This window comes from Streptomyces sp. NBC_00210 (genome assembly GCF_045160975.1).
Classification (GTDB): Bacteria; Actinomycetota; Actinomycetes; order Streptomycetales; family Streptomycetaceae; genus Streptomyces.
Genome location: NZ_CP108120.1, coordinates 6842501 through 7071200, shown reverse-complemented (window position 1 = coordinate 7071200; position 228700 = coordinate 6842501). Strand labels below are relative to the sequence as shown.

Below are 228700 nucleotides of genomic sequence, written 5' to 3'. Positions count from 1 at the left end.
GCTTGGCGGTGGCCCGCACCAGCGCGTCCCGGTCGCTCTCGCGCAGCCCCGGCAGCGTGGCCACGGCGCGCGCGGCGACCAGCAGCGCGGTCGCCTCGTCGGCGGCGAGCCGCAGTGGCTCGGCGACATCGTCCGCGTTGTGCCACCAGATGCGGTCGCCGTCGGTGTCGATGTCGAGCAGATCGCCGCCGCGGAAGCTCGTGCCGCACATGGGCAGCACATCGAGGTCGGAGATCAGCTCGTCCTCGGTGATCCCGAAGGCGCGGGCGACGTCGCTGACCCGTGCACCGGGGCGCTCGCGGAGATAGGTCACCAGCGAGAGCATCCGCCGGGTCTGGTCAATGGCGTTGGCGGCCATGGTGTGTACGAGTCCCCCTCAGCCCTTGGCCACGGCGCGCAGCCGGTCCAGGACATCCGCCCGCAGATCCGCGGGCTCCAGCACGACGACGTCCGGACCGAACTCCACCAGCCAGGCGTCGAGCCCATGCCCGTACGGAATCTCCAACTCGTCCCAGCCGTCCCCGAGTTCCCGTATCGACTGGGCCCTGGAGCGCAGCGGATAGCCGCAGTCGGTGCGCAGCCGGATCCGCGCAGAACGGGTTGCGGTCTCCCCCGCCCAGGATTCGACGGTCTCCCGGACGGTCACCACGTCGGGCACGGGCGCGGTGAAGGAGCCGGCGCGGGAGCGGACCCTGCCGGTGATGCGGGAGAGCCGGAAGACGCGTTCGGCGCCGCGGTCACGGTCCCAGCCCGCCAGATACCAGTGGCCGCGCCAGCACTCCAGCGTCCAGGGCTCGACATGGCGGGGCTCGGGGCGGGCCGCATTCGCCTTGCGGTAGTCGAAGACGACGGGCCGCCGGTCGCGGCAGGCGAGCATCAGCGGTTCGAAGGCGGCCTCGTGGACGGGGATCCGGGGTTCGAGGGCGCTGTGCTGCGCCTCGTAGGAGTCCTCGGCCTCCGGCATGCCGGCCGCGCGCAGCTTCTGAAGGGCGCCACTCGCCGCGCCGGCGAGCCTTGCCTGCTGCCAGACCTTGGCGGCGAGGCCGAGTGCGGCGGCCTCCTCGGCGTCGAGCGTGATGGCGGGCAGCCGGTTGGAGTCGCGGCGGGCGAGATAGCCGGTCTCGCCTTCGAGGTTGTCCACCGTCTCGATGACCAGGCCGAGTTCGCGCAGATCGTCCTTGTCACGCTCGAACATCCGATTGAAGGAGTCGTCCGAACCGGCCTCCAGATAGGCCTCGATGGACCCGCGCAGTTCGCGCTTGCTGAGCGGGCGGCGGGTCCCCAGTAGACACAGCGCCAGATTCATCAGCCGCTCGGCCTTGGCAATGGCCATCGACGCCCTTCCTCACAGTGCTTCTGAGCGTTGACCGTACCGCTCCGCGTTGTCCGGGCAAAAGCCGAGGGCCCATGCCGGGCCCCGGACGGAGCCGGGGGTGGCATGGACCCTCTCAGTGTCCGAACGTGATCAGCGTCCGAACCTGATCAGACGGCGACCAGGTCGCACACGAAGATCAGCGTCTCGCCGGGGGCGATGGTGCCGCCACCGGCGCCGCGGTCGCCGTACGCGAGATGCGCGGGGATCGTGAGCCGACGGCGCCCGCCGACCTTCATGCCCTGCACGCCCTGGTCCCAGCCGGCGATGACCTGGCCGACGCCGAGCTGGAACTGCAGCGGAGTGCCGCGGTTCCAGGAGGCGTCGAACTCCTCGCCGGTGCTGTAGGCGACGCCGACGTAGTGGACGGAGACGGTGTCCCCGGCCTTCGCGACCGGCCCGTCGCCCTCCCACAGATCGACGATCTCGAGCTCGGTGGGAGCCGGGCCCTCGGGGAAGTCGATCTCGGGCTTGTCGATGCTCACTGAACTGCTCCTCTAAATGATGAACGGGGCAACCGGGACAGTCTTACACCTTCGTCAGAAGGTCCATGGAGAACACCAGCGTGGAGTTCTTCGGGAGTCCCTGCCGCTCCTGGTCACCGAAGGCCTGGTCCGGCGGGATGACCAGCAGCACGCGGCTGCCGACCTTCTTGCCGATGAGGCCGTCCTTGAGGCCCTTCAGCGTCACCTGCGCCAGCGGGAAGGTCTGGGTCCTGCCGGTGTCGTAGGTGCTGTCGAACTTCTTGCCGCCCGCCCACAGGTAGCCCACGTACTTCACGACGACGGTGTCCTTCGCCGTGAGCTCGGGGCCCGTGCCCTCGATCACATAGGTGGAGACGAGCTTCTTCGGCGGGTCGGCCTTCTTGGGGAAGGTCAGCGAGGGGGCCTGGCCGTCGGTGTTGGTGCCCACCTTCGGCAGGTCGATGTTGTCCTGGGCGACCTCGGTGCCCTTGGCGGACACCGGTACGGGGGTCGACTTCAGGATGTCGACGACGAAGACGAGCGTCGCGTTCGGCTTGATCTCGCCCTGGCCCTTTTCGCCGTAACCCAGCTCCGGCGGGATCGACAGCTCGATGCGGCTGCCGACCTTCTGGCCCTCCAGGCCCTTCTCCCAGCCCGGGATGACGCCGCCGGCACCGAGTGTGAGATCGAAGGGCTGCTTGCGGTCGAAGCTGTTGTCGAAGGGCTTGGCGGAGTCCCACATCTGGCCGTAGTAGTTGACCTTGACCGGGTCACCCTTCTTCAGCTTCGCGCCCTTGCCCTCGCTGATCACCTCGACCTTCAGCGCCTTGGGTGGATCACCTTCGCCCTTCGCCAGGGTCGGCTTCTCGCCGAACTTGGCGCCTGCGGTGATCGCAGGCAGTGAGGTCTTGGAGGCGGAGTCGGAGCCCTTGTCGTCACTGCCGCACGCCACTGCCGACAGCAGCAGCATGGGGACGACGAGAAGGCCGGCTAGTCGGCGCACGTGTTCCTCAGATCTCAGACGGCACAGTAGGTCCCGGACACTCTAGGGCGTGCCACGGGCCCCGTACGAGAACGTACGGGGCCCGAGTGGCGTTCCACTCAGCCTGACGAGCTACATGCCTGCGATCAGTTTCTCCACCCGGTCGTCGACCGACCGGAACGGGTCCTTGCACAACACGGTGCGCTGCGCCTGGTCATTGAGCTTGAGGTGCACCCAGTCGACGGTGAAGTCCCGCCGCTGCTCCTGCGCCCGGCGGATGAAGTCGCCGCGCAGCCGCGCCCTGGTGGTCTGCGGGGGCACCGACTTGCCCTCGAAGATCTTCAGGTCGTTGCAGATCCGGGCGGCCTGTCCCTTGCGCTCCAGCAGGTAGTAGAGCCCGCGCCTGCGGTGGATGTCGTGGTACGCGAGGTCTATCTGGGCGACGCGCGGATGCGACATGGTCATGTTGTGCTTGGCCCGGTACCGCTCGATGAGCTTGTACTTCATGACCCAGTCGATCTCGGTGCCGATCCGGTCGAGGTCCTCCGCCTCGATCGCGTCGAGGGTGCGGCCCCAGAGCTCCAGGACCTGCTCGACGGTGCCGGTGCGGATCCCGCGCCGCTCGACGAAGTCCACCGCCTTCTCGTAGTACTCGCGCTGGACCTCCAGGGCGGAGGCTTCGCGTCCGCTGGCCAGGCGCACCTTGCGCTGGCCGGTGATGTCGTGGCTGACCTCGCGGATCGCCCGGATCGGGTTCTCCAGGGTCAGATCGCGCATCACGGTGCCCGCCTCGATCATGCGCAGTACGAGATCGGTCGCGCCGACCTTCAGCAGCATCGTCGTCTCGGACATGTTCGAGTCGCCGACGATGACATGCAGACGGCGGTAGCGCTCTGCGTCCGCGTGCGGTTCATCGCGGGTGTTGATGATCGGGCGCGAGCGGGTGGTGGCGGAGCTGACGCCCTCCCAGATGTGCTCGGCGCGCTGGCTGACGCAGTAGACGGCGCCGCGCGGAGTCTGCAGCACCTTGCCCGCGCCGCACAGCAGCTGACGGGTGACCAGGAACGGGATGAGGATGTCCGCGAGCCGGGAGAACTCTCCATGGCGGGCGACGAGATAGTTCTCGTGGCAGCCGTAGGAGTTTCCAGCCGAGTCGGTGTTGTTCTTGAAGAGATAGACGTCGCCCGCGATTCCCTCCTCGTGCAGGCGGCGTTCGGCGTCGACGAGCAGGCCTTCGAGAATGCGCTCGCCGGCCTTGTCGTGGGTGACCAGTTCGGTCACGTTGTCGCATTCGGGAGTTGCGTATTCCGGATGCGAACCCACGTCGAGGTACAGGCGGGCGCCGTTCCGCAGGAAGACGTTACTGCTGCGGCCCCATGAGACAACACGGCGGAAGAGGTAGCGCGCCACTTCGTCAGGTGACAGTCGGCGCTGTCCCCTGAAAGTGCACGTGACGCCGTACTCGTTCTCCAGCCCGAAAATGCGGCGGTCCATGTCTGAACATTACGCCTCACGGCCTGAGCTGAAACCGGGTTCGGCAGCACCGTTTCGATCATTTTCCGATGAGTCCGAGATTGAACCCACGATGGCCATGCTGTGGCCGGGAACTGCGAGGACCCGCTGAGTGGTCATCAGAACCAGCAGTGCGGCGATGCCTCCGGCGCCCGCGACGGCGAAGCTCCAGGCGGTCCCGCCGAGCTCGACCGCCGGGCCCGCGACAGCCGTTCCGACGGCGGCGCCGACGCCGAAGGTGGTCACCAGCCAGGAGAAAGCCTCTGTGACCGTGCCGCTCGGGGCGTGCCGGTCCACGACGATGAAGGCGCATGCGATCGCGGGCGCGAGGAAGACGCCGGAGACGGCGGCGAGCACGGTCATGGCGGCCACGCCCGGCGTCAGAGCGAGCGGCAGATAGCCGAGGGCCAGGAGGGCGACGATGGCCCGCAGCCGGCGCTCGGGCGCTCCGGCCCACTGCCGCATGCCGTAGACCACGCCGCCGATGAGCGCACCGAGGCCGAGCGCGGCCATCAGCCAGCCGTACACCGACGCACGGCCGTGGTCGTCGGCGTACGCGACTCCGGCGACCGTGATCGAGCCGAGCGCGAGGCCCACGAAGAAGAAGGACCCGAGGAGCGCGAGCAGTCCGGGCGAGCGCAGGGCGCCCAGCCAGTGGGCCTCGCGGGGTGCGGAGCGCCAGCGGCGGGAGGGCTCGGAGAGTACGACGGACAGCGAGCCGAGCACGCCGATGGCGTTGATGACGAGGAGTGCGGCGCCGGCCGACCAGAGCGAGACGAGCACGGTGACCAGCAACGGGCCGACGGTGAACATGATTTCCTGGGCGACGGCGTCCATGGCGTACGCCCGGTGCACCCGGTCCTCGCCGCCCAGCACGCTGGGCCACAAGGCGCGCAGCCCGCCTTCGAGGGGCGGGGTGAAGATGCCCGCGACGGCGACGGCCGCGTACGCGAGTGGCAGCACGCCGATCCCGGCGGCGGCGAGCAGCACCATGCCGAGTGCCGAGACGACGGCCGCGGGAAGCTGGACGCGGGGCTGTCCGCGCAGGTCGACGGCTCGGCCGAGGAGGGGCTGACCTATCGCGGTGGCTATGCCGTACACGGCGGCGAGCCCTCCGGCGAGGCTGTAGCTGCCGCCCTCGGCGCGGGTGAACAGGACGATGGCCACGGGGCCGGTGGCATTGGGCAGCCGCCCTATGAGCGTGCCGGTGAGCAACCGGGTGGCGTGCGGCGCCTTGAGTATGTCTGCGTAGCCGGTGGCTCCCGCGCCCATGTTCTGCCCCTCACCCCCGCAATCGAGGTTTTACGTATAACGTCGTCCGTCATACGTACCATGTCGGCAGTCCCCGGGTCCACCGCGGACGCATGGACGGCAAAGGGCTGAGGACGGCATCGATGGCACACGGGTCCCTCCCGCCCGGCGGCGTGCGGCCCACCAGCCGGGATGTGGCCCGCCTCGCCGGTGTCTCGCAGGCCACCGTCTCGCTCGTACTCGGTGAGAAGTGGCGCGGGCGGGTCTCCGAGCGGACCGCCGATCTGGTGCGGGACGCCGCCCGGGAGCTCGGGTACCGGCCCAATCTCGCCGCGCGCAATCTGCGGCTCGGGCGGACCAGGACCGCGCTGCTCGTCGTCCCCGCCCTCACCAACGAGTTCTTCGCCCGCGTCTACACGGGCGCGGCCGCCGTAGCCGCCGAGCACGGCTTCGGTGTGGTGCTCTATCCCTCACCCGAGGGCGTCGGCCCGGCCAGAGACCCCTTCGCCTCGGCGCGGGCCGCGCTCGACGGTGTGATCGCCTCCTCGATGGCCGCCGAGGCGCTGACCGACATCCGCGGCAGCGATCTCCCGCTGGTGATGCTCGACAGCGACCCGGCCGATCCCGGGGCGGCGGCCCATGTGAACCTCGACATCGCCGACGGCATGCGGCAGATGACAAACCATCTGCTGGCCCTCGGTCACCGCCGCTTCGTCCATCTCGCCTCGGCCGTGACTTCCTGGACCTTCGACGTACGGGCCCGGGCGCTCGCGACGGCTCTGGGCAGCGTCCCCGATGCCGTCGTACGGACCGTCCCGGCGCCCCTGGACGTCGGCAGCGCCCGCGAGGCCACCGAGCGGACGCTGGCCGGTCCCGGAGCCCGGCCCACCGCGATCGTCTGCGACGACGACATCCTGGCCGCCGGTGCCTGCAAGGCCGTACGACGGCTGGGCCTGCGCGTCCCCGAGGACATCTCCGTCACCGGCTTCGACGACCTCGCGCTCGCCACCGCCGTGGAGCCCGAGCTCACCACGATCAGGTTGCCCGCGGAACGCGTGGGCGAGCGCGGCATGTCCGCTTTGCTCGCGGTCCTCGAAGGCCGCCCGCCCGAGGAGGGCGACCTCCCGGTCGAGCTGGTGGCGCGCGGCTCGTCAGCACCGGCACCGGTCGGCTGACCTCTTACGTGTGGACCCGGGCCAGCGCCCTTGAGACCGCGATACCCGCCGTGGAACGATCACGATCATGACGAGTACGGCGGAGACCCCGATCGACGCGACTCTGATCGGGACGGTCCCTGCGACAGGCTCCGTGACACCGCTGGCCGAGGGGCGGCTCGCCGTCAGAACCGACGAGCGGCTGGAGATCCACGACGCGGAGAGCTTTCTCTCCGGGACTCTCGCCCCCACCCGGTCCGTGCGACTGCCGCCCTACACTGCGGCGGTCCCGCTGCCCGGCGGTGCCATCGTCGTCGCCGAGGCCACCAGGGTCCGTGCACTGGGCCCCGACGGCGGCACCCGCTGGGAGCTGCTGCACGCCCGCTGGCACGGCGGCCACCGGGACCCCCGGCCACCAGGACCACCAGCGGTGAGCCCGGACGGCAGGCTCATCAGCGTCGTCGTGCCGACGCTCGCCACCGCCGAGCGCAGCACCGTGCTGATCAGTGACAAACCGCCGCGGCACCGCTATGCGCGGGACACCCTGCTGCTGCTCGACGCCGCGTCCGGCGACGTCCGGGCCCGCCGGCCCATCGCGGCGATTTCCTCGGACGTGACGCAGCGGTGGCATCCGGACGGCTCGCTGCTCGCGCTCTCCTGCTGGACGGCCTGGTACAGCTGGTCGACCTGGTGGATTGAGCCGCGGCACGACGGGCTGCACATCCGCGGCGGCACGTCGATGCGCGAGGTGATCGGCTTCCTGCCGGACGCGTCCCGGGCGCTCACGCTGCGCCGCGCCGAAGGGATCGCCTTCAACGACGACCGTGACGAACTCGCCTCGCACGATGTGACGGCCGACGACCCGTCGGGTCTTTTCGATCTCGGTGAGCTGGCGGTCGACCGTGACAACGACGAGTTCGCGGGCGCGTACCTGATCGATACCGCGCGGGTCCTGGTCACCGGCCGGATCTATCTGCCGGGGCGGCCGGTTGCGGTCCGTCACTGGCTGTGCGACGCGCTGACGCTCCGCCCGCTGGGCCGGGTGCGGTATCCGGTGGCGGTCGGCGGGGACGTGACTCCGCTCGGCGACGGGACCTGGCTCACCAGGGACCGCCAACGCCTCCACCACTGGGCGCTCCCCTGACCCGCGGAATGGCCACGAAGCCGGGAGACACGGCTGCTCAGCCGGCTGCAGACGGCTGTGCCCCGGTCCGCACGGGCGGTCCGGGGCACAGCCGCGTCAGTGGTGGGAGCTCCCCGCAGGGCTACTTCCCGCCCTCCTCCGTCTCCTCGGTGTCCTCGATGTCCGACGGTGCGTCCGTCGGGGTCGACGCGGCGCCGTCGGCCTCAAGGAGACGGGCCAGCTGCCGTCCGACGATCCGCTTGAACTTCCGCTGCTGCGGTCGCGTACGGTCCAAAACCGCCACCTCGAGGCGATCCGCGGGGATCTCCCGCTCGCTGCCGTTGCTCTGGTTGGACAGAGCCTGTACGGCCAGCTTCAGCGCCTCGGCCAGCGACATCCCGTCGCGGTGCCGCTGGTCGAGGAAGGTGCTGATCTGCTCGGCACTGCCACCGACCGCGACCGAGCCGTGCTCGTCCACGATCGATCCGTCGTGCGGCAGCCGGTAGATCTGGTCGCCGTCCGGTGTGTCGCCGACCTCGGCGACGACCAGCTCGACCTCGTACGGCTTCTCGGCCGCACTGGAGAAGATGGTGCCCAGCGTCTGGGCGTAGACATTGGCAAGACCGCGGGCCGTCACATCGTCACGGTCGTAGGTGTATCCGCGCAGGTCGGCGTAGCGCACGCCGCCGATGCGCAGGTTCTCGTACTCGTTGTACTTACCGGCTGCGGCGAAGCCGATGCGGTCGTAGATCTCACTGAATTTGTGCAGCGCACGGGACGGGTTCTCACCGACGAAGACAATGCCGTCGGAGTACTGCAGCACAACGAGGCTGCGACCACGGGCGATGCCCTTGCGGGCGTATTCCGCCCGGTCGGCCATGGCCTGCTGGGGTGACACATAGAACGGCGTCGACACCGGCTATCCGTCCCTTTCTGTCAGTGGCATATCGGTTCAGAAGAGGGTGCCGTCAGAGCAGCGCGGCGCGCGGGCCGTCGGGCTGTTCGAGGCGGCGCTCCAGGATCGTGCGTGCGATCTCGGAGGATTCGGCCTCGGTCAGCTTGCGGAAGCCCTCGTCGGTGATGACGGTGACGATCGGATAGATCCGCCGCGCCACATCGGGGCCGCCGGTGGCCGAGTCGTCGTCGGCCGCGTCGTAGAGCGCCTGGATCACCAAAGTGGTGGCCTGCTGCTCCGTCATGTCGTCGCGGTAGAGCTTCTTCATCGCCCCGCGGGCGAAGATCGAGCCCGACCCGGTGGCCGCGTACCCGTGCTCCTCGGAACGGCCGCCGGTGACGTCGTACGAGAAGATGCGCCCCTTCTCGCGGTCGACGTCGTACCCCGCGAAGAGCGGCACCACGGCCAGGCCCTGCATGGCCATGCCGAGGTTGCTGCGGATCATTGTGGAGAGCCGGTTCGCCTTGCCCTCCAGGGAGAGCTGGGCGCCTTCGACCTTCTCGAAGTGCTCCAGCTCCAGCTGGAAGAGTTTGACCATTTCCACCGCGAGGCCCGCGGTGCCCGCGATGCCCACGGCCGAGTACTCGTCGGCCGGGAAGACCTTCTCGATGTCGCGCTGCGCGATCATGTTGCCCATGGTCGCCCGCCGGTCGCCGGCGAGCACCACACCGCCCGGAAACGTCGTCGCGACGATCGTCGTGCCGTGCGGCGCCTCGATGGCGCCCTGTACGGGCGGCAGGATGCGCTTCCCGGGCAGCATCTCCGGGGAGTGCTCGCCGAGGAAGTCCATGAACGAGGACGAGCCGGGCGTCAGGAAGGCTGCCGGCAGACGCCCGGTGCTACGAGGGTTGGCTTCCACGCGTTTCCTTCCGGATTGGCGGCGGCCCGCCATGTCGGGCGCGGGCCGATCTTTCGAACTGTGTACGGACATTACCCGCGCCGTCGCCGGTCATCCGCCCCGGTGCCGACGGCTTTCGCCGACGGCGCCAGGACGGACAACGGGGTCCCCCGACGAAGTGCTGGGGGACTTACTCTCCGCCCTTTTGGACGAAGGAACGCACGAAGTCCTCGGCGTTCTCCTCGAGGACGTCGTCGATCTCGTCCAGTACGGAGTCGACGTCGTCCGAAAGCTTCTCCTGGCGCTCCTTGAGGTCCTCCGAGGCCTGCGCGTCCTGCGCCTGCTCCTCGACCTCCTCAGTGGAACGCGTGGCCTTCTGCTGCCCGCCGCCGGTGTCCTTGGTCGCCATATCCCTCACCCCGCTCGGTTTGCCCTGACGTGAGTTCGATCGTCAAGATCAGACCCTACAAGCAGGGCCTGACATCGGCCCCGCACTTCCCTCAACGTCCGGGTACCACCTCCATGATTCCCGGACCTGAGCCGTTTCAGCCGCCCGTCAGCCGCCGGACAGCACCCGGACCAGGTCTTCCGCGGTGCGGCACCGGTCAAGGAGCTCCTTGACGTGATTACGCGTTCCGCGTAGCGGTTCCAGGGTTGGCACGCGCTGCAGCGAGTCCCGGCCAGGCAGATCGAAGATCACCGAGTCCCAGGAGGCGGCGGCGACGTCGTCCGCGTACTGCTCCAGGCAGCGGCCGCGGAAATAGGCCCGGGTGTCTTCAGGAGGCTTTGTCCCGGCCCGTACGACGTCGGCCTCGTCCAGCAGCCGTTTCATCTTGCCGCGGGCCGCCAGGCGGTTGTACAGGCCCTTCTCGGGGCGCACGTCCGCGTACTGGAGGTCCACCAGGTGCAGCCGTGCCGCGTCCCAGTCCAGGCTGTCCCGCCTGCGGTAGCCCTCCATGAGCTCCTTCTTGGCGACCCAGTCCAGCTCCCCGGAGAGGCTCATCGGGTCGTTCTCGAGCCGGTTGAGCGTGTCCTCCCAGCGGAGCAGGACGTCCTTGGTCTGCTCGTCGGCGTCCGCGCCGTACCGTTCCTCGACGTATTTGCGGGCCAGCTCGAAGTACTCCATCTGCAGCTGGACCGCGGTGAGTGTCCGGCCGCTACGCAGCGTGACCAGGCGCTTGAGGCCGGGGTCGTGCGAGACCTGGTGCAACGTGCGCACGGGCTGCTCGACCGCCAGGTCCACCGCGATGAAGCCGTCCTCGATCATCGACAGGACCAGGGCGGTGGTGCCCAGCTTGAGGTACGTCGAGATCTCGGAGAGGTTGGCGTCGCCGATGATCACATGGAGCCGGCGGTACTTCTCGGCGTCGGAGTGGGGCTCGTCGCGGGTGTTGATGATGGGCCGCTTCAGCGTGGTCTCGAGCCCGACCTCGACCTCGAAGTAGTCGGCGCGCTGGCTGATCTGAAAGCCGTGTTCATGGCCGTCCTGGCCGATTCCGACCCGTCCGGCGCCGGTGACCACCTGCCGGGAGACGAAGAACGGCGTCAGGTGGCGCACGATGTCCGAGAAGGCGGTCTCCCGCTTCATCAGGTAGTTCTCGTGCGTGCCGTAGGACGCGCCCTTGTTGTCGGTGTTGTTCTTGTACAGGTGGATCGGCTGGGCGCCGGGGAGCTGGGCCGCGCGCTCGGCGGCCTCCGCCATGATCCTTTCACCGGCCTTGTCCCACAGGACGGCGTCGCGCGGGTTGGTGACTTCGGGAGAGCTGTACTCGGGGTGCGCATGGTCGACGTACAGCCGCGCACCATTGGTGAGGATCACATTGGCCAGGCCGATGTCCTCGTCGGTGAGCTGGCTGGAGTCTGCAGCTTCCCGGGCGAGGTCGAAGCCGCGGGCGTCCCGCAGCGGATTCTCCTCCTCGAAGTCCCAGCGGGCGCGGCGCGCCCTGTGCATCGCCGCCGCGTAGGCATTGACGATCTGGGACGAGGTGAGCATGGCATTGGCGTTCGGGTGGCCCGGGACGGAGATGCCGTACTCCGTCTCGATGCCCATTACTCGCCGTACGGTCATGCGGCCCTCCTTGCCCGGCGGCGCTCCCCTCCGGGAACGGCGCTCAAGTACCGCTGTTGCTCCGGTGCGTGTGCGGTGCCCGTCCCCGCACTGCGCGACTGGGCGGTACCGAAGAGCCTAGAACGCCTCTGCGCGGGTGGGGAGATCAATTTCGTCATTGCTCCGGCTATGGCTGGACCTGTCGGGAAAACAGTCGGCTGCGGATGCCCGGCCCCCTGCCTTCGGCGGGGGGACCTCCAGCATCCGCAGCCGATCTGCGTCCTACAGGTACTGACCGGTGTTCGCCACCGTGTCGATGGAACGTCCGGTGTCCGCGCCCTGCTTTCCGGTGACAAGGGTGCGGATGAAGACGATCCGCTCGCCCTTCTTTCCGGAGATCCGGGCCCAGTCGTCCGGGTTGGTGGTGTTCGGCAGGTCCTCGTTCTCCTTGAACTCATCCACGCATGCCTGGAGGAGATGGGAGACCCGAAGGCCCTTCTGGTTGTGGTCGAGGAAGGCCTTGATGGCCATTTTCTTGGCCCGGTCGACAATGTTCTGGATCATCGCGCCGGAGTTGAAGTCCTTGAAGTACAGGACTTCCTTGTCGCCATTGGCGTACGTGACCTCGAGGAACCGGTTCTCCTCGGACTCCGCGTACATCTGCTCGACGACGGACTGGATCATCGCGTGCGCCGCGGCCTCCTTGGAGCCGTTGTGTTCGGAGAGGTCGTCCGAGTGCAGCGGCAGCGAGGATGTCAGGTACTTGGCGAAGATGTCCTTTGCGGCCTCCGCGTCCGGACGCTCGATCTTGATCTTCACATCGAGCCGGCCGGGGCGCAGGATCGCGGGGTCGATCATGTCCTCGCGGTTGGAGGCGCCGATGACGATGACGTTCTCCAGGCCCTCCACACCGTCGATCTCGGCCAGCAGCTGCGGGACGATGGTGTTCTCCACGTCCGAGCTGACGCCCGAGCCACGGGTGCGGAAGAGGGATTCCATCTCGTCGAAGAAGACGATGACGGGAGTACCCTCGCTCGCCTTCTCCCGGGCACGCTGGAAGACGAGGCGGATGTGCCGCTCCGTCTCACCGACGTACTTGTTGAGGAGCTCGGGGCCCTTGATGTTGAGGAAGTAACTCTTCCCCGCGGGCTGACCGGTCACCTCGGCGACCTTCTTGGCAAGGGAGTTGGCGACGGCCTTCGCGATCAGCGTCTTGCCGCATCCGGGCGGGCCGTAGAGCAGGATGCCCTTCGGCGGCCGCAGTTCGTGCTCCTTGAAGAGATCCGGGTAGAGGTACGGAAGCTCGACCGCGTCGCGGATCATCTCGATCTGGCCGCCCAGACCGCCGATCTTGTCGTAGTCGACGTCCGGGACCTCTTCGAGGACGAGCTCTTCGACCTCGCTCTTGGGGATCACTTCGTAGACATAGCCGGAGCGGGGCTCGAGCAGCAGGGCGTCGCCGGGGCGGATGGTGATGTCCAGCAGCGTCTCCGCGAGCCGCACCACCCTTTCCTCGTCGGTGTGCCCGACCACCAGGGCGCGCTCGCCGTCCTCGAGGATCTCCTTGAGGGTGACGATGTCCCCGGCGCGCTCGAACTCCATGGCCTCGACCACGTTGAGCGCCTCGTTGAGCATGACTTCCTGGCCGCGCCGGAGCTCTTCGAGCTCGACGCTGGGGCTGACGTTCACCCGGAGCTTGCGGCCCCCGGTGAAGATGTCGCATGTGCCGTCCTCGTTCGCCTGCAGGAAGACACCGAAGCCGGCCGGCGGCTGTGCGAGCCGGTCGACCTCCTCCTTGAGAGCCACGATCTGGTCGCGGGCCTCGCGGAGCGTATTGGCGAGCCGCTCGTTCTGTGCGGACACGCCGGCCAGATTTGTCTGCAACTCGACGATCCGCTCTTCGAGAATCCTCGTATGGCGCGGAGAGTCGGCGAGCTTGCGGCGCAGGACGGCGATTTCCTGCTCGAGATAGGCAACCTGGCCGGCTGGGTCTTCAGACCCCCGCCCCGGCCGGATGCCGCGGTTGATGTCGTCGTCGTGGGCTGCCACGGTCCTCACCTCCTCCAAGGGGAGCTGGACGCTTCCTGACCCTACCTGGGTGGGTGGTGATTGAAACCCCTAGATCACAAAGACGGTAGGGGTGTGTCCGATCTTCACCCTTGCGCTCTCCCTCACGCCAGTGGAATACCCACCCATCAACATCGGAAAGCGGACGGAGGTATCGTCAAAGCGTTCAACACCCGTCAGGGCTGGCACGACTTGCTTCACATCGCGCCACCCGACGAACGAAACGGCAGGAGATATGACCGTGCAGCACGAGGCCGCCGCAGAGGGCGCCGGGGAGGCCCTTGAGGTCTGGATCGACCAGGACCTCTGCACCGGGGACGGAATCTGCGCGCAGTACGCCCCGGAGGTCTTCGAGCTCGACATCGACGGGCTCGCCTACGTGAAGAGCGGCGACGACGCACTCCTCCAGAACCCGGGCGCCACAACGCCCGTGCCCCTGCCGCTGCTGCGGGATGTCGTGGACTCCGCGAAGGAGTGCCCGGGCGACTGCATCCATGTGCGTCGCGTTTCGGACAGGGTCGAGGTCTACGGCCCCGACGCAGAGTGACGCGTCAGCTACTGGCTGCTTCCGGTTCGGCGGTGCGGACGAACTTCCCGCCCCGCCACTGCCACTTGACGTTCTCCAGCTCATCGGGACAGCAGCTCGGCACATCCGGCGACGAGTAGCCGAGCAGGGTCGCCGTAACCGCTCCGTCGCGTACAGCGAACTCCTTGACGCTCAGCTTCTGTGCGGGCTCCACCAGCGTCGCAACGACACGTGGGGCCGTGCCCCTGCCCCCGGTCAGTACGTAAATACCGCTCGGCGGGGTGCCGGAGCCGGCGTCGCAGCGGGCCACCGCCACCGTCTCGAGGCCGCCGTCGCCGTCGAGATCGCCCGATGCCTGCTTCGTCACCACGCTCTTCACGCCGCCGCACTGCAGCGGGAGCACAACGGCTGCCGGGTCGGGCGCGGGGGCCGCGGCGGTCTCCGTCTGCGACGGGCCCGCCTGGGATGCGGTCGCGGACTTGGGCTGCAGCAGTCCGGCAGCCGCGATGACTCCGGCCATCGCCGTGGCCGTGGCGAGCCAGTGCACCGGTCGGGCGTGGGTGTGCGCAAGGTCCGGGACGGCCGAGGTCTGCACGCGGGAAGTCTCCTGTGAAGGCGGTGCCGGTGGGGGTGCCTCGCATCGTGCCATACGTCACAGCAGGAGCGGAACAGCAGGGTCCGACTGTGTGCTTCAAGAAGCGGTCAACAAAAGGACGCCGCCGCCGAGTTCCCTTTTGTGTCGCGGGAACTCGGCGGCGGCTTCGATGCGTTGGGTAAGTGTCAGCTCTTGTCCGGAACGTCAGCCTTTGTTGGGGCCTTCGTAGTCCTCGCCGTACGCGCCCTTGGCGGGGCGGCGGCGGCGCATCGGGGGCTCGACTCCGTCGGCGAGGCGACGGGCGGTGACGAGGAATCCGGTGTGGCCGATCATCCGGTGATCCGGGCGGACGGCCAGTCCCTCGACGTGCCAGTTGCGGACCATCGACTCCCACGGCTGCGGCTCGGCGAAGCAGCCGATCTCGCGGATGGACTCGACGGTGCGCGCGAGCTGGGTGGTGGTGGCCACATAGCAGCAGAGGATGCCGCCGGGGACGAGAGCCTTGGAGACGGCCTCCAGGCACTCCCAGGGGGCGAGCATGTCCAGGATCACGCGGTCGACGTCGGCGTCGGTCAGATTGTCCTGGAGGTCGCCGACGGTGAGCTGCCAGGCGGGGTGCGGGCCGCCGAAGTAGCGCTCCACGTTCTGCTGGGCGATCTCGGCGAAGTCCTCGCGGCGCTCGTAGGAGTGCAGCATGCCGTGGTCGCCGATGGCGCGCAGCAGGAAGGCGCTGAGCGAGCCGGAGCCCACCCCCGCCTCGACGACGCGCGCGCCGGCGAAGATGTCGGCGAAGGCCAGGATCTGCCCCGCGTCCTTGGGGTAGACCACGGCGGCGCCGCGGGGCATGGACAGGACATAGTCGGGGAGCAGGGGGCGCAGCGCGAGGTAGGCGACGTTTCCCGTGGTACGGACAACACTGCCCTCGGGAGCGCCGATCAGCTCGTCGTGCGGGAAGGAACCCTTGTGGGTGTGGAAATTCTTCCCGGCCTCGAGCGTGAACGTGTAGTGGCGTCCCTTGGGGTCGGTGAGCTGGACCTGGTCCCCGACCTTGAAGGGCCCGCGTCGGCGGGCGGCACCGGTCGGTTCGGACATGTGACCAGCCTACCGGCCCCGACCGGGCCCCGGTGACCACGGGACGCCTGCGGGACAGCCTCACCCTGGCGGCTGGTGAGCCCGGGCGCGGCCCCCGAACCTCGGCCGTCCGGCCCGTGGGTCCGGCGGCCCCACCTCGGCCGCCTGGCGAGTGAGCCGAAGGGGCGCGGCGGTGTCGAAAGGGATGGGGGCACCTCCCAGCGGTAGCTGGGGGAGCGCGGAGGCCGCGAGGAACGAGTGGTCGAGCACGATCGACCGTCGACACCGTCTTAGGCGCCCCGGAGACGAACCGAGCCTCCAAGGAGGGGAGAACCGAGCCCTTAAGAAGGGGTGGGCCTGGCCATCGCCGCGACGAACGCGCGCTCCACGTCCGCCGTGGACAGCACGCCGTAGATCTCGCCCGTCTCCTCCACCACCAGGTACTCCGTCGCCGGCGACGCCCTCAGCTTGTCCAGGAGCGCCTCGCCCGCCAGCTCCGCGGAGACCTTCATGCCCTCGGTGAGCTCCTGGGCCAGGCCGCTCACCGCGACCCAGGGCCGGCGGTGTTCGGGGACGCCGACGATGGCCGTCTCGCGGACGAGAGCCTTCGGGTCGCCGTGCCCGTCGACGACGACCAGCGCGCGGGCCCCGGCCTCGTTCGCCCGGCGCAGCGCCTCGGAGAGCGGGGTGTCGGACTCGACGGGGACAGCGCGCCTGGTGAGCGTACGGGCCTCCAGCTCGGGGAGGTGTTCGCGCAGCCGGGCCATGCGCAGACTGTTGCCGGCGCCGGTCCAGATGATCGCGGCGAGGATCGCGGCGAGCAGCGCGTCCGTGACCGTCTCCATGCCGCCGATGTCCTCGGTGGCGTTGCCGAGGGCGCCGGTGTGGGTGAGGAGCGGAAGGCCGATCAGGACCGCGACGGCCAGCGCCCGGCCCACCCAGGCCGCGGCGACCGTGCCGCTCATCGGCTTGCCGGTGATCTTCCAGACGACGGCGCGCAGCATCCGGCCGCCGTCCAGCGGCAGACCGGGCAGCAGGTTGAACGCGGCGACGATCAGGTTGGAGATCATCAGGCCGGCGAGCAGCACGCCCGGGACCGTACCGGGGTCGACGGCCTGCATCCCCAGGTAGAAGAGACCGGCCAGGACGAGCGAGAGCAGCGGCCCGACGAAGGCCAGGATGAACTCGCGGCCCGGCGTCTCGGATTCCTTCTCGATCTCCGAGACGCCGCCGAAGAACTGGAGCTGGATGCGTCGCACGGGCAGTTTGAAGCGCAGCGCGGCCACGGTGTGGGCCAGTTCGTGGACGAGTACGGAGGCGTAGAAGGCGACCGCGAAGAAGAGTGAGACGAGATAGCGCATGCCGCCGAGCTCGGGCAGCACCCGGTCGAGCTGACCGCCGAAGACCCAGGTGATGAGGGCCGCGACGATGAACCAGCTGGGGGCGACATAGACGGGCACGCCGAAGGGACGACCCATCAGAATGCCGCCGCCGGGGCCGTCGGAGCGTCGCGGTTTGCCGCCGTCGGGGTTCGTTCCTCCCGCAGTGGACTGCGGTCGCTCGCGCTCACCGCTCGTGTCGTCCTCGTTCACGGGATCCTTTCGTTGCGATTGCGCCGCTCGCTCGATCCTGCAGTGCGCACGGTCTGACGTCGATGGTATTCCGCTCGCTGTCAGTGGCGGGCCGTAGGGTCTGTGTCATGAGTACGAGTCAGCAGCCCAGTTCGCTCTCGCCGTCGCGGGCGAGCGACTTCATGCAGTGCCCCCTGCTGTACCGGTTCCGGGTGATCGACAAGCTGCCCGAGAAGCCCAGCGAGGCGGCTACCCGCGGCACGCTGGTGCATGCGGTGCTGGAGCGGCTCTTCGACGCCCCGGCGGCGGAGCGCACGGCTCCGCGCGCCAAGGCGCTGATTCCGGGCCAGTGGGACCGGCTGCTGGAGACGAAACCCGAGCTGGGCGAGCTGTTCGCCGAGGACGCCGAGGGCGAGCGGCTGACGCGCTGGCTGGGCGAGGCGGAGCAGTTGGTGGAGCGGTGGTTCTCGCTGGAGGACCCGACCCGGCTCGAGCCCGCCGAGCGGGAGATGTTCGTCGAGACGGAGCTGGAGTCGGGGCTGCGGCTGCGCGGCGTCATCGACCGGGTCGATGTGGCGCCCACCGGCGAGGTCCGGATCGTCGACTACAAGACGGGCAAGGCCCCCCGCCCGGAGTACAGCGAGGGCGCGCTGTTCCAGATGAAGTTCTACGCCCTGGTGATCTGGCGTCTGAAGAAGGTGGTGCCGCGCCGGCTCCAGCTGGTCTATCTGGGCAGCGGCGATGTGCTGACGTACGACCCGGCCCCGTCGGACCTGGAGCGCATGGAGCGCAAGCTGCTGGCCCTCTGGGACGCGATCAGGCTGGCCACCGAGACGGGTGACTGGCGGCCGCGGCCGACGAAGCTGTGCGGCTGGTGCGACCACCAGGCGGTCTGTCCCGAATTCGGCGGCACTCCCCCGGTATATCCGCTGAGCATCTCCCCGACCGCGTCGGAAGAGGATGGTCAGGGCAGAATGGGCCCGGTCTAAAAAAGGAGTACCTGTGGCTATCCGCGTCCTACTGGTCGACGACCAACCGCTGTTGCGCACCGGCTTCCGGATGATCCTGGAGGCGGAGCAGGACATCGCGGTCGTCGGCGAGGCCGGGGACGGCCTCCAGGCACTCGACCAGGTGCGGGCGCTGCAGCCCGATGTGGTGCTGATGGACATCCGGATGCCCCGGATGGACGGCGTCGAGGCGACCCGGCAGATCACCGGCCCGGGGCGCGACGGCCCGGCGAAGGTGCTGGTGCTGACCACCTTCGACCTCGATGAGTACGTGGTGGAGGCGCTGCGGGCCGGTGCGAGCGGCTTCCTGCTGAAGGACGCGCCCGCCGATGAGCTGGTCCAGGCGATCCGGGTGGTCGCGGCGGGCGAGGCGATGCTGGCGCCGAGCATCACCCGCAGGCTCCTCGACAAGTACGCGGGCCATCTGCCCTCCGGCGAGGAGCCGGTGCCGGACACGCTGCACACGCTGACCGAGCGCGAGGTGGAGGTGCTCAAGCTGGTCGCGCGGGGGCTTTCCAACGCCGAGATCGCCGCGGATCTGTTTGTCAGCGAGACGACCGTCAAGACGCATGTCGGCCATGTGCTGACGAAGCTGGGCCTGCGCGACCGGGTGCAGGCCGCGGTCTATGCGTACGAGAGCGGCCTGGTGCGCCCCGGCGCGCAGTAGCTCCCAGCAGTAGCTCCCAGACGCGCGGTGGCTCACAGAACCACCAAAAGCGAGCGGCGGCGGGCTGATGCCCGCCGCCGTCGGCATTGCTCTGGTTCGCCCCGGGTTACGCGCTGCCGCGTCCCAGCTCCCACAGCTGCAGGTCCGAGCTTGAGTTGAGCAACCGCTCGACGCCGGTGACACCGGTGCGGGCGGCGACGTACTGCTTGCCCTGCCACAGCGGCAGTATCGGCACGTCGGTGGCGACGATCTGCTGAATCTGCGTGAAGGCATCGGACGCGGCGGTGCGGTCCGCGACGCGCCGCGACTGCGGGATGAGGTTGCGGGCCACCGTGCTCACGTACGGGGTGTTGAGGAAGTTGCCCTTGTCCAGGAACGGGGCGATGTAGTTGTCCGGGTCCGGGAAGTCGGGGAACCAGCCGAGACCGTAGACGGCGTAGTCACCGCGCTTCTGGGCGGGACGGAACTTGGACCACTCGGTGCCCTCGATGCTGACGTCGAAGAGCTTGGAGGAGTTCAGCTGCTCCTTGAGTGCCTCGAACTCCTTTGCCGTACCGGCACCGTAGTGATCGGTCGTGTAGTGGAGCTTCAGCTTCACCGGCGTGGTGATGTCGGCGTCGCGCAGGATCTCCGCGGCCTTCGTGCGGCTCGGCTCGCCGTACTTGTTGTAGAAGGAGTTGGTGTGCGCGGCGATGCTCGTCGGGATGAGCGAGTAGAGCGGCTCGGCGGTGGAGCCGTACACCTGGCCCGCGATGTGACCGCGGTCGACGACCGCCGCCATGGCCTGCCGTACGGCCTTGTTCTTCACCGACGGGTCATTGGTGTTGAAGCCGAGGTAGCGGATCTCGAGGCCCGGCATCTCGGTGAGCTCGATGCCCTCCTTGGGGCTCTCGGACATGCTCTTGATCTGCTCGGGCGACATCGCACGGGTCATGATGTCGATGTCGCCGGACTCGAGCGCCTTGCCCATGGAGTCGGCGTCGGCGAAGGACCGCAGCTCGACCTTGTCGTTGCGGAGCTTGAGGTCACCCTTGTAGTTGGGGTTCTTGCTGAAGACCACCCGGGTGATCTGGTCGCCCTTGAGCTCGGTCTTCATGGTGTACGGGCCCGAACCGTCGACCTCGAAGCCCTCGCGCAGCTTGTTGCCGTCGTAGTTCTTCTTGCTGACGATGCCGGCGGCCGGCGTCGAGAGTTTGTACGGGAAGGTCGCGTCCGGTGTGGCGAGGTGGAAGACCACCTCGTCGCCGTTGGTGTCGATGGTGTCGACGTTCGAGAGCAGCGCCGCCGTGCCGTTGTCGGCGTTGATGTCCAGCACACGCTGGACGGAGAACTTGACGTCCTCGGCGGTGACGGCAGTGCCGTCGGCGAACTTCAGCCCGCTGCGCAGCTTGCAGCGGTAGCTCTCGCTCACCTTGTCGGTGAAGCTGCAGGACTCGGCCGCGTCGGGCACCGGCTCACCGCCGCCGAGCGGGGCATGCATCAGCGTCTGGAGGGTCTGCCGCAGCACGTTCCAGGCACCGGTGTCGTACGCGTAGGCCGGGTCGAGGGGCGCGGGCGTGTCTTCGTTGGCGACGAACTGGTCCGTGGTGCCCACGACAATGGCAGCTCCGTCGCCGGACCCGCCGTCCGCCGCGCCGCACGCGACGAGCACGGGCGCGAGCAGGCCGATCACGGCCGGCAGCACCAAAGTCTTACGGTTCATCCTGGACGTTCTCCTCATCGGGCACTGGGTTACAGCGATGCCTACGGGACCTCCGTCGCGGCCGCCCGTTCGGAGCGGTGCGGTCGGACCGGGGAAAACAGAGCGATCGGCACTGTGATCCCAATGGCTGGGTGGCCGCCGAGACAGATCGTTGAGCAACGAAGTTCTCGCGATGAGATTAGTCGGCAACGCCAGGAACGCCGGACACAGCGAGAGTTGGGGCGTATTCGCTGAGTGATCACTTGCGTCGGTGGGTAGATGGTTACGCCACGGAATTATTCGTACAGTGACCCATCAAAGAGGACACAAGGGAACACCCGATACCTCCCAAAAGGGATATCGAGCGGTCCGGACCAAGCGAACCAAGGGCACCCTCAGTGATGAACATCACTCCATGAACGTCCTTGACCGGATCCGGAAAAGCGTTGGCTCAGGTAACAGAAAAAACACGCTCCGCTGCCCAGAGTTTCCGGCGCATTCGAGAATGCACGGACAGTAAACGATTCAGTTCATCACGGTGATGAGGGTGCGCAGAAAACCAAGGTCCACTTCTTCGAGCGACCGTACGATCACCCGGCCGTCAGCAGGCGCGATCGGCGCCACGGACGGTACGGCGACCACCCGGCAGCCCGCCGCCTCGGCGGCGGCGACACCGGTCGCGGTGTCCTCGATGACGGCGCATCTCGCCGGCTCGGCCCCAAGGCCCCGGGCCGCCAGCAGATAGGGGTCGGGGTGCGGCTTCGTACGCGGCACCTCGTCGCCCGCCACCGAGAGCGCGAAGTACTGCGGGCCGAGCGAGGCGAGGACGCGGTCGATGATGCGGCGGTGGGAGGCGGAGACCAGTGCGGTGGGCACATTGTGCGTGGCCAGCTCGGCGAGCAGCCTGGCGGCGCCCGGCATCAGCGGCACATCGCGCCCGATACGGTCCTCGAAGCGTTCATTGAGCAGCACGGTCAGCTCGGCGAGCGTGATGTCGGCGCCGGTGGCCTCGATGAGATAGCCGGCACTGCGGGTCATGGGGCCGCCGACCACCACGTCCCGCCAGGCCTCGTCGAGCCGATGGCCGAGATCGGCGAAGACCTCCACCTCGGCGTCCCACCAGAAGCCTTCGGTGTCCACGAGGGTGCCGTCCATGTCGAGAAAAACAGCCTGAAGGGCGGAGCCCTCGGCTGAACGGGTCATGGACGCGGGGACCGTACTGGTCATCCGGCACACCTCCACTAGGGACGAGAAGGCCGGCCGCCTTCCCAGGTGGGGAGGCGACCGGCCTGCACTGGACCGACCAGTGTACGTCGCGGCCGACTAACGTGCGTTGAAGTACTTCGCTTCGGGGTGGTGGATGACGATCGCGTCGGTGGACTGCTCGGGGTGGAGCTGGAACTCCTCCGACAGCTGGACCCCGATCCGCTCGGGTTCGAGGAGCGACGCGATCTTGGCGCGATCCTCCAGGTTCGGGCACGCACCGTAACCGAGGGAGAACCGGGCGCCGCGGTACTTCAGCGCGAACATGTCCTCCATGTCGGCCGGGTCCTCGCCGGCGAAGCCGAGTTCGGCGCGCACCCGGGCGTGCCAGTACTCGGCCAGCGCCTCCGCCAACTGCACCGAGAGCCCGTGCAGTTCGAGATAGTCGCGGTACGAGTCCGACTCGAAGAGCTCGGCGGTGGCTTCACCGATCTTCGAACCGACCGTGACGACCTGCAGACCCACCACATCCCTCTCGCCGGACTCCTCGGGGCGGAAGAAGTCGGCGAGGCAGAGGCGGCGGCCACGGCGCTGGCGGGGGAAGGAGAAGCGGGTGCGCTCGGAGCCGTCCTCGTTGAGCAGGATCAGGTCGTCGCCCTTGGACACACAGGGGAAGTAGCCGTAGACCACGGCGGCTTCCAGCAGGCCCTGGGTGTGCAGCTGGTCCAGCCAGCCGCGCAGCCGCGGCCGTCCCTCCCTGTCCACCAGCTCCTCGTAGGTCGGGCCGTCACCGGCCCGTGTCTGCTTCAGTCCCCACTGGCCCTTGAACAGCGCACCCTCGTCCAGCCAGGACGCGTACTCCTTGAGCTGGATGCCCTTGATCACCCGGGTGCCCCAGAACGGCGGCCCGGGAATCGGATTGTCGATCGCCACATCGGAACGGGCCGCGCCCTCGGGCTCGGCGACCTCAAGGACGGGGGTCTCACGCCTGGCCACCCGGCGCTGCTTGAGCTCGGGAAGGACAGCCCCCGGAACGCCGCGCTTCACGGCGATCAGTGCGTCCATCAGACGCAGGCCCTCGAAGGCGTCGCGGGCGTAGCGGACCTCGCCCTCGTAGATCTCGTGCAGGTCCTGCTCGACATACGCCCGGGTCAGCGCCGCACCGCCCAGGATGACCGGGTAGTCCGCGGCCATCTTGCGCTGGTTGAGCTCCTCCAGGTTCTCCTTCATGATCACCGTGGACTTCACCAGCAGACCCGACATCCCGATCACATCGGCCCGGTGCTCCTCGGCCGCCTCCAGGATCGCCGATACCGGCTGCTTGATGCCCAGATTCACCACGTTGTAGCCATTGTTGGACAGGATGATGTCGACCAGGTTCTTGCCGATGTCATGAACGTCACCACGCACCGTGGCCAGCACGATCGTGCCCTTGCCCTCCGCGTCGGACTTCTCCATGTGCGGCTCCAGATAGGCCACCGCGTTCTTCATGACCTCGGCCGACTGCAGCACGAACGGAAGCTGCATCTGCCCCGAACCGAACAGCTCACCGACCACCTTCATGCCGTCCAGCAGCGTCTCGTTGACGATCTCGAGGGCGGGGCGAGTCTGGAGTGCCTCCTCCAGGTCGGCCTCCAGGCCGTTCTTCTCGCCGTCGATGATGCGGCGCTTGAGGCGCTCGTCGAGTGGCAGCGCGAGGAGTTCCTCGGCCTTGCCCGCCTTCATCGACTTCATGTTGACGCCCTCGAAGAGCTCCATCAGCCTCTGCAGGGGGTCGTAGCCCTCACTGCGCCGGTCGTAGATCAGATCCAGCGCGACCTTGACCTGCTCCTCCTCCAGCCGGGCGATGGGGAGGATCTTGGACGCGTGCACGATCGCCGAGTCCAGACCGGCCTTCACACACTCGTCCAGGAACACGGAGTTCAGCACGACACGGGCGGCCGGGTTCAGGCCGAAGGAGATGTTCGACAGTCCCAGCGTGGTCTGCACATCGGGGCGGCGCCGCTTCAGCTCACGGATCGCCTCGATGGTGGCGATGCCGTCCTTGCGGGACTCCTCCTGACCCGTGCAGATCGTGAACGTCAACGTGTCGATGAGGATGTCGGACTCCAACACGCCCCAGTTGCCGGTCAGATCGTCGATGATCCGCTCGGCGATGGCGACCTTGTTCTCGACCGTACGGGCCTGGCCCTCCTCGTCGATCGTCAGCGCGATGAGCGCCGCTCCGTGCTCGACGGCGAGCTTGGTGACCTTGGCGAACCGCGACTCGGGACCGTCTCCGTCCTCGTAGTTCACGGAGTTGATGACCGCGCGGCCGCCGAGCTTCTCCAACCCGGCGCGGATGACGTCGACTTCGGTGGAGTCCAGCACGATCGGCAGAGTCGACGCGGTGGCGAAACGCCCGGCGAGTTCCTTCATGTCGGCGACGCCGTCACGCCCCACGTAGTCGACGCACAGGTCGAGCATGTGCGCGCCCTCGCGGATCTGGTCCCGGGCCATCTCCACACAGTCGTCCCAGCGGCCGTCCAGCATGGCCTCACGGAACTTCTTCGATCCATTGGCGTTCGTCCGCTCACCGATGGCCATGTAGGCGGTGTCCTGGCGGAACGACACGGTCTGGTAGAGCGATGCGGCGCCCGGCTCGGGGCGCGGTTCGCGCTCGGTCGGCGTCAGATCGCGTACGCGCTCCACGACCTGGCGCAGATGCTCCGGCGTCGTACCGCAGCAGCCGCCGACCAGCGACAGACCGTATTCGCGTACGAACGTCTCCTGCGCGTCGGCGAGTTCGACCTCGGACAGGGGGTAGTGCGCACCGTTCTTCCCGAGCACCGGCAGGCCCGCGTTCGGCATGCAGGACAGCGGGATACGGGAGTGCCGGGCGAGGTAGCGCAGGTGCTCGCTCATCTCGGCCGGGCCGGTCGCGCAGTTCAGCCCGATCATGTCGATGCCCAGCGGCTCCAGCGCGGTCAGCGCCGCGCCGATCTCCGAGCCCAGCAGCATCGTCCCGGTCGTCTCGACCGTCACCGAGCAGATGAGGGGGAGGTTGGTGCCCGTGGCTTCGAGCGCCCGGCGGGCGCCCAGGATCGAGGCCTTGGTCTGCAGAAGGTCCTGAGTGGTCTCCACCAGGAGTGCGTCGGCGCCGCCCGCGATCATGCCCTCCGCGTTCTGCTGATAGGCGTCGCGCAGCGTGACGTACGGGGCGTGGCCCAGGGTCGGCAGCTTGGTACCGGGGCCCATGGAGCCCAGTACCCAGCGCTGCTGTCCGGTCGACGCGGTGAACTCGTCGGCGACCTCGCGCGCGATCCGCGCCCCGGACTCGGAGAGCTCGAAGACACGCTCGGCAATGTCGTACTCACCCAGTGCGGCGAAGTTTGCGCCGAACGTGTTCGTCTCGACGCAGTCGACACCGACCTCGAAATAGGCCGAATGGACGGATCGGACGATGTCGGGGCGGGTCACATTCAGGATTTCGTTGCAGCCTTCGAGGTTCTCGAAGTCCTCGAGCGTCGGGTCCTGCGCCTGAAGCATGGTGCCCATCGCGCCGTCGGCCACGACGACTCGCGTGGCGAGCGCCTCGCGGAGGGCTTCGATTCGGGTCCGGCTGTCAGCGGAGGGGGTCGGCAACGAGGCCATGAATGTGCTCCCTGGGATGCGACGGCTGTCGGCTTTGCGTCTTCCGGTGGAAGGCGCACGGAGCCAGCCTAGCCGGGCGGTCGTCCGGGGGCGTGGTCGTCCCACGGGGCGGGACGGCATCATGTCTTCGCCGTAACCGATGGCTTTCGGCCACGAAGGATTCACGCCGCGGTGACCAAGGTCGGCATCGACCGATAGTGTTCAGCATTGTCGAACCGCAGTGGAGAAGGGCCAAGGCGATGGCGAAGAACATCCAGTCACTCGAGCGGGCAGCCGCGATGCTGCGACTGCTCGCAGGCGGGGAACGCCGGCTGGGCCTGTCGGACATCGCCTCCTCGCTGGATCTTGCCAAGGGCACCGCCCACGGCATTCTGCGCACGCTCCAGGCCGAAGGCTTCGTCGAACAGGACCCGGCATCGGGCCGCTACCAGCTGGGGGCCGAGCTGCTCAGGCTCGGCAACAGCTATCTGGACGTCCACGAGCTGCGCGCCCGCGCGCTGGTCTGGACGGACGACCTCGCGCGCTCCAGCGGCGAGAGCGTCCATCTCGGCGTGCTGCACCAGCAGGGCGTGCTCATCGTCCACCACGTCTTCAGGCCCGACGACAGCCGCCAGGTGCTGGAGGTGGGGGCCATGCAGCCACTGCACTCCACCGCCCTCGGCAAGGTGCTCTCGGCGTACGACCCGGTGGCGCACACCGAGGTCATGGAGGTGGAGCGCAAAGCCTTCACCTCGCGGACCGTGACCGGTGTGGAGGAGTTCGAGTCGGTGCTCGACCACACCCGCGCGCGGGGCTGGGCAGCCGATCTGGAGGAGACCTGGGAGGGCGTGGCCTCGGTTGCCGCCCCCATCCACGACCGGCGCCGGATGCCGGTCGGAGCAGTCGCCATAACGGGTGCGGTGGAGCGGGTCTGCAACGCCGGAGAACTGCGATCCGAGCTGGTCGCGGCGGTACGGGACTGCGCTCGCTCGGTCTCGCGCGACCTCGGCGCCGGGCGATTCTGACCGTCCTGGCACATCTTCGGATAACGATCCGGTTTTCGGCCACCCAACCCTTGACGTGCTGTTAACCCGGGGGCAAAACTTCCGTGCATCGGTCGGCATTGCCGAACACCTACCGGCAATACGCGCTAGGGTGTCGCAATGCCAAGGGCCGGCAACGCCCTCACCTGAGGGCACGAACCACCGGAGTGACCCGGGGTTCGCCTTCCCCTGGACGAAGGACAAAGGAGTCGCGGGTGTCCAGCTCCGACATCTTCATCGGCGAGATCATTGGTACCGCCGTTCTCATCCTCCTCGGCGGCGGCGTCGTCGCCGCAGTCGTACTCAAGCGCTCGAAGGCGCAGAACGCCGGCTTCCTGGCGATCACCTTCGGGTGGGGCTTCGCGGTGATGACCGCGGTCTACATGACGGGCACACTGTCCGGAGCCCACCTCAACCCGGCGGTCACCGTCGGCCTCGCCATCAAGGACGGTGACTGGAGCAAGGTTCCTGTCTACCTCGGCGGACAGCTGCTCGGCGCCATGATAGGTGCCACTCTGGTATGGATCGCGTACTACGGACAGTTCCAGGCCCACCTCACGGACCCGGAGATCACCGCCGCGCCGGCGGACGATGCTGAGGTCGTGAACCCCAAGGCCGGCCCCGTGCTCGGCGTCTTCTCCACCGGCCCCGAGGTCCGCGTGGTGTGGCAGAACCTGGCCACCGAGATCATCGGCACCACCGTGCTCGTGCTCGCGATTCTGACGTACGGCCTCAACGACAGCGGCAAGGGCCTCGGCACCATCGGCGCGCTGATCGTGGCCTTCGCCGTCGTCGGCATCGGCCTCTCGCTCGGCGGCCCGACCGGCTACGCCATCAACCCCGCCCGCGACCTGGGCCCGCGCATCGTGCACGCCCTGCTGCCGCTGCCCAACAAGGGCGGTTCGGACTGGGGCTACGCCTGGATCCCCGTCGTCGGCCCGCTGATCGGTGGAGCCCTCGCAGCGGGCATCTACAACATCGCGTTCGCCTAAGCCCCCTCCCAGACCAGAGCAGGAGCAAACTGTGACCGACGCACACACCGCCGGCCCGTTCATCGCGGCCATCGACCAGGGCACCACCTCCAGCCGCTGCATCGTCTTCGACACGGACGGCCGGATCGTCTCCGTCGACCAGAAGGAGCACGAGCAGATCTTCCCGAAGCCGGGCTGGGTGGAGCACAACGCCGCCGAGATCTGGACGAACGTCCAGGAAGTGGTGGAGGGCGCCATCAACAAGGCGGGCATCACCTCCGCCGATGTCAAGGCGATCGGCATCACCAACCAGCGCGAGACCACCGTGCTGTGGGACAAGAACACCGGTGAGCCCGTACACAACGCGCTCGTCTGGCAGGACACCCGCACCGACGCGCTGTGCAAGGAACTCGGCCGCAACGTCGGCCAGGACCGCTTCCGCCGCGAGACGGGCCTTCCCCTCGCGTCGTACTTCTCCGGACCGAAGGTCCGCTGGCTGCTCGACAACGTCGAGGGCCTGCGTGAGCGCGCCGAGCGCGGCGAGATCCTCTTCGGCACCATGGACTCCTGGGTCATCTGGAACCTGACCGGCGGAGTCGACGGCGGTGTGCACGTCACCGACGTCACCAACGCCTCCCGCACCATGCTGATGAACCTGCACACCATGGAGTGGGACGACAAGATCCTCCAGTCGATGGAGGTACCGGCCGAGGTGCTGCCGGAGATCCGTTCCTCCGCCGAGGTGTACGGCAACGCCAAGGGCGGCGCCCTGGACGGCATCCCGGTCGCCTCCGCGCTCGGTGACCAGCAGGCGGCCCTGTTCGGCCAGACCTGTTTCGCCGAGGGCGAGGCCAAGTCGACGTACGGCACCGGCACTTTCCTGCTGATGAACACCGGCGACCAGCCGATCAACAGCTACAACGGTCTGATCACCACCGTCGGCTACCAAATCGGTGACCAGAAGCCGGTGTACGCCCTCGAGGGTTCGATCGCCGTCACCGGCTCGCTGGTGCAGTGGATGCGCGACCAGATGGGCCTGATCAGCACCGCCGCCGAGATCGAGACTCTCGCGCTGAGCGTCGAGGACAACGGCGGCGCCTACTTCGTACCGGCCTTCTCCGGCCTGTTCGCCCCGTACTGGCGCTCCGACGCCCGCGGTGTGATCGCCGGTCTGACCCGCTATGTCACCAAGGCGCACATTGCGCGCGCCGTTCTCGAGGCCACCGCCTGGCAGACCCGCGAGATCACCGACGCCATGACGAAGGACTCCGGCGTCGAGCTGACCGCGCTCAAGGTCGACGGCGGCATGACCTCCAACAATCTGCTGATGCAGACCCTCTCGGACTTCCTGGACGCACCGGTGGTGCGCCCGATGGTGGCCGAGACGACCTGCCTCGGCGCGGCCTACGCCGCCGGCCTCGCCGTCGGCTACTGGCCGGACACCGACACGCTCCGCGCCAACTGGCGCCGGGCCGCCGAATGGACACCTCGCCTGGACGCCGACAAGCGCGACAGCGAGTACAAGAGCTGGCTCAAGGCCGTCGAGCGGACCATGGGCTGGATCGAGGACGAGGAGTAAATCGAGATGACCACCCTGCAGAGCGTCCCCGCCCTGGGGACGCACCCGGCCTCCGGCTCTCACCCGAGCCGCGCCGAAACTCGGGAGCAGCTTTCCAAGGCGACATACGATCTCCTGGTGATCGGCGGCGGCATCCTGGGCATCTCCACCGCCTGGCATGCGGCGCAGTCCGGGCTGCGGGTGGCTCTGGTGGACGCCGGCGACTTCGCCGGCGCCACCTCCTCCGCCTCCTCCAAGCTGCTCCACGGCGGTCTGCGCTATCTGCAGACCGGCGCGGTGAAGCTGGTCGCGGAGAACCACTTCGAGCGGCGTGCGGTCTCCCGTCAGGTGGCACCGCACCTCGCCAACCCCCTGACCTTCTATCTGCCCGTGTACAAGGGCGGCCCGCACGGCGCGGCCAAGCTCGGCGCGGGCGTCTTCGCCTACTCCGCACTGTCCGCGTTCGGCGACGGCGTCGGCCATGTGATCAGCGCGGCCAAGGCGCAGCGTGACGTTCCGGAGCTGCGTACGGAGAACCTGAAGGCCGTTGCCGTGTACGGCGACGACCAGATGAACGACTCCCGGATGGCGCTGATGACGGTGCGCGCGGCCGTCGAGTCGGGTGCCACCGTGCTCAACCATGCCGAGGTCACCGGGCTGCGCTTCGCCAAGGGCCGGGTGACGGGCGCAGAGCTCAAGGACCGCACGGACGGCACCGAGTTCGGTGTCAGCGCGCGTCTCGTACTCAACGCCACCGGCCCGTGGGTCGACCACCTGCGCAGGATGGAGGACCCGAACGCGGCTCCCTCCATCCGGCTCTCCAAGGGCGCGCACCTGGTGCTCAAGCGCACCGCGCCGTGGAAGGCCGCACTGGCGACCCCGATAGACAAGTACCGCATCACCTTCGCCCTCCCCTGGGAGGACATGCTGCTGCTCGGCACGACCGACGAGGAGTACGAGGGCGACCCGGCGGATGTCGCGGTCAACGACAAGGACGTCACGCAGATCCTCGACGAGGCCGCGTTCTCCATCCGCGACCAGCAGCTGTCCCGCGATCTGATCACGTACTCCTTCGCGGGTCTGCGCGTGCTGCCCGGTGGCCCCGGCGACACCTCCAAGGCGAAGCGCGAGACGGTCGTCACGGAGGGCAGCGGCGGCATGCTGTCGGTCGCCGGCGGCAAGTGGACGACCTTCCGCCACATCGGCCGTACGGTGATGAACAAGCTGGCCTCCCTGCCAGGACAGCCGCTGGCCGAGGACATGGAGCCGATCTCGCGGCTGCCGAAGAAGCTCCCGCTGCCCGGTATCTCCAACCCGAACGCGGTCGCGCACCGGCTGCTGGTCGACGGCGGGACCCCGGCCCCGCGGATGGCCGCGGACACCGCACGACACCTGGCCACGCACTACGGCTCGCTCTCCTTCGACATCGCCCGGCTCGCCAACGACGACCCGGCGCTGGGCGAGCGGATCCACCCGGACGCTCCCGAGATCTGGGCGCAGGTCGTGTACGCACGCGACCACGAGTGGGCCGAGACGGCGGACGACGTGCTGCGCCGCCGTACGACGCTGACGATCCGGGGTCTCGCGACGGACGAGATCCGCGGCAAGGTCGAGGATCTGCTCGGCAAGAAGGCGTAGCAGCGGGGCACTTGTAAGGGGACTCTGCAAGGGGATCTTGTAAGGGGCGGTCGCTATGGCGGCCGCCCCTTACTCATGATCTGCAGTCGATCACGGTGGACGGATTCGGGCTCGAGGGGCGGAACAGATCGAAACGCTGCGGCGATTTTCCGAGGAGATCGCCCCAATCGTGCGGAAGGAGGCTCCGGCCACGCTCTGGGACGCATAATGGGGGCCGATACATCGGATGTCTGGAGGTCGCACATGGCTGTCACCGACGAGGCCATCGAGAAGATCAAGGGGATGATCGTCTCGGGTGCGCTGCGCCCCGGCGACCGCCTCCCGAAGGAGAGCGAACTCGCCGCGGAGCTGGGCCTGTCCCGCAATTCTCTGCGCGAGGCGGTGCGCGCGCTGTCGCTGATCCGCATCCTCGACGTACGGCAGGGCGACGGCACGTATGTCACCAGCCTGGACCCGCAGTTGCTGCTCGAGGCCCTGAGCTTCGTGGTGGACTTCCACCGGGACGACACGGTGCTCGAGTTCCTCGCCGTACGCCGCATTCTGGAGCCGGCCGCCACCGCGATGGCCGCGAGCCGGATCAGCGAGAGCGAACTGGACGTGCTGAGCGCCCAGTTGGACGCGCTGGGCCCGCAGCCCTCGGTCGAGGAGCTGGTCGCCACCGACCTCGAGTTCCATCGCCGCATCGTGCAGTCCTCGGGCAACTCGGTGCTCTGCTCACTGCTGGACGGCCTCTCCGGCCCGACCACCCGGGCCCGGGTCTGGCGCGGCCTGACCCAGGAGGACGCGGTCAGCCGCACGCTGCATGAGCACCGGGCGATTCTGTCGGCACTGCGGGACGGGGACGCGGAGGCGGCGAGGTCGTGGGCGACGGTGCATATCGCAAGCGTGGAGCAGTGGCTGAGGTCCACGCTGTAGCGGGGGCCGGAAACGCCCCGCGCCCCCCGCCCCCGCCCCGCTAGTCCTGCTTCTCCCCGCTCGCGAACCGCGAGATCACCAGCGCCACAATAATGATCGCTCCGTTCAGGAACTGGTTCCACAGCGCCGGCACCCCACCCAACGTCATGACGTTGACGACCAGTTGGAGCGTCAGCACACCTGTCAGCGCACCGAACAGCGTGCCCCGTCCGCCCTTCAGGCTGATCCCCCCGATCACCGCCGCCGCGAACACCTGGAAGATCCAGCCGTTCCCCTGCGTCGCCGCGACCGAGCCGTAGTGGCCCGTGTAGAGGACGCCCGCGAACGCCGCCAGCAGACCACCGATCGCCAGCACGATCCAGGTGATCCGGTCGACCCGGATACCAGCCGCCCGTGCCGCCTCCGGATTGCCGCCGATCGCGTACAGCGCCCGTCCGTGCCGCAGATACGCCAGCGCCGCGCCGCCGAGAGCGAACAGCGCCAGACAGATCCACACCGCGGCCGGCGCGCCGAGCCAGTCGGTCTTGCCGAGGTAGCGGAAGGACTCCGGGACGTCGGTGATCGACTTGCCCTCGGTGATGCCGATGTGGAGACCGCGGAGCATGGTCAGCATGCCGAGCGTGGCGATGAAGCCGTTGACGCGCAGCTTCAGCATCAGCAAGCCGTTGATCGCGCCGATCGCCATGCCGACGAGCAGGCAGACCGGGATCGCCATCCAGACCGGCAGCAGTTCAAGCCCGGCGAACCGGCCCCCGGAGCTCGGCAGCACCAGCCACATCGCGATGACCGGCGCGATGCCGATCGTCGACTCCAGCGACAGGTCCATCCGCCCGCAGATCAGGATAAGCGCCTGCCCGAGCACCAGCAGGCTCAGCTCGGAGGACTGCTGGACCACACTGATCAGATTGTTGGAGGTGAGGAAGACCGGCGAGACGATGAAGCCGATCACCATCAGCACCAGGATCACCGGCACCAGCGAGAAGTCGCTCCACCGGATCAGCCGCAGCCTGCCGCGCGGGCTGTCGTTCGCGGTCTCGCCGGCCGTCAGGGGCCGTATCGTCCCGGTCATTCCCGCTCCCCCACACCTTCCATGGCGGCGACCAGTTCCCGGTCGGTCCACCCGCTCCCGAACGTCGCGACGACCCGCCCGTGAAAGAGGGCGAGCACCCGGTCGCAGACCCGCAGATCGTCCAGCTCGTCCGAGATGATCACGGCCGCGCTGCCCTCGTCGGCCACCCGTCGGACGACCGAGAGCAGCGAGTCCTTGGACTTCACGTCCACGCCCGCGGTGGGCCGCACGGCCACCAGCGCGCTCGGCCTGCGAGCCAGCGCGCGGGCGACCACGACTTTCTGCTGATTGCCGCCGGAAAGACCGGATACGGGCTGCTCGGGCCCCTGCGTCTTGATGTCGAGCGACGAGATCATGGACTGAGCGAATTCCCTTGTACGAGACGGCAGTACGGTCCCCCAGGGGCCGAGCTGGTCGGTGACCGTGAGGGTCGCGTTCTCGGCGACGCTGCGGTCCGCGACCAGGCCCTGGATGTGGCGGTCCTCGGGGATGTAGCCGATGCCGGCGTCGAGCGCGTGCGGGACGCTGCCGGGCTTCACGTCCCGGCCGCGTACGGTGATCCGCCCCGCGCTCGCCCTGCGCATGCCGACCAAGGTCTCGCCGAGTGCGGTGTTGCCGCTGGCCGTGGCCCCGGCCAGACCCAGCACCTCGCCGGGACGCACCTCCAGGTCGAGCGGCTCGAACTCGCCTTCCAGCGCGAGCCCTTCGGTACGCAGTACGGGGTCCGCGTCCCGGGCCGGCCCGATGGGCGCGTGCCAGGTCGAGGGGCCGCCGGTCGACTCGCCGGTCATCGCGGCGACCAGGTCGTCCTTGGAGAGTTCGGCGACGGACGCGGTGACGACATGGCGGGCGTCGCGGTAGACAGTGACGGCGGTGCACAGTTCGTACACCTCCTGCAGATGGTGGGAGATGAAAAGGAACGCCACTGACTGGCTCTGCAGTTCGCGCAGCTTGGTGAAGAGCCGCTGGATGCCGCGGGCATCCAGCTGGGCGGTGGGCTCGTCGAGGATGATCAGCCGCGCGCCGAAGGACAGGGCGCGCGCGATTTCGACGAACTGCCGCTGTTCGACGGCGAGATCCTTCGCCCGGGCGCCGGGGTCGACACTCACTCCGTACCCGGCGAGCAGCTCCTCGGCGCGCTGCCGCAGCCGCCGCCAGCTGATGAGCCGGCGGCCCGTCTCGAAACGGTTCAGGAAGAGGTTCTCGGCGACGGTCAGATCGGGGACCACCATGGACTTCTGGTAGACGCAGGCGACCTTGGACTGCCAGGCCGCGGTGTCCCCGAAGGCGGGTGCGGGCTCGCCGCTGAAGGTCACCGTGCCCGCGTCCGGCTTGTGCAGTCCGGTGAGGACGCTGACGAGGGTCGACTTGCCTGCGCCGTTGCGCCCGACGAGTGCGTGCGACTCGCCGGGCGCGACGGTCAGCCGGACACCGTCGAGCGCCACGGTCGGACCGAAGCGCTTGACGATGTCTTCCGCCTGGACGGCGGCGGGTGTTGCCTGGTGCGCCATGGCTAGCTCTTCTTCTCCAGCTGGTTCGCCCACAGCTTCGGGTCGTCCACGTTCTCCTTGGTCACCAACGGCGCGGGCAGCTGGTCCTCGAACCCGCCCTGGATCTTGATGATGCTGGAGTCGTGGTCGGTGGCGCCCTCCTTGAAGGTCTTTCCGTCGAGGGCGGCCTTGGCGTAGAACAGCGCGTACTTGGCGTACAGGTCGGCGGGCTGGGAGACCGTGGCGTCGATCTTCCCGGCCTTGATGGCGTCCAGCTCCTCCGGGATGCCGTCGTTGGAGATGATCGTGATGTGCCCGGGGGCGCCGGGGGCCACGAGCCGCTTCTTCTGCTCCAGGAGAGCGAGGGTGGGCTGCAGGAAGACACCGCCGGCCTGCATATAGATGCCGTTGATGTCCGGGTGGGCGGCGAGCGTGGACTGGAGCTTGGCGGAGGCGACGTCGCCCTTCCAGTCGGTGGCCAGCTCGAAGACCTTGATACCGGGGAAGTTCTTGTCCATGCAGGACTTGAAGGCCTCGGAGCGGTCGCGGCCGTTGATGGAGGACAGGTCGCCCTGGAACTCCACGACCTTGCCCTTGCCCTTCAGCTGTTCGCCGAGATAGGTGCACGCCTTCTCGCCGTACGCCCGGTTGTCGGCGCGGACCACCATGTAGACCTCGCCCTTGTCGGGCCGGGTGTCGACGCTGACGACCGGGATCTTCTTCTCCGACAGGTTCTGCAGCGACTCGGCTATCGCGCCGGTGTCCTGCGGGGCCATGACGACGGCCTTGGCTCCCTGGTCGGTGAAGGTCTGGACGTTGGCGACCAGCTTGCCGATGTCGTTCTGCGAATTGGTCAGTGACAGCGCGTCGACCTCGCCGTCCTTGACGCCCTTTTCTATGTACTGCTGGTACGAGTTCCAGAAGTCGCTGTCGCTGCGCGGCAGATCGATGCCCACCTTGCCACCGCCCGACCCGCTGTCCGATGCCCGGTTGCAGCCCGCGAGGGCTGTTACGGCCAGCAGCACTGCGCAGGCCGCGGCACTTGTCGTACGCACTCTCATTGTCCCGTCCTTCGGTGGGTGTCGGCTCTCAAGTGGCGGGCCGCAGGCGCAGGCCCTGCATTCCGCCGTCGACCGCGAGTGCCGTTCCCGTGACGGCGGCTGCGGCAGGGCTGGCGAGATACACGATGGCCGCGGCGACCTCGTCCGCAGCGACCAGCCGTCCGGTGGGCTGGCGGGCCTCCAGGGCGGCGCGTTCGGCCGCCGGGTCGTCCGCCTGGTCGAGCAGGCGTCCTATCCACGGGGTGTCGGCGGTGCCGGGGTTGACGCAGTTGACGCGGATGCCCTCGCGTACGTGGTCGGCGGCCATGGCGAGGGTGAGGGAGAGGACCGCACCTTTGCTGGCGCTGTAGAGGGCGCGCCGGGGCAGTCCTGCGGTGGCGGCGATGGAGCAGGTCTGGGTGAGGGAGACGTGGCCCGGGCGTTCGGCGGCCGCGCGGCGCAGGTGCGGCAGGGCGTGCCGGGCTATGCGCACCATGCCGAGGACGTTGATGTCGAGCACGCGCCGCCACTCCTCGTCGGCGTTGTCGGCGACGGTGCCGACCGCCCCGACACCGGCGTTGGAGACGACGGTGTGCAGGGCGCCGAACTCCGCCGCGGTCCGCTCCACGGCGGAGTGCACGGCCGCGTCGTCGGTGACATCCGCCTTGATCGCGAGGGTGCCGTCGGGTGCTCCCACGGTCTCGCGGTCGAGTACGGCGACCCGGGCGCCACGGCTGAGCAGCAGCGCCGCCGCAGCCGCCCCGATGCCCGAGGCGCCGCCCGTCACCAGCGCGGACAGCCCCTCGAAGTCCCTTGGCTGCGTCATGAGTTGACCTCCTCGGTGGTACGGCGGGCCTGCCAGACCGGGCCCTGCGGATAGCGGTGGGCGGCGAGCGAATCCGGCAGCATGCGGGCCGAGAAGCCGGGGGCGCGCGGGGCGACATAGCGCCCGGACTCAATGACCGCCGGGTCGGCGAAGTGCTCGTGGAGGTGGTCGACGTACTCGATGACCCGGTCCTCCCAGCTGCCGGAGACGGCGACATAGTCGAACATGGCGAGATGCTGGACGAGCTCGCACAGTCCTACCCCGCCGGCGTGCGGGCAGACCGGGACGCCGTACTTGGCGGCCAGCAGCAGGATGGCGATGTTCTCGTTGACGCCTGCGACACGGGCGGCGTCGATCTGGACGAAGTCGACCGCCCCCGCCTGGAGCAGCTGCTTGAACACCACGCGGTTGGCGACGTGTTCGCCGGTGGCGACCTTGACCGGCTGGCCCGCGCGTACAGCCGCGTGGCCGAGGATGTCGTCGGGGCTGGTCGGCTCCTCGATCCAGTACGGCTCGTAGGGGGCGAGCGCCGTCATCCAGCGCACCGCGTCGGGAACGTCCCAGCGCTGGTTGGCGTCCACGGCGATGCGTACGGAGGGTCCGACGGCGGCGCGGGCGAGCTTCATGCGACGGATGTCGTCGTCGATGTCCCCGCCGACCTTCAGCTTGATCTGGTGGAAGCCGTCGGCGACGGCCTCCTTGGCCAGCCTGACGAGTTTCTCGTCGGAGTAGCCGAGCCAGCCGGGCGATGTGGTGTAGGCGGGGTAGCCCTGCGCCCGCAGTCTCCGCGCCCGTTCGGCCCGGCCGGGTTCGGCCTTGCGCAGGATGGCCAGGGCCTCCTCACGGGTGAGGACGTCGGTGAGATAGCGGAAGTCGACGAGCGCGACGAGGTCCTCGGAACTCATCGCGGCGAGGAATTCCCACACGGGTTGTCCGGCGCGCTTCGCCGCCAGGTCCCAGGCGGCATTGACGACCGCGCCGGCCGCCATGTGCATCACGCCCTTCTCCGGGCCGAGCCAGCGCAGCTGCGAGTCATGGGTGAGGTCGTGGTGGAGGGCGGCGAGATCGGCCGCCGCGTGAGGGGCCGGGCGTCCGACGACGTAGGGACGCAGCGCCGCGATGGCGGCGGCGGTGACATCGTTGCCGCGCCCGATGGTGAAGCAGAAGCCATGTCCCTCGGCTCCGTCGCTCGCGCGTATCACCACATAGGCGGCGGAGTAGTCGGGGTCCGGGTTCATGGCGTCGGAGCCGTCGAACTGTTCCGAGGTGGGGAAGCGGATGTCATGAACCTCGAACTCGGTGACGGTGTAACTCATGCACGCACCCCCGGCAAGAACATCGGACCTCTCGCGGTCATCCGATGTATAGCGCCGTCTGAGCGGCAGCGTCCAGGGTCGGGACGAAACTTCTCCCACACAGCTCGGATGAATCGAAGGCCGAGTGCAAGGTTCTCCGACGTATGCCCTATAGCGCGGAAGTTCACCCGGCAGTGCAAGGGGGCTGCGGCCGAGCGCCTGGTAAGCCGTAAGGTTGGGGCGTAGACAAGGGAACTTCGGAAGGAGGCACTGGGTGATCGAGCTCGAGGGGGTTCCCGAGCTGATCGACCCGGTCATGGTGGCCGCGTTCGAGGGCTGGAACGACGCCGGCGACGCCGCCTCCACCGCGGTCGCACACCTGGACCGGGAATGGAAGGGGGAGGTGTTCGCGGCGCTCGACGCCGAGGACTACTACGACTTCCAGGTCAACCGGCCCACGGTGTGGCTGGACGGCGGGGTACGGAAGATCACCTGGCCCACCACCCGGCTCTCCGTGGTCCGCATCGGCGGCGACAAGCCGCGCGACCTGGTGCTCGTGCGCGGCATCGAGCCGTCCATGCGCTGGCGTTCGTTCTGCAACGAGATTCTGGGCTTCGCCCATGAACTGGGCGTGGAAATGGTGGTGATCCTGGGCGCCCTGCTCGGCGACACGCCGCACACCCGGCCGGTTCCGGTCAGCGGGATCACCTCCGACCCGGATCTGGCACGGACCATGGATCTGGAGGAGACCAGATACGAGGGGCCCACCGGAATCGTCGGCATCCTCCAGGAGGCGTGCACGCACGCGGGCGTCCCTGCCGTGAGCCTATGGGCCGCGGTGCCGCACTATGTGTCCCAGCCGCCCAATCCGAAGGCGACGCTGGCGCTGCTCAACCGCCTCGAGGACCTGATCGGCCTGCGCATTCCGCTGGGCGAACTGCCCGAGGACGCCCGGGCGTGGCAGCTCGGCGTGGATCAACTGGCCGCCGAGGACAGCGAAGTGGCGGAGTACGTCCAGACGCTGGAGGAGGCGCGGGACACCGCTGAGCTTCCCGAGGCCTCGGGCGAAGCCATCGCCCGCGAGTTCGAACGGTATCTGCGGCGGCGGGACGGCGGTCCCGGCCATGCGACGGAGAGCGGCGACGGGGGCTCGTATCTGCGCGACACCTCCAGCGGGCGCTCCAGGCCACCGATGCCGCCACGCCCGGATCCGGAGACGGACACCGGGGCCGAGACCGAGACCGACGACGAAGATTCGTCGGACGACTGAGGTCCGAGTGTGTGGAGCGGGGCGGCGCCTGATGGGCGCCGCCCCGCTCCGGCTCAGCGCTTGACCTGATCCACCGCGACCGCGTCGTACGTCGTGTCGGGTGTCGGCTCCACATCGAAACGCGCATTGGGCAGATAGATCCGGTCGCCCCAGGCGGCAGCCGTCGTGGGGATCTTGAAGCGCTCCGGATCGGTGATGCGCGCGATCGCCGTGCCACGGGTACCCGACTCATTGAGGCGCAGCACATCGATGGCGTTCTGCGCTTGCTGTACGACGTAGAGGGTGCGCCCCAAAAGCAACAGGCCGTCGCCGTTGGGAAGTTTGGTGTCGCCGATGTCGACGCGGCGTGCCACTCCGGTGCGCGGGTCGACGCGCATCAGTCCGCCGCCGCCAACCACCGTATTGACCAGGAGCAGAGCGCTGCCGTCCGGTGTGCGCTCGATGCCGTTGGCCGTGAAGCTCGCGCCCTGCTGCCAGTCGCCCGTCAGCGGGACGGTCGTCACCTCGCCGGCCGGCTCGTCGTGCCGGCCGAGCGGGAGCCGGTAGGCCTGCGGTTTGAAGGAATCGGTGAACCAGGCGGCACCCGGCGTAAGGATCACGTCGTTGACCATCGTGCCGTCCGAACCGACGGTGAAGGTCTTCAGCAGCTTCCCCGAACGGGCATCGGCGACCCGGATCTCCCGGCTCACCCCTCCGCTCAGGAACAGCAGCCGCTCTCGCCGGTCGATTTTGAGTCCGACGACGGGGTGCCCGGTGCCGGGGCCCTGGCTGATGACGCGTCCAGTGCCGGTGGCCAGGCTCGCCCGGTACACATCGCCGTTGGCGAGCGAGCCGAAGTAGGCGTACGGACTCGTCCCGATGGCGATGCCCTCGGGCTGGAAGCCGTTGGGCAGGGGGAATTGCCCGGGCCATCTCTGCCCGGTGGATTCGGCCGCCTGGGCGACCCCGCTTAAAGGGGCGAGGAAAGCCGCGCCACCGAGGGCCGCGACCGCGCCAAGTACTTCTCGACGTGCGAAGGAGCGTTGCATTGTGCGTCCTTCCAACGAGTGTTCTACAGACCCTTTCACCTCAGCACATGCCTGGTGACTCCGCAGTGTTTGGCCGAATTATGTGGTGACATCTCCTTCAAGACGAATTGCACGGGGTTCCCAATTACCTTGCGTTTCAAACGTATTTCACGTAAGCGGGGTGGACGTGCGGCCCGGACGGGAGCAGGGTGGCCACCACGGCACGACACGGAGCACGCACCCGAAGGGAGCGGTCGTAGCGATGACCGATCAGGCACTCCCGGGACGGGGCCCAGGAACTGCGGGCCCCGGACCCGACGGAGCTGGATTCACCTATCGAGGAGCCGAGCCGGAGCTGATCGTCGTCGCACGGGCCGAGGCCCGGCTGCGCGCCGGCACGGAAGGCGTACGATCCGCCTCCGGCACGGACATCTCCGCCCTGAACATGTTCCTCAGCGACGAACAGCTCACTCTGGAGCCGGTGTTCGGCAATGAGGAGCGAACCCGGTCGGCCCTGCCCGCGCAGCCCCCGGGACCGGTCCGCGGCCGGGGCGTGATGCCGGACCTCTCGCTGTTCTACCGGGTACGGGGCGGTGGCGACCGGGCCCAGGAGCTGACCGCCCGTCTGGCGGCCCTTCCCGAGATCGAGACGGCGTACGTCAAGCCCGGCGCCGTGCCCGCCCGCGCACCGCAGGGCGCACTGCCGGACGAGGTCAAGCGGCTGAAGGAGGGCGCGCCCGCGACCCCCGACTACACCGGCCGCCAGGGCTATCTGCTGCCCGCGCCCGAAGGCGTGGACGCGTACTGGTCCTGGCAGCGGCCGGGCGGCTCGGGGCAGGGGATCACCGTCGTCGACGTCGAGGGCGCCTGGCAGTTGGGCCACGAGGACCTGGCGGACAAGCTCGCCGGCATCGTGGTGGGCAACCCGGTGCAGGACATCGCCTGGCGCAACCACGGCACGGCGGTCCTCGGCGTCATCGGCGGCGACCGGGACGAGAAGGGGATCACCGGGATCGCGCCCGAGGCGGTGACCGCGGCGGCGTCCTTCCAGGGCATCGGGTCGGCCGCGGCCATCCACGCCGCGGCCGAACGGCTCTCGCCCGGCGACATCCTGCTGGTCGAACTCCACCGGCCGGGACCGCGGTTCGACTACGAGAGCCGCGACGACCAGCGCGGCTACATCGCGCTCGAGTGGTGGCCGGACGACTGTGCCGCGATCCGCTGGGCGACCGGGAAGGGCGTGCTGGTCGTGGAGGCCGCGGGCAACGGCGGCGAGAGCCTGGACGACGCGGTGTACGAGCGCAGGCCCGACGAGTTCCCCGAGTGGTGGCGCAACCCCTTCAACCCGTCGAACCAGTCCTCCGGAGCGATCCTCGTCGGAGCGGGCGCTCCCCCGCCCGGGACGCACGGCCGCGACCACGGTCCCGACCGCTCGCGGCTGGCGTTCTCCAACTACGGGGCGCGTATCGACGCGCAGGGCTGGGGCCGCGAGGTCACCACCACCGGCGGGTTCTGGGACCGGGCCGGTGATCTGCAGGGCGGCGCCGAGGAGATCGCCTGGTACACGGACACCTTCTCGGGCACCTCATCGGCGTCGCCGGTGGTCGTCGGCGCGCTGGCCTGCCTGCAGGGCATCCTCAAGGCCGTCCAACTCGCACCGATGAACCCCGAGCAGGCACGCGACGTACTGCGCAGGACCGGTTCGCCGCAGCAGGACGCGCCGGGCCGGCCCGCCTCGCAGCGAATCGGCAACCGCCCGGACATCAAGGCGGCCGTCACCCGGCTGGTGCCGTCCTCGGTCGGCTCCGGCCAGGCGGAGCGCTACTGGGACGAACTGATGCCCTACCCCCGTGAACTTCCGCCGCGCCTGAGGCTGTTCGTGGCCGGTGCGTGGCGCAACCTCAACCACCCCGCCCCCGAAATCCGCCAGGCGGTCCACACCGCCTTCGCGGGGGGACGGCCGGACGTTCGCGTCTGGTACTCGGACGACGAGGTCGTGGGCCTGGTCGTCGCCGGATGAATCGACAGGGAAGGTGAACATCGCATGAGCACCACCCCGCAGATGCACCCCAGCTCCATGGGCCAGCAGTACGGACAGCTTCAGTACGGGCAGCAGCACGGGCAGCAGGGCGCGGGCACCACCGCCCCGCCCTCCCAGGGGCAGCAGACCCAGTACCCGATGGCGCAGCAGCTGCAGCAGCTCGGCCAGCAGCAGCCCTACCAGCAGCTGCTCCAGCAGCTGGGCGGCCAGCAGCAACAGCAGGCCGGCCTCCCGCTGGTGCTGCCGAGCACCGTCGACGCCCAAGCGATCGTCAGCGGCATCGCCACCAAGTACTGGGACGTCGTGACGCCGTTCCCCGGCCAGCCGTCGATCCTCTACCTGTTCATCAACAACAACTGGCGTCAGCTGGTCAACCCGAACCAGGTCACGCATGACGAGGTCCAGGAGGCGTTCGCCTACGGGCACCAGGTCATCGGCTGGTACGACGACACCAACAACGCGATCCAGGCCGTCGTGGTGAACAAGCAGTAGCGGCAACTCCCGCACAGGGGGCGCCGGGTGGGCATACGCCCGCCCGGCGCCCCTCTTGGGCTCTTCGGATCGGGCTACAGGGCTACGCCCAGCAGGGCGTCGACGGCACGCGAGGCAAGGCCGGGCGCGCCCTCGTCCGTACCGCCGTCGGAGTGCTGGAGCGCGGCCCAGCGATCGACGGCGGCGAGGGCGGCGGGGGCGTCGAGGTCGTTCGCGAGGGCGTCGCGGATCTCCTCGACCAGGGCGTCGGCGGACGGCCCGTCGGGCCGGGAGACGGCCGCACGCCAGCGCCCGACGCGCTCGACGGCGTCCTGGAGCACCTGGTCGGTCCACTCCCAGTCGGCCCGGTAGTGGTGCGAGAGCAGGGCCAGCCGTATCGCGGCGGGGTCGACCCCGTCGCGGCGCAGCTTCGACACAAAGACGAGGTTGCCCTTGGACTTGGACATCTTCTCGCCGTTCAGCGCGACCATGCCGGCGTGGACGTACGCCTTCGCGAACGGGTACTCGCCGGTGAGCGCCTGGGCGTGCGATGCGCCCATCTCGTGGTGCGGGAACACGAGATCGGACCCGCCGCCCTGCACGTCGAAGCCCATCCCCAGATGATCCAGGGCGATGGCCACGCACTCGATGTGCCAGCCTGGCCGCCCGCGCCCGAGGCTGCCGCCGTCCCAACTCGGCTCGCCCTCGCGGGCGGCCATCCAGAGCATCGGGTCGAGCGGGTTCTTCTTGCCCGGACGGTCGGGGTCACCGCCGCGCTCGGCGGAGAGCGCCCTCATGACCTCGGCGTCGTAGTTGGACACCTCACCGAAGTGCGGATCGGCCTCCACGGAGAAGTACACATCGCCTTCGAGGTCGTACGCGGCGCCCGCGTCCCGCAGCCGCTCGACGAGCGGCACGATGCCGGGTATCGCCTCGACGGCACCGATGTAGTGCTGCGGCGGGAGCATCCGCAGGGCGGTCATGTCCTCGCGGAAGAGCGCGGTCTCGCGCTCGGCGAGCTCGGTCCAGTCGTGTCCGTCACGGATCGCGCGCTCCAGGAGCGGGTCGTCGACGTCCGTGACGTTCTGGACGTAGTGAACCTGCCGCTTGGTGTCGAGCCACACGCGCTGAACGAGGTCGAACGCGTTGTAGGTCGCCGCGTGACCCATGTGGGTCGCGTCGTACGGCGTGATGCCGCAGACATAGATACGGGCGACAGGACCGGGGTCGAGGGTCACAGGACCACCGGTCGCGGTGTCGTGGATCTGGAGGTCGCGGCCCTTGCCAGGCAGGGCGGGGACCTCAGAAGCGGGCCAGGCATGCATGCCATGAGCCTAACCGGACGCACGTTCCGCATACGAACCGGATTCCGCCGCGTGGCTTGTTCGGCACCCTTGCGAATTGGCGCTGCGCGTGCGTGTGCCGCTGCGGGCCAGTTGCCGCCCTGGCTGACGCGACGAAGCCGGGGCGCCTGGTCCGACGGGCATCGCGCCACGAAGTCGGCGCAGCGGGGGGTGGGGGCGTCAGCCCCAACGTCGTCCCTCAGGGGGGCTGGGGGCTCGCCCACAGTCCCGGGAAGGCGCGCGGTGGGGGAAAGCCACCCCGCAAACTCACACCGGCGGCCAGGGAATCGCCGGCCACTCCCCCGACGGCACCGGATGCCGCCCCGTCCCCCTCAGCACCTCCACCCGCTCGCGCACCGCCTCCACCTCCGCCGGTGTCAGCAGCTCCGCCAGTCGGGTGGCCAGCGGCTCGCCATCCTCCAGCGCGGCCGACAGTTCGGCCAGCGTCGCCAGCTCCGACGGCGGCAGCGGCTCCCCGGCCCACCCCCACAGCAGCGTCCGCAGTTTGTCGTCCACGTTGAACGTCACCCCGTGGTCGATCGCGTACAGATGCCCCTCCTCCGTCGGCAGCAGATGCCCGCCCTTCCGGTCACCGTTGTTGATCACCGCGTCGAGCACCGCCAGCCGCCGCAGCCGCGGATCGTCCGCGTGCACCAGCAACGCCGTACGCCCCTCGCCCACCTCCGCGAAGCCGACCGCCTTCCAGCCCTGGCCCGGCTCCTCGTCCTCGACGAGTGCGAGCAGCGACTCCGAAGGGTCCGCCTCGATCCAGAGCTGGACCATGCCCTCGCCGTAGGGCCCGTCCCGCAGGACCGTCGGCGGCACCAGGCCCCACCCCGTCGCCTCGGAGAGCTCGTACGCCGCGACCTCCCGCTGCGCGAGTGTCCCTTCCGGGAAGTCCCACAGCGGCCGCTCCCCGGCGACCGGCTTGTACACGCACGTGGCCTCTTCGCCCTCGTACGAGACCGAGCAGTACAGCACCGCGTTGGACGCCTCGCGGACCCGTCCGCGCACGGTGAGCTCGCCCTCGGCGAGGACGTCCAGCGCCGTCAGGCTCCGCGGCGGTATCCGTTCTGGCGCGGGCATACATGTCCTTCCGGGTCGAGCGGCAGGCTGCACAGCGGGCACGGCGGCCGGCCGGCGTTCACCACGTCCAGCGCGCGCTTGGCAAAGGCCCTGGCCTGCGCCCCGCTCAGCCGGACGCGCAGCATCGGCGGGCCGTTCTCCTCGTCCTGGAGCAGCCGCTCCTCGGCCTCCGCGAGGTCCTCCTCGGAGTCCGCGTCCAGCTCCACCAGCGCCTGAGCCTCGACGATCATGCGCTGTTCCTCGCCGTCCCACGCCAGCGCCATCGTGCCGACCCGGAACTCCTCCTCCACCGGAGCGTCCAGCGGCGCGGTGTCCGCGACATCGGCGGGCGCCATGGCCGGCACCGGCGCGTTGCCCCCGGTACGGCGTACGACCTCGTCCAGCAGCTCGTCGATCCGTTCGGCGAGCGCGGCGACCTGGGTCTTCTCCAGGGCCACACTGGTGACGCGCCCTGCGGCCGAAGCCTGCAGGAAGAACGTACGGCGGCCAGGCAGCCCGACCGTACCGGCCACGAAACGGTCCGGTGGGTCGTACAGGAACACCTGACGGGACACGTTCTGTCTCCCTCGGGATCTCGGGGTCGGTCGGTCTCGACTTCTCAGGACTGATCAGGACTACTGAAGGACTACTGAGGACTGCTGAACGACGGCTGCGTACGGTTATCGAGCGGGCATACGGGTTTTCGGCCCGTCCACCCTACTGCGCGGAGCGATCACGGGGCGCCCGCGCCGCCCCCGACGACCCCGGCCCCGCCACCGTCGTTTCCACGCGGCGCCAGCGAGCCGAAATCCCCGGTGTCGCCGAGGCGCAGAAGAAACGGACGCGTACGGGTGTAACGGATCGCGGTCACGGAACACGGCTCCACATGAATCCGCTGGAAGAGGTCGAGATGCATGCCGAGCGCGTCCGCCACCAACGACTTGATGATGTCGCCGTGCGAGCACATCACATATGCCGCGTCCTCGCCGTGCGCGGCATCGACGCGCGCGTTCCAGTCCCGTACGGCATCGACCGCACGCGCCTGCATCGCCCGCATCGATTCGCCGCCGGGGAACGCCGCCGACGACGGGTGCTGCTGCACCACCTCCATCAGCGGCTCGTCGGCGAGCTCCTTGAGCTTGCGCCCGGCCCAGTCGCCGTAGTGGCACTCGCCGATCCGCTCGTCGGTCTTGAGCTCCAGCTCCGGCCGCGCGTCCAGCAGCGGCTGCAGGGTCTGCACACAGCGCTCCAGCGGGCTGCTGACCGCCGCGGCGAGCGGCACATCGGCGAGGCGCTGGGGCAGCGCGGCCGCCTGCGCGGCGCCGCGCTCGTCGAGAAAGACGCCCGCCGTCCAGCCGGCGAGCACCCCCGCGGTATTGGCGGTGGAGCGTCCGTGACGTACGAGGATCAGCGTGGCCATGCGGATCAGCCTAGGCGGACACGCGCCCAGGGGTGCGCCGGGGCAGGGCAGAGGGGAGAATACGCGCCGTGATCGTGGATTGCGCCATCTACCGGGACGGGCGCCGCACCGAAGGCCCCGCCGACTTCTCCGACGCCCTCGACGAGGCTCGGGCGAGCGGCGACGCCTTCCTCTGGATAGGCGTGTACGAGCCGACGGAGAAGGAGTTCGACCTCGTCAGGAGCGAGTTCGGCCTGCATCCGCTGGCCGTCGAGGACGCCCTCACCGCCCATCAGCGTCCGAAGCTGGAGGTGTACGACGACTCGCTCTTCATGGTCCTCAAGCCGGTGGTGTACGAGCCGAAGTCGGACACCGTCACCACCGGCGAGCTGATGGTCTTCATAGGCGATTCGTTCGTGGTGACGGTCCGGCACGGGGAGGGCTCGCCGCTCGCCGCGGTACGCCGTCGGCTGGAAGCCGAGCCCGAAGTGCTCAAGCACGGGCCGACAGCGGTTCTCTACGCCATCAGCGACGCGGTCGTCGACCACTACATCGACGTCGCCGCGGAGCTCCAGGTGGACCTGGAGGAGATGGAGACCGAGGTCTTCGCGCCCAGCAGCAGCGTCTCCAAGAACACCGCGGCGCGTATCTACACCTTCAAGCGTCAGGTGCTGGAGTTCCGCCGCGCCGCAAGTCCACTGGCCGGGCCGGTGTCCCGGCTGGCCAGCATGGGCGTGCCGTTCGTCCATGAGCACTCGCAGCCGTTCTTCCGGGACGTGAACGACCATCTGACCCGGGCGAACGAGCAGGTGGAGGGCTTGGACCGGCTGCTTTCGGACGTCCTGTCCGCCCATCTCGCGCAGATGGGCGTGCGGCAGAACGACGACATGCGCAAGATCTCGGCGTGGGCGGCCATGGCCGCGGTCCCCACGATGGTCGCGGGCATCTACGGCATGAACTTCGACCACATGCCGGAGCTGCGGTGGGTGTGGGCGTATCCGGCCGTGCTGCTGCTGATGACCGGCGCGGTCTACGGCCTGTTCCGGCTCTTCAAGCGCCGCGGCTGGTTGTAGGTGCTGTCCTGTTCGGAAGGCGGACCTGTCCTCGTCAGTAGGCGGGCGCGGCGGTGGCGGGTCCGTCGAGGGCGCCTCGGCGCATCGGCATCTCCAGACTGACCATCCGATGCCAGCCGCCGAAGCGTTCGTACGCGTACATGCCATGGATGCCCACGGTGAGCACGGCGGACTTGGCCTTGGGCCAGTGCAGCAGGCGGGCCATGTGGCTCATCACCGCGAGGCTCACATCGCGGTAGACCCTGATCTCGGCGAGGGCGCTCTCGCGCAGCACGCGCTGGATCGTACGGCCGTGTCCGGCGGCGGCGAGGCGCAGCAACTCCTCGTGGCAGTAGGCCAGATGGTTGCCCTCGTCGCTGCAGATCATCCTGATGGCCTTGCCCAGTTCGGGGTGGTCCCCGAAGTACCTCACCAGCATGTCCATCTGGTCGGCGGCCCGCTGCTCGGTGACCCTGCTGTGCGAGAGATAGACGACGATGTCCTGCTCGGTCAGCGGCTCGTCGCGGCGCAGCTTCTCGTGGGTGAGTCCGATGTTCTCCTTCTCCAGCAGCATCGTGTAGTCGGTCTCGGGCGGTACGGGGACGGGCTGGAGCTCGCGCTTCTTGAGCAGCGCGTTGAAGATTCGGCCGTGCTTGTCCTCGTCGGCGCCGTGCCGGGCGATCTTGGGCGCGAGCTCACGCATGCTCTCGGGCACGAGGGCGGCGATACGGCCGTTCTCCCAACCGCCCTGGGTCTCACCGCTGGCGGCGATGGAGCAGAAGAGCCGGAAGGCTTCGTCGCTGTCGACGATTTCCTGGAAGAGACTCCGGGCCGAGAGCATCACTGCCACCTCCATGAAGATGTCCGCAAAAAGAGTCAAATGCGGTATGGGAGGCGAGGCAACAGGTAGGTGGCGCAACTCCGCCGAACGGAGGACAGCGGCACACGCCAAGAAGCAGTAACCCGGGCGGGCTGTCAGGCGTTGTTCTCTACGACGGCCGTGGCGGGGAAGACCCCCGAGCCCCCACCACGGCCGCAGACTTGTTTTCGGCTCTCCCGGGGCCCGGGCCGTCCGGACCGGCACCCCGGCACCACGGCCGCAGACTTGTTTTCGGCTCTCCCGGGGCCCGGGCCGTCCGGACCGGCACCCCGGCACCACGGCCGCAGACTTCTTTTCGACTCTCCCGGGGCCAGGGCCGTCCGGACCGGCACCCCGGCACCACGGCCGCAGACTTGTTTTCGGCTCTCCCGGGGCCCGGGCACCAGGGCCGCAGATCAGCTGTCCGTACTATGCGAGGCCCGCGTGCTCCAGAGCTTCCGTGCCCGCCCGGAGCGCCGCGATCCGCTCGTCCAGTGTGAAGCCCGCCGGGGCGAGGGTCAGGGTGGTGACGCCGGCCTCGGCGTACGCCTGCATACGGTCGGCGATCCGGTCCACCGAGCCCAGCAGCGTCGTCTGGTCGATCAGCTCGTGCGGGACCGCGGCCGCCGCGCCCTCCTTGTCGCCGGACAGGTACTTGTCCTGGATCTCGGCCGCTTCCTTCTCGTAACCCATGCGCTGCGCAAGCTGGTTGTAGAAGTTCTGCTTGCGGCTGCCCATCCCGCCGACATACAGCGCGGTGTACGGACGGAACATGTCGGCAAGGCCCTTGACGTCGTCGCCGATCGCCAGCGGCAGTGTCGGGCAGACGTCGAAGCCCTCCAGCGTCTTGCCGGCCTTCTCGCGGCCCGCCCGCAGGTACTTGATCGCCGTTTCCTCGAGATGCTCCGCGGACGGGAAGATCAGCAGCGCGCCGTCCGCGATCTCACCGGTCTGCTCCAGGTTCTTGGGTCCGATCGCGGCGATGTACAGCGGGATGTGCTCGCGCTGCGGGTGCACGGTGAGCTTGATCGGCTTGCCCGGGCCGTCCGGCAGCGGGAGCGTCCAGTGCTCGCCCTCGTACGACAGGCGCTCGCGGGACATCGCCCTGCGGACAATCTCGACGTACTCGCGGGTACGGGAGAGCGGCTTGTCGAACTTGATGCCGTACCAGCCCTCGGAGACCTGCGGGCCCGAGACGCCGAGGCCCAGGCGGAAGCGGCCGCCCGAGAGGGAGTCGAGAGTCGCGGCCGTCATCGCGGTCATGGCGGGCTGACGAGCCGGGATCTGCATGATCGCGGAGCCGACGTCGATGCGCTCGGTCTGCGCGGCGACCCAGGTGAGGACGGTGGGGGCGTCGGATCCGTACGCCTCCGCGGCCCAGCAGACGTCGTAGCCGAGCCGGTCGGCCTCCTTGGCGACGGCGAGGTTGTCTCCGTCCATCCCCGCGCCCCAGTAGCCGAGGTTGATGCCGAGCCGCATAACCGCTCCCTCTTACTGATCAGTAACGTCCCTTTCCGCGGACTCTAGCGCGGCTTCGGGAGATCCGGCAGGGGGAGGTTGTCCACAGGCTCTCTCAGGGTGGGCCCCTGGCCAGTAATCTCAGCGCCCATGGAGCAGAGGCATCTCGGCCGCACCGGCCTGCGCGTGTCCCGGATCGGACTCGGCACCCTGACATGGGGCCGGGACACCGATGAGCACGACGCCGCCGACCAGTTGAAGGTGTTCTGGGAGGCGGGCGGGACGCTGGTCGACACCGCCGATGTGTACGGCGGCGGGGACGCCGAGTATCTGCTGGGGCAGTTGGTGGAGCGGCTTGTGCCGAGGCGCGATCTGGTCATCGCGACGAAGGCGGGCAGCGTGCCCGATCCGGACCGGCGCTTCGACGGCTCACGCGGGCATCTGCTCGCCGCGCTGGACGCGTCCTTGGAGCGGCTCGGGACGGACTACGTCGACCTCTGGCAGGTCCATGCCTTCGATCCCGAGACCCCGCTGGAGGAGACGCTCCAGGCGCTGGACATCGCGGTCAGCAGCGGACGGGCGCGGTATGCGGGCGTGTCGAACTTCTGCGGCTGGCAGCTGGCGAAGGCGGCGACCTGGCAGCTGGCCGCTCCGGGGGTGCGGACCCGGCTGGCCAGCACGCAGATGGAGTACTCACTGCTGCAGCGCGGGATCGAGCGGGAGGTGCTGCCCGCCGCGCTGGACCTGGGGGTCGGGCTGCTGCCGTCGTCGCCTCTCGGCCGCGGGGTGCTGACCGGGAAGTACCGGCACGCGACTCCGGCGGATTCGCGGGGGGCGTCGGAGCAGTTGGCGCCGTTCGTGGAGCCGTATCTGGACGAGACGGCGAGCAGCATCGTGGACGCGGTGGCGACCGCGGCGGACGGTCTTGCGGCGACGACGCTCCAGGTGGCGCTCGCATGGGTGCGGGACCGGCCCGGGGTGGTGGCGCCGATCATCGGCGCGCGCAATGCGCAGCAGCTCACGGCAGCATTGTCAGTGGAGGCCCTTAGTCTTCCTGACGAGATCTGCCAGGCGCTCGACGATGTGTCGGCGCCCGTGCACCGATATCCCGACCAGGACTGGAGCGAGCTGTGACTGCGCCTTCCGAGGGGACGCCGCCCCCGACAGCCGCTGCGCGGCGGGCCGAACCCCCGGCCGAGGAACGCGATTCCGCGGACGGGGCGGCCACCCCGACACCGGACACCGCCGAGGTCGCGAACTCCGCCGAGGTCGCGAACTCCGCCGAGGTCGCGGACGGCACCGCCGAGCCGGACGCGACGCCGGACACGGACGCGGACACGTCCGGGACCTCGGACGCGGCCGCCACCGATGGCGCCGAGAAGGCGACCGAGCGCTCCGAGACCGAGGCCGAGCTCGCCGCGCAGCGGGAGTTGCGGGCCCGGATCGAGCAGCGGAAGGCCGAGAAGGCGGCGCCCATCGAGAGCGGCGCCAAGCTCAGCGGGACGGCCGCCGATCTGCTCGCGGCGGTACGTGCCGTGGAGAGCGGCGAGAAGTCCGGTACCGCCTTCTTCGACTCGCCCGCTCGCTCCGCCGGCAAGACCCCCACCGCCCCCGCGCCCAGGCGCGCAGCACCCACTCCGGCCGAGCCGGTGCGGCCGCGGATTCCGGAGCCCGCCACGGCGCCGCGGGCGGCCGCGGCGGAAACCGTCACCGCCGTACGGGCCGTGCTCACCGAGGGCGGTGCGCCGGAGGCGCTCGCGGCCCAGGTCGCCGAGGTGCTCGGAGAGCAGGCAGCGGACGCCCTGCGCGAGGATCCGTGGCGGCTGCTGGCCGTGCCCGGTGTCCGGCCGGAGCAGGCGGACGGTTTCGCCCGCGCGCTGCTCGGCGCCGAGTGCGGCCCGGGTGACGAGCGCCGGACGGGGGCCCTGGTCGGCTGGCAGCTGGAGCGCGCGGCGCTCCAGGGCCACACCGCGCTGGAGTCTTCCGTCGTCCGCGGTGCGCTGGCCGAGCGGTCGGTGCCCGATCCGGACGAGGCGTTGCAACAGGCCATCGCCGAGGGCGCCGTGCTGGTCTTCCAGGACGGCATCGAGGAGGCCGAGGACGGGGACGAGTCCGCCCGGCCGCCCGTGCCCGTGCTGCTGGGCCTCGACCGGTACGCACTCGCGGAGGAGAGCCTCGCGGACGGCCTGGCGCGACTGGCCAAGTCGGGCGCCGATGCCCGTTGGGAGGCGACCGAACCCACCGAGCTGGTCCGCGCGGTGGCAGCGAGCGGCCTGGTGGTGCACACCGGCGGCGAGGCGGCTCGCACCGAGCCGGTCGCGCTGGCCGAGGCGGCACGTGCCCTCGGGCTGCGCGCGGTCGTCGCGGCCCACAGTGAGAACGGCAGCCGACGGCTCGGCCCGGCCGCGGTCACCGTCGCCGGGCTGCTGTCCGGGGCACAGGGGCCCGGCCGGGACGAGGACGGGGCCTTCGCGCTCGATCTCCTGGTCGTCCTTGACGCGCCGCAGCTGGACGTGGAGACCGCCGCGATGCTGGTCGAGTCGATGCCCGACGGCAGTCGGCTGGTGCTGAGCGGCGACCCCGGAGTGCTGGACTCGGCGGGCGCGGGCCGGGTGTTCGCGGATGTGCTGGCGGCCAGGGTGTGCCCGCAGACCGCCTCGCGGACGCCCGACCCCGGTCCGATCGGCGAGCTGGTCTCGGGCATCGGGATCGGCGAGCTGAACCAGGTGGCGGGGCCCGGCAAGGAGGTCGTCATCGTCCCGGTGCGGGACGCGGGAGAGGCGGTCCACCGTACGGTGCAGCTCGTCGCGGACTCGGTGCCGCGGGCCATCGGAGTGCCGGCCGAGCAGACTCAGGTGATCACGGTCGGGCATGGCGGCTCCGCGGGGACGCGCGCGCTGAACGCGGCTCTCAAGCAGCGGCTGAACCCGGGTCCCGGCCGGTTCGGCGGTTTCGACCCGGGCGACCGGGTGGCATACGCCCCGGCGCTCGGCCGGACACTGCCCGGCACCGTCGTCTCGGCGGAGGCGGACGGCCTGCACCTCGACTGCGAGGGCACGCCCGTCGTCGTACCCAAGGAGCGGGTCGACTCGGCGGTGCGGCACGGCTGGGCGTTGACGGCGCACCAGGCCGCGGGGATGCGCTGGCCCGCGGCGGTCGTGGTGCTGCCGGGTGATGCGGCGCAGGGGTTGAGCCGGCCGTGGGTCTACACCGCGTTCAGCCGTGGGGAGCGCCATCTGTCGGTGGTGCACGGCGTGGACCAGGCGCTGCCGCGCGCGGTGGCGGAGGTCCCGGCCCAGGAGCGCACGACGCGGCTGCGGACGCTGCTCGAAGGGCTGCTCGCCCCGGCGCAGTGATCACTCTGCCCAAGGGCCGCACCGAGGCCCCCGCCGCCAGGACGCGACGGGGGCCTCGGCTGCGTACGACTCACGAGCCCGGCAAGATCCGGAAGACAGGCCCTGGCGTGGTCAGGACTCCACTTCGTCGACGTCGACGTCGTCGTCCAGATCCGCGGCCAGCTCGTCCTCGTCGAAAACCGAGCTGACATCGAAGCGGCACACGACCCGCTGCGGGTCCGCCTGGTCGAACGGCGTGCTCAGCCACTCCCCCGGCTCCGGGAGGTCGTCCGCGGCCGACACCCACAGCGTGGAGTCGCCCTCCTCCAGGCCGAACTCCTTGTGCCGGGAAGCGATTTCGTCCGGTTCGAACTCTCCGAAGAGCACTCCGAGCGCCGCGTGCACGCTCGTGCCGACCACCGGGGCGCTCTCCGTGCGTTCCTCGTCGGGGTCCAGGTCGGCAATGCGCTGTGCCTGTGCGAGCAGTCGCTGCGGCTCGACCACCGCGTAGTCCCGGCGGATCAGCACACTGAGCGCGTTCGGCTCCTCGGGTCCCGCGTACGGGGGCAGCGAGTCGTCCGCACCCGGGATCTCGAACGGCGTGACCTCGTCGTAGCGGTCGTACAGGCGCTCGTCGTACGCCTCCGCCGCCGCGGCGAGGTGGTTGAACGCGTCGTAGACAGCCGGGTCGTCCTCGCCCGAGCGGTTCTCGACCGCCGCGAGGTGACGGTCCAGTGCGGTTTTGACCGCCTCGGCGGCGGCACGTACCTCGGCAGCGGTGGGCTGCGCAGCATCAGACATAGTGCAGACGCTATCCGTACCAGGGCTCTGCCCGCACAATAGATGCGATGCCGGAATACGAATTTGTCGACGTCTACGTGCCGCGCGGGGTCTCCCGCAAGGAGGCGACACGTCTGCTGACCGACCATGCCGAGTACGGACACTGGGAGTTGGACCGACTGAGTCTGCTCCGGGACGGCAGCCGCAGGGTGCGGCTGCGCCGGCGCATCATCCGTCAGGTGCGCGCCACCTGGTGAGCGAGTGAGCAGTACGGAGCGGGCCCCGCGACCGCGGGACCCGCTCCGCTTCATGCCCCTTCGCACCGTTACGTACGAATGTGTTGCACCGTGACTGCTTGGTTACGCAGAGGCGCGGGCGCGGCGGTAGAGCACCGCTCCCGCGAGCAGCAGACCGGCCCCGGCCGGGGCCAGCATGTCCAGCGCTCCGGCACCGGTGTGCGCCAGCTGACCGGCCCTCGGCGGGGTCACCGTCTGCGTGCCGGGGGTGTTCGGAGTGACCGGCACCTCGGCCCCGGGCTGAGTCGGGGTGCCCGGCAGGCTCGGGGTGCCGGGCTGAGTCGGGGTACCAGGCTGGCTCGGGGTGCCGGGCTGGGTCGGCGTGCCCGGCTGAGTCGGGGTGCCGGGCTGGGTCGGCGTGCCCGGCTGAGTCGGGGTACCGGGCTGTGCGGGTGGCGTGTTGGCGCCGGCATTGCTGCCGCACTCGTTGGCGCCGGCGGGGTTGAGCAGACCAACGACGTTGGCCGTGTTCCCGCACGCGTTCACGGGGACGTGGACCGGCGCCTGGACGTTGTTGCCGGAGGCAACACCGGGAGAGTCGCTGGTGGCCCCACCCGCCTGGGATCCACCGCCGTTCGCACTGCCGCCGGAGCCGTTGCCGCACCCGTTGCCACTGGCGGGGTTGAGCAGACCAACGACACTGGCCGTGTTCCCGCACGCGTTCACGGGGACGTGGACCGGCGCCTGGACGTTGTTGCCGGAGGCAACACCGGGAGAGTCGCTGGTGGCCCCACCCGCCTGGGATCCACCGCCGTTCGCGCTGCCGCCGGAGCCGTTGCCGCACCCGTTGCCACTGGTGGGGTTGAGCAGACCAATGACATTGGCCGTGTTCCCGCACACGTTCACGGGAATGTGCACCGGCGCCTGGACCGAATTCCCGGACGCCACACCCGGCGAATTCGACGCGCTTCCCTGCGCCGTGGCATCCGCCTGCGCATATCCGCCGCCGAGGGCGAGTACGCCGCCCGCAGCCGCGATGGTGATCAAGCCTTTGCGAGTGAAGTGTCGCATTGATGATTCCTTGCCTTCCTGCTTCAGGAAATCCCGGACGTCGTGCCCGGGGCCGGAATGCCCGACGGCCCCGGAGCGCATGGCGCGCGCTCCGGGACCGACCGGGGTCAAACCCAAGCCCTCATGGGCCGAGTCACAACGTCACGAGTTGACGCAGGTGTTGCCGAAGGTGGGGTTCAGCAGGCCGATGACGCTCACTGTGTTGCCGCACACGTTCACCGGCACGTGGATGGGCGCCTGGATGACGTTGCCGGAGAGCACTCCCGGGGACTGCACCGCAGCACCCTGGGCGCCCGCGTCGGCCATGGCCACGCCCGCACCGGCAAGCAGCAGGCCACCAGTGGCAGCCGCAGCAGCGACGACCTTCTTGATCATTGTTCCTCCTCGTTGGCAATGCGATCCCAGCCGCGGATCGCATCACCTGTAACGAGGAGGTGGGGTGCGGGCTACGAGCCCGATGCGCCATTCACTCTTTTCAGTCAAGTGCGTACGTACTCACGATTATTGGAGTTTCGTTTCAGCGGATCTCACCCGAGGCGACTCAGCACCGGTCGAGAAAACGGTCAAGCACTCGTACCCCGAACTTCAGACCGTCGACCGGAACCCGCTCGTCCACACCGTGGAACATGCCCGCGAAGTCCAGCTCCGGCGGCAGCTTGAGCGGCGCGAAGCCGAAGCACCGGATGCCGAGATCGTCGAAGGACTTGGCGTCGGTGCCGCCGGACAGCATGTACGGGACGGCGCGGGCGATCGGGTCCTCCGCCTTGAGCGCGATCTGCATCGCGTCCACGAGGTCTCCGTCGAAGCTGGTCTCCAGCGCCTTGTCGCCGTGCACGTCCTCCCGCTTGACCCGCGGCCCGAGCAGCCGGTCGAGGTCGGCCAGGAACTCCTCCTCGTACCCCGGCAGGAAGCGTCCGTCGACATGGGCGGTGGCCTGCCCGGGGATGACGTTCACCTTGTAGCCGGCGCCGAGCATGGTGGGGGCCGCGGAGTTGCGCAGGGTCGCGCCGATCATTTTCGCGATGCCGCCGAGCTTGGCGAGCGTGGCGTCCATGTCCTCGGGATCGAGCGGTGTGCCGAGCGCGTCGGAGAGCTCGTCCAGGAAGGACCGTACGGTCTTGGTCATCCTGACCGGCCATTTGTGCCGCCCGAGCCGGCCGACGGCCTCGCAGAGCTCGGTGATGGCGTTGTCGTTGTTGGTCATCGACCCGTGCCCGGCGGTGCCCTCGACGGTGAGGCGCATCCAGTGCATGCCCTTCTGGGCCGTCTCGACGAGATAGAGCCGCAGGTTCTCGTTGACGGTGAAGGAGAAGCCGCCGACCTCGCCGATGGCCTCGGTGACGCCCTCGAAGAGGTCCGGGTGCTTGTCCACCAGATACCGCGCGCCGTAGGTGCCGCCCGCCTCCTCGTCGGCCAGGAAGGCCAGCACGATGTCGCGCGGGGGCTTGCGGCCGCTGCGCAGCCGGTCCCGGACGACGGCGAGGGTCATCGCGTCCATGTCCTTCATGTCGACCGCGCCACGGCCCCAGACACAGTCGTCCGCGATCTCGCCGGAGAAGGGGTGGTGCGTCCAGTCGTCGGCGTTCGCCGGTACGACGTCGAGGTGGCCGTGGATGAGCAGCGCGGGCCTGGACGGGTCCTCGCCCGCGATCCGGGCGACCGTGGAGGCGCGGCCCTTGTGCGACTCGAGGATCTGCGGTTCGAGCCCGACCTCGGCGAGCTTGGCTGCGACGTACTCCGCCGCGGCCCGCTCCCCCGGACCGGAGTGGTCTCCGTAATTGCTCGTGTCGATGCGGATCAGCTCACGACAGAGGTCGACGACCTCGTCCTCACCCGAGACGGTTCGGTCCGTGTTCGACTCGCTCACGCTGATTCCTCCCACTGTCGCTGCTGGTGGTTCCTCCTCATCCTCCCGCGAGCGGGCCCCGCAGCCCAAGGGCGGCTGTCCGCTGTCATACGGCCGTCACACGGCTGGGGGCGTGATCGGGCACGTCCGAATGTTTGCTATGGTTTTCCACGTCGGAACGGCCCAGCGCCGCGCGACAGACACCTTGTCCGGGTGGCGGAATGGCAGACGCGCTAGCTTGAGGTGCTAGTGCCCTTTATCGGGCGTGGGGGTTCAAGTCCCCCCTCGGACACCACCAAGATCCCCACGGATTCCCGTGGGGATCTTCTCGTTCCGTCGGCCCCGGTCGATGCGCATACAGTCACGTCGGTGAGACGCAGACACAAGGCCCCGCCCTCGCCGCTGCCCCAGCGTGACGGCATCGACCCGGTGCGGCTGCGGCTGCCCGCCGATCCGGACGGCGCCTGGAACACGGTGTACGACCACCTCGCCGCGCGGTACGCCGACGCCATCGGGGCCGACAGGGTCGACGCGCTGTTCCGGGACGGGCGCATCGTCTCCACCGACGGTCCTGTGGCGGCCGACGAGCCGTACACCCCGGGGCGGTATCTCTGGTTCCACCGGGAGTTCGCACCCGAAGAGCGCGTCCCCTTCGAGGTCGGGATCGTCCACCGGGACGAACGCCTGGTGATCGCCGACAAGCCCCACTTCCTGGCCACGACCCCGCGCGGACGGCATATCACGGAGACTGCGCTGGCCCGGTTGCGCCGTGACCTCGAGCTGCCGCAGCTGCAGCCCGCGCACCGGCTCGACCGGCTGACCGCGGGGCTTGCGCTGTTCGTCGTGCGGCCCGGGGACCGTGGTGCGTACCAGACGATGTTCCGGGACCGGCAGGTGCGCAAGGAGTACGAGGCGGTCGCGCCGTACGACCCGGCGCTCGCGCTGCCCATGACCCTGCGGAGCAGGATCGTGAAGGAGCGCGGGGTGATGACCGCCCGGGAGGAGCCGGGCGAGCCGAACAGCGAGAGCCGGATCGAGCTGATCGAGCACCGGGCCGGGCTCGGCCGGTACCGGCTGCTGCCGGCCACCGGCCGCACCCATCAGCTGCGGGTCCATATGAACAGCCTCGGGCTGCCGCTCCTGAACGACCCGGTCTATCCGGTCGTCCGGGCGGCCGGGCCCGACGACTACTCCCGTCCGCTTCAACTCCTCGCGAAGGTACTGGAGTTCACCGATCCGGTGACGGGAGAGCCGTTCCGCTTCGAGAGCCGGCTGCGGCTGGCTCAATGGCCCGGCCGCCCGGCGGAGCGACCGTAACCATCAGTTGAGCAACCTCGCGCCGAGCAGCCACCTCCGCGCGAGCGGCGGCGGTTCAGGCGCAAAGCGGGGTCAGGCGTTCTGGCGCTCCGCCGCGATCGCGCTGACCCGGCCGCGTACGACGAACCAGCCGCCGACCAGGGCCGCCGCGATCAGCGGCAGGAACATCACGGTCGTACGGCCCACGCCGCCGCCCCACCACATCAGGAAGGCCACGCTGGCGAGGAAGAACATCGTGACGATCTGGGTGTACGGAGCCCAGGGCAGCCGGTACGAGGGGCGGGTCACCCGGCCGTCCTGCGCGCGATGCCAGAACAGCAGCGAACAGAGCATGATCATGCCCCAGGTGCCGAGGATGCCGATCGACGCCAGGTTCAGGACGATCTCGAAGGCCTGGCCGGGCACGACGTAGTTGAGCGCGACGCCGAGCACACCGAAGCCCGCGGTCAGCAGGATGCCGCCGTAGGGCACCTGGCCCTTGTTCATCCGGCCGGTGAACCTGGGCGCGGAGCCCGACAGCGCCATCGAGCGCAGGATGCGGCCGGTGGAGTACAGACCGGAGTTCAGGCTGGAGAGCGCCGCGGTCAGCACCACGAGGTTCATCACGCCGGCCGCGCCCGGTACGCCGAGCTTGTCCATGACCGTGACGAACGGGCTCTGGTCGCCGGAGTACGCCGTGTACGGGAGGAGCAGCGCGAGGAGCACCACCGAGCCGACGTAGAACAGGCCGACCCGCCACATGATCGAGTTGATGGCCTTGGGCATGATCTTCTCGGGGCTCTCGGTCTCACCGGCGGCTACACCGCACAGCTCGACGGAGGCGTACGCGAAGACGACGCCCTGGATCACCAGCAGCATCGGCAGCATGCCCATCGGGAAGATGCCGCCGTTGTCGGTGACGGTGGAGAAACCGGGGGTGTGGCCGTCCACCGGGTGCTGGGTGACCACCAGGAAGATGCCGACGAGCATGAAGGCGACCAGCGCGGCGACCTTGATGATCGCGAACCAGAACTCCATCTCGCCGAAGTACTTCACCGAGATGAGGTTGGCGGTGAGGACGACGGCGAGGGCGATCAGCGCGAGGACCCACTGCGGGATGTCGCTGAACATCGCCCAGAAGTGCGCATAGGTGGCGGCCGCGGTGATGTCGGCGATCGCGGTGGTCGACCAGTTGAGGAAGTAGAGCCAGCCGGCCGCGAAGGCGCCCTTCTCGCCCATGAACTCACGGGCGTAGGAGACGAAGGCGCCGGAGGACGGGCGGTAGAGGACCAGCTCACCGAGAGCGCGCACGACGAAGAAGGCGAACACGCCGCAGACCGCGTAGGCAATGGCCAGGGAGGGGCCTGCGCCCGCCATACGGCCGCCCGCGCCGAGGAAGAGGCCGGTGCCTATCGCTCCGCCGATCGCGATCATGTTGATGTGGCGGGACTTGAGGTCCTTGCTGTAGCCGGCGTCTCCGGCGTCCACGTGGGGGGAGCTCGTCGTCGCCGGAGCCCCGGCGGCGAGCGTTTCGGCCGCGGTGATGCGGTCACTCATGAGAAAGGTTCGCCTTCGTGAGGGGGATGTGCGGTTCCCGGCCGGAGCCGGTGGGGGTGGTCACCTTGGCGTGGTCTGACGCCACACAGTCAGGGCAACCCTGGGATTTTGACAGTGGCGAAGGTCACGCAGCGATAGATCTGAGGGGATTTTGAGGTTACGGCCCAGTAAACCAAGGTCATCGACCAGCGGGGTAACTCTGACGCGGACAGCTCAGGAACCGCTCAGGGCGACTCAGGGGCGCGCAGGACCGCTCATCGGGACGGTTCGGGGCAGCGCGCAGGGCTGCTCAGGGAGCCAGTACATCCAGCTCGGCGAGCGCGCCGACCGCGATCTGCCGGGTGATCTCCTCGGGCCGTACGGCGTCCGACTCGCGGACCGCCCCGGCCACCTGGACATGCAGGGTCGGGGCCGCCGGATTTCGTACTGCTGCCGTCACTCGTCCCTCAGTCGTCCTTCTCGTCGTCCTTCAGCCACAGCGGGTGCTCCAGCTCGTCGTCCTTCAGCCACAGCGGGTGCTCCACCTTCGCCCACGGGCGCTCGACCGACCCGGTACGCATACCCCTTCGTGCCTCCGGGTCGGCGAGCGCCATTCCGATGTGCCCGGCGAGGACGATGCCGATGGACAGCGCGAGCCAGTCGTGGACGAAGGTGGCGCCGTTGCGCCATACCAGCGGGGTCAGATGGGTGAACCACATCAGCAGGCCGGTCGCCAGCATCACCAGCACCGCGCCCGCGATCCAGGCCGAGTAGATCTTCTGGCCGGCATTGAACTTGCCCGCCGGACGGGACTCGGGTCGGCGGTCACGCCGCCGCGCCGCCCGCAGCCACTTCCTGTCGTGCGGCCCGAAGCGGTTCAGCCTGCGCAGATCGGCCCGGAAGGAACGCGAGGCAAGACCGAGCAGGAAGGGCACGGGCAGCAGGATTCCGGCCCATTCGTGGACGGTGACCACGAGATAGCGGCGGCCGACGAGCTCGGCGATCTGCGGTACGTACAAAGCCGCGGCGGTCGCCACACACAGCAGCATCAGCGCGGCGGTGGTGCGGTGCACCCAGCGCTCGGCGCGGCTGAACCGCTTGACACGCCTGGGCAGTTCAGACGGTGGGGGTGTCGCTGCGGCCGTTGGACCGGCCGACCCAGGCGTCGACGTCATAGCCCCGCTCCTCCCAGTAGCCGGGCCGGACATCAGAGGTGACGGTGATCCCGGAGAGCCACTTCGCCGACTTGTAGAAGTACATCGGCGCGACATAGAGCCGGACCGGTCCGCCGTGGGAGTGGTTGACCGGCTTGTCCTGCATCTGAAGGCACACCAGCACATCGTCGCGGCGGGCCTGCGGCAGGGTGAGGCTCTCGCTGTACGTGCCGTCGAAGCAGCTGAAGCGGATCGCCTTGGCCTCGGGGCGCACGCCGGCGGCGTCCAGCAGCAGCGACAGCTTGACGCCCGCGAAGGCGGTCTCGGGGACGCGCCAGCCGGTGACGCACTGCACGTCGCGCACGACCCGGGTCTGCGGCAGCTTGCGCAGCGCGTCGAAGGTGTACGTCGCCGGGCGGTCGACCAGGCCGTCGACGGTCAGCCGGTAGTTCCGCTCGTTCTTGTGCGGTACGGAGGCGGCGACGGAGTAGTAGCGAAAGCCACCGCCGTTGGGCAGCAGCCCGGTCAGGCCGGTGGGGTCCTTGTCCGAGGCCGCGCCGAGGAAGGCCTCGAGCCCGCGCTGCAGATACGGCGCCGCGGCGATGCCGCCGGCGCCGAGCCCGAGCATGCCGAGCACCAAGCGGCGGCCGACGGGGGCGCCCTCGGTGTCGGGGTGGTGTGTGGTCACCCTTCGATTCGAACACCACGGAAGCCGGTACGCCAGGAAAATCGGCGGCACGTCAGACTTCCGTCACACTCGGCTCCGCCCGCGCCTCCCACTGGGGCTCCGCACCAGACCCTCCCCCTACGCCTCAAACGCCGGCGAGGCTTGGTTTGCCCGGCCAGCATGAAGTTCAGGCAGGACGGGCGGAAGGCGTCAGCCCTAGCGCACCGACTTCGCCGCCGCCCGCCCCGCCGCCCGGCCCGAGAACAGGCAGCCCCCCAAGAACGTGCCCTCCAGCGACCGGTATCCGTGCACACCCCCGCCCCCGAACCCCGCCGCCTCGCCCGCCGCATACAGGCCCGGCAGCGGCTCGCCGCCCTCCGTGAGCACCCGCGAGGACAGGTCCGTCTCCAGCCCGCCGAGCGATTTGCGGGTGAGGATGTTCAGCCGTACGGCGATGAGCGGACCCGCCTTCGGGTCGAGAATGCGGTGCGGCGCAGCCGTACGTATCAGCTTGTCGCCCAGATAGTTGCGCGCCCCGCGAATCGCCGTGACCTGGAGGTCCTTGGTGAACGGGTTCTTGATCTCCCGGTCCCGCGCGGTGATCTCGCGACGCAGCTCCGCCTCGTCGATCAGCGGTTCCTTGGTGAGCGCGTTCATGCCCCGTACGAGAGCGGAGAGATCCTTCTCGACGACGAAGTCCACCCCGCGGTCCATGAACGCCTTCACCGGACCCGGCACATCCGCCCTCGCGCGCCCGATGACACCGCGGATCGACTTCCCCGTCAGGTCGGGGTTCTGCTCGGAGCCCGAGAGTGCGAACTCCTTCCCGATGATCTTCTGGTCGAGGACGAACCAGGTGTAGTCGTAGCCGGACTTCATGATGTGCTCGAGCGTGCCGAGCGTGTCGAAGCCGGGGAAGAGCGGCACCGGCAGCCGCTTGCCGCGCGCGTCCAGCCAGAGCGACGAGGGACCGGGCAGGATGCGGATGCCGTGCCTGGCCCAGATCGGGTTCCAGTTCTCGATGCCCTCGGTGTAGTGCCACATCCGGTCGCGGTTGATGTGGCTCGCGCCCGCGCGCTCCGCGATGCCGAGCATCAGTCCGTCGACGTGTGCGGGGACGCCGGAGAGCATCTTCTCGGGCGGGGTACCGAGCCGCTCCGGCCACTGGGCGCGTACGAGGTCGTGGTTGCCGCCGATGCCGCCGGAGGTGACGATCACCGCCTGGGCCCGGAACTCGAAGGCTCCGGCGACCTCGCGGCTGCTCGCGGCGCCCCGCACGGCGTCGGAGGCTTCGAGGACCTCGCCGCTGACGGTGTCCAGCGCGCCCGCGCTGCTGCTCAGCCCGGTCACCCGGTGGCGGAACCTCAGCTCGACGAGGCCGCGTGCGACGCCTTCTCTGACCCGGCGTTCGAAGGGGGCGACGATTCCCGGTCCTGTCCCCCAGGTGATGTGGAAGCGGGGTACGGAGTTGCCGTGCCCCGTGGCGTCGTAGCCGCCGCGCTCGGCCCAGCCCACGACCGGGAAGAAACGCACACCCTGGGCATGCAGCCAGGCCCGCTTCTCCCCGGAGGCGAAGTCGACGTACGCCTCGGCCCACTCGCGCGGCCGGCGGTCCTCGTCGCGGTCGAAGCCCGCGGTGCCGAGCCAGTCCTGGAGCGCGAGTTCCTGGCTGTCCTTGATCCGCATCCGGCGCTGCTCGGGCGAGTCGACGAAGAACAGCCCGCCGAAGGACCAGTGCGCCTGCCCGCCGATCGACTGCTCCGGCTCCTGGTCGAGCAGGATGACCTTGCGCCCGGCGTCGACGAGTTCCGCGGTGGCCACGAGGCCCGCGATCCCTGCCCCGATCACGATCACATCAGCGTCGTACGCCATGAGGTTCCATCCTTGTCGGGCCTCGTGCCCCCTGCCTCGGGCTCTGGCTGGGGTCTCGGCGGCGAGTGCGGTGGTCCGATCTTCGGTACGCGCGAGTAACTAGTCAACAGTCAGATCTGTCCTTGTCGGTGATTGGATTGGCAGATGACTCCCGCCGAGGAAATCCTGGACATCGTCGACGAGAACGACGAGGTGATCGGCCGGGCCCCGCGGGGCGAGGCGTACGCGCGCGGCATGCGCCACCGCTGTGTGTTCATCCAGGCCAGGGACGCGCAGGGCCGGATCTTCGTGCACCGCAGGACGGCGACGAAGCTGGTCTTCCCTTCGCAGTACGACATGTTCGTGGGCGGTGTCGTCGGCGCGGGCGAGAGCTATGACGCCGCGGCCCTGCGCGAGGCCGAGGAGGAGCTGGGGGTTTCCGGACTCCCCCGGCCGGTGCCGCTGTTCAAGTTCCTCTACGAGAGCGGCGAGCAGACCTGGTGGTCGGCCGTGTACGAGGTGCGCTGCGAGCTGCCGGTGAACCCTCAGGCGGAGGAGGTCGCGTGGCACGCCTTCCTTCCGGAGGAGGAACTGGAGCAGCGGCTCGGTGAGTGGGAGTGGGTGCCGGACGGGCTTGAGGCGTACGAGCGGCTGCGGGCGTTCCGCGCGGCCTGAGTTCCCACCGCCCAGCTCCCACCGCCCGAGTTCCCACCGCCCGAGTTCCCGCCGCCCGAGCCCCCGCGGCCCGAGCTCCCGCGGCCCGAGTCCGACAATTCCGCAGGTAGGGTGCGACGCGTGAGCGACTTCCGACAGAGCCTGCAGCTGTGGTTCGCGCCCCAGCGGGTGCGGGAGGAGGGCGAGACACCCGACTACCGGTTCTCGCTCGCCAACGAGCGGACCTTTCTCGCCTGGCTGCGTACGGCGCTCGCGCTCATCGGCGGCGGGTTCGCGGTCGATCAGTTTCTGCCGGAACTGGCGTGGGGCCTGCGGGCCGGGATGGCGCTCGGGCTGCTTGCAGCGGGAGTGCTCTGTGCACTGCGGGCCGTCAATCACTGGGCGCGGTGCGAGCGGGCGATGCGACGTGGCGAGGATCTGCCCGTGTCTCGCTTCCCCACGCTGCTCAGCCTGGTGATCGCCGTCGTCGCCGTGGCCATGGTGGTGGTCGTGCTCTTCGGCTGGGAGGGCGGCCGTTGAGCGGCGTGCGCGAGCGGGATCCGGGGCTGCAGCCCGAGCGGACCCGGCTGGCGTGGCGCCGGACCACACTGGCGTTCACCGTGGCGGCGGTGCTCGCTGCCCGGCAGGTGGCCGGCGGCGATCTGAGCACGGCCGGGTTCGTGGCAGTGGCCTGCAGTGCGCTGGTGTGGCTCGGTTTTCTGCGAGTGGCCCACCGCCGGGTCCATGCCCTGGAGGCGCGCCCCACCCCGCAGATGCTGCCGGGGCGGGCGGCACTGGCGGCGGTGGCGTGCACGATCGCCCTGGCCGGTTTCGCCGTCGCGATGATCGTCTGAGCTCAGCCGTCCCACTCGACCGTGACCACGATCTTGCCGCGGGTGCGGCCCTCCGCGTTCAGTGCGTGGGCATCGGCCGTCTTCTCCAGGGGGAAGGTTCTGTCCACATGGACGGTGACCACGCCCTGCTCGGCGAGCTCCCCCAGCGCCGCCAGGTCCGCCGCGTCCGGCCGCACCCAGTAGTAGTGGCCGCCAAGGCTCAGGACCTCACGGTCGGCGATCGAGGCGAGGCGGCCCTCGGGCGCGAGCACCTCGGCCGAGGCGCTGAGGGCGTCCCCTCCGATCGTGTCGAAGACCGCGTCGACGCCTTCGGGTGCCAGCGCGCGCACCCGGTCGGCGAGACCTTCCCCGTACGTCACCGGCTCCGCGCCCAGCTCGCGCAGATGGTCGTGGTTGCGTTCGCTCGCCGTGCCGATGACCCGCGCGCCCGCGTGCTTGGCAAGCTGTACCGCGAGCGAGCCGACCCCGCCCGCGGCGGCGTGGACGAGGACCGTGTCCCCTCCTTGCACCTTCAGCTCGTGATTCAGCACCTGGTACGCGGTGAGACCGACCTGCGGCAGCCCGGCCGCCTGCTCGAAGCTCAGGTTCAGCGGCTTACGGGCCAGCGTGCGCAGCGGAGCGGCGACGTACTCGGCGAAGGTGCCGCGGCCGAGGAAGTCCTCGCGTACGTATCCCATCACCTCGTCGCCGACGGCGAACTCGGTGACGGCGATGCCTGGTTGGACGACCACACCGGAGACGTCCCAGCCCGGTACGACCGGGAAGACCGGCTCGAAGAGGCTGTCGATATACCCCTCGCGGGCCTTCCAGTCGACCGGGTTGACGGCGGCCGCGCGCACCTTGACCAGGACGGAGTCGGGACCGACCTTGGGCTCGGGGCGCTCCCCGTACTCCAGGACCTCCGGGCCGCCGTAGCGGCTGTAGCTGATCGCCTTCATGATCCGACCCTCGTGCGTGGCACGCGCTCGCGCAAGCCGGGACGGGTCTAATCTGGAAAGCCTCAGAACGCCGCAAATCACATCAAAGGTGAAGCGTCATGACCGTTCTCCACCACGAGCACCCCGCGCACGAGCACACCCACGGTCCGGCCTGCGGACATCCCGAGGTCCCGCACGGCGACCACGTCGACTACGCGCACGACGGCCACCTCCACAAGGAGCACTCGGGGCACTGGGACGAGTGCGAGCCGGGCGAGCACATCTCGCACAGCGGTCATGCGCACGATCACGGCCCCGGCTGCGGTCACCCGGCCGTGCGGCACGGCGACCACCTCGACTATGTCCACGACAGACACCGTCACGCCCAGCACGACGGGCACTGGGACGACCACTGACCACAGACCCCGGCTTCCCCTGCGCCACGGCCAACTGGCAGTCTCTACTGACCAGTTCGGCCTTGACTCAGGGGATTTCAGTTGTCTGCCACGGATCCGTACACCGTCCGGCTCGCGCCAGAAGTGCATGCCTACGTCCAGCCGGACGGCGGCTGGTGTCTGAACAACGCGGGGTTCATCAGCGACGGGGAGTCGGCCCTGCTCGTCGACACCGCCGCTACCGAGCGGCGGACGCTGGCACTGCGTGAGGCATTGCTGGCGACCGGCGCCCCGCTGCCGCGCACGCTGGTCAATACGCACCACCACGGCGACCACACCTACGGCAACGGCGTCTTCACTCCGGATGCCGTGGTGATCGGCCACGACTCCTGCCGCAGCGAGCAGCTCACGGCGGGCCATCAGCTCCATCTCGTATGGCCGGGGACCGACTTCGGCGCCATCGAGATCACCGCCCCGACCGTGACGTACAACGACCGGCTGACCGTGCATGTCGGGGACATCGAGGTACGGCTCATCCACCCCGGCGGAGCCGCGCACACCCTCGGTGACACGATCGTGCATCTGCCGCAGCAGCGGGTCGTCTTCACCGGGGACCTGATCTTCCAGGGCGGCACGCCGTTCATCCCGGTCGGCTCGCTCAGCGGGTCGCTGCGGGCGCTGGACGTGCTGCGCTCGCTCGACGCCACGACCGTGGTGCCGGGTCATGGCCCGATCACCGACCCCTCCGCGTACGACGCGACGGAGCGCTATCTGCGGTATGTGGCCGAGCTGGCCCAGGAAGGGCACACGAAGGGGCGCACCCCGCTGGAGACCGCGCGCGAGGCCGATCTCGGGGACTTCGCCGAGCTGCGGGAGAGCGAACGTCTGGTGGCCAATCTGCACCGGGCGTACGCGGAGCTGGACGGGCGGCCCGAGGGCTCACCGCTCGACGTGGCCGTGGTATTCGGCGACATGGCGGCGATGAACGGCGGCGTTCCGGTCGCCTGCCACGCCTGAGCTGCGCCCGAGGCAGGGCTGAACCACGCCTGAGCCACGGCGGGGCCGAGCCCGAGGCAGGCCCGACGCAGTCGACCGGCGTACTCCTATGTGACCAACACCCACGAACGTGACACCAGGCCAGTGATCCTGGCCTGGGTTCAGTGAGCGCACTGGACTACATACCGACTGGTCGGTCATCATGAGCGAGACCCGTTCAGCCGCCCTCGGAGGTCCCACCATGAGCTCAGTCCCCCCGCCAGGCCTCGATGCCGAGCAGCTGCGCGGTTATCTCGACCGCGAGCGCCCAGGCCTGGTGAGCGGACCGCTCAGCGCCCGGCTGATCCAGGGCGGCCGCTCCAACCTCACGTACTCCGTCACCGACGGCACCGGCCGCTGGGTCGTCCGCCGGCCCCCGCTCGGGCACGTACTGGCCACCGCGCACGACATGAAGCGCGAGCACCGGGTGATCAGCGCGCTGCATCCGACCGCCGTGCCGGTGCCCACGCCGGTGCTGCTGTGCGAGGACGAATCGGTGATCGGATCGCCGTTCTACGTCATGGAGTTCGTGGACGGCACTCCGTACCGCACTGCCGAGGAGCTGGCCGCGCTCGGCCCCGAGCGCACCAGGGACGCGGTCCTCGGCCTGGTCGACACCCTGGTCGAACTGCACGCCGTGGACCCCGAGTCGGTGGGTCTCGGCGACTTCGGGCGGCCCGAGGGCTTCCTCGACCGGCAGCTGCGCCGCTGGGGCAAGCAGCTGGACGCCTCCCGCAACCGCGAGCTGGCCGGCATCGACGAGCTGCATGCCGCGCTCGGCCGCGCACTGCCCGATTCACCCGCGCCCGCCGTCATCCACGGCGACTACCGGCTGGACAACGTCCTGGTCGGCCCGGACGACCGGATCAAGGCGATCCTCGACTGGGAGATGTCGACGCTCGGCGATCCGCTGACCGACCTCGGGCTGCTGGTGATGTACAGCGTCAAGCTGGAGCTGCCCGACTCCCCCGTCAGCACCACCGCGGGGGCCGCGGGCCACCCGGAAGCGACCGAACTGATCGAGCGGTACGCCGCCCGCTCTGGCCGGGACACCTCCGCCATCTCCTGGTACACGGCCTTCGCCTGGTTCAAGCTCGCCGTGATCCTCGAGGGCATCCACTACCGCTACACCCTCGGCCAGACCGTCGGCGCCGGCTTCGACCGGATCGGCGATCTCGTGCCCCTCTTCATCGAGCACGGCCTCACCACCCTCCAGGAAGGCTGAGTACCCCTATGGACTTCGCATTCGACGCGCGCACCGAGGAACTGCGGTCCAAGCTGCTCGCTTTCATGGACGAGCACGTCTACCCCGCCGAGGCGATCGAGCACGAGCAGCGCGCCCAGCTGGCCTCGCCGTGGGACACCCCGGCGATCTTCGACGAGCTCAAGGCCGAGGCGCGCAAGCAGGGCCTGTGGAATCTCTTCCTGCCCGACGCGGAGCACGGGGCCGGACTGACCAATCTGCAGTACGCGCCGCTCGCCGAAATCACCGGTCGCAGCCCGCACCTGGCTCCGACCGCCCTGAACTGCGCCGCGCCCGACACCGGGAACATGGAGGTGCTCTCGCAGTTCGGCAACGAGCAGCAGAAGAAGCAGTGGCTGGAGCCGTTGCTGGCCGGGGAGATCCGGTCCGCGTTCGCCATGACCGAGCCCGAGGTCGCCTCGTCCGACGCGACGAACATCCAGACGCGGATCGACCGCGACGGCGACGACTACGTCATCAACGGCCGCAAGTGGTACATCTCCGGGGCGATGAACCCCGACTGCAAGATCTTCATCGTGATGGGCAAGACGGACCCGGACGGGACCGACATCCGCCGCCAGCAGTCGATGATCCTCGTGCCGCGCGACGCCCCGGGCCTTGAGGTCCGGCGCGCCATGCAGGTGTACGGCTACGAGGACCACGCGCACGGCGGCCATGCCGAGGTCGTCTTCGACAACGTGCGGGTGCCGGCGTCGAATCTGATCGGCGAGGAGGGCGGCGGCTTCGCCATCGCCCAGGCGCGCCTCGGCCCGGGCCGTATCCACCACTGCATGCGGCTGATCGGCATGGCCGAGCGGGCCATCGAGCTGATGTGCAAGCGGGCGGTGTCCCGTACGGCCTTCGGCAAGGCGATCGCCCAGCAGGGTGTCGTACAGAACTGGATCGCGGACGCGCGGGTCACGGTCGAGCAGCTGCGGCTGCTGGTGCTGAAGACGGCCTGGCTGATGGACACGGTGGGCAACCGCGGGGCGCACACCGAGATCCAGGCGATCAAGATCGCGACCCCGAGGGCGGTGGTGGAGATCCTCGACAAGGCGGTGCAGGTGCACGGCGCGGGCGGGGTCAGCCAGGACTTCCCGCTGGCGGAACTGTGGGCGGCGGCGCGGACGTTGAAGCTGGCGGACGGACCGGACGAGGTGCATCAGCGGTCGCTGGCGCGGCGCGAACTGAAGCAGTACATGTAGCTGCGGCGGGGCGGGGGGCTGGAGGGGCTTGTTCCCCTCCAGCCCCCTTCCCGCAACCGGGGCCCCGCCCCGGCCAAGGTCGGGCTACGGGCGCAGGGCGCGCAGGAGCATGTCCGCGAGGTGGTCCGCCACCTGCTGCGGAGTGAGCGGGCCGTCCGGGCGGTACCACGTCGACAGGTGGTGGACCGAGCCGAAGTGGTAGTCCACCACCAGGTCCGCCGGGGTGGCCGAGGAGAACACGCCGCTCTGCTGACCCTCCTCGACCAGCGCGCGGAAGCGCTCGTGGTAGCGCCGGCGCTCGGCGCGCACCTGCTTGTGCTTCTCCGGGCTCAGATGGTGCATGGAGCGGAAGAAGATCGCGGCGTCGTCGAGGTTGTCGATCGTCGTCACCACGACATCCGCCGCCGCGCCCCGCAGCCGGTTCTCCACCGGCTCGTCGGCGCCCGCGAAGGCGTCGAGCCGCTCCTGCTGGAGCCGCAGCACGCGCGCATAGACCTCTTGGAGCAGGTCTTCCTTGGAGCCGAAGTAGTGGTACAGCGCTCCCTTGGTGACGCCGGCCGCCTCCACGATCTCCTGCACCGAGGTGCGGTCGTAGCCGCGCTCGGCGAAGAGCCGGGTGGCGGCGGCCAGCAGCCTCTGCGGGACGGGGGTGCCGTCCCCGTCCGTCGTCCTGGCCATTGCCGCCACCCGCCTCTCGTCAAATTCCTTGGGTCTACCCGGGAAAACGCAGTTCCCGCCTGAGGATCTTCCCACTTGTCGTCTTCGGCAGCTCCGGCAGGATCTCGACTTCGCGGGGGTATTTGTACGCCGCGAGTCGATCCGCACAGTACGCCGAGATCTCGGCCGGGTCGGCGGCAACCCCCGGGCGCAGACTCACATACGCCTTCACGCTCTCGCCGCGGTAGTCGTCGGGGACGCCGACCACGGCCGCCTCGCGCACCGCCGGGTGCGTGTACAGGACGTCCTCGACCTCGCGCGGCCAGACCTTGAAGCCGGACGCATTGATCATGTCCTTCTTGCGGTCGACGACATAGAGCCAGCCGTCCGCGTCCATGAAGCCGATGTCGCCGGTGCGCAGCTCGCCGTCCGGAAAGGCCTCGGCGCTCGCTTCGGGCAGCCGCCAGTAGCCGGGCACCACCTGGGGGCCGCTGACGGCTATCTCGCCGTGCTCGCCGAAGGGCACGTCCTGGCCCTTCTCGTCGACGATCCGCACGAGCGTGTCCGGCCCGGGCACGCCGACGGAGAGTGTGCCGGACCCGGGATCGACCGGGGCCTGCTTCTCCGGCGGCACGGAGGCGCAGGGCGCGGTGCACTCGGTGAGTCCGTAGCCGTTGTGGAGGTAGGGGCCGAAGCCCGTACGGAACTTCTCGACCAGCGCGGGCGGCACCGGGGCCCCGCCCGAGGAGATCACCTGGAACGAGGCGAAGTGCTCGCGGGTCGCCGCGGGGTGCGCGGCGAGCGCCATGAAGGCGGTGGAGGGCCCGACGGTGTACGCGGGCAGGTGCTCGGCGAAGGCGTCGAGGACGACTCCCGCCTCGAAGCGGTAGGCGAGGGCGAGGGTGCCCGCGTTGGCGATGCAAGCGGCGAGCTCGCAGACCATGCCGGTGATGTGGAACAGCGGCGCGAGCGCGAAGTAACAGGCGCCCTCGGGCACGGGGTGGCCGGTGCGCTGGCGCTCGGCGTTGTGGACGATGCCGCGGTGCAGGTTCATGGCGCCCTTGGGGGTGCCCGACGTGCCGGAGGTGTAGCTGATCAACGCCACGTCGTCGGGGGTCAGTTCACGCCCCTCGGGCGCGCGCAGCCCCAGTCTTGCCACGCTCACCAGGTCATGGGTGTCCTCCGGCCGCGGCTGCCGCTCGAAGCCGAGGACGCGGGCGTCGTTGCGGCTCTGCAGGTCCAGTTCGCAGGCGGTGAGGGCGAGGCGTACGGGCGATTGGGCGGCGCTGTCACGCAGATACGACTCCCATGCCCGGTCCGAGCAGATGAGCACGGTGACATCGGCGTCCTTGAGTACGTGCTCGACCTCGGCCGACTTGTACATCGGGTTGAGCGGGACGACGGTGGCCCCGGCCTTCCAGGCGGCCAGCAGCGCGATCACGAAGTGCGGGGTGTTCTGCAGCATGATCGCGACGCGGTCTCCGCGCACGACCCCGCGGGCGGCGAGATGGCCCGCGACGGAGTCGGAGAGCTCGTCGGTCTCGCGGTAGCTCAGCCGCCCGTCGAAGTAGGCGAGGGCGGTGTGCTCGGGGGCGCGGGCGACGGCTGCGCGGAAGGAGTGCACGACGCTCGCGGGCGGCGCGATCGAGGCCCGCTGGGCGTCGGTGAGCTGCGCGAGCCAGGGCTTGGCGGCGTAGATCGACGTCACTGGCCGGCCCCTTCCCACTTCTGCTGGATCTGGTTCATGCCGGCCAGCCAGCGCTCGGGGTCTGCGGCGCGGGCCTGGTAGTAACCGGCGACCTCGGGGTGCGGAAGGATCTGGAAGCGGTCGGCCTCGATGCCCTCGAACAGCGCGTCGGCGACGTCCTCGGGGTCGATGGCGGTGGGGGCGAGTACGAGTTCGCCCGCCGATCCGGCCGCGGTGAGCATGTCCGTACGCACCCCCTGCGGGCAGATGGCGTGCACCTTGAGGCCGCGGTGGCGGTAGGTGAGCGAGAGCCACTCGGCGAAGGCGTACGCGCCGTGCTTGCTGACGCTGTACGGGGCCGCGCCCACCATGGTGAGCAGGCCGGCCGCGGAGACGGTGGAGACGAAGCGGCCGCTGCCGCGCTCCAGCCAGTCGGGCAGCAGTGTGCGCACTGCGCGGACGTGCGCCATGACGTTGACGTCCCAGGCAGCCGCCCAGACCTTCTCGTCGGCGAAGGCGTTGCCGGGCGAGGCGAGGCCGGCGTTCGCGCAGTAGACGTCGACGGTTCCGTCCAGTGCGTCGCGGGCGGCTTCCACGATCTCGGAGGCGTCGCCGGGCACGGCGGTGGCCCCAATCTCGTCGGCGATCGACTTGGCCTTGACCGGGTCGATGTCGTTGACCACGACGCGGGCGCCCTCCGCCGCGAACCGGCGGGACAGCGCGGCGCCGATGCCGCCTCCCGCGCCCGTGACCACAACCCCAGCGCCATGCACCGTACTCATCAAGCTCCGCCTCTCCGCGCGCCGTCCCGTCCGAGCAGACTAACCAGTCGGTATGTAACTGGGAAGAGGGCGGGCGGCCACGACGGCCGGGTGTGCGAACCGCGCCGTCGCAATCGTTCCGCCCACCCGCCGTGCACGCTAGCGTGCGTGGCCATGACAGACAGCGATCACGGAGGTACCCGATGAGCCTGTCCAGACGGGGATTACTGGCCGCCGGTGGCGCGGTGGGGGCGCTGGCCGCGACCGGACCCACCGCGTCCGCCGCACCGATCGCCGGGCCGATTGCCGCACCGATCGCCGCGCATTCGGGCCGCCGCCGGGTCCGCACCGGCTTCGACCGGCTGGCCGCCGACGGCTACGCCTCCCTGTCGGGGCAGCGGGTCGGTGTGGTCACCAACCCGACCGGGATCACCCAGGACGTGCGCCACATCGTCGACGTCATGCACGCCGACGACCGGGTGGACCTGATCGCCGTCTTCGGCCCCGAGCACGGCTTCCGCGGCACGGCCCAGGCGGGCGGTTCCGAGGGCCGCTACGACGACCCGGCGACCGGGCTGCCCGTCTACGACACATTCGGCAAGAGCGGGCAGCCGCTCGCCGACATCTTCACCGCCTCGGGCGTGGAGACGGTCGTCTTCGACATCCAGGACGCCGGCGCCCGTTTCTACACGTACATCTGGACGCTCTACGACTGCATGCAGGCGGCCGCGCTGGTGGGCAAGCGCTTTGTGGTACTCGACCGGCCGAACCCGGTGACGGGCCGGGCGGCGCTGGGTCCCGTGCTCGACAAGGCCTTCGCGACCTTCGTGGGCCGCGAGCCGATCTCGCAGGCGCACGGCATGACCGTGGCCGAGCTGGCGGGGCTGTTCAACGGTGAGTTCCTGACAGAGCCGGTGGAGCTGGAGACGGTACGGATGTCGGGCTGGCGCCGCTCGGACTTCTTCGACGAGACCGGGCTGCCGTGGGTGCCGCCGAGCCCCAATATGCCGACACCGGACACCGCGCTGGTGTACTCGGGCAGCTGTCTGTTCGAGGGCACCAATCTCTCGGAGGGGCGTGGCACGACCCGCCCCTTCGAACTCCTCGGCGCGGAGGGCATCGACCGGCGCTGGGCCGAGGCCGCGAACGCGCTGGAACTGCCGGGCGTCCGCTTCCGCGAGGCGTACTTCGCGCCCACGTTCTCCAAGTTCCAGGGCAAGACGGTCGGCGGGGTCCAACTGCACGTCCACGACCGGGAGTCGTACGACCCGGTGCGCACCGGGATCGGTCTGCTGGTGACCGCGAAGCGGGCGTGGAGCGGCTTCGCCTGGCGCCCGGACAACTGGATCGACAAGCTGACGGGGTCGGCGAAGGTGCGGACGATGATCGACTCGGGGGCGGGTACGGAGGAGGTGGTGGGGGCCTGGCAGGGCGAGCTGGCCGCGTTCAGGTCCGTGCGGAAGAGATATCTGCGGTACTGAGGGAAGCCCCACCCAGGGCATGGGGAAGCCCCACCGGGGACAGGGGGGCCGACCGGTTGGTCCCGCCCGGTGCCGGACCGACACGCTTGATCCATGTACTCCCTGACACGTCAACGGTTACAGCAGGCGCTGCTGCTCGTGCTGGCTCTCGGCTCGCTGGTCGTCGCCGGGCCCGCGCGGGCGCAGCCCATCTCCCCCGCCTCGCGCGTCTCCCCCGACGATCCGGTCCGCGCGATGGCGCGCGCCGCAAGGCCACTGTCCGATCTGCGGCCGCTGGAGCGGATGATCGGTTCGGCGAAGATCGTGGGCATGGGTGAGGCGACCCACAACTCGGTCGAGTTCTTCACCACCAAGCACCGGGTGTTCCGCGATCTGGTGGAGCGCAAGGGCTTCACCACCTATGCGCTCGAGGCCAACTGGAGTGCGGGCCTGCGGCTCAACGACTATGTGCTGCACGGGAAGGGGGATCCTCAGCGCATCATGCGCGAGGAGTTCCAGAACTCGTATCTGATCTGGCACACCCGCGAATACCTGGATCTGCTCCGCTGGATGCGGCAGCACAATCTCCGCCACCCGCACCACCCCGTGCAGTTCATGGGCAACGACCTCGGCTACGCGGGGCCGCAGCTCTTCGACACCGTGACGGCGTATGTCGCCAGGCACTACCCGCGGCTGCTGCCGGAGTTCAGCCGTCTCTACCGCGCTTCGCGGCCGTCCGCGGGCGTGGACGCCACTATGAAGGCGTATCTCGTCAGGCCGCTGCCCGAGCGCCGGGCCATGGCGAAGGACGTCCGCCGGGCGCTGGGGATGCTGGAGAAGCAGCGGCCGGGTGCCGACCGGCAGGAGCACGCCTGGGTCCTCCAGCACGCCAGGGCCATCGCGCAGACAGGTACTGAGTATTCGTACGACCTCTTCGACCCGGCAGGGCTCGGCGGGGCGATGCACTACCGCGACCGGGTGATGGCCGAGAACACGGTGTGGTGGCAGCGGCAGACCGGGCAGCGGATCCTGCTCTCCGCGCACAACGGGCATGTGGGGTACGAGACGAGCAATCCCGCGCAGTATCCGAAGCTGCAGGGCGCATTTATCCGGGACATGATCGGCAACGCGTATGTGAGCGCCGGATTCACCTTCGGGCAGGGGTCGTTCAACGCACTGGATGTGACCGAGCCGGCCGAGCCGATCCGCACCTTCCGGGTCGGGCCGCCGCAGCCGGGCAGCAATGAGCAGATCCTGGAGCGGGTGTCACGCCCTGACTACTACCTCGACATGCGCTCTGCGCCGGCCGCCGCCCGGGCGTGGCTGGGTGTGGTCCGCAAGACCCGGAACATCGGCAACGCCTGGCCGGTCGAACCGGAACCGGTGCGGCTGGCACCTTCGTACGACGTGCTGATCCATCTCCACCGGATCAACGCGGCCGACCGTCTGTGACCGACTGCCGCAGTCGTCCCAGTCCGTGACCAACGGTTTCGCCGCCCATCCGGAATCGGCCACGACCGAACACCGTCACGGGTATGGCCGTTCCTCCCTTCCCGCAGGATGCTGTCTCATCAGGGGACAAAAACGGGGAGGGCCGGTCATGCCGGAAATGAGCGTGGAGCCGTACCGGGAGATCACTTTCGACAAGGACGGCGACGTCAACGTCGCGCAGCGGGACCGGCTGGCGGAGCTGAACGTCACCGATCTCGTGATGTTCGCTCACGGGTGGAACAACTCGCCCACCATCGCCAACCGGCTGTATTCGGCCTTCTTCGCACCCTTCCCGGGCCTGCTGGCCAACGCTCCTGGCGTCCGGCTGGGGTATGTCGGCGTCGTCTGGCCGTCCATGAAGTTCGCGGACGAGCCAATTCCGGACTTCACGCCGTCCGCTGTCGCTCCCGTGACGGCTTCCGGTCTTGACAAGGCAACGCAGGACGCGCTGGTCGAGCTGTTCCCCGGGCATGACGAGACGGTACGGCGGCTGGCCCAGCTGCTCGACGCACAGCCGGAGTCGGAGGCGGCGTTCGCGGAGTTCGGCGCGCTGGCACGGCGGTTGACGGAGGTACCGGCCGGCGGTCTTGAGGCCTGCTTCTCCGACGATCTGCCGCACGACGAGCAGAGCCCGCCGGCCGTGCTGTTCGAGGATGCGCTCACGATGTGCCGCCGCTTCACGCTGGCGCTGGAGGAGACCTGCGAGATGACGGACAAGGAGATGGCCAACGCGTCCTTCTCCCTCCCCGGCGGTCTCAAGAAGGCGTGGAAGGGTGCGAAGGAGCTGCTGCGGCAGACGACGTACTACGCGATGAAGCGGCGGGCCGGGACGGTCGGCGAACTAGGGCTCGGCCCGCTGCTCGGGCAGCTGGCCCGGTCTTCCCCCGATGTGCGAGTGCATCTGGTCGGGCACAGCCAGGGCGCGCGGCTGGTCTCCTTCGCACTGCGCGGGCTGCCCGACGGCGCACGGAACGTGAAGTCGGTGACGCTCCTTCAAGGGGCGTTCTCCCACTATGCGTTCACCACCAGCCTTCCCCATGCGACGCACAGCGGCGGTGTCCTGCGCACCATGGAGCACCGGGTCGACGGCCCGGTGGTGGCCTGCTATTCGCGGCACGACAGCGCGCTCGGGGTGATCTATCCGCTGGCGTCCAGCCTGGCCGGGGACGACAGGAGCGCGCTCGGGCTCGACAAGCGGTGGTGGGCGATGGGGCACGACGGCATACAGGCCGTCAGGCCGCTGGCGCAGCTGACCCTGGAGGAGGCGCTGGGGCGGGGGATTCCGGCCTCGGGCTGTGTCAGCGTGGACGCGGCGTCGGTGGTGAAGCGCGGCGGGCCGCCGACCGGTGCGCACAGCGACATCTGCCACGAGGAACTGGCCCGGGTGGTGCTCGCGGCGGGCCGCATCGGACGCTGATGGATTCAACGCCCGTGCGGCCCAAGTTGGTTGACGGCTACCGGTGCGAGGGGAACTCCACCACCTGCTGGTAGGTGGGGCGGTTCTGCCAGCTGATCGCCGGATGGGTGATGCCGCCGAGCGCGCGCTGGATGATCGAGTCCGCGCACCACTGCTCGCCCGCCCTGCAGCTGCCATCGGCGGGATAGACCTCGGTCGCCGGCTTGGCCGTGGCCCGCTTCAGCGCGGTCAGGAGCGCGTCGCGGCAGGCGGCCAGGTCACCGTTGCCGCAGTACGTCTTCGCCAGGGGGCCCTGGACCGGCTGTCCGAGTACCTGGCGCAGATCCTTGTCGGCGAACGCCCACCAGCCGTTCTGGAAGGCGGAGCCGCTGTGCCCGCCGGTCGGGCCGTGGCTTGCGGCCGGGGACTCGTCGACCGGAAGGTTCCCGGCGAGCGCGCGGTAGAGGTCGTCGCCGAGCCCCGGTCTGAACTCGGCCTCGATCAGCAGCGGCCACCAGGCGTCCATGAGGCGCACGGCGTCCGGGTGGGTGTAGTTGTGCGAGCCGGGCGAGGTCTCCCTGCGCGGCGAGCCCGCGGCCCGCCAGGACTCCAACTGCTGGATGGCGGTGTTCAGCTGGGGGTCGGTGACAGGCCCCGAGCGCAGCACCGCCAGCAGCTCGGGCAGCAGTTGCTCCCCGCGCAGATCGGTGACGGCGGCCTCCTCCATGGCCCGGGTGAGCGAGGCACGGGTGACCCCGCCGCCCGCGACGAGCTTTGCCACGCGACTGTTGAGCAGATCGCCGCGGTGCACGGCTCCGAAGCCGAAGCCCGCGGTGGCGTACCCCTTGGCCTGCCGGTTGTTCCAGGAAATGTAGTAGTCCTGGCCGATGGACTGCGGATGCTGGGCGAAGGACGTGTAGCCGGCGGTGTTGTTCGCCGGGTCGAAGCCCTGCCATTCGTACTGCCGGTCCGCCGTGATGGGCAGCGCGGGGTCGGTGTCGGGCGACCGCGCCGGGTTCATCCCGCTGTTGAAGTAGGCGGCGGTGCGGGAGTCGGCGTAGAACCAGTTGAAGGCGTAGTCGATGTTGTGGGCGGCCTGCTGGAAAGACGCGGCGTCGGTCACGAACGACGGGTCGTTGAGCATCTGGAAGCCGATGATCGAGTCGGCCTCGTGGCGGTAGGTGGTGCGCAGCGAGGTGTACGCGACGGGCTTGCCGCCGATCTTGGCGCGGTGGGTGACGATGCCGTAGTTGGTTCGCCAGACCTGCATCCGGTAGGAGCCGGCCGCGGTGGAGTCGGCGACCGTCGGCTTCCAGGCATTGCGCTTCTCCAGCTTCTCCATCGGGGTGCACACGCCCCGGTAGAGGTAGTGGACGTCGTCCTGGCAGAGCTCGACCGCGTAGGTGTCGGTGATGTCCTGGGCGGATGAGGTGGCGGACCAGGCGTAGTCCTGGCCGCGGCCCATCTGGACGTACATGCCGACTCCGGCGAAGGAGACTCCGCGGGCGGAGATGCCGGGGCCCTGGAGTTCCTGGAGCATCATCAACTGTGGCGCGAAGTAGCCGGTTTGAGGGCCGAATACGGCGATGGGGTGGCCGCTCGCGGTGCTCTTGCCGGAGACGAGGAGCGCGTTGGACATTCCGCGCCTGCCGCCGATCGAGCCGGGCTCGATGACCCCGTCGTCGAACATGCCCTGGGCGGGCTCGAGCATTGCCGGGGCCCGCAGCGGGGACTTGGTATTGCTGCCCGCTGAGCCGGTTCTGTCGTACACGAGCTGTTCGGGGACGACCGTTGCGGCGTCGGGCAGTGCGGTGCCGCGCGGGTTCGCGGGCTTGTTGGCGAACGGGAAGCTGGAGCCGTCGTGCAGGGTGAGCACGGCCTCGGGGTCCTCGCGCTGCCGGAAGGACTCCCAGACCTTGGTGCCTTCCACCAAACCGTACTTCTGCTGGGCGGCGAGCAGGGAGAGCGCGGCCTGCACCTCACCGCCGCCACCACCGCCGAACTGGCCGCCGACGACGGACGCGATGGCGATCAGGTCGGAGAGCGTGAAGGGCTGTATCTCCCCGACGTTGGTGATCGAGTCGATATGCCCGGTGAGGACGTACTCACCGGGGAAGTAGCGCCCGTTCTTGGACTGCACGCGGTAGGTGTTGATGCCGTCGACGTACGCCTGTACATCGGCCATGGCCTGCTCGCCGCGCGCACCCTCGGTGGTCCGGATGCGTTCGATCTGCGCCTGGTAGTCGGCTTCGGTGTACGGGGCCGAGGGCCAGAACTGCTGCTCCAGGCCCTGGTTGGCGAGCGCGCCGCCGGCGAAGGGCGTGAGCTCGCCGCGGCCGATGTGCCGGAAGAGGTCCATCATCCACAGGCGGTCCTGGCCCGCGGCGAATCCGGCTCCGAACTCCGTTCCGTACCGGGTGGAGCCCTTGATGTGGGGGACGCCGGTCTTCTTGTCACGGGTGATCGTGACGTCGGGGCGGGGTGTGGTGACGGACTCGACCTGGCCGTCGGGAACGCCGAACGAGGAGTCGTTGAAGAAGTCGTTGAGCTTGGCGTCGGTGAGTGAGCCATAGCCCCCGACCAGGGAGTCGTAGCGGGAGAGCTGGTCGGAGCTGTGGCCGGGACGGGTGCCGAAGACCTTGTGGGCGAGGATGTCGGCGAGGGTCGCGTTGCCGTTCTGCCCGGGCGGCAGGATGTCGGCGCACTGGCCCTTGCAGAGGTCGCCGTCGGCTGCGGTTGCGGTGGGGGCCGCGGTATCGGCGGAGGCCGCGGCCTGTGGCAGGGGAGCCAGCAGACCGGCGGAGAGCGCGAACACCGCGGCGGCGGTGGCAGTTCTGAGTCTTCCGGTGCGTCGTCGCATGGATGCTCCTCGGGGAGACCGATGCGCCGGAGGTTACCGGCGGTATGACTCGCGAGTAAGGTGAACATGCGTCACCTTTTCCGTATCGCCACAGCACGTGCCAGGCACTGCCTCCCCGGGGCCGTGGTGCGCGACGAGCCCGCCAACCGGCCCGCGTTCAGGGCGGGATGGGCACGGACTGCAATCGCGGGGGATGTTCTGCTGATGGCCGCCATCGGATATCCGATGGATTCGATGGAGCCGGATGGGGGACTCGTACGTCCATTCTTCGACGCCCAAGTACCAGCGACGGAGGTGGCAGTGCGATGGCCGGTTTCCGGAGTCTTGCGAGACAGGTGCGCGATGTGCGGTGTGACCTGGCGCTTCGGCGCTACTCACTGCGCAAGTGCCTGGAGCGTTTTGCCCCTTATGGGCACCGGGCAACCTGGGATCATCTGTGCGCCAGGCACAGCATCGAGCCCGAGGACCGGGCGCCCGATCCGGCGCGGCTGGTGGCCGCGCTCGAGGAGTTGGAGAAGGCGCGGGCCGTCTGGCTCGCGTACGAGGAGAGTTTCGCGGACCGCCGCAAACGGGAGAAGCACGATGGGCTGCGGCGGCCGGCAACGATCGACGACTGGCACCGGCGGACCTGGGGCGGGAACGGGGTCGCGCGCTGCGAAAGGCCGGCGGCCCACCCCTCGGCCCCGCTCGACGAGGTGCTGCGGCGACTGATATCCGCGCTGGAGACGGAACCCGGCGCGGGGTGCCCGGTGTGCGGAGGGAAGCACATTGTGTGGCGACAGGATCTGGCGAACGAGCCGTGGTTCGGGCCGGTCTGCACGGGCTGCGGCATTGTGGTGCCGCAGCCCGTGCTGACGTCCGAGGCCGTGGCGGCGGCCAAGCGGGCGGGGCGCAAGGAACTGGCGTCGGTGGCCTGAGGTCCTTCCTCCGCCCTGAGCCCTGGTCCTCAATCGCCGGACGGGCCGGCTGTCGGACCGCCCGGCGATCGAGGCCGCTTGTCAGTGGTGGCTGGCACCATCGAAGGCATGATCCAGGTCTGTCTGAACGGGCCCCGTTCGGCGGGCGACGGCGCCGCCGTGCCGCTGTCCCCCGGGGCGATGGCCGAGTCCGCGGCCGGGGCTGTCGCGGCCGGCGCCGCCGAGGTGCATGTGCACCCCAAGACGCCGTGCGGCGACGACACCCTGTCGCCGCGCGCCGTGGCCGAGGTGGTCACGGCCATACGGGCGGTGGTGGACGTCCCCGTCGGTGTGACCACGGGCGCCTGGGCCGAGCCCGATCCCCGGCGCCGGGTGGAGCGCGTCCGCGCCTGGACGGTGCTGCCCGACCACGCCTCGGTCAACTGGCACGAGCCGGGCGCGGAGTTGGTCGCGGCAGCTCTGCTGGAGCGCGGGGTCGGCGTGGAGGCCGGCCTGTGGTCAGGCACGGAGGGGCCGCGCCGCTTTCTGGCGTCCCCGCTCGCCCCACGTGTCCTGCGGGTGCTCGCCGAGGTGATGGACACCGACCCCGGCACGGCCGAGGATTCGGCGCGCTCGCTCCTCGCCGAACTGGGCCCGGCCCATGGCATATCCGTACTTCTGCACGGCGAGGACGGCGGCGCATGGCCTGTACTGGGACTCGCGCGGCGGCTGGGGCTGGATACGCGGGTGGGTCTGGAGGACGTGCTGCTCCTGCCGGACGGGCAGCCGGCCATGTCAAACGCCCAACTGGTGCGCGCCGCCCGGGACGGCGCCGATATTCGGTGGCCCGCACCCGGCCGCGGCCCGCAGAGTGGTACCGGAAATCCGTAATCGAGGAGACGCCGATGTCCACGCTGCGTGTCACCGCAGAACTGCTGACCGTGCATGAGCACCCGAACGCCGACGCGCTCGAACTGGCCCAGGTGGGCCTGTATCGCGCGGTCGTCGCCAAGGGCGCCTACCGCAGTGGTGACGCCGCCGTGTACATCCCGGAACAGGCCGTGCTCCCGGCCGAGTTGATCGAGGAGCTGGGTCTGACCGGGCGGTTGGCCGGAAGGGCCTCCGACCGGGTCAAGGCGGTGCGGCTGCGCGGCGAGCTGTCGCAGGGCATCGTCTGCCGGCCGCGGGCGCTCGCGGACACGGATCTGGCGCAAGCGGCCGCGGACGGCACGGACTTCGCGGAGCTGCTCTCGATCACCAAGTGGTCGCCGCCGATCCCGCCGACGATGGACGGGGAGGTGGAGCGGGCGCCCGATCTGCTGCCGTGGGTCGACATCGAGAACATCCAGCGCTACCCGGAGATCTTCGAGCCGGGTGAGCCGGTGGTGCTGACCGAGAAGCTGCACGGCTCGGCCTGCCTGATGACGTACAGCGTCGCGGACGGCGGGAGAGTGCAGGTGTCGTCGAAGGGCTTCGGCGCGAAGGGCCTTGCGCTCAAGGAGGACCCGCGCAATCTGTACTGGCGCGCGGTGCTCGGCCATGACGTCCCGGCGGTGGCGGCGCGGCTCGCCGAGAAGCTGGGGGCCGGCCGGGTCGGCATCTTCGCCGAGGTGTACGGCGCGGGGGTGCAGGACCTGGGCTATGGGGCCAACGCCCGCTCCGAGGCACTGGGTTACGCCGTGTTCGACGTCTCCGCGGAGATCGACGGCCAGGTCCGCTGGCTGGACCCGGTGGGGCTGCTGGAAGGTGAACTGCCGCTGGTGCCACGGCTGTTCGAGGGCCCCTACGACATCGAGAAGGTGCTGGAGCTGGCGAGCGGCCGGGAGACGGTGTCGGGGCGCGAGCTGCATCTGCGCGAAGGCGTCGTGATCCGCCCGTCCCCCGAGCGCTACAGCCCGGTGGTGGGCGGCCGGGCGATAGCGAAGGCGGTCAGCCCGGCGTACCTGACCCGCAAGGGCGGCACGGAGTACGAGTAGACCGGCACCGGTCAGGATCGGTAGCGGAGGTGGGCCCGTCACGGGGGTGCGGGCCCACCTCCGCTTTCCGCGCCCGGCGGCCGGGTACGCCTGATATGCCCTTCGGGCGTGCCCTCAATCGCCGAACGGGCCGAAATTCAGCTCCTTTGGCGATTGAGGAGCGGAACCCCGCGCACCCGCGCGCGTCAGGCGTCGCCCTTCGGCGCGCGACGGCGTTCCGGGAGAAGGCGGGAGCCCGTCATCCGTTCGCCGAAGACGTCGTCCGGGTTGGACAGGACACAGGTCTCCAGCGAGAGACAGCCGCAGCCGATGCAGTCCGTGAGGTGGTCACGGAGCCGGCCGAGTTGGTTGATCCGCTCGTCCAGTTCCTTGCGCCACGCCCGCGACAGCCGCGCCCAGTCGTCCCGGTCGGGCGTGCGCTCCTCGGGCAGTTCCGCGAGGGCCTCCCTGATCGTGGCGAGCGGGATGCCGACGCGCTGGGCCGCACGCACAAAGGCGACGCGGCGCAGCGCGTCCCTTCCGTAGCGGCGCTGGTTACCGCTGGTCCGGCGGCTGCTGATCAGGCCCTTGGACTCGTAGAAGTGCAGGGCGGACACCGCGGCGCCGCTGCGCGCGGACAGCTGGCCGACCGTGAGCTCGTGAATCTTCTCGGGAATCTGTGGCACTCATCGGAGAGTACTGGTCGTCCGTTGACAGGACCGTGTCCGCCCACCCATGCTGAGCAAGCGCTTAGACAACAGAGAGGCAGGGACCAGGGACATGGCTGAGCCGAGGATCTTCACCTCCGCCGATGAGCTGCGCGCCGGTGTCGGCGAGCAACTGGGACACAGCGACTGGTTGGAGATCGAGCAGAAGCGGATCGACCTGTTCGCCGACGCCACCGGTGATCACCAGTGGATCCACATCGACCCGGAACGCGCGGCGAGCGGCCCCTTCGGCACCACGATCGCGCACGGCTATCTCACGCTGTCGCTGCTGCCGGCGCTCGTCCCGCAGGTGCTGCGCGTCGAGGGCATGAAGATGGGCATCAACTACGGCGCCAACAAGGTCCGCTTCCCCTCCCCCGTACCGGTGGGCTCGCGGCTGCGCGCGACCGCCGTACTGCAGAGCGTGGAGGAGGCGGGCGGCGGTGTGCAGGTGACCGCCCTCGTCACGGTCGAGCGCGAGGGCGGCGACAAGCCCGTCTGCGTGGCGGAGTCGGTGTCCCGCTACTTCTTCTGAGCGCCGACCATGCGCAGGACGAGGTCGGCATAGAGCGCGCCGACCTCGTCGGGCGTCCGGCGTCCCCTGGTGTTGAACCAGCGCGCCACGTCGATGCAGAGCGACAGCACGGCGACCGTGGTGCCGGGAATGTCCGGGACGTCGAACTCCCCCGACTCCACGCCGTCGCGCAGAATCCCGCGTACGACGGCGTCGCTCCGCCGGCGCAGCTCGATGATCTCCGTACGGTGGTCGTCGGAGAGCGCGTCGATCTCGTACTGCACCACGTGTGCGGTGTCGTGCCGCCCCGCGTGCCAGCGTACGAACGAGCTCACCGCGTCGGCGAGCCGCTCGGAGGGCGTGCCGTCTGCGTCGGCCGCCGCCGAAAGGATCTCCAGGGCCTTGTCGTGCCCGATCCGGCTGATCCGGTGGAGCAGCTCTTCCTTTGTCTTGTAGTGGATGTAGAGCGCGGCGGGGCTCATCCCCGCGCGGCCCGCGATGTCCCGGGTCGTCGTCGCGTGGTAGCCGCGCTCGGCGAAGGCCTCGACGGCGGCGACGAGCAGCTTCCGTGCGGCCTCGGGCGTGACCTCGCCCCACGGCATGTCCTCGCCGGCCGTGTCCTCCGCCGTACTCATCGCTCGCCCCTTCCGTTCATCGGAAGGCACACCATACCCCGACGGTGAGCAAGCGCTTAGAGACTTAGAGCTTCTGGAAGGGGTCGTGCTCGGCGAGCATCTTCTCCAGTCTGGCCTGGTCGACGCGGCTGACGATCTGCCCGGCCTCCTGACGGTCCCTGATCACCTTGGCCAGGGTGAACGCCGAGGTCGTGAGATAGAGGACGGCGATGGCGAGGAAGCTGCGCACCCAGGCGTTGGCGTCGAGGTAGAGAATGCCGAGGCCGACGGCGGCGAGCGCGACCGCGAAGGAGGCGACGGCCTGTCCGTAGAAGGCCGCGGTGCTTTGCTGCTTGACCGGTGTCTCACTCATAGGGGCAAGGATCGACGGCTGTGGCCCGCACCACATCCGCTCCCGTACTCACCTGCGTACTCAGTCGGCCGTGACCGGAGAACCGGCATTCAAAAGGCGGAGACTCCGGTCAGGGCGCGGCCGATGATCAGCTTCTGGATCTGGCTGGTGCCTTCGTAGAGGGTCATCACCCGGGCGTCGCGCAGCAGTTTGCCGACCGGGTACTCGTCGATGTAGCCGTAGCCGCCGAAGACCTGCAGGGCGTTGTTGGCCGCGCGCACCGCGGCCTCGGAGGCGAAGAGCTTGGCCTGGGACGCGGCGGTGGCGAACTCCTCGCCGCGGTCGACGAGGTCGGCGACCCGCCAGGTCAGCAGCCTGGCGGCCGCAACGTCCACCGAGATGTCGCTGATCAGTTCCTGGACCAGCTGGTACGAAGCGATCGACTTGCCGAACTGCTCGCGCTCGCCCGCGTATCCGACGGCCGCGTCGAGCGCGGCCTGCGCGATCCCGACACAGCCCGCCGCGACCGACATCCGCCCCTTGGCGAGCGCGGACATGGCGATGGAGAAGCCCTTTCCCTCCGGGCCGAGCAGGGCGGCGGCCGGCACCCGCACATCCGAGAGCACCAGCTCGGCGGTGGCCTGGCCGCGCAGGCCGAGCTTTCCGTGGATGGTGCGACGGGTCAGACCGGGGGCGTCGGTGGGCACCAGAAAGGCGGAGACGCCGCGGTGTCCGGGCGTGTCGTTGGTGCGGGCGAAGAGGAGCACCACATCGGCCCAGGTGCCGTTGGTGATGAACATCTTGGAGCCGTTGATGACGTAGTCGTCGCCGTCCCGTACGGCCCTGGTGGTCAGATTTCCGGCGTCGGACCCGGTGCCCGGCTCGGTGAGCCCGAAGCAGCCGAGCGCCTCCCCGGCGGTCAGCCGGGGCAGCCACTGGCGCTTCTGCTCTTCGTCGCCCCAGGCGGCAATCGTCTTGGTGACCAGGCCGAGCGATACGGACACGATGCCGCGCACCGACGAGTCGCCGCGTCCGAGCTCCTCGGTGACCAGGCAGTACGCCAGATGGCTGCCGCCGCTGCCGCCGTACTCCTCGTCGATCGTGAGCCCGAGGAAGCCCAGCGCGCCCAGCTTCTTCACGATCGACCGGTCGACGCTCTCGGCGCGGTCCCACTCGACGACGTGCGGGGTGATCTCACGGTGGACGAAGTCCTTGGCCAGCTGCCGGACGGCTGTCTGCTCCTCGTCGAGTTCCAGATTCATCTGTCCACCCCACTTTTAACTACCACTGCTAGTTTCTTGTCCGCAGGCCTACTATGTGCCGCATGGCCCGACCGCGCAAGCCCCTGCTCAGCAGAGAACGCATCGTCAAGACGGCGAGCGCGCTCGTGGACGCGGAGGGCCTCGACGCCGTCTCCACCCGACGGCTGGCCGCCGAACTCGGCGTCAGCGGGCCGTCCCTCTACAACCATTTCCGCAACAAGGACGAGATCCTCGACGCCGTCGCCGACACGGTCAGCGCCCAGGTCGACCTCTCGATGTTCGACGAGGACGACGGCCGCGACTGGCGTACCGCACTGCACGACTGGGCCGTCTCCTACCGGGCCGCCCTGACCGCCCACCCGAACACCGTCCCGGTCCTCGCCCGCGGGCCCGGCCGCCGCCCGGCCGGGCTCAAGGTGGCCGACGCCGTCTTCGGCGCGATGGTCCGCGCGGGCTGGCCACCGGCCCAGGCGACCCATATCGGCGCCCTGATGCGGTACTTCATCACCGGCTCGGCGCTCGGCTCCTTCGCCCGGGGCTTCGTCGACGACGAGACGGCGTACGACCCGGCCGACTATCCGCACCTCGGCCAGGCGCATCTGCTCGCCGAGCGGCAGCAGAAGGTGGACGAGGGAGCGTTCGAGACGGGGCTGCGGGCGCTCATCGACGGTCTGACCGTCCAGTACGAGACGATCGGCCGCTGACGCGGGCGGGCGGCGGCTTGTGTCTGGCCGGGGTCGCCGTTTCGCGCTCCCGGGCCAGGCGGCCGGCCGCGCCCGCCGACGCCGTCCCACGGCCGAGCAGGGCCGGACGTCGTCAGGGCTGACGGGCGCTGTCGCGCAGCCGGGCCAGCGTGTGCAGGCCACCCTCTTCGTGCAGCCGGGTCGTCGTGGTCCGCTCCGGATAGCAGCGCATGAACATATTGGTGAAGTGGGTGCCGTAGTGCAGCCGGTTCTCCTCGTCCGGCGCGCCCGCGGCATCGTCGCCCCGCGCGCACTTCAGCGGTTCCACCCAGGCATTGAAGTGGGGCTCGTGGAAATACGCCATGGCGTACCGCTCACGGTCGGCCAGCCGCACCTTGTGCGGGGTCGAGAGCAGCCGGCCGCCGGTGAGGAGCTGAAGGATGTCGCCCGGGAAGACGGTCAGGGTGCCGGGGACTGGATCGACAAAGGTCCACGGCTCCTCGTTCTCGTACATACCGGCGCTGCTTTCGTGCTCCAGCCAGTTCCGGTTGCGGTGCTCGCCCGACACCGGCGGGCGGATCCAGAGCCCGCCGACCTCGTCCTGCGCGGCGATGACCAGCAGTCCGTAGTCGGTGTGGGCGCCGATCCCGCGGCTGCTCTCGCTGGACTCGGCGGGGAAGCGCAGTACGCGCATATGGTGCCAGCCGTCGTCGGTGAGGTCGGTCAGCGCGGCGGGGTCGTCGAGTCCCAGGCCGAGCGCGGTGAGCCCGAGCAACGTCTCCCCCAGTGAGCCCAGTCCGGCCATGAAGGCCTGCATGGACCACTGGTACGCGTCGTCCGGCCAGGGCACCGGGCCGTGGCAGGGCCAGCCGGAAACGGCCCGGGCGTCGGCCGGCGGGACGTCCTTGCAGACAGTGAAGATCTCCGAGTAGTCGGCCTCGCCCGCGGTGACCTCCTCGCCGGAGGCTATGTAACCGCTGTAGCTGGAAGCGCTGATGTGGCGGGCCTTGTCGCGAAGGGGTCTCGCGAAGAACCTCCTGCTCGCCTCGAAGGCCCAGTCGGTGATCTGCTGCTGGGCCGGGTCGATGGCGATGTAGAAGATGCCGTGGGTGCGCCACGCCTCCACCATCGCGACGCCGAGCGCACGGTCGGCGGGGGATGCGGTGACGGAGTCGGGTAATGCGAAGACGGGCAGGTCGGCCATCGCGGTCGTCGGTCCTCTCGCTCGTGAGTGGATGCGGCCGTCCCGCGGGGGAAGGCGGGACGGCCGCACACAGGGGTCTCACGGGCGAGAGACGGAACCGGCTCAATCCAGTGCGTCGGCCTTTGCTACAGCCGTCGCTTCGGCATCGGCATCGGCATCGGCGGTGGCCTCGGCGTTGGCCTGCGCGCCCTCGGCCTGCGCGGAATCCCGGGCGGCCGCTCGCGCCGACAGGATCCTGATCGACACGAGAGCGATGACGGCGAGGCCGATGATGTAGCCGGAGACGGCCATCGAAGTGCCGGTCGCCTCAAGCAGCAGGACCATCACGAAGGGCGCGAGGCCGCCGCCGAAGACCGCCGCGATCTGGTAGCCCAGCGAGGCGCCGGTGTAACGCATCTCGGCGGTGAAGAGCTCGGCGAAGAGCGCGGCCTGCGGCCCGTACATGATGCTCAGGAAACAGCTGGTGACAAAGGTGCCGACGGCCAGCCAGAGCAGCGACTTGGTGTCGATCAGCAGGAACATGGGGATCGCCCAGACCAGCAGGCCGACCGCGCCCGCGGCGTAGATGCGCAGCCGTCCGATGCGGTCGGAGAGGGCCGCGGACGCCGGTATCAGCACCAGCTGGGTGATGCTGATGCAGAGCGAGACGGTGAGCACGGCGCCGCGCTTCATGTCGAGCTCACGCGTCGCGTAGTCGAGCACGCCGGTGATGATGATGTAGAAGGTCGCCGTGTTCACCGCGAAGGAGCCGCCGGCCAGGAAGACCGTGCCGAGGTGCTCGCGCAGGATCGTACGAAGCGGCGAGGGGGCTTCGCTCTTCTCGTGTGCGGCCAGGGCCTGTTCGGCCTTGCGGAATTCCGGGGTCTCCTCCACGCGGTTGTGGATGTACCAGGCCAGGGCGAGAACGAGGAAGCCGACGAAGAACGGGACGCGCCAGCCCCAGGCGGCGAAGGTGGTGTCGTCGGTGACGGCCCCGGCGACCAGGAAGACGGTGTTGGCGGTCACCACGCCGATGGGGACGCCGAGTTGTACGAGGCTGCCGTAGAGCCCGCGCTTGCCCTCGGGGGCGTACTCGGTGGCCATCAGCATCGCGCCGCCCCACTGGGCACCGACCGCGATGCCCTGGACGACGCGGAAGAGCACCAGCAGCACCGGGGCGGCGATGCCGATGGTCTCGTACGTGGGGAGGAGACCGATTCCGGTGGTGGCGAGGCCCATCAGGGTCAGCGCGAGGACCAGCATCGGCTTGCGGCCGTGCTTGTCGCCGAGCTGGCCGGCGATGACGCCGCCGATGGGGCGGGCGAGGAAGCCGACCGCGAAGGTGGCGAAGGCGGCGAGTACACCGGCGGACGAGCTGCCGGAGGGGAAGTAGAGCTTGCCGAGGACGAGGGCGGCGGCGATGCCGAAGACGAAGTAGTCGTACCACTCGACGGCGGAGGCGAGGGCGGCGGCGGTGGCGACGCGTCGGCGGTGGGTGTCGGGGGACTGAGCGGGGGTGTCCATGCGTGCACACTCCGGTGGGTGCGGGGACGAGGAGTGCGGGGACCGTACCGACCGGGCGGTATGGCGTCAATGGTTTGCGCAGACGGTGGGTTTTTCCCTACCCGCCCTCCTCCCACGGCCTGGCGGCCGTGGGAGGTACCCCCATCCCGAACTGGGGCCGGCCCCCAGACCTCCGCGCCTCAAACGCCGGCGGGGCTGGTTTTCGGGGCTCCGCCCCGGACCCGCACGCCCTTCGGGCGTTGTCCTCAATCGCCGGACGGGCTTGATATGGCCGCGTCTCAAGCCCCGCCGGCGATTGAGGCGCGGGGTACGGGGCGGAGCCCCGGTTCAGGGAAGGGGCGGGGTGGGGAAGCGTCCCTCGGCGGCCTAGAAGACCACCAGCGCGCGCCCGCCCTTGCCCGCCAGCATGTTGTCGAACGCCGCCGGGATCCCGTCCAGCCCGATCCGCTCCGTCACCAGACCGCTCAGGTCCAGGCGTCCCGCTCGCACATGCTCGGCGAGAATCGGCAGGTCACGCGACGGGTCGCTGTTGCCGTAGACACAGCCCGAGAGGGTACGGCCCCAGTGGAAGATCTCCAGCGCGTTAAAGCTGACCTGCTGGTCCTTGCCGCCGATGCCGACGACCGTGGTGCGGCCGCCGCGGCGGGTCGACTCCCAGGCCGTGCGGATCGTGGTGGCCCGGCCGACGCACTCGATCGCCACGTCCGCGCCCTGGCCGCCGGTGAGCCCCCGGATCTCCTTCGCCGTGGTGTCGGAGGCGATGACGTATTCGGTCGCGCCCGCCCCCCGCGCCAAGGCTTCCTTCTCCGCGGACACATCGACGGCGATGACCGTCGACGCGCCCGCGATCCGGGCGGACTGGAGGGTGGCGAGGCCGACCCCGCCGACGCCGAAGACGACGACCGACTCGCCCTCGCGGACACGGGCGGAGTGGTGGATCGCGCCGTACCCGGTGAGCACAGCGCAGCCCAGCAGGGCCGCGTCGGTGAGCGGGATGCCGTCCGGGACCGGGAGGACGCAGTTCGCGGCGACGTCGGTCTCCTGCGCGAAGGCCGCGACGTTCAGGCCGGGGTGCAGCTCGGCGCCGTCCGCGGTGCGGGCGTAGACGCTCGCCGCGCCCGCGAGGGCCCCCGCGCACAGCCACACCTCGCCGATCCGGCAGTGGTGGCAACTCCCGCAGGAGGGCGCCCAGTTGAGTACGACACCGTCGCCGGGGGCGACATGGGTGACGCCGTCGCCGACCGCGACGACGGTGCCCGCGCCCTCGTGGCCGAGGACGCAGGGTGTGGGCACCCGCATGGTGCCGTTGGACAGGGACAGATCGGAGTGGCAGACCCCCGCGGCGGCGAGGCGGACCCTGACCCGGCCGGGGCCGGTCTCGGGCAGTTCGATGTCGGTGATCTCCAGCGGAGAGCCGACGGCGGGCAGTACGGCGGCGCGGACCATGATGCGTCAGGCTCCCGGCTCAGAACTGGAGGGACTTGGTCTGGAGGTACTCGGAGAGGCCGTGCGGGCCGAGCTCGCGGCCGACGCCCGACTGCTTGTAACCGCCGAACGGGGCAAGGGGGTTGAAGCGGCCGCCGTTGATGTCGACCTGTCCGGTGTCCATCCGGCGGGCGAAGGCGACGGCCTCCGCGTCGTCGGCTGCCCAGACCGCGCCGGCAAGGCCGTAGACGGTGCCGTTGGCGATACGGACCGCGTCGTCCTCGTCCTCGTACTTCAGCACGCAGACGACCGGCCCGAAGATCTCCTCCTGCGCGATGGTCATCTCCGGGGTGACGTCGGCGAAGACGGTGGGGCTGACGTAGTAGCCCGTCTCCCGCGGGGCGTCCGGCCCGCCGGCGACCAGGCGGGCGCCCTCGGCGACGCCCTTCTCGATATAGCCGCGTACGCGCTGCTGCTGCTTGGCGTTGACCAGCGGGCCGACCCGCTCGCCCGGCACATATTTGGCGACCGCGGCCGCGGCGAACGCCACCGCTTCCTCGTACTGGTCCTTGTGGACCAGCATCCGGGTCCATGCGCTGCATGTCTGGCCGGAGTTGGACATGACGTTGGCGATACCGACACCGACGGCCTTGGCCAGGTCGGCGCTCGGCAGGATGACATTGGCGGACTTGCCGCCGAGCTCCAGGGCGACCCGCTTGACGGCGGCGCCCGCGGTCGCGCCGATCTGCCTGCCGACCGCTGTCGAGCCGGTGAAGGAGACCAGGTCGACACCTTCGTGGGCGGCGAGAGCCTGTCCGGCGACCGGGCCGAGGCCCGTCACCAGGTTGAAGACCCCGGCGGGCAGTCCGGCCTCGTCGACGGCCTCGGCGAAGCGCTGGGCGGTCAGCGGGGTGTCCTCGGCGGGCTTGAGGACGACGGTGCAGCCCGCAGCGAGCGCCGGGGCCACCTTGGCGACGATCTGGTGCAGCGGATAGTTCCAGGGCGTGATCGCACCGACCACGCCGACCGGCTCCAGCAGCACGGTGGAGTTGCCGATCTCCTCCTCGAAGGAGTACGAGGCGGCCAGTTCCGCGTAGGAGCCCGCGACCAGGACCGGCAGACCGGCGTGGACCGTCTGCGCCAGCGCGGGCGGCGCGCCGAGCTCCGCGGTGACGGTCTCGGCGATCTCGTCCTGACGGGCCGCGAGCACATCGCGCAGCGCCCCGATCCTTGCCGCCCGCTCGGCGGGCGGGGTGGCGGCCCAGGCGGGGAACGCCGCACGGGCCGCGCGCACGGCGGCGTCGACGTCCTCCTGTGTACCGGCCGGGACATGGGCGATGACCTGCTCGTCGGCCGGGTTCACCACCGCGATCGCGTCGGGGCCCGCGGCGGGTCGCCACTGGCCGCCGATGTACATCCCGTCGTGAGCCTTCATCGCACTCCTCCAGAGCCTGCGGTAGTCGTCCACCTCCCAAACTAGCGGTGTTAGTTTTTGGACGCCAGGTGCCCTTGGAGCGTAACGACAGTCCTCAGGCGTCCAGCCCGGGGAGGTCGGTGGGAGCAGGGCAGATTCTGCGGCCGTGGTGGTCGAAGACGTACAGATGCGCGAGGTCCACGAGAAGCGGCACCTGGGCACCCGTACGCAGCCGTAGATCGGGTCCCGTCCGCACCACCAGATCGCTCGCGGCCACCGACGGACGCTCCGCCGTGATCGTCCCCGGCCGTGGCTCCGGGTCGTCCAGTGCCACCACGGGCCCCGAGACATGAGCGACGGCGCGCTCCCGCAGCCGGGCCAGCATGCTCGGGCCGCTCCGGGTGCGGCGCCGGCGCACCGAGGTCCCCGGCCGGGGCGACTCGAGATCGGCGACCACGGCGGGCTGCGAGCCGGTGTTGAAGTGCACCAGCGCCTCGTGTCCCTGGTACTCCATGTGCTCGACGATCCCGGTCAGCGCGACCTCGCCGGGGCGGGCCTGGCTGGGCGGGGCGATCCGGGTGGACTCGGAGCGCAGGCCGACAATGATCTGCCGGCCCTGCTGGATGCGGAGCAACTGGTGGTCGGGGCTGAGCGGTTCGGGCAGCGGAAGCCGCTGCTTGCCGAGGTCGATCGACATCCGGCCGTCCAGCGGCGCATAGACGACCGCCTGCAGCAGATTGATGCGCGGCGTGCCGATGAAGGCGGCGACAAAGACGTTCTGGGGCAGTGCGTAGGTCTCGCGCGGAGTGCTCACCTGCTGGAGCACTCCGCCGCGCATCACCGCGACCCGGTCGCCGAGTGACATCGCCTCTGCCTGGTCGTGCGTGACATAGACGGTCGTCACCCCCAACTCGGCGGTGAGCTGGGAGATTTCGGCCCGCAGGTGGTTGCGCAGCTTGGCGTCGAGATTGGAGAGCGGCTCGTCCATCAGAAAGACGGAGGGCCGCCGGGAGATGGCCCGGCCCATCGCCACCCGCTGGCGCTCGCCGCCGGAGAGCTGGCTGGGATAGCGGTCCAGGACGTCCTCGATACCGAGCATCCGCGCGGTGGCCTCGACCTGCGGCCGGCAGTCCAGGTGCGGGTTCTCGAGACGCAGCGGAAAGCCGATGTTCTCGCGGTTGGTCATGCTCGGGTAGAGCGCGAAGTTCTGGAACACCATGGCCATCTCCCGCTCGCGGGGCGGGATGTGGTTGGCGTACTCGCCGTCGAGCAGCAGCTCCCCCTCGGTGATCTCCTCGAGGCCGGCGATCATGCGCAGCACGGTCGACTTGCCGCAGCCGGAGGGGCCGAGCAGCACCACGAACTCCCCCGGTTCGATGTCGAGGGAGAACCGGTCGACGGCGCGATTGGTTTTTTCGTACCTTTTGCTGACGCTGCGCAGAGAGATGGCGCGACTCATGGGTTTCCCCCGGTGGAGGAGGGGCAGGCTGGGACGCCTGAAACTAGCCGACTACTCCCGGTCAGGGAATGATTTGCGCGAAGGTTGGTGGTGGGCTTTTTGTACGGAGCCGTCTGCCGCCGACGGGCGTCGCCGCTCCCCCGGCCCGGCGTCGCGGACTGCTTTCTTCTGGGTCCGCGTTGGCTTCCGGGCCGGCGCCGCGCCATCGACACCGCCGACTGCGCGAAGCCGAAGGCGATGACGAGGCGCAGCAGCCGGCCGCGTGCCGGGGGCCGGTGACCTCAGATGATGCCGAAGAGGATTCCCGCCCCGAGCACCACCAGCGAGGTGAGCGCCGCCCATTTGACGGTGAACCTGGTGTGGTCGCCGAATTCGACCTTGGCCATGCCGACGAGAACGTACACGGCGGGGACCAGCGGGCTCGACATGTGCAGGGCCTGGCCGACGAGGGAGGCGCGGGCGATCTCCAGCGAGGAGACACCGTGGGCGGCACCGGCCTCGGCGAGGACCGGCAGGACGCCGAAGTAGAAGCCGTCGTTCGACATGAAGTACGTGAGCGGCAGGCTCAGCACGCCGGTGACGAGGGCCATGTGCGGACCCATGCCTTCGGGGACGGCTCCGACGAGCCAGTCCGCCATGTGCTTGACCATGCCGGTGCCGGTGAGGACGCCGGTGAAGACGGCGGCGGCGAAGACCATGCCGGTGACGTTGAGTACGTTGTCGGCGTGGGCGGCGATCCGGGCCTTCTGGTCGGCGACCCTGGGGAAGTTGACCGTGAGGGCGAGGGCCGCGCCGAGCAGGAAGAGCACCGGGATGGGCAGCCACTCCATGATCATCGCGGTGAGCAGAGCAACCGTGAGGCCCGCGTTGAACCAGTACAGCTTGGGTCGCAGCGTGGCACGGTTCGGGTCGAGGCCCTTGAAGCCCTCCTCCTCCGGGGCGCCGGGGGCGTCGCCGGTCGAGCCGGTGGCCGCCTTGTGCTCCTCGGAGCCACCGCCGCCCGCCGTGACCAGCACGGTCTCGGAGACGGTCTCGGACTCGGGCTCCAGCACCTCGTCGAGCGTGAGCACGCCGAGGCGCTTGCGCTCGCGGCGGCCCAGTACGTAGGCGAGGACGAAGACGAAGAGCAGTCCGACGGCGAGCGCGGGGATCATCGGTACGAAGATGTCGGCCGCGTCGAGCTTGAGGGCGGCGGCGGCGCGGGCGGTGGGGCCGCCCCAGGGCAGGGTGTTCATCACGCCGTTCGCCGTGGCGGCGACTCCGGTCATCACGACCAGGCTCATCTTGAGGCGCTTGTAGAGCGGATACATCGCAGCGACGGTGATCATGAAGGTGGTGGAGCCGTCACCGTCCAGCGAGACGATCGCGGCGAGCACCGCCGTACCGACCACGACACGCAGCGGATCCGCCTTGCAGAAGCGCAGAATGCCGCGGACGATCGGGTCGAACAGCCCCACGTCGATCATCACGCCGAAGTAGACGATCGCGAACATCAGCATCGCCGCGGTGGGGGCGAGCTTGCCGACCCCCTCGACGACGTAGTCGCCGAGGTGCGCACCCTCTCCGACGAATACGCAGAAGAGGGCGGGGATGAGGACCAGCGCCGCGATGGGCGACATCTTCTTCATCATGATCAGGACCAAGAAGGTCGCAATCATGGCAAAGCCGAGGATTGTCAGCATTGGGGATACCTAACGTTCATCCTTGAACTCCCACCGGGGCGGCGGTTTCGATGACGTTAGGTGCCGTCAATTGCCGTTAACAAGACGTTGACCTGTGAGCAATACGAGCAAAACCCCAGGTCATCGCACCGGTGATAGTTCAACGGGGAAGCCGTTGAGCACGGCGGTGCCGGACAGCGGGTCGAGCCGTGAGCCGTCGAGCAGCTGATTGACATTGACCCCGGGCCGAGCTGCCGCCACCGACATCCGGATTCCCGGGCGGCTGTGTCCCCAGCCGTGCGGCAGGCTCACCACTCCGGCCCGTACCGAGTCGGTGATCTCCACCGGCGCTTCGACCTGGCCACCGTCCGACGCGATACGGGCCTGCGCACCGTCCTTGAGACCCAGCCGCTCCGCGTCGGCGGGGTGGACCTGGAGCGTGCAGCGGTTGGAGCCGCCGTTGAGCGTGGGGACGTTGTGCAGCCAGCTGTTGTTGGAGCGCAGATGACGCCTGCCGACGAGGACGAGGGCGGCCGGGCGCTCGTCGAGGGCGCGCCGCAGCCTGGGCAGATCGGCGGCGATGGGCTCGGGCAGCAACTCGATGCGTCCGCTGCGGGTCTTGAGGACCTGCGGGACACGGGGCTGGAGCGGTCCCAGGTCGATGCCGTGCGGGTTCTCCAAAAGCTTGTCGAGGGTGAGGTCGTACGGGCCGAGGCGCAGCATCATGTCCAGTCGCCGTTCCGGCCCGGTGCGGCCGGTGAGCTGGGCGGTCAGCTCCTTGACGTCCTGACCGTGGACCGGCGAGTGCGGGTCGGCAACGGCCTTGCTGAGCGTGCGCTCGATGACCATGTCGTCGACGGCGCCCGGGTCGGCGCCGTGCATACCGCCGACGGCGAGCACAAGGCGGGCCTGGATCTCGCACTCGCCGAGGCTGCCCTCCTCCAGCGGGATGACCGCGGGGCTGTAGCGGGCCTGGTTGCGTACGGCAAAGGCGTTGAAGGCGAAGTCGAAGTGCGAGCTCTGCGAGGGCGGCGGCGGGGGCAGCACCACATCCGCGTGCCGGGAGGTCTCATTGAGATACGGGTCGATGCTGACCATGAAGTCGAGGCCGGCCAACGCCTGGTCGAGACGGTCGCCGTCGGGCGCGGAGAGCACCGGGTTGGCGGCGATCGAGATCACGGCCCGGATCTGCCCGTCGCCGGGGGTGTCGATCTCCTCGGCGAGCGCGGCCATCGGCAGCTCGCTCTTGGCCTCGGGGTGGCCGCTGACCCTGCTCGCCCAACGGCCCAGCGCAAAGCCCTTGCCGGGGGCGGCTGGGCGGGGCGCGCGGTCGGTGGCGGAGAGCGGGAAGAGCGCACCGCCGGGGCGGTCGAGGTTGCCGGTGAGCACATTGAGAACGTCCACCAGCCAGTTGGCGAGGGTGCCGTACTCGACGGTGGAGCTGCCGATGCGGCCGTATACGGCGGCGGTGGGGGCGGCGGCGAGCTCGCGGGCGATCGTACGGATCTCCTCCGCGTCCATGTCGCAGGCCGCCGCGACCGCGTCGGGCGTGAACTCCCGTACCGCCTCGGCGACTTCGGCGAGTTGCTCGACATGCGCTTCCAGCACCCCGAGGTCGGTGAGCTTCTCCTCGAAGAGGACCTGCGCGACGGCGGCGAGCAGCAGGGCGTCGGTGCCGGGCCGGATGGCGACATGGCGGTCGGCGAGCTGCGCGGTACGGGTGCGGCGCGGGTCGACGACGGTCAGCGTGCCGCCGCGCCTGCGCAGCGCCTTGAGCTTGCCGGGGAAGTCGGCGGCGGTGCACAGGCTGCCGTTGGATTCGAGGGGGTTGGCGCCGAGCAGCAGCAGATGGTCGGTGTGGTCCAGGTCTGGGACGGGAATCGCGACGGGATCGCCGAACAGCAGGCCGCTGGAGACGTGCTTGGGCATCTGGTCCAGGGTGCTGGCGGTGAAGAGATTGCGGGTGCGCAGCAGCGTGAGCAGTACGGGCGGGTAGAGCGCGCCGGCCATGGTGTGCACGTTCGGATTGCCGAGCACGACGCCGACGGCGTTAGGCCCGTGCTCCTCGATCAGCGGCCTGATCCGGGCCGCGATCACGTCGAAGGCCTCGTCCCAGCCGGCCTCCCGGAGCTGCCCGTCCTTGCGGACGAGGGGGGTGCGCAGCCGGTCGGGGTCTGCATCGAGCTCCCCGAAGGACGCGCCCTTGGGGCAGATGAAGCCTTGACTGAACACGTCCTCACGGTCGCCGCGGGCGCCGGTGACACGAGAGCCCTCGATGGTCAGGGTCAGCCCGCAGGTGGCCTCGCAGAGGGGGCAGATCCGGAGGGCGGTGCGGGCGGGGGCTGTGCGGGGCATGGGCCCTCCCTGGGGCGACGGCGATGTGGCCGAGCATACCGACCGGTATGCAGGGACGGGAGGGGTCGGCGGGTTCGGGTTGCCTGCGGCTGGGCGGGCTGCGGTGGTGCGGGCTGCCTGCGGCGCGTTCCGCACGTCCAGTCCCGTCCGGCGTTTGAGGACATGCGGCCGAAGGTCGCATACGGGGTCCAGGGGCGAAGCCCTTTGGTTACGGGAAGGGGCGGGGTCGGGGACTAATCCAGCACCCGCGCCAGATACGCCCGCAACAACTCCCTCGCCTCCCCCACAATCTCCTCGTCCCCCGTCGGCTCCACCCGGAACGCCAGCTGCAGCAGCGCGTCCGCCGCCTCGACGGAGATCAGGATCGCCCGGCGCAGCTCCGCGTCCGCCGGGCGGTCGAGATGCGCCGCGAGCAGTTCGGCCAGCCGGTCGGCGACCAGGTGGTTCGCACCCGTCGCGGGTGCGCCCACCGGGATCCGGTGGCCGAAGTCGATCAGCGCGAATCCGGGGACCGTCCGCTTCATCGCCAGGTACTCGTCCAGTACCGCATCGAGCACACCCCGCCAGTCCCCGGCCGAAAGCCCGCCGAGACGGCCTCCGATGCGCTCGGCGTACGTGTCCAGATTCCGCTGGGCCAGCGCGCCGGCCAGCGCACGCTTGTTGCCGAAGAAGCGGTAGACCGAGCCGATGGGGACGCCCGCTCTCGCGGCCACCGCGCGGGTGGACAGCGCCTCGTATCCGGTCTCGTCGAGCAGTTCGGCGCAGGCGTCCAGTATCCGGGCGAGCCGCTCGGCGCTGCGCCGCTGCACGGGCGTACGGCGGAGATGGGCTTGGGACACGCGCTCCATCATGGCGGCTCGATGCCGTTGACGGGGCGGTCCCGCAATCCTACGGTTGTCCATAGGATTCCTTCAGCACCGGGAGCGGACGATGAGCGGCATCGAGCAGGCGCGGAAGACGGCCGAGGGCCTTGGGCACTTGTCGGGCTTCGGCAATGAACACAGCTCGGAGGCCGTGCCCGGGGCGCTGCCGCACGGGCGGAACTCACCGCAGCGCGCCCCCCTCGGCCTGTACGCGGAGCAGCTGAGTGGCTCCGCGTTCACCGAGCCCCGCACCCACAACCGCCGCTCCTGGCTGTACCGGATCCGCCCCTCCGCCGCGCACCCGCCCTTCGTACGCATCGACAACGGCGGTGTACGCAGCGCGCCCTTCACCGAGACCGTCCCCGACCCCAACCGGCTGCGCTGGAACCCGCTGCCCGCGCCCGCGCCCGGTACCGACTGGCTGGCCGGCCTCTGGACGCTCGGCGGCAACGGCGACGCGACCCAGCGCACCGGCATGGCCGTGCACCTCTACCACGCCAACGCCTCGATGACCGACAGGGTGTTCAGCGACTCGGACGGCGAGCTGCTGATCGTGCCCGAGCACGGTGGACTGCTGCTGCGCACCGAGCTGGGGCTGCTCGCCGCCCGGCCCGGCGAGGTGGCGCTGATCCCCCGCGGCGTCCGCTTCCGCGTCGAGCTGCTCGACGAGAGTGCCCGCGGCTATGTCTGCGAGAACTACGGGCAGCCCTTCCAGCTCCCCGACCTGGGGCCGATCGGCGCGAACGGCCTCGCCAATGCCCGCGACTTCCTCGCGCCCGAGGCCGCGTACGAGGACGTGGAGCGTCCGGTCGAGGTCGTGAACAAGTTCTGCGGGAACCTGTGGGCCGCGACGTACGACCACTCGCCGCTCGATGTCGTCGCCTGGCACGGCAACCATGTCCCGTACGTCTACGACCTGCGGCGTTTCAATGTGATCGGGACGATCTCGTACGACCACCCGGACCCGTCCATCTTCACCGTGCTGACGTCACCCTCCGACACCCCGGGGCTTGCGGGCGTGGACTTCGTGGTCTTCGCGCCGCGCTGGCTGGTCGGCGAGGACACGTTCCGGCCGCCGTACTTCCACCGCAATGTGATGAGCGAGTACATGGGCCTGATCGAGGGCGCGTACGACGCCAAGGCGGAGGGCTTCGTCCCGGGCGGCGGTTCGCTGCACAACATGATGTCCGCGCACGGCCCCGACCGGGAGACCTTCGACCGCGCGAGCGCCGCAGAGCTGAAGCCGCAGAAGATCGACGACGGGCTTGCGTTCATGTTCGAGACGCGGTGGCCGGTCACCGCGACCGCACAGGCGGCGGACGCGGACCATCTGCAACAGGGCTACGACAACGTGTGGCAGGGTCTTGAGCGCCACTTCCGGTCGTAGTACGGAGTACGCCGTGACCGCCTTTGCCCCCGACTCGCTGGTCCTGAACCGCAAGCTCCCGCTGTGGTACCAGGTCTCGCAGTCGCTGCGCGCGTCGATACTGGGCCGGGCGCCCGAGGCGTCGCTGCGACTGCCGACCGAGGAGCAGCTCGCCGCGCACTACGGCGTCAGCGTGCTGACCATGCGCCAGGCCCTCAAGGAGCTGGAGGAGGAGGGTCTGATCAGCAGGCACCGGCGGCGTGGCACCTTCATCGAACCCGGGGCGCGGCGGGGAGCGCCGAGGCGGCTGCTGGGCTCGATCGACGCGATCGTGGCTCAGCAGTCGGGCGAGCGGACGACGATCCTGGGGCACGGCGCCGAGCCGGTGCCCGGCGAACTCGCGGAGTACTTTCCCGAGGACGCCGAGGTCGTGACGTACCGGCGGCTGCGCTGCGACGGCGAGAGCGGCGAGCCGACCAACTGGGCGGAAAACGCCGTCCGTCCGGACATAGCGGAGCAGATCGACCTCGCCGACCTGGAGCGCTGGCCGATGACGAAGGTGCTGCGGGACGGGGTGGGGGTGCGGATCAGCCGGATCACGGACACGGTGGAGGCGCGGCTCGCCGACCCGCCGACTGCGGAGCTGCTCAAGGTGCCGCTGCTGAGCCCGATCCTGCACTACACGGGCGTGACATACGACGAGTCGGGCCGCGTGGTGGACGTGGCGAGGATCCGGTACCGGGGGGACCGGTTCTCGTTCTCGGTGACCGTCGACGCGGAGTGAACCTCCTGGGCGCCCTGCGCGCGGTTCGCCCGAAAAGCCCACCAGCGAACAGCAACCACCAACGCCCCCTGGCCCACGGCAGCCACGAACCCGGGTGACTTAGCATTTCCGCATGCCGATGCTGGACGAGCTCATGCCCTGGGGCACCGCAGCCCTGCGGCTCGGGCGACCCTGGGTGATGGCTCCTGATACCGCCTCCCTCAAGGCGCGTTGGAACGCTCTGACAGGGGCCGAGGGCGTCGAGCAGGACGCGCTGTTCGGGTGCACTCGCGCGCGTACACCGCGCAGCGCCGTCAGTCAGCTGCCCGGGCAGAGAACCGGGACCGTCCGGTTCGTACGGGAGGACGGGCCCTGCCCGGCGCCGGTGCGGGTGACGCACGGGGCCTTCGACCAGCAGTGGCTGATCCCCGACCACCGGCTGATCGACACCGCCCGGCCCGAATTGTGGCGGGTCGCCGACGATCACCAGGTGTTCGTCGTGGAACACGGATGGGTGGCGGAGGCCTCCGGCCCGGCGGTCAGCGTCTGTGCCGTACTGCCCGACGGGCGCTCCCCCGCCGGACGGCCCGGGCGTATCCGGCCGCTCTACCGGCGGCCCGGTGGCATCGAGCCGAATCTCGCACCAGGGCTGCTGTCCGCCCTGACCGGCCGGTACGGGCACCAGGTCGACGCCGACGAGGTGGTCGCCTGGATTGCCGCGGCCGCTCGGTCCACGGCCGCCGGATGCGTGGTACCGCTGCCCGCCGACTCCGACGTCTGGCGTTCCGGTGTGGAGCTGGGGCGGCGGATGACCGGGATCCAGCTGCGCGGCGCCCGCGGCGGCGAGCGGCCCAGGCTGCCCGGGGGCCGCCGGCCGTATGTGCGTGCCGCGGTGCCCGCGCGGCCGGATGCGATCACGTATGACGCCGATGACGAGGTGCTCAGCCTGGGCGAGGGCCGTATCTCTCCCGTGCCCGCCGAGGCCTGGGACTTCCACGTCGGTGGCGTACGCGTCCTTGACCTCTGGTTCGAGTGCCGCACCGCGGCCGCCGAACCGGGCACGCTGGAGGCGATCGGGCCTGCCCTCTGGCCGCAGGAGTGGACCTCCGAGCTCCTTGAGCTGATCACCGTGCTGGCTCTGCTGGGTGAACTCCGGTCCCAACAGGAGGAGTTCAAGGTGGGGGCCGAGCTGGAGCTGCCGGGCGTGCTGCCGCCACCCGGGTGGGCCCGGCGGCCCGCCTCCGTGCTTGATCACCACGAAGAGGGCCCGGAGGGTCAGTTCGCGCTGCTGTGAGCGTCAAGGAGTGGGGCTTGCCCCGAAACGGCTGCTGACCGGCCCTGGGGGTGACAAACGTGGCACCTACACGATAGGCACGGCGTTATGAACCACCCTCCTGCCGGCCGGCCACTCCCCCTCGACGGGATCACGGTCGTCGCCGTCGAACAGGCCGTATCGGCGCCCTTCGCCACGCGCCAGCTCGCCGATCTCGGCGCCCGCGTCATCAAGATCGAGCGACCTGACGGCGGTGACTTCGCGCGTGGCTACGACACGGCGGCCCACGGGCTCGCCTCGCACTTCGTCTGGTGCAACCGCGGCAAGGAGTCCATCGCCATCGATCTGAAGGACCCTCGCGGCCTCGACATCGTGCGTCAACTCGTCGCGGACGCCGATGTGTTCGTACAGAACCTCGCCCAGGGAGCGGCCGCCCGGCTCGGTCTGGACGCGGCCACCCTGTGCGCCGCGCACCCGCGGCTGATCGCCGTGGACATCTCCGGGTACGGCGCGGAGGGACCGTACGCACACAAGCGTGCCTACGACATGCTCGTGCAGTGCGAGGCGGGTCTGGTGTCGGTGACCGGGACCGCGGAGCAGCCGGTGAAGGCGGGTATTCCGGCCGCCGACATCGCGGCGGCGATGTACGCCTTCTCCGGAGTGCTTGCTGCCCTGCTGCGGCGCGGCACCACGGGGCTCGGCGGGCCGGTGGAGATCTCGATGCTGGAGTCGCTGGCCGAGTGGATGGGACATCCGCTGCACTACGGGATGCACGGAGGCGAAGCCCCGGCGCGCACCGGGGTCGCGCACGCCGTCATCTCCCCGTACGACGCCTATTCCACGGCGGACGGCGGGCAGGTCCTGCTGTCCGTGCAGAACGACCGGGAGTGGCGGCGGCTGGCCGAGCAGGTGCTGGGGCGTCCCGAACTGGCCCTGGATCCCGTCTTCGCGACCAACACGGCCCGCACGGCGAACCGCGAGAGGACCGATGCGGCGGTGGCCGCGGCGCTGGCCCGGCTGAGCACTGCGGATGCGATCGAGGCGCTGGAGGCGGCGGGCATCGCGTGCGCCCGGCTCAACAGCGTGACGGATGTGGCCGCGCATCCGCAGCTCGCGGCGCGGGACCGCTGGCGAGAGGTGGACTCACCGGTCGGACCGCTGCGGGCGCTGCTGCCGCCGATCACCCTGCCGGGCGGGCCGGAGGCAAGGATGGGTGCGGTTCCCGCACTGGGCGAGCACACCGACGCGCTGCTGAAGGCCCTGGGAATGACGGATGAGGCGACGGCGAAGCTGCGCCGGGACGGTGTGATCGCCTGAGCGATGTTGGGGACGGGTGAAGTGCAGGGAGGGTACGGAGAGTCCGCCGACGCGCCCGGGTCAGGGAGCGCGACGGCGACGCGGCCGACGAGCGGTGCCGGGCGCCGTTCGAGCCGTGGCGGAGCCGCGGGCCCAACAGGGACCCGCGGGCCTACCGGCGGCTGCCGAACAGCGAGCGACGCAGCCGCCGAAGCGGCGCGAAGAGCGAGACACGCGCGCTCCTGCTCCTGCGGGTGTGCGCTACATCACGCGAGGTGAGCTCGCGCATCAGCGACGTCGCCTCGGCCGACTCGCGCTGCGGGACCACAGGGCCACCGAGCACCGAGAGATGGCGGTCGAGACGCGAGCTGGTCGCGCTGCTCCCACACGTGATCGCAGGCACTCGCGCCCTGCTGCGCACCGTTATCTGTTCCATGTCACTCCCCACCCGTACGAGGGCACCCGGCCCCGGGCAGATTAACCCTATCGCCCCGCCATGACACTCGTGTATCCCGGGCGCAGGATTCACCACACCTGTACGCGAGTTGACGGCCAGTCTACGGATCCATCTGTTTCCAGGGCGAGTTGGCCGGCGCCTCAGCGAACGCTCTCGGCCTTCGAAGAAGTTCTCGGACTTCCGACCAATCCGCTCGGCCCTCCGCACCGAATGACTGGCAATGAAGCTCGACCAGCACTCGCGTGAAGGACAGATTCGATGACCGCACTCAGCAGCAACGGGCGGGGGGCCCGGAGGCTCGCCGCACTCGCCTGCGTGGCGCTGGCCACCGGGGCGCTCGTGGCTTCCGGCGTGACCGGTCTGGAGCCGGGGACGGCCCGGGCATCCAGCCACCGTGAGGCCCCGCTGATCTCCGGGCAGCCGCAGTACGACAACACAGACGTATACGCGTTCGTCAGCCCCGACAAGCCCGACACGACCACGATCGTGGGCAACTTCCTGCCGTTCCAGGAGCCGGCCGGCGGCCCGAACTTCTACAAGTTCGCCGACGACGCCCAGTACGACATCCACATCGACAGCGACGGTGACGCCCAGGGCGACCTGATCTACCGGTGGACCTTCAAGGACCACGTGAAGAACGGCAACACCTTCCTCTTCAACACCGGCCCCGTCACCGCGATCGACGACCCGGACCTCAACATCACGCAGACGTACGACATCGATCTGCTGAGGCTGAAGAACCAGCATGTGATGCACTCCACAAAGATCGCCGACGATCTGCCGGTGGCACCGTCGAACGTGGGCAAGGCGTCCATGCCGGACTACCAGAGCCTGCGCGACCAGGCGGTGAAGGAACTCCCCGGCGGATCGACGGCGTTCGCGGGTCAGGCGGACGATCCGTTCTTCGCCGACCTGCGCGTCTTCGACCTGCTCTACGGCGCGAACCTCACCGAGGTCGGCAACGACACGCTCAAGGGCTACAACGTCAACTCCATCGCCCTGCAGGTGCCGACCGCGTACATCCGGCAGTCGGAGAAGCAGCCCATCGTCGGCATCTGGTCGACCACCCAGCGCAAGAGCGCGAGCGGTCACTGGAAGCAGGTGTCCCGGCTCGGCATGCCGCTGGTCAACGAGGTCGTCATCCCCGTCAAGGACAAGGACAAGTTCAACGCGTCCCACCCGTGGAACGACGGTGACTTCCTGCAGTTCGTCACCCAGCCGGAACTGCCGAAGCTGATCGAGGGCATCTACAAGATCAAGGCCCCGGCCGAGCCGCGCAACGACCTGGTCTCGGTGTTCCTGACCGGCGTCGACAAGCTCAACAAGCCCCCGCACGTCCGCCCCGCCGAGGCGCTGCGGCTCAACACCTCCATCCCGCCGAGCGCGGAGCCGAAGAGGCTGGGCGTGCTCGACGGCGACAACGCGGGATTCCCGAACGGACGGCGGCTCTCGGACGACGTCCTGGACATCGCGCTCCAGGTGGTCGAGGGCGAACTGCTCGGCACCAAGAACGATTTGGGCGACGCGGTCAACGAGAACGACCAGAAGTTCAGCCACTCCTTCCCGTATGTGGCGCTGCCGACCTCCGGCTCGCGGGGCCCGCTCGCCAAGGAGGCCGCGGCCAAGGACGCCCAGGGCAGCCTGCTCACCGGTGGCGCGTCGGCGGCCTCCAGCAGTGACACGAACACGACGCTGGTCGCCTCGGCCGTCTCCGCCGGCGCGGGTGTGCTGCTCGTGGCCCTGGGGCTGACCTGGTGGCGGATGCGGCGCCGCAATGCGTACAGCCGCAATCCGTACAACTGACCGGGACGCAGCCTCGAAACGCTGTACGACGCACACGCTCCTACGAACCGAAAGGGCAGACAGATGTCCCTGCGAAGGGCGCCAGACACGACCGCGGCCACCGGCCGCGACCCGGGCGGCCGGGAGCCGGGTCCCCGGTCCGGGGCGGGTCCCCGGTCCGGTCCGGGGAGGGTCTGGGGGGTGCTGCTTCCCGCCGGGACGCTGGCCCTCGCCCTCACCGTGGGCGTCGTCATGGCGGGCGGTGCGGACCAGGAGCCCCCGACGGCCCGCACCGCCGCACCCGCCGCGGACACACCGTTCGAACAGATCGGCACCGGTGACCTCGCCCGCGGGGTCACCGGCCTCCAGGCGCATCTGCGGGCCCGGCCCAAGGACGCCCGGGGGTGGGCGACGCTGGGCGCCGCCTATGTCGAGCAGGCCAGGACCAGCGGCGACCCGACCCGGTATCCGCAGGCCGACAAGGCACTGGCCCGCTCGCTTGCACTCCAGCCGCGGGACAACGACGCGGCGCTCGCCGGCCGTGCCGCACTCGCGGCGGCGCGGCACGACTTCCACGGCGCGCTGCGCGAGTCGGAGGCGGCGCTGAAGGTCAATGCCTTCAGCGAGCGGGCGATGTCCTCCCGCATCGACGCTCTTGTCGAACTCGGCAGCTATGACAAGGCGTTGGCGGCGGCCGAGCAGGCCGACGACCGCCGCCCCGGCATCCCCGTCTTCACGCGCTATGCGTACGTACTGGAGCTGCGCGGCGATGTCGCGGGGGCCCGCCGGGTGCTGAACGTTGCGATGAACTCGGCCTCCTCCCCCGGCGACATGGCGTATGTGTCCACGGCTCTGGGCCAACTGGAGTGGAGCCAGGGGGCGTACGCCCCGGCGCTGAAGTACTTCACCACGGCGCTCGATGCAGACCCGGGGTATCTGCCCGCGCTCGAGGGCCGTTCCCGCACCCAGGCCGCGCGCGGCGACACCAAGGGCGCCGTGTCCGGGCTCGAAGCAGTGGTGGACAGGCTGCCGCTGCCGGGACAGCTGGTGGCGCTGGGTGAGCTGTACGAGGCCGCGGGGCGCAAGGCCGATGCCCGCAACCAGTACGAACTGATCGGCACCTGGACGCAGTTGGCACGCGCCAACGGCGTCGACACCGACCTGGACACCGCGCTCGCCCTGGCCGATCACGGCGACAAGGCACAGGCGCTGACCGCCGCCCGCGCCGAGTGGAAAAAGCGCCGGACCGTGCACACGGCGGACGCGCTGGCCTGGGCCCTGCACGTCAACGGCCGTTCCGCCGAGGCTCTGCAGTACCTCGCCACCTCGGCCCCGGCCGGCTGCCGCAACGCGGTGTTCCTCTACCACCGCGGCATGATCGAGCGGGCCGCGGGCAACCCGGCGGCCGCCCGTGCCTCGCTCACCACCGCGCTGAAGATCAACCCCGGTTTCTCCCCCACCGGTTCACGCGCGGCCCGGGCCGCACTGCAGGCTCTGGAGGCGTCATGAAGAGGCGTACGACCGCCGTCGGCGCGGCGGTCCTGATCGCCGGAGCCGCTCTCGCGGTGCTGCCCGCGGGGACGGCCGCTGCGCATCCCCTGGGGAACTTCACGGTCAACCGCTACGACGGGCTGCTCGTCGCACCCGGGCGGCTGAGTGTCGACCACGTCGAGGACCTGGCGGAGATCCCCGCCGCCCAGGCCCGCTCCAAGGTCGACCGGAACGGCGACCGGGAGATGTCCCCCGCCGAACTGTCCGAGTGGGCCGAGGGGCGCTGCCAGGACGCGGCCCGGGGCAGCCGGGTCACCGTCGAGCGGCGCGCCGTCGCGCTCACGCCCGGTGCGAGCACCGCCGAGGTGCGCCCCGGGCAGGCCGGGCTGCCGACGCTCCGGCTCGAGTGCAGGCTGACGGCCGAACTGCCGGACGGTCAACAGACGATCCAGTTCCGGGCGGCGGGCAGCGGCAACGGTCCGGGCTGGCGGGAGATCACGGCCCGCGGCGACCGGATGACGCTCGCCTCGTCCGACGTCCCGCAGGCGTCCACCTCGCGGCGGCTGACGCAGTACCCCAACGGGCAGCTCTCCTCGGCGCCCGACCGCACGACGGCCGCGCTCTCGGTCGCCCCCGGCGGCGCGCCTGCGGCGGCGGACAGGCAGGAGGCCGTGGCCCCGGCCTCCGTACTGCCGCGCGGCGCCGACCGCTGGACACAGGCGCTGACGAATCTGGTGTCCCGCCGCGACCTGACCGTGGGGTTTGCCGCGCTGGCCCTGGCGACCGCGGTGCTGCTCGGCGCGCTGCACGCGCTCGCGCCGGGCCACGGCAAGACGGTGATGGCGGCCGCGGCGGCAGCGGGTGGGAAGAACTCCCTTCGTGACGTCCTCTCGTTGGGCGCTTCGGTGACGGTTACGCACACGCTCGGGGTGTTCGCACTCGGCGGTCTGATCGCGGTGGGCTCGGCGGCGGCGCCGTCCGTGGTGGCATGGCTGGGCGTGGCGAGCGGGGCGCTGGTGGCCGTTGCGGGGGTGGTACTCGTACGAAGGGCATGGCGGAACCGCGGCGACGCGCATGGGCATGGGCAGACGCACGGGCACGGACACGGGCACGGACACGGACACGACCATGGGCCGGAGCACGGCCGCGGACACGGACAGAGCCACAGCCACGACGACGGGCACCCGGACGACCACGGCCACCCGCACGGGCACGACCACAGCCACAGCCACAGCCACGCGCACGGGCATACCCACAGCCACGATCACCGATCGCTCGGACTCCGCTCGACACTTCTGCTCGGCTTCGCCGGCGGGCTCGTCCCCAGCCCGTCCGCCGTCGTCGTCCTCGTCGGCGCCGCCGCGCTGGGCCGCGCCTGGTTCGGCCTCCTGCTCGTCCTCGCGTACGGCCTCGGGCTCGCCCTCACCCTCGCCGCCGCCGGCTTCGCCGCGGTCCGGCTCGGCGAACGCGCCGCCCGTCTGCTCGCCGAGCGCAGCCGCCGCAAAGGACGGCTCTTCTCCGCAGTTCAGCGCGTCATGCCGCTGGGCACAGCCTGCGTCGTCCTCGCCCTCGGATGCGGATTGGCGCTCAAGGGGGCGGCAACAGCTCTTGCGTGAGCTAACTTGGGGTAGTTGCTCTGCTACCGATGGGGGCTCGCTGTGAGCGAAGTGCCGGGCGATGAGCGGCTGGTGGTGGGGCGCTACCGCCTGCTGAGCCCCTTGGGCGAGGGCGGGATGGGCGTGGTGTGGCGCGCCCGCGACGAGCTGCTGGGCCGGGAGGTCGCGGTCAAGGAGGTCCGCGCCCCCGCCGCCCTCGGCACCACCGACGAGCAGCGGCTGTACGCACGCCTTGAGCGGGAGGCCTGGGCAGCCGGCCGGATCTCGCACCGCAATGTGGTGACCGTCTACGACGTGGCGACCGAGGACGGCCGGCCCTGGATCGTGATGGAGCTGATCCGCGGGCTCGCGCTCTCCGATGTGCTGGATGCCGAGGGGCCCCTCGCCCCGCAGCGTGCCGCGCACATCGGCGCGGAGATCCTGGCGGGCCTGCGCGCCGCGCACGATGCGGGGGTGCTGCACCGGGACGTGAAGCCCGGGAACGTACTCATCGGCAATGACGGCCGCGTGGTGCTGTCCGACTTCGGGATCGCGACGGTCGAGGGGTCCTCCAACCTCACGATGACGGGCGAGCTGATCGGCTCTCCCGAATTCCTCGCCCCCGAGCGGGCGCTGGGGCGTACGCCGGGGCCCGAGTCGGATCTCTGGTCGCTGGGTGTCCTGCTGTACGCCACGGTCGAGGGCAACTCCCCCTTCCGCCAGAACACCCCGCTGAGCACGCTGCGGGCCGTCGTCGACGAAGAGCTGCCGCCACCACACCGGGCCGGTCCGCTGGCGCCGCTGATTGCGGGGCTGCTGCGCAAGGACCCGGCGGAGCGGCTTTCGGCACAGGAGGCCGAGCGGCAGCTGCGGGTGGTGGCCGCGGGCGGCGCGGCCCCGGCCGCCGCGCCGCCGCTGCCCGGTCCGTACAGCCCCACCGTGGCGGCCGGTTCACCCACCCCGGTCGTGCATCCGCTGCCGCCCGCGCCCACCCTGGTGCCGGGTCCGGCCACCTCGGCCACCACGGCCACCACCGGTGTGCCGCCCGACCGCGCCCGCCGGGCGACGGTCGTGCTGATCGCCGGGGTTGCCGCGCTGCTCCTCGCGGTCGGCGGCCTCGCCTGGGCGCTGGTCAACAACAAGAACCAGGGCACCGGAAACAACAACGGCCGCAGCGCGCCCCCTGCGACGGGCAGTTCGAGCGCCGGTCCGGGCGGTACGGCCTCCGCCCCCGGAGGCGGGACGGACGGCGGCAACGCGGGCAACACAGGTAACAGTGGAAACAATGGCAACAACGGCGGCGGCAACGGCGGTACGTACACGCCGCCGCAGACCGTCCGGGTCTACGCCCAGAGCGTGCAGGGCAGTTACTCGGGCAGCTGCCCGCCGCCGGAAGCGGAGGCTCCGGCCTTCCACGCGACGATCACCGTGGGACGTACCCCGGCGACGGTCGACTACCGCTGGGCGACCAGAAGCGGCGAGAGCTCCGGCTCCGGCTGGAAGACGCTCGACTTCGCCGCCGGGGGCTCGAAGCAGAAGCAGGTCAGCCATATCGAGCTGACGTACGAGCAGGACGGGACGCACCACGACCGGATCCGGGTGGAGATCCGGAGTCCGGTCGAGGTCCGCTCGAACTGGATCGACTTCTCTGTCACGTGCCATCAGGAGACGCCGACGGACGGGGGCTCCTACACGCCGAACACGCCCGCAGCGAACGCGAGCGCGCCGGGCGCGACCGCAGCGGGCGCGGGCAACGCCGTGTTCAGGCGTGCGAGGTGAAGACGGGCAGATAACCGCCGGAGTGTCCGGCGGCGGTGGGGTGGTAGGACTCGCCGATGTTGAGCCAGTTCAGGCTGTGCAGCCAGGCCGCCCCGGAGCAGATCTCGTGTCCGGTGAAGGCGGGCACGACATCCGCGAAGTCGTAGCCGTGGTTGGCCGCGCGCTTTGCGACGGCGGCATTGAGATAGTCCGCCGCCGAGTTGATCGCGGCCCTCTTCTTCTCGGTCATTCCGGCGATGCAGCTGCCGCTGAGCTTGTAGAAGCGGGGGTAGCCGAGGACGACGACGCGGGCGGCGGGGGCCTTGGATCTGATGGCCGAGTACACCGAGTCGAGCTTGCCGGGCAGGGTGGTGTCGACGTACGCGCGGGCCTGGTTGATCCGGTTGATGCAGCTGGACTCGGACTGCAGGACGCACGTGGTCATGACGTCGGAGAAGCCGGCGTCATTGCCGCCGACGGTGAGGGAGACGAGGTCGGTGGCGGCGCTGAGGGGTGCGAGTTGGCCGGCCGTGACATCACCCGTACGAGCGCCTGAGCAAGCGGTGAATGCGAACGACGAGGGTGAATGCGCGGCCGCCCAGAGCTTGGGGTAGGCCTTCGTGCTGCGCTTGCAGTCACCGCTTGCGCTGTCGTAGCTGCCGGCTCCGACGCCTGAGGAGTACGAGTCGCCCAGGGCCACATAGTCAAGGGCGAGAGCGGTGTCCGTGGCCTGAGCCTGACCGGCTCCGGTGAGAGCGAGGACGGCGCCGAGGAGGAGTGAGGATGAGAATGCCGTGATTCGGGACAGTTTCATGGAACCTCCCTTTAGCAGGATCTCTGCCACAACTTTCGTAGCAGCGCCCATACTTCACTGGAAGTGTCCATGCCAAGAATGTTTCCGTAAGGCTTCTTGACGGTGCTTCGGCGCACTGCGCAGCATGGAGGGTCAGCAACTGGAACATCCGGCGCCTTGGGGGGCAAGTCGGCCATGCCGACGATCAAAGACATGCCGTCAGCAGTCGGGAAAAATCTGCTGCCGGTGCTCGCCGGTGCCGCGTGCGCCGTCTCGGGGGTGGGGGTCGCACTGGCACTGGCCGGTGTTCAGTCGCCGCTGCGCGCTCCGTTCGTTCTCTTCTTCCTGTTCGCGGGACCGGCCTGCGGTCTGGCCGCCGCTCTTCCCCGACTGGACCCGGCGGCCAGGGCAGCCGTGGCCGCGGGCGGGGCGGTGGTCATCGATCTGGCGATGGCCCAATCACTGTCGTCGCCACGCCTCCTGACGGTCGACCGAGGCATCACGGCGGTCGTATTGACCACCGCACTGCTCTTCCTCTGGGCACTGGGACGGCACATCCGGAATGCAGAACACATCAATACAGCCGACTGCTTGATGAAAGGGATCAAGACAGGCAGATCCGGACTGTTCGGATCCAAGGACGAATCTGTATCAAAAAAGTAAAAAGGTGAGGCCCTGTCCCAGGTCTTGTCATACAGTCCTAATCATCAATACCGTCGTACATCCACCCGCAACGGACCATCATGCAAAGCGGCTCTAGGGGAGGGCTCAAGCGCCGCGATGGCTTCGGAGCGGAGCGCGGTAGGGGGGTGCCGTGCTCGGTTTTCGCGCTCAATCCGAGCCGTACGCCGCGCGGCCAGTTTTGCCAGCTCACCCACCGAGAACGGAGCCGCTTGCCGTCATGGGCGGGGTGAGAAGAACCCCCCTTTCGAACCGGAAACTCATCCGGACTGCCCGGGGGCGGGCGGTCCACCGGTGGAGAGGGAAACAGACTCATGAGCTCAGTCCTGCGCCCGGCCGCTCCGGGGCAAGATCAGTTCACCGAACCGAAGCACCAGGGGGGAACTTCCGAAAGAACGGCCGAGGCGAAAGCTCCGGCAAAGGAAGCCGGCCGCCTGTCCCATGCGTACCGGCCGATCTCCTCGCATCTCGCGATCACTCCGCCCGTGAGCGTCGTGATCCCCGCCATGAATGAGGCGGAAAACCTTCCGTACGTCTTCAAGACCCTGCCCGACTGGATTCATGAAGTCGTTCTGGTGGACGGGAATTCGAGCGACAACACCGTTCAGGTCGCCCGTGAGCTGTGGCCGGACGTCAAGGTCGTCAAGCAGGTCGGCAAGGGCAAAGGGGATGCCCTCATCAGCGGATTCGCCGCCTGCACGGGCGACATCATCGTGATGGTCGACGCGGACGGCTCGGCCGACGGGCAGGAGATCGTCTCCTATGTCTCGGCCCTGGTCTCGGGCGCCGATTTCGCCAAGGGCTCCCGCTTCGCCAACGGCGGCGGCACTGACGACATGACCCCCATCCGCAAGTTCGGCAACTGGGTCCTGTGCACCATCGTCAACGCCAAGTTCGGAGCCCGCTACACCGACCTCTGCTACGGATACAACGCCTTCTGGAAGCACTGCCTGGACAAGATCACCCTGGACTGCACGGGCTTCGAGATAGAGACCCTGATGAACGTCCGGGTCGTCAAGGCCGGACTGCGCGTACAGGAGGTCCCCAGCCACGAGTACCTCCGCATCCACGGCGTCAGCAACCTCAGCGCCGTACGGGACGGACTGCGGGTCCTCAAAGTGATCCTCAAGGAGAAGGGCGTGAGCCGCGCCCAGCGCCGCCGTGAGGCCGCGCTGAGCCCCAGGATTCCGCGGGGAGAGGTGTCTTGAGCGACCGACGCTTCTCCGTGGTGATCTGCGTCTATACGGAGGACCGCTGGGAGGACATCCTCGCGGCGGTCGACTCCGTACGGAGTCAGTCGCTGCCCGCTCTGGAGACGCTGCTCGTCGTCGACCACAATCCCGCGCTCCTGGACCGGCTCACCAAGGAGTACCGGGTCTGCGGCGAGCAGGGTGAGAGTGCGGCCGACGGCGAGAAGGTGCGGGTGCTCGCGAACGCGGGCCCCCGCGGCCTCTCCGCGGGCCGCAACACCGGGATCGCCGCCGCCCGCGGCGAGTTCGTCGCCTTCCTGGACGACGACGCCGTGGCCGAGCGCGACTGGCTGCGGTACTTCGCCGAGGGGTACGACGAACCACGGGTGATGGCCGTCGGCGGGCAGACGAAGGCGGCGTGGGCGTCCGGGCACCGGCCCCGCTGGTTCCCCGAGGAGTTCGACTGGGTCGTCGGCTGTACGTACCGGGGCCTGCCGCGCGGCAAGGTGCGGGTGCGCAATGTGCTGGGCGGGAACGCGTCCTTCCGGCGCAGCGCATTCGACGCGTCGGGCGGCTTCGCCACCGGGATCGGGCGCGACGGCGACAAACGCCCGCTGGGCTGCGAGGAGACCGAGCTGTGCATCCGGCTCAGCAAGGCGCTGCCGGACACGGTGCTGCTGATCGACGACCGCGCGGTGATCCACCACAAGGTCCCGGCCGCGCGTGAACGGTTCGGGTACTTCCGCACCCGCACCTACGCGGAGGGCCTGTCCAAGGCGCTCGTGGCCAGAAGTGTGGGCGCGGACAAGGGGCTCGAGTCCGAGCGCCGGTACACCACGCGGGTGCTCCCGGCCGGAGTCGCGCGCGGGCTGCGCGACGCGCTGCTCGGTCGCCGGGGCGGCGCGGGCCGGGCGGCCGCGATCGTCGCGGGGGTTGCGGTGGCGGCAGGCGGTTATGTGGTGGGGAGCGTGCGGGCGCGCAGTGGCGGCGTGACGTTCTCGTCGGGACCGATCGTGGAAGGCCGGGCCCGGTCGGGCGCGGCCCCCTCGAGCCGGGCTCCCTCGAAATCGGTCCTGCCGTCCGAGCCGGCGCCGTCGAGGGTCCTGTCGGGGCCGGTCCTGTCGGGGCCGGTCCTGTCCGGGCCGGTCCTGTCGGGGCCGGTCCTGTCCGGGCCGGTAACACCCGCGTCGGCAACCCCCGCGTCGGACGCGCGAGGTGAGCCTGCGTGAGTCAGCCCGTACCCATTCTGATGTACCACGCCATCGGGCACCGGACGGCCGAGGCCACCCACGGCCTGTCCGTCTCGCCCGACGCGTTCGCCGAGCAGCTCGAACTGCTCGGCGAGCGCGGGTTCACACCCCTCACCACCGCACAGCTGGGCGACGCCTGGCGGTCGGGCGGCAGCCGGCCGTTGCCACGCCGCCCGGTGCTGATCACCTTCGACGACGGTTACGAGGGCGTGCACCGGCACGCTCTGCCCGTGCTGGCCGAGCACGGCTTCGCCTCGACTCTCTTCGTCTCCACCGGCTGGCTGCGCGGCCCGTACGACGAAGGCGGCGCGCTCGACACCATGCTCGACTGGGACCAGGTGCGCGAACTGGCCGCGGCCGGCGCGGAGATCGGCGGGCACACCCACACCCATCCGCAGCTGGACCAGCTCGACGACGACCGGCTGTGCCACGAGACCATCCGCTGCCGGGACATCGTGGGCGACGAACTGGGTGCCCTGCCGGTCTCCTTCGCGTATCCGTACGGCTACTCCAGCCGCCGGGTGCGGCGTGCGGTCCGGGCGGCGGGTTTCGCGCAGTCCCTCGCCGTGGGCAACGCCCTCGCCCTGCCCCGGCAGGGGCCGTACGCCCTGCAGCGGGTGACCGTGCGGCGCAGCACCGGCATCGAGGAGTTCGAGCGGCTGGTCGAAGGCCGGTCGATCGCCCGCAACTTCGCCAAGGACCGGGCGCTCACCAAGGGGTACGCCGTGGTGCGCCGGGCGCGTCGGGTCGGAAGCCTGATCCGCCGGGTCGGCGGCTGATGCGGGAAGGAGCCAGGGGCACGGCCGGACCGGAGCGGGCCCCTGGAGCGGCCGAACCCGAACGGGCCCCAGGGGCGGCCGGACCCGAACGGGGCCCTCGCGCGACCGGGCCCGAAGGGGCCTCCCGCGCGTCCGGACCCGCCGGTCGCCCCTGGGCGCGCCACCGGTCAAAACACCGTGCGCTCGGCGGCGGCGTGCCGGATCATGGGCGCATGTCTGCCAAGCCTCAGGACGCACTGCCGATCCGGCTCAACGTCGACGACAGCGATTCACCTTCGGACGTCGTCGACGCGCTGTTCCTCGGCCGTTTCGCGACGGGCGAGCAGCCGTACTCCCACAGCTCCACCATCGACCGCGTCAAGCCCGGTGCCACCCTCCTGCCGCCCGCCGCCTCCGTGCTGCGTTCCGCGCGCGACGACGACCGCAGCGCCACCCTGGCCGAGGGCGAGGGCTGGACGCTGCTCATCTCCCGCTGGAACCGCGGCGCCGACGTCACGGTCACCGCGGTCACCTCCGAGCTCGCCGAGAAGGTGCTCAAACAGGCGACGGACGGCGCCGCCGACGAGCCGGAACCGCAGCCGGAGAACGTCACCATGGGGTTCTGGTACGTGTCGCCGCGGCGCGGTCCGCACCGCACGACGCGCCAGATCGCCGCCGGAACCTGGGACGAGGTCAGGCCCAACTACACGGCCCCGGTGGCCGGCGCGATGGACCGACTGATGAAGGTGACGCCGGACGACATCGCGGGCCGGCTGCTCCTGCTGCACGGCCCGCCCGGCACCGGGAAGACCTCCGCGCTGCGCACGCTGGCCCGTTCCTGGCGGGACTGGTGCCAGGTCGACTGCGTACTCGACCCGGAGCGGCTCTTCAACGACGTCGGCTATCTGATGGACATCGCGATCGGCGAGGACGAGGGCACGTCGAAGGGCCGCTGGCGGCTGCTTCTCCTTGAGGACTGCGACGAACTGATCCGCGGCGAGGCCAAGCACACCGCGGGCCAGGCGCTGTCGCGGCTGCTCAACCTCACGGACGGTCTGCTGGGCCAGGGCCGCAACGTCCTGGTGGGCGTGACGACCAACGAGGACCTGGAGCGACTGCACCCCGCCGTGGTCCGCCCGGGCCGGTGTCTGGCCCGCATCGAGGTGGGCGCGCTGACCCGCAAGGAGTCGGTGAACTGGCTGGGTACGGAGGAGGGCGTGGGCCGCGAGGGCGCGACGCTGGCGGAGTTGTACGCACTGCGCCGCGGCAACACCCCGGCGTCGGTGCCCCCACAACACGACGGCGCAGACGCGGGCCTGTACCTCTGACCCGGACCCGCTCCTCAAGCGCCGGAGGGGCTGAATCTCAGCCCCTCCGGCGCTTGAGGAGCGGGGGTCTGGGGGCGGAGCCCCCAGTTACGGGATGGGGGTCACCTCCCAGGCGAAGGAACAAGCCCCGCAGATGACGACGCCGCAGGCACTGGCGTCAACCCCCGTACGCCGCGCGCAGCGCATCCTGCACGGCCGACAGCGCGTCCGCACGCGTGAGGCCAAGCCGACGCACCTGCTCGGCATACGCCGCCGCGGCCACCGCAGCCTGCCGGTCCGCCGCATCCCCCGCCGCCGCGATGAACGTCCCATTGCGGCCGCGCGTCTCGATCACCCCGTCGGCCTCCAGCGCGCGGTACGCCTTGGCGACAGTGTTCGCGGCGAGACCGAGGTCCTCCGCAAGGCCGCGTACGGTCGGCAGCCGGTAGCCCACGGGCAGCACGCCCGACCTGGCCTGTTCGGAGATCTGGCTGCGCAGCTGCTCGTACGGAGCGACAGCCGCATCGGAGTCGATGGCGATGTTCAAGGTCACCCGCCGATTGTCCCCCAGCCGCTCTCCCTCCTCGGGGGAAATGAGGAGGCGACACGACCCTGCGGGCACGTACCGTGCGCTGGTTACGAGATCTGCGCTACGGAGGTACGGCATGTCCGCACGCTTGGTTGAGGTGGTCCTGGTCAAGGCCGGCCGGACCAAGATCCGCTATTCCGCCGAGTTGCTCACGGACGACGGCACCCAGGTGACGGTGCGCGCGCCGTGGGCGGGCGAGGGGACGCGCGACTTCGGCTTCGTACGCTTCGAGGCGGGCGATGTCTTCACCGAGCACTACTGGCGGGACCGCTGGTACTCGGTGAAGGAGGTCCGCGCCGGCGACGGCACGCTGAAGGGCTGGTACTGCGACATCACCCGCCCCGCCACGCTCGACGGCGACGAGCTGACCGTGGAGGACCTGGACCTCGATCTGTGGGTGTCGGCGGACGGTTTGTCGGTGCTGCGTCTGGACGAGGACGAGTTCGAGGCGAGCGGGCTCGCGGCCCGCGATCCGGAGGCGGCGAAGCATGCGGTCCAGGCCCTGGACGAGCTGGAAGTCCTCGCTCACCGAGGCAAGTTGACCGATCTGCTCGATCACCGCGGCCAGTAGTGATGATTTCAGCCAGGGCCAGGCCACCAGGACCAGGAGCACGGCGTACACCGTCACCGAGAACGGCGTGTTGACCAGGCCGGTCACGCTTCCGTCGCTGATCTGGAGCGCGCGTCGCAGCTGCTGTTCGCCGGTCGGCTCGAGGCCGTACGTCACCGGCAGCAGCAGCGCGACCGCCATCGCGGGGCGCTTCTCGACGAGCCCGACGGATCGGCGGAGTCCGTCGCGGCTCACACCGCCACTTTGGCCAGGAACAGCAGGACGAAAAGCCCGGCGAACACAATCGGAGTGATCATTTCTACCGCTCCGAGCTCCGCGTATCTCTTCCGGAGCGGCAGCGGAGGTCCACTGGTCAGCGACTCCCACTCATCGGTGAAGATCCTCACGGGGAACTGCTTCTCGATTCTGTTGATGACGGCGAATTTGGCCGCGTTCAGCTCCCGGTAGCTGCGCAGTTGTAACCACCAGGAGGCGGATATCGCGACTCCTGCGAGAGAAAGCGCCAGGTACGGCGGCCAGTTGGAGTCCCCGAGCTTGGTGTCGACAAGGGTCGCGATCGAGATCACGGCCGTCTGCAGCGAGAGGAAGAAGGCATTGGCCGTGCCTCGGCGCGCGGACCCCCTGTCCGCCATCTCCACCGCGATCTTGTACAACTCGAGTGTCCTCGGGTCCGGTTCAGCGGACACGGGCCCCGTCCCGTTCACTCCCCAGGGTCGATCCTGCCGGGGCCCGCAGATCGGGGGACGGCCACTGGTGGAGGATCTCTCGCAGTGCACTCACGTCCGTGAAGAGGTGGGCTTCCCAGGAAGCGCGCCTGGCAACCTCCACATTCCTCGTGTCGTCGTCGAAGAACAGGATGTCCGCGTCACGGTAGTCGGGGCCTGCGATGGCGCGACCCACCTGCTCGAAGAAGCCGACGTCGGACTTGGTCACCCGCATGGCGGCCGAGTAGAAAATGTCTTCGAAGACGCTGCGCAGTCCGAGATCCCGCCACAGATAACCGGCCCGGTACTTCTCCTGGTTGGTGGCGAGGAACAGCCGGCCGCCGGTTCGGTCGGCCCAGTGGGTGACAGCATCGAGGACGTCACGGTCGATGTAGGAGTGGGTCCGGAACCAGTAGGAGGTCAACTCGTCCACCGGTACAGCCGGGTTGATCCGCTTGAGCACGGGAGCCAGTTCCTCGCGGAGATCCGTCCGACCGGAGACGATCCGGTGCCACTTCTGCCGGAAGAACTCCTCGTGCAGCCGCTCCGGATCAACGCCCAGGTCTTCCCACAGCCGGTCGTACCAGGCACCGGTTCTCTCCGGTCCCACATGGACGAGGACACCGTCGATGTCCAGGACCAGGGCGGGGCGACGGCACATGCTCTCACCTGCTGTGACATGGAAGCTCTGCACGTTTCAGTCCCTCTTCAGTACGTCGGTGAGCGAGTGCTCGGTGCTGGTGAAGTAGTTCCATCCGCGCGGGACGAACGCTCTCGTCCCGCTCGTCGACGACAACCGGATTCCGCTCCCGTCGGTCACTGCTCCGACCGAGTACAGGCCGTGGGCGCCCAGGGCGCTGAGCACCTCGTCAGAGGTGTCGGCGCGCAGGGTGCCGACGAGCGAGAAGTCATGTCCGGGCCCGAGAGCGAGGTCGAACTCATCGGCCCCGGCCAGCCGGGCCACCTGCCGCACCGCTTCGGGTATGCGCATGGCCGCCGTGTCGACGTCGATGCAGACGCCGCCGGCTTCGGCCAGCTCCAGGAGTGTCTGCCCCAGGCCGTCGGTGTTGTCCATACAGGAGGTGCAGCATCCGTCGGCTGCGAGCGCCCTGCCGAGCTCCACCATCGGAGCCCGGTAACGGAGTGCTTCGTTCAGCTCCGACCGTACGGCCGCGGGCACCTGGCGCGTTCCCGGCTGTTCGGTCAGCAGATGGAACGCGGCGGGAGTCAGGCCGGCCGGGCGCGACATGAAGACACGGTCGCCCTTCTTCGCCCCGCCACGTAACAGCGCCCGGCCGGCCTCACACAGTCCGACGACCGTCGCGGAGCAGCTGAGCTCGGGACTGGAGCTGATGTCGCCGCCCACAACGCGGCAGTTCAGCGGACGGGCGACGTCCAGTACGCCGTCGCAGAACCCGCGGAAGTCGGCCACGCGCATATCGGCCGGAAGAGCGCAGTTCAGCAGGAGGGCGGTGGGCTCGCCTCCACATGCGGCGACATCGCTGATATTCAGCGCGGCGAGATGTGCGCCGAGCCCCCGGTGGTCGATGAGGCCATGGGCGAAAGCAATGAGATCGGCAGGCACCCTGTCGGTACTGAGCAACACCGTCCAGCCGGGGCGGGGAACCAGGAGCGCGCAGTCGTCCCCCACCCCATGGGGATCCTTCTCGGGGTTGAACAGGGGGCGGAGCAGTTCGCGGATGAGCCGTTTCTCGCCCCACTGGCTTATGGTGCCTTCCTCTTCACCTGTCTTCATGGGTTACCGCGTTTCTGTCGATGACCTTGAGTGCGGCGTCCACGGCGCCCGCGATCACTTCTGGAGTCGCACCGCGGATCGGGGCCCCCAGATAGGGGGGTTCACGGAATCCGAGGAGTGTCCAGGGGCCGTTCTCCACGCCTTCGGTGAATTCCTTCAGCGGGTCGAGTGTGAGCGGCACGATGTGACGTGAGTGAAGTCTGCGGCCCAGGGCGATCAGTTCTGCGGTGATCGCCCCGTTGGGCAGACGGGTGCGCTGAAGATAGCTGCGGGAGAACAGCAGGATTGCCGCATCGGACTGGCCGGCGTAGGTCGCTCCGTTCTCGTTCGGTCCGCCGGCCAGACCATGAAAGTCCTTGACGAATGCGAAGTAGCGCCGCTTGCGGTCGTACAGCAGCCGGAGCACCGCACGCATCGTGTCGATGTCCTCCCAGCAGAAGGAGATGAAGATCGCAGGCCCGGTGAATCCTGGTTCATTGCGGGTGTCGTCCACCACGGACAGCCTGATCTCCGCGTCCCTGGCAACCGCCGCCCGGTAAAGAGCCTCACGGGCTTTGCCATCCGATCTCTGCTGGGTAATCCATTCCTTTCGATTACGCGGAACGAAGAGAAGAATGTTGCTCTGGATCGGGGAGTCCCACAACTCCTCGAGGAACTGGCTCACATGACCACCGACGCGTTCCAGTGGGATGGTTCCGCCCTTCAAGGCGTACGCTTCGGCCCGCACACGCACTGAACCGGGGTCGTAGAGAGCATGGTTCTCGTAGTCCCAGTAGGTGTCGACATAGAAATCAGTACGCAATCGCGCCACTGATGTTCCGGTCTGTGTGCTCGGCCGCTCCTCCCAGTAGTACTGGTAGTCCATCCCTGGAGCGTCCATCAGATCCATGGCCCGGCGGGCTCCGTAGGACAGGCGCTCCGACTCCCGGCGGCCGCGGAGTTCCTTGAGCGCGTGGAGAAAGGACTCGTCGTCCATGCGGTTGAATCCGTCAGCGGTCAGGGAACCGAGCGGCGCGTCGAACACCCTCTCCATCCACTCCGGATGCCGTCTGAGGAATTCGGAGAGCACCACGGCGAGCAGGGTGAAACGAAAGCGGTTCTCCGGCGCGGAGTAGACCTGCGAGCGAAGAATGGCGCGCAGCATGAGGAAGTTGGAGACCGGGCCCTTGGAGTCGAAGACGGGCCCCTGCTCGTCGTAGGTGATGAGGGAACCGACGACCTGGCTCACCGATGTCAGATGTCCCACGCCGATCGTGTGGTGGGCGTCCCGATGGACATAGTCGAGCCTGTCGGCGTCGACCACTCCGTCCAGGATGTGCCGGAGCGCGGCCAGCGGAGGGCTCTGCTCGATCGTGCCGATCCGCACCCCGGTAATCATGTGTGCCAGCAGTCCGATGTCGAAGCGGTCGCGGAGCAGAGGCTTGCGATCGAAGAGATCGATGATTCCGTGCAGAGTGAAGATGTCCTTGTGGCCGAGGTCGTGCGCACGAATCTCCAGATCCTCGGAGACTCTGGCCACCACTGCCGGATCGGCATAGAAGAACAGGTCGGTCGCGGCTTTGAAGGGCAGCTCTCCAATGTCCTGTACGAGTCCGGCGATGACCATGTGCTCGCTCAGCGCACGGACGAAATCCTGATCGCGTCCGTGCTCGTCCGACAGTGCCGGAAGACTCCCCCGCAGAAGACGGGTCGCCTCGTCGTCGAAGAACCCATTGCGATGGAGCTGTTGCATGATCTTCAGCGCGGAGTGGGCGGTTCCGATGGCGTGGGCGAATCGCGTGTGATTGGCCGAAGTGAAGGCGTAGGAGCCGAACGGCAGCTGTTGCAGCCGTCGAAGGCGCTGCAACTGGGGTGACTCGAGAAGAATCGGGAGGACGTCCTCGCTCTGGAAGAGACGAGGATCCGAGAGCTCGATCGGCCCATGCACGGCGTCGAACATGGGCAGGACCCGGCTATCGGTCATGATCGCCTCCGGCGCCGTTGGGCAGACCGGCGAAGTCGCGGTGTATCAGCGAGGACACCGGTCCTCTGCTTCCCTGATACTTCCCCTCGTACAGCCGGATCGGCCCCTCGGGAACCCAGAAAGTGACCTGCCCGATCAGCATCCCGGGATACACCAGAACCGGTTGCACGGCGAAGAGTTGCAGGGTCACCTGACCTGTGGAGCCGATGTCGATCAGGTCCGCGGTCACATGGACGAAGATCCCGAGCCGGGCCGACGAGGACCGTCCTTTGACAATGGGCACATAGTGCTCGCTGCCGAGCACTTCCATGGTGTGGCCGAGATGAATGCGGTCCGGGCCCAGAGCGATGCCCGCCGGGGGGATCCGTATGTCCCGCGTGGGTTGCGGAACTCGCGGATCGAGCACCTCGTTGGTATACACCTTCAGCACATCACCGAGGCGGAAGTTGTAGCTGTTCGGGTTCAACTGCCTCTCGTCGAACGGGTCGATCGTGATGCGCCCCTTGTCCACCTGCCGAGATATTTCGGCGCCCGTGAGGATCATCGCCGTACCGCAGCTTGTTCGTCGTCGTGGACAACCATCTGCCCGACCGGGTAGCCGCACGGCCGTGGACCGTCATGCTTCGCATAATCGCCCCGGTACAGCGTCCGGTCTCCGGTGGGATGCCAGAACATCACCTGGGCGATGCGCATGAAGGGATACAGGACGAGAGGTTGCACCGCGTACAGCTCGAGTGTCCAGGCATGAATCGCGCCGAGGTTTCCCATGTCCGCATTGAGTTGCACGAACAGTCCCAGACGGGCTGCGGAGGAGCGGCTGATGAGGCACGTCACATGCCCGTCTCCGCCGAATCGTTCGGCTGTCGCACCCAGGCAGAGAGTGCGGGGGCGGAGGATATAGCCGTCCGCGGGTATCTTCACCTTACGGAAATCCGGGCTCGCACTTCCGTACTCCCGTAACAGCAACTCGTTCGCCAGATGCACGTTGTAGCTGTTCGGGTTTATATGTCGCTCATCGAACGGATCCATGATCAGTTGTCCGTTCGCGACTAATTCTCCTATGGCTGCACCCGTCAATATCACCATGCCCCCCGCCGGCGAGACTGGTTTGCGCGCGGCAACCACGGTAGGTGCACGTGAGCATCCGTGTACATACGGCAACGTGAGCGGCCGGCGGTGCTGCCGGCCCTGGCCCACCGGGAGGTCCTGGCCCGTTCCCGCCCTACCGCACGAGCGGCTCCAGCAGCTCCAGCGCCTGCTCCCAGCGGAAGCGATCAGCGCCGCCGTCCGCTTCCGGTTGGAAGGGCTCGTGGTCGCCGATCACGACGCCCATCGTCCGTAGCCGCTCCAGACTCTGCCCATACGCGGGGTGCGCAGCCTGCGCCGCGTTCAGATAGGGCAGTACGGCAGTCGGGATGCCGAAGCCGTATGCCTCGCAGAGGATGCCCAGCGCCAGGGTGTCGGAGATTCCGGACGCCCACTTGTTGATGGTGTTGAAGGTGCCCGGAGCCACCGCGATCGCATCTGCCGCCGGCAACGGGCGGGGGTCGCCGGGGCTGCGCCAGGCGGAGCGGATCGGGTAGCCGGTCTGGGTCTCGACCGCGTGGGCGTCGATGAAGCCGAGCGCTGGTGGGGTCGCGACGACGCCGACGTCCCAATTGTGTTCCTGGGCGGCTGTAATGAGCTTGCCGACGTCCCCGGCGATGCCGGCGGCGCAGACGACGACGTACAGGAACGGCTTCTTGAGCTGGTCGAGCTGATCACTCACGCGGGAACTCCCCCTCGGCTGGTAGCGCGTCCATGGGCATGGAAGCCGGTCAGGCGATTCTGCCCACCGCTCCTCAGCCTGGCGCAGCCTCCCACTCGCGCTCCAGGATCGAGCAGGTAAGGGAGTCGCGCCAGGCGCTCCGCACGAAGACGTGCTCGCGGATGCGGCCCTCCTCGGTGGCGTCAGGGGCACCGTCATGCGCAGCCTCTACCGGCGCAGTAACAGATCTCGGACGAGAAACGATCGTTCATGCCGTTTGAAGGGGTGGGCGGATGAGGGGCTGGGAGGCTCGCCACCATGGGTCGATTGCCTCACACCGAGCCGCGCCGAAAGCCCGCCCTGGTCACGGGGCTCGTGCCGCGGGGGAACGGCAAGGCACTTCCGTGACCAGGGCGGGGGCTTAGCGGCGGCGCAGGAACCCGCTTTGACCTCGGTGCCTGCCCGTACGCCGTCCGGATGGCAGTGCATTCCCGGCGGCCTCACTCGGCTTCTCGGGACGGGCCGGTTCATCGTTGAGGAGGATGGACTGCCAGACCAGCTCGTGGAGCGTCCGGATGCAGGGGCCGCACGCGTACATCGGCGCCTGGGCACCGGCGACGCTCGCAGGGCCGATCCAGAGGACGCGGGTCCACTGCTGGCCACAGTAGAGCCAGCAGAATCCGTCGACCCACTCGTTGCCGTCATCCGTGGCTGCTGGGGCAGGCAGACCGCCGCGGGCGAATTCGGCGATGCCGGGTATCACCCTGTGAGGTAACGCGAGTTCCGTGAGCATCGCTCGACCTCCAGGAGTCAGTGACGACCCTTGCCCGCTGCCGAGGGTGCTCCGGCCTTTTCGGCGTCGGCGAAGAGGAGGGTGGGCTCGGCCAGGATGTCGCGGCCGGCCTCGCTCTTGTAGATCTCGTCGACGCTGCCGAACCGGGCTTCGGCGTAGTCGAGGTCGAGCAGGGCCGCCGCTTGTCGGACTGATGCCTCGTCGGGTCCTTCGACCTCGACGAAGGTGGGGAGGTCGGGCCAGGTGTCGAAGTCGAAGGCAACCTCGCCCAGGCGCCATTCCTCGCGGTAGTTCTCCTGGTAGCGAACCTCTCGCAGTCCGAGGCGGCGCAGAATGTCCGCCATGGCGTGCAGGTCGGTGACCTCGGTCTCGATTTCGGTAGTGCCGTCGATCGTGGTCGAGTCGGTGACCTGCTTGAGCGTCAAGGTGGAGCGGGTGCCCTCGTCCCGGAGGCGGACCCACTGGCCGTTGTCGAGAGCGTCGTTCTCGAAGATCTTGCGGGTGAGGAGGGTCCTCGGAAACGTCAGCGTGGCGCCCAGGGCGGTCAGCTTGGACTGGATGTCGTCCACGTCAACGGACAGGAACTTGGCCTCGTACTCGTGCTTCATGATCCCCTTCTTCGGTTACGGATTCTGCTACTTGGAAGTGCGGGCCGCGAGGAGCAGACCCATGCGGTGCGTGTGATCCTGGAACTGACCGACGTGAGGCCGCTCAGTGAACTCGCTCGTTCGCAGCGTGAGCAGAACATCCCAGTTGGTTGCGAACCAGCTGCCGAGCTTCTCGGGTGACGTGTAGTGCTCGACGAAGCAGTGGCGTTGCTCGACGGGCATCATGAACTCCGCGCCGAACAGGCCGCCGACGCGTACCAGGGACTGCATGCGGGCGACGAAATCGGCGAGCGGGCGGCGGTGATTTGCACTGTAGTGCCAGGAGCAGCTCGTCCAGACGGCATCGCAGCGCGTCTCCGGGGACTCGGCCTGAAGGAAATCCTCCTCCATGACCTGCACCCGGTCGTAGAGCTCTTCGAGTTTGAGCCGGTCGATCAGCCCCATCGCGTGGGCGTTGGTGTCACCCGGAAGTCTGACTTCGCCTCCGTGGAGGGCGAACGGGTCACGTTCGATGGCGATAACGCGGTAGCCAGCGGCGGCGAGGGGCAGCACGAACTTGCCGTCGCTCGCGCCGATGACCGCGACTGTGGCGTCAGCGGAGGCATGCTCCTTCAGCGTGGCGAGGTACTGGGGGAAGAACGTGAGGGTGTGCTCCCACAGGCTCTGGGTCTCCACGGTTGGCTCCTTTCCTATCGGTGGCGAGGATGGCTTGCACAACCTGGTCCGGTCTGAGGCTTGTGGTGTCCACCCGGTGCATCGGGAACTGGGCGTAGGCGTCGGTGATGCGGTCCGCGGTCTCCTCGCCGAGGGCGTCCCAGCAGGACGCGGGCTTGATCCGCTCAGTGAGGCGGCGCTGGCGTTCGTCCTTCGTGCAGAGCAGCTGGTACGCGACGGGCTGCGGTAGATCGGGTGGAAGTGTGATGCCGAGTTGGGTCCCGAAGGCGCGGTGGGTGGCGATGCATCGGGCGAAGTAGCTCTCCACGACGACCGGGATGCCTGCGCCCAGATAGCGGTGGATCTCGTCGGCCGCGGTGAACAGGGCGGAGAGGTAGAAGCACATGCGTGCCTCGACGTTGTCGCGCATGTCGACCTGTCGCCGCAGCGACTGGTAGAAGAGCGGCACGGTGGGGACCAGGACGGCTCCCCGGGCCGCCGCGAGCATCGGGGCAATGGTCGACTTTCCGGTACCCCGCAGACCTTCGAGACTCTCGAACAGCGGTCGGTCAGGCACGGGCGTACACCACGTCCGGTACAGCGACGGTGAGCTCGTCCGTGGCGGACGGGCGGTGGACGATACGGTCGGCGGCCTTCTCGTACCAGAAGGCGTGCGAGTCCTTGCCAACCGCCTTGCAGGACATGGTGAGCGCGCCTCGCGGATCTGCCTCAATCCGCTCGATCTCGCGCGGGCCACCTACGGGCGCACAGATCTCCGAGGCGCCGTGCTCGGACACGTCCTCGTCGACGATCACCTCCATGGACAGCTCAGCCGCTTGTAGCTGCTCACGCAGGCGGGCGTACGCAGCCGGATCGGTGACCAGGAGCTCGGGATGGGTCGCGGCGTTGCCGACCGGCCGCAGGCAATGCAGTTTCAACTGGCGTGCATCGAACTCCTGCAGCGTGCGGGCCAGCGGCAGCACCTCGTCGATGTTCCGCGAGGTGACCGTCATGGTCGCGCCCGTCCTGACGCCGAGTTCACGTGCAAGGTTGAGGGCGCTCACGGCGCTCTGGTAGCTGCCGGACTTGCGGATGTGGTCGTTGGTCGCGCCGACGCCCTCCAGCGAGATCCGCAGCAGGTCCAGGTAGGAGGCGATCTCGGTGAGCCGACGCTCGATCCGGTAGCCGTTGGTGCAGATCTCGACGTGCATGCCCAGTTCCTGCTTGGCGTACCGGACGACCTGCGCGAGGTCCTTATAGGCGAACGGCTCGCCACCGAGCAGGGTGACAGCCTCGGTGCCGTACTGGTGGTGCATGAGCCTTATGAGGTTGACCGCCTCCTCGGCGGTGAAGGCATCGGCGTGTTTGAGCCGCTCGCCGTGGAAGCAGTGCAGGCACTCGAAGTTGCAGCGGTACAGAAGCTGCAGGTACAGCATCCGGATCCTGCGGATCTCGGTGACTTCCCCAATCACGTAGGCCTCCTGGGCCAGTTGCCTGGTTGGAGACCCGATGGTGACCGAACGCGCCGGGACCGCATCACCGCGTACGCGGACGGTCCAGGGACGTCCTGGGACGTTTTCAGCGTGCGGCGAAGGTCTCCAGGATCCCGAGGAGGCCCGCTGTGTCCGAGAGGTCCGGAAGCACGACGGATGCGCCGGCAGCGGCCAGTTCTTCCCGGCTGTGGATGCCCGAGGCGACCGCGATGATCCCCGAGCCAGTTGCGAGGGCCGCCTCGACGTCCCGGGGCGTGTCACCCACGAGCACGACGTGCACGTCATCCCGTACGTCGCGCAGCCGGTGGGCGCGCTCTCGGGCGACAGCCACAAGATCGGGACGCTGGACGGCATCGGCCCCGTAGGCGCCGACAGGCAGATCCAGTAGCGGGTCGAGGTCGAAGGCCGACAGTTTCACACGGGCGTTGGCCGCGATGTTGCCGGTCAGAACCGAGGACACCCAACCATCCTGCGCCGAGACGGCCTTGAGCGCATCCCGGACTCCCGGCAGAGTCGTCCCGCGCCTGCGGAGATCGCCGAATCGCTCCTCTCCGGCGCGGGCTAGGGCGGTCTCGGTGGCAGTCCAATCCGGCTCGGGCAGGCCGTGCCGGAGGAACAGGTCGCGCATGATCAGACGATCCGTACGGCCCTCCGTCCGCGGTGCCCCGCTCGGCTGGACCCCCACCAGCGCCGAAAACGCGGCGGCATAGGTCTCCTTGCTCACCCCTGCGTTGTCGATGAGCGTGTGGTCGATATCCCACAGGACGATGAGCTGCATACCGCCAGCGTAAGCATCCTGTCGCACCGTCAGTTTCATCGGAACGTCCCGAAACGTCCTTGCCCGGCCGCGTCCACCTCGGCTTGTATAGCCTCCGTGAACGAGCGACTTCACTCCGTACTCGCCCAGCGCGGCCTCTTACCCGAATCGCTTGCCGAAGCCTGCGAGGTGGACCCCAAGACCGTCAGCCGCTGGCTCGGCGGGCGCGTGCCCCACCCGCGGCACCGCTTCCGCGTCGCCCAGCACCTTCGCGTGGAGGAGACGTTCCTCTGGCCGACCCCTCAACGGCCCACCGGACGGCAGGTCGAATCCGGCACAGAGCTCGTCGGCACCTACCAGAACCGGGCCAGCGTCCCCCGGGACATGTGGCTCTCCCTGCTGCAAGGTGCCCAGGAGCAGATCAACGTGCTCGTCTTCTCCGGCACCTTCTTCGCCCAGTCCAACCCGCACGTCGCCAAGATGCTCACCGAGCGGGCGGCAGCCGGCGTACAGGTGCGCCTGTGCTTCGGAGACGCGAACGGCCAGGCAGCCGCCATCCGGGGCCGTGAAGAAGGCATCGGCGACACCCTCGCCGCCAAGATCCGCGCTTCGCTCACCTACTACCGCCCGCTGCTGCCCGAGGCAGGATGCGAGGTGCGGCTCCACGACACCACGCTCTACAACTCCCTCTTCCGCTACGACGACAACCTGCTGGTCAACCCACATGTCTGGGGCCAGCCCGCCAGCGCCAATCCCTTACTCCACCTCAAGAGAGTTGATACCACCGGCTGGTTCGACAACTACGCTCAAAGCTTCGACGCAGTCTGGGCCGGCGCACGGCACTGGATGCCCGACCAGGAGGGGACCGCCGCAGATGGGCAGGACTGAGTACTACAACGACCCCGGCGCCCCCAAGGCCAACACCCTCATCCCCGCCAGCAACCTGCTCGTCGTCAACGACAGCGGCGCCATCCTGCTCCAGCGCCGCCGCGACACCGGACAGTGGGCCCTCCCCGGCGGCGCCCAGGACATCGGCGAGACTGCCGCACAGTGTGCGGTACGCGAATGCCTGGAGGAAACCGGCATCGTCGCCGAGATCAACGGCTTCCTCGGGGTCTACACCAACCCCAATCACATCGTCGCCTACACCGACGGTGAGATCCGCCAGCAGTACGAAAACACCTACATCGGCCGCCCGGTCGGCGGCGAGCCCACCATCAACGACGAAGCCGACGGCGTCCGCTTCATCCAGCCCACCGACCTCGACCAGTACGACATCCACCCCAGCATGCGCCAGCAGATTGGCGACTACCTCGCCGGCACCTACCCCTACCTCGGCTGAGCCTCCAACGCCGCCTCCACCCGCTCCACCGCGGTGAAGATCTCCGGCGACGCCCGACGAATGAACCGCCCCACCACACTCTCAGCCCCGTAGCGGCCCACGATCTCCGCCACCCTCTCCTCGGCAGTGGTCCGCTCTCCGTCAGGCGTCGTCGTCATGTCGCAATAGACCAGCGCGTCCACCAGCCGCGGCTCCTCCAGCAACGGGAACTCTGCTTCCAGCACCTCCACCAGCGCACGCTCCTCAGCCTCCAGCAGTGCGAACGAATGGTTCGCGACCAGCCGCACCAACCGCTCATCAGCACGGTGTTCATCCCGAAGGAACCGGGCGCCGTCGAGCGGATGGAAGCCAGTCGCCGCCAGCCGCGGCGCGTAGCCGACGTCGTGCAGCACGGCGGCCGAAACCAGAAGATCGGCGTCATCACCCAGGACCCGCGCGAGGGCGGCCGCACGCTGTGCGACTCCTTCCGAGTGTGCCCACCGACGAGGAAGCGGACCGCTCAGCTCCGCCTCGGCCACCCGTCGCGCCCAGCCGACCAGTGCTCTGCTCATGATCCTGTCCATGCCCCAACACAGCTCCGCGCAGTCCGCGACGTACACCTGGGCGCGTCCGGTGAGCCTGAATAGGGAAGTCCGCGAATCCGCCGGTATGGCTCCCAGCAACGAACGCAGCTGCCTGCGCCCTCTCACCGGTCCCGCCCCGGCGGCCGTCGCCTTTTACTGGTCGGGGCAGCTGAAGACGCAGGGCTATGGCGGCCACCCGACGAAGGTCTACGTCCATCGTCGACAGCGACTGCCTGGCTCAACGATGCTGGCTTCACCGTCGAGGCACACAGGACTCTCACCTCAGCCGAGAGCATGCTCGGGGGAATCCTTCTCGCACGCCGCCGGCTTGATACCCAGCAGGGACCCTCATCTGGTAAGTCGCCGGAGGCAGATGAGAGTGCTGGCCATGCCGGCGAAGGCAAGGAAGTGGTCGGCCTTGCGTTCGTAGCCGCGGTGGAGTCGACGGCAGCCAGCGAGCCAGGCGTGCCCTGTGCGCAGGTGGCAAGCTTGTCGAACGATCCGAAGATCAGCTCCGACCCTAAGTAGCCCAGGGAACCCGACACGGCACCCGCGGCACCCGCGGCACCGAGAATCCCGAGGAAAGGCGAGCAAAGTGAAGATCATTGTGGACGACCTCTCCGGCCCGGAGATCGCCGAGTTTCTCGACGAGCACGTCCAGCAGATGCGGTCCATCACGCCTCTGGAGAGCAAGCACGCTCTCGATCTCGACGGGCTCCGCAAGCCCGAGATCACGTTCTGGTCAGTCATGGACGGTGACAGACTGGTGGGCTGCGGCGCGATCAAGAGACTGGATGCGGGTCACGCGGAGCTGAAGTCGATGCGCACGAGGCCAACGCGTAAGCGCAGCGGAATCGCTTCCCTGCTGCTGGAGCACATCATCACCGAGGCCAAGCGCATCGGGTACACACGGCTGAGCCTCGAGACCGGCTCGGCCGATTTCTTCCTGCCCGCCAGAAAGCTGTACGAGAAGTTCGGCTTCGTGCACTGCGAGCCGTTTGCGGGCTACCAGCCCGACCCGAGCAGTAGGTTCATGACGAAGATTCTCTAAAGGATCTCGACTCCTGCGCGCCCTCTTCGCTGAGTGGCTCGCGCGCGTCCAGCGCTCGAGCTGAACCGAAACATGCTCGGCCCAGATCAGCATGGTTGCCGGGTTGAGCGCGGGTGGAATGTAGTGCCAGCACCGTCGGCGACCGGTCCAGGGCTACGGCGAGTCACCCAGCAGCGGCGTCGCTCAAGCCACGTGACAGCCGATCCACAAGTCTTGACTATTCCTCATGCGCCGGCCTGCGGGCCATGAAAGGGTGACCACCCCGCGACTATCAACGACCAAGCCGTTCTTCGACATCTGAGAACAACGGAGGTGGGAGGCCTACAGTCTGTCCTCGTGCACTACCGAAGCCGCCAGCGAGGTTGAGCCGCTCTGGCTTTAGGCGAAGGCGTCTCACGGACCAGGTGGTAGAGGTTCTCGAAGTACGCTTGCCAGCGCTTAGGGTCAACCCCTGAAGGTGTTCTCATGGCTCTCTCGGCCTGGACGAGGGGCTCTAATTTCTCCCAGCTCAACACTACAGACACTCCGAGATATCCGGAGACCGGTTCAACATCGACAACGTTGTGGGTCACCAGTGCACCCAGATTGTCGTAGAACCAAGCAAGTTCTCGGACGAGTTTTTGCTTGTCTTCCGGAAGGGCCGCTAACCCCTGGGAAAGATCGTATTTCGAGAGGTCTTTGTAGACGAAGTCTCGGGCCTCAGCGAGGCGATCGCTACGGTGATCGCTGAAGAAGTTGACGAGCACAGGCAGTGTGTTTGAGTGACGGGCAAGCATCTCCCGTCGGTAGGAGAAGAAGACTGAGACGCCGACAGCCACGATCGACAAGATGAGAGCCACTACGTTCAAGCCAAGCCTCCGGTAGCCGACTTAGGAGCGTGGGCCACGCTACGGCTTTGGCCGACACCGCGGCCAGCGTTGTCAGGGAGCCCGCCCCGCGCTCCCTACGAGATCTGCCGGGCCGTCCGTTGGGCAGTCGCAGGATGACCAACAAAAAGCCTGATGCCCACTCCCCCAGCTGGTCAGTAACGCGCCGGCACCCGGAGCCCAGGCTGGCGCCCGGCACATCAGATCTTGGACGCGTGATACCTCACTCGCTGCTCCCTGCTCGGGGAGCCACAGGGGGAGCCACACAGGGAGCCACCGCAGCCAACACGAGGCGGCCTTCCCTGGACGACTACGGACGATGACCCGCCTTCACCAGGGGGCAGGCTCCCTCAGCGCTGCCGCTTCCTGAGCCCCCTCTTAGCGCCTCCTTAAACGCAGCATAAGGATCGCCATCACCCCCTCCCAGCAGGCGATTTCAGCCTTCCGAGCGGCTAGCTTGCTGATCGCCGGAGCCAGTTCGAAGGCTCGGTGCCGTAGTCCTACGGGGGGCCGCGCCGCTCCTTCGAACACGGCTCTGGACCCCCCACACGCCGCTCTTGAAGGAGTACGTCACCATGACCGCTCGCCGCCGTAAGGTCACCACGGTCGCCGCCCTCGGCATCGCGCCGCTCGCGTTCGTCGGGCTCGCCGCCGCGCCGGCCGTTGCGCACGGGTCGATGACCGACCCGGTCAGCCGGGTGTCCGCCTGTTTCGCCGAGGGGCCGGAGAGCCCGGACTCCGCGGCGTGCAAGGCGGCGGTCGCGGCCAGCGGGACGCAGGCCTTCTACGACTGGAACGAAGTCAACATCGCCAACGCCGCCGGCAATCACAAGCAGCTGATCCCGGACGGCAAGCTGTGCAGCGCGGGACGGGACAAGTACAAGGGGCTCGATCTGCCGCGGGCCGACTGGCCGTCGTCCAAGCTCGCGTCCGGCAATCACACCTTCCACTACAAGGCGACCGCCCCGCACAAGGGCTCCTTCGAGCTGTACCTCACCAAGGACGGTTACGACCCGACGAGGCCGCTGAAGTGGTCGGACCTGGAGGAGAAGCCGTTCGCGAAGGTCACCAACCCCAAGCTGGTGAACGGTGAGTACGTCTTCGACGGCGCCGTCCCGAACAAGTCCGGGCGGCACCTGATCTACTCGATCTGGCAGCGTTCGGACTCGCCCGAGGCCTTCTACACCTGCTCCGACGTGGTCTTCGGCCAGGACAACGGCGGCGCCGGCTCCGCCGCCCCGACCGCGTCCGCCCCCTCCGAGAAGGAAATCGCGGACAGCGCGGACAAGTCCACCGTCGATCACAACGGGCATGGCGGGGATCACAGCACCAAGGCCGAGACTCCGGCCCCCGATGCCCCCAACGCTCCCGAGGTCAACAGCGCCTCCCAGCCCAGCGCCAGTACCGAGAACCTCGCCGAGACCGGCGGTGACAGCAACACCTCGTACATCGCCATCGGTGGTGCCGCCGCCCTCGCGCTCGGTGCCGCCGCGATGTTCGGTGCCGCCCGGCGCAAGGCGACGGTCAGCGGCCGTCGCAGCCGCTGACCGTCCACCAGGCACCGGCGTCAGCTGAAGACTGACGCGCAATTCGTCGGGGTGGCGTGCGCCGGATCAAGGGCGTTCGCCACCTCGTGGTATGCAATCCGGTCGAACAGCCCTATCGCCAGATGCTCCGACAGGTCGACCGAGCACAAATCCTGGAGGAGCACGTTCCGTACGTTCGGCCCCTCCAGGTACTGGGACCGCCACGGGGTCGCCACCTCGTCGTACTTTGTGGAGATGACGGTGTAGCGCACGCCGGGCACGGTGTCGCCGCCCGCGTTGAGTTTGGTCAGGAAGGCGGAGCCGGCCATCTGGTCGGCCAGCCCCGGAGTGGTGGCTTTGAGGAGGTCCTCCGCGCCCGGGAAGTACGGCAGCAGGTTGGCCAGTCCCGACAGGGTGGCCCCGTGGTTGTCGGGGGCCAGGCCGATCAGCGCGTTCACCTTGTCCGCGCCGCCCAGGAACTTGAGGTAGTAGCGCGGCATCAGGCCGCCCTGGGAGTGACCGACGAGATCCGCTTCGGACGCGCCGGTGGCGGCGAGCACCTCGTCGACATAGGTGTCGAGTTGCTCGGCCGACTTGTCGATCGGGCCGAGGCCGTTGAAGAAGGGCACGCCGGGGAGCTGCCCGTAGTCGAGGCTGAAGACGCAGTATCCGCGGTTCACCAAGTACGGGGCGAGTGCGAGCCAGTTGTCCACGGAGTTACCGAGGGTGCCGTGGACGAGGACGACGGGACGGGGATGGGCGGCGGAGGGCTTGCAGGAGTAGTTGTTCCAACCGCTGTGGGGTGCCGAGTCGACGGCCGATTCATTGGCTGAATCGGCCTGCGCGGCGACTGAGGGGGTGAGGGTGGCGCAGGCGGCCAACAGCAAGGCTGCGACCGGTCTGAGCGCACGCTTCCATGACAGCATCGAGCAATCTCCTTGCGGCTCAAGGGGAGTAGCGATGGCTGGATTGGCTTGGCGGTGCTCACGACAACTTACGCACGAGTAACCGTGGATTGGAAGTTACGTGTCGGTAAAAACTGAATACGTGTCAATAGCAGGTGCTACGTAAAGGCATGGCAGGCGTTACCGCGGGCCTTATGCCGCGAGTGAGCCCGGCACCACGGCCCCCGGCCCGAACCTCGCCCGCGCCCGGTCCGCCACCGCCTCGATCCTGCGCGCCCGTTCGTCCGCGGGGTCGAACGTCAGCTGCCGCGCCGCCCGTTCGGCAGATGTCAGATCCTCGGCGCGCAGCGCGAGGCTCCGTACCCGGGCCCGCTGCAGGCCCAGCGACTCATGGATCCGGTACGCGGTACTGGTGAGCGTCGCGGAGTGGGCGGTCGGCTCGCGCAGGGTGCGCGACCGCGTGGTCGTGGACCGGTCCGCGTACCGCACCGTGAGGGTCAGCGAACGGCACACCTGGCCTTCGCCGCGCATCCTCATCCCCAGTTCCTCGGCGATCGAGAGCAGTGCCCGGCGATGTCGTACGGGGTCCAGCTCATCGCGGCCGAAGGCCCGTTCGGCGGCTACCGAGCGTGCCGCGGCGTTCGGGACGACCGGCGTGCGGTCGATGCCGTGCGCCCGCTCCCACAGCTCGCGCCCGGCTCGCGCGCCGACGATCCGCTGGAGCACGGCGAGCGGCGCGGCAGCGACCTTGCCGATGGAGTCGAGCCCGTACGCGCACAGGGTGCGGGCCGTCGTCGCCCCCACCCCGTCCAGCGCGGCGACCGGTTTGTCGGCCAGGAATCCGGCCGCCCCGCCGTCCGTCACCACCAGGGTCGTGCCGGGTCCGGCCTCCCGTGCCGCCATCCTGGCCAGCATCGGGTTCGGCCCTGCCCCGATCGCGCACTCCACCCCGCAGTGGGCGAGCGCACGCACCCGCAGCAGCGAGCCGAGCTGAGCGGTATCCCGCCCGAAGTACCGCTCGGCGCCGCGCACATCGACCAGCGCGGCGTCCGGCGGGAGCGCCTGCACCACGGGGCTGATGTCCTCGGCCAGACCGAGCAGCGCGGGCAGCGCCGCCTCGACCCCGCCCGTCTCATGCATCGGGGCCGGCCGGAAGCGTACGTAGAGAATCATCCCGCGCTCCCCGGGCTCTGGTGCCACAACTTCCTTCCGGTGCCGCCCTGTTGCTCGCCGGCCGGCTGGAGGTCCGCCCAGGGGTTCAGCTCGTATCCCGTGGAGAGCTGGATACGGCGGCCGCTGTCGGCCGGGGCCGCCTCACTCGGCGCCTCCGCCAGCCGCGCCGCGACCGCGTCAAGACCGCCCGTACGCCGCAGCTCCACCAGCTCCGCCAGATTCCATGCCGCCGCGCCGACCACGCTGAGGCTGCGCGGCCCGCGCCGCTGCACCACCCCGCGTACCAGCAGCAGCCAGGAGTGGAAGACGGTGTGCGCGCACGCGGCGTGGCTGTCGTCGAAGAAGGCGAGGTCGACCAGGCCCGTGCCGTCGTCGAGCGTGGTGAAGATGACCCGCTTGCCGGACCGGATCGGCGGTGTCTGGGTGGCCGCCTTCGCGCCCGCGACCAGCACGGTCTCGCCGTGCTTCGCCGACCGCAGCCGCTGCGCGCTGTGCACGCCGAGCTCCGCCAGGAAGGCGTGATGATCGCTCATCAGATTGCGCGAGGCGTCCATGGAGAGGACACCCAGCTCGGCGCTGAGCCGTTCCGCTTCGTTCAGGTCGGGCAGTCCGATGGGAGAGGTCTTCCCCGCTTCACCCAGGGGGAGTTGGTTTCCGTATGCCCCGGCCCCCCGCTGCGTACGGTGCAACTCCGCGAGATGCAGCAGCAGATCGCGGCGGTTCGCGCCGAACGCGTCCAACGCGCCGACCTGGGCGAGCCGTTCGGCGACGGGCCGCCCCGGGCGGGCCCGTTGCCAGAAGTCGAGCAGCGAGGCGTACGGCTGCCCGGCTTCGATCCGGGCCGCCTCCGCCTCACTGATGCCGTACACATCGGCGAGTGCCAGCCGGATACCCCAATTATCAGACACCAGTTCGATACGGTGTCCGACCGCCGACCGGTTCACATCCAGCGGCAGCACCGGCACCCCGCGCCGCCGTGCGTCCGCCAGCAGCAACCGCTTCGGATACATCCCGGGGTCGTGCGTGAGCAGCCCGGCGTAGAAGGCCGCCGGGTGGTGCGCCTTGAGCCAGGCCGACTGATACGTCGGCACGGCGAAGGCCACCGCGTGCGCCTTGCAGAAGCCGTACGAGCCGAAGGCCTCGATGATCTCCCACGTGCGGGCGATGACTTCGGGCGCGTACCCCCTGGCCTCCGCGTGCTGTGCGAACCAGACCTTGATCTCCCCCTGCGACTCGGGGTGGGAGAGCCCGCGCCGCACCCGGTCGGCCTCGCCCCGGCCGCAGCCGGTCATGATGTTCACCATCTCGATGATCTGCTCATGGAAGACGACCACTCCGTACGTCTCCTTCAGCGGCCCCTCCAGGTCGGGATGCGGATAGCGGACGGGCGCCCGGCCGTGCCGGGCCTCGATGAACGGCCGCACCATGTCGGCCGCGACCGGCCCCGGCCTGAAGAGCGAGATGTCGACGACCAGATCGTCAAAAGTGGCGGGCTGCAGCCGGCCGACCAGGTCCCGCTGGCCCGGCGACTCGATCTGGAAACAGCCCAACGTCTCGGTGGACCGGATGAGTTGATACGTCGCCGGGTCGCCCGGCGGCACCTGCCGCGGGTCGTCGAGGTCGAGCTCCTGCCCGGTCGCACGCCGCAGCTCGGCGACCGCGTGCGCCATCGCCGACTGCATCCGCACCCCCAGGACGTCGAGCTTGAGCAGCCCGAGGTCCTCCACGTCGTCCTTGTCGAACTGCGACATGGGAAAGCCCTCGCCACTGGTGGGCATCACCGGCGTACGCGCAAGGAGCGTGGCGTCCGAGAGCAGCACCCCGCACGGATGCATGGCGACGCCGCGCGGCAGCGCGTCCAGCGCCTCGACCAGCTCCCACAGCCGTCCGTACTTGTCCCCTTCCCGCTGAGACTCCCCTGCCAGTTCGCGCAGTTCGGGCAGCTCCTCCAGGGCGGCGCGGGCGTCGCGGGCGCGGATGTGCGGGAACGACTTGGCGATCCGGTCGATCTCGGCCGGGTCCATGGAGAGCGCGGCGCCCACATCCCGTACCGCATGGCGCACCCGGTAGGTCTCGGGCATGGCGACGGTCGCGACCCGCTCCTCGCCGAAGCGGCCGATGATCGCGCGGTAGACCTCGAGACGGCGGGCGGACTCCACGTCGATGTCGATGTCGGGCAGCACGGAGCGGCGCGTGGAGAGGAAGCGCTCCATCAGCAGGCCCTGTTCGACGGGGTCGGCGTGCGCGATGCCGAGGAGATGGTTGACGAGCGAGCCGGCTCCGGAGCCCCGTGCCGCGACTCTGATGCCCATCTCCCGTACGTCGTCGACGACTTGAGCGACCGTCAGGAAGTACGAGGCGTAGCCCCAGTACGCGATGATGTCCAGCTCCCGGTGCATCCGCTCCCAGTACTCGCGGCGGCCGTCGTAGCCGCGCAGCACCATTCCGGCGGCGGCGCGGGAGGCAAGCACCCGCTGCGAGGTGCGCCGCCCGGCGCCGACCAGATGCGGCTCCGGGTAGTGGACGGTGCCGATCCCCAGATCGTCCTCGGGGTCGATCAGACACGCTGCCGCCGTCTCCTCCGTCATCGTGAGCAGCCGGTGCGCGGTGTCCCGGCGGAAGCCGGCGGCCTCGGCGACCCGCTCGGCGGTACGGGCCATCGCGGCCGGTTCCTTGAGCCAGCGCTCCCCGCTGTCGAGCCCCTTGCTCGGGTCGATCGGGACCAGGCGGCGAGCCGCGTCGAGGACGTCGGCGACCGGGCCCTGCCCCGGGTCGGCGTACCGGACGGCATTGGTCAGCACGGCCCGTACGCCCTGTTCGGCGGCGAAGCCGAGGGTGCGGGCGGCGTGCCGCAGCGAGCCGGGTCCGGTGCCCTTGAGGCCGTGGTGCACCACCTCGAGGCGCAGCCGGTCGCCGTAAATCTCTCGCCAGGGCACAAGCAGCGTGGCCGCGCGGTCGGGGCGTCCCGCGGTGAGCGCCCGGCCGATCTCGGACGCCGGCCCGAGCAGCACGGTCAGCCTCTCGCCGTGATTGTCGTCCCAGGGCAGCAGCGGGCCGCCGCCGTCGGTCGCATGGGCGGCGGTGACCAGTCGGCACAGCTCGGCCCAGCCCTCCCGGGATTCGGCGAGGAAGACCGTACGGGGAGCGGACTCGTCCACGAACGCCCCGCCGCGCACCGGGGTACGCCGCCGTTCGGTCGGCCCCTCCTCGCGGACCCGTTCCCCCACCGCGAGGTCGACGCCGAACAGCGGGCGCACCCCGGTCCGGGCACAGGCCTTCGCAAAGCGGACCGTGCCCGCGACGGTGTCGCGGTCGGTCAGCGCGAGGGCGTCCATGCCCCGCTCGGCGGCGCACTCGGCAAGCCGCTCCGGGTGCGATGCCCCGTACCGCAGGGAGAACCCGGAAACGGTGTGCAGATGCGTGAACCCGGGCACCTGCACCTCCTGGATCAGTCCGTCTCACCTCCCCCACCTCCACCATAGACCAAGTTTCGAACATTCGTGCGACACGTGTCCCATCAGCCATTCGGACCCCTCCCACCTGCGTAAACACCGGACGACACGGAGCGTGGGGCCCATGACCCAGTCAGCTGACAGCACACGCGGGCCTGGCAGTCCGCGTGATCCTCGTCAGGGCTTCCTCGCCGAGATCAAGGACGCCGTGAGCGTGCGGGCGGCCGTCCTGGTCATCGGGGTGCTGGCGCTCCAGCTCGCCTTCATCACGTCGTACCTCGGCGCCTTCCACAATCCGAAGCCGCACGAGATCCCGCTGGCCGTCGTGACACCCCGGACGGAGATCACAGATCAGGCCGTGCAGCGGCTCTCGGCACTGCCCGGCGATCCGCTCGACCCCCGCGCGGTGAAGGACGCGCAGACCGCGCTGCAGCAGATCAAGAACCGGGACGTGGACGGGGCGCTGATCGTCGATCCGCGGGGCGCCGCCGACAAACTGCTGGTTGCCGGCGCCTCGGGCGCCTCGCTCGCGCAGGCGCTCACCGCGGTCATCGTGCAGACGGAAAGGGCGCAGCAGCGCACCGTGGCCGTCGTGGACGTGGTCCCGAGCGCCAAGGGCGACGCCCGCGGACTCTCGTCGTTCTACCTGGTCATCGGCTGGTGCGTGGGCGGCTATCTGTGCGCGGCGAGCCTCGCGATCAGCGCGGGCGCCCGGCCCGCCAACACGGCGCGCGCCCTGATCAGACTGGGCGTGCTGCTGCTGTACTCCATCGCGGCCGGCCTGCTCGGCACGGTCATCGCGGGCCCCGTCCTCGACGCCCTGCCCGGCAGCGTGTGGGCTCTGTGGGGGCTCGGCTCACTGCTGGTCTTCGCGGTCGGGGCGATCACCCTCGGCCTCCAGGGCCTGGCGGGCGTCGTCGGCATCGGTCTGGCGATCCTGCTCGTGGTGGTTCTCGGCAACCCGAGCGCGGGCGGCGCGTATCCGTATCCGCTGCTGCCGACGTTCTGGCGGGCCGTCGGACCCGCGCTGCCGCCGGGCGCGGGCACCTTCACGGCACGCTCGATCGCGTACTTCAAGGGCAACGGCGCGGGCGGCCCGATGCTGGTGCTCGCCGCGTGGGCGGTGGGCGGGGCGCTGGTCACGCTGCTGTGCGGGCTGGTCCGCGGTCGCGGGCCGACGACGGTGGGGGCGGATGTGACGGTGGGGGGCGGGACCGCGGCGGGGCCGCTCGCGTGAGGCCGGGCCGCGCCTGCGGGGCCCCGGGGCTCCGCCCCAGACCTCGCTTTCGGGGGCTCCGCCCCCGTACCCGCCCCCTACGCCCTGTGGGCGTGGGGACCCCCAGCGCCTCAATCGCCGGCGGGGTGAGTCACCGGGTTCGTGGTGAGCGTGGGCCAGGGGGCGTTGGTGGTGCTGTCCGGTGGGTGGTTTCGCGGGCGAACCGCCACGGGCACCCGCCTCAATCGCCGGGCGGGTGGAAAGCCCGTCCGGCGATTGAGGACATGCGGCCGAAGGTCGCATACGGGGGTCTGGGGGCTTACCCCCAGTCAGCCGATTTCCGCGCCGAACGCCGACAGTGCCTCCGTCACCGGCTGGAAGAACGTCTCGCCGCCCGATGAGCAGTCGCCGCTGCCGCCCGAGGTCAGACCGATCGCCGTGTCGCCCGCGAAGAGCGAGCCGCCGCTGTCGCCCGGCTCTGCGCAGACCGTGGTCTGGATGAGGCCGTTGACGATGTCGCCGTTGCCGTAGTTCACGGTGGCGTCGAGCCCGGTGACCTCGCCGTCGTGCACCTGGGTGGTGGAGCCGCTGCGGGTCACCTTCATGCCGACGGTCGCCTCGCCCGCCTTGGTGATGGCCTGCGTGCTGCCGTTGTAGAGGTTGACCTCGCTGGGGTGCGCGACGTCCGAGGTGTACTTGACCAGACCGAAGTCGTTGTCCGGGAAGCTGGAGTCCGCGTTCTGGCCGATCTCCTTGCCGCTGCTGTCGGACCAGGTGGAGATCGACTCGGTGCAGTGCCCGGCCGTGATGAAGAACGGCTGGCCGTCCTTGACGACATTGAACCCGAGGGAACAGCGGCCGCTGCCGCCGGTGATGGCGTCGCCGCCCGCGATGAAGGGCTTGAACTCCCCGGCGGACTTCTTCAGTTCCGCCTTGTCGCCCAGGCCCTTGACCACCTGGCTGAGCTTGGTCAGCTGCGCGCCCTTGACCGTACGGTCGGCGGTGACGACGACCTTGTTGGTGACCGGGTCGACGGCCCACGAGGTGCCGGGGATGGTCGCCTTGGTGGTGAGGGTCTGCCGGGCGGTCTTCAGCTCGGCGAGGGTGTTCTCCACGATTCTCGCCTTGCCGCCCGCCTTGCGCACGGCCTGGGCCGCGGACTCGTCGAGGACGTTCACCACGAGAGTCTTGGCGTCGGCGTCGTAGTAGGTACCCGCCGCGTCGGCGCCCAGGTCCTTGTTCAGCGTGGAGGCAAGGTTCCCGGCCGCTATCGCCGACAGTGTCTTCGCGGTGAACTGCTCAGTGTTGTCACTGGCGTTCGCACTCTGGAATGTGACGCCCGCGGCGACCAGCGCGGCGACCGCGCCGCCCGCCATTGCCGCTTTCCTCTTGGGTATGCGTCGGTGCTTCAACATCGACCTCCTGTGGGGGCCGCGTCCGGACAAGTGGGGTGCCAGGACGCGGAGGATGAGCCGCCCACTATTCCGATACCGATCGGTAGCACACAAGGTCGACTTCAGGACGGGCACACGACAACGCGGTTGCGTTCACAGGCTCTTCACACGATGAGTTCGCACTGGTCGATTCCATCGGTTCCGTTTGCGAACACCGCGTGCCACTGCGTCATGGGCAGCGAGTAAGGACTAGTCCTGTCCTGTTTCCGTCTTTGCGGAACTGGAATCCGCAGGCGGCAGGGGCTGTTGCTGGGCCCGCTCCAGGAAGCGGAGCAGCTCCACCGGGAACGGCAGCACCAGCGTGGAGTTCTTCTCCGCCGCGACCGCGACCACGGTCTGCAGCAGCCGCAGTTGCAGGGCGGCGGGCTGCTCCGACATCTCCTTGGCGGCCTCGGCCAGCTTCTTCGACGCCTGCAGCTCCGCGTCCGCGTTGATGACCCGGGCCCGCCGCTCACGGTCCGCCTCGGCCTGCCGCGCCATCGACCGCTTCATCGTCTCCGGCAGGGACACGTCCTTGATCTCCACCCGGTCGATCTGCACGCCCCACCCGATCGCCGGACTGTCGATCATCAACTCCAGCCCCTGATTGAGCTTTTCACGGTTCGACAGCAGATCGTCCAGATCACTCTTGCCGATGATCGACCGCAGCGACGTCTGTGCCATCTGCGAGACCGCGAAGCGATAGTCCTCCACCTGCACGATGGCCTCGGAGGCATCCACGACCTTGAAGTAGATCACCGCATCCACACGGACCGTCACATTGTCCCGGGTTATGCCGTCCTGGGCCGGTACGGGCATGGTCACGATCTGCATATTGACTTTGCGGAGCCGGTCGACGAAGGGGACGACCAGCGTGAAACCCGGGCCGCGGACCGAGGACCTGAGCCTTCCGAGCCGGAAGACCACCCCTCGTTCGTACTGTTTGACCACCCGGGCCGCCGCCATCACATAGACGACTCCGGCAGACGCGACGAGTGCGCCGGCCGTCACCAGTGCCTCTACCATCACGGCCCCCTGGGGTGCGAGGTGGACGCGCATGCACGTGCCTCTTTCGAAGGTAACCCCCAAATGACGTCAAAGGGAGTCCCGGTCGGGGCCTCTGATGGGTAATCATCGAGTGGGCGGGGAATGCAGGGCTCATCGTGGCCCCTGCACAGGGCACATACGACGAAGGGGGTCGCCGGGGTGCGAGGTCGATTGCACGCGGCGGACGGGCGGCATCTGATGGTGGAGCGGCTGGGAGATCCGCGCGGCAGACCGGTCTTTCTGCTGCACGGTACCCCCGGCAGCCGGCTGGGACCTGCGCCGCGCGGCATGGTGCTGTACCAACGCGGCACGCAGCTGATCGCGTACGACCGTCCCGGCTACGGCGGTTCGGACCGGCTGGCGGGTCGCAGTGTCGCCGATGTGGCACAGGACGTGAGGGCGATCGCCGACGAGCTCGGCCTGGAACGGTTCGCCGTGGTGGGCCGCTCGGGCGGCGCGCCGCATGCGCTGGCCTGCGCAGCCCTGATGCCCGACCGGATCACCCGTACCGCGGCGCTGGTGACTCTCGCGCCACGGGACGCCGACGGGCTCGACTGGTTCGAGGGCATGGCGGCGTCCAACGTGCTGGAGTACACCACCGCGGCGGTCGATCCGGTAGGGCTGACCGAGCGGTTCATCCTGCGCTCCGCCGAGATCAGGAAGGACCCGATCCGGCTGCTCGACGATCTGCGCAGGGAGCTGACCGAGTCCGACCGGATGGTGGTGGCGGACGCGGGCGTCAGATCCATGCTCCTTCGCAACTACCAGGAGGCGCTGCGTACTTCCGCGTACGGCTGGATCGACGACGCACTCGCGTTCTGCAGCCCGTGGGGGTTCGACCCCGCCGACATCAAGGGCCCGGTGATGCTCTGGCACGGCGAGAAGGACGTCTTCTCGCCGGTGGGGCACTCGCGCTGGCTGGCGGAGCGGATCCCGGGCGCGACGGCCGTACTCGAACCGGCCGCCGCCCACTTCGACGCGCTGCATGCGCTGCCGCGAATCCTGACCTGGTTGCTGGAGCACTGACCGGGGCAGCGCGGTTCGTAACTGGAGGCAAGCCCCCGGACCCCCGAAAGGCGACCTTCGGCCGCTTGCCTCAATCTCCCCCAGACTTCGTCCGGGGGACCCCCGGACGGGCTGGATTCCAGCCCGTCCGGCGATTGAGGACCAGGGTCCGGGGCGGAGCCCGGGGTCACACCGCGAGCGGCTCCAAGTCGCGGTGGACCCTTCGTTCGTCACGTGCGATCCGCGTCAGCGCATGCTCGTCCCCGAGCAGCCGCTGCAGCTCCTCCACCGTCTCCGCCCGCAGCCGCGCCGCCTCGTCCTTGCGGCCGAGCAGCCCGAGCGTGACGGACATGTTGGAGGCGACGCCCAGCACCTCGGGGTGGTACGCGCCCAGCACCTCGCGCAGCCGGGCCACGGTGCGCTGCTCGATCTCCAGCGCCTCCTCCAGACCACCCAGATCCGCAAGCGCGTTGGCGAGGTTGATCGTGCTGAACAGGGCGTGTGGATGGGACTCGCCCAGCACCTCCCGCATCGTCCTCGACACCTTCAGCAGCAGCGCCTCCGCGGCCTCGGGAGCGCCACAGCCCCATTGGAAGATGCCCAGATTGTTGATGGCGGTCAGGGTGTACGGATGCCGCTCCCCCGGCACCTTCGTGTACTGGTCGACGACTTCCTGCGCCAGATCCCGCGCGGCCACCGGCTCGCCGGCCGCGAACAGGTCGGCCGCCAGATTCAGATCGCAGGCGAGGGAGTCGGGGTTGGCCGAGGTGTACTTGGCGCGGTACCGATTGCGGGTGGCCGTGGTCAGCCGCCGCGCGTCCTCCAGCCTTCCGGCCCTGCGCAGCGACACCGCAAGGCTCTTGGCCGCCGCCAGCGTGCCCGGGAAGGCCCGGCCCAGCTGCTGCTTGTAGAGCTCGTAGGTGCGGCTGAGCAGCGCGACCGAGTCCTCGTACCGTCCGACTTCCCGCAGGTCCCGTGCCAGGTTCATGGCCGATGAGAGCGTGTACGGATGCTCCGGGCCCAGCACCTCGGACCGTCGGTCGAAGACTTCCTGGTCGATCTCGCGCGCCCTGGAGTACTGCCCGACCATGCGCAGATTCAGCGCCAGGTTGTTCGCGGCCGCCAGGGTACGCGGATGTGACTCGTGGAAGATCTGGCTGAAGCCCTCATGCGCCTCGGTCGCCAGCTCCATCGCCCTGCCGTACTGGCCGAGGGTGCCCAGGTCCATCGCGAGACCGCTGGTGGTCATGTACGTATGCGGATGGGACGTGCCCAGCACGGCCTGCTGGCGCTCCAGGGTCACCTCGTCCAGCTCCTTGGCCTCCACATAGCGGCCTTGCGAGCGAAGGATGTTGGAGAGGTGGAAGCGGAGGTAGAGATACTGGAGATCGTCGTTGCCCAGCATCTCGCGCCAGTTCTCGCGCAGTTCGTCGGCGAGCGTGTAGGCCGTGTTCAGGTCGCCTCGCTTCCACAGATAGCGCACCCGGTCGATCAACAGCCGACGGGTCTCCGGCTCCTTGCACAACCGGGCCTCGGAGGTGCCCAGATGCGGCCAGATGGTGGCGAACCGCGGCCAGGTCTCGGGGTTGTCGATCGGCTCGTCGTCATCGGGCCGGGCACCCGCGAGGACCCGGTGGACGGCGTGCCGCGCGTCCTGCTGCTCCTGTTCGCTCAGCTGCGCCCGGATGACCGCCTGCACGAGCCGGTGCACCTGGATGCTGTTGGAGACCTGGTCGACCTTGGCCAGCGCGAACCTGCCGATCTCCCGGATGACCCGGCCGAGCACCAGCTTCTCCTGGAGCGAGGCGTCGTACGGTTTGAGCGCGTCGATCATCTCCTTGCTGTAGAGGAGGTTCGCGGAAATCGGCTCGGGCGCGAAGAAGGCGCAGAGCTGGAGCAGCCGCACCGCGGCGGGCGAGCGTTGCTTGAGCCGTTCGATGGAGACGTTCCAGGTCGCGGCGACCGGCTCGGGGTAGCCGGCCGGCTGGTTCAGCGCGAGGACGCTCGCGGCCTGTTCCTTGAGCTGTTCCAGATACGCGGCGACGGGTGTGGCGGTCTCCGCGATCCAGGCCGCGGCCTGTTCGACGGCGAGGGGCAGATCGCCGACGGCGGTGGCGACCTGGTCCGCGTCCTCGATGCTCAGCCCGCGGGCGCGGCGCTGGAGGTGCTCGATGGACTCCTCGCGCAGGAATACGTCGACGGGCAGCGCGTCCCCGTACTGCGACCACGTCTGGTTCCTGGAGGTGACCAGGATGTGGCCGGGCCCCTGCGGCGGGAAGAACCTCTTGAGCTGCTCCGGGTCGTCGGCGTTGTCGAAGACCAGCAGCCAGCGGGAGGAGGGCACGCCACGCCGCAGCAGGTCGATGGCCTCCTGCGAGGCGGCCGCCATGTCCTCGCCGCCCTGGGCACCGAGCCGGACGGCGAGTTCGGCCAGTCCCGCGACCACGTCGTCGGTCCGCTCGGAGGAGATCCACCACACCAGGTCGTAGTCGGCCATGAAGCGGTGTACGTACTCCAGGGCGACCTGGGTCTTGCCGACGCCGCCGAGCCCGTACAGGGTCTGCGGCTGGGGCAGCACCGCGGCCACCGCCATGCCGCCGCCGAGCTGGTCGCGCATCCGCTCCAGCACCACCGAGCGTCCGGTGAAGCCGGGGTTGCGGGGCGGCGCGTTCCAGATCTTCGGCACGGTGCCGGGGAAGCGCGGCCCCGGCGAGGAGCTGTCGGAGAGCTGGACCGGGCGGTCGAGCGCGCGCAGCAGCGCGGTGGTCGCGTGCACCTCGTCGAGCCGGAAGAGATCCACCGGGTTGCGGTCGATGTAGGGCGTGGTGAGTCTGACGTCGCCGACCCGGAGCGGCAGCAGATGGTGTCGGCCTCCGCCGGGGTCGTCGGCCGCGGCTCGCGTATAGACCTCCACCGCGCGGGAGGACTTGAGATACGCGCTGGACAGCAGCACGACGGTGCGTGCGGCGTTCTCGGCGGCCAGTTCGTCCAGGTCGGACGGCTCGCGCTCCATCGAGACATCGCGCGGCACGACGCGGAATCCGGCCCGGGTGAGCTGGTACTCGACCCAGTCGGCCCACATGCGGTTCTCGGCCACATAGCTGAGGAAGAGGTCGGCGGGCAGGGCGGGCCTGCGCCGGGTGAAGGCATCCCGGATTCTGAGCCTGACCTCCTCGCCGACCGCGGGCATCGAGGTGATCCGCTGGTCGGTGACGACGGCGGTGAGCCGTTCGAACGCGGAGAGCAGGGAGTTGGTCAGACCCGCTTCGTCGCCGAAGGTGGCCAGCGTCTCCTCGTACGCGTAGTAGGGCCGGTACGGAATCTCCACCGCGCCCCAGTAGCTGGTGAGTTCCTCGCCGGCCAGGCCGGTGGGGAAGCGGTCGAACTTCAGCCGGGCCAGCGCACGTCCGGCGTCCGCCTTCTCCTTCTCGCCCTCGTCGATCCGCATCGGGACGGGGAAGATCTTGATGCCGCGGCCGCCGTAACGCTCGTCGATCTGCCGGGCCACCGCGGCGGCACCGTCGATGGACTGGTCGCTCAGGGTGAAGCAGTCCACGAGCACGTCGGGCAGATGGACGGTGCAGATGTCGGCGATGTCGCTCAGGCCGGTACGGCTGTCGATGAGGACGTAGTCGTAGTTGGCCTTCATGTCCTCGCGCAGCGCGTCGAAGAAGTGGCCGCCGCCGAGCCGGTCGTAGAAGTTGTCCCAGTCGAAGGTGGAGACGGTTGCCGAGTACTCGCGGTTCTGCTTGCCCGCGGAGACGAAGTCGAGCGTGCCCCCGTCGGGGAACTCCCAGCCCAGGCTCTCGGGGGTGAGCGAGACGGCGTGCGGCTGGATGCGCGCGTAGTCGAGGTGCCAGTCGTCGCGGCGCGGCTCGGGACTGGTCGCGGCCCAGGCGTACTCGGTGATCAGATCGATGACCCCGGTGGTGGCGCCGAGCGTGGAGGGGTCGAGGAAGGGATGGAAGAAGCGGTGCAGGCCGGGCGCTTCCAGGTCCCAGTCGACCGCGAGGACCCGTTTGCCGTTCGCGGCGAGAATCCATGCCGTGTTGGCCAGGGCCATCGTGCGGCCGGTACCTCCCTTGTACGAATAGAAGGTGACGATGCGTCCGTCACGACTGGCCGTCATCCGTGTCCTCCGCATCGGGGGCGATGTCACGCGTGTTCGGGACGTAGTGCGTGGTGCCGTACTCGGCCATCGGGCCGCGCAGCCGCGGCCGTTCGGACGAGCGGGCTCCCGGGGTGGGGGGTGCCGCGGGCGGGAAGACCTCGGCGTGCCGCAGATACTCCTGGGCCGCCGACTCCACCACCTGGGGCAGGATCTGGCCGAATGCCTCCATGCTGAGCACTCCTCTGGCCGCGGCCCGGCAGGCGGCTCTGCCCTGGCGCATCTGATGCGGCATGGTCTCCTCCAGCTTCTCGACCAGCTCCGCCTCGGAGACCCGGCTCTGCGGGTCGTCGCGGTTCCACGGGACGACGACGCTCACCCAGGGGCGCGGCTCGGCGTCGAAGGCGGCAAGCCGCCGGCGCCGGTCGTCGTCCTCCAGGGCCCAGCGGTCGACGAGAAGTATCTCGGGCCGGGTGGGCGGCTGGTTCGGGTCGGGCGGCGTCTCGTGGTCGAAGGAGGAGACCGTGGCCTGGTAGTTGAGTGAGCGCACCAGGTCCTGTGCGACGTACGCCAACGGGCGTGCGGAGTCCGGGTGGTACGGATTCCAGTCCTGCGACTGCTTGCCGTAGTAGTCGGACGCGCGGCCTTGGGGCAGGTCGTGGCGGGTCGGTGCGGCGACCGTCACATGCATCGGGCGGGGGCCGCCGCTGGGCTTGCCGAAGGCGCTGGGCGCCTGCCGGTAGTCCACGGGGTTGCCGGAGCCGACGCGCGTAGTGTCGGCGACGCTGACGATGCGTTTGGCGAGTTCATAGACTGCAGCTTCGTACTCCTCGGCGAATATGCGGAGTTTGATGAGCCCGTACAGCCCGTCGGTGACATAGCGGTCGCCGAAGGCCCGGTGGTTGAACTGCAACCGCTCGGCGGGGCCGGGGAGTTGCTCGGGCGGCATCGGCACCCACAGGGCGGGGACGATCGCCTCGGCCGGTCTGTTGCTCTTGGCCTGGTGATAGATCGCCCGCTGGGCGAAGGCGTACCACTCCTTGCCGCACATCTCGCTGGCGAAGTACCGCGGCGAGAAGAGCGGCACGAACACCCGGCAGGTGGCCAGAACTTCACCCAGCCGCTCCGACCAGCCCTCCCCCGAGCGGATCTCCCGGTCCATGAACCCGGCGGGAGCCCCGGCCGGCAGATCGGTCATGGCCATCACATGGCCGCACAGATCCCGGAATAACCGCTCCACCCACATGTCAGGGTCCGGGCCGCCTGCCCCGTACCGCGGCGTGTGCGCGTAACTCAAGAAGAAGTACGGCCGATGGTCCGCCGCTCGCTGCGATGAATCTGACACACGACCCCCGTCCTGTGTGAACGCCCGCCCCCACACCCAGCATCGATGAGAGATGCAGGCGAATTAATCATTCCGGAGCCCGACACACTCCTTCCCCCCGCTGTTCAGTCAATCAACACCGCTTTTCGGTCATCCAGCTCACCGCGTGGTCGACCGCTTCCTTGATCGCGAACAACCTTGCGGGCCTTCCTCCCAGTTGTCCCTTCTGCTCCATACCCCAGGCGAAGGCGTCGCCGATCACATCGAAATCGCTGTCGTTCAGTTCGGCGTCCTTGTACTGCATCCACTGCCTGCCCCCGTCCGGTCGCTGCACTACACAACGGTATGTGCGCAGAGGTGATCCGGTCCGGTATTCGGCGAGATGGAATGCCGTGCACACCGAGAAATCCACATTGATCATCAAAACCTGCGCCCCTGCCCGGTACAGAGCTCCCAGCGGGGAGTCCTCACCGAGGTGGGAAGTCAGCGGATGCTCGGCGAGCAGTTCCGCGGCGCGCCGCCCCACGGCGGCGAAAGAGGTCTGCGGATGGGTGCTGCGGACGGCACCGTCGGCGGTGCGCACGGACTCGGCCAACCGGCCCATCCGCTGGCTGGGCGTGGTGGCCGCGTCGAAGGCCGGCATTTCCGCCCGGAAGGCCGCCGCCTGCTCGGGTGTCATACCCCGCACCGCGGCGAGGTACGAGGGCGAGGTGTCGGAGTTCAACGTGGTGAACGTGGGGACCACCAGCGTGCCCTCCTCGCCCAGCACATCGATCAGCGTGTCGCGCACGACCGTGGCGTGCAGCCCGGTGGCGCGCAGGGAGGCGTGGACGAGCAGTGTCATGCCGTCCCGTACGCCTAACGCGCGCAGTGACCGCGCCAGCTCGCTGCTGCTCGCCGGCTCAGCCATTGCCTGTCTCCTTCCGGAGCTCGTCCAGCAGACGCCGCCCGCCGACGGTCAGCTCCGCCGCGCGCTCCAGGGTCTGAAGGGCACGCCCGGCCTGCTCGGCCCCCGCCGGTTCGAAGGCCGCGAGGCCCACTCGTTCGTACGTCCCGGCCAGTAGCTCGGAGGCGGTGACCGGCTCGTCCTGCCAGGGGGCCGGGTGGCGCCACAAGCCGTCCTGTGCGTACAGATCCGTGACTTCGACGAGCGCATGCAGTTTGGCGCGCCGGAAACCGCGCAGCAGATCGAGCGCCAGCCCGCGGGCCGTATCGGGCAGCGCGATCCCGAGCGCTCCATAGCCGTGGCGGCCCTGTGCCGGCTCGCCTGCGATCAGCGGTGTCAGCGTGGTCAGACAGTCGGCGGCCTCGGTGGCCTGCTCGGGAACGGTGTGGCGCAGGAGCCCCCAGGCCTCGGCCAGCCGTCCGCTCCACTCGGCCGCCTCGCCGGCGCCGAGCCGCTTGCGCACGGGCACGCCGAAGCAGTCCCGGTACGGGTCGAGGTCGTCCAGCCGCAGAGCCGGCGTGCCGTCGCCGCCGAGCGTGCGCACGGGCCGCCACAGGGCGCTCTCCCGGCCGGTGTGCACATGCTGCGGCTCGCGGCCGCCCACACGCACCAGGAAGCCCCTCTCGGCCACGCTCAGCTCGGCCACGCCGTGCTCCGCGCCGTCGGTCAGCCTCAGCTCGCCGAGCGTGGGCAGGCAGAGCCTGCCGCCCTGGTACGGCACCCGGACGGAGGTCTCAAGACCGCCCCGGACGACCGCGGCCGCGAGGTACGACGGCAGCCGCAGCGCGAGCGCGGCCGTCTCCGGCTTCCCTGCCCGCAGGGCGGCCAGCGTCTCCTGCAGCCAGGTGTGCGTGTACGGATGGCCGTACGCCACGTCGAGCGCATCGCCCTGCCCCTCCAGGGCGCACGCCAACTCCCATGCCTCCTCCCATGCCTCGCCGCCGATCCCGTCGAGCTCCAGATGGAGGTCGGCGAGCAGCATGCGCGTCACGTCCTGGTGCTGGGCCATGAGCTCGCCGGGATCGGTGACCGCTGGGGACACGGTGGTGGCGGCCGTGCGCTGCTCGATGCCCCGGATCAGCGCCTCGAGGTCGGTGCAGTAGACGGAGGTGTTGTCGAAGTCGCTCCGGGAGCTGTAGCGGTGGGTGTAGAGCCCGCCGCCGCACGAGCGTACGACCGGGCACTGGCGGCAGGTCTCGCTGACGCCCGCGAGACCCAGCTGGCGCGCCCTGACCCCGGGGTGGGCCGCCACATCGTCGAAGGCATGCGTGAAGACGTCGAACCCGGTGGCTGCCGCGCCTTCGTAGGCGCTCTTGAGCGAGTCGACCTGCTCCAGGGTGCCGTCGGTCTCGACGACGACGAGGTCGGTGGGGGCGAGGCCGAGGGATTCGGTGAGGCTGGGGCCGCCGCCGAGGGTGGAGAGTACGGACTCGAAGAGCCGCACCGGCACGTTCCTGCCCTGCCGGTCCCAGCGGTCGAAGACGGTCAGGATCCAGTCCGCATAAGCGGTGGGTGAGCCGTCCGGGCGGCCCGGCGGATCGTCCCAGGTGGCGTGCGGCAGGAGGAAGTCGATGCGCGGGGGATCCAGCTCGGTGAGGGCGTCGTACACGGCGAGGGGGTCGTTGGCCACGTCGATGGTGCACAGAAGACCGAGGTAGAGGTGGCGGTAGCGGTCCTGCCGGAGGAGGTCGACGGCTTGGAGGACCAGCGGATGGCTGGTGCGGCCGTCCGCGAAGCGGCGATGGCGGTCGTTCGCGCGTCTGTCGCCGTCGAGGGAGATGCCGACCTTGACGTCGTACTCACTGAAGAGGTCGAGGTAGCGGGGACTGAGCTGTAAGCCGTTCGTATGGATACGAAGGTCGAGTTCGGCGACTCCGTCGAGGGCTCCGGTGAGCTCCTCGCAGACGCGTCGCAGACGCTGAGGCCCGGCCAGAAGTGGCTCCCCTCCGTGCAGGATCACTGACACGGAGGGCAGGGCATGACTCTTGGCATGCTCGGCCAGTCGCAGAGCTGTCCAGGAAATCGCTTCGTCAGAGATTGCCTTCGGGCGGGTACGCCAGCTCTGATCAGCGTGTTCATAGATATAACAGTGGTCACATGCGAGATCGCATCTGCTGTGAACCTTCAATACGATCTCGCGGAATGGGACCAGGGGTCCAGTCATTCCGCCAGTCTAGAGCGCCGAGTTGAAGGTGGCGGTACGCAGCGAGCGGTCGGCGGGGGTCGACAGGACTCGGGCCAGCTTCCTGGCGGCGTCGTCGCCGCGCACATCGATCTGCGCCAGTGGAACGCGGTTCTTCTTCGCAGCGGCGAAGGACGCTGAGGTCTGAAACGTCATGGGAGGCCGTCCTTGATGTTGTGTCCAGCACAGGTACCACGCACCGTTGCGATGCTGGCGGCACGACTTTACTCTCATGGCCACCCGCAGCAACTCAGCACGTGGAGACGGAACAAAAGCGTTGCATCGCATTCTCGCAGGAGAGTACGGAACAAGCCATTCCGCCTAAAGAGTGAAGACAAAACTGCAGACAGGGGTGCGCATGACCGGGTTTCCCGGCCCACTGCAAAGCATGGTCTTCCGTAACAATGATCTGCCGGTTCTCTTCCATCATACGGACGCAATAGCGATCTCGCGCCAGCGTGAGGCCGTCAGCGCCACCCGCTACCAACTGCTGCTCTTGGTCGCGGGCGCGGCCCTGGCGGCGCTCCCGTCGTCACTGAAGCTCGGTGACACCCTCCAACTACCTGGCGCACTCAGCGCGTTGGCGTACGCCGGAGTGCTGCTGCTCAGCTATCGCTCCTCGCGGCGCAGAGCAAAGTCGCATTGGCAACTTAACCGCTCCGCAGCGGAGTTCATCAAGTCGATGTGCTGGCGGTACTCGGTCCATGGAGCGCCCTTCGACTCCAACTCCACCGACGCGGACGAACTGTTCACCGTACGACTGGAGGAAGGGCTGCGCGAGCTGACGAAGGTCGGCTGGGAGGACCCGCGCACAAGCGTACGGGAGGTGGCGGCCGGAGAGCTGATCACGACACCGATGCGACTGCTGCGCGCCAAGGCATTCAGTGTCCGCAAGGAGACCTATGTGAGGGACCGGCTGATCGAACAGCGCAACTGGTACCACCGCCGCACAGAGATCTCCCGCCGCGCCACGCTGCTCTGGTCGGCCTCGATCGGCATGCTCACCGCGCTCGCACTGTTCTTCGCGCTGTTGCGGACGTTCTCACTCGCCGAATCGGTGGACCTGGCGGGCCTGTTGTCGGCGGCGGCTGCCGCATGTCTGGCGTGGAGCGAGATCCGCCGCCATCAACCCCTGATCGCGGCCCACTCGTTGGTGGAGGAGGACCTGGCGGCGATGCATACCGCGATGGAGACGACGGTGACGGATGCGCAGTGGCCTTCGGCGGTGTACGAGACGGAGCGCATCGTGTCGCCGCAGCACACGGACTGGCTCGTCAGGCACAGGAGTTGAGGTCCTGTCCGGCCGATCAGGCCGGACAGGCCCTAGAGGCGTTGCAGGCCCTCGCGCCAGATGACTGTGACCGGCTTGCCCAGGTGGCGTGCGTAGCGGACGATGTCGCCCGTGCCGCCCAGGCCGCGGGCCGGGTGGCCGTCCCAGACCGCGAGGAGGCGGTCGCAGTTGTCCGCGATATAGGCACCGGCCGCGTAGTACGCCTCGTCGGTGGCGTACGGGAAGGCCAGCTGGACCTCCCGGGTGGCCCGGCCCCTGAGGTGCTGGAAGTGGGCAAGCTCCTCGGGGACGGTGAAGCCGTCCTGGTAGTCCCCGCTGGGAATGACCACGGTCAGCTCGGCGCCGCAGGCCAGGGCGATGTCCGCGAAGAGCTGGTCGGCGCCCGCCGCGAGGCTGGAGAGGGCTTCCATCGAGCCTTCGTGGCCGCGGAGCACCGCGTGCATTCCGGCGCGGATATGGGCGTAGCCCTCGGGAGGAATTCCTCTGTGGCCGGTCACTCCGATGCGTTTCACTGACCCGCAACCCCCGTCCCTACAGTGCCCGACCGCACTGACATCCTCTCAAAAGGGGACGCGACGTCGAGCCCCCGTCCTGTCATACGGACGAGGGCTCGACTGCTGCCGACTGCAGGAGTGGTGCGTCAGTAGACACTGACTCCATAGGCGCTGAGGGCCTCGGTGACCGGTTGGAAGAACGTCGTGCCACCGGAGGAGCAGTTGCCGCTGCCGCCGGAGGTCAGGCCGATGGCCCGGCTGCCGGAGTAGAGCGGGCCGCCGCTGTCGCCCGGTTCGGCGCAGACGTTGGTGCGGATCATGCCGTAGACGATGTCGCCGCCGCCGTAGTTGACCGTGGCGTTGAGGCCGGTGACGGTGCCGCTGTGGATGCCCGTGGTGGAACCGCGGCGGGTGACGGACATGCCGACGGTGGCGTTGGCCGCGCTGGTGATGTCCTGGCTGCCGACGGTGCCCGGGTGGGCGAGCGAGGTGTTGGAGTAGCGCACGATGCCGTAGTCGTTGCCCGGGAAGCTGGATCCGGCCGTGGGGCCGATGCTCGTGGTGCGCGAGGAGTTGGTGTACCAGGGCGGGTTGCCGTCGGTGCAGTGGCCGGCGGTGAGGAAGTAGTACGTGCTGCCGCTGCGGACGTTGAAGCCGAGCGAGCAGCGCCAGCTCGTCGCGTAGATCGCGTCGCCGCCGGAGATGAGCTTGGAGAACGTACCGGAGGTGCGCTCGATACGGAGCGCGCCGGCGTTGCTCCCCGCCGCACGCTTGATCTTGGCGATCTCGGCCTGGGAGACGGTGCTGTCGGCCGTGACGACCAGGCTCTTGGTCGCGGGGTCGATGTTCCAGGCGGTGCCTGCCACATCCGCTTCGAGTACGGCGTCGCTCGCCGCGGTCAGCTGGTTGGTGCTGAAGGTCTGAGCCTGGTTTGCGTTGGCCGCGGGGACGACGAACGCTGCGGCGGCGATCAGGCCAGTGGTGACGGCGAGCAGACGCGTACGTCTCGCCGTGCCACTGCGTGGGGTGGTGCGCTTGATCCTCACTTGTCGTTCCTCCATGGGGGAATCGGGGGCCCGTTGTGGGGTTCGGGGCCCGTGAGGCGCAGCCATGGAGCACACGTGGAGCCTGTCCGGTTTCCGAACATGCCGTGCCCCTGACAAGCGCTGTTCGGGAGTATTCGTGGGCTCAACTACCCGCGCAAGGGCGCTTTTCGGCCGCGGCGTGCCCACGGCAAGCGGCCCCGGTGGCTCAGTGGCCACCGGGGCTGCGCGCTTGTCTCCGCCCCCTGAGACGGGTCAGCGGCCCAGAAGGTTCCGTTCGCCCGCCGGGACGCCGACCGGGAGCGTGTTGCCGGGCGGCGGGAAGGGGCAGAGGAAGTGGTCCGCGAAGGCGCACGGCGGCAGCAGCGAACGGTTGAAGTCGACGGTCACCGCTCCTCCCCCAGACTTCGTCCGGGGGGAGGCCCAGGCGGGTGCGGCGGGCCGCAGAAAGCGGAAGGGGTAGCTGCTGTCTCCGCTGGTCGCATCGGCGAAGACCGCCCACAGCGAGCCGTCCGGCTCGACTGCCACCTCGAGGGTGCGCTCTTCGCCGTCGAGTTCGAAGGCGATCTCTCCACCGAGCCCCAGACCCCGCTCGCGTCCGTCCGCGTTCTGCACACTGACGCTGCGGTGTTCCGCGTACGGAGTAAAGCGTCCCGGCAGCGCCCAGCGGGCGTCGTACTCGGTCGCCTCGATGCCCTTGAACGCCTGGCGCGAGGGGGCGTCGGGGTCGAAGTCCCGTACCGCCCACAGCCCTTCGCGGCGCAGCAGCACCAGTCGCCGCTCGCCGTGCGCGATCCGGGAGTCCGGGGTGGGGCCGTGGTCCGCGGTGAGTCGGACCTCGCCGGTCAGCGGGTGTCCGTCGACGCTCAGACCGTCCTCGGGGGCGGCGGTCAGCACCACCTCGTCGCCGTCTTCGCGCCACTGGCCGGGGACGGCCGGAATTCGACCTTCCGGGTAGTCCGGGAGCCAGTGCGTGCCGGTGAGGGAGAGTGGTCCGTACGGCGCCGAGACCGCGGCGGTGCGGTGCTCGTGCCAGCTCTTCCACTCGTGCGCGGCGTCCGGTGCGGCATCCGCTGTGGCATCCGCTGTGGCATCCGAGTGTGCGTCTGTACTCATGTGTTCAGCCTTTCCACACCGGCTCGCGGAGCCCGAGGTGCGAGCGCAGCGTCGAGCCGGCGTACTGCGTACGGAAAGCCCCGCGCTCCTGGAGTAGCGGTACGACCTGCTCGACGAACTCGTCGAGGCCGCCGGGGGTGAGTTGGGGGACGAGGATGAATCCGTCGGCCGCACCGGTCGACACGAACTCGTCCATGGCGGCCGCAACGCTGCTCGCGGTGCCGATGAAGGACTGCCTGCTGGTGGTCTCGATGACGGTCTGCCGTATCGACAGGCCCTTGGCCTGCGACAGCGCCCGCCACTTGGCGGCGGTCGCAAAGGGGTCGCCGATCCGCACCCGGCCCTGGACCAGCGTCGAGTCCGGGTCCGGATCGATGTCCGGGAGCGGTCCTTCCGGGTCGTACGAGGAGAGGTCGCGGCCCCAGACCAGTTCGAGGGCGAGGATCGCGTTCTGCGGCGAGACCTGCTGACGGCGGATCTCGGCGGCCTTCTCCTGCGCCTCGGCGTCGCTGTCGCCGATGACGAAGGTGACCCCCGGCATGATCTTGAGGTCGCCGGGCTCCCGTCCGTGGGCGGCGAGCCGGGCCTTGACGTCGGCGTAGAAGGCACGCCCCGCCTCCAGCGTCCCGTGCCTTCCCGGGGGACAACCCCCGGACCTCCAGCGGGCAAAGACTACGTCCGCTGCGGATGCGGCGAACTCACGGCCGTCGTCGGAGTCGCCCGCCTGGATGACGACGGGGTGGCCCTGCGGCGAGCGGGGAACGGTGAACTCGCCCTCGGTCGCGAAGTGCCGGCCGCTGTGGGCGAAGGGGCGGGGACGGCCGTCGGGAGCCCAGGAGTCCCAGAGCATACGGGCGACGGAGACGAACTCGGCGGCGCGGGTGTAGCGGTCGACCCGGTCGAGATAGCCACCGCGCCGGAAGTTCTCCCCGGTGAAGGCGTCCGAGGACGTGACGACGTTCCAGGCGGCCCGGCCCCCGCTGAGATGGTCCAACGAGGCCAGCCGACGGGCCAGTTCGTACGGCTCGTTGAACGTGGCGTTGACCGTGGCGGCAAGGCCGAGCCGGTCGGTGACGGCGGCGAGCGCGTTCAGCACCGTGATCGACTCGGGGCGGCCGACCACGTCCAGGTCATGGATCTGGCCCTTGTGTTCCCGCAGCCGCAGCCCCTCCGCGAGGAAGAAGAAGTCGAACAGTCCGCGCTCGGCGGTGCGCGCGAGATGCTCGAAGGACGAGAAGTCGATCTGGCTGCGCGAGCGCGGGTCGGCCCAGACGGTGGTGTTGTTGACGCCCGGGAAGTGGGCGGCGAGATGCATCTGTTTGCGGGTCGTCATGCCGTTCCCCCGGCCTGTGCGTACTGGTTGGCGGGCCGGGCGAGTCCCAGATGCTCGCGGAGCGTGCCGCCCGGATAGAAGGTGCGGAACAGACTGCGGTGCTGGAGCAGCGCGACGGTGCCGTTGACGATCCGCTCCAGGTCGCGGTGGGGTGCGATGGGCGCCAGATGGAAGCCGTCCACCGCCGCCTGAGCGTGCCACCCGGTGATCAGTTCGGCGAGGTCGACCGGGCCGCCGCTGAAGTGCGGGCCGCCGGCGAGCCGAGGGCCGCTGTCCAGGCCGGGCTCCGGCGCGGCCTCGCTCTCGCCGAGGTCGACGGCGAGCGAGACCAGCACCCGCAGGGTGGCCGGGTCCCGGCCGCTTTCCTGTGCCCGCCGGCGTATGTCGTCGCGGAGCGCGGCGGCCTGTTCCGGTGCGCCCGCCCGTACGAGAACGACGTCGGCGTGCCGGGCCGCGGCCGCTCTGGCCGGCTCCCCCGTGCCGTCCGCGACGATGACGGGACGGCCCTGCGGCGGCCTCGGCACGATCGAGGGACCGCGCACACTGAACGTGCTGCCCTGGAAGTCGACATGATGCAGCTTGTTGCGGTCGATGAAGCGACCTGTCGCTCTGTCGCGGATCTCCGCGTCGTCCTCCCAGCTGTCCCACAGCCGGGCGGCGACATCGGCGACCTCGCCGGCCTCCTGCCACAGGGCGTCGCCGGGCGCGGCCGGGCGGCGGCCGAAGAGCCGGGCCTCGGCCCCGGTGGTCGACACATCGACCTGCCAGCCCGCGCGGCCGCGGCTCACCCAGTCGAGGGTGGCCACGGCCGCGGACACATGGAAGGGCTCGGTGTGCGTGGTGGTCACGGTCGGCACGAGACCGATCCGTTCGGTGGTGGGCGCGACTCTCGACAGCACCGCGAGGGCGTCGAGCCCCGGCCGGGCGAACGAGTCGCCGAGGGTGACGAAGTCGAGGGCGCCCTGCTCGGCGAGACGGGAGAGAGCGACGTAGTACTCGGCGTCGTACCTGGCCGGGCCGTCGAGGGCGACGGCCAGATGGAGCGGGCGGGGGGTGGCGGACATGACGATGAATGCCTCTCTGGAGCCCTGCGCCGGTCAGTTCTTGGTCTTGGGCAGGCCCAGCGGGTTGATCTCCGACTTCGCGACCGCCTCGCTCGAGAGCCCCCAGCGCTTGAGCACCTTGGCGTACGACCCGTCCTTGATGATCTGGTCGATCGCCGCGGCATACGCCTCGACCAGGCCACTTCCCTTCTTGGTCGTCGCGGCGATCTTGCCCTGGACCTGGGAGCCGCCTCCCGACAGGGTGCCGATGATCCGGGTCTGTCCGGCCGAGGCCACGTGGTACGCGGCCGTCGGGTTCGGCCCGAGGTAGGCGTCGATCCGGCCCGACTGAAGGGCGAGGTAGTAGTCGGTGTCCTTCTGGAAGTACTTGATGTCGACGGGCTTGAGGCCTGCCTTGACGTTCTGCTCGCTCCAGTCGACGAGGATCTTCTCCTGGTTGGTGCCGGAGGAGACGGAGATGGTCTTCCCTGCCACGTCCTTCGGCTCCTTCACCCGCCAGTTGGCGCCCTTCTTCGCCTCGAAGGCCAGATTGTCGAGCCGGTAGGTGGCGAAGTCGTACTTCTCCTTGCGCTCCTCCGTGACCGTGACATTGGACAGGACGCCGTCGAACTTGGAGCTGTCCAGACCGACGAAGAGGTTCTCCCAGGAAACCTCCTCGAACCGCGGCTTCAGGCCCAGGGTGTCGACGATCAGAGTGGCGATGTCGATCTCGGCGCCGATCCGCGTCTTGTCGTCGGTCGCATAGAAGCCGAGCGGTGGCGAGGCGTCGGCGCTGGCACCGATGCGGATCGTGCCGCGCTTACGGATCGCCTCGGGCACCTTGGCGGCTATGGCGTCGACCTTCTTGCCGCGGATGCGGTGCTGGTCGGGCGAGATATTGATGCCCTCGCCCCCCGCGCCCTTGGGCTTCACCGCGTCGGTCGTGGCGTCGCCGGTGCCTGTGCAGGCGGCGAGCAGGGTGGAGGCGGCGATCACGGCGACGGCGGTGGCGAAGGTGCGGCGGGTGTTCACGTGGAAACTCCTTGCAGACATGGGTGGTTCACAGGACCTTGGAAAGGAAGGCGCGGGTGCGCTCGTGGCGGGGGTTGTCGAGTACGTCGGCGGGGGCGCCCTGCTCGACGATCCGGCCGTCGTCCATGAAGATCACGGTGTCGGCGACCTCACGGGCGAAGCCGATCTCGTGGGTGACGACGATCATCGTGGTGCCCTGGTGCGCCAAGTCCTTGATGACGTCGAGGACTTCGCCGACCAGCTCGGGGTCGAGGGCGGACGTCGGCTCGTCGAAGAGCAGCAGTTTCGGCTCCAGGGCCAGCGCGCGGGCGATGGCGACGCGCTGCTGCTGCCCGCCGGAGAGCTGCTTGGGGTAGGCGGACGCCTTGTCCTCGAGTCCCACCCTGGCGAGGAGCTTCTCGGCGGTCGCGACGGCCGTCTTGCGAGGCCGCTTCAGTGCGGAGACCGGCGCCTCGATGATGTTCTCGATCACGGTGAGGTGCGGGAAGAGGTTGAAGTTCTGGAAGACGAAACCGATCTGGGTGCGCTGCTTGAGCACTTCGCGCTCGCGCAGTTCGTACAGCTTGTCGCCGGAGCGGCGGTAGCCCACGAGCGAGCCGTCGACGCTGATCCAGCCGCTGTCGACCTTTTCCAGATGGTTGATGGTGCGCAGCAGGGTGGACTTGCCCGAGCCCGAGGGCCCGAGTACGACGGCGACCTCCCCCGTGCGCACTTCGAGATCGACTCCGCGCAGCACCTCCAGCGCGCCGAAGCTCTTGTGCACGGACCGTACGTCGACCATCGCGCTCATCGCGTGGCCCCCTTTGCGAAGTGACGTTCCACGTAGTGCTGGAGAACGGAGAGCACGGTGGTCAGGAGGACGTACCAGGCGGTGGCGACCATCAGCAGCGGGACGACCCGGCCGTTGCGGCCGTAGATGACCTGGACCTGGTAGAAGAGTTCGCCGATCGCCATGACGGAGACGATCGAGGTGCCCTTGAAGAGGGAGACGATCTCGTTGGCGGCGTTGGGGAGGATCGAGCGCATCGCCTGCGGCAGCACGATGCGGCGCAGCCGGCGCAGCCGGGGGATGCCGAGGGCGGCAGCCGCCTCCAGCTGACCGCTGTCCACGGCCAGTACGCCGCCGCGGACGATCTCCGCCGCGTACGCCGCCTGGTGCAGGGCCAGTCCGAGGACGGCCGCGCTCATCGCGCCGACCAGGCCCATCGTGTCGAAGGAGAAGAAGCCGGGCCCGAAGGGGATGCCGAACTGCAGCTCCTTGTAGAGGTAGGGTAGGCGAGGTTGAACCAGAAGAGCAGCTGCACGATGAGCGGGATGGAGCGGAACGCCCAGATGTAGGTGAAGGCGACCCACTTGAGGAAGGGGCTCGCCGACAGCCGCATGAAGGCGAGGACGATGCCGAGGGCGAAGCCGATCACCGTGCCGTAGAAGGTGAGCTGGATGGTGATCCAGACGGCCTTGAGGATCACTTCGGCCGTGAAGAACTGCGCGAAGACCTCCCACTCCCAGCCGGGGTTGGTGGCCAGCCCATGCAGGAACTGCACCAGCAGGATCGCGGTGGCGGCGACGGCGGCCCAGCGCCAGGGGTGGCGTACGGGCACCACCTTCAGCGCACCGTAGTCCACGGGTTCCGCGACGGTGGGCGGTGGCGCTTTGGCGACAGGTGGATCGCTGGTCAGCGACATGGGGTCCTCACGTTCGTACGTACGAGACAGGGGGGTGGGTCTCAGGGCGCTCGGCGCTCGGGCGTTCAGGCGTTCAGACGCCCAGACCCTCACGCGCTCAGGCGCTCAGGCGCTCGCGACAGGCGAGATCGCGAAGCAGAGCGAGCGCGCTGCGTGCGGTGGCGTCGTTCTGCCGGAAGGCGGGGCCGCCCGTGCGCGGCCGGGTGAACGCCCCGCTCGCGCGGGCGGTGGTGTGCGGGCCGAGTGCGAAGCGGCGTGGATGCGGGCGGCCCTCACGGTCCAGCACCCGGCCGTCCTCGGGGTCCACCGAGAGCAGTCCGCCGGGGGTCGCGGCGGCACCGTCCGCGTACAGCGCGCGCAGCAGCGGGCTGCGGGTGCGCTCCAGCGAGGGCTCCGGCAGCCGGGCCTCGACCAGGGCCCGCGCCTCGATCCACTCCCCCGGCACGCTCGCGCTGCCCGCCCGGAAGATCCCGCGCCGCTCGTCGGCCTCGACGGTGACGCCCGCGCCGAGGAAGCGGACGACGCCCGCACGGGAGAGCGCGAGGAGCTGGCGCAGCCGAGGTCCTGGCGGGCCCGATGCGAGATAGCTGAAGAAGCCGTGCCACCAGCCGCCGAGGTCGCCGAGCCGGATCAACTGCCCGTAGACGGAGAGCAGTCCGAGGAAGACGGCGAGGTCCTCGCTGTGGCCCGGGTCGTGGTGGCGTTCGAGATCGGCCGCGATGTAGCCGCGCAGCCCGTCCTGGAGTACGTCGTACGAGGCGAACCGCATCCCGTCCAGGGGGTGGTCGAGCGCATCGAGGTCGAGACGGTCGGCCGGGTCGGGGACGGAGGCGGCGACAAGGGTGAGCAGTTCGGGGCTGCCGGGCTCGGCAGCAGCGTACTTCTCCTCGAAGTCGGACCAGTTGACCGACGTGCGCTCGGGATGGGCGGTGAAGAGCCGGTGGTAATGGGCATGGCCGAGCTCTTTGTCGATGAGTGGCCAGACGTCACGCCGGAAGTCCGGACGATCGGACCGACTGAGCAACATGTCGACTTCCGCCGGCCCGAAGAAGCGGGGCAGCGGGGGCCGTTCGCCCCGCCAGGTGTAGCCGATCTTGGAGTGGTACGGGACACCGCGCCGTGATCCGACGTACAGCACCGGCTCCCGGCCCGATGGCACATACTCGCCGTTCTCGTGCCGTCCGCCGCGTCCCTCGGTGAGCAGCACCATCAGATCGATGAAGGCGAGACCGAAGCCGCGGACGATGACCGGTTCGCCGGCCGGGAGGACGGAGAGATCGCTGTCCGCGGTGAAGTCCGGCGGCAGATGGAGCAGCTTGTTGCGTCGCGCGAAGTCCGCCAACTGCACCTGTTCATCGTCGAGTTCGGCGTCGAGATGGCCCAGGGTGAGCACGACGAGATCGGCGCTGAGCGGCTCCGTACGCCCTTCGAGCCGGACCCGCTGGCGGCCGTCGCGCGGACCGCTGACGCGCAGCGCCCGCGCCCGGTGCTCGTGCACGGTGACGGTCGGCTGCAGAGCGGCCACCGCCTCCTCGTACACCCAGCGCAGATACGCGCTCTGCTTCTGCCTGCTGGGAAAGGACTGGCCGTCGAGACCTGCCCACTCCGCGAGCGTGGGGCCCGGCACTACGGGCCCGTCCAGCGTCACCGTGTCGTCGGTGAACATGGTGACGTCCTCGGCCATGGAGTTCATCCACAGCAGCGGGGACTGCTCGTGCCGCCAGATCCGGCCGCCGCCCGGCGGATGGGGGTCCACCAGATGGATGTCCAGCGGCAGATCGGAATACAGCTCAGGGGCGTTGGCGGCCAGCCGCTCCAGGAAACCGGTCCCCCGCGGACCGGCTCCGATCACGACGACGGACGTCATCGCGCACCTGCCGTGCCGCGTGCGTAGTACTTCTCGACATTGTGCTGTCCGACGCTGAGCACCGAGGGCTGTACGGCGTCCCTGGCGAGCTCGCCCACTGGGGACGCTGGAGGCGCTGGAGATTCGGGGGTCCCGGGGAGGGTGTCTGTGGGCACAGCCATACGAAGGCTCCGTGGATGCAGAGATCGAACACGGGAATGCCTTCACCGGAAAACACAACGTGGACCGAGCCCCTCAGCACGATCCGTACCTGAGGCTGGGGGGCGGCGCGGCCCGCTGTCAAGCCTGTCCACACTGTGAGCCGTATGTCTCAGGGCAGTTGACGCAGAAACGGATGCCTGTTCCACTTAGCCCATGCATTCGCAGCAGTGGCTGGTCACGCGCTCCCACATCGACTTCGGTCGCGTGTGGTCCTCTTCCTGTTGAGCTGACCCCGCTGCTTTTCCGACGCATCTCCGCGTCGTCTTTCCGCGCCTTCACTCACACAGCACCGCGCGTCTCACACCCCTCCCCTCGCCACTCCCTGTTTCCTTCTGCCTGCTCGAAGAAGGGCACGCATGACGTTCACCCCGAGCCGTGGTTCCGCGCTGTCCGTGCACCGGACCACGGTCGACGACCCCCTGGCCCGCCCGCTCCTCGATGAGCTGGCCCACGAGTACACCAGCCGGTACGGCTCCGCCTCCGATCTGGAGCGCTACCCGTCCGAGGAGTTCGCTCCGCCCGGCGGCGCGTTCGTGCTGCTCCTGGAGCAGGGCCGGCCCGTGGCCGGAGGTGCGTACCGCCGCTATGACGCGAGCACCGCCGAGCTGAAGAGGATCTGGACGCACTCAGCGCACCGTCGCAGGGGCCTTGCCCGGCGCGTGCTGCAGGTGCTCGAACGGGAGGCCGCCGAACGTGGCTACTCCCGGATCCATCTGACCACCGGACCTCGTCAACCCGAGGCCAAGGGCCTCTATCTGGCCGCCGGATACCGCCCGCTCTTCGATCTGTCCGCAGATCCGGAGTCGATCGGCCACCTGCCGTTCGAGAAGCATCTGGAGACCCACGCATCATGAGCAGGACACGCCACGCCGGGGCGCCACCTATCTGGAGGACGGCAGGACCATCGTCGGCCAGGACAGACAGGCTCAAGACGGACGGGACGTACGACCGGATCCTGAAGAAGTGGGGCACCACCGAGTCGGCGATCGAGAAGTCCGAGATCTCGCCGCCCAAGATCAAGTGAGCTGACGCCGGGTCAGCAGCCGTCGCAGGGGCAGCAGCAGTCACAGCCGCCGCAGTCGGGGCAGTCGCAGTCCCGGCAGCAGCCTTCCCGCTTCTTGCGGGACCAGGGACCTTCGTACTCCTTGGCGCAGCAGATCTGGCAGGTGCAGAAGAGGCCGGTGAAGACGGCGCAGCCGGCCAGGAAGCCGCGCTTCTTCGGCTTCGGCGGTTCGCCGCCGAACTGGGGAGGCAGCCCACCGGGGCCGCCGGGCCCGCCCGGCGCTCCAGGGTTGCCGCCGCCGTAAGGACCCCCGCCGCCGTAGGGGTTGTTCGTGTTGTACGGCCCGTAGCCGCCGCCCTGGTGCGGATTTCCGTGCTGGGGCGGCTGCTGCCCTCCGTACCCCGCGTGCGAACACGTCGTCGTGGCGAACGCCCGGTTCACCGAGTTCCGCAGCTCATGGGCGAGCAGCACATGCACAAGACCGTCGTCCACGAAACGCGCGTCGCGCAGCGCGAGGCGCACCCCGTGCACCGCGTCGTCGGCCAGTCGGCGCGCCTCGGCGAGCGAGGTGCCGGTCGCGGTGAGCGGATTCCAGGCGCCCGACGCTGCGTCAGCTTCCCTGTCCTCCACGGCATCCAGCAGATGAGCAAGGCGCCCGAAGAGCTTTCCGGCCTCGGCGAGCGGGGCTGCGTTCTCGGGCCGCCCGGCCAGTACGGCGGTGTGGGCGAAGGCGGCCGCAGTCGCCGTCTCGGTCGGTTCGGTCACCGTCAGCAGCGAGGTGCCCGGGCCGGCCAGCGCTTCGATGCCGCTCTGCCGGTCGACCGCGTCGAGCAGCACCGCGGTGTCGAAGCCGAGCTCGGAGCCGGTGCGCGCCCCGGCGCGGCCCCAGCCGGCGGCGACCTTGCGGGCGGCGGCCGCCACCGGCCTGCGGGCCAACACGCCGTCCCGGTCGGCGACGTGGTCCCGTACCTTCGCCGACGCCAGCACCAGCGAGACGGCGGCCGCGAGCCGCGCTCCCTCGCCCCTGGCGACGGGCGCGGTACGCATGGCGCGCAGTGGACAGGGGCCTGCGGTGCGCCGGGACGCCGGGGTGCGTTCGGTCTGAGCCTCCGTCAGAACCGAGACGATCAGGCCGTCGTAGTTGGTCACGACCCTTGCGAACTGCCCGTGGTCGGCGCGAAGTGCCAGGCAGAGCCCGCAGAGATGGGCCATCCACTCGGTCTTCAGCCCGTCGCCGAGGTGGTGAGTGCATGGTCTGACGATTCCGAACACGACGTCCCCCGAGAGTCGTTCAACAGTGCGGCACGCATCGTATCGAGCGATCCGTTCACCTGTGCGTCTCCGACGTCACCCGTCTGGCCGGACTTTCATATTTTGGGCTGATCATGCTCCGCGTGCGGGAAGAACCTTGACGAATCGACACATCTTCTGCACCAGTACCGTCACGAATCCCCTGTGCGGCGACTATCCACTTGGCGCGCGATCCGCATTATGGACGACCATAGGGGGATGCGGAACGGACAGAAGACCGCAGAGAGCGGACTGCAGTGAAAGGAGGCGTCCATGGGATCTGTGCGCAAGGCAAGCGCCTGGCTGGGACTCGTCGAGGACGGCGACGAGCGTTACTACGACGACGAGTACGCCGAGGGTGCTGAGGCCGCTGACGCGTGGGTCACCGACCCGCGGGTGCGCGTGGCCTCCGAGTCCGCCGAGGAAGCGGGCCGCCGGATCGCCACGGTGTCGCCGGACAGCTTCCGGGACGCCCGTGCCATCGGTGAGCTGTTCCGGGACGGCGTCCCGGTCATCGTCAACCTCACGTCCATGGAGCCCTCCGACGCCAAGCGCGTGGTGGACTTCGCCGCGGGACTGACCTTCGGGCTGCGCGGCTCGATCGAGCGCGTCGCCACCCGGGTCTTCCTGCTGAGCCCCGCCGACACCCAGGTCGTCAGCGGGGAAGCCGCGGGCCGCGGGCAGGACGGGTTCTTCAACCAGAGCTGAGCATGGGGGCACCTCCCAGCGGTAGCTGGGGGAGCTCGCCGGCCGACGGGCCCGTCCGACGCGGGACGCGGGACACGGGCTGCCGGGTCACCGGAAGGCGTCGAGGCCGGTGAGCGCCTTGCCCAGCACGAGCTGATGCATCTCGACGGTGCCCTCGTAGGTGAGCACCGACTCGAGGTTTGTCGCATGCCGCATCACGGGGTACTCCAGCGAAATTCCGTTCGCACCCAGGATGGTGCGCGAGGTGCGACAGATCTCGATCGCCTCCCGCACATTGTTGAGCTTTCCGAAGCTGACCTGCTCCGGGCGGAGCCTGCCCGCGTCCATGCGACGGCCCAGATGGTGCGCGAGCAGGATGCCCTTGTGCAGTTCCACCGCCATGTCCGCGAGCTTGGCCTGGGTGAGCTGGAAGCCGCCGATCGGCCTGCCGAACTGCTCGCGCGTCTTCGCATACTCCAGTGCCGACTCGAAGCTGGCACGCGCGGCCCCCATCGAGCCCCAGACGATTCCGTAGCGGGCGTGCGTGAGACAGCTCAGCGGGCCCTTCAGACCGGTGACGTCCGGCAGTACGGCGTCGGCCGGCAGCCGCACGTCGTCCATGACCAGCTCGCTGGTGACACTGGCGCGCAGCGACCACTTGTGCTTGATCTCGGGGGCGGAGAAGCCCGGGGCGTCGGTCGGTACGACGAAGCCGCGAATGCCTTCGTCGGTCTGCGCCCATACGACGGCGACCCCGGCCACCGAGCCATTGGTGATCCACATCTTGCGGCCGGTCAGCACCCAGTCCGAACCGTCGCGCTTGGCGAAGGTGCGCATACCGGCCGGGTCCGAGCCGTGGTCGGGCTCGGTGAGACCGAAGCAGCCGATGATCTCGCCCGCCGCCATGCCGGGCAGCCACCGCTGCTTCTGCTCCTCGGAGCCGAAGCGGTGGATCGCGTACATGGCGAGCGAGCCCTGTACGGAGACGAGCGAGCGGATGCCGGAGTCGGCGGCCTCCAGCTCCAGGCAGGCGAGTCCGTACTGGACGGCGGTGGCGCCCGCGCAGCCGTACCCCTTCAGCGACATGCCGAGCGCGCCGAGCGCGCCGAGCTCCCGGGCCAGTTCGCGGATGCCGGGCAGCTCGCCGCGCTCGTACCAGTCGGCGATGTACGGCAGCACGCGGTCGGCGGCCCAGTCGCGGACGGTGCCGCGGATCGCCAGGTCCTCGGGGTCGAGCAGATCGTCGATGCCGAGAGGATCGCTCGGGTCGAAGGGTGCGGGCTTCGAGGGTGCGGACATGACGTGGCCTCCGGCGGCGTTCACACGGCGGAACTCGGAAAACTAGCAGTGTTAGTTACGGGCTCCGCACGACGTTACGACTTAGTGTGCCGCGCGTCCAGACCCGGTCGCCTCGGCCGGCTCGCGGCTCGCCGGGAGCGAGACCTCCGGACGCCGCGGCCTGGGGCATTTCTCGACCGCCGCCGCGCACTCCATGACCTTCGGCAACCTCAGCGCGGCGAGCGCGCCCAGCAGCAGCAGACCCGCGCTGACCAGGAGCGTGACATGGAGTCCGCTGACGAAGGAGTGGCGGGCCGTGGTGCGCAGCGCCTCGCCGGCCGAGCCACCGAGCCGGTCCGCCACCTGGTAGGCCTCACCCAGCGAGTGGGAGGCGGCCGCCCTGTCCCGGGCCGGGACTGAGGCGAGCGAGGAGAAGGCGGGTGCGTAGGCGGCGTTCATGACACTGCCGAGCATCGCGATGCCCATGCCCGCGCCCAGCTGGTATGAGGTCTCGCCGATGGCGGCCGCTCCGCCGGCCTGGTCCGCCGGGGCCTCGCTGAGCATCGACTCGTACGCGCCGAACAGCGTGGTCTGCAGCCCGAAGCCGAGCAGTACGAAGGCGGATGTGAGCAGCCAGGGCCGGTCGTGCTGTCCCATCAGGACCAGCAGCAGCACGGACGCGGCGGTCAGTGCAAAGCCCCAGCCGACCATCCTGCGCGGGCCAATGCGGTTGAGGGTGTGCGAACCGGTGGCGCCCGCGGCCATCGCGGCGAAGGTGAGCGGCAGCAGCCGCAGACCGGTCTCCAGCGGGCTGAGATCGAGCACCAGCTGGAGGTACTGGACGGCTATCAGTTCCAGGCCGACCAGGGCGAGCATCGCGAGGATGATGCAGCCGACCGAGGTGGAGAAGGCGGCCCTGGCGAACATCCGCATATCGATCAGCGGGTGTTCGCGGCGCCTTTGCCGCCGTACGAACAGGGCGAGCAGCGTGGCGCCCAGCAGCAGCGGTCCGGCCGTGCGGATATCGAGGAGACTGTCGCCGGCGCCCAGTCGCTTCACGCCGAGTACCACGCCGAGCACTCCGGCGGCGGCCATCAGCGCGCCGAGTACGTCCCACGGCCCGTCGGCGCTGCCCCTGGACTCGGGCAGCAGCCAGCGGCCGACGGGCAGTATCAGGGCCATCAGCGGAATGTTGATCAGGAAGACCGAGCCCCACCAGAAGTTCTCGACGAGAAAGCCGCCGAGGACCGGTCCGGTGGCCGCGCCGACCGCGGCGACCGCGGTCCATATGCCGATCGCCGTCGCCCGCTCCCGCCGGTCGGGGAAGACCGCGCGGAGTATCGAGAGCGTCGCGGGCATGATCATCGCGCCGCCGAAGCCGAGCAGGGCGCGGGCGGCTATCAGCACTTCCGGCGTGGTCGCGAGGGCGGCGACCGCGGATGCGATGCCGAATATGCCGTAGCCGAGCAGCAGCACCCGGCGGCGGCCGACCCGGTCGCCGAGCGTGCCGAAGAGGATCAGCAGCGAGGCGCAGATGAGGGGGTACGCGTCCACGATCCAGAGCAGCTCGACGCCGCTGGGGCGCAGATCCTCCGTGACGGCGGGCACTGCGACGTGCAGCACGGTCGCGTCCAGCGCGACGAGCAGCAGGCTGACGCAGAGGACGACAAGGACGACCCAGCGGTTTGCACCGCCGCCGGCGGCACGCAGACGTGCTCCGGCCGTGGTCGTCACGGACATGTACGTACCTCCCAGTGAGTCCCTCGCGCTCGGCGGGCCAGCCCGGGACTTTACCGCTGTCCCGCGGGGCGGCCCGGCATCGACGGGCGAGTGAGCCGTCAGCGTACGCGAGTTCCGGCGTGCGGCGCGTGGTCCAGCTCTCACCTCGCCGACCACCGGCATGTGGCGTACGCCACGCCACGGCCGGACCGGGACCGATCACGGACCGCACCGAACGAGGGCAGAATTCCGTGCGGGACGGCGGTGAACTATTATTTGCGCCCCAGAAAGGACCCCAGGTGAGGGCCCCGGAGCAATACGGATGCAAGGTCACCGGGATTTCCGAATTGGCCCGGAATAAATGCCGATCTGAGACCTACTCCACATCACATCGTCATCACAAAGACGCTGGTTCGGCCTAGCCGCACCTTCACTCGCTGTAACGTCGATTGGGTGCGTACCGACATCTTTGCCCGCCTGGACCGGGAGCCGGAGCCGCCGAAGATAGAGATCCCGCGGATGAGCCGCATCCGTCTCGCCCTCTTCGGCGGGACTTCTGCGTTCTATCTCGCCATCGTCGTGGCCGTGTTGGCCCCGACCTGGTTGGTGATCATCGACTGGAAGGTCATGCTCTTCCGGCCCTACCAGCAGTGGCCGGAGCTGCACGCCTTCCTCGACTACTTCGTGGTGCTCGGACAGCGCGGACCGACGGCCGTGATGGTGGCGGCCTGGCTGGGCTGGCGCTCCTGGCGCCAGCACACGCTGCGTCCCCTGCTGGCCCTCGGCGCCGCGCTGCTCCTGCTCAATGCGACGGTGGGCGCCGTCAAGATCGGACTCGGCCGCCTCGGCCCCCACTACGCGACGCAGATCGGCTCCGCCGAGCTCTTCGCCGGCGGCGATATATTTCCTTCCGGGCACACCGCCAACGCGGTCGTGACCTGGGGAATCCTGGCGTATCTGGCCACCACTCCGCGGGCCAGACGCTATCTGTCGGCCCTGTCGGCAGTGGTCTCCCTGGGCGTCGGACTGACCACCGTGTACCTCGGTACGCACTGGCTGAGTGATGTGCTGCTCGGCTGGGCGGCCGGGCTGCTGATCCTGCTCGCGCTGCCCTGGTGCGAGCCGCTGATCGGCAGCGCGGAGGCCTGGATCCTCTCGCTGCGCGAGCAGTGGCGTGCGCGCCGTCGGCTCGCTCCCTCGCTGCCGGTTGCCGCCGGCGGGCCGAGGCCCGGGATATTCCCGCAGCGTGGACCGTCCGAGGAGCAAGAGCCGGCTCGCGAGCCGGTGGCCGTGGTCGGCGGCAGGACCACCGGCCGTACGACGACCCAACTCGCCCAGCCCAGGCCGCACACGGTGCGTTCCGAGCGGACGCCCGTCACGCCGTCCGGCAGCCGCCGTCCACCGACGTCGCGGCCGGCGACGGGCGGCTGAGGCCGGCCCGCCCTGCCCACATATGACGCGGGCCCCGACCAATCCGGTCGGGGCCCGCGTCGTGTCTCTGCCGGCCGCGTCAGCCGAGCCAGCAGCGGGTGACTTTGCCGCCCTGCACCTCGAAGTTGAGCCGGCCCACCAGGTACTCCATGGTGATGATCGCGCCCGGCGGGAGCGACCTTACGGTGGTCCAGCCGCGTTCACGGGCCTGCTGCTCGGCGCCCTCGGCGGGGAGGCCGACATACGACTCCGGAGAGTCGTCGGGCTGCTTGGGAGGGGTCGGTTTCGGTGCCATGACACCCACCGTAGGCGGCCGCGGACGGTGACGGAAGCGGGGGGCGAAGCCTGCGTCAGCAGCCCCACGTACGCCACCGGTCACGCTTCTGTCACAGGACCGCGACACGCGTTCAGCTCAAACTCCATCACTCGAACGAGCAGTTCATCGCGGCCCCCATGACAATTCGAAACCTCCTCGTGATCACGCTGAATTCCTGCGTGGAATTGTCCGGGGCAGAGGTCGGCGGGTGAATTGACAGACCGTTGGAGAATTCACCGGTTCCTTACACAATCCCCCCGCTGCTTGGAACGTTCCCGGCGCCGAGCGCGCGGGAAAGGCGGTCCCGGACCGTCCTGATGTGCTCGGTCAGCTCCGGCGGCTCGACCACCTCGAAGTCCACTCCCATGAGCATCACATGGATCACCAGTACGTCCAGGCTGGCCGCCCCCGTGCGCAGCAGCGAGGTCTTCTCGTCGACCGCCTCCACGACGCCGTCGGAGGGGCCGATGATCTGCGCGGCCAGCTCTGCGGAGGTGTGCAGCCGGATGACCGCCTGCGCTGCGTAGACGTGGGTGGAGACGCCCTTGGAGACATACGCGGCCAGATCCTCGGCCGGTGGAGTACGGGGCTCGAAGCGCGGGCCGTGCGGCGGCTTCGGGGTGATCCGGTCGGCCCGGAACGTACGCCAGTCGCCGCGGTCCAGGTCCCAGGCGACCAGATACCAGCGGCGCTCGGTGCACACCAGCCGGTGCGGTTCGACGGTGCGGCGGGTGCTGGAGCCGCTGTGGTCGAGGTAGGCGAAGCGCAAGCGCTCGCTGTCCCGGCAGGCGTTGGCCAGTTCGGTGAGGACGGAGGCGTCGACCTGGGCCTGAGGCGCCCGCAGCATCGGCACGGTGAAGGCGTTGAGCGCACCGACCCGGCGGCGCAGCCGGTTCGGCAGCACCTGCTCCAGCTTGGCCAGGGCGCGTACGGAGGTCTCGCCGATGCCTTCGATGCCTTGGCCGGCGGCGGTGCGCAGGCCGACCGCGACGGCCACCGCCTCTTCGTCGTCGAGCAGCAGCGGGGGCAGCTCGGCCCCGGCGCCGAGCTGATAGCCGCCGCCGGTGCCGGGGCTGGCGTTGACCGGGTAGCCGAGCTCGCGCAGCCGGTCCACGTCGCGCCGTACCGTGCGCGGTGTGACGCCCAGCCGGTCGGCCAGGTCGGCGCCCGACCATTCGCGGTGGGCCTGCAGCAGTGAGAGCAGGCGCAGCAGTCGTGCCGATGTCTCCAACATGCACGGAAGTCTGCCAGCCCTTGAGGACAGCGGCTGTCCTCAAGGCTGGCGCACAAGGGCCTTCTTCAGCTCACTGCGCCGACCCGGACACAGAGTTCGTTGTCGCTCTTGTAGCAGGGAAGAGCCCGGTAGGTGTCCGTCGCCTGCGCCGGGTAGACGAAGATGTTCCTCCTGTCCCAGACGTCGTCCAGGAGGCGGGCGATCCGTATCCCGGCGGCGTCCGCGGCGGGCAGCAGCCACAGGTCCCACAACTGCTCCTTGTCGAGGGGCTGTTCGGCCATCGCGCCGAACGACAGGGTGAAGGAGAAGGCCCTGCCCCCGCCGCTCGCCGGGGCCCGGAGCACATGGGTGCTGCCGCGCAGCCGCGCCTCGGCGACAGCCCCCTCCCCCAGCTCGGCGCCGTACAGCACGCCCTGGACCGTCATGGCACCGCGCTCCGGCGCGAGAGTGATGTCCCCGGCCTCGGCGTGCGGCGCCCGCAGCCAGGAGCGCACGGCGAGCCTGCCGTCCACGGTCGGGTAGGGGACCCGCGCAGCCACCCGGTCTGCGTCCGGCGCCCGGTCCACGAGCGCCCGCAGATCACGGATGCCGGGCTCGACGGCCTCGTCGCCGACGTACGCGTCCCAGGTGCCCTCGGCCAGCTCGACCGTGCTCGGCAGTACGGCACGCGAGGTGCCGTCCCCCGAGGGAGTGAGCGGCAGCCGTGTCTCGTCCGCCGCGGCCTCGCCCCCGCGCCGCTTCAGCACGAGCACGGCGTCCGGCGCGCCCCCTCCCGCGATGTCGAAGGTGACGCCGCCCGCGGAGTCGGCGATGCAGTGGGCGCGGGGCGCCCGCCGCTCGGTGTCCGTGGTCATCAGGGTCACTTCCCTTTCCGGAGCAGGTCGCCGGCCAGCCGGCGCAGCGAGTACACGGCGTCGTACAGCGCGGCCCGGCCGCGGAGCACGGCGTCGCGCACGCGGCTGCGTTCGCCACGCGCGACCAGCTCGGTGAACACGGCCTCGTGGCGCTCGGCGATCCGTGCCGGGTCGAAGCGGGCGGAGGCGGCGAGCGCCGCCCTTCCGGTGCGCCGCCGCAGCTCGTCGTCCTCGATCAGCGAGAGCAGGGCGTCGGCGATCGCGTCCACGTCGCCGACCGGCACCAGACGGCCGTCCACACCGTCCTCGATGATCTCGCCCGGCCCGTGCGGGCAGTCGGTGGAGACGACGGGGACGCCGCAGCGCATCGCCTCGACGATCGTCATGCCGAACGATTCCAGGCTGGAGGTGACGGCGGCGATCGAGCCCTTGACCCACTCCGGCTCGAGGGGGTTCGCCGGGCCCATCAGGAAGACGTGGTTGTGCAGGGCGCGTTCGTCGATGAGGGCGCGCAGCGCGTTCCTCTCGTTGCCGGTCGCATCCCCGCTGCCGTAGATCCGCAGCCGCCAGTCGGGGCGGGCGGCGACCACCTTGGAGAAGGCCTCGACGAGCAGGTCGTACCGCTTGATCCGGGTCAGCCGGCCGGCCGCGACGATCCACTTGCCGGCGCAGTCGGCGGGCGCGACGAGGGGGGCGGGCACGCTGTTGGGCACCGACTCGATCCGTACGCCGGGCAGCTCCAGGCGTTCGCGGTAGGAACGGGCGTCCGCCTCGGTGACGGTGGTGACCGCGTCGAGGAGCGGGTAGCGGTGAGCGATCTCGCGGCGCATCCGCTGGCCGTGGCTGTCCAGCGTGAGGTGTTCCTGGGCGATGCGGACCGGGCCGCGGCGGGTCTGGCGGGCGATGTGCACATTGAGCCCGGGGCGGGTGCCGACGACGACATCGGCCCGCAGGGAGCGCAGATGGGCGGCAATCCTGGCGTCGGTGAGGCGGCTGTACTGCTTGTAGCGGCCCTCGCTGCGGGGGAAGACCCTGGCAGGGCGCTTGTGCTCCGGGTGGTCGCCGTCGTAGCCGGGGCTCTTCGTCCGCAGGTCGACGAGGTGCTTCATGGTGACGCCGGCCGGAGCGCCCATGGTGGGCTCGTCGCGGTGGCGGAAGACGGAGACGATCTCGACCTCATGGCGCACGGCCAGCGCCTCGGCGAGGTTGAAAGTGGTACGGATCGTCCCGCCGATGCCGTACGCGTTGTGGAGCAGAAAAGAGATGTGCATGCGCTGCCGCGCCCCCAGTTTTCGTGTGTGCAGGAGTGGACTTTACTTGTCTCCTAAGGCCGATACGGGAGCTGGGGCACGGTGAAGCAGTTCTTCGTCATGTCGCCCTGGGTGACCCAGCCCCTGCCGTCCTGCCAGCGGGCGACGGACAGACAGGTGCGGCGGGTCTTCGGGGGTTCGGCGAGCTTCTCGAAGGCGACGGGCAGCAACAGGCCGCGGGCGGTGTACGGCTCGGGGCGGTTCATGAACCGCTCGACGCAGGCGCGGCTGAGATCCGCCTTGCAGGACCGGGCAGCGTCGGTGAACCACATGGCGGCCGCCCAGCCCTCCAGTTGCCACTGGGAGAGCTCGCGGCCCTTCATAGCGGCACGGAATGCGCGTACGGCGGGATGGTTCACGTCCTCGTAGTTGCGGCTCGATCCGGTCACCCACAGCGCATTGCGGCAGCTCGGCGCGGACTTGAAGTCCTTGGGCACGGTCGATGCCCAGTTCTGCACATTGGTGACCTTGGCGGTGACGTGCACGCCGAGGGAGTCCATCGCCTCGCACAGTTGGGCGTTGCCGTGTGTGTCCAGGGCGTCGAAGACGAGGTCGGCGCCCTGCTGTCCGATGTCGGCCGCGACGGCGCGGAAGTTGGGCAGGACGAAGTCGACCTGCTCGGTGACGACGTGATAGCCCTCGGCGCTCAGGCCCTGGGTGATCAGACGGGCGTACGCGGCGGATGATGCCTGGTTGTAGGAGACGACGGCGGCGGTGCGGGCGCCCTGGGTCCTCTTGAAGTAGCGGTAGACCTCGGTGCCGCCGTAGAGGGTGCCGTGCCAGCCGGGGGCGTCGCCGGTGCGCGGGGCGAGGCTGCCGTAGATGCCGTACAGATGCGGATAGGTGTCGTAGGCGGGGCCGATGGGCTGGCCGCCGATGTCGGGGATGCCGGCCTTGGCGACGAGGGGTGCGCCCGCGTAGTCCAGGGCGGTGGTGGCGACCAGGGCGAAGACCTTCTGCTCGTCGATCAGCTTGTGCACGCACTCGTTGTTTCCGACGCCGCTGCCGCCGTCGTCGCAGGTGAGCACTTCGATGCGGCGGCCGTCGACGCCGCCGTCGGCGTTGAGCCTGTCGAAATAGGCCTTGGCTCCCTCGCCGGGGCCGGTGAAGGCGGCGCCGCCGACCGGGCTGGTGGCGCTGGAGATGATCCCGACGCGGATCGGTTCCGCGCCGCTGCTTCGTACGGGTGATGAGGTGCCCTCGAAGGCGCTCTCCGGCAGCCGGCTGCCGCAGGCGGCGCTCCCGGTCAGGAGAGCCGCGAGCAGCAGGGCTTCAGCAGCCCGGCGCGGCCGCATTGCCGCTGAGCTGGACCAGGGCGCAGAGCGTCTTCACGGAGACCTTCCAGGTCTGGTCCTGGTAGACAGCGCTGCCCTTGGAGCCGGGCAGGGCGGGGGTGCCGCCGACCAGCAGGTCATAGGTGACGGTGGCCTCGGTGGCCGAGGTGAACTGCACGTCCGTGACCTTCGCCGAGGACTGCGCGGCGTTCTTGTCGCCGCTGAACGCGGCCAGCAGCGGCCGCAGTTGGTCGCCGTTCTGCAGGACCTTGACCTTGGCGTCCGTGGTCGCCTTGGGATCGAAGAACGTCGTCCAGTTCTTCATGATCTCGGCCTTGGCGGCGGCGGGGTCGGCGGGGGCGTTCGTGGCCGGCGCGCTGGTCGTGGGCGGGGCCGTGGCGGTCGGGGTCGGGGTCGTGGACCCGCCGCCACCGTCGTCCGAACATCCTGCGGCGGCGGGTACGAGTATCAGTACCGCGGCGGCCGCCCATGCCGCGGTTCTGGGGTGCCTGACATGGACCATCTGGCTCACCACCGGTTGTCGGCTTCCAGCGTCTGTCCGTTCAGGGCATAGTGCAAGGAATCGGCGTACATCACCAGACGTACATCATCAGGCGTCCGTCACCGGACGTACGTCACCAGAGCGGGAGGCTCCTCATGCCGACGTCCCGGCTGCTGTGGTGGGGCGGGCTCGCGGCGGCCGCGGGAGGTGCGGTGCTGTGCGCGATCGGCTGGTACGGAGTGTCCGGCGAGCGCTTCGCCGCGCGGCAGATCCCCTATCTGGCCTCCTGCACCGTGCCGGGTGCGGCGCTGCTGGTGGCGGGGGCGGTGCTGTTGGCCGCGGGACGGTTTGCCGCACGGAGCGAGGCCGAGGCGGTCGCCGCAGCCCAGGAGGCCCCGGCCGCGCCGGACGTCCCGGCCTGGGACCCGCCGTCGTCGGACGGGCCCGTGCTGTGTGTGCCCGGCGGGACGCTGGCGCACCGCCCTGACTGCCCGCTGGTCGCGGGCAAACCGGAGGCCGAGCCGGTCGGAGACCGCAAGCTCGGCCCGTGCCCCGTGTGCGAGCCGCAGGTCTGAACGGGTGAGCTCGCTGACGTACGACCTCACCCTCGCGGGGCTCGCGGTCGGCAGTGCGGCCGCGCTCACCGGGATCGGACTGATCGTCACCTACCGGGCGACGGGCGTGCTCAATCTGGCGCACGGCGCCATCGCGATGGTCTGCGCGTATGTGCTGCGGCAGTTCGCGGTGGAGTGGGGCTGGCCGCTGCCGCTGGCCGCGGCGGTGACGCTGCTGGTGGTCGCCCCCGGGATCGGGCTGGTCCTGGACCGGCTGGTCTTCCGCCCGATCGCGATCCTCGAGGTCGATCCGGCACGCGCTCTGGTCGCGTCGATCGGTGTGTTCGTGCTTCTCGTCGGGGGCGCGGCACTGGTGTGGGGCAGCGGGGCACGGGCGGATGCGCCGCAACTGCTGCCCGACGATCCGTGGCTGCAGCTGGCGGCGGTGCTGCTGCTGGCCGCGCTGGTCACCGCGGTCACCCGGTGGACCCGCTTCGGCCGTGAGCTGCGCGCCGTCGTCGACAACCGCACGCTCGCGGCACTGGGTGGTATCGACGCGGACCGGGTGTCGGCGGTGGGCTGGGCGTTCGGCTCGTTCACGGCCGGATTCACGGGTGTGCTGCTCGCTCCGTACGTACGCCTGGATCCCTACGGTCTGCCGCTGCTGGTCGTCGAGGTGATCGCGGTCGCTGTGCTGGCGCGGATGAAGAGCCTGACCGTGGCGGTGGTCTCGGCGCTGGCGATCGGTGTGGCGCAGGCACAGATGACCAGGCTGCATCCGTCGGGGTGGGAGGAGTCCCTGCTCCAGGCGGTGGGCGCGAACCTGTTCGTGGTGGCGCTGCTGATCGCGGCGCTGGTGCTGCCGGGGGTGGGCGCGCAGGGCACGGTGGCGCGGGCGGCCGCGCCGGCGGTGCGCGTGCCCGGTGTCGTGTGGCTGGTGGCCGCGATCCTCTTCCTGCTCCCGCTGGGCCTCGCGGGCTCGGACCTGCACACGTCGATCCAGGTTCCGGCGCTGGCGGTGATTCTGCTGTCGCTGGTGGTGGTGACGGGCCGGGGCGGCCAGATCTCGCTGGGCCAGGCGGCGTACGCGGGTCTGGGCGCGCTCTTCACCGCGCTGCTGGCGGCCGGGCGCTTCCCCGCACTTCCGGCGATGCCCGAACTGCTCGCCCTGGCGGTCGCGGTGCTGCTGGTCGCACCGCTGGGCCTGCTGACGGGCTGGCCGGCGATCGGCCGCCACGGCCTGGCGCTGGCGCTGGCGACGCTGGCGGTGGGGGTAGGGGTGAGCCGCTTCGTCTTCGCGCAGCCGTACGCGACGGCGGGGCTCTCCCCGTCGCGGCCGGCGGGGCTCTCCTCCGACCGCGCGTACTACGTGGTCGAACTGGTGGTCCTGGCGGGCGCGTTGCTGGCGGTCGCCGCGCTGCGCCGGGGCCGTACGGGCCGTGCGCTGGCGGCCCTGCGCGACCACGAGCCGGGCGCGTCGGCGGCGGGCGTCCGCGTCGCCTCCCTCAAACTCCTCGCCTTCGTCCTGGGCGCGGCCCTGGCGGCCCTGGGCGGCGGCCTGCTGGGCATGGGGCTGCGCGCCTTCGACCCCGCGGCGTACGACCCGATCCGCGGCCTGCTCTGGTTCGCCGCTGTGGTGGTCCTGGGCGCGGACAACCTGGTGGGCCCACTGGTCGCGGCGGCCCTGCTGGTGGGCCTGGACGCGGGAGCCCGGGGCGGTGTGGCGGCGGCGCTGATCGGCATCCTGGCGATCCTGATCGGCCGCTTCCCGGACGGCCCGAACCGGGTGCTGCAGGGGCTGGGCCTGGGCACACACCGGGTCCGCGGGCGGGCCGGAGCGACCCGCGAGACCACGGGCGCAAAGCCCCGGCCGGGGCGGGCCCACGGCTCCGGCGCGTCCGCTCATGAACTCGTCGCCCGCCAAGTACGGCTCAGATACCGGGACTTCACCGCCCTCGACGGCGTCGATATCACGCTCACCGCCGGACAGGTCACCGCCCTCGTCGGAGCCAACGGCGCCGGCAAGAGCACACTGTTCCACTGTCTGTGCGGGACCCTGCGGCCCGATGCCGGGCGGATCGAGCTAGACGGGATGGACATCACCCGGCGGGCGGCCCACGCGCGGACGCGGCTCGGGATCGCCAGGACATTCCAGCAGCTCGCGGTCTTCCCCTCGCTGACCGTCGAGGAGAACGTACGCATCGGTGCCGAGCAGGGCCGCAGGCGCGACCCCTCCGCCGTCGGGCCCGTGCTGCGGCTGCTCGGGCTCGACGGGCCCATCCGGCACCAGCCCGCCGCCGGCCTTTCCACCGGGGCCCTGCGGCGCGTCGAGATCGGGCGGGCGCTCGCCGGGGGGCCGCACACCCTGCTGCTCGACGAGCCCGCCGCCGGGCTCGACGCCGTGGAGGCCGAGGCACTCGCCCGCATCCTCGGCGCGCTCGCCGCCGACGGTATGGCCGTGCTGGTCGTCGAGCACGATCTCGATCTCGTCGCGCGCATCGCACACACCGTGCATGTCATGGAGGCGGGGCGGATCGTGCGATGACCCTGGAGATCGAGCTGCGCGGCGCCCGCGTACGGTACGGCCCCCTGGAGGCCCTGCACGGCGTCCGTCTTCCCGTACCCGCCGGCGCCCTCACCGTGCTGATCGGGCGCAACGGCTCGGGCCGTACCACCGCCCTGCGCGCGCTCGCCGGGACCGTGCCGCTCTGTGCCGGGCGGGTGCTGTGGCGCGGCGCCGACGTCACGGGCCTGCACGCCCACGAACGGGCCCGCCGCGGCATGTGCTTCGTACCGGATCTGCGTGCCGTGTACGACACCCTCACCGTCGCGGAGAATCTCGGACTCGCCGCGCCGGACGGGGACTTCGCCCGTGCCCTCGACGGCTATCCCGCTCTGCGGCCGCTGCTGGCACGCCGTGCCGGCACCCTCTCCGGCGGCGAACAGCGCATGCTCGCGGTCTGCCGCGCGCTCTTGTCGCCCGCCCGCGTGCTCCTCCTCGACGAACCCGCCCAGGGCCTGTCGCCCGCCGTCGCGGCACGCACGTACGAACTCCTGCGCGCCCTCGACGCCGCCGTGGTCGTCGCCGAACAGCGCCTGCCACCCGGTCTGGGCAACGGCCGCACACCGGTCCTCGTCCATGAACTGCGCCGTGGCTCCGTCGCGTTCAGCGGCGAGTCCGCCGAGCTTGCCGCGGAATGACCCGCGATCGCATCCCGCCTCGCGGCGTGGGCAGCCCCTCCGGTCCGGACCGGAGGGGCTGCCCGCGTGCACCTCAGAGCGCGAGCCGCTGCCCCGGCACGATGACGTCCGGATCAGCGCCGATGACGGCCTTGTTGGCGGCGTACAGAGCGCGCCAGTCCGTGCCGTGCGCTGCCCCGATCCCGCTCAGGGTGTCGCCGCGCCGGACGGTGTAGTCGCCGCCGCGTGCGCTGCCGCGGTCGGTGTGGGCCGTTGCCCGCTCCGGCGTCTTTGCCGGAGCCGTGGTCCTGGCCTTGAGCTTGGTCTTGGCCTTGAGCTTGGTCTTGGCCTTGAGCTTGGTCTTGGGCTTGGCCTTGTGGGCCGAGGGCTGCTCCGCCGTCGCCTTGGACGCCGGTGCGCTGCCGTATGCCCCGGCCCGCGACGAACAGGTGGGCCACGCGCCCCATCCCTGAGCCCGCTGGACCTTCGTGGCCACCGCGATCTGCTGTGCCTTGCTGGCCCCGTCCGCGGTGGACGCGTACGCCCCGCCGCCGTAGGCCCGCCAGGTCCCGGCGGAGAACTGCAGTCCGCCGTAGTAACCGTTGCCGGTGTTGATGTGCCAGTTTCCGCCGCTCTCGCACTGGGCGATGCGGTCCCATACCCCACTGTCCGCGGCTTGGGCCTCGCCCGTGGCGCTGAGCAGGGCCAGCGGCGCCACCAGTGCGGCGCCGACCAGCGCCGCCGTGTCACGCCTGCGTATGGAACGGGAACTCGTGAACATCAAATCCCTCTCGAAGGACCCGGGGTCCCTCAAAGCGGTGCGGACTTCGACGCATCCGGCGTCTTCGTCCGCTCCGCCCAGCCCGCCTGAGGCGGTGGTGCATCGGTGGTGCTGTGTGCCGCACTGGCTGTGCGGCCGGGCGGGCTGTCCCGGGCGGTGCTCTCTGCACACGGCGGAGGAATCTAGGGACGTCAAGCCGCTGACATCAACCAATCCCCTGTCGTGCCAGGCCAGTTACCCGTTACTCGCAGTAGCGGCGATATCCGGACACCCACTTGATTCGCCGATTTCATGATTTGTCGACCAACTGGTGAAGGGATCTGTGACCGGGTTCACCACACCAACTTCCGTACGCACAGCTGTTGTTGACGGGGAGTAACCGATTCCGCCCGTCGTTTGACCGATTGCGTCGGATGGTTCGATTCCGTTCCTTGTCGCGCGTGACTGCGGCCACAGATCACCCGTTGAACTCCTTACGAGCCGGGACCGCCCGGCGCACGTATCAAGTCCGACAAGTCCGAGGAGCCACCCGTGCCGCGCATGCTCGACGTCAGCCAGGACGTACGCGCCGAGATCGGCGACGAAGAAGCCGACCGGCTGCTCGCGGGCGAGAACGCCCCGGGCAGCTACGACTGCACCTCCTGCCGCACCCCGGGCGACTCCGAGCAGGAACGAACCAGCACCGTGCTGTTCGTCGGCGAGGAGACCGCCGTCCTCGCCTTCGCCCACGCCACCTGCATCCCCTCGCAGGTCGTCCAGGTCGCCGAGGACCAGCTGCAGGGCGCCGTCCGTTCCATCACCGGCGAAGAGCCGCAGATGCCCGGCACCGGTCCGGATCAGGCCGTGCTCGGCATCACCAGCGGTCTCGTGCTGATCCACGGCGAACTGCACCCCGCCCTGGTCGTCGAGCCGACCGCGCCCATCGCCCGCCCCGGCACCACCGGCAACGGCCGGGACGAGTTCCTCCCGCTCCTGATCGAGCAGGGCTTCGTGCCGATCTCCGACGCCAACCAGCTGCCCGGTCAACTGCCCGGCTGGTCCGTCCTGGTCGCCATGGGCCAGCTGCACGCCGTGCTCCAGCCCGGCACCGGCGGCGGCAGCCCGGTCGCCTGGTGGCAGGCCCATCAGCCCCTCCAGGTCACCGACGGCTGGCGGGCGGCCGCCAACAGGTCGCACAGGGTGCTCGTGTACGCCGCCCCGGTCGGCTCGATCGGCCAGCAGCCGCGCGAGGACCTGCTGCGCGAGGCGCTGGAGAAGGCCGCGGCCGGCGGCCGCCTGGTGGCCGCCGCGATGCCGCTCGCGGGCACCTGATGCTCCCCCGGAAGAATGCAGCCGGGCGCAGCCCGCATCCGTCCGACTGCGGGGTCGTTGCAGGTAACGTGCACTCATACGACCCCTCGCGCCAGCCGTACCAGAGTCAGATCCCCAACATGCGTCCTTCGCGGGATGCGACGGTCGGCTCCTCCCCGACGCCCATCTACGACGCGCTGTACTCCGAGTACCGCCGATCGTTCAGGGCGCTGCCGGGCGACCGCAGCGGCGAGGAGGATCTCGACTTCAAGGCCTTCGGCATGAGCTCGCACAGCAGATCCTCGGGGCAGCCGGGCCACCCCGGGACGGGCTGGCAGCCGTACCCGATGAGCCGTACGCACAGTGGCGTGCACCTGCCGGCCGCGCTGCCGCCCGGCCCCCGCAGAGGCCTGTGAAAGAAGCAAGGCACGCGACCGCATGACGCTGCCCCCGGACCGACGACCGGTCCGGGGGCAGCGTCATGCGCGTGCGGTCACTTCTTGCGGCCGCGCTTCTCACGCACCCGCACCGAGATATGCAGCGGCGTCCCCTCGAAACCGAACTCCTCACGCAGCCGGCGCTCGACGAAGCGGCGGTAGCCGTGCTCCAGGAAGCCGGAGGCGAAGAGCACGAACCGCGGCGGCTTGGTGCCCGCCTGGGTGCCGAAGAGGATGCGGGGCTGCTTGCCGCCGCGGATCGGATGCGGATGGGAGGCGACGATCTCGCCGAGGAAGGCGTTCAGCCGGCCCGTCGGGACACGGGTCTCCCAGCCTTCGAGAGCCGTCTCGATCGCCGGGACCAGCTTCTCCATGTGGCGGCCGGTACGGGCGGAGACATTGACCCGCGGGGCCCAGGCGATCTGGGCCAGCTCGGTCTCGATCTCGCGCTCGAGGTAGTAGCGGCGCTCTTCGTCGAGGGTGTCCCACTTGTTGTACGCGATCACCAGGGCGCGGCCCGCCTCGACGGCCATCGTGATGATCCGCTGGTCCTGGACGCTGATGGACTCGCTGGCGTCGATCAGGACGACCGCGACCTCCGCCTTCTCGACGGCGGCGGCGGTGCGCAGCGAGGCATAGTAGTCCGCGCCCTCCTGGAGGTGGACCCGGCGGCGGATGCCGGCCGTGTCGATGAACTTCCAGGTGACGCCGCCGAGTTGGATCAGCTCGTCGACCGGGTCGCGGGTGGTGCCGGCGATCTCGTTGACGACGACGCGGTCCTCGTTGGCCACCTTGTTCAGCAGCGAGGACTTGCCGACGTTCGGGCGGCCGATCAGGGCGATGCGGCGCGGGCCGCCGACAGCGTTGCCGAAGGTCTGGGCCGGGGCCTCGGGCAGCGCCTCGAGGACGGCGTCGAGCATGTCACCCGTACCGCGCCCGTGCAGGGACGAGACGGGGTGCGGCTGGCCCAGGCCGAGCGACCACAGGGCGGTGGCGTCCGCCTCGCCGCTCGGTCCGTCGACCTTGTTGGCGCAGAGCACGACGGGCTTGCCGGCCCGGCGCAGCAGCTTCACGACGGCCTCGTCGGTGTCGGTGGCGCCGACGGTCGAGTCCACGACGAAGACGACCGCGTCGGCGGCCTCGATGGCGTACTCGGCCTGGGCGGCGACGGAGGCGTCGATGCCGAGGACGTCCTGCTCCCAGCCGCCGGTGTCGACGACCTTGAAGCGGCGGCCCGCCCACTCGGCCTCGTAGGTGACGCGGTCGCGGGTGACGCCGGGCTTGTCCTCGACGACGGCCTCACGGCGGCCGATGATGCGGTTCACCAGGGTCGACTTGCCGACATTGGGGCGGCCGACGACGGCGAGGACGGGCAGCGGGCCGTGACCGGCCTCCTCGATCGCGCCTTCGACGTCCTCGAGGTCGAAGCCCTCGTCCGCGGCGAGCTCCATGAACTCCGCGTACTCGGCGTCGCCAAGCGCTCCGTGCTCGTGCTCGTCGCCGGAGTGGATCTGGTCGTTCATGAAGTGCGTACCTCGTTACGTTGCATCATCGATGGCGCCGCGATCGCGCGGTCCACTACTCAAGTCTTACCTAGCGCCCGGTGAGACGCTTGGCGTTTTCCAGGTGGGCGGTCAGCCGCTCCTGGATGCGTACGGTTGCGTCGTCCAGCGCCTTGCGCGTGCGACGGCCGCTGCGGTCGCCCGCCTCGAAGGCGTCGCCGAAGACGACGTCGACCCGGCTGCGCAGCGGCGGCAGCGCCCGTATCAACCGTCCACGGCGCTCGGTGCTTCCCAGCACCGCGACCGGGACGATCGGGGCGCCGGAACGCACGGCGAAGTACGCCAGACCGGCGCGCAGCGAGGCGAAGTCTCCCTCACCGCGGGTGCCCTCGGGAAAAATCCCCAGGACGCCGCCGCCCGCCAGCACGCCGAGCGCGTTGGTGATGGCGGTGCGGTCGGCGCTCGTACGGTCCACCTTCAGCTGACCGATTCCCAGCAGGAACGGGTCGAGCGGGCCGACGAACGCCTCCTTCTTGATCAGGAAGTGCACGGGCCGGGGCGCGGTGCCCATCAGCATCGGCCCGTCGATGTTGTGCGAGTGGTTCACGGCGAAGATGACCGGCCCGGCCGCCGGGACCCGCCAGGCGCCGAGCACCCGCGGCCGCCACAGCCCGTACATGAGCCCGATGCCGATGCCACGCCCGACCGCCGCGCCCCTCTCGGAGGGTACGGTCACCGCCCGCCCCGCTTCTCCGTGTTGTCGGTCGCGCTCCGCCTCGACTCCGCTCCGGCCGAGTGCTCCTCCACGAGGGTGACGACGCACTCGATGACCTGCTGCAGGGTCAGGTCGGTGGTGTCCACCTCGACGGCGTCGTCCGCCTTGGCGAGCGGAGACGTCTTACGGCTGGAGTCGGCCGCGTCCCGCTTGATCAGGGCTTCCCTGGTGGCCGCGATGTCTGAGCCCTTCAGCTCCCCGCTGCGGCGGGCGGCGCGGGCCTCGGGCGATGCGGTAAGGAAGATCTTCAGGTCCGCGTCCGGCAGGACCGTCGTGCCGATGTCGCGCCCCTCGACGACGATGCCCTTCTCGGCGGCCGATGCGATGGAGCGCTGCAGCTCGGTGATCCGGGCACGTACCTCGGGCACGGCGCTGACCGCGCTGACCTTGGAGCTGACCTCCTGGGTACGGATGGGGCCCGCGGCGTCCAGGCCGTCGACGGTGATCGTCGGGGCGACGGGGTCGGTGCCGGAGACTATGGCGGGCTTGCCGGCGGCGGTCGCGATCGCGGCGGGGTCCTGGACGTCGACGCCGTTGGTGATCATCCACCAGGTGATCGCCCGGTACTGGGCACCGGTGTCCAGATAGCTGAGCCCCAGCGCGGCGGCGACAGCCTTGGACGTGCTCGACTTGCCCGTGCCGGCGGGGCCGTCGATGGCGACGATCACGGATTCCACGGTGTCGGACACCTTCCTGGTACGCGGAGAGGGCAGGCGGAATTGCCGATGGGCCCCGAACAAGGTTACCGATTACTCGGGCCCGCCCTTACACACGGACGGCGGCACCGGTTCACCCGGGCGCAGCGGTCGCAAAACTGGGGCTTCGCGCCAGACCCCAGTCCTCGAACGCCGGACGGGCCGAATTGCGGCCCGCCGGGTGTCACTGCCGGATCGACCAGCCCCGTTCGCGCAGGGATGCCGTCAGGACCGTCGCCGCCGTGGGTTCCACCATCAGCTGGACCAGGCCAGCCTGCTGGCCCGTCGCGTGTTCGATGCGGACGTCCTCGATGTTCACGCCCGCGCGGCCCGCGTCCGCGAAGATCCGGGCCAGCTCGCCGGGCTGGTCGCTGATCAGGACCGCCACGATCTCGTACGACGCCGGCGCCGCGCCGTGCTTGCCCGGGACCCGGGCCCGGCCCGCGTTGCCGCGGAGCAGGACGTCCTCGATGCCCTCGACCCCGTTCTGGCGCTTGGACTCGTCGGAGGACTGCAGCGCCCGCAGCGCCTGGACCGTCTCGTCCAGGTCCGCCGCCACCCCGGCCAGCACGTCGGCCACCGGGCCCGGGTTCGCGGAAAGAATCTCGACCCACATCCGGGGGTCGGACGCCGCGATCCTGGTGACGTCGCGAATGCCCTGGCCACAGAGCCGTACCGCCGTGTCGTCCGCGTCCTCCAGCCGCGCCGCGACCATCGAGGAGATCAACTGCGGGGTGTGGGAGACGAGCGCCACCGCCCGGTCGTGCGCGTCGGCGTCCATGACCACCGGGACGGCCCGGCAGAGCGCCACCAGCTCCAGGGCGAGGTTGAGGACCTCGGTGTCGGTGTCGCGTGTGGGTGTCAGCACCCACGGGCGGCCCTCGAAGAGGTCCGCGGTCGCCGCCAGCGGGCCCGAGCGTTCCTTGCCCGACATCGGATGCGTGCCGATGTACCCGCTCAGGTCGAGACCCAGCGCCTCCAGCTCGCGCCGCGGGCCGCCCTTGACGCTCGCCACGTCGAGGTAGCCGCGGGCGATCCCCGCGCGCATCGCGTCGGCGAGCGCGGTGGCGACGTGCGCGGGCGGTACGGCGACGATCACGAGGTCGACCCGGCCCTCCGGCGCCTCGTCGGTGCCCGCGCCGAGCGCGGCGGCGGTACGGGCCCGCTCCGGGTCGTGGTCCACGAGGTGAACGGCCACTCCGCGCCCCGCCAGGGCGAGGGCCGCCGACGTGCCGATCAGGCCGGTACCGATGACGACGGCGGTTCTCACTGGGCGATGTCCTTGCGCAGGGCGGCCGCGGCACCGAGGTACACGTGCGCGATCTTCGATTTGGGGAGGTCGGACTCGACATGGGCGAGTATCCGTACGACGCGCGGCATGGCCCCGACGATGTCCAGCTCCTGGGCACAGATCAGCGGTACGTCGACAATGCCGAGCTTGCGCGCCGCGGCCGCAGGGAAGTCGCTGTGCAGATCGGGCGTCGCGGTGAACCAGACGCTGATCAGGTCGTCCGTGGTGAGTGCATTGCGCTCCAGGATGGCGGTGAGCAGCTCGCTGACCTGCTCGTCCATGTGCCCGGACTCGTCCCGTTCCAGCTGGACGGCTCCACGGACCGCTCGTACCGCCACGTCATGCTCCTTTATGTGCGAGTGCTGCATTCAGCGTAGTCAGGCCCCGGAGCCGACGGCCGCGGCGACCGCCCTCCGAGACGAAGCGCGGGGCCGCCTGCCCCCGCTCCCCAGCGGGTCGGCCTTGCGCTACAACTGGCGACATGCTCTTTCATGTCGTTCCCGTGGACGAATGGACTGCGGATGTGGACCGTCCGTACGCCCCCGCTTCCCTGGCCACCGAGGGCTTTGTGCACTGCTCGCCCGACGAGCCGGCCGCACTCGCCATCGCCGACGGCCTCTACCGGGACGTGCCGGACCTGCTGGTTCTCCGGATAGACGAATCCGGGCTCGGTGCCGAGGTCCGCTGGGAGGGTTCCGCCGACATGCTCTTCCCGCATGTGTACGGGCCGATCGAGCGGGCGGCCGTCACCGGAGTGCTCACGGTGCGCCGGGACATGGACGGCCACGCGCGGGAGCTCACGCCCTGGGCGTGAAGCAGCGTATGACTGGACGCGGCGCTGCGGGTGCAGTTGCATGGAGGGTCTGAGCATGCCCAACCCACCGGGGAAGGCCGCCCATGAAGCCGTCAGGACCGCTGTTCACACTGCTGGCCGGGCTGTTGCTGGGCATTTTCATGCTCTCGCTCAACGCCACGTCGGGGACGAAGGCCCGTTCCTCGTACGACGGGACCACCGCGACACCTACGCCGACGGGCCCTGCGTCCACACCCACCGCGACGCCCGCCCCGAGCACGGCGCCGCCCGCGTCCCCCTCGCCCACGCCGACCCCGGCGCCCGACTCCGACTACGCGGGCCGTACGGCCGACGACACCGCCGCCGTCTCCGTATCCGTACGCGACGGAAAAGCGATCGGGTACTTCTGTGACGGCAGCAGCCAGGAGTCCTGGCTGAAGGGCGATGTCAAGGACGACGGCAGCATGCGGTTGACCGGCGAGCACGGCGCCCGGCTCGACGGCGTTCTGCGCGCCGGGAAGATCGACGGTACGGTCGAAATCCGGGACCGGACCTGGCAGTTCAGCGCCGCCAGGGCGGTCGGGCCGTCCGGCCTGTATCGCGCGACCGCCGAGGTGCGCGGCGCGAAGATCGACGGCGGCTGGATCGTTCTGCAGAACGGCCGCCAGGTCGGCATCCTCAACCGCGACGGCAAGCCCGCCGCCGCGCCCCGGATCGACCCCGCATCCGGCGCCGTCGTGGTGGACGGTACCCGGCTCACCGCCCGCCCCGTCGTCCCCTGAGGTGCGTCATGAGCTTCGGCCCCGTGGACCCCAACGCCCGCACCGCCTCCTACCCCGCGCCGCCGGGCGGCCATACCCGCCCGAGCGCCGCGCGCTTCCTCGTCCCCGCCCTGGTGGCCGCCGCGGTCGCGGTCGGACTCGGGGCGTACGGAAGGGTGCACGACCCCGCGGGCACGGCCTTCAACCTCGCCGGCTTCAGCAGCACCGGCGCGGTCAAGTCCTGGCTGGGCTCGGCCGCCTTTCTCTTCGCCCTCGTACAGCTCGTCTCGGCGCTTGCGATGTACGGGCGGCTGCCGGGCGTGCGCGCCGCTTCCTGGACCCCGGCTCTGCACCGCTGGTCGGGCCGGGTCGCGTTCCTGCTGGCGGTGCCCGTGGCGGTCCACTGCCTGTACGCACTGGGCTATCAGACGTACAGCACGCGCGTGATGTGGCACTCGCTGCTCGGTTGCTTCTTCTTCGGTGCATTCAGCGCCAAGATGCTCCTGCTGCGAACGGAACGGCTGCCTGGCTGGCTGCTGCCGGTCGTCGGCGGAGCCGCCTTCACGGCGCTCACGGTGATCTGGCTGACCTCGGCGCTGTGGTTCTTCCGCACGGTGGGGGTCACGACGTAAGGAGACAGCCATGGAAGCGCGGCGACGGACGGTGCTTGCGGCGGGCGCTGCGGGTACCGCCGCACTGGTGGCCGGCTGCAGTAAGTACGGGGACGGTAGCGGCGACGCGGCGTCGAAGACGCCGACCACGCAGCCTGCCACACCCAGCGGCGAGCCGAGCGGCACCGCGGCAGCGTCGCCGCCCGCCGGTGAGGTGCTCGCCAAGACCTCCGACATCCCGGTGGACGGCGGCAAGGTCTTCGACGCCCAGAAGGTCGTGGTGACCCAGCCGGAGTCGGGAGAGTTCAAGGCCTTCTCCGCGATCTGCACCCACCTGGGCTGCACCGTCAAGACGATCGCTGACGGCATCATCAACTGCCCCTGTCACGGCAGCAAGTACCGAATCACGGACGGCTCGGTGGCGGGCGGCCCCGCACCGAAGCCACTGCCGCCGAAGCAGATCACCGTCTCCGGGGACACCATCCTGCTCACCTAGACCCCTTGCGTATTCTCTCGCGCATGACCTCGGCGGACCTGGTGCGCGACCACACGATCTACTCCTGCGTGATGGGTTCGCGCGCCTTCGGACTCGCCACGGACGGCAGTGACACGGACCGCCGTGGGGTCTTCCTCGCGCCCACGCCCCTGTTCTGGCGCTTCGAGAAGCCTCCGACCCATCTGGAGGGGCCGGCCGACGAGCAGTTCAGCTGGGAGCTGGAGCGGTTCTGCGAACTGGCGCTGCGCGCGAATCCCAATGTCCTGGAGTGTCTGCACTCACCGCTCGTCGAGCGCATCGACGACACCGGCCGCGAACTGCTCTCGCTGCGCGGCGCGTTCCTGTCCCGCCATGCCCACCAGACGTTCATGCGCTATGCGGAGGGCCAGCGACGCAAGCTGGAGTCGGACGTGCGCCTGCACGGGGCGCCGCGCTGGAAGCACGCGATGCATCTGCTGCGGCTGCTCGGCAGCGGACGCGATCTGCTGCGTACGGGCGAGCTGGTGATCGACGTCGGCGCGGACCGGGAGCGGCTGCTCGCGGTCAAGCGCGGCGAAGTGCCGTGGCAGCGGGTCGAGGAGTGGATGACCCGTCTCACCGCCGAGGCCGACGCGGTCGCGCCGGGCTCCCCGCTGCCGCCCGAGCCCGACAGGGCACGGGTCGAGGACTTCCTCTTCCGCATCCGCCGGGTGTCAGCGCTCCAGTCGTATGCGGACGACGAAGTCGCGCAGCGCGTCGTAGACGGTGGGCTCGTCGGGTAGCCGCGTGGCCTTGCGAGCCTCGTCGAGTACGGCGAGCAGCGCTTCGACGTCGGCGCGCGCCTCTTCCAGGTCGACCCCGGATGCGGGGCCGTGTTCGGCGGCGGCCTTGGCCGCGATCAGTTCGGGCAGCTGAGCCGGGGCGTCGACCTTCCCGAGCAGCGTGGGCAGATGGGCCTGCACCTCGCCGCTGCGCATCAGATGGATGCCGGTGAGCAGCGCGCGGAAGGTGTACAGGAGCGGCTTCAGCTCCCTGGTCTTCTCGAAGAGCCGCCACTGGGTGTTCGCGAATCCCCGGTAGTGGTGGGCGTGATGGCCGGTGAGCACGCCGGGGGCGAGCGCCACCAGCTCCGCGTGCGCGTCCGATGTGTGCACCACGAGCGGCGAGAGCAGCTGCTCCAGCACATAGCCGTTGCGCCGCAGCATCAGCCGTACGAACTTCCGCACGTCGTGCGTGACCAGATCCATCTCGACGCCGTCCCGGTCCCACATCCGGGACCGGGTCTCGTCCGGCTCGCGCAGCCCCAGCAGTTCCTCGACCGGCAGCAGATGGACACCGCGCAGATCCACGTCCGAGTCCCGGGACGGAAATCCGTACAGATGCGCCCCGGAGACGGTGGCGAAGAGCAGCGGGGCGCTCTGTTCGGCGACGACGAGCCCGAGCTCCATGCCCAGCGGATCGGCCGGCAGATCAGCCTGCGGGTGAGCCTGCGGATCGGCCGGCGGATCAGTCAGTGCCTCAGTCTGTGCGTCAGTCATGGATCAAGAGTCCCAGAGCGCGCCGAGCGACATCAGATCGCTGCGGTACTCAATCCGCTCCGACCACTCCTTGGGCCATGCCCCCGCGCCCAGATGTGCCCCCGCGAACGCGCCCGCAAGGCAGGCTATGGAGTCCGAGTCACCCTTCGTGCAGGCGGCCCGGCGCAGTGCCATCACCGGCTCCTCGGGGAAGAGCAGGAAGCACAGCAGCGCGGTGGCGAGTGCTTCCTCGGCGATCCAGCCGTCGCCCGTGGCCAGGCACGGGTCCGTCTCCGGGTTCGCCGTGCGCAGTGCCTTCGCGAGCCGTTCCAGGGTCTGCAGGCAGTCGTCCCAGCCGCGGGCCATGAAGGCCTCGGGCGTCGGGTCGTGCGAGTAGGTCCACAGATTGCCGAGCCAGCGCTCGTAGTACCGGCTGCGGTTCTCGTACGCGTACGAGCGCAGCTGGCCAACCAGCCCCATCGGCTCAGCGCCCTGCGCGAGCAGGTGGACAGCGCGGGCCGTCAGGTCGCTCGCCGCGAGCGCCGTCGGGTGGCCGTGGGTGAGCGCGGACTGCAACTGCGCCGCGCCCGCACGCTGTTCCTCGCTCAGCCCCGGTACGAGTCCCACGGGCGCGACCCGCATATTGGCGCCGCAGCCCTTGGAGCCGATCTGGCTGGCCTCCTGCCAAGGCCGGTCGCTGTCGAGTTTCTGGCAGGCGACCATGCAGGTGCGGCCGGGGGCACGGTTGTTGTCCGGGGAGTGGTACCAGTCGACGAACTCCTCGCGCACCGGCCTCGTCAGCCGGGAGGCGACCAGCAGCCCGCGGTCCATCGCGGTGCGGATGCCGCGCGCCAGGGCGAGCGTCATCTGGGTGTCGTCCGTGACGATCGCGGGCCGGGGAAGGTCCATCTCCCGCCAGGGCCCGCATTTGGCGAGGATCTGCGGTACGTCGTTGAACTCGGTGGGGAAGCCGAGCGCGTCCCCGAGCGCAAGCCCGATCAGCGAGCCGGTGGCCGCTTGTTTGGTGATGGTCCTCGTCGTCCTGATGGCGGTCATGGCTGCCGTCCTTCCCGTCGCAGGAGTGGCGGGTGCAGGGCCGATGCGGCCCCCGCCCGATAGAGCGCGGCCGGTTTCCCGCGGCCGCCGGTGCGGCGCGGCGGACCCTCGACCTGCTCGACGAAGCCGGGCGTGGCGAGGACTTTGCGCCGGAAGTTGGGGCGGTCGATCTCGACGCCCCAGACCGTCTCGTACACCTGCTGGAGCTCGCCGAGCGTGAACTCGGGCGGGCAGAAGCTGGTGGCGAGGCAGGTGTACTCGAGCTTGGCGCCGATCCGCTCGTGCGCGTCGGCGAGGATCCGGTCGTGGTCGAAGGCGAGCCCGGGCGCGTCCCTCAGTGCCATCCACTGGGCGTGCGCCGCGTCCCCGCCGCCGCGCGGCTCCGGCAGATCCGGCAGCAGCGCGGTGTACGCGACGGACACGACCCGCATCCTCGGGTCGCGGTCGGGGTCGCTGTAGGTCCGCAGCTGTTCCAGATGGAGGTCGGCGATGGTCTTCTGCGACAGGCCGGTCTCCTCGGCCAGTTCACGGCGCGCGGCGATCCCGGCGGACTCCCTGGGGCGTACGAAGCCGCCGGGCAGCGCCCAGGCGCCCTTGTAGGGCTCTTCCCCGCGCCGAACGAGCAGGACGTGCAGCCGTGCCTCGCGGACAGTGAAGACGGCGAGGTCGACGGTGACCGCGAAGGGCGGGAAGGCGCCCGGGTCGTAGCCCTCCATCACCGCTTCTCCGGAATGAGGGTCCCCCCACGCCCGCAGGGCGCAGGGAGAGGGTCGGCGAGGTCCCAGCCCTCGTCGATGAGGGCGTCCACCGCGGCGACGGCGGTGGCGAGCCGCTGCTCGTGCGGTCCGGTGAGCGTGCCGAACCTGCGCCCGGTGCGGGTGAGTTCGCCCCTGAAGCGACCGGTCATCCAGGGCCGCAGCTCCTCGCCGTCGCGCAGCCCGTCGTCCTCGAAGTCCACGCCCTCGTGGTCGGTGAGCAGCCACAGATGGTGGGTGACTTGGTCGGCAATCTCCTCCACCCGGGGATTGCGGCCGCCGAGGTACCGCTCGTGCCAGACGGCGGTGGCGAACGAGTCGGTGTCGCAGAAGAGCACGGGCGAGCCGTTGGCGGCGGCCCGGTTCTCCCTGCGGTTCTGCCGCTCGGCGATAACGGGGAACTCGTCGGAGGTGAACTCGACGTCCTCCCACTGGCTTTCCGGCCACTTCTCGCGCAGGGCGGCCAGCTTCTCCTCGCTGTAGTCCCGGCCGTACTCGGGCACCCATTGCGTGCTCGACCAGACTCCGCCGCGCCGCTGGTAGTGCTCGGCGAGCGCACGGGCCATGGTGGTGGTGCCGGTGGACTCGGCCCCGAGCACGACGACCCGGCGGGCGAGCCAGGCCCGTACGGGCCGCTCCAGGTAGTCCCAGCAGCCGACCGGGTCCTTGCGGACGGCGGTCCCGGATACCGGGAAGAGCGAGCGGTCCGCGTCCACGCAGACATGCTCGGCGCCGAAGCGCCGGGCGAGTTCGTCCCCGTACGGCTCGGAGGTGAACACGGCGTCCACAGCGTCCGGGACGGCCGCCCGGAAGATCGCCATGTGCGCGTCCCAGACGGCCGGGTCGGTGAGGTCCACCGGCACGTCGTCAACGGCCCCGACGACCCGCACGTCCTGGTGGACCTCCTCCATCCAGCGGACGCGTTCGCGCAGCGGGATCGACTCCACCGAGGCGGCGCAGACCAGGACGGTCAGCTTCTCGCAGCGGTCCTTGGCCGTCCGTACGAGATGGTGGTGCCCCGCGTGCGGCGGATAGAACTTGCCGAGCACCAGCCCGTGCCGATAGCGCTTCATGCCTGCACCGCCGCCAAGTCCCGCTGTTCCGCCGCCAGATCGCGCGACCAGCTGCGCAGCCCGATGACGCAGAGGGTCATGAAGCCGGCGTACAGCAGCGAGGTGAGGTAGAGCTCCTTGTACGCGTAGAGCGGGATGTAGACGACGTCGGCCGCGATCCACAGCCACCAGGACTCAAGGCGCTTGCGGCACTGCCCGTACGTCGCCGTCAGCGACAGGGCGGTGGTGAGCGCGTCCCAGAAGGGGACGCTCGAGTCGGTATTGCGGTCGAGGAGGAGCGTCAGTCCGAGGGTCCCCACCACCCCCGCCGCGAGCAGCCAGGTCCATTCGGTGCGCGTGGTGCGCCGCACCGGGAGGCCGTCGGGACCTGGTCCACCCCCGTGGGTCCAGGTCCACCAGCCGTACACGGCGAGGGCGATGAAGACGACTTGCAGGCCCGCGTCCGCATACAGGCCGGTCTGGGTGAAGAGCAGTATGAAGAACAGGTTGTTGGCAATGCCGATCGGCCAGTTGGCGATGTGCTGACGGGCGACGAGCCAGACGCAGAGTGCGCCGCTGCCGAAACCGAGGACCTCGGTCCAGCTCACCGGGGTGTCGAGAACGGTGAACAGCGGCTGCTGCATGGGGCCGAGGATGTCCGAGAGACTCACGCCCGCCTCCTTAATAGTCATGTTGACTATAAAGGCGAACGGGCCCGGTCCACAAGATGCGAGAAGCCCGCGGCCGAAGGTGACCGCGGGCTTTCTGCGAGAGGGGTGGTGCGTGAAGTGGTGCGACTACAGGCCGACTTCCTTCATCAGCATGCCGACCTCCGTGTTGGTCAGGCGGCGCAGCCAGCCGGACTTCTGATCGCCGAGCGCGATCGGCCCGAAGGAGGTGCGTACGAGCTTGTCGACCGGGAAGCCCGCCTCGGCGAGCATCCGGCGCACGATGTGCTTGCGGCCCTCGTGCAGGGTCACTTCGACGAGATAGTTCTTGCCGGTGTTCTCGACGACCCGGAAGTGGTCGGCACGTGCGTAGCCGTCGTCGAGCTGGATGCCGTCCTTGAGCCGCTTGCCCAGCTCGCGCGGGAGCGGGCCCTGGATCGCGGCAAGGTAGGTCTTCTTCACGCCGTACTTGGGGTGGGTCAGCCGGTGGGCCAGCTCGCCGTGGTTGGTGAGCAGGATGATGCCCTCGGTCTCGGTGTCGAGCCGGCCGACGTGGAAGAGGCGGGTCTCGCGGTTGGTGACGTAGTCGCCGAGGCACTGGCGGCCGTCCGGGTCCTCCATCGTGGATACGACACCGGCGGGCTTGTTCAGCGCGAAGAAGAGATGCGACTGGGTGGCGACGGTCAGCCCGTCGACCTTGATCTCGTCCTTGTCGGGGTCCACGCGCAGCCCCTGCTCGACGACGATCTTGCCGTTGACCTCGACGCGGGCCTGGTCGATCAGCTCCTCACAGGCGCGGCGCGAGCCCATGCCGGCCCTGGCCAGCACCTTCTGCAGCCGCTCGCCCTCCTGCTCGGCGCCGGGGAAGGTCTTGGGAGTCTTGACCTGCGGCTTGTCGGCATACCGGTCCCGGTTGCGCTGCTCGATCTTGGCGTCGAGCTCACGAGGCCGGGACGGCGCGCCGCGCCGGGCCCCCTGGGGCTTCTGCGCAGGCTTCGGGCCCCCCTTGGCACCGCCGCGCGCGGCCGCGCCACGTCCCTTGCGGGGTCCACCCTCCTCGGCGGAACCGCCCACGTCGTAGCGGCGCTCCTCGGGACGGGGGCGGCGGGGGCGCTGCCCCTGCTGGTCGTCGCGCCCCTTGCCGCCGGTGCCCCGGGAGTCCCGGTTCCCGCCGGCTCCCCGGGAGTCCCGGTTGCCGCTTCCGCTGTTCCTGCCGCTGCTTCGCATCAAAATTCCGTCTTGTCGTCTGCGTCGGTGTCCGGTGCGTCCGGATCGAACGACGGCACACCCTCTTGCGTCTCGGCCTCGATCGCCTCCGCCTCGGGAAGGAAGGGCGCGAGCTCCGGGAGCTCGTCCAGGCCACGCAGGCCCATCCGCTCCAGAAAGTAGTTCGTCGTCCTGTACAGGATCGCACCTGTTTCAGGTTCCGCGCCCGCCTCCTCGACCAGACCGCGCTGGAGGAGGGTGCGCATGACGCCGTCGCAGTTCACTCCGCGTACGGCGGAGACGCGCGAACGGCTGACCGGCTGGCGGTAGGCGACCACCGCGAGGGTCTCCAGGGCGGCTTGGGTGAGGCGGGCCTGCTGCCCGTCGAGTACGAAGCGCTCCACGGCGTCGGCGTGCTCGGCGCGCGAGTAGAATCGCCAGCCGCCCGCGACGAGCCGCAGCTCGAAGCCGCGGCCCTGAACCGTGTACTCGTCCGCCAGCTCCCGCAGCGCGTCGGCGACAGCCCGGCGCGGCTGCTCCAGGACCTTGGCGAGGTGCTCCTCGGTGGCCGGCTCGTCGACGACCATGAGGACCGCTTCGAGCGCGGGCTTGAGCTCACTCACTCGTTCCCCTCCTCCTGGCTCTCGCGAACCTCTTGATCGAATTCGTCGGTGACGGTGGCGCCCTGTTCGCCGCCGGTCCACTTGACCAGGAGCTCGCCCAGGGCGTCCTCCTGGTCGAGGGCGACGGCCTTCTCGCGGTAGAGCTCCAGGAGGGCGAGGAAGCGGGCGACAACGGTGAGTGTGTCACCGGCGCCCTCGACGAGCTCCCGGAAGGTGGCCTGCCCCCGCTCCCGCAGCAGCGCCACGACGACCTCGGCCTGCTCGCGGACGCTGACGAGGGGCGCGTGGATGTGGTCCACGTACACCTGCGGCTTGGGCTTGGGCTGCATGGCCTTGACGGCGAGCTTGGCGAGGCCCTCGGCGCCGATGCTGATGACGACCTCGGGCAGCAGCTCGGCGTGCTGGGGCTCGAGCCCGACGGTACGGGGATACCGCTTGCCCTCTTCCTCCAGCCGCGCGCTGAAGATCTCGGCGATCTGCTTGTACGCGCGGTACTGGAGCAGCCGCGCGAAGAGCAGGTCCCGGGCTTCGAGCAGCGCGAGGTCCGCCTCGTCCTCCACCTCGGCTGAGGGGAGCAGCCGCGCGGCCTTGAGGTCGAGCAGGGTGGCGGCGACGACGAGGAACTCGGTGGTCTGATCGAGATCCCAGTCGTTGCCCATGGCGCGGATGTGCTGCATGAATTCATCGGTGACCTTGGAGAGGGCAACCTCGGTCACATCGAGCTTGTGCTTGGCGATGAGCTGCAGCAGCAGATCGAAGGGCCCTTCAAAGTTGGCAAGCCGAACTTTGAACCGCCCGTCGTCGACGACGTCGCCCTCGCGAGCGGTGGCGGGCTCGGCCGCGTCTTGGGCGGCCGCCTCAGGCCCGCGTTCGTGCCCGCCCGCCGGGTGCCCGGCGGGCACCTCCGGGGCGCCGGAGGCCGCACGTTGGCCGCCGCGAGGGTCTGGGGGCTCGCCCCCCGCGTACTCGGCGGCAGCGCCGGCCGCGCGGCCGGCTGCCGCATCCTCGGCGGCCGTCTCAGGCTCGCCCCTCGCGGTCCCGCCGACGACCTCCGGCGCCGCGGCCTCAGGCTCGGCCGCCGTGACTGATGCCCCGGCCGACTCGGCTGCCGCCGCCTGACCGACGGCGGACGCCTCGGCGGGCGCCTCAGGCCCGCGATCGGGCTCTCCCGCCGGGCGGCCAGCCGGCGCCTCCGGCGCGCCGGAGGCTGCGCCTTGGCCGCCGTCCGGAAGCGGGCGGCCGGGCTCTGGGGGCTCGCCCCCAGAGCCGGGAACAGGCCGCGCAGGCGAAGCCGGACCGCCCCGGTCCGTGCCCGGGCCGCGTCCCAGTGAGCGGCGGGGCGAGCGAGAGGTCCCCCCGGCCGAAGGCTGGGGGTCGGCGGATTCGTCGGTCGGGGGCATCGCGGTCCAGGAGCGGAAGGGGCAAGCAGGGGGCAGCGCGCAGGCTACCGTCAGCGCCCGCGCAGACGTCGTACGAGAATGCTCGCGTCGCCCCGCTGCTCAAGATCCGCCAGCACCACCGCCACCGCCTCGCGCACGATCCGCCCGCGGTCCACGGCCAGCCCGTGCTCGCCGCGCAGCACCAGCCGCGCATGCTCGAGGTCCATCAGTTCCTCGGCCGAGACATAGACGGTGATCTTCTCGTCGTGCCGTTCGCGGCCGCTGGGGCGGCGGTTCGCACCACGCCCCCGGCGACGCGCCTGCCCGCCCTGCGGCGCGGCGGCAGGCGCCGCCGCGGACGCATCCTGCGGACGCCGCCCCTTCGCCCCGCCCGACGGCGACGCATCCTCAGGTTCCCGGGCCCGCCCCTCCGCCGAGGAATCCGGCTCCGCAGCGGAGTGCTCCTCCGAAGAGGGGGCCGACGGCGACGGCTCGGCCGCCGCCTCCCCCACCGGATCGCTCTCCCCCGCCGGTGCAGGCACCCGCGGCTCGCCGTTGGCCTTGCGGCGCTGGGACGCAGGAGAGGAAGCCTGCAGCGCCATGCCCCCGGTCGTACGGAACAGCTCGTCGGCCCCGGGCAGACTCACTCGGCGTGACACCGGGCGAGCACCTCCCTGGCGAGCTGGCGGTACGCGGCCGCGCCGACCGAGTTCGATGCGTACGTGGTGATCGGCTCACCGGCGACCGTCGTCTCCGGGAAGCGCACCGTCCGCCCGATCACCGTGTGGTAGACGTGATCGTCGAAGGCCTCGACCACCCGCGCCAGCACCTCGCGGCTGTGCACCGTCCGGGAGTCGTACATCGTGGCGAGGATGCCGTCGAGCTCCAGGTCGGGGTTGAGCCGCTCCTGGACCTTCTCGATCGTCTCCGTCAGCAGTGCGACACCGCGCAGCGCGAAGAACTCGCATTCGAGCGGCACGATCACCTTGTGCGCGGCGGTCAGCGCGTTCACCGTGAGCAGACCCAGCGAGGGCTGACAGTCGATCACGATGTAGTCGTAGTCGGACAGCAGCGGCTTCAGCGCGCGCTGAAGCGTCGACTCGCGCGCGACCTCGCTCACCAACTGGACTTCCGCGGCCGAGAGATCGATATTGCTCGGCAGCAGGTCCATATTGGGCACCGCGGTCTTCAGCAGCACCTCGTCCGCCGACATGCCCCGCTCCATGAGCAGGTTGTAGACGGTGAGGTCCAGCTCCATCGGGTTGACGCCGAGGCCGACCGACAGGGCTCCCTGCGGGTCGAAGTCGACGAGCAGTACACGCCGTCCGTACTCGGCGAGCGCGGCACCCAGGTTGATGGTCGACGTCGTCTTGCCGACGCCACCCTTCTGGTTGCACATCGCGATGATCTTCGCGGGACCGTGAGAGGTCAGCGGGCCCGGGATCGGGAAGTACGGCAGCGGCCGCCCGGTGGGGCCGATCCGCTCGCGGCGCTGACGCGCGGCGTCAGGGGCGAGGGTGGCTGCGTACTCGGGATCGGGCTCGTACTCGGCATCGGGGTCGTAGAAGTGCCCTTCGGGGACTTCCTCGTAGGCGGCGAAGTGGGTGGACTCTCGGCCACTCTCGTTGCCGGCCATGGCGTTCACGTGTTGGCCGTCCATCATCTTCATCGTGTGGGCTGACGTCATGTGCGTCGTGTGCTGGTGCGTCTCGAAGGTTCGGACAGCGACGGAGCCGACAGCCTCGCGCCCGGGCTGTTCCCTTGACGGGACCTGGCCCCGCGCAGGCATTCCTGGTTGACCACCCCCGGGAGAAAATGTCGACTCATTCACAAGTCGTCTTACCTCCTTGGACGTGACCAGGACTTTATCGATAGGTCAGCGTGGCATCATGCCGACGGTTGGCGACTCTATGGCGTGTCACCGGTCCGCAGCAACACAATCCACCGGACCCGGCCCGATGTGTCGGCAACCGAACACCCTTCTGTCAAGGGTGCTCAGTGGTCCCGGCGTGACCTGGCTCTCTGGTTTCGAGGGTGCGCGAAACGGTTAAAGGGTTACGTTCGAGGCGAGTTGATCGAGCGGCGCAAAGCGGTCGGATATACGTGCGGCCGGACCTTGCGCCACAAGGTCCGGCCGTTGGGGTGATGTTGACGATGCGCGTTGACCGTCAGCCGAGGAGCGCGCTCAGTTCGACGCTCTGCAGGCCGTGCGCCTCGGCGACCGGACCGTAAACGACCTGGCCGTCATGGGTGTTGAGACCCTTGGCGAGCGCGGGGTCACGGCGCAGCGCCTCGACCCATCCGCGGTTGGCGAGCTCCACGATGTACGGCAGCGTCGCGTTGGTGAGCGCATAGGTGGAGGTGTGGGGCACCGCGCCCGGCATGTTGGCGACGCAGTAGAAGACCGAGTTGTGGACCATGAAGGTCGGCTCGGCGTGGGTGGTCGGACGCGAGCCCTCGAAGCAGCCACCCTGGTCGATTGCAATGTCGACAAGTACACTTCCGGGCTTCATCTTGGCGACGAGCTCGTTGGTGACCAGCTTCGGGGCCTTGGCGCCCGGGATGAGAACCGCACCGACGACGAGGTCCGCCTCGACGACCGCCGCCTCCAGCTCGTAGGCGTTGGAGACGATCGTCTGGACCCGGGTGCCGAAGATCTTGTCGGCCTCACGCAGCTTGTTGATGTCCCTGTCGAGCAGCGTGACGTGGAAGCCCATGCCGACCGCGATCTGCACGGCGCTCCAGCCGGAGACGCCGCCGCCGATGACGACGGCCTTACCGGCGTGCGTGCCGGGGACGCCGCCGGGCAGGACGCCACGGCCGCCGGCCGAGCGCATCAGGTGGTAGGCGCCGACCTGCGGGGCCAGCCGGCCCGCGACCTCGGACATCGGGGCGAGCAGCGGCAGCGCGCGGTTCGCGGTCTCCACCGTCTCGTACGCGATGGCGGTGGTGCCGGACTCCAGCAGCGCGTCCGTGCACTCGCGGGAGGCGGCGAGGTGCAGGTAGGTGAAGAGCGTCTGGTCCTTGCGGAGGCGGTGGTACTCCTCGGCGATGGGCTCCTTGACCTTCAGCAGCAGGTCCGCGGTGGCCCAGACCTCGTCGGCGGTGGGCAGGATCTGCGCACCGGCGGCGATGAACTCTTCATCCGTGATCGAGGAGCCGACACCGGCGTTCTGCTCGATGAAGACCTGGTGGCCGTGGCGCACGAGCTCGTGCACACCGGCGGGGGTGATCGCCACCCGGAACTCGTTGTTCTTGACCTCGCGGGGGATGCCGACCTTCACGTCGATCACGGTCCTTGGCTCAGGGGATACAGGGGCATTTCCATACATACCCGGATACGCACGACGCACCGGATGGCACCACGAGAACACGTGGCAGAGCCAGTCTAATGAAGGACTTCGCGCTGTCTAGCCTTACAAAGCATTAATCTTTCGCCGATGCACTACGGATTTCGTAGGCGGAACCCTTCTCTCCGAGCAGTCTTTCCGCGGTGGCGCGGTGCATCCGAGCGGCCGCCGGGTCACCCAGCCGGTCGAGGGTGTCGGCCAGCCTGAGCTGCAGCGCTGCCTGCAGCCGCACGTCCCCGGCCTGCCGCGCCCACTCCACCGCCTCCTGGCAGGTGTGCAAGGAATCCTCCGGCCGGCCCGCGTACTCCTGTACCCGAGCCGCCTCGCTCAAGGCTCGTGCCTGGGACGGGAGATCGCCGATTCTGCGGTAGCCGGCCACGGCCGCCCGCCAGCTGCGCAGAGCCTCGCCGTACCGGCCCGCGTACGTGTGCGCGGCGCCCAGCCGCCCGTACAGCCGTGCCTCGTCCGCCCGCTCGCCGCGCGCCTGGCGCAGGGCGAGCGCCCGCCCGTACCAGTCGGCGGCCCGCTGCCAGTCCCCCAGCTCCTGGTAGGCACCGCCTACGGATTCCATCGCGCGGCCCGTCGCGTACTGATCGTTCGCGGCCCGCCCGGCGTCCAGCGCCGCCCGGTAGCGGGCCAGCGCATCCTCGGTACGGCCGGTCCGGGCGTCCAGATCCGCGAGATTGAGCAGTGCCGCGGCCTGTTCGCGGTGCAGCCCCCGGCGCTCTGCCACGCCGAGCACCAACTGGTGCAGCCCATAGAGCTCGGGGGCCGCCGCCTCGTTGCCGCGGTGCGCGACCAATGCCTTGACCAGCGCGGCGATCAGCCGTCGGGCCAGGGTGTCCAGATCGCCGTCCGCCACGGCGAGGCGGGCGGCTGCCAGCAGCGCGGGCTGCCGCACACGCAGCCACTCGGCGGCAGCCTGCGGGCCGGAAAACCGCAGCGCTCGCGGCAGCCCGGCCAGCTTCTTGCGGGCCGGGGAGCCGTCCGGCTCGGTGACGGCGCGGCAGGACTGCAGCTGTCGTACGGCCCGCTCCAGCATCCGCGCCCTGGCCAGCTGCACCTCGGCCGGCCGGTCCTGCGTCTCCATCAGAGCCCGCAGCAGCGGTGCGAGGCAGGCCGGGACCTCGTAGTGAACATGGCCGGCGCGCACCAGGCCGAGGGCCGTGACGTCGTCCAGCGCCTCCCGCGCGGCGGCGATCGAGCAGCCGGCCAGCGCGGACGCGGTGTGCAGGTCGGCGAGCCCGCCGGGGGCGAGGGCCAGCAGTCGCAGTATCCGGGCGGACTGCTGCGGCAGGGACTCGTAGACCAGCCGGAAGGCCCGGGCCAGCGGCCTGGCGCTGCTGGGCTGCTCACCGTCGTCCGGCAGCGCGCGCAGCCGCTTGGCCGCATCGGCGACCGACGCCTTGGGCCGGGCCGCGAGCCAGCCGCCGACCAGGACCAGGGCGGCGGGCTGCCCGCCGCACTCCTCGGCGATGGTCTCGGCGGCCTGCGGGTCCACGGTGATCCGCACCGATCCGGCGAAGGTGCCGAGCAGTTCGATCGCGGACTTGGCGTCCATCCCGCCCAGCGTGCAGGGCCGTACGTCAGGGATGCCGGTCAGCGGGCCTTCGGCGACGGCCACGGCCAGGCAGTCGGGGTTGTCCGGCAGCAGCGGGTCGACCTGTTCGGCGTCCCGGGCGTCGTCGAGGAGCAGCAGCATCCGGCGTACGGCGAGCGCCTCGCGCACCCTCTCGGTCAGCTCGTCCTCGCCCTCGCCGGGCGGCGCTGCGATGCCGAGGGCGTCCAGCAGTTCGCGGGCGGTCTCCTCGGTGGGCACCCGCCGTCCGCCCGGCTCGGTCAGCCGGGCGCGCAGCACCCCGTCCGGGTATTCGTCGGCCAGCCGCCCCGCCAGTACCTCCGCGAGGGCGGTGCGCCCCGATCCGGGTCGCCCCGCGATCAGCAGCACCCGGGCGCGGGGCGCCTTGCGTCCCGCGAGAGTGTCCAGTCCGGCTCGTTCGATGTCGGCCCGCAGGGACTTCAACTCCCGCTGCCGTCCGAAGAATTTGTCCCGAAAAGCCGAGGCCCGGCCGTCCCCGTCCACTGCCTGATCCGCCACGGGCCACGCTCCCGTCCAGTCCGCGCACGAGCCGAGCCCGCAGGGACTCCGCACGGGCGTTCCGAGCGTAGTTCACGCTCTGCAACGATCCGTGCGGAGCGTGCCGGAAGCATCCCCCGATCGGATCAGCAGATCGTCGGACCGGCTGACCGTCGGGCCTAGAAGCCGACGGTCAGGCGTCGAAGGGGCGGGCCGGCCAGGGTGCCTCGGCCGGCCGCAGCGCGTCCAAGCCGTCGCCCGCGAGTGCGGCGGTGGCCGCGAGGGCGCCCACGACGAGGCAGTTGTTGTGCAGATCTCCGGCGAGCGCACCCCGTATCAGCTCATCGAGCGAAACGCGCGCGAGCTCCATGTCGGCCTCCTCCTCGGAGACCTCGAAGCGCTCACCCTCGGCCTCCGACAGATCACGGGCGAGGAAGATCCGTACGGCCTCGTCGCAGCCGCCCGGTGTGGGGTAGACGTCGACCAGCACCCGCCAGTCCTCGGCCTTGACGTGCGCCTCCTCGTAGAGCTCGCGCTGCGCGGCGTGCAGCGGGTTCTCTCCGGGGACGTCGAGCAGGCCGGCCGGGATCTCCCAGAGCTTGTGGCGCACGGGGTGGCGGTACTGGCGCAGCACGAGGACGCGGCCCTCGTCGTCGAGGGCGAGTACCGCGACCGAGCCGGGGTGGACCTGGTAGTCGCGCCGGGCCACCCTGCCGTCGGGCATGACCACATCATCCGTGCGGACACTCGTCTTGTTGCCCCGGAACGGCGTAGCGGTCGCGGTGACCTGCCACTCCTCGGGCGTGTCCTTGATGGCCATGAAAACGTCCTCCCAAGAGCAAAGAAAACCGGGGCACGGACCCCGCAAGGTCCATACCCCGGTCAACCGTATCTCCTGCCGGCTACTTGCCCGCCTGCTGCTGGCGCTGCACGGCCGCCTTCACCAAGCCGGCGAAGAGCGGGTGCGGACGGGTGGGGCGGGAGCGCAGCTCCGGGTGCGCCTGGGTGGCGACCAGGTAGGGGTGCACATCGCGCGGGTACTCGACGTACTCGACGAGCTTGTTGTCCGGGCTGGTTCCCGAGAAGACGATGCCCGCCTTCTTCTCGAGCTCCGCGCGGTAGGCGTTGTTCACCTCGTAGCGGTGACGGTGGCGTTCCTCGACGTACGGCTGGTCGTCGTAGACCTCGCGGACGATCGAGCCCTCGGCGAGCTTCGCCGGGTACAGCCCCAGGCGCATCGTTCCGCCGAGGTCGCCCGCGCCCTCCACATACGCCAGCTGCTCCTCCATGGTGGAGATCACCGGGTGGGCGGTGGCGGCGTCGAACTCGGTGGAGTTCGCCTCGGGGATCTCGGCGAGGTTGCGCGCGGCCTCGATCACGATGCACTGCAGGCCCAGGCAGAGACCGAGCAGCGGGATCTTGTTCTCCCGGGCGTAGGTGATCGCGCCGACCTTGCCGGTCACACCGCGGTCGCCGAAGCCGCCCGGGATGAGGATCCCGTCGACGTCGCCGAGCTGCCTGGCGGCGTCCGCCGGGGTCTTGCAGTCGTCGGAGGTGACCCAGTTGACCTTGACGCGGGCCTTGTTCGCGAAGCCGCCGGCGCGCAGCGCCTCGGTCACCGAGAGATAGGCGTCGGGCAGGTCGATGTACTTGCCGACCAGCGCGATGGTGACCTCGTGGTCGGGGTTGTGGACGCGGTCGAGCAGGTCGTCCCACGTGGTCCAGTCGACATCGCGGAACGGCAGGTCCAGCTTGCGTACGACATAGGCGTCCAGGCCCTCGGTGTGCAGCACCTTGGGGATGTCGTAGATCGACTTGGCGTCGATGGCCGCGACCACGGCCGCCTCGTCGACGTCGCACATCAGCGAGATCTTGCGCTTGATCGCGGTCGGCACCTCGCGGTCGGCGCGCAGCACGATCGCGTCCGGCTGAATACCGATGTTGCGCAGCGCCGCGACCGAGTGCTGCGTCGGCTTGGTCTTCAGCTCGCCGGACGGGCCGATGTATGGGAGCAAGGAGATGTGAACGACAAAGACGTTGTCGCGGCCGACCTCGTGACGGACCTGGCGGACGGTCTCCAGGAACGGCAGCGACTCGATGTCACCGACCGTGCCGCCGACCTCGGTGATCACAACATCGACATCGTCGGTGGCCATGCGCCGGATGCGGTGCTTGATCTCGTTGGTGATGTGCGGGATGACCTGGACGGTGTCGCCCAGGTACTCGCCGCGCCGCTCCTTGGCGATGACCGTGGAGTAGACCTGACCCGTGGTGACGTTGGCCGAGCCGTCGAGGTCCACGTCGAGGAAGCGCTCGTAGTGGCCGATGTCCAGGTCGGTCTCGGCGCCGTCGTTGGTGACGAACACCTCGCCGTGCTGGAACGGGTTCATCGTGCCCGGGTCGACATTCAGATACGGGTCGAGCTTCTGCATCGTGACCCGCAGGCCCCGCGCCTTGAGCAGCGCGCCCAGGCTGGAGGCCGTGAGGCCCTTGCCGAGGGAGGAGGCGACACCCCCGGTGACGAAGATGTGCTTGGTCGTCATGGATTTGGGCGGCATCGCCAAGAGGGGGCTCCCGTGGTCGCGAGGTGAAGTGTGCACGGCGTCCTTCCCAAGCCTTCCGGGGGGTGCCGTCGCTGCGGTTTCGGGGCCCCTGACAAGCACAGGACGGCCACCGGTCCACGGGGTACCAGGGTATCAGCGACAGCGGGTGACTGCTTCCGGCCACGCATCCACTCTTGGCAAGCCATTCACCGGGTGCTCACCCCCCGCTCACCCATGCGGCTCAGTCGCGTTGCCGAGACCCCTGCGCGGATCATTAGGGTGCGTCGTATCCTGCTCGGACACTCGCTGCCGAGCCAGGCCGGCGTAACGGCAACATCCCAGCCCGTCAACCCGGAATACCGTGCTCGTCAACGACCCTTGACCGCAGTAAGCGCCCCACGGGGCGGACGTGGCCGTTCGACTGGAGATGCACGTGGCCGGGCGCATCGAGGATTACGCACTCATCGGAGACATGCAGACCGCTGCCCTGGTCTGCCGGGACGGCACGGCCGACTGGCTGTGCCTGCCCCGCTTCGACTCGCATGCCGTCTTTGCCGGTCTGCTCGGCACCGAGGAGCACGGCTTCTGGAGACTGGGACCGGCGCATTCCGCCGAAGCCGGGCCGCCGAAGGCCGCCCGCCGCCGCTACCGCGGGGACTCGCTGATCCTCGAATCGGAGTGGGACACGCCGCGCGGCACGGTCCGTGTGACGGATTTCATGCCGCCGCGTGACGGCGCTCCCCAGCTGATCCGGATCGTCGAGGGCGTGAGCGGGCGCGTGCCGATGCGCTCGACGCTGCGCATGCGCTTCAGCTACGGACGTGTGGTGCCCTGGGTGCACAAGGTCGACGGGCGCACGGTCGCCGTCGCCGGACCCGACTCGGTCTGGCTGGACACCTCGGCGGAGACGTACGGCAAGAACCTCACCACGTACTCCGACTTCACGGTCGCTCCCGGCGAGCGGATCGCCTTCACGATCAGCTGGCAGCCCTCGCACCACCAGCCGCCCGCGCTGCCGGACCCGCAGGGCTCGCTGGAGGCGACGGAGGACTTCTGGCGGGAGTGGGTCGAGCACTGTACGTACCACGGGCCCTACCGCGAAGCCGTGGTCCGCTCGCTGATCACGCTGAAGGCGCTCACCTATGCGCCGACGGGCGGGATCGTCGCCGCGCCGACGACCTCGCTGCCGGAGGAGGTCGGCGGCGTACGGAACTGGGACTACCGCTACACCTGGCTGCGCGACGCCGCGATCACTCTGTCCTCGCTGCTGCGCACGGGCTACCGCGAGGAGGCCCGTGCCTGGCGCGAGTGGCTGCTGCGCGCCGTCGCGGGCGACCCGGAGAACCTGCAGATCATGTACGGGATCGCGGGCGAACGCGAGCTGGGCGAGGCCGAGTTGGACTGGCTGCCGGGCTATGAGAACTCCTCTCCGGTTCGGGTGGGCAACGGCGCCGCGCACCAGCTCCAGCTGGATGTGTACGGCGAGGTCACCGAGGCGCTGCACCTGGCCCATATGACGGGTCTGGCCCGCAACGACTACGCCTCGCTGCTCCAGCTCAAACTCATCCGCTATCTGGAGAAGCACTGGGACCAGCCGGACGAGGGCATCTGGGAGGTGCGCGGGCCGCGCCGCCACTTTGTGCACTCGAAGGTGATGGCGTGGGTCGCGGTCGACCGGACGATCAAGCTGATCGAGTCCGGCGACGCGGACGGGCCGATCGAGCGGTGGCGCGAGCTGCGCGACGACATCCACCGCGATGTCTGCGAGAAGGGCTACGACCAGGAGCGCAACACCTTCACGCAGTCGTACGGCTCCAAGGAGCTGGACGCCTCGCTGCTGCTGATTCCGCAGATGGGTTTTCTGCCGCCGGACGACAAGCGGGTCATCGGCACGATCGAGGCCATCCAGCGGGAGCTGTCCACGGAGGACGGTTTCATACTGCGCTACCCGACCGCGGGCGAGGACGCCGGCGTGGACGGGCTTGAGGGCGACGAGGGCGCGTTCCTGGCGTGCTCGTTCTGGCTCGCTGACGACCTGGCGATGATCGGGCGGGTCGACGAGGCGCGGCGGCTCTTCGAGCGGCTGCTCTCGCTCCGCAACGATCTGGGGCTGCTGGCCGAGGAGTGGGACCCGAAGCTGCAGCGGCAGGTGGGGAACTTCCCGCAGGCCTTCAGCCACGTTCCGCTGATCGACACGGCGCTGCGGCTGACGGCATCGGGGGCGTACGGAGGGTAGCGGCGCGGAGGCAGGCGCCGCGCCTCGCGCGGCAGGACCCGCTCGCCGCCCAGCGCGGCAGGACCCGCTCGACTGATCGTGTCTCCATGGTCGGGACTACGATGAAAAGGTCCTGTCGCGCCCTCGGAAGGGGGCCATCAATGGCGCCCCAAGGCATGGCGGAGGCGGCGCTGTCCGGCCTCCGCACAGCACTGACCGGCGATGTGTTCGCTCCCGGTGATGCGGGATACGACGACGCGCGCACCATCTTCAACAGCATGATCGACCGGCGCCCGGCGGTCGTCGCCCAGTGCGAGACGGAAGCCGATGTGGCGAGGGCGATCCGCTTCGGCCGGGACAACGATCTGGAGATCGCCGTTCGCGGCGGCGGTCACAGCGTCGCGGGTATGGCGCTGACCGACGGCGGAATCGTCGTCGACCTGCGCCGGATGCACACCGTGGTCGTCGATGCCGGGTCCCGTGCGACACGCGTAGGCGGCGGTGCCACGATGAGCCATCTCGACCGGGCCACGCAGCCGTTCGCGCTGGCGACCACGGGCGGGCGGGCGTCCACCACCGGCGTGGGTGGCTTCACGCTGGGTGGCGGATCTGGCTGGCTGGAGCGCAAACACGGCCTGGCCTGCGACAATCTGATCGCCGTCGAGCTGGTGACCGCCGACGGCGAGACGGTGCACGCCAGCGCGGACGAGAACCCGGAGCTGTTCTGGGCCCTGCACGGCGGCGGCGGCAACTTCGGCGTGGCGACCGCCATCACCCTGCGGCTGCATCTGCTTCCCGCGATGACGATGGTCCTGCTGCTCTTCGGGCCGGAGGCCGGTTCCCAAGTCGTGCGTGCCTTCCGTGACTTCATGGCTTCCGCACCGGACGAGGCCGGCGGTGGGTGCATCTATCTCACCGGACCGCCCGAGCCGTTCGTCCCCGAGCAGATGGTGGGCAAACTCGCGCTCGCGGCGCTGGTCACCTACGCGGGCACGGAGGCAGAGGCCCGCAAGGTCACCGAGCCGCTGATGGGGTTCGGCCACCAGGCAGAGGTGATCACCGAGCTGCCGTACGCGGAGCTGCAGTGCATGCTGGACGACCCGCCGGGGCTGCGTAACTACTGGTCCGCGGAGTATCTGACCGGCCTTCCGGACGAGGCCGTGGACGTCTTCTGCGCACGCGCGTCCGGTATGCCCGTGCCCACGGGCACGCAGCACGTGCTGTTCCCGGTGGGCGGCGCGGTGGCGAGAGGTCCGGCGGACTATCCGGTGCCCTGGCGCACGGCGCCGTGGGTCGTCCATCCCTTCGGGATCTGGGAGAACCCCTCCGACGACGAGCGTGCCAAGCAGTGGGTGCGGGACGTCCGTACCGATGTCGCGCCCTGGTCGATCGGCGGGACCTATCTGAACTTCATCGGGTACGAGGGGCAGGAGCGGGTCGTCGCCAGCTACGGCGAGGACAACTACAAGCGGCTCGCGGCGGTCAAGGCCGAGTACGACCCGGACAATGTGTTCCGGGTGAACCACAACATCAAGCCCGCCTCGACGAACGGGGCGTGACGACTGCCCGCGCGGCCCTGGTGATGTGCACGGATGCAGCTGCCCGGTAGCGTCCGGATCACCGGTCAGGCCCGAGTGAGAGCGCGAGGCGAGTCAGTGGAGACCCAAGGTGGCATCACGGTCCAGAGGGCGCTCGAACTGCCCGGGCTGCGCGCCGGACTCCCGGAGGTCGTCGCCTGCGCGGAACGGCTGAACCGTACGGTGCGCTGGGTGCACGCGGGCGAGGTGCCGAACATCGCATCCCTGCTCAAGGGCGGCGAGCTGCTGCTCACCACGGGCCTCGGTCTCGGCACCCGGCCCGCGGAACAGCGCGCCTTTGTCCGCCGTCTCGCCGACCGGGGCATCGCGGCCCTGGTGGTCGAGCTCGGACCGCGCTTCAGCCGGCTGCCGGCGGCGATCGTCGAGACCGCGCGGGCGGCCGGTCTGCCGCTGGTGCAGCTGCATCGCGAGGTCCCGTTCGTCTCGGTGACGGAGGAGGTCCACACCGAGATCGTCAACGGGCACTACGCGCTGCTGCGCCAGGCCGAGGAAGTGCACCGGCGATGTACGGAGGTGCTGCTCAGCGGGGGCGGGGTGCCCCAAGTGCTGCGTATCCTGGCGGACTTCAGCGCCAACCCGGTCTTCCTTGAGACCGCGGACGGACAGCTGCTGTACGCGGCAGGCTCCGAATCCGGACAGGCGGGCGCGGAGCCGCTCCAGGTGTGGGAGGGGCTGCGCGGACAGCGCGCGGCACGGGAGTCGCCGCCGGCCGGGACGGTCCTGGTGGACGTTCCCGGCGGCGGACAGGGGGTGGCCTCCGTGCGCGCCCGGCTGGTGCTGCTTGCCGTCGGCTCCCCGCTGCTGACCGTGCACCGGATGGCGGCGGAGCGGGCAGCCGGGCTGCTTGCGGTCGTTCTGATGCAGGCCCGCCAGGACGAGGAGCTGGCCGCGCGCGGCCGCGGCGACTTCCTGACAGATCTGGCGGAGGGCCGCATCACGGCGGAGGACGCGCCGGCCCAGGCGCGGGTGCTGGGCTTCAAACCGGGCGACGGACCGCTGCTGCCGGTCGTGATGCGCATGGCCGCGGAGCTCTCACCGTCCGCGAACTGGGCGCTGCTGGCCCGGGCGGTGCTGGAGGAGCTGTCCTCGGTGGGCGTACCCGTGCTGCTGGGCGTACGCCCCGTGGAGGGACGCGTACTGCTGCTGCTCGGCCTGCGCTCCGAGTCCGAACGCACGGCGGTTGCGGACCGGGTCGCGGCGGCGCTGCGGGCGGGCGTGGAACGCGCCGGCCTTGAGCGCCCGGGCACAAACCCGCCCGTCGTGGTGGTCGGCATGGCGGGCGGCTGGGCAGCGGCCTCCGCGGGGCTTCGTCACGCGGCAGAAACGGCGACGGCGGCCCAGGGCCTGATCGACCGCCCCTGGTACGACGCCCGCCGCCTGGACATCGACCTGCTGCTGTGGCGCCTGCGGGACCACCCGGACCTGGCGGCCTTCGTGGACCGCGCGATCGGCCCCCTGCGCGACCACGACACGACGTCGCGCCCGCCGCTGCTCCCGACACTGCAGACGTACCTGGCCCACGCGGGCCGCAAGGCGGAAACGGCCCGCGAACTCCACCTGAACCGCCAGACGCTGTACAACCGCCTGGCCCGCATCTCGGAACTGCTCGGCACGGACCTGGACGACCCGCAGACGGTCCTGGCCCTGAGCCTGGCACTGCGGGCGAGACGTCACGTGCCGTGAGGCGCTCGCGTTCACGTGCCGTGAGGCGCTCGCGTTCACGTGCCCTGAGGCGCTCGCGTTCACGTGCCCTGGGGCGCTGACGTCACCGCCGCGCCGCCACCTCGTCGTACACGCTCAGCACCTGCGCGATCGTCTCGTCCTCCGTCGGCCATGTCCCCGCCTGCACCCGGCCCGCCGCTGCCAGTTCCGCCCGTCTCTCCGCGTCGCCCAGCAGCCGCGCCACCGCCTCGGCCAGCGCCGCCGCGTCCCCGTACGGAACCAGTTCCGCGGCTTCGCCCACCAGTTCGGGGACACCGCCGACCGCCGTCGCGACCAGGGGGACGCCCAGGCGAAGCGCTTCCTGGGCGAGCAGGGAGCGGGCCTCCCAACGGCTCGGGAGGAGCGCCACGTCCGCCGCCGACAGCAGGTCGGCGATGTCGTCGCGGCGGCCCATCAGCCGCACCGGCAGTTCCTCCGCCTCGATACGGCGCTGGAGCGCGGCCCGCTCCCGCCCCTCCCCCGCGATCACCACCAGCGGCATGGGGTCCAACTCCCGCCACAGCCGGGCCGCGTCGAGCAGCGTTCCATATCCCCGGTGCGGCTCCAGGCTGCCCACCGCCATCAGCAACGGCCGCTCCACCGCACCCAGTTCGGCCCGGGCCTTGCCCTCTTCGACGTCCGGGCACCCCCGCGCCGCCGGTAGCGCAACCGGCGCCAGGCGGGCATCGCGCGCGCCGCGCCCGCGGGCCCGGTCGACCAGCTCGGAGCAGCTGCCCAGGACAACCGCCGCCGCCCGCGCGGCCCTTCGCTCAAGGAGGCGCAGCACCTGACCCCGCGCACCGTCGGCGTGCGAGCGCGTGTGCCAGGTGACGACAAGGGGCACGCGCTGCCCGCTGAGCGCCAGGGTGGTGCGTACGGCGGCGTGCAGCCCGTGCGCGTGCACCACGTCCGCCCCCGCACACGCAGCCCGCAGCGCGCCGACCGCGCCCGGGTCGCTCCGCCGGGGCACGGCCGCGAAACGCGCCCCGGAGCCGGGGAAGTCGTAGACGTGCTCCAGTTCGGCGGGGGCGCACACCGTCACCCGCACGCCCCGTGCCACCAGCCCCGCGGCCAACGACCTGACATGCGCGCTGCTGCCCGCGCTGCCGCCGCCCAGCACTTGGACCGTATGCAGCTGTGTCACGCGCCAAGGATGCCAGCCCGTACGCACGTTCCGGCACCGTCCGGGCGACATGGCCGTGCCGGAGCCGGGACGCCCGGGCGCGAGATCACTCACATGGGTGATCCCGCGATACGGCTGACCTCGTCGCCGTACGCAACTGCCGCGATCAGAGCCGCCGCGTGCAGGGCCAGTCCGGCGCGGCCGTTGCCCGCGACGATCGCGGTCCCGAGGGCCGCGCCCAGGGCGTGGGCCCCGGTGTCGCCGAGCATCGTGCGCTCGCCCAGGTCCTCGGTGACGATCGCGGCCGCGGCCCCCATGGGCGCGGCAGCCAGTGCGCCCGCGCTGCCGCGCCGCAGCAGACCGGGCGCGCCGATCCCGAGCACGGCGACAGCGGCCCGCCCCGGGGCGACGTCGACGAGGTTGACGAAGTGCGCAGCGCCGGCGATCACGACCCCGGCGAGCAGCTTGTCGACGGGCCGCTCCTTGAGCAGCGCACCCGCCGCGAGCGCCGCCGCCCCGATCCCGAACAGCTTCACCGCCCCGCTGGTCACCTCGCCCTGCCGGAGCGCGCCCAGATGCGCCCGGAACCCACGCCGGTGGTCCCCCAGCATGTCGTCGTACGCACCGCACGCCCCGGCCGCGACGACGGCGAGCCCGGCCGCGCCCCGGGTCCGCGCGGGCACGGTGCCGAGCGCCGTCCCGACCGCGGCGGCGGGGCCGGCGTAGAGGTCGACGGTGCGGCCCGCGTAGTTCTTGCGCTGCCACTGCGCCGGGTCACCGGGCGCACGCCTGCGCAGTGCCCCGTACACGGAGCGCGTCGCTCCGAAGGCGGTCACGAACGCGGCCGCGCGCCTCATCACCCGTCCGCCCGCGCCGTCGCCAGCAGTTCCTCCGCGTGCGCCCGTGCCGTCTGCGAATCCTCCTGGCCAGCCAGCATCCGCGACAGCTCGCGCACCCTGTCCTCGCCCTCCAGGACCGTCACACCGCTTCGGGTCACCGAACCGTCGTTCGTCTTCTCGACCAGCAGCTGCCGGTCGGCGAACGCGGCCACCTGCGGCAGATGCGTGACCACGACCACCTGCGCCGTCTTCGCGAGCTTCGCAAGCCGCCGGCCGATCTCGACCGCCGCCTTGCCGCCCACGCCCGCGTCGACCTCGTCGAAGAGATATGTCGGCACCGGGTCGGTGCCCGCGAAGACGACCTCGACCGCGAGCATCACGCGCGAGAGTTCACCGCCCGATGCCCCCTTGGCGATCGGCCGGGGCGGCGCGCCCGGGTGCGGCGCCAGCAGCAGCTCGACCTCGTCGACGCCGGAGGGTCCGTACGCCACCGCACGGCCGCCGACCTCGACTCCCTCGGGATCCTCGCTCTGGCGGATGTCGAAGGACACGCGCGCGTGCGGCATCGCGAGGGAGGCCAGTTCCTCGGTGACTGCTTCGGCGAACCGTGCCGCCGCCTCCGTACGCGCGTCGGTCAACGCCTGGGCCAGACCGGACAATTCACCCCGCAGAGCGTCCCGCTCCGCCGCCAGCTCGCCGATCCGGTCGTCGTCGCCGTCCAGCTCGATGAGCCGGGACGCGCCGTCCTCCGCCCAGGCCAGAACGGCATCGATACTCGCGCCGTACTTTCGGGTCAGCGCGGTCAGCGCCGCGCGTCGCTCCTCCACCGCGGCCAGCCGCAGCGGGTCGGCGTCCAGATTGTCCGCGTACCCGGCGAGTTCTCCCGCCACATCGCCGAGCAGGATGGAGATCTCGCCCATCCGGTCGGCGAGCGCGGCCAGCGCCGGATCGTGGGAGCGCACCGCGTCCAGCGCCCGCCCCGCACCCGCGACGAGCGTCGTCGCATCCACGCCTTCCGGGTCCTCGGGGTTGCCGGCCAGCGCGGCATGCGCGACCGAAGCCGCGGACGCGAGCGCCTCGGCGTGCCCAAGGCGCTCGGCCTCGGCGGCGAGTTCGGCATCCTCGCCCGCGCGCGGCTCGACGCCCGCGATCTCGTTCAGCCCGAAACGCAGCAGATCGGCTTCCTGCGCGCGCTCGCGGGCGCGCGTGGTCAGCTCGTCCAGCTCGGTGGAGACTGCGCGCAGCCGCCGGTACGCGGCCGTGTACTTGGCGAGCGGCCCGGTGACCGCGCCGCCCGCGTAACGGTCGAGCGCCTCCCGCTGCCGCGCGGGCCGCAGCAGCCCCTGCTGGTCGGTCTGGCCGTGTACGGCGACGAGCTCGTCGGCCAGCTCGGACAACATGCCGACCGGCACGGACCGTCCGCCGAGGTGGGCGCGCGAGCGCCCCTCCGCCGAGACCGTCCTGCTGATCAGCAGCGTGCCGTCGTCGATTTCCGCACCGGCCTCCTCGGCCCGCAGCGCGGCCGGGGCCCCGGCGAGCACACCGATCCGCCCCTCCACCACCGCCGACTTGGCGCCGATCCGCACCAGGGCGGGGTCGGCGCGCCCGCCGAGCAGCAGCCCCAGGCTGGTGACGACCATGGTCTTGCCCGCGCCCGTCTCGCCGGTCACCGCGGTGAAACCGGGCGACAGCTCGACGACCGCATCGTCGATGACCCCGAGTGACCGTATCCGCATCTCCTCCAACACGGACCTGACCATACGAGGTTTCCCCCATCCGATGCGACGCCGCCCTGCCTCCGGGCACGGAATGAGAGGAAACCGGTGCCGATGCACCGGGCAGGGCGTCACTCTGCGGTACGCGACTCGTTGACCACACAGCTGCCCCGTGCGCGGGAGATGATCCGGCCTTCTCCGCTTTGGGCGGCTTCGGACGCATTGTTCCCCGCAGCTCCCCCCCGCATGCGGGACAGGCGCCCGGGCGGGGCCGGGTCAGTGCGGCGCGCCGCGCCAACCCGAGACCGGCAGCGCGAACTTGGCGACCAGCCGGTCCGTGAAGGACGCATGGTGCAGCCGCGCCAGCCGTACCGGAACGGCCCCCCGCCGCACCTCCACCCGTGCCGCAGGCGGCAGTTCGATCGTCCTGCGCCCGTCGCACCACAGCACCCCGTGCGGCGTGTTCCGCTGCACCTCCACCGCGAGCACCGACGTCGGCGAGGTCACCAGCGGCTTGGCGAACAGTGCGTGCGCGCTGATCGGCACCATCAGCAGCGCCTCGACCTCGGGCCACACCACCGGCCCGCCGGCCGAGAAGGCGTAGGCCGTCGAGCCGGTCGGCGTCGCGCAGACGATGCCGTCGCAGCCGAAGCCGGTCACCGGCCGGCCGTCGATCTCCAGGACGACCTCCAGCATCCGGTCGGGCGAGACCTTCTGCACGGCGGCCTCGTTCAGCGCCCAGTCGCGGTGCACGACATCGCCGTTGGTGCGCACGACCACATCGATGGTCATGCGCTCCTCGACCTCGTAGGCCCGTCTGACGACCCGGTCGACGACCTTGTCGAGGTCGTCGCGCTCCGCCTCCGCGAGAAAGCCCACACGCCCCAGATTGACGCCGAGCATCGGCACCCCGGAGGCGCGTGCGAACTCGGCGCCGCGCAGCAGCGTCCCGTCCCCGCCGAGCACGATCAGCAGCTCACACCCGTCGAGTACGTCGGGCGTCGCCTCCTTGACCGTCTCGACGGACGGCGGCAGCGGCAGATCGACCGCCTCGGCCTCCAGTACGCGCACGCCCAGACCGTTGCGCAGCAGTCCCTGTACGACGAGTTCGGCGCTGCGGATCGCCGCAGGCCGGCCGGTGTGCGCAAGCAGAAAAACGGTGCGCGCTGGTGTCGCTGCTGGTGTCGTTGTCAACGAGGTCCCTCCGCCACTGCACGGTCGACATCCGCCGGATCGAGCTCGGGCGCTCCGGCGCGAAGCCACAGAAAGTACTCGACATTCCCGGAGGGTCCCGGCAGCGGACTGGCCGTGACGCCGAGCACGCCAAGACCGAGCTCCGCCGCCCTGCCCGCCACGGCACGTACCGCGTCGGCGCGCAGCTCCGGGCTGCGTACGACGCCACCGCTGCCGAGGCGTTCCTTGCCCACCTCGAACTGCGGCTTGACCATCAGTACGAGGTCGGCGTCGGGAGCCGTGCACCGGACGAGCGCAGGCAGGACGAGGCCGAGCGGAATGAAGGAAAGGTCCCCCACCACCAGGTCCACCGCCTCACCGTCGATCGTCTCCAGCGTCAGCTCGCGGACATTGGTACGGTCCTTGACCATCACGCGTTCATCACTCTGAAGAGACCAGGCGAGTTGGCCGTAACCGACGTCGACCGCCACCACCTGACGGGCGCCTGCCCGCAGCAGTACATCCGTGAAGCCACCGGTCGACGCGCCCGCGTCCAGTGCCCGCCGTCCCTCGACCTTCAGGCCGAGCGGCACGAAGGCCGCCAGCGCACCGGCGAGCTTGTGTCCGCCGCGCGAGACGTAGTCGGGGTCACTGTCGTCGGCGGTGACGACGATGGCGGCGCTCGTCTCGACCTGGGTGGCGGGCTTCGTCGCGGTGTTGCCGCCGACGGTCACCCGCCCCGCGGCGATCAGCTGGCTCGCATGCTCGCGTGAGCGCGCGAGGTTGCGGCGTACCAGCTCGGCGTCGAGACGGCGGCGGGCCACTCCTGCCACGTTCGGTTCAGCTCCTGTAGTTGTACGGGGGTGACGGCGAGGGCCCCTGGGGTGCAGGGGCCGGGCGTGCGTCGAGCGCGGTCAGCGCATCACGCAGCCCGCGGTGTACATCCTCGTACACCTCGAGATGTCCGTCCGCCGGGAGGTGGTCGGCATCGGCCAGGCGCTCCATCCGGGCGTCCACGTCGGCGTTGCCGGTGGGCACGCGAGGCACGCCGATGGGCGCGGGCGCGGCGGGTTCGTACGCCTGCGGGTCCGGGTCGTGGACCTCCTGGGCCCCTTGGGCTTCCTGGGCCTCCGGGTCCCGGAACTCCTGCTCCGGGAGCCCCTGCTCCGGGATCTCCTGGCCCTGGGCGTGTGCGCCCTGGAACTGAGAGCCCTGGACCTGTGGGCCCGGCATCGAGTCGCTCATGCCCAGACGCTACCGCGAAGCCCTGAGGTACCGTCGATCACGATGGCGACGACGCAAGAGTGCCGCAGCGCGCTCGACAAACTCTCGGACAACCTGACCCAGGCGGACGGCGACGTGCGCGGCGCGGCGGCGCTGGACCGTTCGCTGAGCTGCCACATCAAGGACCTGGACATCACCTTCACCGGCCGTCTCGACGACGGCCGGATCGAGGTGACCGACACCCTCCAGGGCCCCCCGCGCGAGAGGGCGCAGATCCGCCTCGCGATGACGGGCGACGACCTGGTGGCGATGGTGAACGGCGAGCTGCACTTCGCGAAGGCCTGGGCCTCGGGCCGGGTCAGGCTCGAGGCCGGCTTCCGCGATCTGCTGCGCCTCAGGACACTGCTGTAGACACTTCCGCGGCGCCGCCGCCGGAGACTGCGCCGGACACTGCCGTGGTGCCGCGCCTGCGGGCCGCCGGTACCACCAGTGGCGTCCCGGACTCGGGGTCCTCGATGACCTGGCTCTTCACCCCGAAGACCTGCTCCACCAGCTCGGCGGTGACCACGTCGGCGGGCGCGCCCTCGGCGACGACCGCGCCCTCGCGCAGGGCGATGAGGTGCGTGGCGTAACGGGCGGCCTGGTTGAGGTCGTGCAGTACGGCCACGAGCGTGCGCCCCTGCGTCTCGTGCAGCTCGGCGCAGAGGTCCAGCACCTCCAGCTGGTGCTGGATGTCGAGGAACGTCGTGGGCTCGTCGAGCAGCAGCAGCGGGGTCTGCTGGGCCAGCACCATGGCGATCCACACACGCTGCCGCTGCCCGCCGGAGAGTTCGTCGACGTAGCGCTCGGCCAGTTCGCCGACTCCGGTCGCGGCCATCGACTCCTCGACGATCCGCTCGTCCTCGGGCGACCACTGGCGCAGCAGTCCCTGATGGGGATAGCGGCCGCGCGCGACCAGGTCGGCGACCGTGATCCCGTCCGGCGCGATCGACGACTGCGGCAGCAGGCCCAGCGTCCTGGCGACCTTCTTCGCGGGCAGCGAGTGGATGGTCTGCCCATCCAGCAGGACCCGGCCCCGGGAGGGCTTGAGCATCCGGGAAAGGGCACGCAACAGCGTCGACTTGCCACAGGCGTTGGGGCCGACGATCACCGTGAAGGAGTTGTCGGGGATCTCCACCGAGAGGTTCTCGGCGATGACGCGCTGGTCGTAGCCGAGGGTGACCGATTCCGCGGTGAGGCGCTGCATGGTCGTCGTACTCCTGGATTCGGGGCTCGCAGGGATCGAGAGGCTCGCAGGGATTGAGGGGCTCGCGGGGATCGAGGGGCTTGCAGGGTTCATATGCGCCCCGCCTTGCGTTCGGTGACCAGCAGCCAGAGCAGATAGCAGCCGCCGAGCACCCCGGTCACCACTCCCACCGGCAGTTCGCGCTCGCCGAAGGCACTGGTGGCGACCCAGTCGGCGACCAGCAGCAGAGTCGCGCCCATCACCGTGGCCGCGGCGAGGTTCGGCCCCGGTGAGCGGGTCAGCCGGCGAGCGAGCTGTGGCGCGCTGAGCGCGACGAAGGAGATCGGCCCGGCGGCCGAGGTGGCGACCGCGACGAGCAGGACGCCCGAGGCCATCAGCACCACGCGCGTGCGCTCGACGGGCGCCCCCAGCGCGTATGCGGCGTCGTCGCCCATCTCCAGCATCCGCAGCGGTCTTCCGTAGCAGATGACGAGCGGTACGAGGACGCCGAGGACCCCGAGCAGCGGCCAGACCTGGGCCCAGTCGCGGCCGTCGAGCGAACCGGTCATCCACAGCGTGGCCTCGGCGGCGTCGACCAGGCTGGCCTTGGTGAGCAGATAGTGGATCGCGGCGGTGAGCATGGCAGCGATGCCGATGCCGACCAGGACCAGCCGGTAGCCGTGCACGCCGCGCTTCCACGCCAGCGCATAGACCGCGATACCGGTCGCGAGTCCGCCGACCACCGCGCCGCCCGCCACGGCCAACGCCCCGCCATGAAAGAGGACGATCACGCTGAGCGCGCCGACGCTCGCGCCCTGCCCGAAGCCGATCACATCCGGACTGCCCAGCGGATTGCGGGAGATGGACTGGAAGATCGCGCCGCTCAGCGCGAGCGAGGCGCCGACGAGCAGTCCGACGAGCGCCCGCGGCAGCCGCAGGTCCTGGACGATGAACTCCTGCGCGGGCGTGCCGTTCCCGAGAAGGGTGGCGATGACCTCGCCGGGCGGGATCGGGAAGTCACCGCTGCCGATCAGTAGGACTGCTGCGGCCAGCGCGGCCGCGGTCAGCAGCAGTACGACGACGGCCGTCCGGGGATCGACGCGCAGGGAGAGACCGCCGGGGGTACGTATCGCCTTCACGGCATTCACAGCTGGGCCATCCTCTTCCGGCGTACGAGATGGATGAAGACGGGCCCGCCGATGAGCGCGGTGACAATTCCGACCTGCAGTTCGGAGGGGCGGGTGATGACCCGGCCGACAACATCGGCGCCCAGCAGCAACACGGGTGACAGGACGGCGGCGTACGGCAGGATCCACCGCATGTCGGGTCCGGTGATGGTGCGTACGAGGTGCGGAATCATCAACCCGATGAAGACGATCGGCCCGCAGGCGGCGGTCGCGGCCCCGCACAGCAGCGTCACGGCGAGCATCGCAAGTGCGCGGGTGCGGTTGAGATGCGCGCCGAGCGCGCGGGCGGTGTCCTCGCCCATCTCCATGGCGTTGAGCGGCCGCGCGAGCAGCAGCGCAAGCACGGTGCCGATGCCGATGAAGGGCGCGATCCTGCCGATGGTGCCCATGTCGGCCGAGGCCAGCGAGCCGACCGTCCAGAAGCGCAGCCGGTCGAGCGCGGCCGCGTCCAGCAGCTGTACGGCGTTGATGTAGCCGTACAGCGCGGCGGTGGCCGCGGTCCCGGCGAGCGCGAGCCGTACCGGAGTCGCGCCCCGGCTGCCGCCGAGTAGGTAGACGAGCACGGAGACGACGGCCGCGCCGAGGAACGCGAACCACACATATCCGGTGAGCGATGTGACCCCGAGGAAGCTGATGGCGGAGACGACGGCGGCCGATGCTCCCGCGTTGACGCCGAGCAGCCCCGGTTCGGCGAGCGGGTTGCGGGTGAGCGCCTGCATCACCGCGCCCGAGAGCCCGAGGGCGGCGCCGACGATGAGCCCGAGCAGGGTCCGTGGCACCCGTACCTCGTGGACGATCACGTCATTGCCGACGCCTGCGTTGTGGAACAGGCCGTGCCACACGTCGGAGAGCGGTATGGACTTGGCGCCGACGGCGATGCTCGCGGCGCAGACCAGCAGCAGGATGCCGAGGGACACCAGCAGCCCGGTGGCGCGCAGGGCATGGCGCTTCCGGGACACAGGTGCGGATATCGGCTCCGCGCTCTGTTCGGGGGGACTGTCGACCAACACGAGGTTAGGTTAGCCTACCCTCTCATTGTTCCCCGATGAGGGAAGTCTCCTTCCCTCGTTGAGGGGGCACCTCCCGTGCCCGAAGGGCGTACGGAGGAGTGCCGTGCCAGGACACGCGAGCCCGGCAAGAACGGCCGGACAGGACCTAACGGCCCCGGGCTACAACCCCAGCCGGGACAGCGCCTTGCCCGCGTCCAGCGTGCACACGCCGTCCCCGGCCTGCGTCCAGGCCGCCGCACACAGCGCCCGCAGCCCGTCCAGCGGTTCGCCCTCACCCTCCAGCGCAAGCTCGTCGTCCCGCACGGACGCGTTCCACCCACCGCACCCGAACCCGCCGTCCACCTCGGCCACTTCGGGCTGCCCTGTCAGCATCCCGCGCAGATCCGCGTCCACATAGGTCGGCCGGTGCTCGGGCCGCGCGGCAACCAGCTGCGCGCCGTCCGTCACCCCGGTCAGTACGAGCAGCGAGTCCACGCCCCCGTTGAACGCGCCCTCGATGTCCGTGTCCAGCCGGTCCCCCACCACCAGCGGCTTCCGGGCCCCCGTCCGCAGAATCGTCTCCTTGTGCATCGGCGGCAGCGGCTTTCCCGCCACCTGCGGCTCCGCCCCCGTCGCTATCCGTACGACCTCCACGGCGGCACCGTTGCCGGGCGCGATCCCGCGCGCACTGGGAATCGTCAGATCGGTGTTGGACGCAAACCACGGCACGCCCCGCGCGATGGCATAACAGGCCTCCGCGAAACGCCCCCACGCCAGATCCGGCCCGCCGTACCCCTGCACCACCGCAGCCGGGTCGTCGTCGGCGGACTCCACCGGCACAAGGCCCCGCTCGCGCAGCGCGACGCGCAGCCCGTCCCCGCCGACCACCAGCACCCGGGACCCGGCCGGCACCTGCTCGGAGATCAACCGGGCAACCGCCTGCGCGGAGTTGATGACATCCGCCGCATCGGTCGGCACACCCAGCTCGGTGATGTGCGCGGCCACGGCCTGAGGCGGCCGCAGCGCATTGTTCGTGACATACGCGAGGTGCATCCCGCCCGCGCGGGCCGTCAGCAGCGAGTCCACGGCGTGCGCGATCGCCTCACCACCCGCGTACACCACGCCGTCCAGGTCCAGCAACGCCGTGTCGTACGCCTCGCTCAGCGCCGTCGCACTACCGCTCGGCCGGTTCCTGCTCTGCTGACTCATTCCATCCGCTCCTCGCTCAGTGCCGCTCCCCCGATCATCTCTCATGCCCGCGCCCCACATACGATGCACAAATGAACACCGAAGGTCCCGCGGCCAATGACGGTCTGCGCCTGATCCCGTTCCGTGGACTGCGCTATGTCCCCGAGCGGGTCGGCAGCCTCGCCGCCGTGACCTCGCCGCCGTACGACGTCGTCGTCAGGCCCGACGGCCTGCACCACCTGGAGTCGGCGGACCCCTACAACATCGTCCGGCTGATCCTCCCGCAGGCGAACACCGCGGGCGCACGCAACCAGCAGGCCGCCGAGACCCTCAGCCGCTGGCTCGACGAGGGCATCCTGGCCGCGGACCCCGAGCCGGCGCTCTATGTGTACGAGCAGCGCCAGGGCGACATCCTGCAACGCGGCATCATCGGCGCGCTCGCCCTGTCCGAGCCGTCCGAGGGCGTCGTCCTGCCCCACGAGGACGTGATGCCGCACATCGTGGCGGACCGCGCGGCGCTGATGCGCACCACTGCCGCCAACCTCGAACCACTGCTGCTCACCTATCGCAGCATGGGCAACGAGTCCGGCGCGACCGCCGTCATCGAACGCACCGTCCTGCGCGCCCCGCTCCTGGCAACCACCACGGAGGACGGCTTCGACCACCGCCTGTGGTCGGTGACGGACCCGGGCGACCTGGCGGAGATCCGAGCGGACCTGTCCGACCGTCAGGCGCTGATCGCCGACGGCCACCACCGCTGGGCGACCTATCTGCGGCTGCGCGCCGAGCACCCCTCGTCCAGCCCCTGGGGCTACGGCCTCGTCCTGCTGATCGACACCGCCCGCTATCCGCTCCGGGTCCGCGCCATCCACCGCCTGCTGCACCGCCTCCCGGTTGCCGAGGCCCTCTCCGCCCTGAGCGGCTCCTTCCGCGTCCGGCGCATGGACACGGCGCTGCCGGAGGCCCTGGAAGCCCTCGGGCACGCGGCTGCCGAGGGGAACGCCTTCCTGCTCGCGGGCGACGGCGCCTTCCATCTGATCGACCGCCCGGACCCGGAGCTGCTGGCCCGTACGGTGCGCCGCGACCGCCCCGAGGCCTGGCGCACGCTCGACGCAACGGTCCTCCACTCGACGCTTCTGGACCAGATCTGGCGGATCCCGGACACCCCGGAGCACATCGCATACATCCACGACACAGAGGCGGCCGTGACCCAGGCCGAACGCCACGGCAGCACGGCGGTGTTGATGCATCCGGTACGGGAGGACGTCGTACGGGATCTCGCACGGGAGGGTGTCACGATGCCCCGCAAGTCCACGTCGTTCGGCCCGAAGCCGGCGACGGGCCTGGTGCTGAGAAGCCTGACGGTGGACTGACCCGGAATTCCGGACATACGAAAGGGCGGCACCCATCGTGGGTGCCGCCCTTTCGCTACTGGCTATTCGCCCTTGTCGGCCTCGTCGGCCGCGTCGGCTGCCTCGTCGGCCGCGTCGGCTCCATCGCCCTCGTCGCCCTCGTGCGCCTCGTCGATGGCGTCGACGAACTCCACGCCATCAAGCTCGGCGAGCCGGTCCGAGGCGTCCGTGGCCCCGTCCTTGTCGGCTTCCAGCGCCTTGGCGAACCACTCGCGTGCCTCGTCCTCACGCCCGGCCGCAAGCAGCGCATCCGCGTATGCGTAACGCAGCCGTGCGGTCCAGGGCTGTACGGAGTTGGACGCCAGCTCGGGGCTCTGCAGGGTCACGATGGCGGCGTCGAGCTGCCCCATGTCCCTGCGCGCACCGGCCGCGACCAGCCGCATCTCGACCTGCCCTGCCTTGTCGAGCTTCTGCACCTCGGGCTCACCGGCCATCGCCATCGCCCGCTCGGGCCGCCCGAGTCCGCGCTCGCAGTCGGCCATCACGGGCCACAGCTCGACGCTCCCGGTCATCCGCCGCGCCGCCCGGAACTCGGCCAGCGCCTCGGAGTACTTCTGCGTCGCGTACGCGGCGAAGCCCGCGGCCTCCCGCACAGCCGCCACACGCGAGGCGAGCCGCAGCGCGACCTTGGAGTACGCGTACGCCTGCTCAGGGTCCTCGTCGATCAGATTGGCGACCATGACGAGGTTCTTGGCGACATCCTCGGCGAGGCCCTTCGGCAGGCTCTGCAGCTCCTGCCGTACGTCCTTGTCGATCTCCTCGCCCGTGACGTCCTCGGGAATCGGCAGCCGCTTGATCGGCTCGCGGTCGCCGCGGTCACGGTCGTCCCGTCGGCCGTAGCCACCGCGGTCGTCACGAGACCCGCGGTATCCACCACGGTCGCGATCGTCACGGCGCCCGTCACCACGGTCGTCGCGCTGACCGCGGTACCCACCGCGGTCGCGGTCACGATCGCGGTCGTCACGGCGCCCGTAACCGCCACCGCCGGCGGGGCGTCCGCCACGGTCGCCACCGGCAGGGCGTCCGCCACGGTCGCCGCCGGTGGGGCGTCCGCCGCGGTCGTCGTCGCGCCGCGGCCCGCTCGGCCGCTCGTCACGACGGCCGTAACCACCGCCGCTGCCACCGCCGGAACGGTCATCGCGCCGGAAACCACCGCCACCACCGCTGCCACCACCGCTGGGCCGGGAGCCGTAACCGCCGCCACCGCTGCCGCTGGGGCGGGAGCCATAACCGCCACCGCCGCTGCCGCTGGGGCGGGAGCCATAACCGCCGCCACCGCTGGGACGACCACCACGTTCGTCACGCTGACCGCGGTACCCACCGCGATCCCGATCGTCATCCCGACGCGGCCCACGATCCCGGTCATCACGACGGTCATCACGCGACCCGCGGTACCCACCGCGGTCACGGTCGCGGTCGTCACGCCGGAATCCGCCACCACTGCTACCGCTGCCACCGGGGCGAGACCCACGGTCGTCGCGGGGGCCGCGGTACCCACCACGGTCGTCGTCACGCCGGAAGGACGGACGATCGTCGCGGCGGTCATCACGCTTGTCGTCACGGCGCCCGTATCCGCCACCGCCGGCGGGGCGTCCGCCGCGGTCGCCACCGGTGGGGCGTCCGCCGCGGTCGTCGTCACGCCGCGGCCCGCTCGGCCGCTCGTCACGACGGCCGTAACCACCGCCGCTGCCACCGCCGGAACGGTCATCGCGCCGGAAACCACCGCCGCTGCCACCGCCACTGGGACGAGAACCGTAACCGCCACCGCCACCGCCGCTGGGCCGGGAGCCATAACCGCCACCACCGCTGGGCCGGGAGCCGTAACCGCCACCGCCGCCACCGCTGGGACGACCACCACGGTCGTCACGCTGACCGCGGTACCCACCGCGATCCCGATCGTCATCCCGACGCGGCCCACGATCCCGGTCATCACGACGGTCATCACGCGGCCCGCGGTCATCACGCGACCCGCGGTACCCACCGCGGTCACGGTCGCGGTCGTCACGGCGCCCGTAGCCGCCACCACTGGGGCGTCCGCCCCGGTCGCCACCGTCCCTACGACGCGGCTCGCGCTCCGGACGATCGTCGGGAGAGTTGGTGGACATGGGGTAACTCCTGTCTTCGGCTGCTGCAGCCATTCTCGCGCAGCCGGCCATCGGACGCGCACTTCGGAAAAGTAAGCAAAACAAAAAAGGACCCGTGGCCCAGCGTGAACGCTGGACCACGGGTCCTTGAAAGATTGTTCGGCGGCGTCCTACTCTCCCACAGGGTCCCCCCTGCAGTACCATCGGCGCTGAAAGGCTTAGCTTCCGGGTTCGGAATGTAACCGGGCGTTTCCCTAACGCAATGACCACCGAAACCCTATCGGGCTCTAGCGAACAAGCACACTCTTCAATTAAGTAATGAAACTTGTACTGGTTCAACCGGTGCGACTGTTCGCAACCCGGGAACCACACAGTGGACGCGAGCAACTGAGGACAAGCCCTCGGCCTATTAGTACCAGTCAGCTCCACCCCTTACAGGGCTTCCACATCTGGCCTATCAACCCAGTCGTCTACTGGGAGCCTTAACCCCTCAAAGGGGGTGGGAGTCCTCATCTCGAAGCAGGCTTCCCGCTTAGATGCTTTCAGCGGTTATCCTTTCCGAACGTAGCCAACCAGCCATGCCCTTGGCAGGACAACTGGCACACCAGAGGTTCGTCCGTCCCGGTCCTCTCGTACTAGGGACAGCCCTTCTCAAGACTCCTACGCGCACAGCGGATAGGGACCGAACTGTCTCACGACGTTCTAAACCCAGCTCGCGTACCGCTTTAATGGGCGAACAGCCCAACCCTTGGGACCGACTCCAGCCCCAGGATGCGACGAGCCGACATCGAGGTGCCAAACCATCCCGTCGATATGGACTCTTGGGGAAGATCAGCCTGTTATCCCCGGGGTACCTTTTATCCGTTGAGCGACGGCGCTTCCACAAGCCACCGCCGGATCACTAGTCCCGACTTTCGTCCCTGCTCGACCCGTCGGTCTCACAGTCAAGCTCCCTTGTGCACTTACACTCAACACCTGATTGCCAACCAGGCTGAGGGAACCTTTGGGCGCCTCCGTTACCCTTTGGGAGGCAACCGCCCCAGTTAAACTACCCATCAGACACTGTCCCTGATCCGGATCACGGACCCAGGTTAGACATCCAGCACGACCAGAGTGGTATTTCAACGACGACTCCACCTGAACTGGCGTCCAAGCTTCACAGTCTCCCACCTATCCTACACAAGCCGAACCGAACACCAATATCAAACTGTAGTAAAGGTCCCGGGGTCTTTCCGTCCTGCTGCGCGAAACGAGCATCTTTACTCGTAGTGCAATTTCACCGGGCCTATGGTTGAGACAGTCGAGAAGTCGTTACGCCATTCGTGCAGGTCGGAACTTACCCGACAAGGAATTTCGCTACCTTAGGATGGTTATAGTTACCACCGCCGTTTACTGGCGCTTAAGTTCTCAGCTTCGCCACACCGAAATGTGACTAACCGGTCCCCTTAACGTTCCAGCACCGGGCAGGCGTCAGTCCGTATACATCGCCTTACGGCTTCGCACGGACCTGTGTTTTTAGTAAACAGTCGCTTCTCGCTGGTCTCTGCGGCCACCCCCAGCTCACCGAGTAAATCGGATCACCAGTGATGGCCCCCTTCTCCCGAAGTTACGGGGGCATTTTGCCGAGTTCCTTAACCATAGTTCACCCGAACGCCTCGGTATTCTCTACCTGACCACCTGAGTCGGTTTAGGGTACGGGCCGCCATGAAACTCGCTAGAGGCTTTTCTCGACAGCATAGGATCATCCACTTCACCACAATCGGCTCGGCATCAGGTCTCAGCCTCAATGTGTGACGGATTTGCCTATCACACGGCCTACACCCTTACCCCGGGACAACCACCGCCCGGGCTGGACTACCTTCCTGCGTCACCCCATCGCTTACCTACTACCACCTTGGGCCGGCGGCTCCACCACTCCCCTTCACCCGAAGGCTCCAGGGCGGCTTCACGGCCTTAGCATTAATGGGCTCGATACTGGGCGTTTCAAAGCGGGTACCGGAATATCAACCGGTTGTCCATCGACTACGCCTGTCGGCCTCGCCTTAGGTCCCGACTTACCCTGGGCAGATCAGCTTGACCCAGGAACCCTTAGTCAATCGGCGCACACGTTTCTCACGTGTGTATCGCTACTCATGCCTGCATTCTCACTCGTGAACCGTCCACAACTCGCTTCCGCGGCTGCTTCACCCGGCACACGACGCTCCCCTACCCATCCCAGCGGGCGTTGGCCCTCATGCTGGAATGACACGACTTCGGCGGTACGCTTGAGCCCCGCTACATTGTCGGCGCGGAATCACTTGACCAGTGAGCTATTACGCACTCTTTCAAGGGTGGCTGCTTCTAAGCCAACCTCCTGGTTGTCTCTGCGACTCCACATCCTTTCCCACTTAGCGTACGCTTAGGGGCCTTAGTCGATGCTCTGGGCTGTTTCCCTCTCGACCATGGAGCTTATCCCCCACAGTCTCACTGCCGCGCTCTCACTTACCGGCATTCGGAGTTTGGCTAAGGTCAGTAACCCGGTAGGGCCCATCGCCTATCCAGTGCTCTACCTCCGGCAAGAAACACACGACGCTGCACCTAAATGCATTTCGGGGAGAACCAGCTATCACGGAGTTTGATTGGCCTTTCACCCCTAACCACAGGTCATCCCCCAGGTTTTCAACCCTGGTGGGTTCGGTCCTCCACGAAGTCTTACCTCCGCTTCAACCTGCCCATGGCTAGATCACTCCGCTTCGGGTCTTGAGCGCGCTACTAAACCGCCCTGTTCGGACTCGCTTTCGCTACGGCTTCCCCACACGGGTTAACCTCGCAACACACCGCAAACTCGCAGGCTCATTCTTCAAAAGGCACGCAGTCACGACTGCTGTTCCGAAGAACAACAGCGACGCTCCCACGGCTTGTAGGCACACGGTTTCAGGTACTATTTCACTCCGCTCCCGCGGTACTTTTCACCATTCCCTCACGGTACTATCCGCTATCGGTCACCAGGGAATATTTAGGCTTAACGGGTGGTCCCGCCAGATTCACACGGGATTTCTCGGGCCCCGTGCTACTTGGGTGTCTCTCAAACGAGCCGCATAGATTTCAGCTACGGGGGTCTTACCCTCTACGCCGGACCTTTCGCATGTCCTTCGCCTATCTATACGGTTTCTGACTCGTCTCACAGCCGGCAGACTGTGAAAGAGAGATCCCACAACCCCGCATGCGCAACCCCTGCCGGGTATCACACGCATACGGTTTGGCCTCATCCGGTTTCGCTCGCCACTACTCCCGGAATCACGGTTGTTTTCTCTTCCTGAGGGTACTGAGATGTTTCACTTCCCCTCGTTCCCTCCACACTGCCTATGTGTTCAGCAG

204 protein-coding genes, 1 tRNA gene, 2 rRNA genes and 5 pseudogenes (2 of these 212 cut by a window edge) are annotated in these 228700 nt (G+C 69.7%); 75 read left to right on the top strand and 137 right to left on the bottom strand.

Going from position 1 to position 228700, the window contains the following annotated elements; genetic code table 11:
• The 6 genes from OG729_RS32010 to OG729_RS31985 all read right to left on the bottom strand — a co-directional run.
• Positions 1-358, bottom strand: the beginning of a protein-coding gene (locus OG729_RS32010; RefSeq protein WP_360884196.1) for a WYL domain-containing protein. The gene continues 599 nt to the left of window position 1, outside the view; 358 of the gene's 957 nt are visible here — the first part of the coding sequence; the start codon lies at positions 356-358; its stop codon lies beyond the left edge, outside the window.
• Positions 359-376: 18 nt separating this feature from the next.
• Positions 377-1333, bottom strand: a complete 957-nt coding sequence (locus OG729_RS32005) for a WYL domain-containing protein (protein ID WP_360884193.1) — start codon at positions 1331-1333, stop codon at positions 377-379.
• A gap of 149 nt (positions 1334-1482) precedes the next feature.
• Positions 1483-1857 (bottom strand): FKBP-type peptidyl-prolyl cis-trans isomerase, encoded by a 375-nt coding sequence (locus tag OG729_RS32000; RefSeq protein WP_360884190.1) that lies wholly within the window; start codon positions 1855-1857, stop codon positions 1483-1485.
• 43 nt (positions 1858-1900) lie between these two features.
• The gene (locus tag OG729_RS31995) at positions 1901-2839 is read right to left on the bottom strand and encodes an FKBP-type peptidyl-prolyl cis-trans isomerase (protein WP_360884188.1); all 939 of its coding nucleotides are present in this window, start codon (positions 2837-2839) and stop codon (positions 1901-1903) included.
• A 111-nt stretch (positions 2840-2950) separates the two neighbouring features.
• Entirely contained in the window at positions 2951-4312 is a 1362-nt protein-coding gene (gene pafA, locus OG729_RS31990; RefSeq protein ID WP_215091400.1) for a Pup--protein ligase, read from the bottom strand.
• 9 nt (positions 4313-4321) lie between these two features.
• On the bottom strand, positions 4322-5602 hold the full coding sequence (locus OG729_RS31985; RefSeq protein WP_405809379.1) for an MFS transporter: 1281 nt from the start codon (positions 5600-5602) through the stop codon (positions 4322-4324).
• Between the two features lie 122 nt (positions 5603-5724).
• On the opposite strand from OG729_RS31985, the gene OG729_RS31980 reads away from it, so the two are divergent.
• Positions 5725-6756: a LacI family DNA-binding transcriptional regulator gene (locus OG729_RS31980; RefSeq protein ID WP_405809378.1), complete on the top strand. Its 1032-nt coding sequence runs from the start codon at positions 5725-5727 to the stop codon at positions 6754-6756.
• Between the two features lie 67 nt (positions 6757-6823).
• Positions 6824-7879, top strand: coding sequence for a hypothetical protein (locus OG729_RS31975; protein ID WP_405809377.1), 1056 nt, complete (start codon positions 6824-6826; stop codon positions 7877-7879).
• 121 nt (positions 7880-8000) lie between these two features.
• On the opposite strand, the gene prcA is transcribed toward OG729_RS31975, so the two are convergent.
• The 5 genes from prcA to arc all read right to left on the bottom strand — a co-directional run bounded on the left by prcA (position 8001) and on the right by arc (position 13747).
• The gene (gene prcA / locus OG729_RS31970) at positions 8001-8774 is read right to left on the bottom strand and encodes a proteasome subunit alpha (protein WP_360884177.1); all 774 of its coding nucleotides are present in this window, start codon (positions 8772-8774) and stop codon (positions 8001-8003) included.
• Between the two features lie 52 nt (positions 8775-8826).
• On the bottom strand, positions 8827-9672 hold the full coding sequence (gene prcB, locus OG729_RS31965; RefSeq protein ID WP_360884174.1) for a proteasome subunit beta: 846 nt from the start codon (positions 9670-9672) through the stop codon (positions 8827-8829).
• A gap of 169 nt (positions 9673-9841) precedes the next feature.
• Positions 9842-10060 (bottom strand): ubiquitin-like protein Pup, encoded by a 219-nt coding sequence (locus tag OG729_RS31960; protein WP_011027899.1) that lies wholly within the window; start codon positions 10058-10060, stop codon positions 9842-9844.
• A gap of 147 nt (positions 10061-10207) precedes the next feature.
• Entirely contained in the window at positions 10208-11719 is a 1512-nt protein-coding gene (dop, locus tag OG729_RS31955; protein ID WP_360884170.1) for a depupylase/deamidase Dop, read from the bottom strand.
• 261 nt (positions 11720-11980) lie between these two features.
• Positions 11981-13747 carry a proteasome ATPase gene (arc, locus tag OG729_RS31950; RefSeq protein ID WP_360884167.1) on the bottom strand — a complete coding sequence of 589 codons (1767 nt, stop codon included), beginning with the start codon at positions 13745-13747 and terminating at the stop codon, positions 11981-11983.
• A gap of 253 nt (positions 13748-14000) precedes the next feature.
• On the opposite strand from arc, the gene OG729_RS31945 reads away from it, so the two are divergent.
• Positions 14001-14312 (top strand): ferredoxin, encoded by a 312-nt coding sequence (locus tag OG729_RS31945; RefSeq protein WP_405809375.1) that lies wholly within the window; start codon positions 14001-14003, stop codon positions 14310-14312.
• Between the two features lie 4 nt (positions 14313-14316).
• Here OG729_RS31945 and OG729_RS31940 read toward each other — a convergent pair whose 3' ends face one another.
• The 3 genes from OG729_RS31940 to OG729_RS31930 form a co-directional block, all read right to left on the bottom strand.
• Positions 14317-14886 carry a hypothetical protein gene (locus tag OG729_RS31940; RefSeq protein ID WP_360884161.1) on the bottom strand — a complete coding sequence of 190 codons (570 nt, stop codon included), beginning with the start codon at positions 14884-14886 and terminating at the stop codon, positions 14317-14319.
• Positions 14887-15090: 204 nt separating this feature from the next.
• Complete coding sequence (locus OG729_RS31935; protein ID WP_360884158.1) at positions 15091-15978, bottom strand: tRNA (adenine-N1)-methyltransferase; 888 nt, start codon at positions 15976-15978, stop codon at positions 15091-15093.
• 320 nt (positions 15979-16298) lie between these two features.
• Positions 16299-17549 (bottom strand): site-2 protease family protein, encoded by a 1251-nt coding sequence (locus OG729_RS31930; protein ID WP_360884155.1) that lies wholly within the window; start codon positions 17547-17549, stop codon positions 16299-16301.
• Between the two features lie 107 nt (positions 17550-17656).
• On the opposite strand from OG729_RS31930, the gene OG729_RS31925 reads away from it, so the two are divergent.
• Together OG729_RS31925 and OG729_RS31920 are read left to right on the top strand one after the other, a co-directional pair.
• Positions 17657-18517: a PD-(D/E)XK nuclease family protein gene (locus OG729_RS31925; RefSeq protein ID WP_360884152.1), complete on the top strand. Its 861-nt coding sequence runs from the start codon at positions 17657-17659 to the stop codon at positions 18515-18517.
• Positions 18518-18530: 13 nt separating this feature from the next.
• On the top strand, positions 18531-19202 hold the full coding sequence (locus OG729_RS31920; protein ID WP_405809373.1) for a response regulator: 672 nt from the start codon (positions 18531-18533) through the stop codon (positions 19200-19202).
• 106 nt (positions 19203-19308) lie between these two features.
• Here the strand turns inward: OG729_RS31920 and OG729_RS31915 are convergent, their stop codons facing one another.
• The 3 genes from OG729_RS31915 to metH all read right to left on the bottom strand — a co-directional run bounded on the left by OG729_RS31915 (position 19309) and on the right by metH (position 25719).
• The gene (locus tag OG729_RS31915) at positions 19309-20904 is read right to left on the bottom strand and encodes an ABC transporter substrate-binding protein (RefSeq protein ID WP_405809372.1); all 1596 of its coding nucleotides are present in this window, start codon (positions 20902-20904) and stop codon (positions 19309-19311) included.
• Between the two features lie 504 nt (positions 20905-21408).
• On the bottom strand, positions 21409-22110 hold the full coding sequence (locus tag OG729_RS31910; protein WP_360884144.1) for an HAD family phosphatase: 702 nt from the start codon (positions 22108-22110) through the stop codon (positions 21409-21411).
• A 96-nt stretch (positions 22111-22206) separates the two neighbouring features.
• Positions 22207-25719, bottom strand: coding sequence for a methionine synthase (gene metH / locus OG729_RS31905; protein ID WP_405809371.1), 3513 nt, complete (start codon positions 25717-25719; stop codon positions 22207-22209).
• A 239-nt stretch (positions 25720-25958) separates the two neighbouring features.
• Between metH and OG729_RS31900 the strand changes: the two genes are divergently transcribed.
• The 6 genes and pseudogenes from OG729_RS31900 to OG729_RS31875 all read left to right on the top strand — a co-directional run bounded on the left by OG729_RS31900 (position 25959) and on the right by OG729_RS31875 (position 31823).
• Positions 25959-26723: an IclR family transcriptional regulator gene (locus tag OG729_RS31900; RefSeq protein ID WP_404727404.1), complete on the top strand. Its 765-nt coding sequence runs from the start codon at positions 25959-25961 to the stop codon at positions 26721-26723.
• Positions 26724-26956: 233 nt separating this feature from the next.
• A complete protein-coding gene (locus OG729_RS31895) occupies positions 26957-27733 on the top strand; it encodes an MIP/aquaporin family protein (RefSeq protein ID WP_404727403.1) in 777 nt (258 codons plus the stop codon).
• 31 nt (positions 27734-27764) lie between these two features.
• Positions 27765-29291 carry a glycerol kinase GlpK gene (gene glpK, locus OG729_RS31890; protein ID WP_405809369.1) on the top strand — a complete coding sequence of 509 codons (1527 nt, stop codon included), beginning with the start codon at positions 27765-27767 and terminating at the stop codon, positions 29289-29291.
• 6 nt (positions 29292-29297) lie between these two features.
• Complete coding sequence (locus OG729_RS31885) at positions 29298-30908, top strand: FAD-dependent oxidoreductase (protein ID WP_405809368.1); 1611 nt, start codon at positions 29298-29300, stop codon at positions 30906-30908.
• Positions 30909-30979: 71 nt separating this feature from the next.
• Positions 30980-31116 (top strand): annotated as a pseudogene (locus OG729_RS31880) (LLM class flavin-dependent oxidoreductase); the annotation flags it as partial.
• Between the two features lie 35 nt (positions 31117-31151).
• The gene (locus OG729_RS31875; protein ID WP_360885221.1) at positions 31152-31823 is read left to right on the top strand and encodes a FadR/GntR family transcriptional regulator; all 672 of its coding nucleotides are present in this window, start codon (positions 31152-31154) and stop codon (positions 31821-31823) included.
• A 40-nt stretch (positions 31824-31863) separates the two neighbouring features.
• Here the strand turns inward: OG729_RS31875 and OG729_RS31870 are convergent, their stop codons facing one another.
• From OG729_RS31870 to OG729_RS31850, 5 genes are read right to left on the bottom strand one after another with little or no spacing between them, the layout of a single operon-like run.
• Positions 31864-32892, bottom strand: coding sequence for an ABC transporter permease (locus tag OG729_RS31870; RefSeq protein WP_360885225.1), 1029 nt, complete (start codon positions 32890-32892; stop codon positions 31864-31866).
• A complete protein-coding gene (locus OG729_RS31865) occupies positions 32889-34403 on the bottom strand; it encodes a sugar ABC transporter ATP-binding protein (RefSeq protein ID WP_405809367.1) in 1515 nt (504 codons plus the stop codon). Before OG729_RS31865 ends, OG729_RS31870 begins: the two co-directional genes overlap by 4 nt.
• A gap of 2 nt (positions 34404-34405) precedes the next feature.
• Positions 34406-35443: a sugar ABC transporter substrate-binding protein gene (locus OG729_RS31860; protein ID WP_405809366.1), complete on the bottom strand. Its 1038-nt coding sequence runs from the start codon at positions 35441-35443 to the stop codon at positions 34406-34408.
• Positions 35444-35471: 28 nt separating this feature from the next.
• Positions 35472-36248 (bottom strand): SDR family NAD(P)-dependent oxidoreductase, encoded by a 777-nt coding sequence (locus tag OG729_RS31855; protein ID WP_405809365.1) that lies wholly within the window; start codon positions 36246-36248, stop codon positions 35472-35474.
• Positions 36245-37564 carry an enolase C-terminal domain-like protein gene (locus OG729_RS31850; protein ID WP_405809363.1) on the bottom strand — a complete coding sequence of 440 codons (1320 nt, stop codon included), beginning with the start codon at positions 37562-37564 and terminating at the stop codon, positions 36245-36247. Before OG729_RS31850 ends, OG729_RS31855 begins: the two co-directional genes overlap by 4 nt.
• Positions 37565-37817: 253 nt before the next feature.
• Between OG729_RS31850 and OG729_RS31845 the strand changes: the two genes are divergently transcribed.
• The gene (locus OG729_RS31845) at positions 37818-38813 is read left to right on the top strand and encodes a PAC2 family protein (protein ID WP_360885239.1); all 996 of its coding nucleotides are present in this window, start codon (positions 37818-37820) and stop codon (positions 38811-38813) included.
• Positions 38814-38866: 53 nt separating this feature from the next.
• Here OG729_RS31845 and OG729_RS31840 read toward each other — a convergent pair whose 3' ends face one another.
• Complete coding sequence (locus OG729_RS31840; RefSeq protein ID WP_405809361.1) at positions 38867-39841, bottom strand: SMP-30/gluconolactonase/LRE family protein; 975 nt, start codon at positions 39839-39841, stop codon at positions 38867-38869.
• A 241-nt stretch (positions 39842-40082) separates the two neighbouring features.
• Here OG729_RS31840 and OG729_RS31835 point away from each other — a divergent pair, with 241 nt between their 5' ends.
• Positions 40083-41840 carry a S8 family peptidase gene (locus OG729_RS31835; RefSeq protein ID WP_405809360.1) on the top strand — a complete coding sequence of 586 codons (1758 nt, stop codon included), beginning with the start codon at positions 40083-40085 and terminating at the stop codon, positions 41838-41840.
• A 24-nt stretch (positions 41841-41864) separates the two neighbouring features.
• On the top strand, positions 41865-42353 hold the full coding sequence (locus tag OG729_RS31830; RefSeq protein ID WP_405809358.1) for a hypothetical protein: 489 nt from the start codon (positions 41865-41867) through the stop codon (positions 42351-42353).
• A gap of 74 nt (positions 42354-42427) precedes the next feature.
• On the opposite strand, the gene mshC is transcribed toward OG729_RS31830, so the two are convergent.
• The 4 genes from mshC to OG729_RS31810 all read right to left on the bottom strand — a co-directional run bounded on the left by mshC (position 42428) and on the right by OG729_RS31810 (position 46160).
• Positions 42428-43657, bottom strand: coding sequence for a cysteine--1-D-myo-inosityl 2-amino-2-deoxy-alpha-D-glucopyranoside ligase (mshC, locus tag OG729_RS31825; RefSeq protein ID WP_405809357.1), 1230 nt, complete (start codon positions 43655-43657; stop codon positions 42428-42430).
• Positions 43658-43942: 285 nt separating this feature from the next.
• Positions 43943-44761 carry an SCO1664 family protein gene (locus OG729_RS31820; RefSeq protein ID WP_405809355.1) on the bottom strand — a complete coding sequence of 273 codons (819 nt, stop codon included), beginning with the start codon at positions 44759-44761 and terminating at the stop codon, positions 43943-43945.
• Positions 44725-45315: a DUF3090 domain-containing protein gene (locus tag OG729_RS31815; RefSeq protein ID WP_360884971.1), complete on the bottom strand. Its 591-nt coding sequence runs from the start codon at positions 45313-45315 to the stop codon at positions 44725-44727. The genes OG729_RS31820 and OG729_RS31815 overlap by 37 nt, the downstream gene beginning before the upstream one ends.
• Before the next feature lie 158 nt (positions 45316-45473).
• Complete coding sequence (locus OG729_RS31810; RefSeq protein ID WP_405809353.1) at positions 45474-46160, bottom strand: histidine phosphatase family protein; 687 nt, start codon at positions 46158-46160, stop codon at positions 45474-45476.
• Positions 46161-46219: 59 nt separating this feature from the next.
• On the opposite strand from OG729_RS31810, the gene corA reads away from it, so the two are divergent.
• A complete protein-coding gene (gene corA, locus OG729_RS31805; protein WP_360884999.1) occupies positions 46220-47212 on the top strand; it encodes a magnesium/cobalt transporter CorA in 993 nt (330 codons plus the stop codon).
• Between the two features lie 34 nt (positions 47213-47246).
• Here corA and OG729_RS31800 read toward each other — a convergent pair whose 3' ends face one another.
• Together OG729_RS31800 and OG729_RS31795 are read right to left on the bottom strand one after the other, a co-directional pair.
• Complete coding sequence (locus OG729_RS31800; protein WP_360885002.1) at positions 47247-48032, bottom strand: ferritin-like domain-containing protein; 786 nt, start codon at positions 48030-48032, stop codon at positions 47247-47249.
• Between the two features lie 447 nt (positions 48033-48479).
• Positions 48480-49529 (bottom strand): LLM class F420-dependent oxidoreductase, encoded by a 1050-nt coding sequence (locus OG729_RS31795; RefSeq protein ID WP_405809352.1) that lies wholly within the window; start codon positions 49527-49529, stop codon positions 48480-48482.
• Positions 49530-49658: 129 nt separating this feature from the next.
• Here OG729_RS31795 and OG729_RS31790 point away from each other — a divergent pair, with 129 nt between their 5' ends.
• Together OG729_RS31790 and OG729_RS31785 are read left to right on the top strand one after the other, a co-directional pair.
• Positions 49659-50642, top strand: a complete 984-nt coding sequence (locus OG729_RS31790; protein ID WP_405809351.1) for an aldo/keto reductase — start codon at positions 49659-49661, stop codon at positions 50640-50642.
• Entirely contained in the window at positions 50639-52864 is a 2226-nt protein-coding gene (locus tag OG729_RS31785; RefSeq protein WP_405809349.1) for a helix-hairpin-helix domain-containing protein, read from the top strand. Before OG729_RS31790 ends, OG729_RS31785 begins: the two co-directional genes overlap by 4 nt.
• 111 nt (positions 52865-52975) lie before the next feature.
• Here the strand turns inward: OG729_RS31785 and OG729_RS31780 are convergent, their stop codons facing one another.
• Positions 52976-53644, bottom strand: coding sequence for a hypothetical protein (locus OG729_RS31780; RefSeq protein ID WP_405809347.1), 669 nt, complete (start codon positions 53642-53644; stop codon positions 52976-52978).
• A 47-nt stretch (positions 53645-53691) separates the two neighbouring features.
• On the opposite strand from OG729_RS31780, the gene OG729_RS31775 reads away from it, so the two are divergent.
• Positions 53692-53880 (top strand): DUF5703 family protein, encoded by a 189-nt coding sequence (locus tag OG729_RS31775; RefSeq protein ID WP_014671721.1) that lies wholly within the window; start codon positions 53692-53694, stop codon positions 53878-53880.
• A gap of 102 nt (positions 53881-53982) precedes the next feature.
• Here OG729_RS31775 and OG729_RS31770 read toward each other — a convergent pair whose 3' ends face one another.
• From OG729_RS31770 to OG729_RS31760, 3 genes are all read right to left on the bottom strand, one after another.
• Positions 53983-54930: a chaplin family protein gene (locus OG729_RS31770; protein WP_405809346.1), complete on the bottom strand. Its 948-nt coding sequence runs from the start codon at positions 54928-54930 to the stop codon at positions 53983-53985.
• A 141-nt stretch (positions 54931-55071) separates the two neighbouring features.
• The gene (locus OG729_RS31765; RefSeq protein WP_360884989.1) at positions 55072-55305 is read right to left on the bottom strand and encodes a chaplin; all 234 of its coding nucleotides are present in this window, start codon (positions 55303-55305) and stop codon (positions 55072-55074) included.
• Between the two features lie 166 nt (positions 55306-55471).
• Positions 55472-56797 carry a M20/M25/M40 family metallo-hydrolase gene (locus OG729_RS31760; protein WP_360884992.1) on the bottom strand — a complete coding sequence of 442 codons (1326 nt, stop codon included), beginning with the start codon at positions 56795-56797 and terminating at the stop codon, positions 55472-55474.
• Between the two features lie 186 nt (positions 56798-56983).
• Between OG729_RS31760 and OG729_RS31755 the strand changes: the two genes are divergently transcribed.
• Positions 56984-57071, top strand: a tRNA-Leu gene (locus tag OG729_RS31755).
• A 74-nt stretch (positions 57072-57145) separates the two neighbouring features.
• Positions 57146-58093 carry an RluA family pseudouridine synthase gene (locus OG729_RS31750; protein ID WP_405809344.1) on the top strand — a complete coding sequence of 316 codons (948 nt, stop codon included), beginning with the start codon at positions 57146-57148 and terminating at the stop codon, positions 58091-58093.
• A gap of 72 nt (positions 58094-58165) precedes the next feature.
• Here OG729_RS31750 and OG729_RS31745 read toward each other — a convergent pair whose 3' ends face one another.
• The 5 genes and pseudogenes from OG729_RS31745 to OG729_RS31725 form a co-directional block, all read right to left on the bottom strand.
• Positions 58166-59629, bottom strand: coding sequence for an amino acid permease (locus tag OG729_RS31745; protein WP_360882101.1), 1464 nt, complete (start codon positions 59627-59629; stop codon positions 58166-58168).
• 289 nt (positions 59630-59918) lie between these two features.
• Positions 59919-60050: pseudogene (locus OG729_RS31740) on the bottom strand (GntR family transcriptional regulator); the annotation flags it as partial.
• 25 nt (positions 60051-60075) lie between these two features.
• Positions 60076-60783, bottom strand: a complete 708-nt coding sequence (locus OG729_RS31735; protein WP_405809341.1) for a cytochrome b/b6 domain-containing protein — start codon at positions 60781-60783, stop codon at positions 60076-60078.
• Positions 60725-61390 (bottom strand): molybdopterin-dependent oxidoreductase, encoded by a 666-nt coding sequence (locus OG729_RS31730; RefSeq protein ID WP_405811361.1) that lies wholly within the window; start codon positions 61388-61390, stop codon positions 60725-60727. The genes OG729_RS31735 and OG729_RS31730 overlap by 59 nt, the downstream gene beginning before the upstream one ends.
• A 255-nt stretch (positions 61391-61645) precedes the next feature.
• Positions 61646-63301, bottom strand: coding sequence for an FAD-binding dehydrogenase (locus OG729_RS31725; RefSeq protein WP_405809339.1), 1656 nt, complete (start codon positions 63299-63301; stop codon positions 61646-61648).
• Positions 63302-63445: 144 nt separating this feature from the next.
• Here OG729_RS31725 and OG729_RS31720 point away from each other — a divergent pair, with 144 nt between their 5' ends.
• The 3 genes from OG729_RS31720 (at position 63446) to OG729_RS31710 (ending at position 64788) form a co-directional block, all read left to right on the top strand.
• A complete protein-coding gene (locus OG729_RS31720; protein ID WP_405809338.1) occupies positions 63446-63955 on the top strand; it encodes an NUDIX hydrolase in 510 nt (169 codons plus the stop codon).
• 120 nt (positions 63956-64075) lie between these two features.
• Entirely contained in the window at positions 64076-64474 is a 399-nt protein-coding gene (locus OG729_RS31715) for a DUF202 domain-containing protein (RefSeq protein WP_360882109.1), read from the top strand.
• Positions 64471-64788 (top strand): DUF202 domain-containing protein, encoded by a 318-nt coding sequence (locus OG729_RS31710; protein ID WP_360882111.1) that lies wholly within the window; start codon positions 64471-64473, stop codon positions 64786-64788. Before OG729_RS31715 ends, OG729_RS31710 begins: the two co-directional genes overlap by 4 nt.
• Before the next feature lie 2 nt (positions 64789-64790).
• Here OG729_RS31710 and OG729_RS31705 read toward each other — a convergent pair whose 3' ends face one another.
• Entirely contained in the window at positions 64791-65726 is a 936-nt protein-coding gene (locus OG729_RS31705; RefSeq protein WP_405809336.1) for an NADP-dependent oxidoreductase, read from the bottom strand.
• Positions 65727-65824: 98 nt separating this feature from the next.
• On the opposite strand from OG729_RS31705, the gene OG729_RS31700 reads away from it, so the two are divergent.
• The 4 genes from OG729_RS31700 (at position 65825) to OG729_RS31685 (ending at position 69583) form a co-directional block, all read left to right on the top strand.
• A complete protein-coding gene (locus OG729_RS31700; RefSeq protein WP_360882115.1) occupies positions 65825-66121 on the top strand; it encodes a hypothetical protein in 297 nt (98 codons plus the stop codon).
• An 81-nt stretch (positions 66122-66202) separates the two neighbouring features.
• Positions 66203-67117: an MBL fold metallo-hydrolase gene (locus OG729_RS31695; RefSeq protein ID WP_405809335.1), complete on the top strand. Its 915-nt coding sequence runs from the start codon at positions 66203-66205 to the stop codon at positions 67115-67117.
• A 220-nt stretch (positions 67118-67337) separates the two neighbouring features.
• The gene (locus OG729_RS31690) at positions 67338-68360 is read left to right on the top strand and encodes a phosphotransferase family protein (RefSeq protein WP_360882119.1); all 1023 of its coding nucleotides are present in this window, start codon (positions 67338-67340) and stop codon (positions 68358-68360) included.
• Positions 68361-68368: 8 nt separating this feature from the next.
• A complete protein-coding gene (locus OG729_RS31685; protein ID WP_405809333.1) occupies positions 68369-69583 on the top strand; it encodes an acyl-CoA dehydrogenase family protein in 1215 nt (404 codons plus the stop codon).
• Positions 69584-69667: 84 nt separating this feature from the next.
• Here OG729_RS31685 and OG729_RS31680 read toward each other — a convergent pair whose 3' ends face one another.
• The 3 genes from OG729_RS31680 to OG729_RS31670 are packed head-to-tail and all read right to left on the bottom strand — an operon-like array spanning position 69668 to position 72709.
• Positions 69668-70261: a TetR/AcrR family transcriptional regulator gene (locus OG729_RS31680; protein ID WP_360882123.1), complete on the bottom strand. Its 594-nt coding sequence runs from the start codon at positions 70259-70261 to the stop codon at positions 69668-69670.
• Positions 70262-70295: 34 nt separating this feature from the next.
• The gene (locus tag OG729_RS31675; RefSeq protein WP_405809331.1) at positions 70296-71948 is read right to left on the bottom strand and encodes an AMP-binding protein; all 1653 of its coding nucleotides are present in this window, start codon (positions 71946-71948) and stop codon (positions 70296-70298) included.
• Positions 71945-72709 carry an SDR family oxidoreductase gene (locus OG729_RS31670; RefSeq protein WP_360882127.1) on the bottom strand — a complete coding sequence of 255 codons (765 nt, stop codon included), beginning with the start codon at positions 72707-72709 and terminating at the stop codon, positions 71945-71947. Before OG729_RS31670 ends, OG729_RS31675 begins: the two co-directional genes overlap by 4 nt.
• A gap of 182 nt (positions 72710-72891) precedes the next feature.
• Between OG729_RS31670 and OG729_RS31665 the strand changes: the two genes are divergently transcribed.
• The 3 genes from OG729_RS31665 to OG729_RS31655 all read left to right on the top strand — a co-directional run bounded on the left by OG729_RS31665 (position 72892) and on the right by OG729_RS31655 (position 77056).
• Complete coding sequence (locus OG729_RS31665; protein WP_405809330.1) at positions 72892-74169, top strand: exo-beta-N-acetylmuramidase NamZ domain-containing protein; 1278 nt, start codon at positions 72892-72894, stop codon at positions 74167-74169.
• Between the two features lie 93 nt (positions 74170-74262).
• Positions 74263-75600, top strand: a complete 1338-nt coding sequence (locus OG729_RS31660; protein WP_405809329.1) for an erythromycin esterase family protein — start codon at positions 74263-74265, stop codon at positions 75598-75600.
• 148 nt (positions 75601-75748) lie between these two features.
• A complete protein-coding gene (locus tag OG729_RS31655; RefSeq protein ID WP_405809327.1) occupies positions 75749-77056 on the top strand; it encodes a serine-threonine protein kinase in 1308 nt (435 codons plus the stop codon).
• A gap of 37 nt (positions 77057-77093) precedes the next feature.
• Here OG729_RS31655 and OG729_RS31650 read toward each other — a convergent pair whose 3' ends face one another.
• Complete coding sequence (locus tag OG729_RS31650; protein ID WP_405809326.1) at positions 77094-79895, bottom strand: penicillin acylase family protein; 2802 nt, start codon at positions 79893-79895, stop codon at positions 77094-77096.
• Positions 79896-80200: 305 nt separating this feature from the next.
• Here OG729_RS31650 and OG729_RS31645 point away from each other — a divergent pair, with 305 nt between their 5' ends.
• The 3 genes from OG729_RS31645 to OG729_RS31635 all read left to right on the top strand — a co-directional run bounded on the left by OG729_RS31645 (position 80201) and on the right by OG729_RS31635 (position 82767).
• A complete protein-coding gene (locus OG729_RS31645) occupies positions 80201-80812 on the top strand; it encodes a hypothetical protein (RefSeq protein ID WP_360882137.1) in 612 nt (203 codons plus the stop codon).
• A 108-nt stretch (positions 80813-80920) separates the two neighbouring features.
• Positions 80921-81682, top strand: coding sequence for a 3-keto-5-aminohexanoate cleavage protein (locus OG729_RS31640; protein ID WP_405809324.1), 762 nt, complete (start codon positions 80921-80923; stop codon positions 81680-81682).
• 14 nt (positions 81683-81696) lie between these two features.
• Entirely contained in the window at positions 81697-82767 is a 1071-nt protein-coding gene (locus OG729_RS31635) for an RNA ligase (ATP) (RefSeq protein WP_405809322.1), read from the top strand.
• A gap of 185 nt (positions 82768-82952) precedes the next feature.
• On the opposite strand, the gene soxR is transcribed toward OG729_RS31635, so the two are convergent.
• The gene (soxR, locus tag OG729_RS31630; protein WP_405809320.1) at positions 82953-83432 is read right to left on the bottom strand and encodes a redox-sensitive transcriptional activator SoxR; all 480 of its coding nucleotides are present in this window, start codon (positions 83430-83432) and stop codon (positions 82953-82955) included.
• A gap of 94 nt (positions 83433-83526) precedes the next feature.
• On the opposite strand from soxR, the gene OG729_RS31625 reads away from it, so the two are divergent.
• Complete coding sequence (locus OG729_RS31625; protein ID WP_360882145.1) at positions 83527-83988, top strand: MaoC family dehydratase; 462 nt, start codon at positions 83527-83529, stop codon at positions 83986-83988.
• Here the strand turns inward: OG729_RS31625 and OG729_RS31620 are convergent.
• The 3 genes from OG729_RS31620 to OG729_RS31610 all read right to left on the bottom strand — a co-directional run bounded on the left by OG729_RS31620 (position 83976) and on the right by OG729_RS31610 (position 86195).
• Complete coding sequence (locus tag OG729_RS31620; RefSeq protein ID WP_360882147.1) at positions 83976-84602, bottom strand: TetR/AcrR family transcriptional regulator; 627 nt, start codon at positions 84600-84602, stop codon at positions 83976-83978. The two genes, OG729_RS31625 and OG729_RS31620, sit on opposite strands and share 13 nt — an antisense overlap.
• Positions 84603-84666: 64 nt before the next feature.
• Positions 84667-84954, bottom strand: coding sequence for a YiaA/YiaB family inner membrane protein (locus tag OG729_RS31615; protein WP_360882149.1), 288 nt, complete (start codon positions 84952-84954; stop codon positions 84667-84669).
• A gap of 89 nt (positions 84955-85043) precedes the next feature.
• Entirely contained in the window at positions 85044-86195 is a 1152-nt protein-coding gene (locus OG729_RS31610) for an acyl-CoA dehydrogenase family protein (protein ID WP_360882151.1), read from the bottom strand.
• Between the two features lie 62 nt (positions 86196-86257).
• Here OG729_RS31610 and OG729_RS31605 point away from each other — a divergent pair, with 62 nt between their 5' ends.
• Positions 86258-86899, top strand: coding sequence for a TetR/AcrR family transcriptional regulator C-terminal domain-containing protein (locus OG729_RS31605; RefSeq protein ID WP_360882153.1), 642 nt, complete (start codon positions 86258-86260; stop codon positions 86897-86899).
• A 112-nt stretch (positions 86900-87011) separates the two neighbouring features.
• Here OG729_RS31605 and OG729_RS31600 read toward each other — a convergent pair whose 3' ends face one another.
• From OG729_RS31600 to OG729_RS31565, 8 genes are all read right to left on the bottom strand, one after another.
• A complete protein-coding gene (locus OG729_RS31600; protein WP_405809318.1) occupies positions 87012-88082 on the bottom strand; it encodes a 2-oxoglutarate and iron-dependent oxygenase domain-containing protein in 1071 nt (356 codons plus the stop codon).
• Positions 88083-88184: 102 nt separating this feature from the next.
• On the bottom strand, positions 88185-89585 hold the full coding sequence (locus OG729_RS31595) for an MFS transporter (RefSeq protein ID WP_405809316.1): 1401 nt from the start codon (positions 89583-89585) through the stop codon (positions 88185-88187).
• 366 nt (positions 89586-89951) lie between these two features.
• Positions 89952-91031 carry a zinc-binding dehydrogenase gene (locus OG729_RS31590; RefSeq protein ID WP_405809315.1) on the bottom strand — a complete coding sequence of 360 codons (1080 nt, stop codon included), beginning with the start codon at positions 91029-91031 and terminating at the stop codon, positions 89952-89954.
• 19 nt (positions 91032-91050) lie between these two features.
• Positions 91051-92445 (bottom strand): aldehyde dehydrogenase family protein, encoded by a 1395-nt coding sequence (locus tag OG729_RS31585; protein WP_405809314.1) that lies wholly within the window; start codon positions 92443-92445, stop codon positions 91051-91053.
• Between the two features lie 94 nt (positions 92446-92539).
• Entirely contained in the window at positions 92540-93883 is a 1344-nt protein-coding gene (locus OG729_RS31580; RefSeq protein ID WP_360882163.1) for an ABC transporter ATP-binding protein, read from the bottom strand.
• Between the two features lie 281 nt (positions 93884-94164).
• Positions 94165-95565: a CitMHS family transporter gene (locus OG729_RS31575; protein WP_405809313.1), complete on the bottom strand. Its 1401-nt coding sequence runs from the start codon at positions 95563-95565 to the stop codon at positions 94165-94167.
• A gap of 120 nt (positions 95566-95685) precedes the next feature.
• Positions 95686-97899 (bottom strand): molybdopterin oxidoreductase family protein, encoded by a 2214-nt coding sequence (locus OG729_RS31570; protein WP_405809311.1) that lies wholly within the window; start codon positions 97897-97899, stop codon positions 95686-95688.
• Positions 97900-98132: 233 nt separating this feature from the next.
• Complete coding sequence (locus OG729_RS31565) at positions 98133-98747, bottom strand: TetR family transcriptional regulator (RefSeq protein WP_405811359.1); 615 nt, start codon at positions 98745-98747, stop codon at positions 98133-98135.
• Between the two features lie 82 nt (positions 98748-98829).
• Between OG729_RS31565 and hmgA the strand changes: the two genes are divergently transcribed.
• From hmgA to OG729_RS31545, 4 genes are all read left to right on the top strand, one after another.
• Positions 98830-100149: a homogentisate 1,2-dioxygenase gene (gene hmgA / locus OG729_RS31560; RefSeq protein WP_405809309.1), complete on the top strand. Its 1320-nt coding sequence runs from the start codon at positions 98830-98832 to the stop codon at positions 100147-100149.
• A 13-nt stretch (positions 100150-100162) separates the two neighbouring features.
• Positions 100163-100912 carry a GntR family transcriptional regulator gene (locus OG729_RS31555; protein ID WP_405809307.1) on the top strand — a complete coding sequence of 250 codons (750 nt, stop codon included), beginning with the start codon at positions 100163-100165 and terminating at the stop codon, positions 100910-100912.
• Between the two features lie 112 nt (positions 100913-101024).
• Complete coding sequence (locus tag OG729_RS31550; RefSeq protein ID WP_405809306.1) at positions 101025-102185, top strand: type ISP restriction/modification enzyme; 1161 nt, start codon at positions 101025-101027, stop codon at positions 102183-102185.
• 87 nt (positions 102186-102272) lie between these two features.
• Positions 102273-103481: a CaiB/BaiF CoA transferase family protein gene (locus tag OG729_RS31545; RefSeq protein WP_405809305.1), complete on the top strand. Its 1209-nt coding sequence runs from the start codon at positions 102273-102275 to the stop codon at positions 103479-103481.
• Between the two features lie 151 nt (positions 103482-103632).
• Here OG729_RS31545 and OG729_RS31540 read toward each other — a convergent pair whose 3' ends face one another.
• Entirely contained in the window at positions 103633-103896 is a 264-nt protein-coding gene (locus tag OG729_RS31540; protein ID WP_360882177.1) for a hypothetical protein, read from the bottom strand.
• Positions 103897-104175: 279 nt separating this feature from the next.
• Here OG729_RS31540 and OG729_RS31535 point away from each other — a divergent pair, with 279 nt between their 5' ends.
• From OG729_RS31535 to OG729_RS31520, 4 genes are all read left to right on the top strand, one after another.
• A complete protein-coding gene (locus OG729_RS31535; RefSeq protein WP_405809303.1) occupies positions 104176-105720 on the top strand; it encodes a DUF4331 domain-containing protein in 1545 nt (514 codons plus the stop codon).
• 180 nt (positions 105721-105900) lie between these two features.
• On the top strand, positions 105901-107208 hold the full coding sequence (locus tag OG729_RS31530; RefSeq protein WP_405809301.1) for a hypothetical protein: 1308 nt from the start codon (positions 105901-105903) through the stop codon (positions 107206-107208).
• Positions 107205-108806, top strand: a complete 1602-nt coding sequence (locus tag OG729_RS31525; RefSeq protein ID WP_405809300.1) for a nickel transporter — start codon at positions 107205-107207, stop codon at positions 108804-108806. The genes OG729_RS31530 and OG729_RS31525 overlap by 4 nt, the downstream gene beginning before the upstream one ends.
• Positions 108807-108848: 42 nt before the next feature.
• Entirely contained in the window at positions 108849-110564 is a 1716-nt protein-coding gene (locus OG729_RS31520) for a serine/threonine-protein kinase (RefSeq protein WP_405809299.1), read from the top strand.
• Here OG729_RS31520 and OG729_RS31515 read toward each other — a convergent pair.
• Complete coding sequence (locus OG729_RS31515; RefSeq protein ID WP_405809298.1) at positions 110548-111357, bottom strand: SGNH/GDSL hydrolase family protein; 810 nt, start codon at positions 111355-111357, stop codon at positions 110548-110550. The two genes, OG729_RS31520 and OG729_RS31515, sit on opposite strands and share 17 nt — an antisense overlap.
• A 156-nt stretch (positions 111358-111513) precedes the next feature.
• Between OG729_RS31515 and OG729_RS31510 the strand changes: the two genes are divergently transcribed.
• From OG729_RS31510 to OG729_RS31490, 5 genes are all read left to right on the top strand, one after another.
• Positions 111514-111999 carry a hypothetical protein gene (locus OG729_RS31510; RefSeq protein WP_405809296.1) on the top strand — a complete coding sequence of 162 codons (486 nt, stop codon included), beginning with the start codon at positions 111514-111516 and terminating at the stop codon, positions 111997-111999.
• Positions 112000-112331: 332 nt separating this feature from the next.
• Positions 112332-113225, top strand: coding sequence for a glycosyltransferase family 2 protein (locus OG729_RS31505; RefSeq protein WP_360882189.1), 894 nt, complete (start codon positions 112332-112334; stop codon positions 113223-113225).
• Positions 113222-114436, top strand: coding sequence for a glycosyltransferase family 2 protein (locus OG729_RS31500; protein WP_405809294.1), 1215 nt, complete (start codon positions 113222-113224; stop codon positions 114434-114436). The genes OG729_RS31505 and OG729_RS31500 overlap by 4 nt, the downstream gene beginning before the upstream one ends.
• 20 nt (positions 114437-114456) lie before the next feature.
• A complete protein-coding gene (locus OG729_RS31495; RefSeq protein WP_405811357.1) occupies positions 114457-115236 on the top strand; it encodes a polysaccharide deacetylase family protein in 780 nt (259 codons plus the stop codon).
• Between the two features lie 212 nt (positions 115237-115448).
• A complete protein-coding gene (locus tag OG729_RS31490; RefSeq protein ID WP_360885456.1) occupies positions 115449-116543 on the top strand; it encodes a DUF5925 domain-containing protein in 1095 nt (364 codons plus the stop codon).
• A 157-nt stretch (positions 116544-116700) separates the two neighbouring features.
• Here OG729_RS31490 and OG729_RS31485 read toward each other — a convergent pair whose 3' ends face one another.
• The gene (locus OG729_RS31485; RefSeq protein WP_405809293.1) at positions 116701-117075 is read right to left on the bottom strand and encodes a GntR family transcriptional regulator; all 375 of its coding nucleotides are present in this window, start codon (positions 117073-117075) and stop codon (positions 116701-116703) included.
• 112 nt (positions 117076-117187) lie between these two features.
• Between OG729_RS31485 and OG729_RS31480 the strand changes: the two genes are divergently transcribed.
• Positions 117188-117682 (top strand): DUF402 domain-containing protein, encoded by a 495-nt coding sequence (locus OG729_RS31480; RefSeq protein WP_360885177.1) that lies wholly within the window; start codon positions 117188-117190, stop codon positions 117680-117682.
• Here OG729_RS31480 and OG729_RS31475 read toward each other — a convergent pair.
• From OG729_RS31475 to OG729_RS31410, 14 genes and pseudogenes are all read right to left on the bottom strand, one after another.
• Positions 117680-117847: pseudogene (locus OG729_RS31475) on the bottom strand (tripartite tricarboxylate transporter permease); the annotation flags it as partial. The gene OG729_RS31480 and the pseudogene OG729_RS31475 overlap by 3 nt on opposite strands.
• 65 nt (positions 117848-117912) lie before the next feature.
• Positions 117913-118368 carry a hypothetical protein gene (locus tag OG729_RS31470; protein ID WP_360885174.1) on the bottom strand — a complete coding sequence of 152 codons (456 nt, stop codon included), beginning with the start codon at positions 118366-118368 and terminating at the stop codon, positions 117913-117915.
• A complete protein-coding gene (locus OG729_RS31465) occupies positions 118358-119047 on the bottom strand; it encodes an HAD family hydrolase (RefSeq protein WP_405809291.1) in 690 nt (229 codons plus the stop codon). Before OG729_RS31465 ends, OG729_RS31470 begins: the two co-directional genes overlap by 11 nt.
• A 36-nt stretch (positions 119048-119083) precedes the next feature.
• Positions 119084-120142: a thiamine-phosphate kinase gene (gene thiL / locus OG729_RS31460; protein WP_405809289.1), complete on the bottom strand. Its 1059-nt coding sequence runs from the start codon at positions 120140-120142 to the stop codon at positions 119084-119086.
• The gene (locus OG729_RS31455; protein ID WP_405809288.1) at positions 120129-122105 is read right to left on the bottom strand and encodes a hypothetical protein; all 1977 of its coding nucleotides are present in this window, start codon (positions 122103-122105) and stop codon (positions 120129-120131) included. The genes thiL and OG729_RS31455 overlap by 14 nt, the downstream gene beginning before the upstream one ends.
• Positions 122095-122649 (bottom strand): dCTP deaminase, encoded by a 555-nt coding sequence (dcd, locus tag OG729_RS31450; RefSeq protein ID WP_360885162.1) that lies wholly within the window; start codon positions 122647-122649, stop codon positions 122095-122097. Before dcd ends, OG729_RS31455 begins: the two co-directional genes overlap by 11 nt.
• Complete coding sequence (locus OG729_RS31445; RefSeq protein ID WP_405809286.1) at positions 122646-123191, bottom strand: dCTP deaminase domain-containing protein; 546 nt, start codon at positions 123189-123191, stop codon at positions 122646-122648. Before OG729_RS31445 ends, dcd begins: the two co-directional genes overlap by 4 nt.
• Before the next feature lie 136 nt (positions 123192-123327).
• Positions 123328-123873: a flavoprotein gene (locus OG729_RS31440; RefSeq protein ID WP_405809284.1), complete on the bottom strand. Its 546-nt coding sequence runs from the start codon at positions 123871-123873 to the stop codon at positions 123328-123330.
• A gap of 400 nt (positions 123874-124273) precedes the next feature.
• Entirely contained in the window at positions 124274-124645 is a 372-nt protein-coding gene (locus tag OG729_RS31435; protein ID WP_405809282.1) for a hypothetical protein, read from the bottom strand.
• 17 nt (positions 124646-124662) lie between these two features.
• Positions 124663-125253, bottom strand: coding sequence for a class IV adenylate cyclase (locus OG729_RS31430; RefSeq protein WP_405809280.1), 591 nt, complete (start codon positions 125251-125253; stop codon positions 124663-124665).
• Between the two features lie 27 nt (positions 125254-125280).
• Positions 125281-125928, bottom strand: a complete 648-nt coding sequence (locus tag OG729_RS31425) for a class I SAM-dependent methyltransferase (RefSeq protein WP_405809279.1) — start codon at positions 125926-125928, stop codon at positions 125281-125283.
• The gene (locus OG729_RS31420) at positions 125846-126484 is read right to left on the bottom strand and encodes a hypothetical protein (RefSeq protein WP_405809277.1); all 639 of its coding nucleotides are present in this window, start codon (positions 126482-126484) and stop codon (positions 125846-125848) included. The genes OG729_RS31425 and OG729_RS31420 overlap by 83 nt, the downstream gene beginning before the upstream one ends.
• Positions 126477-127379, bottom strand: a complete 903-nt coding sequence (locus OG729_RS31415) for a radical SAM protein (RefSeq protein WP_405809275.1) — start codon at positions 127377-127379, stop codon at positions 126477-126479. Before OG729_RS31415 ends, OG729_RS31420 begins: the two co-directional genes overlap by 8 nt.
• 106 nt (positions 127380-127485) lie before the next feature.
• Complete coding sequence (locus OG729_RS31410; RefSeq protein WP_405809274.1) at positions 127486-128178, bottom strand: HAD family hydrolase; 693 nt, start codon at positions 128176-128178, stop codon at positions 127486-127488.
• 96 nt (positions 128179-128274) lie between these two features.
• Here OG729_RS31410 and OG729_RS31405 point away from each other — a divergent pair, with 96 nt between their 5' ends.
• Both OG729_RS31405 and OG729_RS31400 read left to right on the top strand, forming a co-directional pair.
• Positions 128275-129045 carry a helix-turn-helix domain-containing protein gene (locus OG729_RS31405; protein ID WP_405809272.1) on the top strand — a complete coding sequence of 257 codons (771 nt, stop codon included), beginning with the start codon at positions 128275-128277 and terminating at the stop codon, positions 129043-129045.
• Complete coding sequence (locus tag OG729_RS31400) at positions 129032-129499, top strand: NUDIX domain-containing protein (protein WP_360885138.1); 468 nt, start codon at positions 129032-129034, stop codon at positions 129497-129499. Before OG729_RS31405 ends, OG729_RS31400 begins: the two co-directional genes overlap by 14 nt.
• On the opposite strand, the gene OG729_RS31395 is transcribed toward OG729_RS31400, so the two are convergent.
• Entirely contained in the window at positions 129487-130050 is a 564-nt protein-coding gene (locus OG729_RS31395) for an HD domain-containing protein (protein ID WP_405809270.1), read from the bottom strand. The genes OG729_RS31400 and OG729_RS31395 overlap by 13 nt on opposite strands.
• 607 nt (positions 130051-130657) lie before the next feature.
• Between OG729_RS31395 and OG729_RS31390 the strand changes: the two genes are divergently transcribed.
• Positions 130658-131113 carry a GNAT family N-acetyltransferase gene (locus OG729_RS31390; protein ID WP_360885132.1) on the top strand — a complete coding sequence of 152 codons (456 nt, stop codon included), beginning with the start codon at positions 130658-130660 and terminating at the stop codon, positions 131111-131113.
• Between the two features lie 341 nt (positions 131114-131454).
• On the opposite strand, the gene OG729_RS31385 is transcribed toward OG729_RS31390, so the two are convergent.
• Complete coding sequence (locus OG729_RS31385) at positions 131455-131931, bottom strand: hypothetical protein (RefSeq protein WP_405809268.1); 477 nt, start codon at positions 131929-131931, stop codon at positions 131455-131457.
• Positions 131932-132554: 623 nt separating this feature from the next.
• Between OG729_RS31385 and OG729_RS31380 the strand changes: the two genes are divergently transcribed.
• Entirely contained in the window at positions 132555-133526 is a 972-nt protein-coding gene (locus tag OG729_RS31380) for a lytic polysaccharide monooxygenase (protein WP_405809266.1), read from the top strand.
• Between the two features lie 20 nt (positions 133527-133546).
• On the opposite strand, the gene OG729_RS31375 is transcribed toward OG729_RS31380, so the two are convergent.
• The 3 genes from OG729_RS31375 to OG729_RS31365 form a co-directional block, all read right to left on the bottom strand.
• Positions 133547-134431: a lipase family alpha/beta hydrolase gene (locus OG729_RS31375; protein ID WP_405809265.1), complete on the bottom strand. Its 885-nt coding sequence runs from the start codon at positions 134429-134431 to the stop codon at positions 133547-133549.
• A gap of 171 nt (positions 134432-134602) precedes the next feature.
• The gene (locus tag OG729_RS31370; protein ID WP_405809263.1) at positions 134603-135583 is read right to left on the bottom strand and encodes a DNA polymerase thumb domain-containing protein; all 981 of its coding nucleotides are present in this window, start codon (positions 135581-135583) and stop codon (positions 134603-134605) included.
• Positions 135580-139017, bottom strand: coding sequence for a DNA polymerase III subunit alpha (locus OG729_RS31365; protein ID WP_405809261.1), 3438 nt, complete (start codon positions 139015-139017; stop codon positions 135580-135582). Before OG729_RS31365 ends, OG729_RS31370 begins: the two co-directional genes overlap by 4 nt.
• 142 nt (positions 139018-139159) lie before the next feature.
• On the opposite strand from OG729_RS31365, the gene OG729_RS31360 reads away from it, so the two are divergent.
• Positions 139160-140272, top strand: coding sequence for a DUF3533 domain-containing protein (locus OG729_RS31360; RefSeq protein WP_360882451.1), 1113 nt, complete (start codon positions 139160-139162; stop codon positions 140270-140272).
• A 308-nt stretch (positions 140273-140580) separates the two neighbouring features.
• Here OG729_RS31360 and OG729_RS31355 read toward each other — a convergent pair whose 3' ends face one another.
• Together OG729_RS31355 and OG729_RS31350 are read right to left on the bottom strand one after the other, a co-directional pair.
• Complete coding sequence (locus tag OG729_RS31355) at positions 140581-141663, bottom strand: S1 family peptidase (protein WP_405811355.1); 1083 nt, start codon at positions 141661-141663, stop codon at positions 140581-140583.
• A 231-nt stretch (positions 141664-141894) separates the two neighbouring features.
• Positions 141895-142710, bottom strand: coding sequence for a slipin family protein (locus OG729_RS31350; RefSeq protein WP_360885362.1), 816 nt, complete (start codon positions 142708-142710; stop codon positions 141895-141897).
• Positions 142711-142890: 180 nt separating this feature from the next.
• Here OG729_RS31350 and OG729_RS31345 point away from each other — a divergent pair, with 180 nt between their 5' ends.
• A complete protein-coding gene (locus tag OG729_RS31345) occupies positions 142891-143757 on the top strand; it encodes an alpha/beta fold hydrolase (RefSeq protein WP_360885366.1) in 867 nt (288 codons plus the stop codon).
• A gap of 166 nt (positions 143758-143923) precedes the next feature.
• Here the strand turns inward: OG729_RS31345 and fxsT are convergent, their stop codons facing one another.
• The 5 genes from fxsT to fxsA form a co-directional block, all read right to left on the bottom strand.
• Complete coding sequence (gene fxsT, locus OG729_RS31340; protein ID WP_360885370.1) at positions 143924-147865, bottom strand: FxSxx-COOH system tetratricopeptide repeat protein; 3942 nt, start codon at positions 147863-147865, stop codon at positions 143924-143926.
• Complete coding sequence (locus tag OG729_RS31335) at positions 147849-149189, bottom strand: TIR-like protein FxsC (RefSeq protein WP_405809258.1); 1341 nt, start codon at positions 149187-149189, stop codon at positions 147849-147851. The genes fxsT and OG729_RS31335 overlap by 17 nt, the downstream gene beginning before the upstream one ends.
• Before the next feature lie 112 nt (positions 149190-149301).
• The gene (locus tag OG729_RS31330) at positions 149302-150078 is read right to left on the bottom strand and encodes an aminoglycoside N(3)-acetyltransferase (protein WP_405809256.1); all 777 of its coding nucleotides are present in this window, start codon (positions 150076-150078) and stop codon (positions 149302-149304) included.
• A complete protein-coding gene (gene fxsBH / locus OG729_RS31325) occupies positions 150071-152278 on the bottom strand; it encodes a radical SAM/SPASM protein FxsBH, inactivated beta-hydroxylase extension form (RefSeq protein ID WP_405809255.1) in 2208 nt (735 codons plus the stop codon). The genes OG729_RS31330 and fxsBH overlap by 8 nt, the downstream gene beginning before the upstream one ends.
• Before the next feature lie 9 nt (positions 152279-152287).
• Positions 152288-152452, bottom strand: a complete 165-nt coding sequence (gene fxsA / locus OG729_RS31320; RefSeq protein ID WP_360881503.1) for an FxSxx-COOH cyclophane-containing RiPP peptide — start codon at positions 152450-152452, stop codon at positions 152288-152290.
• A 232-nt stretch (positions 152453-152684) separates the two neighbouring features.
• On the opposite strand from fxsA, the gene OG729_RS31315 reads away from it, so the two are divergent.
• Entirely contained in the window at positions 152685-153587 is a 903-nt protein-coding gene (locus OG729_RS31315; RefSeq protein ID WP_360881525.1) for a DUF4231 domain-containing protein, read from the top strand.
• Positions 153588-153619: 32 nt separating this feature from the next.
• Here OG729_RS31315 and OG729_RS31310 read toward each other — a convergent pair whose 3' ends face one another.
• The 10 genes and pseudogenes from OG729_RS31310 to OG729_RS31265 form a co-directional block, all read right to left on the bottom strand.
• On the bottom strand, positions 153620-154099 hold the full coding sequence (locus OG729_RS31310; RefSeq protein WP_360881501.1) for a hypothetical protein: 480 nt from the start codon (positions 154097-154099) through the stop codon (positions 153620-153622).
• Between the two features lie 128 nt (positions 154100-154227).
• Positions 154228-155127 carry a S1 family peptidase gene (locus tag OG729_RS31305; RefSeq protein ID WP_405809254.1) on the bottom strand — a complete coding sequence of 300 codons (900 nt, stop codon included), beginning with the start codon at positions 155125-155127 and terminating at the stop codon, positions 154228-154230.
• Positions 155128-155379: 252 nt separating this feature from the next.
• On the bottom strand, positions 155380-156240 hold the full coding sequence (locus tag OG729_RS31300; RefSeq protein ID WP_405809253.1) for a DUF1684 domain-containing protein: 861 nt from the start codon (positions 156238-156240) through the stop codon (positions 155380-155382).
• 4 nt (positions 156241-156244) lie between these two features.
• Entirely contained in the window at positions 156245-157555 is a 1311-nt protein-coding gene (locus OG729_RS31295; protein ID WP_405811352.1) for an NtaA/DmoA family FMN-dependent monooxygenase, read from the bottom strand.
• Between the two features lie 14 nt (positions 157556-157569).
• Entirely contained in the window at positions 157570-158637 is a 1068-nt protein-coding gene (locus tag OG729_RS31290) for an LLM class flavin-dependent oxidoreductase (RefSeq protein WP_405809251.1), read from the bottom strand.
• Positions 158638-158670: 33 nt separating this feature from the next.
• On the bottom strand, positions 158671-159648 hold the full coding sequence (locus OG729_RS31285; protein ID WP_405809250.1) for an ABC transporter substrate-binding protein: 978 nt from the start codon (positions 159646-159648) through the stop codon (positions 158671-158673).
• 28 nt (positions 159649-159676) lie between these two features.
• Entirely contained in the window at positions 159677-160429 is a 753-nt protein-coding gene (locus tag OG729_RS31280) for an amino acid ABC transporter ATP-binding protein (protein ID WP_360881521.1), read from the bottom strand.
• Positions 160430-160434: 5 nt separating this feature from the next.
• Positions 160435-161333: pseudogene (locus OG729_RS31275) on the bottom strand (amino acid ABC transporter permease).
• Between the two features lie 97 nt (positions 161334-161430).
• On the bottom strand, positions 161431-163200 hold the full coding sequence (locus OG729_RS31270) for an FAD/NAD(P)-binding protein (RefSeq protein ID WP_405809248.1): 1770 nt from the start codon (positions 163198-163200) through the stop codon (positions 161431-161433).
• The gene (locus OG729_RS31265; protein WP_360881487.1) at positions 163197-163361 is read right to left on the bottom strand and encodes a hypothetical protein; all 165 of its coding nucleotides are present in this window, start codon (positions 163359-163361) and stop codon (positions 163197-163199) included. Before OG729_RS31265 ends, OG729_RS31270 begins: the two co-directional genes overlap by 4 nt.
• Positions 163362-163757: 396 nt before the next feature.
• Here OG729_RS31265 and OG729_RS31260 point away from each other — a divergent pair, with 396 nt between their 5' ends.
• Positions 163758-164255: a GNAT family N-acetyltransferase gene (locus OG729_RS31260; RefSeq protein WP_360881485.1), complete on the top strand. Its 498-nt coding sequence runs from the start codon at positions 163758-163760 to the stop codon at positions 164253-164255.
• 56 nt (positions 164256-164311) lie between these two features.
• Positions 164312-164425 (top strand): annotated as a pseudogene (locus OG729_RS31255) (ABC transporter substrate-binding protein); the annotation flags it as partial.
• Positions 164426-164437: 12 nt separating this feature from the next.
• On the opposite strand, the gene OG729_RS31250 reads toward OG729_RS31255, so the two are convergent.
• Positions 164438-165676, bottom strand: a complete 1239-nt coding sequence (locus tag OG729_RS31250; protein WP_405809246.1) for a DUF5685 family protein — start codon at positions 165674-165676, stop codon at positions 164438-164440.
• Positions 165677-165967: 291 nt separating this feature from the next.
• Here OG729_RS31250 and OG729_RS31245 point away from each other — a divergent pair, with 291 nt between their 5' ends.
• A complete protein-coding gene (locus OG729_RS31245; protein ID WP_360881481.1) occupies positions 165968-166402 on the top strand; it encodes a cell division protein SepF in 435 nt (144 codons plus the stop codon).
• Positions 166403-166489: 87 nt separating this feature from the next.
• Here the strand turns inward: OG729_RS31245 and OG729_RS31240 are convergent, their stop codons facing one another.
• The gene (locus OG729_RS31240) at positions 166490-167680 is read right to left on the bottom strand and encodes an acyl-CoA dehydrogenase family protein (RefSeq protein WP_405809245.1); all 1191 of its coding nucleotides are present in this window, start codon (positions 167678-167680) and stop codon (positions 166490-166492) included.
• An 81-nt stretch (positions 167681-167761) separates the two neighbouring features.
• Complete coding sequence (locus tag OG729_RS31235) at positions 167762-169399, bottom strand: MFS transporter (protein WP_405809244.1); 1638 nt, start codon at positions 169397-169399, stop codon at positions 167762-167764.
• Positions 169400-169831: 432 nt separating this feature from the next.
• Between OG729_RS31235 and OG729_RS31230 the strand changes: the two genes are divergently transcribed.
• Positions 169832-170809 carry a phosphatase PAP2 family protein gene (locus OG729_RS31230; RefSeq protein WP_360881475.1) on the top strand — a complete coding sequence of 326 codons (978 nt, stop codon included), beginning with the start codon at positions 169832-169834 and terminating at the stop codon, positions 170807-170809.
• Positions 170810-170888: 79 nt separating this feature from the next.
• On the opposite strand, the gene OG729_RS31225 is transcribed toward OG729_RS31230, so the two are convergent.
• The 6 genes from OG729_RS31225 to OG729_RS31200 form a co-directional block, all read right to left on the bottom strand.
• Positions 170889-171104: an I78 family peptidase inhibitor gene (locus OG729_RS31225; RefSeq protein WP_360881473.1), complete on the bottom strand. Its 216-nt coding sequence runs from the start codon at positions 171102-171104 to the stop codon at positions 170889-170891.
• 265 nt (positions 171105-171369) lie between these two features.
• Positions 171370-172359 (bottom strand): helix-turn-helix transcriptional regulator, encoded by a 990-nt coding sequence (locus tag OG729_RS31220; RefSeq protein WP_405809241.1) that lies wholly within the window; start codon positions 172357-172359, stop codon positions 171370-171372.
• A gap of 65 nt (positions 172360-172424) precedes the next feature.
• The gene (locus OG729_RS31215) at positions 172425-173213 is read right to left on the bottom strand and encodes a hypothetical protein (RefSeq protein ID WP_405809240.1); all 789 of its coding nucleotides are present in this window, start codon (positions 173211-173213) and stop codon (positions 172425-172427) included.
• Positions 173214-173218: 5 nt separating this feature from the next.
• Complete coding sequence (locus OG729_RS31210) at positions 173219-174484, bottom strand: glycosyltransferase family 4 protein (protein ID WP_405809238.1); 1266 nt, start codon at positions 174482-174484, stop codon at positions 173219-173221.
• 53 nt (positions 174485-174537) lie between these two features.
• A complete protein-coding gene (locus OG729_RS31205) occupies positions 174538-175818 on the bottom strand; it encodes an ABC transporter substrate-binding protein (protein ID WP_405809236.1) in 1281 nt (426 codons plus the stop codon).
• Complete coding sequence (locus OG729_RS31200; RefSeq protein ID WP_405809234.1) at positions 175796-176320, bottom strand: hypothetical protein; 525 nt, start codon at positions 176318-176320, stop codon at positions 175796-175798. Before OG729_RS31200 ends, OG729_RS31205 begins: the two co-directional genes overlap by 23 nt.
• 134 nt (positions 176321-176454) lie before the next feature.
• On the opposite strand from OG729_RS31200, the gene OG729_RS31195 reads away from it, so the two are divergent.
• The 3 genes from OG729_RS31195 to OG729_RS31185 are packed head-to-tail and all read left to right on the top strand — an operon-like array spanning position 176455 to position 180054.
• Positions 176455-176874 carry a hypothetical protein gene (locus tag OG729_RS31195; RefSeq protein WP_405809232.1) on the top strand — a complete coding sequence of 140 codons (420 nt, stop codon included), beginning with the start codon at positions 176455-176457 and terminating at the stop codon, positions 176872-176874.
• Between the two features lie 4 nt (positions 176875-176878).
• Complete coding sequence (locus tag OG729_RS31190; RefSeq protein WP_405809230.1) at positions 176879-179398, top strand: ABC transporter permease subunit; 2520 nt, start codon at positions 176879-176881, stop codon at positions 179396-179398.
• Complete coding sequence (locus tag OG729_RS31185) at positions 179395-180054, top strand: ATP-binding cassette domain-containing protein (protein ID WP_405809228.1); 660 nt, start codon at positions 179395-179397, stop codon at positions 180052-180054. Before OG729_RS31190 ends, OG729_RS31185 begins: the two co-directional genes overlap by 4 nt.
• 73 nt (positions 180055-180127) lie before the next feature.
• On the opposite strand, the gene OG729_RS31180 is transcribed toward OG729_RS31185, so the two are convergent.
• On the bottom strand, positions 180128-180814 hold the full coding sequence (locus tag OG729_RS31180) for a transglycosylase family protein (protein ID WP_405809226.1): 687 nt from the start codon (positions 180812-180814) through the stop codon (positions 180128-180130).
• A 531-nt stretch (positions 180815-181345) separates the two neighbouring features.
• On the opposite strand from OG729_RS31180, the gene OG729_RS31175 reads away from it, so the two are divergent.
• Both OG729_RS31175 and OG729_RS31170 read left to right on the top strand, forming a co-directional pair.
• Positions 181346-182125: a hypothetical protein gene (locus OG729_RS31175; RefSeq protein ID WP_360881453.1), complete on the top strand. Its 780-nt coding sequence runs from the start codon at positions 181346-181348 to the stop codon at positions 182123-182125.
• 119 nt (positions 182126-182244) lie between these two features.
• A complete protein-coding gene (locus tag OG729_RS31170; protein WP_405809224.1) occupies positions 182245-182520 on the top strand; it encodes a hypothetical protein in 276 nt (91 codons plus the stop codon).
• 77 nt (positions 182521-182597) lie between these two features.
• Here OG729_RS31170 and der read toward each other — a convergent pair whose 3' ends face one another.
• The 5 genes from der to aroH form a co-directional block, all read right to left on the bottom strand.
• The gene (der, locus tag OG729_RS31165) at positions 182598-184064 is read right to left on the bottom strand and encodes a ribosome biogenesis GTPase Der (RefSeq protein ID WP_405809223.1); all 1467 of its coding nucleotides are present in this window, start codon (positions 184062-184064) and stop codon (positions 182598-182600) included.
• A gap of 70 nt (positions 184065-184134) precedes the next feature.
• The gene (locus tag OG729_RS31160) at positions 184135-184722 is read right to left on the bottom strand and encodes a lysophospholipid acyltransferase family protein (protein WP_405811350.1); all 588 of its coding nucleotides are present in this window, start codon (positions 184720-184722) and stop codon (positions 184135-184137) included.
• A gap of 53 nt (positions 184723-184775) precedes the next feature.
• A complete protein-coding gene (gene cmk, locus OG729_RS31155; RefSeq protein ID WP_405809221.1) occupies positions 184776-185507 on the bottom strand; it encodes a (d)CMP kinase in 732 nt (243 codons plus the stop codon).
• Between the two features lie 190 nt (positions 185508-185697).
• Positions 185698-186783, bottom strand: a complete 1086-nt coding sequence (locus OG729_RS31150) for a prephenate dehydrogenase (RefSeq protein WP_360881446.1) — start codon at positions 186781-186783, stop codon at positions 185698-185700.
• Positions 186780-187142 (bottom strand): chorismate mutase, encoded by a 363-nt coding sequence (gene aroH, locus OG729_RS31145; RefSeq protein ID WP_360881444.1) that lies wholly within the window; start codon positions 187140-187142, stop codon positions 186780-186782. Before aroH ends, OG729_RS31150 begins: the two co-directional genes overlap by 4 nt.
• A gap of 143 nt (positions 187143-187285) precedes the next feature.
• Here aroH and OG729_RS31140 point away from each other — a divergent pair, with 143 nt between their 5' ends.
• The 5 genes from OG729_RS31140 (at position 187286) to OG729_RS31120 (ending at position 190226) form a co-directional block, all read left to right on the top strand.
• Positions 187286-187618 (top strand): DUF952 domain-containing protein, encoded by a 333-nt coding sequence (locus tag OG729_RS31140; protein ID WP_405809218.1) that lies wholly within the window; start codon positions 187286-187288, stop codon positions 187616-187618.
• Positions 187619-187701: 83 nt separating this feature from the next.
• The gene (locus OG729_RS31135) at positions 187702-188379 is read left to right on the top strand and encodes a hypothetical protein (RefSeq protein ID WP_405809216.1); all 678 of its coding nucleotides are present in this window, start codon (positions 187702-187704) and stop codon (positions 188377-188379) included.
• 8 nt (positions 188380-188387) lie between these two features.
• Positions 188388-188990: a DUF6529 family protein gene (locus OG729_RS31130; protein ID WP_405809215.1), complete on the top strand. Its 603-nt coding sequence runs from the start codon at positions 188388-188390 to the stop codon at positions 188988-188990.
• Between the two features lie 10 nt (positions 188991-189000).
• Complete coding sequence (locus tag OG729_RS31125) at positions 189001-189465, top strand: Rieske (2Fe-2S) protein (protein WP_405809213.1); 465 nt, start codon at positions 189001-189003, stop codon at positions 189463-189465.
• A gap of 23 nt (positions 189466-189488) precedes the next feature.
• Positions 189489-190226 (top strand): DNA polymerase beta superfamily protein, encoded by a 738-nt coding sequence (locus OG729_RS31120; RefSeq protein ID WP_405809212.1) that lies wholly within the window; start codon positions 189489-189491, stop codon positions 190224-190226.
• Here the strand turns inward: OG729_RS31120 and OG729_RS31115 are convergent.
• The 14 genes from OG729_RS31115 to OG729_RS31050 all read right to left on the bottom strand — a co-directional run bounded on the left by OG729_RS31115 (position 190158) and on the right by OG729_RS31050 (position 205685).
• Positions 190158-190892, bottom strand: coding sequence for a DNA polymerase beta superfamily protein (locus OG729_RS31115; protein WP_405811348.1), 735 nt, complete (start codon positions 190890-190892; stop codon positions 190158-190160). The genes OG729_RS31120 and OG729_RS31115 overlap by 69 nt on opposite strands.
• Before the next feature lie 93 nt (positions 190893-190985).
• Positions 190986-192017: an ADP-ribosylglycohydrolase family protein gene (locus tag OG729_RS31110; protein WP_405809210.1), complete on the bottom strand. Its 1032-nt coding sequence runs from the start codon at positions 192015-192017 to the stop codon at positions 190986-190988.
• Positions 192014-192733, bottom strand: a complete 720-nt coding sequence (locus tag OG729_RS31105; protein ID WP_360881432.1) for an NUDIX domain-containing protein — start codon at positions 192731-192733, stop codon at positions 192014-192016. The genes OG729_RS31110 and OG729_RS31105 overlap by 4 nt, the downstream gene beginning before the upstream one ends.
• On the bottom strand, positions 192733-193845 hold the full coding sequence (locus OG729_RS31100) for an AAA family ATPase (RefSeq protein ID WP_405809208.1): 1113 nt from the start codon (positions 193843-193845) through the stop codon (positions 192733-192735). The genes OG729_RS31105 and OG729_RS31100 overlap by 1 nt, the downstream gene beginning before the upstream one ends.
• Complete coding sequence (pnuC, locus tag OG729_RS31095; RefSeq protein ID WP_405809206.1) at positions 193842-194495, bottom strand: nicotinamide riboside transporter PnuC; 654 nt, start codon at positions 194493-194495, stop codon at positions 193842-193844. Before pnuC ends, OG729_RS31100 begins: the two co-directional genes overlap by 4 nt.
• Before the next feature lie 126 nt (positions 194496-194621).
• A complete protein-coding gene (locus OG729_RS31090) occupies positions 194622-195719 on the bottom strand; it encodes a pseudouridine synthase (RefSeq protein ID WP_360881426.1) in 1098 nt (365 codons plus the stop codon).
• Positions 195719-196321, bottom strand: a complete 603-nt coding sequence (gene scpB / locus OG729_RS31085) for an SMC-Scp complex subunit ScpB (protein WP_404727272.1) — start codon at positions 196319-196321, stop codon at positions 195719-195721. The genes OG729_RS31090 and scpB overlap by 1 nt, the downstream gene beginning before the upstream one ends.
• Complete coding sequence (locus OG729_RS31080; RefSeq protein ID WP_405809204.1) at positions 196318-197721, bottom strand: segregation/condensation protein A; 1404 nt, start codon at positions 197719-197721, stop codon at positions 196318-196320. Before OG729_RS31080 ends, scpB begins: the two co-directional genes overlap by 4 nt.
• 50 nt (positions 197722-197771) lie before the next feature.
• A complete protein-coding gene (locus OG729_RS31075; RefSeq protein ID WP_360881513.1) occupies positions 197772-198347 on the bottom strand; it encodes a hypothetical protein in 576 nt (191 codons plus the stop codon).
• Complete coding sequence (locus OG729_RS31070) at positions 198344-199489, bottom strand: ParA family protein (RefSeq protein WP_360881422.1); 1146 nt, start codon at positions 199487-199489, stop codon at positions 198344-198346. The genes OG729_RS31075 and OG729_RS31070 overlap by 4 nt, the downstream gene beginning before the upstream one ends.
• Positions 199490-199868: 379 nt before the next feature.
• A complete protein-coding gene (gene ald / locus OG729_RS31065; RefSeq protein WP_405811346.1) occupies positions 199869-200984 on the bottom strand; it encodes an alanine dehydrogenase in 1116 nt (371 codons plus the stop codon).
• Between the two features lie 142 nt (positions 200985-201126).
• Positions 201127-203148, bottom strand: a complete 2022-nt coding sequence (locus OG729_RS31060; RefSeq protein ID WP_405809202.1) for a tetratricopeptide repeat protein — start codon at positions 203146-203148, stop codon at positions 201127-201129.
• A 172-nt stretch (positions 203149-203320) separates the two neighbouring features.
• Positions 203321-203947, bottom strand: a complete 627-nt coding sequence (locus tag OG729_RS31055; protein WP_360881418.1) for an NUDIX hydrolase — start codon at positions 203945-203947, stop codon at positions 203321-203323.
• Between the two features lie 82 nt (positions 203948-204029).
• The gene (locus OG729_RS31050) at positions 204030-205685 is read right to left on the bottom strand and encodes a CTP synthase (protein WP_360881416.1); all 1656 of its coding nucleotides are present in this window, start codon (positions 205683-205685) and stop codon (positions 204030-204032) included.
• A 418-nt stretch (positions 205686-206103) separates the two neighbouring features.
• On the opposite strand from OG729_RS31050, the gene OG729_RS31045 reads away from it, so the two are divergent.
• The 3 genes from OG729_RS31045 to OG729_RS31035 all read left to right on the top strand — a co-directional run bounded on the left by OG729_RS31045 (position 206104) and on the right by OG729_RS31035 (position 211166).
• Positions 206104-207906 (top strand): glycoside hydrolase family 15 protein, encoded by a 1803-nt coding sequence (locus tag OG729_RS31045; RefSeq protein ID WP_360881509.1) that lies wholly within the window; start codon positions 206104-206106, stop codon positions 207904-207906.
• A 140-nt stretch (positions 207907-208046) separates the two neighbouring features.
• Positions 208047-209444 carry an FAD-binding oxidoreductase gene (locus OG729_RS31040; RefSeq protein WP_405809200.1) on the top strand — a complete coding sequence of 466 codons (1398 nt, stop codon included), beginning with the start codon at positions 208047-208049 and terminating at the stop codon, positions 209442-209444.
• Between the two features lie 96 nt (positions 209445-209540).
• On the top strand, positions 209541-211166 hold the full coding sequence (locus OG729_RS31035; protein WP_405809198.1) for a PucR family transcriptional regulator: 1626 nt from the start codon (positions 209541-209543) through the stop codon (positions 211164-211166).
• An 82-nt stretch (positions 211167-211248) separates the two neighbouring features.
• Here OG729_RS31035 and OG729_RS31030 read toward each other — a convergent pair whose 3' ends face one another.
• The 6 genes from OG729_RS31030 to OG729_RS31005 all read right to left on the bottom strand — a co-directional run bounded on the left by OG729_RS31030 (position 211249) and on the right by OG729_RS31005 (position 217267).
• Positions 211249-212328: a glycosyltransferase family 4 protein gene (locus OG729_RS31030; protein ID WP_360881410.1), complete on the bottom strand. Its 1080-nt coding sequence runs from the start codon at positions 212326-212328 to the stop codon at positions 211249-211251.
• Positions 212329-212417: 89 nt separating this feature from the next.
• Positions 212418-213164 (bottom strand): hypothetical protein, encoded by a 747-nt coding sequence (locus tag OG729_RS31025; RefSeq protein WP_405809196.1) that lies wholly within the window; start codon positions 213162-213164, stop codon positions 212418-212420.
• Positions 213164-214906: a DNA repair protein RecN gene (gene recN / locus OG729_RS31020; RefSeq protein WP_405809194.1), complete on the bottom strand. Its 1743-nt coding sequence runs from the start codon at positions 214904-214906 to the stop codon at positions 213164-213166. Before recN ends, OG729_RS31025 begins: the two co-directional genes overlap by 1 nt.
• Before the next feature lie 231 nt (positions 214907-215137).
• Positions 215138-216055: an NAD kinase gene (locus OG729_RS31015; RefSeq protein WP_405809192.1), complete on the bottom strand. Its 918-nt coding sequence runs from the start codon at positions 216053-216055 to the stop codon at positions 215138-215140.
• The gene (locus OG729_RS31010; RefSeq protein WP_360885301.1) at positions 216052-216867 is read right to left on the bottom strand and encodes a TlyA family RNA methyltransferase; all 816 of its coding nucleotides are present in this window, start codon (positions 216865-216867) and stop codon (positions 216052-216054) included. Before OG729_RS31010 ends, OG729_RS31015 begins: the two co-directional genes overlap by 4 nt.
• Positions 216868-216874: 7 nt before the next feature.
• Positions 216875-217267: a hypothetical protein gene (locus OG729_RS31005; RefSeq protein WP_360885315.1), complete on the bottom strand. Its 393-nt coding sequence runs from the start codon at positions 217265-217267 to the stop codon at positions 216875-216877.
• 54 nt (positions 217268-217321) lie between these two features.
• On the opposite strand from OG729_RS31005, the gene OG729_RS31000 reads away from it, so the two are divergent.
• Positions 217322-217669, top strand: coding sequence for an SCP2 sterol-binding domain-containing protein (locus OG729_RS31000; protein WP_405809189.1), 348 nt, complete (start codon positions 217322-217324; stop codon positions 217667-217669).
• Here the strand turns inward: OG729_RS31000 and OG729_RS30995 are convergent.
• The 4 genes from OG729_RS30995 to OG729_RS30980 form a co-directional block, all read right to left on the bottom strand.
• Positions 217653-218504 carry an ABC transporter ATP-binding protein gene (locus OG729_RS30995; protein ID WP_405809188.1) on the bottom strand — a complete coding sequence of 284 codons (852 nt, stop codon included), beginning with the start codon at positions 218502-218504 and terminating at the stop codon, positions 217653-217655. The two genes, OG729_RS31000 and OG729_RS30995, sit on opposite strands and share 17 nt — an antisense overlap.
• Positions 218505-218593: 89 nt before the next feature.
• A complete protein-coding gene (locus tag OG729_RS30990) occupies positions 218594-219631 on the bottom strand; it encodes a FecCD family ABC transporter permease (protein ID WP_405809186.1) in 1038 nt (345 codons plus the stop codon).
• The gene (locus OG729_RS30985) at positions 219628-220629 is read right to left on the bottom strand and encodes a FecCD family ABC transporter permease (RefSeq protein ID WP_405811344.1); all 1002 of its coding nucleotides are present in this window, start codon (positions 220627-220629) and stop codon (positions 219628-219630) included. Before OG729_RS30985 ends, OG729_RS30990 begins: the two co-directional genes overlap by 4 nt.
• A 210-nt stretch (positions 220630-220839) precedes the next feature.
• The gene (locus tag OG729_RS30980) at positions 220840-221868 is read right to left on the bottom strand and encodes an HAD hydrolase-like protein (RefSeq protein ID WP_360885286.1); all 1029 of its coding nucleotides are present in this window, start codon (positions 221866-221868) and stop codon (positions 220840-220842) included.
• Positions 221869-221939: 71 nt separating this feature from the next.
• Between OG729_RS30980 and OG729_RS30975 the strand changes: the two genes are divergently transcribed.
• Positions 221940-223220: a DUF1015 domain-containing protein gene (locus OG729_RS30975; protein ID WP_405809184.1), complete on the top strand. Its 1281-nt coding sequence runs from the start codon at positions 221940-221942 to the stop codon at positions 223218-223220.
• A 62-nt stretch (positions 223221-223282) separates the two neighbouring features.
• Here the strand turns inward: OG729_RS30975 and OG729_RS30970 are convergent, their stop codons facing one another.
• The 4 genes from OG729_RS30970 to OG729_RS30955 form a co-directional block, all read right to left on the bottom strand.
• Positions 223283-223939: a hypothetical protein gene (locus OG729_RS30970; protein ID WP_405809183.1), complete on the bottom strand. Its 657-nt coding sequence runs from the start codon at positions 223937-223939 to the stop codon at positions 223283-223285.
• The gene (locus OG729_RS30965; protein ID WP_405809182.1) at positions 223924-225240 is read right to left on the bottom strand and encodes a hypothetical protein; all 1317 of its coding nucleotides are present in this window, start codon (positions 225238-225240) and stop codon (positions 223924-223926) included. Before OG729_RS30965 ends, OG729_RS30970 begins: the two co-directional genes overlap by 16 nt.
• Positions 225241-225500: 260 nt before the next feature.
• Positions 225501-225617: ribosomal RNA gene (rrf, locus tag OG729_RS30960) — 5S ribosomal RNA — on the bottom strand.
• A gap of 115 nt (positions 225618-225732) precedes the next feature.
• Positions 225733-228700, bottom strand: a 23S ribosomal RNA gene (locus tag OG729_RS30955) (it continues 155 nt past the right edge of the window).

Excerpts from the sequence above, each read along its gene's own strand:
- OG729_RS32005 (WP_360884193.1), bottom strand. The coding sequence starts at position 1,333 with ATGGCCATTGCCAAGGCCGAGCGGCTGATGAATCTGGCGCTGTGTCTA.
- pafA (WP_215091400.1), bottom strand. The coding sequence starts at position 4,312 with ATGGACCGCCGCATTTTCGGGCTGGAGAACGAGTACGGCGTCACGTGC.
- OG729_RS31985 (WP_405809379.1), bottom strand. The coding sequence starts at position 5,602 with ATGGGCGCGGGAGCCACCGGCTACGCAGACATACTCAAGGCGCCGCAC.
- OG729_RS31980 (WP_405809378.1), top strand. The coding sequence starts at position 5,725 with ATGGCACACGGGTCCCTCCCGCCCGGCGGCGTGCGGCCCACCAGCCGG.
- OG729_RS31975 (WP_405809377.1), top strand. The coding sequence starts at position 6,824 with ATGACGAGTACGGCGGAGACCCCGATCGACGCGACTCTGATCGGGACG.
- OG729_RS31960 (WP_011027899.1), bottom strand. The coding sequence starts at position 10,060 with ATGGCGACCAAGGACACCGGCGGCGGGCAGCAGAAGGCCACGCGTTCC.
- dop (WP_360884170.1), bottom strand. The coding sequence starts at position 11,719 with ATGACCGTACGGCGAGTAATGGGCATCGAGACGGAGTACGGCATCTCC.
- OG729_RS31945 (WP_405809375.1), top strand. The coding sequence starts at position 14,001 with ATGACCGTGCAGCACGAGGCCGCCGCAGAGGGCGCCGGGGAGGCCCTT.
- OG729_RS31935 (WP_360884158.1), bottom strand. The coding sequence starts at position 15,978 with ATGTCCGAACCGACCGGTGCCGCCCGCCGACGCGGGCCCTTCAAGGTC.
- OG729_RS31925 (WP_360884152.1), top strand. The coding sequence starts at position 17,657 with ATGAGTACGAGTCAGCAGCCCAGTTCGCTCTCGCCGTCGCGGGCGAGC.
- OG729_RS31915 (WP_405809372.1), bottom strand. The coding sequence starts at position 20,904 with ATGAACCGTAAGACTTTGGTGCTGCCGGCCGTGATCGGCCTGCTCGCG.
- OG729_RS31910 (WP_360884144.1), bottom strand. The coding sequence starts at position 22,110 with ATGACCAGTACGGTCCCCGCGTCCATGACCCGTTCAGCCGAGGGCTCC.
- metH (WP_405809371.1), bottom strand. The coding sequence starts at position 25,719 with ATGGCCTCGTTGCCGACCCCCTCCGCTGACAGCCGGACCCGAATCGAA.
- OG729_RS31900 (WP_404727404.1), top strand. The coding sequence starts at position 25,959 with ATGGCGAAGAACATCCAGTCACTCGAGCGGGCAGCCGCGATGCTGCGA.
- OG729_RS31885 (WP_405809368.1), top strand. The coding sequence starts at position 29,298 with ATGACCACCCTGCAGAGCGTCCCCGCCCTGGGGACGCACCCGGCCTCC.
- OG729_RS31875 (WP_360885221.1), top strand. The coding sequence starts at position 31,152 with ATGGCTGTCACCGACGAGGCCATCGAGAAGATCAAGGGGATGATCGTC.
- OG729_RS31870 (WP_360885225.1), bottom strand. The coding sequence starts at position 32,892 with ATGACCGGGACGATACGGCCCCTGACGGCCGGCGAGACCGCGAACGAC.
- OG729_RS31865 (WP_405809367.1), bottom strand. The coding sequence starts at position 34,403 with ATGGCGCACCAGGCAACACCCGCCGCCGTCCAGGCGGAAGACATCGTC.
- OG729_RS31860 (WP_405809366.1), bottom strand. The coding sequence starts at position 35,443 with ATGAGAGTGCGTACGACAAGTGCCGCGGCCTGCGCAGTGCTGCTGGCC.
- OG729_RS31855 (WP_405809365.1), bottom strand. The coding sequence starts at position 36,248 with ATGACGCAGCCAAGGGACTTCGAGGGGCTGTCCGCGCTGGTGACGGGC.
- OG729_RS31850 (WP_405809363.1), bottom strand. The coding sequence starts at position 37,564 with ATGAGTTACACCGTCACCGAGTTCGAGGTTCATGACATCCGCTTCCCC.
- OG729_RS31840 (WP_405809361.1), bottom strand. The coding sequence starts at position 39,841 with ATGCAACGCTCCTTCGCACGTCGAGAAGTACTTGGCGCGGTCGCGGCC.
- OG729_RS31835 (WP_405809360.1), top strand. The coding sequence starts at position 40,083 with ATGACCGATCAGGCACTCCCGGGACGGGGCCCAGGAACTGCGGGCCCC.
- OG729_RS31830 (WP_405809358.1), top strand. The coding sequence starts at position 41,865 with ATGAGCACCACCCCGCAGATGCACCCCAGCTCCATGGGCCAGCAGTAC.
- mshC (WP_405809357.1), bottom strand. The coding sequence starts at position 43,657 with ATGCATGCCTGGCCCGCTTCTGAGGTCCCCGCCCTGCCTGGCAAGGGC.
- OG729_RS31820 (WP_405809355.1), bottom strand. The coding sequence starts at position 44,761 with ATGCCCGCGCCAGAACGGATACCGCCGCGGAGCCTGACGGCGCTGGAC.
- OG729_RS31810 (WP_405809353.1), bottom strand. The coding sequence starts at position 46,160 with ATGGCCACGCTGATCCTCGTACGTCACGGACGCTCCACCGCCAATACC.
- OG729_RS31800 (WP_360885002.1), bottom strand. The coding sequence starts at position 48,032 with ATGCTCTCGGCCCGGAGTCTCTTCCAGGAAATCGTCGACAGCGACGAA.
- OG729_RS31795 (WP_405809352.1), bottom strand. The coding sequence starts at position 49,529 with ATGCGGCTCGGCATCAACCTCGGCTACTGGGGCGCGGGGATGGACGGA.
- OG729_RS31790 (WP_405809351.1), top strand. The coding sequence starts at position 49,659 with ATGGAGCAGAGGCATCTCGGCCGCACCGGCCTGCGCGTGTCCCGGATC.
- OG729_RS31780 (WP_405809347.1), bottom strand. The coding sequence starts at position 53,644 with ATGTCTGATGCTGCGCAGCCCACCGCTGCCGAGGTACGTGCCGCCGCC.
- OG729_RS31775 (WP_014671721.1), top strand. The coding sequence starts at position 53,692 with ATGCCGGAATACGAATTTGTCGACGTCTACGTGCCGCGCGGGGTCTCC.
- OG729_RS31770 (WP_405809346.1), bottom strand. The coding sequence starts at position 54,930 with ATGCGACACTTCACTCGCAAAGGCTTGATCACCATCGCGGCTGCGGGC.
- OG729_RS31765 (WP_360884989.1), bottom strand. The coding sequence starts at position 55,305 with ATGATCAAGAAGGTCGTCGCTGCTGCGGCTGCCACTGGTGGCCTGCTG.
- OG729_RS31745 (WP_360882101.1), bottom strand. The coding sequence starts at position 59,629 with ATGAGTGACCGCATCACCGCGGCCGAAACGCTCGCCGCCGGGGCTCCG.
- OG729_RS31735 (WP_405809341.1), bottom strand. The coding sequence starts at position 60,783 with ATGACGTCGACGCCTGGGTCGGCCGGTCCAACGGCCGCAGCGACACCC.
- OG729_RS31730 (WP_405811361.1), bottom strand. The coding sequence starts at position 61,390 with ATGCTCGGGCTCGGCGCCGGCGGCATCGCCGCGGCGCCGTATCTGCAG.
- OG729_RS31725 (WP_405809339.1), bottom strand. The coding sequence starts at position 63,301 with ATGGCGTACGACGCTGATGTGATCGTGATCGGGGCAGGGATCGCGGGC.
- OG729_RS31720 (WP_405809338.1), top strand. The coding sequence starts at position 63,446 with ATGACTCCCGCCGAGGAAATCCTGGACATCGTCGACGAGAACGACGAG.
- OG729_RS31705 (WP_405809336.1), bottom strand. The coding sequence starts at position 65,726 with ATGAAGGCGATCAGCTACAGCCGCTACGGCGGCCCGGAGGTCCTGGAG.
- OG729_RS31700 (WP_360882115.1), top strand. The coding sequence starts at position 65,825 with ATGACCGTTCTCCACCACGAGCACCCCGCGCACGAGCACACCCACGGT.
- OG729_RS31690 (WP_360882119.1), top strand. The coding sequence starts at position 67,338 with ATGAGCTCAGTCCCCCCGCCAGGCCTCGATGCCGAGCAGCTGCGCGGT.
- OG729_RS31685 (WP_405809333.1), top strand. The coding sequence starts at position 68,369 with ATGGACTTCGCATTCGACGCGCGCACCGAGGAACTGCGGTCCAAGCTG.
- OG729_RS31680 (WP_360882123.1), bottom strand. The coding sequence starts at position 70,261 with ATGGCCAGGACGACGGACGGGGACGGCACCCCCGTCCCGCAGAGGCTG.
- OG729_RS31670 (WP_360882127.1), bottom strand. The coding sequence starts at position 72,709 with ATGAGTACGGTGCATGGCGCTGGGGTTGTGGTCACGGGCGCGGGAGGC.
- OG729_RS31665 (WP_405809330.1), top strand. The coding sequence starts at position 72,892 with ATGAGCCTGTCCAGACGGGGATTACTGGCCGCCGGTGGCGCGGTGGGG.
- OG729_RS31660 (WP_405809329.1), top strand. The coding sequence starts at position 74,263 with ATGTACTCCCTGACACGTCAACGGTTACAGCAGGCGCTGCTGCTCGTG.
- OG729_RS31655 (WP_405809327.1), top strand. The coding sequence starts at position 75,749 with ATGCCGGAAATGAGCGTGGAGCCGTACCGGGAGATCACTTTCGACAAG.
- OG729_RS31650 (WP_405809326.1), bottom strand. The coding sequence starts at position 79,895 with ATGCGACGACGCACCGGAAGACTCAGAACTGCCACCGCCGCCGCGGTG.
- OG729_RS31645 (WP_360882137.1), top strand. The coding sequence starts at position 80,201 with ATGGCCGGTTTCCGGAGTCTTGCGAGACAGGTGCGCGATGTGCGGTGT.
- OG729_RS31640 (WP_405809324.1), top strand. The coding sequence starts at position 80,921 with ATGATCCAGGTCTGTCTGAACGGGCCCCGTTCGGCGGGCGACGGCGCC.
- OG729_RS31635 (WP_405809322.1), top strand. The coding sequence starts at position 81,697 with ATGTCCACGCTGCGTGTCACCGCAGAACTGCTGACCGTGCATGAGCAC.
- OG729_RS31625 (WP_360882145.1), top strand. The coding sequence starts at position 83,527 with ATGGCTGAGCCGAGGATCTTCACCTCCGCCGATGAGCTGCGCGCCGGT.
- OG729_RS31620 (WP_360882147.1), bottom strand. The coding sequence starts at position 84,602 with ATGAGTACGGCGGAGGACACGGCCGGCGAGGACATGCCGTGGGGCGAG.
- OG729_RS31615 (WP_360882149.1), bottom strand. The coding sequence starts at position 84,954 with ATGAGTGAGACACCGGTCAAGCAGCAAAGCACCGCGGCCTTCTACGGA.
- OG729_RS31610 (WP_360882151.1), bottom strand. The coding sequence starts at position 86,195 with ATGAATCTGGAACTCGACGAGGAGCAGACAGCCGTCCGGCAGCTGGCC.
- OG729_RS31605 (WP_360882153.1), top strand. The coding sequence starts at position 86,258 with ATGGCCCGACCGCGCAAGCCCCTGCTCAGCAGAGAACGCATCGTCAAG.
- OG729_RS31600 (WP_405809318.1), bottom strand. The coding sequence starts at position 88,082 with ATGGCCGACCTGCCCGTCTTCGCATTACCCGACTCCGTCACCGCATCC.
- OG729_RS31595 (WP_405809316.1), bottom strand. The coding sequence starts at position 89,585 with ATGGACACCCCCGCTCAGTCCCCCGACACCCACCGCCGACGCGTCGCC.
- OG729_RS31590 (WP_405809315.1), bottom strand. The coding sequence starts at position 91,031 with ATGGTCCGCGCCGCCGTACTGCCCGCCGTCGGCTCTCCGCTGGAGATC.
- OG729_RS31585 (WP_405809314.1), bottom strand. The coding sequence starts at position 92,445 with ATGAAGGCTCACGACGGGATGTACATCGGCGGCCAGTGGCGACCCGCC.
- OG729_RS31580 (WP_360882163.1), bottom strand. The coding sequence starts at position 93,883 with ATGAGTCGCGCCATCTCTCTGCGCAGCGTCAGCAAAAGGTACGAAAAA.
- OG729_RS31575 (WP_405809313.1), bottom strand. The coding sequence starts at position 95,565 with ATGCTGACAATCCTCGGCTTTGCCATGATTGCGACCTTCTTGGTCCTG.
- OG729_RS31570 (WP_405809311.1), bottom strand. The coding sequence starts at position 97,899 with ATGCCCCGCACAGCCCCCGCCCGCACCGCCCTCCGGATCTGCCCCCTC.
- OG729_RS31565 (WP_405811359.1), bottom strand. The coding sequence starts at position 98,747 with ATGGAGCGCGTGTCCCAAGCCCATCTCCGCCGTACGCCCGTGCAGCGG.
- hmgA (WP_405809309.1), top strand. The coding sequence starts at position 98,830 with ATGAGCGGCATCGAGCAGGCGCGGAAGACGGCCGAGGGCCTTGGGCAC.
- OG729_RS31550 (WP_405809306.1), top strand. The coding sequence starts at position 101,025 with ATGCCGATGCTGGACGAGCTCATGCCCTGGGGCACCGCAGCCCTGCGG.
- OG729_RS31545 (WP_405809305.1), top strand. The coding sequence starts at position 102,273 with ATGAACCACCCTCCTGCCGGCCGGCCACTCCCCCTCGACGGGATCACG.
- OG729_RS31540 (WP_360882177.1), bottom strand. The coding sequence starts at position 103,896 with ATGGAACAGATAACGGTGCGCAGCAGGGCGCGAGTGCCTGCGATCACG.
- OG729_RS31535 (WP_405809303.1), top strand. The coding sequence starts at position 104,176 with ATGACCGCACTCAGCAGCAACGGGCGGGGGGCCCGGAGGCTCGCCGCA.
- OG729_RS31525 (WP_405809300.1), top strand. The coding sequence starts at position 107,205 with ATGAAGAGGCGTACGACCGCCGTCGGCGCGGCGGTCCTGATCGCCGGA.
- OG729_RS31515 (WP_405809298.1), bottom strand. The coding sequence starts at position 111,357 with ATGAAACTGTCCCGAATCACGGCATTCTCATCCTCACTCCTCCTCGGC.
- OG729_RS31505 (WP_360882189.1), top strand. The coding sequence starts at position 112,332 with ATGAGCTCAGTCCTGCGCCCGGCCGCTCCGGGGCAAGATCAGTTCACC.
- OG729_RS31495 (WP_405811357.1), top strand. The coding sequence starts at position 114,457 with ATGTACCACGCCATCGGGCACCGGACGGCCGAGGCCACCCACGGCCTG.
- OG729_RS31490 (WP_360885456.1), top strand. The coding sequence starts at position 115,449 with ATGTCTGCCAAGCCTCAGGACGCACTGCCGATCCGGCTCAACGTCGAC.
- OG729_RS31480 (WP_360885177.1), top strand. The coding sequence starts at position 117,188 with ATGTCCGCACGCTTGGTTGAGGTGGTCCTGGTCAAGGCCGGCCGGACC.
- OG729_RS31465 (WP_405809291.1), bottom strand. The coding sequence starts at position 119,047 with ATGTGCCGTCGCCCCGCCCTGGTCCTGGACATCGACGGTGTCCTCGTC.
- thiL (WP_405809289.1), bottom strand. The coding sequence starts at position 120,142 with ATGAAGACAGGTGAAGAGGAAGGCACCATAAGCCAGTGGGGCGAGAAA.
- OG729_RS31455 (WP_405809288.1), bottom strand. The coding sequence starts at position 122,105 with ATGACCGATAGCCGGGTCCTGCCCATGTTCGACGCCGTGCATGGGCCG.
- dcd (WP_360885162.1), bottom strand. The coding sequence starts at position 122,649 with ATGATCCTCACGGGCGCCGAAATATCTCGGCAGGTGGACAAGGGGCGC.
- OG729_RS31445 (WP_405809286.1), bottom strand. The coding sequence starts at position 123,191 with ATGGTGATATTGACGGGTGCAGCCATAGGAGAATTAGTCGCGAACGGA.
- OG729_RS31435 (WP_405809282.1), bottom strand. The coding sequence starts at position 124,645 with ATGCTCACGGAACTCGCGTTACCTCACAGGGTGATACCCGGCATCGCC.
- OG729_RS31430 (WP_405809280.1), bottom strand. The coding sequence starts at position 125,253 with ATGAAGCACGAGTACGAGGCCAAGTTCCTGTCCGTTGACGTGGACGAC.
- OG729_RS31410 (WP_405809274.1), bottom strand. The coding sequence starts at position 128,178 with ATGCAGCTCATCGTCCTGTGGGATATCGACCACACGCTCATCGACAAC.
- OG729_RS31400 (WP_360885138.1), top strand. The coding sequence starts at position 129,032 with ATGGGCAGGACTGAGTACTACAACGACCCCGGCGCCCCCAAGGCCAAC.
- OG729_RS31395 (WP_405809270.1), bottom strand. The coding sequence starts at position 130,050 with ATGAGCAGAGCACTGGTCGGCTGGGCGCGACGGGTGGCCGAGGCGGAG.
- OG729_RS31380 (WP_405809266.1), top strand. The coding sequence starts at position 132,555 with ATGACCGCTCGCCGCCGTAAGGTCACCACGGTCGCCGCCCTCGGCATC.
- OG729_RS31375 (WP_405809265.1), bottom strand. The coding sequence starts at position 134,431 with ATGCTGTCATGGAAGCGTGCGCTCAGACCGGTCGCAGCCTTGCTGTTG.
- OG729_RS31370 (WP_405809263.1), bottom strand. The coding sequence starts at position 135,583 with ATGATTCTCTACGTACGCTTCCGGCCGGCCCCGATGCATGAGACGGGC.
- OG729_RS31360 (WP_360882451.1), top strand. The coding sequence starts at position 139,160 with ATGACCCAGTCAGCTGACAGCACACGCGGGCCTGGCAGTCCGCGTGAT.
- OG729_RS31350 (WP_360885362.1), bottom strand. The coding sequence starts at position 142,710 with ATGGTAGAGGCACTGGTGACGGCCGGCGCACTCGTCGCGTCTGCCGGA.
- fxsT (WP_360885370.1), bottom strand. The coding sequence starts at position 147,865 with ATGACGGCCAGTCGTGACGGACGCATCGTCACCTTCTATTCGTACAAG.
- OG729_RS31330 (WP_405809256.1), bottom strand. The coding sequence starts at position 150,078 with ATGGCTGAGCCGGCGAGCAGCAGCGAGCTGGCGCGGTCACTGCGCGCG.
- fxsBH (WP_405809255.1), bottom strand. The coding sequence starts at position 152,278 with ATGACTGGACCCCTGGTCCCATTCCGCGAGATCGTATTGAAGGTTCAC.
- fxsA (WP_360881503.1), bottom strand. The coding sequence starts at position 152,452 with ATGACGTTTCAGACCTCAGCGTCCTTCGCCGCTGCGAAGAAGAACCGC.
- OG729_RS31315 (WP_360881525.1), top strand. The coding sequence starts at position 152,685 with ATGGTCTTCCGTAACAATGATCTGCCGGTTCTCTTCCATCATACGGAC.
- OG729_RS31300 (WP_405809253.1), bottom strand. The coding sequence starts at position 156,240 with ATGAGTACAGACGCACACTCGGATGCCACAGCGGATGCCACAGCGGAT.
- OG729_RS31295 (WP_405811352.1), bottom strand. The coding sequence starts at position 157,555 with ATGCATCTCGCCGCCCACTTCCCGGGCGTCAACAACACCACCGTCTGG.
- OG729_RS31290 (WP_405809251.1), bottom strand. The coding sequence starts at position 158,637 with ATGTCCGCCACCCCCCGCCCGCTCCATCTGGCCGTCGCCCTCGACGGC.
- OG729_RS31280 (WP_360881521.1), bottom strand. The coding sequence starts at position 160,429 with ATGGTCGACGTACGGTCCGTGCACAAGAGCTTCGGCGCGCTGGAGGTG.
- OG729_RS31270 (WP_405809248.1), bottom strand. The coding sequence starts at position 163,200 with ATGACGTCCGTCGTCGTGATCGGAGCCGGTCCGCGGGGGACCGGTTTC.
- OG729_RS31265 (WP_360881487.1), bottom strand. The coding sequence starts at position 163,361 with ATGGCTGTGCCCACAGACACCCTCCCCGGGACCCCCGAATCTCCAGCG.
- OG729_RS31260 (WP_360881485.1), top strand. The coding sequence starts at position 163,758 with ATGACGTTCACCCCGAGCCGTGGTTCCGCGCTGTCCGTGCACCGGACC.
- OG729_RS31245 (WP_360881481.1), top strand. The coding sequence starts at position 165,968 with ATGGGATCTGTGCGCAAGGCAAGCGCCTGGCTGGGACTCGTCGAGGAC.
- OG729_RS31240 (WP_405809245.1), bottom strand. The coding sequence starts at position 167,680 with ATGTCCGCACCCTCGAAGCCCGCACCCTTCGACCCGAGCGATCCTCTC.
- OG729_RS31235 (WP_405809244.1), bottom strand. The coding sequence starts at position 169,399 with ATGTCCGTGACGACCACGGCCGGAGCACGTCTGCGTGCCGCCGGCGGC.
- OG729_RS31225 (WP_360881473.1), bottom strand. The coding sequence starts at position 171,104 with ATGGCACCGAAACCGACCCCTCCCAAGCAGCCCGACGACTCTCCGGAG.
- OG729_RS31220 (WP_405809241.1), bottom strand. The coding sequence starts at position 172,359 with ATGTTGGAGACATCGGCACGACTGCTGCGCCTGCTCTCACTGCTGCAG.
- OG729_RS31215 (WP_405809240.1), bottom strand. The coding sequence starts at position 173,213 with ATGACCACGGACACCGAGCGGCGGGCGCCCCGCGCCCACTGCATCGCC.
- OG729_RS31210 (WP_405809238.1), bottom strand. The coding sequence starts at position 174,484 with ATGCACATCTCTTTTCTGCTCCACAACGCGTACGGCATCGGCGGGACG.
- OG729_RS31205 (WP_405809236.1), bottom strand. The coding sequence starts at position 175,818 with ATGCGGCCGCGCCGGGCTGCTGAAGCCCTGCTGCTCGCGGCTCTCCTG.
- OG729_RS31200 (WP_405809234.1), bottom strand. The coding sequence starts at position 176,320 with ATGGTCCATGTCAGGCACCCCAGAACCGCGGCATGGGCGGCCGCCGCG.
- OG729_RS31195 (WP_405809232.1), top strand. The coding sequence starts at position 176,455 with ATGCCGACGTCCCGGCTGCTGTGGTGGGGCGGGCTCGCGGCGGCCGCG.
- OG729_RS31185 (WP_405809228.1), top strand. The coding sequence starts at position 179,395 with ATGACCCTGGAGATCGAGCTGCGCGGCGCCCGCGTACGGTACGGCCCC.
- OG729_RS31180 (WP_405809226.1), bottom strand. The coding sequence starts at position 180,814 with ATGTTCACGAGTTCCCGTTCCATACGCAGGCGTGACACGGCGGCGCTG.
- OG729_RS31170 (WP_405809224.1), top strand. The coding sequence starts at position 182,245 with ATGCGTCCTTCGCGGGATGCGACGGTCGGCTCCTCCCCGACGCCCATC.
- der (WP_405809223.1), bottom strand. The coding sequence starts at position 184,064 with ATGAACGACCAGATCCACTCCGGCGACGAGCACGAGCACGGAGCGCTT.
- OG729_RS31160 (WP_405811350.1), bottom strand. The coding sequence starts at position 184,722 with ATGTACGGGCTGTGGCGGCCGCGGGTGCTCGGCGCCTGGCGGGTCCCG.
- OG729_RS31140 (WP_405809218.1), top strand. The coding sequence starts at position 187,286 with ATGCTCTTTCATGTCGTTCCCGTGGACGAATGGACTGCGGATGTGGAC.
- OG729_RS31135 (WP_405809216.1), top strand. The coding sequence starts at position 187,702 with ATGAAGCCGTCAGGACCGCTGTTCACACTGCTGGCCGGGCTGTTGCTG.
- OG729_RS31130 (WP_405809215.1), top strand. The coding sequence starts at position 188,388 with ATGAGCTTCGGCCCCGTGGACCCCAACGCCCGCACCGCCTCCTACCCC.
- OG729_RS31125 (WP_405809213.1), top strand. The coding sequence starts at position 189,001 with ATGGAAGCGCGGCGACGGACGGTGCTTGCGGCGGGCGCTGCGGGTACC.
- OG729_RS31120 (WP_405809212.1), top strand. The coding sequence starts at position 189,489 with ATGACCTCGGCGGACCTGGTGCGCGACCACACGATCTACTCCTGCGTG.
- OG729_RS31115 (WP_405811348.1), bottom strand. The coding sequence starts at position 190,892 with ATGGAGCTCGGGCTCGTCGTCGCCGAACAGAGCGCCCCGCTGCTCTTC.
- OG729_RS31110 (WP_405809210.1), bottom strand. The coding sequence starts at position 192,017 with ATGACCGCCATCAGGACGACGAGGACCATCACCAAACAAGCGGCCACC.
- OG729_RS31105 (WP_360881432.1), bottom strand. The coding sequence starts at position 192,733 with ATGGAGGGCTACGACCCGGGCGCCTTCCCGCCCTTCGCGGTCACCGTC.
- OG729_RS31100 (WP_405809208.1), bottom strand. The coding sequence starts at position 193,845 with ATGAAGCGCTATCGGCACGGGCTGGTGCTCGGCAAGTTCTATCCGCCG.
- OG729_RS31090 (WP_360881426.1), bottom strand. The coding sequence starts at position 195,719 with ATGCGAAGCAGCGGCAGGAACAGCGGAAGCGGCAACCGGGACTCCCGG.
- OG729_RS31080 (WP_405809204.1), bottom strand. The coding sequence starts at position 197,721 with ATGCCCCCGACCGACGAATCCGCCGACCCCCAGCCTTCGGCCGGGGGG.
- OG729_RS31070 (WP_360881422.1), bottom strand. The coding sequence starts at position 199,489 with ATGCCTGCGCGGGGCCAGGTCCCGTCAAGGGAACAGCCCGGGCGCGAG.
- OG729_RS31055 (WP_360881418.1), bottom strand. The coding sequence starts at position 203,947 with ATGGCCATCAAGGACACGCCCGAGGAGTGGCAGGTCACCGCGACCGCT.
- OG729_RS31050 (WP_360881416.1), bottom strand. The coding sequence starts at position 205,685 with ATGCCGCCCAAATCCATGACGACCAAGCACATCTTCGTCACCGGGGGT.
- OG729_RS31040 (WP_405809200.1), top strand. The coding sequence starts at position 208,047 with ATGGCGCCCCAAGGCATGGCGGAGGCGGCGCTGTCCGGCCTCCGCACA.
- OG729_RS31025 (WP_405809196.1), bottom strand. The coding sequence starts at position 213,164 with ATGAGGCGCGCGGCCGCGTTCGTGACCGCCTTCGGAGCGACGCGCTCC.
- recN (WP_405809194.1), bottom strand. The coding sequence starts at position 214,906 with ATGGTCAGGTCCGTGTTGGAGGAGATGCGGATACGGTCACTCGGGGTC.
- OG729_RS31005 (WP_360885315.1), bottom strand. The coding sequence starts at position 217,267 with ATGCCGGGCCCACAGGTCCAGGGCTCTCAGTTCCAGGGCGCACACGCC.
- OG729_RS31000 (WP_405809189.1), top strand. The coding sequence starts at position 217,322 with ATGGCGACGACGCAAGAGTGCCGCAGCGCGCTCGACAAACTCTCGGAC.
- OG729_RS30995 (WP_405809188.1), bottom strand. The coding sequence starts at position 218,504 with ATGCAGCGCCTCACCGCGGAATCGGTCACCCTCGGCTACGACCAGCGC.
- OG729_RS30980 (WP_360885286.1), bottom strand. The coding sequence starts at position 221,868 with ATGAGTCAGCAGAGCAGGAACCGGCCGAGCGGTAGTGCGACGGCGCTG.
- OG729_RS30975 (WP_405809184.1), top strand. The coding sequence starts at position 221,940 with ATGAACACCGAAGGTCCCGCGGCCAATGACGGTCTGCGCCTGATCCCG.
- OG729_RS30970 (WP_405809183.1), bottom strand. The coding sequence starts at position 223,939 with ATGGTCGCCAATCTGATCGACGAGGACCCTGAGCAGGCGTACGCGTAC.